This is a genomic window from Pseudoalteromonas agarivorans (assembly GCF_024518735.1).
GTDB classification, from domain to species: domain Bacteria; phylum Pseudomonadota; class Gammaproteobacteria; order Enterobacterales; family Alteromonadaceae; genus Pseudoalteromonas; species Pseudoalteromonas atlantica.
The window spans coordinates 115,343-346,028 of record NZ_JANIGJ010000004.1; the positions used below are offsets into that span (position 1 = coordinate 115,343).

Below are 230,686 nucleotides of genomic sequence, written 5' to 3' on the forward strand. Positions count from 1 at the left end.
TGACAACTGAACACACACAGTCACACACACATTTAAAACCTAGTTTTTTAAAACAAAAAACACTTACTTTATTTACGCTCAGCGCATTAAGCGTGGGTATGGCACAAGCTGGCGAGCAAAAAATAAATAAAAGTGAGCTTGAAACCATTACCGTCACCTCGCAAAAGCGGGTGCAATCGCTACAAGATATTCCTACCTCTATTCAAGCGCTTTCTGGCGATTACCTCGAGCAAAACAGTGTTGATGATTTACTCGCCCTAAGCGAAAACCTACCTAACGTGCATATAACCGAAACCTCAAGCAGTAAACGTATTTTTGTACGCGGCATAGGCTCGGGTACTAACTCAGGCTTTGAGCAATCGGTTGCTATGTATAAAGATGGCGTGTATTTAGGGCGCGGGCATCAGGCTAAATTTCCATTTTTAGATATGCAGCGCCTTGAGCTTATAAAAGGCCCGCAGTCGGTTATGTTTGGTAAAAACGCCACAGCAGGAGCCTTTAGTATGGTTTCAAATTCGCCAACCGATGTACTTGAGGGCAACGTATCGGCAGAGTTTGGCTCTGATAACGAAAAGCGCTTTACAGGCGTTATAAATATTCCTATTAACGATGATTTAGCCATACGTATTGCCGCGTTTGATCATTCTGTTGATGGCTTTTTATATAACCAAGCGCGCCAAAGCGATGAGCAATCTAACGACTCATCAGGTGCACGTTTATCAATAGATTGGCAAATAAACGATGATATAAACGCATTGTTTAAGTGGGAACACGGTGAGTTTGAATCGCATGGCTCGCGCTACCAATACATTATTGATACTCCCAACCGAGATTTACAAATAGCAAATGACCCTACTAACCCAGGCAATGTAGGGTATCGTTCACTTTTATTAAGCGACAACTCGGGCCTTGATTACACAAGTTCGGTATCGGGCGATGATCACCCAGGTGGGCTTAATGAGCAAAGTAAAACCACGCTTGATAACGCATCACTTAAATTAACCTATAACCATGGCGAATACGAATTTACCTCTGTAACCACGTATAGCGAGTACGATTGGGACTCAACCTTTGACGCGGACTTTTCAGAAATCCCGCTTATAAAACAAGACTACTTAGAAAACTATAACCAGTTTACGCAAGAGTTTAGAGTAAGCTCGCCAACAGGGCGCACGCTTGAATACGTAGCGGGCATTTTTTACATGAGCAGCGAGCTTAAACACCCAAACGATATTTTATTTGGCGCATCGTTACTTATTCCTGATTTAGTGGGTACATCATTGGGCGTAAATGCGCTGTTTGATCAAGACCAACAAAGCTACTCCGCATTTACCGCCCTTACTTGGAATGTAAACGCGCAATGGCGCGCTAATTTTGGCCTGCGTTATCAAAAAGAAGAAAAAGAAGTAAGCAGCGTACAAAGTGTGTATAGCGTATTTGAGCCAAACACACCGCAAGCCGTACAACAATTTGCTAATGCCGCTGCGCCCACTATTGCAGGGCAGCTTTCGGGCGCGGGGGTACATAACCTTAACGCTAAGCGTGATGAATCGCACTTATCACCCAATATTAGTGTGCAATATTTAGGGTTTAACAACACCATGTTATTTGCAAGCGCTGGCATAGGCTACAAAGCCGGTGGTTTTGATGGCTCTGGCTTAAATGGCTCACAAGGTAACACGGTTGATGAAAACTCAGGCTTTGAGTTTGACGACGAAAAAGCCACAAACTTTGAATTTGGCATAAAAGCCGAGCCAATTAAAAATACTCTACAAGTAAATGCTACACTGTTTTACACCCTGTACGATGACCTACAAGTATCTGAATTTAATGGTAATGCATTTGTAGTTAAAAATGCCGCCGAAACCAAAGTAAAAGGGATTGAGCTCGATTCGCGCTGGGCAATAAATCAAAGTTGGCAGCTATCGGCAAACCTTGCGGTGCTTGATTTTGAATACGAACAATACGCCAGTGCATCGCCAACGGTTATGCAAAGCGAGCTACTTGGCCAAGCGTTTCAAGATTTAACCGGGCAAACTGGCGCGTTTGCTCCCGATTACTCAGGCAATATAGCGATTGATTACAATACCGAGGTATTTTCTAATTTAACTTTAAGTAGCAATTTAGCGCTTAACTTTAGTGACGATTACTTTTTAGAGCAAGATCTTGACCCAATAGCCAAGCAAAGCGCTTTTGAAAAGCTAAATTTACGCATAGAGCTAGGTAGCAGTGAAGGAGATTGGTCGGTAGCGTTATTGGCTAAAAATTTAACCGATAAACACACTTTTTCGCAGGCCAATGATGTGCCAGTAATTAGCTACGCACACCGTTTTTTATCAGAGCGTGGGCGTAGTTATCACGCACAATTTAATTACCGCTTTTAAGTTTGTCAGCAGGGATAAGTTGCTGGGCTAAACCTAGCAGCTTTTCTCGCATCCAACTATTTACTAAATCGTCATCGGCTTGTTCGTGCCAATACATGTGCACAGGCATTAACGGCACATCAAACGGCAAGCTAGTTACATGCACAGGCATTTGCTCTTTTAATACTTGCGCGTACGCGTTTGGCATGGTCATTATCATGTCGCTTTGGCTAATCACTTTAGTCGCCGCAAAATAATGTTCACATTTAAGCACTACATTACGGGCAAGTGCATGCTTTGCCAGCGCCATATCAATAATATCTACCTGCGCGCCTTTTAACGACACCAACGCGTGCGATGCCTTTGCGTAATTTTGTACGGTTAAATCATTTAATATTGGGTGATCGTGCCTACAAATTAGCGAAAAATGCTCATTACAAATAAAGGTGTTTTTTATGTGGTTACTCGTTGGGGTAAGCACATCAATGACTATATCGAGCTCTTGGTTTTCGAGTGATTTTTCCATATCAACATGCGACACCTGTCGGCTGTTAATCGTGATATTGGGGGTGTTTGTGAGTAGGTCGCTCATTAGCGGCGGAAAAAATATCGATTCTAAAATATCTCTAAAGCCAAATTTTATTTCGCGCTTAAAGGCGGCTATATCAAAAAGCCGTTCGCTATTTAAGGTTGACTCTAATACCTGAACCGACTCAATAACTTGCGCTATTATTTTTTGGCAAAAAGGAGAGGGCACCATACGCCGACCGTGGCGAATAAATAATGGGTCGTCAAACTTTTCTCTAAGGCGGGAAAGCGCATGGCTAACAGCAGGTTGCGTTAAATGCAGTTTATCCGCTGCAGTGGTAATACTGCCCTCTTGATATACCGTTTTAAGTATTACAAACAGGTTTAAATCTATCTTTCCATGCATAGTATTTATGTTTAACCATTAATTAACATCACTTCTATTTATCTTAAGCGAGACTAAACTAAAGTCAACAGAGTTTAATTTAGGATTATTATGAGCAATACACTAGAGCAGCAAGCCGCAAAAATGACCATAGGCAGCGACAAATTTAAACTTATTATGCCGCCTAAATTTAATACCCTTAAGGAGCAACGCAGCTACGAAAAACAGCGCCTAGCCGCAGGGTTTAGAGTATTTGCCATGTACGGTTTTGATGAAGGACTTGCGGGGCACATAACACTTCGCGACTGCATAGAGCCCGATACTTTTTGGGTAAACTCTGTGGGTATGCACTTTGCGCATATTAAAGCGTCAGATCTTATTCGGGTTGATCATAAAGGTAATATTATTGAAGGCAGCACACCGATTAATAATGCCGCGTTTGCTATTCATTCACGCATACACATGGCGCGACCCGACGTAAACGCAGTAGCCCATGCCCATACACGTTATGGCCGTGCGTTTTCGGCATTAGGAGAGTTACTTAAACCAATTTCGCAAGATGCCTGCGTATTTTACGAAAACCACAGTGTATTTGATGTATTTAGCGGCGTAGTGGCCGACAGCGAAGAGGGCGATATGATAGCTAAGTCACTGGCTGATCACTGCGCTGTTATTTTGCAAAACCATGGTTTACTTACCGTTGGTTCGTCGGTTGATGCCGCAGTTGCCAATTTTGTATTGCTAGATAGCTGCTGCCAAAGCCAATTATTAGCGCAAGCAGCAGGCGAGCCTAAGCTTATTTCTCACGATGTTGCGCTACACACTAAACAAGCCAATGGCTCAGAGCTAGTTACATGGGGGAACTTTCAGCCCATGTATCAGGTTGTTGCCGCAAAAGATAACAGCTTTTTAGATTAAAACACTGGCAATAGCTTAATTTTGATAGACTAAAATTTGCGCGGTAATGGCCCACACACCCAAAGCCGCGTTTAAATACTATGCACTCACACGCAAACACACACATTATAAAGATACGTTGAGGGTTTTATGAATATAACAACAATTAAAAACCACGCCGATGTTGGCAATTTAAACCTTGCTGAAATATCACCAGAGCAACTTCCTCGCTCTACTTATCATGCCATTTTACAATCGGCAAAAAACTTTGGTGATGCAACCGCTATTGAATACATTTTAGATGGCGACTGCATTAGCGAAGCGCAAATTCCGTTTGCAAAAAAGCTAATTCACCGCATTTTAATGACCTTTAAAGGTAAAAGCTTTGCTAATCCGCACCGTAAAATGAGCTACAAAGCGCTTGCCAATAACGTAACAGGGCTTGGCAATGCATTGCACTCGTTAGGTATAACAAAAACCGATGTAACCTCGCTGGTATTACCTAACTTCCCTGAAACCTATGTATCGCTTTGGGCAGCAGAGGCCGCTGGCATTGCAAACCCTATAAACCCCTTGCTTGATGAGTCCATAATGAAAGAAATTATGATCTCAGCCAATACCAAAGTAATTATTGCCCTAGGCCCAGTCCCTGGTAGCGATATTTGGCAAAAAGTAATGGCAATTAAAGATCATATACCTGGCCTAAAAGCGGTTATTAGCTTATTTGGTGACGACATAGCGTGTTCGCAAAATAATAAAGTACCCGTGTATGGGTTTAAAAAATTACTCGCGGCGCAAAGTACGCAAGCAGCTAATTTTACTTTGCCTGAGCAAAGCGATGTGTGCGCGTATTTTCATACGGGTGGTACCACCGGCTTACCAAAACTTGCCAAGCACTTACATTTAAACCAGCTTACCAATGCAGGGCAGGTTAATTTACTTTCGCCAGTAAACGCAGGCGATACCATGCTAGTAGGTTTGCCCATATTTCATGTAAATGCGGCAGTGGCAACAGGCATTGCCTCGGTTATGAAAGGCTGTAAAATTTTACTCGCAAGCCCTTCAGGCTTTAGAGGTAAAAACATCATTCAAAACTTACTCACCCTAATTAATAATTACGATGTAGCCGTTATGACCGCCGTACCTACGGTTTACGCGGCTATGGTTGAGCAAATTACCTCGCAAAAAATATCGGTGCCACCGCTTAAAATGAAGTTTGCCATTTGTGGGGCCGCGCCGCTTTCATCAGATTTACAAGCCCTGTTTACTAAACTCACAAACACCCCACTGGTAGAGGGTTATGGCTCAACTGAGGGCAGCTCAGTAAGTACGTTAATGCCTGTAAACCCAATAAATAAAGAGGCTTCTGTAGGGCTGCCAATACCTGGTATTATGCTTAAAATTGCCGATATAAACGAGCAAGGCACGCTTGTTAAAATTTGCGATACACTCGATGTTGGCGAAATAATAATAACCGGTAATAACGTATTTCCCGGTTACGTAGAAGATGCGCATAACCAAGGCGCATGGGTAGTTGATGAAAACGGCCAACAGTATTTTAGAACCGGCGATTTAGGAAAAATAGATGAGAGCGGGTATGTATCTTTATGTGGTAGGCAAAAAGAGCTAATAATACGAGGCGGGCACAATATAGACCCCAAAATGATAGAAGATGCCTCAACCAGCCACCCCGATGTAACACTTGCAGCCGCCGTGCCCCGCCCCGACAGCTACGCAGGCGAAGTGCCGGTACTTTACGTAACGCTAAGCCCAAATAGTACGCTTAAGCTTGATGATCTCACCGCGTATGTTAGCGCCAACATACCTGAGCGAGCAGCAATACCAAAAGCTATTTATATAATTGATGAAATACCGCTTACTGCCGTAGGTAAAATTTATAAGCCTGAACTGGTTTGCCTAGAAATAAAACAAACCATTACAGAGGCTCTTAGCGAGCAATTAATCAACAAAACCGTGCAAATAAATGTGTTTGCTGATAAAAAGTTAGGCATAAAAGCCACAATTTTAGTTAATGAAGATGAGTTAAACGCGCTGCAACAACAGATAAAAACGCAGCTAACCCCGTACTCATTTAACTACGAAGTGCTGGCATTAAAAACAACAGAGGCCGCCTAATTTGAACGCATCATTTTTAACAGAAATCATACTCCCACTCGCCCTTGCCCTTATTATGTTTGGCATGGGGCTTGGGCTTACAGTTGGCGACTTTACGCGGCTTTTTAAAAAGCCCTTAGCAATTGCTATGGGCTTACTAGGCCAAATTATTGCCATGCCGCTACTGGCTTTAGGTTTGTGTTATTTACTTAATTTACCCACGCCTATAGCAATAGGGTTAATGATTTTAGCCGCGTGCCCGGGTGGTACTATGTCAAACGTAGTGAGCCAGCTGGCAAAGGCTAATTTAGCGCTGTCGGTAAGCTTAACCGCTGCCTCAACTGCTATTAGTATTATTACCACCCCGTTTATTATTGGCTTTGCCATGCACCAATTTGCGCCGCAAGACGATGCTAATTTTTCTATATTAACCACATCACTTGGGCTATTTGTAATCACCTTAGTGCCTGTAGCCATAGGGATAAGCCTGCGCCATTTTAAAAGCGAATTTGCGATTAAAAGTGAGCCGTTTTTTAGGCGTTTTTCGTTATTTTTTATGCTCGCCATGATAGCCGCGCTAGTAATAAAAGAACGCGCCTTACTGGCAAGCTCGTTTGATGCTGTATTTTGGGCCTGCCTTGCATTAAATATTGGCTCAATGGTCATTGGCTTGCTCATAGCTAAGCTTTCAAATCTTAACCTGACCGATTCGCTAACACTTGGGATTGAGGTAGGGATTCAAAACGCATCGTTGGCTATTTTAATTGCTATAAGCTTTTTAAATAAGCCAGAATACGCAGTAACAGGCGGTGTATATGGCCTTGCCATGTTTATTGGGCCGCTGTTATTAATTGCTGGGCTTAAGTTTAAAAACAAACGCCTTGTAAACGCTTAAAAAATAATGCGAAGCGCCAAATTAAGTTCACTAAGTTTGGCGCTTTTTTTATAGCTATTAACGTTTAAAAATAGGCTGCACTTGCCCACGTAACCATACTAAAGCGTCGTCTTTATCAGTACTCTGATGCCAATATAAATGCTGATAAATAGCAGGCATAGTGGTGGGAACTGGCCGTGCTATTAGCGTGTCGTCTAGCAGTTGGCTTGCCACCATTGAAGGTAAAGTAAGTAAAAATGGCGCGTCTTTTATTACCTCTTTCGCGGCAAAATAATTTTGACAACGTATAGCCACCTGCCTATTAAAACTCAATTGCAATAACGCAATATCTTCAATAACAGTACCGGTTGCTCGGTTAGATACCGCAACATGCTTAGCCGCTAAATAATTGTCTATATTGAGTTGCTTTTTAAGCGGGTGGTTTTTTTTCATGAGTACACAAAAGTGATCACTTGAGAGAACAGCATGGCTAATGGGCGCTTTTATTGGCCGTGCTACATCAATTGCCATATCTATTTGATGATTAGCTAATTGCTTATGCATATCTTCACGGCTTAATTTTACGCTCGCTAAGCTTGCATTGGGAGCATGTTTTGCCAGTGCAAGTTGCAATTTAGGCAAAACAATAGGCTCTATTGCATCGTGCAGAGCTATTTTAAAGGTTTGCGCAGTGGTCGCTAAATTAAAGTCACCGCAGGCTTGTAGCACTTGGCGTAATTTTTCGAGTAAATCTATTAGCTCAGGTGCCATACGTTGGCACGCAGGGGTGGGCAGCATTAATTGCCCTTGGCGCTCAAATAACGGATCGTTTAATACACTGCGCAAACGTTTTATAGCATGGCTAACTGCTGAGGGCGTTATGTACAGCACCTTTGCGGTTTCGCTCATGTTTTTTTCACGGTATAGGCATTCAAATATTTTAAGTAAATTTAAATCTAACTGCTGAATATTTTTAGCTTCAATCATTATTACCCACTCAAACTATGAATGTAATTCACACTTAACTGGTAATATATTTCATTTAATTCATTGGGGCGAATGTTTTATGCTGGGTTAACTAAAAAATAAACAGGCAACCCTAATGAACTTTGAGCCAAGCCAAAAAAGCCAAGACTACCTAAAGCGGGTAACCGCCTTTATGGATGAACACGTATTGCCTATTGAGCAAGCAGTAGTTGCGCATAACCATGCTAAAAATAATTCAAACGATTGGACCACTTGGCAACTAAGTGAGCACATTGAGCCATTAAAAACTAAAGCAAAAGCCGCTGGCCTGTGGAACTTATTTTTACCCGATGCAGAACTAGCACAAGGCTTAACCTGCTTAGAGTACGCCCCTATTGCAGAGCAAATGGGTAAATGTTTATTTGCATCAGAAATATTTAATTGTAATGCCCCCGACACCGGCAATATGGAAGTGCTTTATCATTTTGCAAATGATGAGCAAAAACAGCAGTGGTTAACCCCATTATTAAATGGCGATGTTCGCTCAGTATTTGCCATGACCGAGCCCGATGTCGCTTCATCAGATGCGACAAACATGCAAGCAACCATAGATGTTGATGGCGACGAGCTTATTTTAAATGGCACAAAGTGGTGGACCACCGGCCTTGGTCATCCTAATGCACAGGTGGCTATTTTTATGGGGCTTTCTAATCCCGAAAACGATAAACACAGCCAGCATTCAATGGTACTTGTGCCGCTAAACACACCCGGTGTAAACATTAAGCGTATGCTAAGTGCCTGTGGCGATTTTGATGCCCCCTACGGCCACGGCGAAATGGAATTTAATAACGTACGCGTACCAAAACAAAATCTTATTTTAGGGTTAGGCAAAGGTTTTGCCATCGCACAAGGGCGCCTGGGGCCTGGGCGAATTCATCATTGTATGCGCGCAATTGGCGCAGCAGAGCGCTGTTTAGAGCTCATGATTAAACGCGGGCTGTCGCGCAGCGCTTTTGGTAAACCCTTACTTAAATTAGGCGGTAATTTAGAACGCGTTGCGCAAGCCCGTATGGCAATAGACCAAGCCCGATTATTAACCCTACACGCGGCATGGAAAATAGATACTCAAGGCGTTAAACACGCCATGACCGAAATATCGAGCATAAAAGTAGTAGTGCCTAATATGCTGCAAATGGTCTCAGATATGGCAATACAAGTGTTTGGTGGCGCTGGAGTGTCGAGCGACTTTCCTATTGCCTCGTTTAATGCAATGGGGCGTATTTTACGCCTTGCAGATGGCCCAGACGAAGTACATATGGGCATGGTTTCGCGCCTCGAACTTAACAAATACCGCTAAGGCAACACCATGAAAACACGACTAATAATAACAGGTGGAGCCACAGGGCTGGGTAAAGCGTTAGCCCTGAGTTACGCAAGTAATTTGGGCGCTAACTTACAAATTTGTATTGCCGATATAAACGCCGAGCGTGCAGCCACAACCATTAGTGAGCTGCAAGCACTAAAAAGCAATGCCTTTTTTTACGCCTGTGATGTAACCAAGCAAGCAGATGTAAAGGGGCTTTACGATATTATCCAAACCAAGTGGCAGGGCGTAGATATTGTCATTAATAACGCAGGCGTTGCCACGGGCGGCTCGCTTGAGGGCGAATCGCTTGAGCAATGGCAGTGGATTATGGATATTAATTTGCTCTCTATGGTGCGGGTGTGCCAAACGTTTTACCCCGCCTTTGTGCAACAAGGCGGTGGCTACTTTATTAATATAGCCTCACAAGCAGGGCTTACCCCTATTCCGTTTATGAGCAGTTATAACGCCGTAAAAGCGGCGGTTATAGGCTTTAGCGAAACCCTAAAGCTCGAACTCGCCCACGATAATATAGATGTAAGTGTTGTGTGCCCGAGCTTTTTTAAAACCAATCTTGATGAATCCATGCGCACCAGCGAGCCGGCCATGAAAACCATGCTTAACCGTGCCTTTGAGCGCTCCCCCATAAACGCAGAGCAAGTTGCCGATATTATTTATCAGCAGTCGCTTAACCGCCCATTTTTAATTTTGACCCATAAATTAGGTAAACAGGCCTTTTTAATGAAAAAACTACTCCCCGTTGAGTGGTACATTAAAAACATGCTGAAAAAAACACGCTCTATGCAACGTTTAAAATCAAAATAATAAAGGCTAACAATGAACACACAATTATTAGATCAAGCCAAAAACGTACGCCAAGGCGAAGAGCTCGACACACCAAAAGTAGATGCCTGGCTTAAACAGCACCTTACACAGCTAACTGGCGAGCCAAGTGTTACTCAATACGCAGGGGGGGCATCAAACTGGACCTACTGCCTAGAGTACCCAGAGCAATCGCTTATTTTACGCCGTGCGCCCAAAGGCACCAAAGCCAAAGGCGCACACGATATGGGCCGCGAGTTTAAATTACAGCAAGCGCTAAAACCAGTTTACAGCTATGTGCCAAATATGGAGGCGTTTTGCGACGATGAAAACATACTCGGCACCGACTTTTACGTTATGGAAAAGCTTACGGGTATTATTCCGCGTAAAAATTTACCACGCGGATTAACCCCCACGCCCGAGCGCACCAAAAAGCTGTGCGAAAACGTACTCGACTGCCTAGTAGAGTTACACAAAGTAGATTACAAACAGGCCAATTTAAGCCATTTAGGCAAAGGCGAAGGCTACACCCAGCGCCAAATTAGCGGCTGGAGCGAGCGCTTTACTAAAGCCAAAACTTGGAATGTACCCAGCGGTAAAAAAGTCATTAAGTGGCTTGAAAACAACATGCCAAGTAACGAGCGTATTTGCATAACACATAACGATTTTAGGTTTGATAACGTTGTGCTTAATGCAAACGACTACACCAACGTACTGGGTATTTTAGATTGGGAACTTGCCACCCTTGGCGACCCACTTATGGATTTGGGCAATACATTGGCTTACTGGGTAGAGCCAGGAGATGACTTTTTAGCCCAAGCCACGCGCCGTCAACCCACTCACTTAGAGGGCATGCTAACGCGCAAAGAAGTGGTGGCCTACTACTGTAAAAAAATGAATATAACCGTAGATGACTTTACCTTTTACGAAGTGTACGGGCTATTTAGACTTGCCGGCATTGTGCAGCAAATTTATTACCGCTATCACCATGGGCAAACTAAAAACCCAGCCTTTAAACACTTTTGGGTGTTTGTACATTACCTTTTATGGCGCTGTAAAAAAGCCATTAACAACCAAGGTAAAGTCTAATGTGCATTTTATATTTAGTACGCCACGGGCAGGCCAGTTTTTCGGCTGATAATTACGATACGCTCTCAACAAAAGGGCAACAGCAAGCCACACTACTAGGTGAATATTTAGCACAAAAGCAGCTAACACCCGATGCTGTATTTGCTGGCAGTATGCTGCGCCATAATCAAACCGCAGAGCTGAGTTTAGTAAGTGCTAATAATGCGCCGGTACTAATAAACGATGCGCGATTAAACGAATACGATCACGAGCATATTTTAGCCGTTTATAACCCACAGCTTGCCACCCCAAGCCAAGTTCGCGCGGCACTTAGCAAACAAGCCGAGCCTATGGAATACTTTAAAACGGTATTTATTAGCGCCATACAGCAATGGGTACTCAATCCCGACAGCACTCAATATAACGAAAGCTTTAATGCATTTACTGCGCGTGTACTTGGCGCGCTTGAACAAATAGCCAATGAAAACCACGGTAAAAAAGTAATTATTTATACCTCTGGCGGGCCTATTAGCATTCTAACCAGCCATTTAATGGGGCTAAAGCTCGAGCGCTTTATTGATATTAATTGGAGCTTAGTAAACGCAGGCGTAACCAAAGTAGTGGCGCGCGGCAAAGGGGCAAACCGTCAGTTAAGCATTAGCAGTTTAAATGAGCATCACTTTTTAGAGTGCCACCCACAACAAAAATTAATTACATACACCTAAGGATCTAAATATGCGCAAAAACATACTAATAACAGGTGCAAGTTCAGGCTTAGGCAAAGGCATGGCAAAAGAGTTTGCAAAACAAGGTTGTAATCTTGCTTTATGTGCTCGGCGCTTTGAGCTATTAGAGCAGCTAAAAAGTGAGCTTGAACAAATAAACCCAAATATAACCATTAGCATAAAAGTGCTTGATGTTAACGACCACGAGCAAGTATTTAGCGTATTTAACGCCTTTAAAGAAGAGCTTAACGGCCTTGATAGAGTGATTATAAACGCTGGTATGGGCAAAGGAGCCTCTATTGGTACGGGTTATTTTAATGCCAACAAACAAACCGCACAAACTAACTTTGTGGCCGCACTTGCGCAAGCTGAGGCCGCAATGGAAATTTTTAGAGCGCAAAACCATGGTCATTTAGTGACTATTTCATCTATTAGTGCTGTACGTGGTTTTAGGCGCGCCATGACTGTTTACGCCGCGACTAAAGCGGCTATTACCTCATTAAGTGAAGGCATACGCATAGATGTAATGCACACGCCTATAAAAGTAAGCTGTGTACATCCAGGTTTTATAAGAAGCGAAATAAACGAAAAAGTAAAAACAGTGCCGTTTATTGTTGATACCGAAACTGGCTGCAAAGCACTGGTAAAAGCAATAAATAAAGAAAAAGCCAACAGCTTTGTACCAAGCTGGCCGTGGGCATTTCTGCATTGGATTTTACGAATAGCACCGCTGAGTACAATTCGTAAAATGTCGTAATTATACCAATCAGCAATAATACTTAACCATTTAATTATGCGGATTGGTATTGTTTGAGATTTAGGCATTAAAAAAGGTGGCAAATGCCACCTTTTATGTACGTGTTTACTTAACCTACGTTTAGGTTATTTGTAAAATTATAGTAGTGCAAAAATCTTTTGCAGCTGTGGCATGTACTCGCTCACAAGTTCAAGGTTGTTTTCGCTTACTAGTGGGTCTGTAGATTCTTCAGCCGCGCTTGAAGCCTTACCAAACGAGCCCATTAACGAGCTAGCGTCACTGCTTTTAGCACTTTTAAGGCTTTGCAGGCCGCCCATTACTTTATTTGCTGTTTCTTGGTTTTCAGCTGAAAGACCCGATTTAAGGTTTTCGATGTAAGCCATAGATACTTCTGAGCCAACAGATACTAATTCTTCAGGCGAAAAACCGTAACGGTTAGTAATATCGGCAAAGCTTTTATATAAGCCTTGCTCTTTAATCATGCTTAATGCGCTATTAGCAAGTGAGCTTTGCTCTTCAACATTTTGATCAGCAGAGCCACCTAGCATGCTTGCTAAATCTAGGTTTTTTAACGAATCTTGGCTGCTAGCCCAGCTAGAAACAGCCGGCAGTGCTTTCATGTAGCTTTGTAATTGGCCTTCGCTAATATCTTCAGCAAGGCTTGAAAAACTCATAGCTAATAAGCTAAGTGATAAAATTATTTTTTTCATTGGGCGTTTCCTATTATTTAATTAAAGCCATTAAAAACTAAATGTAAGCGCTTGCCAATACATAACTAAAGTATTAGGTGTATTTAGGCTATAAAGTAGTATAAATACTTTATAGTTCTATAACTTAAGCTGATTCAGCACAAATATAGTTACAAATGTTATACTGCATTTTTGTCGATAAGAGCTGAACGTAATGTTAACTATTTCAAATACTGTCACTATAGATGAATGGGAACTAGAGCTAACTGCTATACGTTCGCAAGGTGCCGGTGGCCAAAACGTTAACAAAGTAGCCAGCGCCATTCATTTACGCTTTGATATTAACCGCTCAAAGTTACCCGATTTTTACAAAGAACGTTTATTAAAGCTAAACGACTCTCGGATCACCAAAGAGGGCGTGGTGGTAATTAAAGCCCAAAGCTTTCGCACCCAAGAGCTTAACCGAGAAGATGCACTAAAACGTTTAAAAGATTTAATTTTAAGCGCAACCAAGGTAAATAAAGCCCGCCGCGCAACCAAGCCAAGCCGTAACTCGCAGCGCAAGCGCATGGATAAAAAAACCAAACATGGGCAAACCAAAGCCCTGCGCGGTAACATTAAGTTATAACTCACTAAGTTTATAAGGCTTTACAGTAAAGTATGCTTAATTTACGCCTACAGCTAATAGTTAACCGTAGGCGTAAGTGGGTTATTCGTAGGTATGATGGCGGGTGGCACTAAAGCGATTTAATATATGGTGCATTACATACACCGCAGATAAACTTGCCACAATAGCCACCGCAACAGAGCTAAAGCGATACATGGCACTATAAACAAGGTCTTGCCCGGGGCCTAGTGAGTTGCCAAACAAAATACCAAACGTGGTTAACACACCAAACCCTATGCCCGGTGCGCCGCCACCAATAATATGAAAACGGCTAAATACAAACGATAACGTCCACAGTATAAGCACCGGAAACAATAAAAAGTCAGAGTGATTATACAATAACACTTGCGCCAACAACGCAGCATTACAGCCAATTAATGTACCAATAGCGCGCTGCCAACCGGCCATACCTGCGGCTTTCCAGCACAGCGAAAACAAAATTAATACCGATGAGGCTTGCGCCGATATTGAATCTTGTAAATCGAGAACTTGAAACGCCACAAACGAAAGCGTAGCAACCGTTGCGCATAATAATACCTCATGGCGAATGCTTTCTTTGGCTTTAGCGGGTACCGCTCTCACGGCACGCGCGGTTACATCAGGAAAAACACCATGCATAACAAACGCAATAACAATAGAGAGAATAGTAGCCAAACCATTACTTAAAATAAGCGGGTATACACTACTTGTACCGGTTACATAGCTTGAAAAGTGCAGTTGAATTGACAACCCAACCACGCCTAGTGCGCCAAATAAAAAAGCCGCACCTGAGCTCATTTGATAAAACAAAAAGCAAAACGCTAAAAATACAATAACGGTCATCAGTACCGGAAGGTGCGAAAACAAGCCCTGCATTATTAAAACCATTGGAATACTAATGGCGGCACTGGCTAAAAACTGGCGCACAATGCTTTTATTTAACACCGGCACTAAACCAAGTAGCAACATGGGGTAAACAGTAAAAAATATACCGTATGGCCAGTTCATTAATTTACTAATAGTAAACCCTATGGTGCAGCCACCGGCTATGCGCAGCGCTTGGCGTAAACCGTTTGAGTCTAATTGCGGTGCTTGGCTAACAGCTTGAGTCATACGGCCTCCATTAATAAATGTAGTGTAGCCAGCTAATAAACCTAATTTGAGCCGACGCTAACCACTGCCCAATTGTTGACTCTGGCAATAGTTGCACAGTGGCACGCGCACCACTTGGCATATTAGCAATTAATTTAGCGTTATCTGGCATCACTAAATGAATACGCTGGCGCTGAGCATCGCGCACCCAACGATTACTGGTTTCGGTACTACTAAGTGAGCCATTTGCACTGAGTTGCCCATCGCTTACGCCTGCCTCAAACGTGCTTATATGCGCGTTGTAAACCTCACCTGGACGGCTATCAAATACCACTTGCGCCAAACTACCTGGTTTCATATTTAGTAATGATTTTTCTCTAAAATCGGCAACAAGGTCGGCCTTATTAGCCACAATTGCTAAAAGCGGGCTACCCGTTACCGCATATGCGCCATCTAGTAGTTGTAAGTTAGAAACCACACCAGCGCTTAGCGCACGTACTTGGGTGTACGATAAGTTAAGCTCGGCTTGTGCTAATTGGTTTGCAGCATGGCGAAGCGCTAAGTTTTGCGCGCCGCTTTCGCCGCGGGCAAGTACTGCTTCTGCCAATTGCGCTTCTAATGAGGCGACATTTGATTTACTTGCTTCAAAGTTAGCTTTAATGCTTTCAAGCTCTTGCTCTGAAATAGAGCGCTGCTTAAATAATGCTTCGCCACGGTTATTTAGTAATTGCTGTTCGTGCAGCTTTGCCTTGGCCGCCGAAATTTGCGCCTCCAGTGCTTTTACATTGGTATCTAAACGTTTGTTTTGTAATTTGGCGTCGTCAAGGGCGAGCTGTGCCTGCTCTAGCGCTAATTTATAAGGGCCTGAGTCTATTTCAAACAATACATCGCCAGCCTTTACAGTTTGATTATTATTAACCAATACCTTAGTAACACGGCCACTTATTTGCGGGGCAATTTGCACCACAGGATGATAAACCCGCGCTTGCGGCGTTACCGGCATAAACATGTCGGCAATTAAATAGTAAATAAATATAACAACAAAACCCGCTAACGAAAGCCTTACATAACGAGTAAATTTTTGATCTGGTGTCATTGTCTCTCTTACTCTTTACTTTGATTTTTAATACAGTTTAGTGCGTTTTTTTCCATATTGACGATGCCATAAGCAAGCGCATCGAGTTGCTGTGTGCTTAGCCCGCTGTATAGCTGGCTTTTAATATCAATGAGTTTTTCGTTTAGCGACTGTAAAATTGCCCCACCTTGCTCGGTAAAGTAAATTTTTTTACTGCGTTTATCGTGCTCATCAACTTTACGGGTAATTAATAGCTGCTCTTCTAATTGCTTTAATGTGCGAGTAAGCGAGGGCATTTCTATTCCTAAACTCTGCGCAAGCTCAAGCTGCGTTATGCCCTCGCCCAACATATTTATATGGGTTAGCGCCGTCCAGCGCGATTGCGTGAGCCCTAAAGGTTCTACAGCTAAAGTGATGGCCTCGCGACACAGCCTATGAACCCGCCCCATGTTACCAATAATGGTCAAATCGAGCGTTTCGTGAAAAGGTTTTTGAGTAGTCATAACCACCTCAAATTAGTTAGCATGCTAAGTATTTTAGCATTAGTTAGCGTGCTAAGTAAATATTGAAGGTGTTGCAAATAAAAAAGCCCCAAAACTGGGGCTAAATAAATTTGTGGATTTAAAAATTAAGGAGGTTAGCAGGGGAGTACTGATCGGTAAGCACTTTTGTATTGGCAGGCCAATCTTGCTTGTTTTTGGTGCTTTGCATATAGGTACTAATTGCTTTTAAATCTACATCGTATTTTTTTAAACGCGGGTTAAGTGCTTTAATACGCTGATTAATTTGTGCCTCAGTAGGCATAGAGTTTACACCCGCTAAAATAATACGGTTAGAGCGATTAGCACGGCTTACGTTAATAAAATCGCCAAACACGGCGTGGTAAGTTGCCGACTCATGTTCGTATAATTTACTGCTCGAAAACGTATTAGCGGCAATTACACCGCCCTCGGCCAATACGCTTTTTACTTCTTCAAAAAACTCTTTGGTGAGTAAGTGCTCAGGAATATAATCGCCGTTAAACGCATCAAGAATAATCCAATCGTACTTTTGCTTTTTAATGGCTGCGCGCTTTATAAATATACGCCCGTCTTGCACGCTTGAGGTGACCGCATCGTTTTCTATAAAGTTAAAATAGTTACGGGCTACTTTTAAAACGGCGGGATCTATTTCAACATTATGAATTTTAGCTGCAGGGTAAAGCGCATGAATGACATTAGAAAGCGTACCGCCACCTAGGCCAATAATAAGCACATTTTTAGGGTTGTCGGTTACTAAAAGGCTGGCAAACGTAAGTTTTGTGTAGTTAAAAACCAATTTGTCGGGGTTGTTTTTGTACATACAGCTTTGGCTGGTTTGGCTACTTTTTGTATTAAATTTTAAGCAGCGAAGGTCATGTGTTTCATCAACAATAATATTGCGATATAAAGAACGCTCCTCGTGCACTACATTACTGTGCGCCGCAACCGAAAACAGTACCGCTAAAAATAATAAACAGTTACGCATGGGCAAGCTCCTTATTACCAGCAAGGCTATTAACAGTAATTGCCAGCACACCTAACAGGCCCAAGGTTAACGCAAAGGCACTTATAATGGTGTTTACATCAAACGCCAGTACAAAGTAAAACGAGGTAATAATAGTCCCTAAGGCGCTGCCCAACGTGCTTACAAAATATAAAATACCCGCCACTTGGCCACTTTTATGGCTGTCGGTGACTAATAAACGCACCGAGTAAGGCGAGATCATGCCTAAAATAACGGTAGGAATAAAGAACAAAGCCGTAGAGGCAAGTAACGAGCCGTAGCGTGTATCTTCAATGTGGGTAAAAATAAACTCCATTATTGGCTGCGAAAAAAGCGCAATAGGCACCACCATAATACTGGCAGTTAAAAATATTAAGCCATATTTTGTAAGCGATGCATTTTTAGTACTTAGCTTACCGCCAAGTAAATACCCAAAAGAAAGGCTGAGCATAAATACGGTAATTATGCTGCCCCAAATGTGTACACTACTGCCAAAAAAAGGCGCTAAAATACGCCCGCCTAATAGCTCAATACCCATAATGCAAAAGCCACTGCAAAAGGCTAAAAAATAGATTAACGCGTTTGTTTTTATACTCATGTAATTATCGTTATGTAACCTAAAGAGATCTCCATACTAACGTGATGGCGGGGCAGTCGCTAGTGCATTAATTAATCGCTCTGTGATTTTTTAAAAAGTTGTTTTGTTATAAAGTAACACATGTTAAACTTGTTGTTATAATATAACACCTTCGATTTCCCTATTATCATGAAGTATTCTTTAGTTTATTTAGCCTGCTTAGGCATAAGTGCGCAAACAGTGGCGCAAGAGCAAAACGACGAAATTGAAAAAATATCGGTTACTTATAAACAAGCATACCGTGGCGATATTCCTCAAAAGCAAATGCCGCAATCCATTGTAAGTGTTAACAGTGCTGCGCTTGATCAAAAAGGCATTACTAAATTACAAGACGCGCTCGATTTTTCAGCGAGTATTTCGCGTAAAAATAACAGTGGCGCACTATGGGATAGCTTTTCTATTCGGGGCCTTTCGGGTAACGAAAACATGCCATCGGGCTATTTAATTAATGGCTTTAGCGGTGGGCGTGGTTTTAGCGGCCCGCGTGATGTATCTAACATTGATTACATTGAAGTACTAAAAGGCCCTGGCTCAGCACTTTATGGGCGCTCAGAGCCCGGCGGTACTGTAAATATTGTGACTAAAAAGCCACAGTTTGAGCCGCAAGGTGAGTTAAAACTAAGCTTAGGCAGCGACAGTTTTAATCGCGTTGAAGGCGATTACACTAACGGCATTAACGACACCACCGCGTTTAGAATAAATGGCGCATGGCAAGATAGCGACAGCTACCGCGATGAGGTGTACACCAATAAAAAGGTAATTACGCCGTCTATTTATCATCAAATAAACGCATCAACCAGTGTGACTTATGAGTTTGAATACGTAGATTTAGCGCAGTTATTTGACCGTGGTGTTGTCGTACTCGATAACGATTTTGACACCGTACCAAGCTCGCGCTATTTAGGTAACCCAAACGATGGCGACACGCAGGTGTATTCGCGCGGGCACCAAATTACTTTAAATCACGATATTAACGATGAATGGTCGTTAGTGGCCGGTGCAAACTACCGCAGCTCTACGTTAACGGGGTTTTCGTCAGATGCTGAGCTTTCGCCATCGCGCCAATCGCTATTTGATGATGGCCGCACACTTACTCGCCAGCAGCGTTATCGCGACTACGAAGTAGAAGATTTAAGTGTTAAGTTTGAGCTAAGCGGCAGTGTAGACACAGCCGGTATTACGCACCATTTATTAATAGGTGCCGATGCATACAAGTACGATTTACGCACTGCGCTTTCTCGCTATAGAGGCGGTAACGGCACTTATACCGTTGATATTTTTGAGCCAAATTACGATGTAGAACGCCCAGCAGTAAGCCTGCTTTACGAAAACGACGAAGAGCAAAAGGCGTACGGTATTTATGTTCAAGACCAAATGGATATTACCGACAAATTTAAGCTATTAGTGGGCCTAAGGTTTGACAGCGTAGACCAAGATATTTTAGAAACCAACAGCGGCGTGTTTTCGACCAGCTCTGAAAGCCAGGTAAGCCCTCGTGTTGGCGTAGTGTACGAGCTAAATAACGCACTCACCTTTTACAGCAGTTACTCAGAAGGCTTTTTGACACTAAGCGGCACAGATGCAAGCGGCGACTCGTTTGGCTTTGAATACAGCGACTCGTTTGAGGTTGGCGCTAAGTTTGAATACTTAGGCATAAACGGTACTGTGGCATTTTTTGATGCGTCTAAAAGTAATATGTTAGTGGCAGACCCTGTAAACATTGGTTTTTCAGCGCCTATTGGTAAAGCCGATAGTAAAGGGTTTGAGCTTGATTTAAACACCTATATTACTGATGCAACCGCGTTTAACTTATCGTACGCCTATATAGATGCCACCACAGCAAACGACATTATTAATGCCGATTGGGGCGTGCCAATTGAAAAAGGCAGCCCGCTGGTTAATGTACCAAAAAATAACTTAAACCTTACGCTTAGCCACCAAACAGCTGTAATGGGTAAAGAGCTTGAGTTTGGTGCAAGCTACCAATACACCAGCAGCCGTTTAGGTGATGCCGCCGATTTAAGTTTTAGGCTACCAAGCTACCAATTAGTAGGCGTATTTGGCAACGTTAACTTAACCGAACAAACCGAGCTTAATATAAGTGTTAATAACATTTTTGATGAAGATTACGCCGAAAGCAGCTACAACGCTTTATGGGTTTACCCAGGTGCGCCAACTCAATTTAAAATGTCGTTAGCGTATAACTTTTAATAGCTAGCAAATTAAAGTTTTCATCCTAAAGCGTCTTAATGTAGTGGTTAAGGCGCTTTATATTTTTAAGCGCTTTTTTATAAAGAATGCATAAGTTTATTAAGCCAACCATCGGCCTTTGATGGTTTGTATATCATTAAAATGTTTTCACTGTAGTGACTGTTAACCCCCTTTACAGTTAATTTTGTAAGCCCTAAATCATCAATCACAAAGTTAGGTAAATACGCCAACGCCAAGCCACTTTGAACCACCTCTATTAATGCACTGTAATCGCTACATCTAAATACAATATTGCGCGGTGCAATATCATCTTGCCAGCCGTCGGAGCCTATACCTTGCTCAAGGCCGCACAGGGGTGAAAACAAAGGGCATGCAAAAGCAAGCTCTAGTAATTGATTTTTATTAAGCGTTAAAGAGCCTGTTTTTACTAGCTGATGCGCAGCGGCCGCAGCCACACTAAACCCAGTATTAAATACATCAACCGCCACTAAATTAGCGTGTGAGCTATTATTTAGTGCCTCGCGAGTTACTAGCGCAATATGCGCAGCGCCTGATGCAACTTGGCTTATGGCTTCACCTTCAAACACATTATTAATACGTACCGAACAGGGCAGGTTACTAAGGGGTGTAAGCAGCTTTTTAAGGCCACTTTTAAGTAAAATGGCAGGGCCTGCAATAACTGCATTAAATTTATGATTATCGCTTTTAAAACGGCTAGTAAGCTGCTGGTAATTATGTACTAAATCACTACTGTGCTTAACAAACTCTTTGCCTTTATCATTAAGTACTAAGGTTTTCCCCACACGATTAAACAGCTCCGTGGCTAAGTTTGCCTCAACCTTTTTTAGCGTTTTAGACAGCGCCCCTGGGGTAATATTAAAATGCTTAGCGGTTGTGTGCAGGTTTTGCGAACCCGCCATATGAATTACTTTTTCAATGTCATCTAAATGCATAGCGCCAAAACGTATTGATTAAAAGGAAACAACTAACAACTTATTATCGATTATTTATACATATAAATCAGCTTATAGTGACGCTATATTTATTTTTGAGCATTAACATGAAACACATACTGCTACTTTTTATTTTATTGTCGAACGCAGCACTAGCAAGCGACCCTCAACAAAACACGTATAACACACACAAAACCCACAGCTACGTGGGATTTCATGGTATGGCGCTTATATTAGCCGGCGATAAAGTACTTGCCAGCCACATGCCTTTATACGCCCCCCCACACAACTACCAAATAGTGTACGAAGTAACTACCAATGACACCCATCTTAAAATAATCAAAAAAGCACTAAACGAATCACTAAAAAAACAAACTCAGATCACCATTTTACCAACCAAATTTGATTTGAATTTATTAATAAATAAGCTGACACCCACATTAAATACCACCGTGTTTAATGGCCATTTTGAGCGCGAAGGTACGGCTTTGTTTTCGACAAAGCTGGCTTTTAAAAATCCGTTATATGTAAAAAAGCTCGCTATAACACAACCTGAAAAAGAAGAGTTTGATTTAATAAAGGTTTCAGCAGAGCAGGGGGTGGTAATTCATAAAATACAAAGTAAACCAAGCTATGACTCACTCAGTTTAGTAGCACTAACTAACGGAAAATATAATGGCCAGTTAAAATGTGATGCGCCAGTAACCACAACGCTTGCAAGTAAGCTAAAGGCCTGTTTTAAAAACGTACCAAGCTATTTAGAAACTCGCGATTTTGCAGTTAATTAAAAAATTCTAGCAGCGCTTTAGCTTAAAAAGCGCTGCTATATAGATTACTTAACGTTAAGAGCATATACATTTGCCAGAACGTATTCGCCGTTTAACAATTTTATTTGCGTTAAAATGCGTGAGTACGCATCGCCTTCAAATTCATCGAGCACATGCCAGTGATCTTTTAAATTAGTTGAGCTAAACACATAGCCATTTATCTCTTGGCCTGTTTCGTCTAATACCAGTGCAGGAAAGCCCATTTTGGCGCCCCAGCCCTCGTTAATTAAATTGCCAACCACACTGCCTTGCTCAAATGTACCGCCAATATTAGCAAGAATATGCTCGTTCGGATGCCCTGGGCACAAGGTACCATAAACAAATAACGCTTCTAACACGTAAACTCCTAAATTAGGCTAATGATTATGTTTAGCTAAGCTAAAGCTTAACTAGATATGAAAAAAATCCCGAGTGAAACTTTACTTTTATAATGACACCCACCTTTATTTTTGCACTTTACGCAATAAGCATCTACTTTTTTTAATTGGTTCATCAAAAGCTAGGTGCACATGGCTATTGCAAGAAAACGCCAAATAAGTTTGGCAGATACAAAATATTATCACTGTATTTCGCGCTGTGTACGTCATGCTTATTTATGCGGTGAGGATTCATTAACGGGTAAATCTTATGAACATCGAAGGGGCTGGGTAGAACAAAAGCTATTTAGCCTCGCTAAAATATTTTGTATTGATATATGTGCTTATGCAGTTATGAGTAATCACACGCATATTGTGCTTTATGTTGATGATAAAAAAGCGAATAGGTTGAATGACAAGGCTATATTGCTACGCTGGCATAAGCTATGTAAAGGCACACCACTTACACAAAAATTTTTACAAGGTGAGGCGCTTAGCAGTACAGAGCGATACTTTTTAAGCCAAACTATTATTCAATACAGAGAAAGGTTATCTAGCATTAGCTGGTTTATGCGCGTTTTAAACGAACACATTGCCCGAAAAGCTAATAAAGAAGATAAATGCACTGGCCGATTTTGGGAAGGGCGATTTAAATCACAAGCTCTTCTTGATGAAGCAGCCCTTGCAGCTTGCATGGCTTACGTTGATTTAAACCCAATAAGAGCAAAAGTAGCTAAAACCCCCGAGAGCTCAAACTTCACCAGCGTGCAAAAGCGCATTCAGGGCGCTAAAAACGCAAAGCAACCCAAACAACTTTTAAAATTTGCAGGTAAACCCTGTAAATTTATGCCTAAAGGTTTACCGTTCGAGCTTAAATATTACCTCGAATTAGTTGAGCTCACAGGGCGCATTATTCGCGATGATAAACCAGGTTTTATTGAAAGCACTCAGCTCCCTTTATTAGAAAGAGTAAACATAGCACCAGAGAACTGGTTAAAACTCACTAAAGACTTTACACGCGTATTTCATGGCGCTGTAGGTAAGCCGCAATCACATGTAAATTACTGCGAGCATTTAAATAAAAAGCGACGAGTTAATTTTAGTAATTGCGAAAAGCTACTAGCCTAAAAAACCCTTCTTTCATTTAAAAAACAGCCTAAATGCTGGTTTCAGCGTGCCCTAAATTTAGTTAACTACATAAATAGCAGCACATTTTTAAAATAACCGCAGTATATGCCTTTTAATATGTCTTGAGCTTACATATTTTTAAATTAGCCATTTAATTAAGTCGATTTTTTGAAATAATTAAAGTGGGTGTCAGCTTAAATAAATTATATTCTTGTGAAGAATTTAAGATGGGTGTCATTTTAATTGAGTTTATAGTCACATCCACCTTTCTGATACAAGCAATGAAGGCTACTATATTAGATTTTATTGCTGTAATAATAGGTAGATAGATTTATTGAAAATTTTGATTGGATTATAAGGACCTAAAATGGTTAGCTTAATATCGGTTCTATTGGTCATTTTGTTTTGCCTTAATCTCTTTAGTGCACTTAGAGTTGGTGAGATTTTTCTTCCTGGCTATCGTTTGAAAACAAATAAGAACATGAGTGTTTTTGAATTAAAGCAAGAATGTAATAAACAGTTTTCACTTGGTACGTGGTGTAAGGAAGGGGAGTCTGGTTTTTTAACTGGTGTCGTTTTTAGTGTCACTGCTATTTTTGTGCTTATGTATATCTTAATTAAAAGCATTTGAAATGGGTGTCATTTTAATTTTAATTGTTTTCTTATTTAGCAGTAACAATCCCTAAATTAGCCAAATTAATAATCTACAAGTCTATTTAAAACAAAAAGGCCGCAGTAAATAAATACTGCAGCCTTTGCTTTTAGCTAAACTTTTTTAAACGAGCTACGTTTAATAAGCGCCTGCGCTGTAAATAAGCTCGTAGCTGTGGCTGTAAATCTCAAGGATGTTACCAAACGGGTCTTCCATGTAGATCATGCGGTACGGCTTTTCGCCAGGGTAGTAGTAACGTGGCTCTGGCATACGTTTTTTACCACCTGCAGCAACAATACGCTCCGCTAAGCCTTCTACATCTGGGTCTTGTACACAGAAATGAAAGATACCGGTTTTCCAGTATTCAAAGTTGTCTTTAGGGTTTTCTTGGTTTTTAAATTCGAAAATTTCTACACCAATACGGTCGCCTGTTGAAAGGTGCGCTATTTTAAATTTTTCCCAATTTGGGCCAAATACATCGGTACACATTTCGCCAATGGGGCTGTTATCTTCAGTGATCACGGTAGGCTCCATTATGGTGTACCAGCCCATCACCTTAGTGTAAAACTCTACGGCTTTTTCAACATCTGGTACTGAAATACCAATGTGCGAAAAACTACGTGGATATGTATGACTCATAATGCTTCCTCTTTAACTGTGATTAGTTGATGGAGTTAGTTTACGAACCCGTATTTATTAAGTAAAATTATCATTAATCATCATTTTGAGTACGTTTTGTAATGATAAACCCGACATGGTTAAACACGTTTTGTACGTTGGTTGAGGTAAATCATTTTACCCAAACCGCCGAACGCTTATTTATGACCCAATCAGGCGTAAGCCAGCATATTAAAAAGCTAGAGCAGCAAGTAAACTGCGCGCTATTAGAGCGCCACGGCAAACAATTTACCCTTACCGTGCATGGGCAAAACTTGTATCAGCAAGGCAGTTTGTTATTAAAAGAATGGCAATTTTTAGAACAACAATTAAAAGATGACTCGCCTTACAGCGGCCTAGTAAAAATACAATCGCCAGGCAGTTGTGGGCTACAATTTTATAGCCAATTATTAGCATTACAGGCTGAGCATACCGAGCTTAATATTGATTATCGCTTTGCACCTAATACCAGTGTAGAGCAAGCGGTGGCAAACCACAGTGCCGACATAGGCTTTTTAACCCAAGCCCCCACGCTTAGCGAAGTTACCAGCCACAAAATTGGTCAAGAAGCTTTATTATTAGTAACTCCAGCACATATTAAAAACCCAACATGGGAGGTTTTATGTGAGCTTGGCTTTATTGGCCACCCCGATGCAAAACACCACGCACAGCTCCTACTAAGCGAAAACTACAGTGAGTTTGAACATGTTGATCAAATTAAACGCACGGGGTTTTCTAACCAGATAAGTTTAATACTGGAGCCGGTAAGTTTAGGGCTAGGTTTTACGGTTTTACCTGCGCATGCCGTTAGCGCATTTAATAAACCTGCGCTTATTAAAACGCACCACTTAGCTAATCCGATTAGCGAAAATATTTATGTGTGCCATCACCGAAATAGGCCAATGGCAAAGCGCATGAATACAGTAATTGAAGCAATAAAGGCAGGCTAGGGCGCGTGTAACTGCGCCCGTAAAGCCCCTTTACAGTTTAAGCTGCACGTTTAGGTTTTTGCTTAAAACCAAGTAAGGTTAGCTTAGTTTGCAAATACATTTTGTGTACTGCAAAAGTGAGTAAACTCATAAGCGCCATTAGGCACAGCGTTGGCACAAGCGACTGCGTATGATAACCGAACACTCCCATAAACCAGCAAATAAGCACCCACTGAATAACATACAAAGCGGTAACATGTTTGCTCGCATACAAAAGAGCCCGTGTAATAGGGCCGTTGAATTTATTAGCAAATACATACTCTATGGCCGCTAACGCACATAAATTTAAACCCACTAAATAAATAATACCGCCGCCATTTAAGTGAAAAAAGTTACCAAACTGGCCTTTAAAATCAATAAATAACCACACTGAACCAATCACTAATAATGCGGCCCCTAACTTTGCACACACATTAAATAAATACGCTGCATTATGCTGGCTATTTATATATACACGCCCAAGCACGTAGCCGGTTAATATAGCGCTTATCCACGGAAATACCGGAAAATAAACTTGGTAGTTATTAGCAAAAAACAAATCACTAATATAAGGCGAAAGCGCAAACTGCTGCCCCCTAACAAACTGGCTTACAAGTGTAATAGCCATGGCTAAACATGCAATCCATGTGGTTTTCCAGCGGGCTATATTAAGCGCGCCAAACAGCACTAAGCTCACCCCAGCAAGTTGTAAAATATCACCGGTTAACACCATAAATTGTAACTGCCCAGCACTAAGCGGGCTTTGCCAGCCATAGGCATTTATAAACGCCTCGGGCATGGTATTAAATACCTCAATGGGTAGCCAAAATTTTGCCGCATTCATTAAATATGCAAGTAATAAAAGCTGTACGCCGCGCTTAATTAACAGCAGGGGGGTTTGCCTGCGCGAAAGCGCCATAGACAGCCCCATCGCCACTAAAAACGAGGCCGTGCCTTTGCCAAGTATATGGATAACAGCGCCAAATAGGCTCTCACTTTGAAGCGTTGTGCTCGAGTACATCCATAAAGTGTGTACCAAAATCATAATAAAAACGCTCGCACCTCGGGCAAGGTCTATCGTTTTAAGACGTGTGTTCATTGGTTTTAATATCCTTTTTAGGGCAGGTTTGGCATTTGTTATAACCTGCTAAAAAATAACGACAGCACGTTAAGCGCTTAGGCGTTAATTTAAATGGGGTGTGTAAATTAAAGTGATTACTGATTAAATTGTGTAGCTGTTGATGGCAATGTGTAGTGTGATCAGCGCTTGCTAAATGTAAGCTATGTGCGCGCTCAAATGCACTGTTAAGGGTGACGATTAATAAGCGCCCTTGCTCTTTTTCACCCAGCGCATAATCGGTATTTATCCACTTACCTACACAGCTAATAAACTCAATAAGTGCAGTGTTTTGCTCGGCTTTACTTAATATAGGCGCACCGCTGAGGTTAAACCCTCGGCTATAAGCGCCATTAATTTTAAGCTGTAATTGCGTGGGGTTATGTGCATTTTGTTTAGAAGTATGCCAATAACAATAGGCATAAATAGTTTGCCAACAAAGCTGCAAATATAAATGCCGGCTAATAAATTGCCCAGGCGCATGTGGGTAATGCGCCTTGCAATGAATCGCTAATGTGCGCATTAAATGTAAGCTTGGATGAGCCGCAGTAGCTGGCTCATTTGGGCAAAATAAAAAGTGCGCAAGGGTTACAGGCTTAGCCATACAACTTTGCCGATACCGGGTTATTTAAACTTCCGGCAAACTGTAAACTGCCTGCTGGGTCGGTTAAATCAACCATTTGTTTATTATTGCCAAGCTGCAAGCGGTTTAAGCAAGAGTGTGCAAATTCATCACTAAAAAAGTCATACTCTTTAAAACGCGCATTTAAGGCAGGGTTAGCCTGTTGATACGCTTTAACACTTTGCGCAACGCCGTGCCAAAAGTCGTGCTCGGTAATGCGCTCTTCTCTTACTAAAATAGCCACTAGGTATCTAAAAAAGCAGTCAAATACATCGGTAAATATGCTCAGTAATTCAAGCTCTTTTGGCATAGCAATATGAATACGCGAAACCTCATCAGGTAAAGGTTCATTGCTATTAAGCAGCGCCACTTCTTCGCCTATGTCTTTCATGTAGGCGCCCACAGGAACTGAATTTTTAAGCTTTAAAATGAGGTTTTCGCCGTGCGGCATAAACACTAATTTATGGGCATAAAAACAATGCACTAACGGGATAAGATAGGCGTTAAAATAGTGTTGCAGCCAAGCATGTGTGCTTAAACCACTTTGATCTATTAATGCACCTGCCATACTTTTACCGTTGTTATCTAGGTGCAGTAGTGCGGCCATGGTGGTGAGCTGCTCATTATTTTGTAAGTTATGGTTTGGGTTTTCGCGCCATAAACAGGCAAACATTTTACGGTACGGTGTATCGCCCAACGCGCTTTGCTCAAAGGTATGATGCGCATACCCTAAGGTGGCGTACTCTCTTAGTGCTGTAAAATTGCACGCACTAAGCGTGGGGTCGTAGTTTACTTTATTAAACACCCAATCATTTATAGCCGGGGTTACCGCCATATAAGCGCGCGAAAGCCCGCGCATAAACCCCATATTTAAAATAGACAGCGCCACTTTTAAATACGGCTTATGCGGATGCGAGCAGTTATATAAGGTGCGAATAGATTGCTGCGCTTGATATAAATCGTCGCCTTCACCTAAGTAAACTAAGCGGTTATTGGCAAACTCGTTGGCAAACACCACACTTAATTTATGTTGGTATTGCCACGGGTGGGCAGGCATAAATAGGTAGTCGTCGGGGTTTAGGTTTTGCTTTTTTAGCGCTTTGTTAAACGCATCACGGGTAGTTAAATCAAGCTCACCACTAATATGGCTTGGGTAATCACTAAAGTATTCACTATAGGCAAAATCACATACTGTTTTATGCGCCGCTAACCACAATACTTTAAACGGTTTACCCACCTCTGGCGCATAGCGTAAAAAGTCGGTTTTGCTAAAACCAATACGGCCATTATTAGCCACAAACGCAGGGTGGCCTTCGCTCATTGCGGCCTCTATTTGTTGTAGCCCTAATTGCGCTAGTTCGGCTGCGCTAAGGGTGTTGTTTTCGCGTTTATAACAGGCACTCGCAAGTGTGGCGTTAAGCTCTTCAAGGTAAGTGGCTAAGCGCTCGCCAGTTAAACCCAGCGCGGGGCCTTGCACGCTAAAAAAGTGCAGTACATCAAGCGCTACTTGCTCATTATTAAGGTTATAAAAACATATGCTTGGCTCGTCTATATCTATATGATTAAGCGCCATAGCACGGCCATTAAATATAAAATAACCCCCTTCAATATTTACTTTAAAACCTTGTGGGGTTTGCTCTGCAACCAATAAGCGCTCGTGTACCAGTTCGCTAATGGCTTTACTTTGTAAGTGCCTGTTTGCCCATTGCCAGTGCTCAAACTTTATATAGTCGGTGTTTATTGGCGTTTGCGCTTTGTGATGTAAATTAACGTGCGTTTCAAACGCAGCTTTATTACAAAACCCAAGGTAGGCGTTTTTATCACCAAGGGTTATTTGCTTAGTATGCACAAAGCCTAAACGCTTATTTAAGGTATGAATTTTACTATTGGCAATGTCGGGCTCTACTACTACGCGTGCATCGGCATTATGAGTAAAAATACTGTGCAATACGCACTGCATTATTTCAAAACTAAAATGGCGTTTAGGCTGTGTATTTGGGGCAAGTAAAATATGCATGCCGGTATCGTTTGGCATTACCTCATAGGCGGCTGCGAGTAGTTTGTCGTGCTTTGGGCTGTAAAGCTCAACTAAGGCAAGCAGCTCATTATTTTGCTCAATAACATAGGCATGATGGTGCGGGTTGTTAATTATATCTTGGTAGGCGCTGCACATTTGCTCGTGTGTGTGTTTACTCATACCCCAAAAATGGGCGTAAGGTAGTGTAAGCCACTGGCAAATTATGGGCATATCGCTTTGCTGTAGTAACCGCATAGTCACATTCCCAGTGTGTTGTAACGTGGTTACAAAAGATGAAAAATACATAAAAACTCCTAAATCTTTTTAATTATTAAGTGGCTGTGTGTGAAGCTTGGCCAACAAATTTAACGCGCCATAGCAAAATAGCGCCAAGGCTTGCAAAGCCAATGGCAGCAAAGTAAAAAGGCACGGTGGTATTAAAATATTCCACGCTCATACCCACTAATAACGAAGCTAAAATAACGCCAATATTTTGCGCAACATGCACTTTGGCAAAATCACTGCCGTAGTGAGCAGGCTCGCTTTTAGCAAATAGCATCACTTCTAATAAAACCATGACTTGAAATAGCGCTATACCGTATAAAACGCGAGAGCTAACCACTAACCACACCGACTCTTGCGCCTGTAAATAAAGCCCAATAGCGCCAAAAATAAGCGCGCACGAAAACGTACTGGTGCGGCTAAGCGTAGGAAGAGGTAAGTGCTGCCTAAAGTGGTTAAACAACAGCATAAGTAGGGCTGAAAAAGCAGGAATGGCGTACACAAGTGCACTTACAAACGCACTGCTTTGCGCGCTCATTCCTTGCCAATGGGTAGTAAAAAACGGCCTAATTAAAAAGGCGCTAAAGTAAACAACCACGCTTATAAAACAAAACTGCCAAATAAAATACGGCGTACGAGTGCGCGGTTTTTCGCTTTCAATCGCGTGCTGATAAATACCTAACTTTAAGCTCACCATTAAATAGGCACACAGCAGCACTTGTATAACATCGCCCGCAGCACTTAATAACAATGCATAACGCGGTGCATTTATACTAAAAAAGTACCCGCCCACTAACGCGCCGCCAATAGCACCAAAGTGCATAAGTACCGAAAACAAGCCAATAATAGAAAGATGCTTACTTTGCTGCTCTAAACGCAGTGCAAACGGGTAAATAAGCAGGTAACTGGCTTTAAGCACCAACATAAGCTGGTAATAAAACCAAAATTCCCACACGTTAGTTGCAAAATAACAAAGCAAACCAAAGCAGGCGGCAATCACTTGCGTTACAAGCCAAAGAGCCAGCTCGTGGTATTTTTTGGCAACCTTTGCCCACAGTGGCAGCGCGAGCATAACGGTAATACAACAGTTAGCTACAAACACGCCAATAAGTGTGGGGTTACTTACAGAAAATTCGCTGGCAAAAAATTGCGGATAAAACGGCAGTAATAAGGTGTCGCACACTACCGAAATAACCGTAAGCAAAATAAGCGCTAAACGTAAACTCATGCGGCGTTACTCTTTTGCTGTGAATGGGTTTCTACATCGCTTAAATCAAAACACTGAAAAGCAATTTTTTGCTCAACCTGATACGGCGCATAACCGAGTATTTCGCGCAAAATTATACTGTTGCGATAACACGCCATGCCTAAATCGGGGGTTACAAAGCCATGGGTGTGCTGCTCTGCATTTTGTACAAATATACGTTTTTGGTCGGTGTCTACCGCATACTCGCGGCTAACTAAGTAGCGGCCTTGTTCATCTTCTGGGAGTTGCTGTGCAATAGGATTTAAAAAAGCAGGGCGCTTGTATTTAAAGCCCGTGGCACAAATTAAGTAATCGGTTTTTATTTCAAAGGCTTCATTTAGCTCTTGATGGTAAAACTCAGTGACTAAGCGACCAGCACTTTTACGTGTATTAGTAAGCTTGCTGTTAGTTTTAAATGTGGTAGAAATAGGCCCATCTAGGCTTTGCGCGTAAAGGGTGTCAAAAATGTCATTAATTAAATCGCCATTAATGCCTTTAAATAAGTTTTTTTGATTTTGATTAAGCCAATCTCGTTGCTCAGCTTTTAAATTATAAAAGTAATCTACATACTCAGGAGAGGTCATTTCAAGGGTGAGTTTAGTGTATTCCAGCGGAAAATAACGCGGCGATCGCGCAATCCAATCTAGTTGCAAACCTTGTGGCACGGCTTGTTGTAATAAGGTGTGATAAATTTCAGCCGCACTTTGCCCAGCTCCTACAACCGTAACGCGTTTAGCTGCTTTTAGCTCATCAAGGCGGTGGCAAAAATCGCTACTGTGCATTACGTTATTAGAATTACTTTGCACTGCGCAATCAGGAATGTATGGGGCAGGGCCAGTGCCAAGCACTAAGTGGCGCGTAACATAGTGTTGCTCCCCATTTGGGGTTTTACAGGTAACGGTATAGCACTCACTTTGCTGGCAAAACTCAACCTTAGTTACACTTTGCTCAAAGCTTACGTTGCTAAGCTGCGAGCACACCCACTGGCAATAGAGATTGTATTCTTTACGCAGTAAAAAAAAGCTCTCGCGAATATAAAAAGGGTATAAGCGATTATTAAGCTTGGCATAATTTAAAAAACTGTACTTGCTAGTAGGGTCTGCAAGAGTCACTAAGTCAGACATAAACGGCGTTTGTAAAGTAACACCTTCTAGCATCATTCCGGGGTGCCAATCAAATTGGCTACGCTGCTCTAAAAATAAGCTTTTCACGCCCTCCAGTGGCTCACTTAAACATGCTAACGATAAATTAAACGGGCCAAGGCCAATGGCTATAAAGTCATAAGGTTGGTTACTCATTATTTTTGCTCCTTATACGTTTGCCACGCAATAGTGCTAATTTGTTCAAGCACGGCGCGCACATCGCTCAATTGGCACTGGGCATTAAGTAACGTAAATTTAAGGTAATGACGGCCGTTAATTTTGGTGCGCGCAATCATGGCTTCACCAGTATTTAAGAATGTTTGGCGTACGTGCAGGTTTAGGGTGTCTAGTAAATCGGGGTTATGTTTTAGCTCCTCTGGCGCAAAGCGAAATACCAGTGCGCTAAGCTCTGGGTAATTTATAACTTCAAAATCAGGGTGGTCGTTAAGCACAATATGGGTTTGACGAGCAAGGCCAATTACTTTATCAAACGCTCGCCCAAGTGGCGCTTCACCCATGGTGCGCAGTGTTAACCACAGTTTTAAGGCATCAAAACGGCGTGTGGTTTGTAAGCTTTTATCAACTAAATTTGGCGTGCCATTGCCGGCCTCAGCAAGCGGGTTTAGATAGTCAGCGTAAAGGGTAATATGGCTAAAGTGGCGTTTGTCACTTAATAAAAAAGCACTGCAGCTAACCGGCTGCATAAACGATTTATGGTAATCAATGGTAATTGAATCTACTTGTTCTATGCCGTTTAGGGCACTTCGGTGATGCTCGCTTACCAATAATCCGCCGCCGTATGCGCCGTCAACATGGCACCAAAGCTGCTCTTTTTTAGCAAGTTTTGCTATGTCCTCAACAGGGTCAATTGAGCCAAAATCGGTTGTACCTGCGGTAATTACCACAGCGATAGGTAAATCGCCCTTAGCTTTAGAATCCGCAATTGCGTGGTTAAGTGCGTCCATATCCATTTGCATTTTATTGTTTGTAGCCACGGGCACTACCGCGTTATAACCAAGGCCCAGTAATGCCGCTGCCTTTTGAATACTAAAATGCGCAACCTCAGAGCAATAAATACGAAAACGTGAGGCTACTTCAGGCAAGCCTTGCAGTTTTACTTCATGATTAGGTGCATAGCGGCTCACTGCAACTTCGCGAGCAACAAGCATAGCCATTAAGTTCGATTGCGTACCACCACTGGTAAAAACACCATCGGCAGTGCTAGGTAATTTTGCTTTTTCACAGCTCCAATCAATTAATTTTTGTTCAATAAGGGTCGCGCCAGCGCTTTGATCCCAGGTGTCTACCGAAGTGTTGATTGCGCCAATGATGTGCTCAGCCACAACCGCAGGGTACGTAACGGGGCAATTTAAATGCGCCATATAACGCGGATGATGAAAATACACAGCGTGATCTAAATACACACTTTTAAGCTCGTTTAATACCGCTGGGAAATCAGCAAGAGGTTTGGCTAAATCGACATCATTTACAGTGGCGGCAAGCGTATTAACAGACACGCCAGAAAACGGCTTTTGCGCTTTAGCCATAGCTTGTTGTACAGCCGAAAGCCCCTGCAACGACGCTATTTGGTAGTTAATAAACTGATCGAGATTAAATTGAGGAGGTAACCCGTTTTGCTCAAATATTGCTTTATTTTCGACAGGGCTGAGCTGCGCCGATTGTAATTGTGACATATTCGCTCCTTGGTTGTACTTGTATTGGGGTTGAGGATCTTAATGGTAACAATTTGTATTTACAATAATGATTAAGGGTTAGATATAGGTTTATTTTCGCAATTAGGAGTGACTGATTAGTTATAAGGAATTACTTTTAAAACTAACAAAGTGTATAAAATGAGCTATGAAAGGGTGCCAAAATGTGTGCTAAATAATGACAGTTTGTAAAATAGTGCGATGGTTTAAATATAAGAGTTGAGAGATGAGAGGGGGTAGCTAAAAGCGAACGTATTATAAGTGGGCAGTACCACTATAAGAAGTAAACCCCCTTTACAACTCGGTTAAACCTTAAGTGCTAAAGAGGGATATAAAAGTAAAAATGCAGCTTAATTGATATCTTCAAGCTTATTTTTTAAATCCACTAGATCGGTGGCTACGGTGGTTGGCTGAATTTCCCACGGATCAAAAATAGAATCCTCAGAGCGTTTTATCCATGCTCCGCGCATACCATGTGAAATAGCGCCGGTAATATCAAACGGGTTACTCGAAATAAGCCACGTGTTTGCGCCCGTTGAATTGGTCTCGCGTAAAAAATGGCTGTAAACACCTGGGTTTGGCTTAAATGTTTTCATATCGTCGGCACTTACTACACCTTCAAAAAGCTCACTAATACCTGCAGTTTCGAGCAATTTATTTACCGCATCAGCAGCGCCATTTGAAAATGCAAACAACCGGTAATTTTGCGCTTTAAGTTGCTCAAGGCCTTTTTTCACATCGTCAAAGGCGGGTAAAATTTTATACTGCTCAAGCAATTGCTGCTTTTGATCATCACTAAGCTGCGTTTTGTGCGCTAAACACGCGTAATCTAGGGCATGTTTTGTACATAATGAAAACGGAATATAGTTTTGCATTAACCCACGCCTAAACGAATACTCTAATTGTTTTTCGCGCCATGTATTTGAAAATTTTTGCGCGTTATCGCCTATCATATCTTCAAGTAAAGACAGCACGCCGTGAGTGTTTATAAGCGTACCGTATACGTCAAATGCGAGTGTGGTTGCCATGTTTGCTCCCAATAAATTTAAGATACTTGTAAGTTAATCGTTTTGAGCTTAACTTACTTTGAACGATTGCTCAAATTAATAAAGTTTACAACACGATTGCAGCGCCTATTATTTAAAAACGATACAAATTAAAGGACTAAATAACACAGTATGAAAATATATTTTTTAATTTACGACAAAGTTGAAGAGCTGGATTTAGTTGGTTCATGGGAACTAATAGGCCTGCTGGCAGAAAAGGGATTATGTGAAAAACCCAAATTAATATCGCTAAATTCTATGACTCCCTCAGGTGAGCACGGCATGCGTTTTAGTGCCGATTATCATTTTACTGACCCTGTGCAGCCCGATGTATTATTTGTACCTGGCGGTAGTGGTGCACGTATAGCAATGGAAGACCTTGACGTTATTAATTATCTTAAAAAAACAGCTGAAAACTGCCACAGTGTTTTATCTATTTGCACTGGTATGTATTTAATGCAAAAAGCGGGGCTATTTAAGCATAAAAAAGTAACCTCCCACTGGGCTTTTCTAGATCACCTTAAAAAAGATAACACTGTAACCGTAGTTGAAGAACGCTTTGTAGAAGATGGCAATATCTGGTCTTGTGCGGGTGTTTCAGCAGGTATGGATATGTGCCTTGCTTTTATTGCTGATTATTTTGGTGAAGATGTTGCCTCCACCATACAGTTAGACGCAGAATACTATCCGTCACCAATTATTTATGGTGACGCGCATAAAAATAGCGCCACATCTAATTACATTAAAAAGCTGCGTTAAAGCCCACTTTATAACTTTATGTTGGGCTTTGCTGCTCTTAACCCAACATACGCTTTGTAAACCCCCATTACACTTTGATTAAAAAAACACAAGGCGCTTGCGCCATGCTGATTAAAATTAATAAAACTTATAGGTATCAAGCGCTAAAATATCCATTTCGGTATCACTAAAGAGTTTTTCAACCTGCTTGCCGCCTGCGCCCAAAGCAGCAAAGAGTGGTAAAAAATGCTCTTGGGTAGGGTGGTTAAATAACACATGGGGTGCATCGGCTAAGTAATTTAAAAGTGCGGGCGTGTCTTGCGCTAAAAGCGTGTGTTCAACCCATTGGGTAAACGCTTTTACCCTTTGTACACGGTTAGGTGTAGCAGGGGTTTTAAACACTTCTCGTAGGTTGTGGCTAATGCCGCCAGAGCCAATAATTAATATATTATCGTCGCGAAGTGGGGCAAGTAACTGCCCGTATTCATACATGGCTTTTGCGCCTAATCGAGTATTTATAGACACTTGTACAATAGGAATATTTGCCTGCGGGTACATTAAGCGCAGTGGTATCCATACTCCATGATCCCAGCCTTGGCGTTCATCGAGTATTGCTGTGATGCCTTTATTTTTAAATAGCGTTGCAATATTACCCGCAATCTCAGGATGACCTGGCGCAGGGTATTTAATGTTATACATATGCGCAGGAAAATTGTAAAAGTCGTGAATGGTTTCAGGCGCTTGCCCTGCGGTTATTACAATATTATGAGCTGCTTCATCGTGGGCCATATCAAAGTGCGCCGAAAAAATAACAATAGCGCGTGGCGTGTTGAGTGACTTGCCAAGCGCTTTTAAAAAGTCAGACGTTGGCGATTGCTGTACGGCCATAATAGGTGAACCGTGAGAGATAAATAGTGCAGGTTGAGCCATGGTAATACCTAAGGGTTTTATTAATATCCCCTTATTCTATTGGCTTTTATTTTGTTAATAAATAAAGCCCGCATTGAGATATTATAAATACAGTATTGTTAAACTGATTTTTATTTACCCCCTCGTTAAAAAGCCGATGCGTAAACATCGGCTTTTAAATTAACACTAAATAAGCAATCAGGCGTGTTAGTAGTTAATTGCGCCACCATCAACGTTAATACATTGTCCGGTCATAAAATCGCTGTCTTCACTGGCTAAAAAGTAAATAGGGCCAAGTAAGTCTTCAGGCTCCATTGCACGTTTAATTACTCGTGAGCCTAGTGTGCTATTTTTAGCTTTATCAAACTGTGCGTTATTTTTAACGCCTTCGCTTTCGGTTAAGCCAACTAATAGGCAATTAACTAAAATATTATCGTTAGCAAGCTCAGTGGCCAACGCACGTGTTTGCCCAACAACCGCGCCTTTAGATGCCACATAATGGCAAAACATAGGTGCACCGCGTAAAAATGTACCCGATGCAATGTTAATGATTTTACCGCGGCCTAATTTACGCATGCTAGGCAACACTGCTTTGGTACACTGAAAAGGCCCGCGGGCATTTACGCGCATAACTAAATCCCATTCGTCTTCAGATATTTCCCAAAATGGCTTAAGCTCAAGCGCAGCAAATATAGCGACATTGTTAACTAATATTTCAACCGGGCCAAATTCAGCTTCGGTTTGTTTTACCATGGCATCTAACGATTCACTATTCGTTACATCTACTTCGCAGCCTATTGCTTAGCTACAGCTGCGCTTGGGTCGGCTAAATCAGCAAGCACAACTTTAGCGCCTTGTTGAGCTAAACCTTTTGCATAAGCAGCGCCAATACCTTGTGCTGCACCAGTAACGATGGCTACTTTGTTGTTTAATCTTTTCATGGCTTTATCTCTTAGTCATTAATAAAAATATAAGCGTGCTTATTCACGTACAGCGATACTGCATTATTAATAAACCCGACTTGGCGTTAGAATGGATAAAAAGAAGCGTGATTGCTGCAGTAGCACGTATTAACTCCATTTTGTTGTAAATAAATAGTTATTTACGCAAAAAAATGTGTTTATAACGCTATAAAAACTCACTATCTGTGCAAAAATGCGATGTGTGGACTTTAACTGTTTTTATAAACATAATTAATACGATCTTTATTTAAAAATTATAAACAAGGCATTGCTAATAATGGATAAGCTAACCACCATGAAGACTTTTGTAAGTGTTGTACAAGAGGGGTCTTTTTCTAAAGCTGCCGATAAGCTCGATATATCGCCGCAACTTGTGAGCAAGTATGTGTCTGCGCTAGAAGAGGGGCTTGCTACCCGATTACTCCACCGCACCACGCGCAAAGTAAGCACTACCGAGGCGGGAGATCACTATTTTACCCGCTGTTTACAGGTGCTAGACGATATAGACGACATGGAAAATTCGCTCGATAACCTAAACGAAAATGTCTCTGGTGTGCTCAGTATTAGTGCCCCTATGTCGTTTGGGGTAAAGCACTTAGCACCGCTATTGGTTGAGTTTCAAAAGCGTTATCCAAATTTAAAATTAGATCTAAACCTTACCGACCAGTTTGTTGATATTGTTGAGCAAGGTATTGATATAGCGCTGCGCATTGGGGTTTTAAAAAGCTCATCACTTATTGCTAAAAAAATAGCGCCTATTAGGTTAGCGGTGTTTGCCTCTCCTTCTTATTTAGCGCAGCACGGCACGCCTACTAGCTTAGAAGAGCTGCAATCGCATAACTATTTACGCTACGCACACACCGAGCCTACCAAAAAGCTACGTGGAGCGAACGAGCTTAAAAACGAGTTAAAGCTTGAAAGTAACCTAGTTGCTAACAATGGCGACCTGCTACTCAATGCCGCTATAGCAGGTGGCGGTATTGCCATGCAGCCAACATTTATAGCTGGTGAGGCGCTGGCACAGGGTAAAGTAGTACGTATATTAAAAGACTACGAGCCTGAGCCAATAGGGCTTTATATGGTGTACGCAAACAGGCAGTTTTTACCCAGTAAAGTGCGCGCGTTTGTTGATTTTGCGAGCAATTATTACACCGATACACCTTATTGGGATTTAGGAGAGTGAGATGTCAATCACCAACCAATTAGCGTTATTTGTTGATGTAGTGCAGCAAGGCTCATTTGCAAAAGCCGCGGCGCTGCACGATATGGACAACTCATCGCTTTCAAAGCAAATTAAAAAGCTAGAAAGCAGTTTAGGTATTCAGTTACTTAATCGCTCTACGCGATCCTTTTCGCTTACCTCCGCAGGGGAGGAAATACTCCAGCAAGCGCATATTTTAATTGATACGCTCAGTGATATTCATAGCATTGCCGACTCCTACCAAGCAAAACCTAAAGGTATTTTGCGCATTACCTCGGGCATGTTTTTTGGGCAGCAGTATGTGCAGCCGGCCATTAATTTATTTATGCAAAAATACCCTGAGGTAAAAATAACCCTCATGCTTGATGATAAGCGCAACGATATTATTGCCGACCATTACGATTTAGCATTTAGAATTGGCAAATTGAATGACTCCAATCTAATGGCAAAAAAAATATCTGATATGCACTTTGCTTTGGTTGCCTCTAATGACTTTATTGCACGTCATGGTATGCCAAGTACACCTGAAGAACTTATCGCCTTACCTGCGGTGGTTTATGGCAATGGCGATGTAAGCCTAGATCAAATTAAATTAAGCACCCAGCCTCATGGTGATGAATACAAAACCCACAAAATGAAAGGCAACTATAAGGTAAGCGATGTACGCGCCATGCTTGATGCCACAAAAGCGGGTTTAGGGTATGTGATGCTAGATTTATTTAACCTAGAAAAACCCATAGACGAAATGGGGCTAGTGCCGCTATTAACTAATTATAAGCTTAGCGCATCGGGCACCGGTATTTATGCGCTGTATCCTCACCGTAAACAAACGCCACTAGTGAGCGAATTTATAAAAACTGTACAAGAGTATATTGGCAGCCCTGCATTTTGGGTAAAGCATATTCCTAATTACAACCAGTTATATAAATAATAGCTACAAAAAAGCCCCGTTAGGGGCTTGGGTATACTCAAAAAAACCATATTAGCTAAAGGCCTTAAAAGCCTTCTAACACCACTTTACCTTTAGCGGTTTGCGATTCAAGATGCTGATGCGCTTTGCGTAAATTGGCTGCGTTAATTTTACCTAAGTGCTCACCTACCGTGGTTTTAATCTGCCCTTGGTCAATCATAGTGGCTACGTTGTTTAAAATAACGTGTTGCTCTTGCATGTCGTCGGTTTTAAATAACGAGCGAGTAAACATAAGCTCCCAATGTACCGACACGCTTTTATTTTTAAATGGCACAATATTAAGTGTTTCAGGGTCATCAATAAGGGCAAATTGACCTTGTGGCTTCACTACTTTTTCAATTTCAGGTAAGTGCTGCTCTGTATTGTTTAAGCTTACTACGTAATCCACTTCGCTTAAGTTTTTAGCTGCAAATTCTTCACTTAACGGGTTACGGTGATTAACAATAGTGTCGGCACCTAAATCTTCTAACCACGATATTGTTTCAGCTCGAGAAGCACTAGCAATAATATTTAATTTAGTGCGCTGCTTTAATAGCTGCACCATTATTGAGCCCACCCCACCGGCGGCACCAATAACTAAAATGCTTTTAGAATCATCACTTTTAGCTACGTTTAAACGGTCAAACAATAATTCCCAAGCAGTAATGCTAGTAAGCGGCAATGCTGCGGCTTCGCCATACGAAAGCGAGCTCGGCATATGGCCAACAATACGCTCATCAACTAACTGAAACTGCGCGTTACTGCCTGAGCGCGTAATGTCGCCTGCGTACCATACTTTGTCGCCAGGCTTAAATAACGATACGTTTTCGCCAACCGATTTAACAACCCCAGTTGCATCCCAACCAATTACTTTATACTCGCCCTCAGCTGCTGGCATTGCTTGGCGAATTTTAAAATCAACCGGGTTAACCGATACAGCTTTAACTTCTACTAAAATATCGTGGCCGTGTGCTGTTGGCGTTTCAAGTTCAATGTCTTGTAATGATAATTCGTTTTCGATAGGTAAACTTTTTTGATATCCGATTGCTTTCATGGGAGTTGCCTCATTAGCTAGTTAATACTCTGTGTTGATGACGCTATTTTGGCTTTATAAAGAGTATTTAAAAAGAGATAAAACATCCAATTATTATGGAAATAAAATTCCATAATAAAATAGGTAAATAATTAAAACTCCATTACACATAGCTGTTATCGTTTTAAATTAGAAACGCCTGTTTAACTGTAACGGGGGTTTACAGTTAGGTTATATTTAGCTCAGTTAATTTATTCCACACACTTTCGCCACCGGGGTGCAAAGCCGCATGATATCTATACGCATAGTAAGTTATTGGCACGCAGTGGTGCTCACTCCCTACAACTACCAAGGTATTATTTTTAAGCTCGTTTGATATAACGTAGTCGGGCAGCCAGGCAATACCATTGCCCGCTACAGCGTGCACTTTTAAAAGCTCAGTCATGGATGAAACAAACACCTTTTTAAGCTTAGCGCCCGATATAATAGGCTCTAACAGCCGGCCCATGTAGGAGTCGAGGCTGTAGGCTAAATGCGGTATAGGCGCTGCGCTTTCTAGGTTATATAAGGCTTTGCCTTGCTTGTCACAGGCGCTAACAGGTAACAACTTAGCATTACCTATTTTTTGATGACTAAACGGCGGCAGTTTAAGGCGTTCGTTATCAAAGGCAATAAGTAAGTCGCATTCACCTTGCTCTAGCGCTTCGGTGGCTTTATCTACGTCTATAGCCTCTAAATTAAGTACAATGTCGCGCTCATCTTGCGTTTGAAAGTTAGCGAGTTGTAAGGTTAAAAAACTCGCTAAAGAATGTGCGGCCGCGACCTTTACAGAATAATTTTGCTGCACCGACAACTCCTCAAGCATGCTAACCGAGGTTTTCATTTGGTTAACTAAGTTACGCGCCGTTATATGAAATATTTTACCGCTTGGGGTAAGGGTAATAGGCAAGTTTTCTCGGTCGATTAGGGCTGCGCCAAGGGCGTCTTCAAGGGCTTTTATACGCCGACTAAATGCAGGTTGCGTAATATGCCTAAGCTTTGCCGCTTGCGAAAAGCTTTTTGTGTGCGAGAGTGTTAAAAAATCTTCTAACCATTTACTTTCAATATTCATAGCGACCACTTAGTTATGCAATTTGTGCATGGGTGGTAAAATAATAGCATTATTCAAACTAAATAAAACACTATAAATTAAGCCTATAAACTCAATAACTGGAATGCAATCATGCTTAGAACTCTTGGCGTACTAGGTGGAATGGGGCCTTTGGCTACCGCCTCATTTATGAATCAGGTAATTGCGCTATCGCCCGCTAAAAATGATCAAGAGCATATACCTATGTTTATAAGGAATATCCCGCAAATTCCTGACAGAACAAAATTTTTAATGGGTCTTGAAGACGAAAACCCATTTTTTGAGCTTAAAAAAGGCTTTAAAGAGCTAACAAGCTTAGGTGTTAGTTGTATTGTTATTCCGTGTAATACCGCGCATTACTGGTACGACGCGCTCACTAAAAATGCCGATGTACACACCATTAGCATTGTAAAAAGCGTTATAAAACAAGTAAAAGCCACGGGCAAACAAAAGGTTGGTATTTTAGCCACTACCGCTACGCTTAATATGGGCATTTACCAAAATGCGTTTAAGCAGCACAATATTGATTTTGTTGAACCAAACACTCAACAACAAGCAGCCATAATGGATGGCATAACCGCCGTAAAAGCGGGCGATTTAAATAAAGGTCGCCACTTATTAAGCAAGGGATACGACTTAATGCTTGCTCAAGGTGCTGACTGCGTGTTGTTTGGCTGTACCGAAATACCGCTTGTGTTAAATGAACAAGCCAAACACTCGCCAGACACCTGCCTAGATACCATCGCTATTTTAGCGCAAGAGTGCGTTAACTGGGCATATGCTAACGCCCATCAATCAACGCTCTCAAGTGTGGCATAGAAAATATCAGTTTAAACTAGAGCTAATTAATTTAGCTCTTTTGCAAAGCGTTTTCGATAGCGCTTTGTAAGCTTTGCAGCGCGTATTTGATCGTTTATTAAAGTAAAAATAGCCGAGGCATTTGCTTTAACGCGTTTGCCTTGGCCCACTCGGCGAATTTGCCTTTTTACCAGCGCCATAGTGGCAAGCCCAGCAAGGGTTTTGTCTTTAAAAGTAACGCGCGGCATAAGCAGGTTTTGCGTTGGCTGTGTTTGCCAGCTATTAACTAAATCTGGCTGATAGGCCAGTGCTGTGGCCATACCAACGAGCGCTACGCCTGAGCTAATTACTTTATTTGCCACATCTAACCGGCTAATACCGCCTGTGGTCATAATGGGTATGGTTGATTGCTCGCTAATTGCTTTGGCAAATTCCAAAAAGTACGCCTCACGTGCAAGTGTACGTTCATCACCCGTTGTTCCTTGCATTGCGGGTGCTTCGTAACTGCCGCCTGAAAGCTCTACAAAATCAAGCTTTAATGCACTAAGCATATTAACAACTGCTTGCGCATCATGCGGCTCAAAGCCGCCGCGCTGAAAATCGGCTGAGTTTAACTTAACCGATACCGAAAAACCGGCGCTGCATTGCGCTTTAATACTGCGTGTTATTTCAAGTAATAATCGCGCGCGATTCTCAAGGCTACCGCCCCATTTGTCATCACGCTTATTAGTTAGTGGAGATAAAAACTGCGCTAATAAATAGCCATGTGCAGCGTGTATTTGCACGCCGTTAAAACCTGCTTTTTCGGCCTGTTGCGCTGTATGGGTGAAACGAGCGATAACATCACTAATCTCGCTCTTATCCATAGCTGTTGGCTGGGCAAATAAGTGAGAGTGCTTACCCATATTAAGCGCAATATCAGAGGCACTTAGCGCTTTACCGCCCATTTTTTTAAATACTTGGCGGCCAGGGTGATTTATCTGCATCACAATTTTACAGTCGTTTTGCTGCCCTAAACAAGCAAGCTCTGCAAAAGGCGCTATATCGGTTTTCTGCTCAAGGGCAAGGCCGCCTGGCCCTGTCATGGCAAGGTGGTCAACCATAACATTGCCGGTAATAATTAACCCGCAACCGCCTTTTGCCCATTCGTTGTATACATTTTTAAGCACTTGCGATGGCGTTAGGTCGGCCTCTGCGAGGTTCTCTTCCATAGCGGCTTTTACTACTCGGTTTTTAAGCGTTAAACCGCTTGGTAGGGTAAAGGGCGTAAATACAGCAGATTGTTCAAACTCAGACATAAATATAAACCATAAATTGACATTACAGGCACTATAACCTTAAAGTCAGCTTTAAGGTCAACCCGCTTTTTTATAGTAGAGGCAATAATGAAAATAGGTGAACTAGCTAAGCACTCGGGTATTGCAGCAAGCACCATACGGTATTACGAAAGTATAGGGCTGCTGCCACACGGTACGCGAAATAACAACGGGTATAGGCAATACGACAAAGCCAGTGTAGAGCAGCTTAAAATGATTAAGTTTGCACAAAGTTTAGGGTTTTCGCTTGAAGAAATCCCCTCCCTGCGTAAGCCTAATGAGGAGCTAGATCACACCGCCATTATTGAGCGCCTTGGTGAAAAACAACATGAAGCTAATGCACTAATTGAGCAGCTACAGCGAAAGTCAGAGCGTATTGGTAATTTAATTACACTGCTTAATGCAAGCTGGTCTAATGGAGAGTGTATTGGCGATGAAAAAATAAATGAGTTATTGAATGAGGTGGAGTATTAAAGGCGTAAGCGAGTACATGTGAGCTTTAGTTGTATTAGTTTTGCGGCGCTTTACCATGAAAATTGATATAAAGCTTTTGTAAGTTGGCAGGCACTAGAGGCCAACCAACCGCAATAGTATGAGAACTTGCGCTCCAAAATAATGTTTCTACGTAATATACGTCTATGTATTCAATTACTTTTGCCTCAGCGTTTACTAGCTTTTCAGCCATAAAACTTAAATAACGCTGGGCTTGCTCCACATAGCCAAGAGCAAAAGCGTGTATTGTGGCTTTAGAAAACGCCTCCATTTTAAACGTGGTTTCATCTTTATCATATATGCTCAGCAACGCTTTAACTTCAGGGAATTGAGCATTAATTTCGTGCAATAAGTTATAAATTACAACATCAGTTTTCATCACTTGAACTCCGCGCTTAAAAGTCCAAAGCATTTTAGGTCGTGAAATTGCCCTTTCCAAAAACCACTTTGTCGCCTTATGCCTTCCTCACAAAAGCCAAGCTTTATTAAAAGCGCCTCTGATGCGTTATTTCCTGGGACTGTGTCGGCTTGTATTCGATTTATAGCACCGCAACTTAGCAATCCATCAAAGGCAGCTTTTATAATCATATGAATAGCCTCAAAAGCATAGCCTGTACCCCAATACTGGCTATTAAGGTCGTAACCAATAAATGCGTGCTTCATTGGTACTGACCAACTATTAAAACCGCAAGTACCTATTAACTCATCAGTATTTTTTAAACGGATAGCCCAGCGGATCCCTTCTCCATTTTTATACCGAATATTGAAAAATTCGATTAACTTATCGGCCTGAGAAACTTGAGTAAAGGGCGCCAGATCATAGTATTTAGTAACACCTTGGTCTGAAAAAAGAGCAAAAATAGCGTCTCTATCCTCATAATTTATAGGGGTTAACGCTAACCTTTGCGAACTAAGTAAGGGAAAAACCATTAACCTTCCTTTTAATGTATAAAACAGTAGAGATAAATCGAACTTAATCCAGCTCTAATTGGGCTTTTTCTACGCTTTCGTTTGGTAACTCTTTTTGAACCGATACACCTAGCTCTTTAAATTCTGAAGCTTGTTTAATTAAGTTACCTTTACCACGGTAAAGCTGTGAAAAGGCTTTATCGTAGCTTTCTTTTGCGCGGTCTAGTTGCTTGCCAACACCTTCCATACTCGTTAAAAAGCCATTGAGCTTGTTGTAAAAGCGCTCTGCACGATTCGCCAGCTCTTTAGAGTATTTAGTTTGCTCTTCAAAGCGCCACAGCTGTTTAACAATATTAAGGCTTGTAAGCAGAGTAGTTGGTGTAGCAACTAAAATGTTTTTTTCGATAGCTTGTTGGTAAATATCGCTTTGATATTTAAGCGCCTCTACAAATGCAGATTCTATAGGCACAAACATAATAACTACTTCAGGCGAATTTATACCTGGGAGACGATCGTACGATTTACTGGCAAGCTCGTTAATACGCGCGGTAACTGCATTTACATGCTCTTTAATTGCTTGGCTAGCCTCTAGCTCGTTTTCGGCATTAACGTAGCGGGTATAAGCATTTAGCGATGTTTTAGCGTCAATCACTAAGTGGCGGCCCTGAGGTAAATACACCACTACGTCGGGGCGCAGTCGACCGTCTTCGGTATTAAACGATACTTCGCGTTTGTAGTCGGTACCCGCGCGCAGGCCTGCGCTGTCGAGTACGTTTTCGAGCATCAGTTCACCCCAATTACCTTGGGTCTTTTTTTGCCCTTGTAAGGCATTACTAAGTTTATCGGCTTGCTCGGTAATAGCTTGGCTTTTAGCTTGCAAGTGCAGTAGCTCAGTTTTAAGGGCAGCACGTTGTTTTAAGTCTTCAACGTGAATCGATTCCATTTTATCTCTAAAGCCTTTTAGCTCCCCTTGAACTGGCTTTAATAGTTGCTCAATGCTTTCTTGATTTAGGCTTTTAAAGCTTTGCGATTTTTCTTCTAAAATTTTATTAGCTAGGTTTTCAAACTCTTTTTTAAGCACATTTTTGCTTTGCTCTATTTGTGCAAGCTGCTCGGTAAAGTTTTGCTGCTTTTGCTCAAGCGTAGTTCGCATATTATTAAGCTCAATATCGCGCTGGTTATATTGCTCTCGCAAGGCACTAAGTTCGCCTTCGGCTTTACGCCAAAAATGGTTGTATTGAACACTTTGTTTTTCTTGCTCGCTAAAGCGAGTTTTAAAATGCTGCGCTTCATCGCGTTGCTCTTGATGTGATTGCTCGAGCAGCTCGTGCTCATCTAATAAGGCGGTGTATTGCAGCTGTTTATTGTCGTACTGGCTTTGTAATAACGATAACTGTTGCTGTTGCTCGCTAATGTGTTGTTTTAATTTATTACGAGAAGGGAGCGACACTAGGCCATATAGTACGAGCCCTGTTGCAAGCCCTGCGCTGGCACTTAACCAATCTATATGCGTTAATAACTGAGTAAACATAAAATAAACTTATAAAATTTAGAGACATGCCATCATAACGAATAAAGGTAGTGGGGGGTAGGGCGTAACATTTACTAAAGGCATAAAAAAAGCCAGCTAAAAGGGCTGGCTCAATCATTACTAAATTTAGTAACCAATCAGGGAAATCAACATGAAGCTTGTGATAACTGCAATTAATCAACAAGCGTAATAGTAGACGCCACACATTAAATTAAGTTCACATAAAAATATAAATAATTATAAAAACTAAAATGTGGGCATAAAAAAAGCCAGCTAAAAAAGGAGCTGGCTCAATCATTACTAAAATTAGTAATTAAACGGGGTAAATCAACATGAAGCTTGTGTTAACTGCAATTAATCAACAAGCATAATAGTAGACGCCGCACACTAAATTAAGTTCACATAAAAATATAAATAATTTAAAAATTAAAATGTGGGCATAAAAAAAGCCAGCTTAAAAGGAGCTGGCTCAATCATTACTAAATTTAGTAACCAATCAGGGAAATCAACATGAAGCTTGTGATAACTGCAATTATTCAACAAGTATAATAGTAGACGCACCCTTTTAAATTTAGTTCAAACAATTTATAAAAAATGTAATTTAAGGTGTTAATTACAGGCATAAAAAAAGCCAGCTAAAAGGGCTGGCTCAATCATTACTAAATTTAGTAACCAATCAGGGAAATCAACATGAAGCTTGTGATAACTGCAATTATTCAACAAGTATAATAGTAGACGCGTGTTTTTAAATTTAGTTCAAACTATTTATAAAAAATGCAATTTAAGGTGTTAATTACAGGCATAAAAAAAGCCAGCTAAAAGGGCTGGCTCAATCATTACTAAATTTAGTAACCAAACAGGGAAATCAACATGAAGCTTGTGATAACTGCAATTATTCAACAAGCAATATAATAGACGCCATTTGGTTAAATTAGTTCACATGCTAAGTAAAAAAATTAGCTTTTTATAAGCGATAACATTTGCTGCTCATCAAACGAAGTAAAGCTCATTGATTTATCGGTAAATAATGCATCAACAAGCGCTTGCTTATCTTGCTGCATTTTAAATACCTTTTGCTCAATTGAGTTACTCATAATTAATTTATAAACAAACACTGGATTTGTTTGGCCAATACGATAAGCACGATCGGTGGCTTGTTTTTCAACAGCCGGGTTCCACCATGGGTCAAAGTGAATAACGGTATCGGCTTGAGTTAAGTTAAGCCCAGTGCCGCCTGCTTTTAAACTGATTAAAAACACCGAGGTTTTGCCACTGGTAAATTCGTCAATAACTTTGTCGCGATGGCGCGTTTGCCCAGTTAGCATACTAAAATTAATATTTATGTTGTTTAAACGCTCTGCAATTAAATCGAGCGCAGAGGTAAATTGACTAAAAATAATCACTTTACGACCAAGGCTTAGCATTAACGGCAAATGCGTAGTTAGCCATTCTAATTTTGCTGAACCAGCTTGTGTTTCTGGCTCAATTAATTTTGGATGACAACAAATTTGCCTTAGCTTTAGCAGCGCTTCTAAAAATGCGAGCTTACTTTTTTGTGCGCCTTGCTCAGCAAATAAGTCGATGAGCTTTTCTTCTAGGGCGCGCGTAATACCTTGGTACATATCTTTTTGTTTAGGTTCAAACTCAAACTCTTTTAACAGCTCTGTTTTTTGTGGCAGCTCTTGAGCTACCTGCGCTTTTGTGCGGCGTAATATAAACGGCATAATAAGCGCTTTTAGTTGCTCAGCTCGCTCTGAATCGGCTTCGCGCTCAATAGGTGTTTGAAAGTGCTGTTTAAAGTGGGCTTGCGAGCCAAGTAATGAAGGCATTGCAAAGTCGAGTAACGACTTAAGCTCAAACAAATTATTTTCGATAGGCGTGCCGCTTAAACATAACTTAAAGTCGGCATTTAAACGCTTAACTAAGCGCGAGACTTGTGCAGTATCGTTTTTAATATATTGCGCTTCGTCTAAAATAATATTTTCAAAATAAAGTGGCGAGTAGTAAGCAATATCACGCTTTAATAATGGGTAAGTAGTTAAAATACACTGCGCTTGCGCTAAATGTTGTAAAGGCTCATTACGTTGCGAGCCAAAAATAGTGGTTACTTTAAGACTTTTAGCAAATTTGGTTATTTCGTTTTGCCAATTACTTACCAAACTTGTAGGGCACACTATAAGGGTCGGGCCCGCTTGCGGGCGATTAAAACTGCTGGCCAAAAAGGCAATAACTTGCAGCGTTTTACCAAGTCCCATGTCATCAGCTAGTATGCCGCCTAATTGGTGGCGCTTTAAAAAACTAAGCCAATCAACGCCTTGTTGCTGGTATTCACGTAGTGTTACCGAGTCATTTAAACCGTGTAAGGGCACCACTGGCATTGCCTGCTCGGTGTTGTTTAACTCATCAAGATAACGCTCCAATGAGTCATCATGAAGGTCTATAGTAACTGCGGTATGCTTTACCAGCTCAGGTAAATAAGAAAGCGGGATATTAAATTCATCGCGTGTTTTAACAAATTCAAAACGTTGTTTAAATTCGGTCAGTAAATTAATGGCGGCTTTACTAATAACACCAAATTGACGCCCAACGGGGTAGTAATAAAACAGCTCACTTTGACGATTTAACGATTGATACGTGGCATCATCGGTATTAAAAAGTACAGCGGCTTTGGCATCACTTAATTGCACTTTACAATGCATTTGGTGACCTGCAGCACGGTTTACGTCGAGTGTAACGTGCCCTTGGGGGTCGGCTACATTTACTTTAGTTTGAGTTACCTGCCAGCCACGCTTTTTAAAGCCAGGGAATACTTCGTAAACAAGCCAATGTAAATGTATAGGTGATTGTTTATTAAATATAAACTCACTTTGTAAACCCCCTTTACAAAACTCAAAACCTAAATTTACTAACTCATTTGTTACTGTGTTTTCAAATGCACTATTTATTAAACTCGCGGGTGCTGTCCCCGCCAAATAATTTTTATTTTTATATTTAAACAATAGCGAAACTTTAAGCCCTTGCTCATCCATAGTGGCTTTTAAAACAGCATTACCAAGTTGCTTAACATTGACTTGCTCGTTATTCGGATGCGGAATAACACCGGCACCAAAATTATCGGCAAGTTGTTTATAAATGCGATCAAAATTAGCATCGTGCAGTGCGGGAATAGATTGTAAATGTGCTATTTCGTCGGCGCTAAGCTGTGTTCTGATGCGGCCTACTTTAAAGTGATCGAGGTCTAAATAAGCAGGCGGCGTGGTTTTTATCAATGCCCAATTTTTACTGTGTTCAAGCTCAATAATTAATTGCGATAACTCGTTTTGTTGCTGCCAATTAAAGTTAAGCGATTGCCCAGTTTGCGCTTTAATAGCAACACGAGAGCGTTGTAAAAATAAACGGTCGGTAGCAATTAATTGTTGTAGAGCGCTAAAGCCCCATTGACCTTTTAGCTCTAAATTACCTACTGCATTTTGTGAGCGAATCCAACTAAAGAGTCTAAAGTCACTTTCGAGCAAATCGTTTGGTGTTACAAAGCTATTTAATTGTTGCTCAGTTAAATTGCGCCCGAGCGTGTAATTATTATTTTTGTCGTAATTGGCAATTTTTGGCGTTAAAAATACTTTATTGTTTTCAATGTCTAATACAAATAAAAGAACTTGCGAAGGGGCTTTAGCATCAACACTTTTAAGTGCTGTCAGTTCACTAAACCAATCGTTAATAAAGTAGTCTTCTCCGTATTCACCTGAGTGCTCTATTTTAAGTTTAAATAATACAGCGGCTAAGTGCCTACATTTGGTTTTAGCATTACAGGTACAATGCGTATCAACAGAGTAACCAGTAGGTACTTTACTGATCTCAATGCGTTGGTTAAATGTTGATCCGGTGTCGCCTTGTACGGTTGAATCAATAACAGCAAAATCACTGCTGTGCTCTAACCAACTAATTTGGCCGTTTTTATAATACTCTTTGCCTTTATCGAGCACGTTGGGCCTAAACAGCTTTTTTATAAAGCGCTCAGAAAGAGGGAACAAGGTTGCCTGCTCATTTTTTATTTCTTCAAAAATAGCCAGTAAATCATTTTTTGATAAGTTAGCAGACATGTCACTCTAAGTATTAAATTTTTAAAATAATTCTGCCAGTATATTCTTTAACTGCGCACAGCAAAAGCAATATTAACGTTATATAAACTGGTTGGAGCTGCTAGGTTAGTAAAAAATCGGTTTATACGTACTTTATGGCACTTTATCTGCCAAAATGAGAATAGGTAAACAGCAAACACACATGTTACAAACAATTTATTAACAATGCAGGGGCTTTACAGATCAGTTTTTTACTAACAAATTAAGATCCAGCATCAAATAGTCGTAAAAACTAAATTCAGTTGGTAAAAATGTGATCTTTAGAGCAAAAATGAGGGATTTATAGGTTATAAATAGCAAAAAAGATCAGGATTTTACTAAGTAAAAAGCCCATCAGATCAGAATTTAACTAACCTAACAGGCTTTTAAGATCACTATTTTACTAAGTAATAAAGAGCTAATTAAACGCGCTTAAAAGCTTAGTAAGTTGTTCTAAGCGTTTGTCAGTCAACACTTTATTATCTATTTTAATAGATACGTCACCACTTTTTAAATTACGTTGTACGTTTATAAAGTTGTTTTCAAATACAGCTTCTCGTTTAGCAACCGCGCTAGGCTCGGTAGTTAAACGTTTAGTAATTGCCATAGCGCGCTTGTCGTCGCTTGTAATGGCGTTAATCTCATCGTCTGTATGTAATTCGCTAACTAGGGCGTTAAACGCCTGCTCGTCGCGCTCCTTTGCACTAACAAGCTTTTTAGCGACTTCTCTGCCTACGTGATTAGCCGTTGGGTAAAGTGAAATTACATCAGCGGGAATTTGCTCATACGCTTTAATGGCATCTGCAATTGCGGTGTGCGATACACCTTCAATAGCGGCAATTTCGCGATAAGAGCCTTTTTTACCTTGCTCAATAAGATCGTTTTTAGTTTGTTGATAAGCTTGCCCTAGTTCCCAAAGGCTTGGGGCTATGTACTGATCTGAAGATACAGCTAAAATTTTAGCGTCTTGATCGGTAAAATCAGGAGAGCTTAAAACTAAATAATCGGCATTACCTAAAATACATGCCTTTCGACGACGTGAACCGGCAAGTACTAAGTTAGTATTTCCCTGATCCCAAAGTAAAGCAGGGTGTTGATTACGTCCATCTTCACTGATTGCAGGTAAAATATCAGAAACCGACTTTTCGTTTAATAGCGCTTGTACACGGCGGTTTTTACCGTAAACCGTGGTGCTAGATTCAATATCTGCATGAGCAATAACTTTACACACTAAGGTTATTTCGCGTGTAGGGTCGCTTGGCGCAGGCATTCTTATTACATCACCAGCGCTTGCTTGCTCAAGTAATGCATCGAGGCTGCTATTGCCTACGGCAGTTGCAAATGGATCTAAGCGGGTGTCGTTTTTACGTTTTGTAGCCATTTTTATATAACATCCTTACTTAGTGTTGTTAAGTGATGATTGGGTTGACTCCCAATTAGAACGAATAAGCATTTCTAATTCGTCCACAACATCTTTAATATTTTCTTGCGCGCGCAATAAAGACTCGCGACTTGCTAAACTATCCGATGCTTTTTGATCAAATATGGTATTAAAAGACGATGAACTAGCCGTAATTGCCGAGCTGTGATTAATTGGGTAGCTCATTACTTGGCGGCCAAACGCACTACGTACATCTTTAACAATATCGCGCTGTGAATGATTACCCTTAACGTAATTGGTCACTAAAAACTGCATAAAGTCCCAACCTTCATGACCAAGTGCCGCTACTGTGTGGTAAATCTCACCTAAACGCTTTAAATATTTATTGTTAGCATCAAAATCTACAGCTTCTGGATGAACCGGAATAAGCATCGCCGTAGAGGCCATTAAAGCATTATAAAACATAAAGTTAAGTGTAGGAGCTGTGTCGATTAAAATAATATCGAATTCGTCTTTAACCGGCTCAATAACCTTTTCTAAAAGCTTATGATAATGACGTGTTTGTTCGTAATTAGAGGTGTCTTTTAAAAGTGTTGCTGTCTCGTGTTCAAAGTAAAAGTCATCCATACCTGAGGGTAAAACACGAATATTTGGAATATGCGTAGTCACAAAAGCACTAGAAACAAACTCTGGCCAGGTTTCGCCTTCGTCTAAATCAATACAATCACGCATTAAGTCGCCTACCGTAACAGGGTCGTGATCGTTAGAAGGGAAAAAGCTAGAAGACGAACCTTGAGGATCTAAATCAATAATACCAATACGATAACGTTTGATATTAGTCGTCGCCAATGCAGCAGCAATATTAACCATACTGGTTGTTTTACCACAGCCACCTTTAAGTGAATTAATAACAATAACTTGGAGTTTATCGTTAGCAGTGCGGTGATCTGGCTGAATATCCATGATATCGGCCATCGCAAAAATATTAACTAACGTGTACGCATAGTGCCCATTTGCACCACGCTTAATATTTAAATCATCAAAGTCACCATTGTCATGACGACGTTTTAAGGTACGATTATTACACCCTAATAAATCTGCTGCCGCTTTTTGGGTGTAAGTTCTTAATTCTTTTTCTTCTGATTTAAGATGAGCGCGATAGTGTTGTATGCGTCCTTTTAAAGATTTTTCAGCAACTTCGGCTGTTGCTTTTAAAAGCCGGTAAGTACTTAGCGCGTTATTATTGATAGACATACTTTCTTCCTCAAAGTTAGGCAGTTAGTATAATGTCCATTCAAATAGCTGTAAACAACTATTTAAGGCGACATGCATTTTAATAACAAGACATTTAAAAATATTTTTACACCTTTAAGATTGCTTAGTATAAATAAAGAAGTTTAAAGGTGGTTAAATATATAAGGTAATAAAGGTTAAGGGTGTATAATAGCTATATAACTATATGATATTTATAAATAATGTTAAAAAAAGCAGATCACCTTTATACGTGGTTAAGATCAGATCTTTATCTACATGCAGATCAGCTTTTTACTAAGCCTTATTTAAATATTAGAGTTATGCACAACTTACTCAATAAGTTATGTACAAAATGACTGTGTGAGATCAGTTTTTTACTAAGTAAATTATAAAGTTATACACTTAAGCTTACGAAGAACAAGGCGTTTAATTGGTATAGATCTGATCTGTAGTAAGTACAGATCAGATCTATGCTAACTCGAAGTACTGTTATCCACAGCAGGTATTTATTTTACTAACGTTTGTCGTGTAAAAAGTTTAAAAATAGCGCTTTTAATGGACAAAAAATAAATTGAGTTAGTAAAAATTTAGCTTGAGAAGCTTATCTTAGTAAAATAGTGATCTGAAATTAAGCTTATCACTCACTACTTAGTATAATAATGATCCGTTACGTTTATTTATACTCGGATCAGTTTTATACTAACTTAAACATTTAACTTTTGTTGCTTAATGTGTTGTTATTAGCTGTCGCAATAAAAAATGGAAATCAGAACAATGAGCCGAAAGGTCAACATCTCGGTAGATAACTTGCCCGATACACTTAGGGGCCAAATACACGGGGTGGAAAGTGCAATAGATAACGAAAGTTTAGCACTATTTACAGATAACAAAGATGTGCGAATTTCTATCGAAAATGCCGCTCATGGGTTACGTGCTTATTCAAACACGTTTAACCACTATGATTTATGGGGGCGTTTTGTACGTTCTGGGCATAAAAAATTGCCATTGGAAGAAGCACCTAAAAAAACAATTATTACGCGTAAAATATCCGAAAAAGTGGATGGTATTTTATATGACGGCGAAATAAAAATTACACCGGCCGTTGTAAGCACGCGTAAAGATGGCGAAGACGTAGAATATTTAGTGTGGCCATCGGATAGAGAAGAAAAAGTTGAGCGCGCGTTAATTCGCCTTGCATCGAAAGGTAAAATCGTAAAAATCAATTTTAAGTCCGGTATTCAATATGCCGTGGTTTTTTCCATGAACGAATTAGCCCAAGAACTTAAAGCGGTTGGCCAATCAATGCCATACCCACAAATTAAAGAATCATTGGAAGCACTTCAAGGTTCTAAACTTTCATTTAAATACTCGGCTACTGATACTAAAAATACAGATATTGATGATTCTTTTTATGAGTCAAATATGAACTTTTTATCATCTCTTCATTTTAGTGGTAAAAAAGGCCAAGGTGGCAACGTAAAATGTGTTGCATGTTTAAATGCATTTGTTCATAACATGATTGATAACCTTGAATACAAAGGGTATTACTTTAACAGTGCGCAAGAGTTAAAACGTGGTTTATCGCGTTGGATGATGCTGCGTTTATACCACCTTTGGCGTTATGCCGCGCCTGGTAAAACGTATCATTTTAGATTGCTATCTATTATGGAAAAATACGGCTCAATTTATTCAACCGACGATATCACAGAAAACAAATTAAAAGCATTACGCCGTGATATGACCACAACAATGAAAGACTTGATTGAAAAAGGGGCTATTTCAGAATACAGCATTACTAATGTAAAAGATGATAAAACCGGTAATATTATTGATTACACCTATGAAATGCATCCTTCTGATCAGTTTTGTGATGAGATACTCACGCTCAATAAGCACAATAAGCGTATTGAGATTCAAGGTGGTAAACGAATTGTCGAAAATGCAGTTTTAATTGATGAAGATAAAATAGAAGAAATAGTCGAAAAATAATAACGGTTAAAATAATAGACTACTTACCAAAAAGGCCGCACTATGTGGCCTTTTTAACATAATTATTTATCTACTTGTTCTAAGTAAAGTCTATCCACTAAAAAGTCATACTCTTTTTTTCTCGGGTGAGACTCTGGTTTTTGATAATCTGGCAAAGTACCTAACTTAACATCGGGCTGTGGGTTAATTAAAATAAACGGCAATGCAGCACTTACGTGATACCTATTTTCTGCGGTATACCTAACATTAACTTGGGGACTTACTCGGGTAGGGCGGCGAATTCTTAACTTTTCTTTTTCACCTAAACTTGCCACTCGCATTTGCTCTTGTGCAACAAGGGACTGCCATTTTTGTTGGTCTATCATTCTTGGATTTCTATAACCTGCGGACTTATCGAGCATTTCAAGCGCCATTTTTTTAGTTAGAGTTTTAGTGGCATGCTTATGCATCCAAGTAAATCTCACTGAAAAAGGGGACTCACTTTGAAAATGAATTTTTCGATAGGCTGCAAGAGTAATTAAATTTGGAACCGCGTTATGAACAGCTTCAAATCGAGCATCGTTATTATCGATAGCCAAAACACACTCTTTAAAGGCAGCCTTAGCTTTATTAACTTGTTGTATTCGGCTAGTTAATGCTAGGACATCTGCATTTTTTAAAACCAAAAGCCCAGGATGACGCTTTAGTACTCTACTACTTAAACTTTCTTTTTTATAAATATCAGTAAATGAGTTTAAAATTGCCCTATGAGCAATTTCGCCGGTTAATTTTTTTACAGGAATTGACTCGGGAATAATATTTTCATCAACACTATTTATATCTGGTAGCTGATAATACTCAGCCTTTGAATATTCACAGACACGTAATTCATCAATCAATAACGATGTTAATTCATTCATTAAATCAAACTGACTTCTTATTTGTACTTTAGAAACCATAACTACCCTGAGAACACATCTTACTTATGTAATTATTAAGTTTAACCTTTTGCTCTGGCTTTTTAAAGTTTATTTATTTTACCTAAGCTAAGATCATCCTCAAATAAAATAAAGTATGATGTGTTCTTTAATGCTGTTTGCTTATGCTTGTGAGATTCGGTGCGTGAATATTTGCATATAACACAGAAAGAATTAGTGAACCCAGACGTGATCAATACACTTATGAGTATTTATCTAGATGGGGGAAATTGTTGTAACACAGGTAATTACCAGGGCGATGTATACTTTTATATATTATCGCTCTGTGTAAAATAGTTATTGAGCCTTTAGTTTAAGGCCAGAAATCAATTTTTTGTTTCGCCACTTTAGATAATGTTGGGCACTCATTGTATAATTGCTTATAAGTGATACTTGTAATACAGCGCTAGGCTCCTGTGATGGGGAAGGCTGCTCTGTTAAAATGAACTCTACTACAACTTAATATTTAAAGTAATCGTTCATACGACTGTTTTTAGTAGCCCTAATTAGAGTACTGGCATCGTCTAATAACCTGATCACAGCTGTACAGAATAAAGTGGACTTATTGTTATAGCCTTGCACAAACCCGATCTACATACCACACACTAAAGCTAATTCCTAGCTACTTGGTTAATTTAATTAAATTACCACTGTAAAGCTAAGGTTACATTTAACCGACTTTAAGTATGATGTGTTCCTAATAAAACTGTTAACTTTAAGGCTTTGAATTCAATTTGGTTTGGGATGGTTAAAAAAACGCCTTCATATATTTAACTTATTGTATTTAAATAAAAATAGTAAAATTAAAACACGCTTAAAACTAAGCATGAGCAGCCTTAAAATCACAAATAACCTTATATATATTTAACTCATAACAAATTAGTTGGTAAATAGTGAATATAGTCCTTGAACTTAGGGCCATGCATACGTTAATTTCTTTATATCAGGTAAAGTAGGAATGAGGAAAGAACATGCAATCGTGGAACCCAAATAGCTGGAGAGAACTGCCAATACTGCAGCAGCCACAGTACCCAGATCAAGAAGAACTGAAAACAGTAGAAAGCCAGTTAAAGAGTGCTCCGCCACTTGTTTTTGCAGAAGAAACAAGAAGCCTCTTTAAACAATTAGAAGATGTATGTGAAGGTCGTGCATTTTTACTTCAAGGTGGCGACTGTGCCGAATCATTTAGTGACTTTAATGCCGCTAATATTCGCGATACATTTAAAACCATTTTACAAATGGCAGTTGTTTTAACATACGGCGGTAAATGCCCAGTTGTTAAAATTGCACGTATGGCAGGCCAATACGCTAAACCACGCTCTGCAGATTTAGAAACTATTGACGGTGTATCTTTACCATCTTACCGTGGTGATATTGTAAATAGCTTTGAGTTTACAGAAGAAGCGCGTATTCCCGATCCACAACGTTTAATGAAGGCATACCACAATAGTGCAGCTACTTTAAACTTACTTCGCGCATTTGCACAAGGTGGCTTAGCAGATTTACACCAAGTGAATCGCTGGAACATGGGCTTTGTAGCCGCTAACCCACAAAAAGAGCGATTCCAACAGCTTGCTGACAAAATTCAGGACGCACTTGAATTTATGGAAGTATGTGGCATTAATTCGACTATTGCGCCAAGCCTTAAAGAAACCGACTTATACACGTCTCACGAAGCGTTATTGCTAGGCTATGAAGAAGCACTTACTCGTCGCGATCACCTATCAGGTGACTGGTACGACTGTTCTGCGCACTTTGTGTGGATTGGTGAGCGTACGCGTCAATTAGATCATGCACACATTGAGTTTTTCAAAGGTATTAAAAACCCTATTGGTGTTAAAGTTGGCCCAGGAATGGACCCAGATGACCTAATTCGTTTAATTGATGCAGTAAACCCAGATAACATTCCGGGACGTTTAACGCTAATTACACGTATGGGTGCCGACGTACTGCCAGAAAAACTTCCAGCACTTGTAAGACGCGTTCAGCAAGAAGGCCGTAAAGTTATTTGGAGCTCGGATCCAATGCACGGTAACACTGAAAAAGCGACATCAGGCTATAAAACGCGCAGCTTTGATAATATCATGCGCGAAATTAGCCAGTTTTTTGCTGTACACAAAGCTGAAGGTTCATACGCAGGTGGTATCCACTTAGAAATGACTGGCCAGCACGTTACAGAGTGTACCGGTGGTGCATACGGTTTATCTGATGATGACCTAGCGCAACGTTACAAAACACAATGTGACCCGCGTCTAAATGCAGACCAAGTATTAGAAGTAGGCTTTTTAGTAGCTGACTTACTAAAAGACGCTCGTAAGTAATAAATATAAACTAAAGCCGCATATAGCGGCTTTTTTTAGCAAAACAGTAAATTAGTTGGTTAGTACTTACGTCGCTCAAGGTTACTGTCTATTAAGATTTTTGCAGATATTTCCTCTACAGAATGATGGGTAGAATTAAAGTATGCAATTTTATGTCGCTTATAAAGCATTTCAACTTCACGCACTTCAATTCGGCATTGTCTTATTGATGCGTATTTAGAATTTGCCATACGACGATGCCTGATTGCAGCCAAACGCTCAGGGTCAATAGTTAACCCAAATAACTTATCTTTGTAAGGGAGTAAACATTTAGGTAGTCCCTCACTCTCTAAGTCGTCTTCAGTTATTGGGTAATTTGCAGCCTTAATGCCGTACTGTAAGGCTAAGTACAAGCTTGTTGGTGTTTTACCGCTTCTGCTAACACCTACTAAAATAATATCGGCTTCAGAAAAGTTTTTAATATTTCCGCCATCATCATTCATAAGGGCATAGTTAACCGCATCTATTCTAAAGTCATAACTTTTTTCATGAATAGAGTGGGTACGATGCATTTTTGGCACTGGCGCAACATTAAGCTCTTTTTCTATTTTTTCACTGTAAGTAGACAAAAAATCATACGCGATTGCATCGGCCGATTTAATAATTTCACTTAAGTTGTGATTTACGAAGGTAAAGAATACAAATGGCTTCTCACCTTCTTTTGCAGCAGTTGCGTTTATTAACGCTTTAATTTCATTTGCTTTTTCTTCTGTTTCTACAAAAGGAATAGTTTTATGATTAAATTCAACCGGAAACAACGACAAAGTCGCGTGACCAAACACTTCGGAGGTAATAGCAGTGCCGTCTGATATATAAAAAGCAGTTCTCATAGTTAACCTTTTTATTACGTTTAATCCCTAAAATGGCTTACTCACGGTTTACGTGAGGTCTAATGCCAGTGTAGAATGAAGGTGACCTTTATAAAAGGTTTTCTTTCTTAACTCTCACAGTTACAACTACAATTTGTTTTTTGGAGAAAGACCCGTGCAAGAATACGTTCTCTGGTATCAAGAGCTTGGTATGCAAGATGTTCCTCGTGTTGGCGGCAAAAATGCCTCACTGGGTGAAATGATTTCAAACCTCGCTAACGCAGGTGTACAGGTTCCGGGTGGTTTTGCCACTACAGCCGACGCTTTCAATGAGTTTTTAGAGCAATCTGGACTCAATGCAAAAATTCACGACATTTTAGATACGCTTGATGTTGATGATGTAAATACACTCGCTAAAGTCGGTGCCGATATCCGCCAATGGATTATCGATACCCCATTCCAACCTAACCTAGACCAAGCCATTCGCGACGCATACAGCCAACTTCATGGCGATACATCAGCCGATGTATCATTTGCAGTACGCTCATCAGCCACCGCTGAAGATATGCCAGATGCATCATTCGCAGGCCAACAAGAAACCTTCCTTAACGTTCGTGGTATCGACTCAGTAATGGTCGCTATTAAACACGTATTTGCTTCTTTATTTAACGACCGCGCCATATCGTACCGTGTTCACCAAGGTTACGATCATCGTGGTGTTGCACTATCTGCTGGTATTCAGCGTATGGTACGTTCAGATAAATCAGCATCAGGTGTTATGTTTAGTATTGATACAGAGTCTGGTTTTGAAGACGTTGTATTTGTTACTTCAAGCTACGGTTTAGGTGAAATGGTTGTACAGGGCGCAGTAAACCCTGATGAATTTTATGTTCATAAACCAACATTACAAAAAGGGTTGCCATCAGTAGTACGTCGTAATATTGGCTCAAAAGCCATTCAAATGATTTACTCAACAGATGAGGCACACGGCAAACAAGTAGAAATTGTTGACGTAGAGCCAAGCCTTTCAAACAAATTTTCAATTACAGATGAAGAAGTGCAAGAACTTGCAAAACAAGCTGTAATAATCGAAAAACACTACGGTCGTCCTATGGACATCGAATGGGCAAAAGATGGAAACGATGGCAAATTGTACATAGTACAAGCGCGCCCAGAAACCGTTCGCTCAAACGAAGATGCCAATATTATGGAGCGTTTTCAATTAAATGGCACAAGCAATGTAATTGCTGAAGGCCGCGCAATTGGTCATAAAATTGGTAGTGGTGTTGTTCGTGTACTTGATTCAATTAAAGAAATGGACCAAGTACAAGAAGGCGACATTTTAGTTACCGACATGACCGACCCAGATTGGGAACCTATCATGAAGCGCGCCGCGGCTATTGTTACAAACCGTGGTGGGCGTACGTGTCACGCAGCAATTATTGCCCGTGAACTTGGTATTCCTGCGGTAGTTGGCTGTGGTAACGCAACCGATTTAATTAAAGCAGGCCAAGAAGTAACGGTATCATGTGCTGAAGGCGATACAGGTTACATCTACGAAGGTATTTTAGATTTTGAAATATTAACATCGCGCGTTGATAAAATGCCAGAACTACCAATGAAAGTGATGATGAACGTAGGTAACCCAGACCGCGCGTTTGACTTTGCACGTTTACCACATGCAGGTGTTGGCCTTGCACGTGTTGAATTTGTAATAAACCGCATGATTGGTGTTCACCCTAAAGCGCTATTAAATTTTGATGCACAATCACCTGCGTTACAAGCTGAAATTACCGACATTATTGCCGGATACGAATCGCCGGTAGAGTTTTATATCTCTAAATTAGTAGAAGGTATTTCAACCCTAGGCTGTGCCTTTGCACCAGAGCGTGTAATTGTGCGTATGTCTGATTTTAAATCAAACGAATATGCAAACTTAGTAGGTGGTGAGCAGTACGAACCTGAAGAAGAAAACCCAATGATTGGTTTTCGTGGTGCTGCACGTTATATCTCTGAAGACTTCCGTGATTGTTTTGCCCTTGAGTGTGAAGCAATTAAACGCGTAAGAAACACCATGGGTATGACCAACATTGAAATCATGATCCCATTTGTACGTACCCTTGAAGAGGGTAAACGTGTTATCGAATTACTAGAAGAGCATGGCCTTAAACGTGGTGAAAATGGTCTAAAAGTAATCATGATGTGTGAGCTTCCTTCAAATGCATTACTTGCCGATGAATTTTTAGAGATGTTCGATGGTTTTTCTATCGGCTCTAACGATTTAACTCAGCTAACACTTGGTCTTGACCGTGACTCAGGCCTAATCGCACATCTATTTGATGAGCGTAATCCTGCGATTAAAAAGCTACTTTCTATGGCAATTAAAACAGCTAAAGAAAAGGGCAAGTATGTAGGTATTTGTGGTCAAGGTCCTTCAGATCATGAAGACTTTGCAGCATGGTTAGTAGAGCAGGGCATTGATTCTGTTTCACTAAATCCAGATACAGTACTAGAAACATGGTTATACCTAGCAGACAAACTTGCTAAATAATCATCAGTACCCGTAACAAATAAAAATGCCAGCTATTATGCTGGCATTTTTGTATGTGGGCTAAATTACCGTGCTAATTTTTTATCTAAATAATTACACGATTTAGTTAAGGCTTTTTGGCAAAGCTTTAAATAATGCCTCGCTTTTGGGTAGTAAAAAGAAAAGGACAGTAACCCCGCCATAAAAAATATCAGCGAGGGGCCTGGCACTACAGCAAAAAACAACCCAAGCAAAATAAACAACACACCTATGATCTGTAATAGTAATTTTTTCATATAAACCTCTGAACATTGGTTTAACTTGATTATAAATACAGAACCTCAAATTACGATAAAAAGAGTGTTACAAACTGTAAAATCTTCAATTTCTATTAGCCATCACCATGATATAATTACACAAATGCCTTAAATTATCGCCGTCATGATAGCAACAATTACACAGCAAGATGCAGCGACCGAGCTTGTCGCAAACTACTTAAGTACACTGAAAAATCAGGGGTTTAGTGGAGACACCGATGCAAGCTATGCAACGCGTTTAACCGCCTCTACCGATAACAGTATTTATCAGCAAATCCCACAAGGTGTTATTTTTCCTAAAACCGAAAAAGACATTCAACTGGCATTGCAAACAGCATCTCGCGACCCATATTTGTCGCTTACTTTTGGCCCACGTGGTGGTGGTACAGGTACTAATGGGCAATCACTCACACCCGGAATAGTGGTTGATTTGTCTCGCTACATGCGCGAAATACTCGAAATTAACGTTGAAGATGGTTGGGTTAGAGTACAAACAGGTGTAATTAAAGATCAATTAAACGACTTTTTAAAACCGTACGGCTTTTTCTTCTCACCCGACTTATCAACCAGTAACCGAGCAACCATTGGCGGAATGATCAGTACCGATGCATCTGGCCAAGGTTCATTAGTGTACGGTAAAACCAGCGACCATGTTTTAGGACTTACTACCTATTTAGTCGATGGCAGCCCAATGGTGACATCACCAATAGACATAGAAAAAGCTAAAGTAATAGCCGAGCAAGAATCATTAATCGGTAGCCTTTACAAAACAGTATTGGAAATTTCTTTAAATGAACGCCAAGCAATTTTAGACAAGTTTCCACGCTTAAATCGCTTTTTAACAGGCTACGACCTAGAGCATGTGCTAAGTGATGACTTACAAACTTTTGATATGAGTAGGCTAATTACCGGATCAGAAGGCTCACTTGGTATAGTTACTGAAGCTAAATTAAACCTAACTCCCATAGCCGAATTTAAAACACTGATAAATATTAAATACGACAGCTTTGATTCGGCACTTCGCCACTCTCCCTTTTTAGTTGATGCGCGTGCAACATCGGTAGAAACAGTCGATAGCAAAGTATTAAACTTGGCTCGCGAAGATATTATTTGGCATTCAGTATCGGACTTAATAACCGATGTACCAAATAAAGATATGCAAGGACTCAACATGGTTGAGTTTAACGCAGTATCACCTGAAGATATAAAAGACAAAGTAAACACACTTTGTACATTATTAGACGAGTGCGTAGCAAATCAAACCAATGGTGTCATTGGCTATCAATTAACCAGCAGTAAAAGTGACATTTTAAAAATTTATGCAATGCGTAAAAAATCTGTCGGGTTACTCGGTAATGTTAAAGGCAGCCAAAAGCCATTGGCCTTTGCTGAGGATACCGCTGTACCGCCAGAAAACTTAGCCGACTACATTGTAGAATTTAGAGCATTACTCGATAGCCATAATTTACAATACGGTATGTTCGGCCATGTTGATGCGGGTGTTTTACATGTACGCCCGGCGCTAGATATGTGCGACCCAGAACAAGAAAAACTGCTTCGTAAAATTTCAGACGAAGTTGTAAAACTCACCGCTAAATACGGCGGCTTAATGTGGGGCGAACATGGTAAAGGTTACCGAAGTGAATACGGTCCTGAGTTTTTTGGCGAGCATTTATTTAAACAACTACGTAAAATAAAAACAGCGTTCGACCCTAATAACAGAATAAACCCTGGGAAAATATGTACTCCCATAGAAAGTGAGGACTCACTAGTTAGTGTAGATGGGCAAAAACGTTCGTACTTCGATAAGCAAATTTCTATCGATGTTAAAACAAGTTTTAACAATGCAATGACCTGTAATGGTAACGGCATTTGTTTTAACTACGACGAAAATTCTCCCATGTGTCCTTCATATAAAGTAACCGGCGATCGCAGGCATTCGCCAAAAGGCCGCGCAACATTAATGCGAGAATGGTTACGACTTCAAGAGTCTAAAAATGTAGATTTGCTCGAAGTAGAAAAAGAGCTTAACAAAGGCGAAGTTATTACCTGGTGGGAGCGTTTTGTTCATAGCCGTGAAAAAAACAAAGGTGTCTACGATTTTTCTCACGAAGTAAAAGAGTCAATGGATGAATGTTTAGCGTGTAAAGCGTGTACAACATCTTGCCCAATTAAAGTCGATGTACCTACTTTTAGAGCACGCTTTTTAAATTATTATCACAGTTATTACGCGCGCCCACTTAAAGATTATTTAGTCGCAAACATTGAAAGTTCGGCGCCTGTAATGTCTAAATTTGCACGCGTGATAAACCCAATTGTTAAAACAAACTTAGTAAGTAGTTTAATTAAAAAAACAGTAGGGTATGTAGATACCCCCCAATTAAGCGTGCCTTCACTTGAAAAACGTGTCGCAAAAGCACATAAATTTAATTTTGAATTATTAAATTCACTTTCAAGCGATGAACAAAATGACTATGTGCTAATAGTGCAAGACCCGTTTACCAGCTTTTACGAAGCCGAGTTAGTGCAAAGTTTTATAACACTTATCACCGCGCTGGGTAAAAAGCCGATGCTATTACCGTTTAAACCTAATGGTAAAGCCCAACACGTAAAAGGGTTTTTGCATGAGTTTAAAGTAACGGCAAAAAATGGCGCAGAGTTTTTAAATAAACTCGCTGATATTAATTCGCCTTTGGTTGGTTTAGATGCATCGTTAGTTATGTGTTATCGCGATGAATACAAAACCATTTTAGAAAATAATCGCGGCGAGTTTCATGTACAACTTGCCCATGAATGGTTACAAACTCAATCGTTTAAATCATTATCGGCTAAACAAAAAACCGATACTGAATTTACATTATTGAGCCACTGTACAGAAACAACCGCTTTACCAAAAGCGGCAAGTGTATGGAAAACAATTTTTACTGATATTGGTTTAACCCTAAATACAACCAATACCGGGTGTTGTGGCATGGCCGGTACTTATGGCCATGAAGCACAAAACCAAGAAAATTCCCGTGCACTGTACGAAATGAGTTGGAAACCAATAGTAGATAAAAATAAACCAGAGCAACTTTTATCTACCGGTTTTTCGTGTCGCAGCCAAGTAAAACGTTTTGAGCAATTTAAACCAAAGCACCCAATAGAGTTGCTCGCTCAGGTACTTAGCTAGTAAAAGTTAAAAATAAAAAAGGCGTAACTTAAAAATAAGTTACGCCTTTTTTATTAATACCAATTCGCTTAGTTAAGTGATTTATTTTAAAGCTAAAAAACGTGTTTATACCAAAGCAATAAATTCGCTAATTTTTATAAACGCTATTTAGATTTTTTAACGAAGCTATCTGCAATTGGCTTTGTACTTATACCATGTATAAACACGCTAAATAAAATAGTGGTCATTGCAATAGTGGCAATATCGTATTTATTTTCTATTTGCGTGTCTATTACCATTAAAGTAAAAACAATAGATGCCAAACCGCGTGGCCCAAACCATGCAAAAGTAAAACGTTCCTTCCAATTAAGTGCTGTAAATTGTAACGATAACATAACCGGAATTATTCTAATTAATGTAGTGCTTAGTAAGGCATACACAATTATATTTGTATTTAATTTGGGTATTACTAAATACGCACAAACAAATCCAAATAAACACCAAATCATTAACGAAGTAAAATCAGCAATGTGCTCTGAATCTTCTATTAGCTCAGCGCGAATGTCAGTTTTAGAAAATTTATCAAATAACAAACCTGCTATAAACACCGCTATAAACCCGCTGCCATGAAAATATTGTGTGATAGAAAACACCGCCATCGCAAAACCTAAAAGTAAAAATGGGCTGGTGCTTTTTGCAAAGTAATGGCGCTGCATTGCAAAATTTAATGCCGGAATAAATATCGCTATAGAAAAACCAGCAATCAATAATGCTAAGCCAAGCTCTCTTGAAAACACACCTAATGTATGTGAAGCAGTAATAGCAGAGTCAGGGTTTTTAGCTAATAAAATAAAAATTAAAAATACGGGTACACATAAGCCATCGTTTAATCCGCTTTCGGTATTTATACCTTCCCTGATTTTTTCGGGCACTTGTGTACTTTGCAATAACCCTTTACTCAAAGCGGCATCGGTTGGTGTAAGTATAATTGCCAGCAGTGCCGATTGAATTAACGACAACTCTGCAAATAAAAATAAGCTAACACCAATACCGCACAATAAAGTTAAGGGTAGGGCAACAAATAATAATAGGCTAGGGTATTGAAAACTATGCCTCAATACACCTAACTTAGATTTAGCCGCATCAGAAAATAAAAATATACTTAGCGTAAGCTCTATCAGTGGTAATAAATAATCTATTCCTGTTTTTAATTTTTCGCCTTCATTAGGAAGTAAAAACGCCAAAAACATGCCGCCAATAACAAAAAACATAGGGCCTGTTATTTCTGTGCGCTCTAACTGCCTTATTGAAATTGAATAAACTAAAAATAAAAAACCAATAAATGCTATTACTAAGTATTCCATTAAATTTTCCTTTTAACGCCTGATTTTGCTCGCTCTTTAATATTTGTTTGAATGTAAATTTGATCGGTTGTCGCAATTTTAGAATGGCCTAAATCTTCCGATAAATGTTTTAGCGGTCGAGTTTGCGCATCATGTGTTGCACCCGTGTGACGAAGCCAATGGGCAGTGGCCGCTTCAAGTTGTTCAGCATCGTCTTTAAATCCGTCATCAAGTAACGATTGCTGAGCTAAATCAAAACTTTGCTGCACTAAACGCCTAATTTGCCTAACGGTCATCCCACCTTGGCCACGAATTTTATGCACCAATGGCTCAGATTCATCAACGCGAGGTAGGGCGGGTAACCCTCTGTATAATCGGTAACGTTTTAAATACTCAACAAAATCATCACTTAACGTAACATCTCGCAGCTTATTACCTTTACCCATAATACGTAAAAACCAAAAACCGTCATTATCTTGCCAAAAGTGTGACATAACTGGCGACCACTGCGGGCGCTCTGATAATTCTGATATACGTAAATATAGCCCTTTTAAACACGCGAGCGTAAATAGGTTACGTTCAAGCTCTGGTTTTTTTTCACATAAATCGCGTGTTACGCCAAATACATATTCCCATTGTATGTCACTTAAAGTGTCTGGGATCTGAATTTGAGATTGAACTACCAAATAGGGGCTATTTTTTTTCACTACAGGCACAAAGTTAGCAAACGTTTTTTCTTCTAAAATAGAAAACTTATAAAATACATTTAGCGCAGTAAACATAGCCGCTAATGTTTGCTGGCTCGCAATTGACTCTTTTAATATAAAAGGGCGCCAATTTTGATTTAACCGACGAATGCCTTGTTCATCTTTGTAACGCCATTGCACCGAAGTTGATGCCCACTTTTTATCTGGCTCAGCCATAAAATCAACATACGCTTCAATGTCTTCGCGCTTTAAACTAAATACAGATTTTTCGGCAATTAGCCAAGACCACAAATAAAATCGTTCAAGCTCATTACGAAAACGATTAAATGTTGCCTCAGATTTTCGGCCGTACACATATAAAAATTGGTATAAAAATTTAAGATCGTCCTTTGATTCAGTTACAGTCAAGCCAACTTGCTGTATAAAGGATGCAAGTTCTGGGTATTCTGAGTTTAGAGTACCGTCGTCAAGATGAGCAATTTGGTATCTTAATTGTTTTAACGTATCAACTAAAGCAACAAGCATAATGTATAAATATTCAATAAAATAATAGACTTACAGCTTAACGCTAAAGTCCGATACTGTCTAGTATTGGACATAGTGAAAGTGTATTTATTTAAACATTGTTGTGTATTGGTATGAATCTTATTAAGGAAAGTTTTATGAAAAAATTTATAGTGTTAGCCCTACTTACAATAAGTGTATTACTAACAGGTTGTGCTACTACAGGCAGTGCTTCACCTAGCGAAAAACGCGCTTTAGTACAAAGTATGAAAAACAATACCCTCGACAAATTATACGCACAAAAACCCGATGTTAAAAAACAAATTGTCAATTCTGCCGGTTACGCCGTATTTGATAACGCAAACGTAAATGTCGTTTTAGCTAGTTTTGGTGGCGGGTACGGTGTAGTAAAAAATAACTTAACGGGTAAATCAACCTACATGAATATGGGTGAAGCCGGTTTAGGGCTTGGTTTAGGCGTTAAAGATTTTAACGTTGTTATGGTTTTTCATAACCAAGCGGCAGTAAATAGATTTATTGAACACGGTTGGGCCTTTGGCGGAAACGCAGATGCAGCAGCAAAATACGAAGATAAAGGTGGAGCACTGGTTGCAGAAGCCATTGCCGACCAAGTTACCGTATATTCTTTAACCGAAAATGGCCTTGCACTTCAAGCAGTATTAAAAGGCACTAAATTTTGGGTAGATTCTGAGCTAAATTAACACCTAATTACTCTCCTAAAAGCGGGCTGGTTTGTGTAATCACGCTCGCTTTCTTATAAATTACTTAATTTAACATAACGTAATTTATGGGTTGTTATTGCTAGTTTGATTTATAATCATATGCATAGATAAAGTATTCAGTAAAGAAGAAACGGATAATTTTATTTATTATTTATCTAACTAATAAAGGGATTTTTCTTTATACTTAGTAAGTATCTCAAAATGGATTGATAATATGAAACAAGCTTACTTGCCAAAAAATAAACCTTTGAATTTGATTGTTTTTCTTTCAGCACTAATTTTCATATCTATTCATTTTTTTTCAAGTCATATCCCTTCAGTTGTACCTTGGGGACAAGAATTTGAAGATTTAGTGTACCGATTATCTTTTTCTATAATACCAAGTTACATATTTTATTTCATTGTAGTTCATCAAAAATCAAATAATGATAAAAAAAATCTAGAGCCTCTTATTGCTGGGTATAATTCACGAATCATAAATATTCATTTGAATCTTTTTAACGCTATTCACAATAAGGCTAACGTTGATATGAGCGAAGGTCACGTAGAGTTTCACACTGACAAAACTCTTACGAAGTTAACTGAAGAAAGTATCGAAAATACTCTTAAAAACATAAATATTTATTCAGATTCGCCTAAGCGTTTTATTGATTGTACATATATGAATTGGGTTGATTATTTAATCGATAACTGTCAACAAATTGAGAATGCAATTGATAATCTAATGCTAATTTCAGCTCATTTAGATAGTGTGTACATAAAAACTTTATATAATATTAAAACTTGTGAACTTATTAAAATAGTCAATAATCCTACATTTAGATACACACCACATTATGAAAACACATTTATACTTTATAAAAAACTTTTCCATGATTTTAACTTAAATATTCTTGCTCTCAAGAAGCTTATTTCTTAGGATTCTCCAAATGGCAGCTCATTTTTTATGAATAGTTTTTAGTTTTATCAAGTGATTAATCTAAAATTAGTTTTCCTTATTAATTTTTTATCAAATTCTTCCGCCAGTTTCTCAGTTTCACTAAAAACAGTATTCCAATATTTAATACGTGTGTCTGCATCAAGATCTGTGAAGTCGTTCCTGTCTGGGATTTTTCCGTAAGGTAAGCCGGCTATAAATTTTTTTGATGGGGTGATCATCACCACGTTATCGTAATTTTGTGCTGCTACTTTACGTTTTAAATTTTTATCAAACCACCCTGCTTTTGGCTCGCTATTAAAATGCGGATATAAAATTAAGCCAGGGTTATTAATTTTTAAATCAAAGTGGTAGTCAATTATTCCGCCATCGCGATAAATACCGGGTGGCGAGCCTGCAATATTTTTTATGCCTTGCATAACAAGGGGTATAGAGCCTGATGCAAGTAAGGCATCTTTTAAATTTATTTGGCTAAGTGGTATGTTTTGCGTTTTAAAATTATAACTGTCGGTTATTGATAAATTGCTGTTGGGCACACCAAAAATAAATCGCTCGTACTGCGAGCCTAATAATTTTCGGTTTACGCGGTTGAGCATATAACTTTTTGATAAACCTAAAAGTTGAATTAATTTATTTTCACTGGCTATAAACCCATTCGATTTTGCCACTATAAAATGCGCTTTAAAAATAGGATTATTTAAAATTTCGGTTACGCCGTGCTCACCAAATACATCATCTAATAATGCGCGAGCTTTTAGTGTAATTTCAGCAGGTGTTGGTTTATTACTAGAATAGCGCGTTTGCGAATACGATTTTGCTAATCGCTCAATGGCAGCAACGGGGTTGTTTTGTGCAAAACAGGCTGATCGAAATGCGCCAGCAGATGAACCAATTAAGTTAAGTGGTTGGGTTCGTTTTTTAAAAAATTCACCAAAAATATATTTGTCTAAGCCAAATAATGTAAACCATTTAGGCCCGCCACTTGCCCCTAAAAAAGAGGTAAATAACTCGGGTTTAAAGCCCTGCTCGTTAATAATTTTTGCTGCTGTTTTACCTGCGTGAATGTCGATCATTAAATCAATTTACCTTGCTATTCTTATATTTTAGTGCTGTTCACACAATCTAAATTTGAATAATTATGCAAAATTAAAAAGCGATTTTATGTTGCCATAAAACCGCTTTTTATCGTTAAAATTGCTTAAAGTACGGGAATCAATCCCAAATGCCGCTTTCGCATTTGCCCTGTACTTTTACGTCTTTTACTTTAAATTCGGGTTCTATGCCTTTTTCTCTTTGTGTGTTGTAGTCGCGATTAACAGACAAAATAGTTGGCGTGAGCAATATAATAGCGATTACGTTTACCACTGTCATTAACCCTAACGCTATATCGGCTAAATCCCAGACTTCTTTTAGAGATGCCGATGCGCCCCACAGCATCATTGATAAATAAAGTAATGTATAAATTGTGCGCCCTACTTTGTTATCGAGCTTAAATAAATGCAGGTTACTTTCAGCGTAAGCATAGTTAGCCACTACCGAGGTAAAAGCAAATAAGGTTATGGCTGCTGCAACAAAATACACACCGCCTTGTGCTAAATGTGCGGTCATGGCGCTTTGGGTTAAACGTATGCCTTCCATTTCGCCGCTTATATCTACATCGGCCAATAAAATAACCACCGCGGTACAGCTACAAAGTACAATTGTATCGAAAAACACGCCAAGCATTTGTATATACCCTTGTGTAACTGGGTGATTAGGCATTGGGCTAGCGCTTGCTGCAGCATGCGGCACACTACCTGCGCCGGCTTCGTTAGAATATAATCCGCGTTGTATACCGTTTTTAATGGCAGCGCCCATTGCTCCTGCGCCAGCTTCTTGTAAACCAAACGCTGATAAAAACACATCTTTAAGCATGGCAGGCACTTGCGGTAAATTCATAATCGTAATAATAACCGCCGCGGCTACAAATAATATGCCCATTAGTGGCACTACTCGCTCGGCAAAGCGGGCAATGGCTTTAAAGCCACCTAATATAATTGAGCCTGCTAATACGGTAATAACTAATCCAGAATAAAAGGTAGGTACTTGAAAAGCATAGTTAAGGGCGTCGGTTATGGTATTGGTTTGCATGGCACTAAAGGTAAAGCCATAACCTAAAAATAAACACGCGGCAAACACAATAGCAAAGGCACGGCTGCCCAAACCTTGTTGAATATAATAGGCGGGGCCGCCTCTAAATTCGCCACTACTATCGCGTACTTTATACACTTGCCCTAATACACTTTCGGCAAAGCCGGTTGCCATGCCGAGTATGGCTATAACCCACATCCAAAATATGGCGCCGCTTCCGCCTAGTGAAATTGCAACAGCGACCCCGGCTAAATTACCTGTACCTACACGGGCACACAGGCCTGTACACAATGCTTGAAATGATGAAATGTCGTCTTTTTTACACTTGCTACTGCCTTTTAACAGGCTAAACATGTGTTTAAATTTTACTATTTGAATTGCTTTTAAACGTACCGAAAACCAAATACCTGCAAACAGTAGTATGTAGATTAGTATTTGGCCTTCTCCCCATAATAGGCCATTTACACTTTTTACTACGGTATCGAACATGGGCTAATCCTTTTGTATTTATTATGTTTTTACTCAGCGCGTAGTTGAGTAATTGGCATTTAATAATGCATGTTAGCCATAGATTAAGGCAGCTAAGCTGCCTTAGGATGTTGACTTAGTGGTAGGTTATTTACTTTGCAGGTGTATGCCAGCAATCATGCATCTAACCGAACCTCCCGCCGACTCTATGGTTGGTATAGGTAACGGAACAAGTTTAGCTGTTTTTTGTATTGCTGCTTTTTGCTCGGTTGTAAGTGCATTAAACGCCGTTTGTGAGAGTGCTAAAATACGACCATTTGTACCTTGTAACTCTATTGCGTTGCCGCAAAAGCTACTTATTTGCTCATTAGTTAAGTTTATTACTTCTAAATGGCTTTGTATAAAATGGCTAGTTAATTGTTTGTGCTGACTATTTGGCACCATATTTAAGCTGATCATGGCAAACTCTGTAGCTACACACATTAATACATTAGTATGATAAACCGCAGTACCTTGCTCATCGTAGGCGTTAAATACAACAGGTTTTAGCTTTAATTGCTCGCACACTGTATTAACCACGGTTTTAGTAGTGCGCTTAGATTCTACTGCATAAGCAAGCTTATGGGGGTGGTCAATAACAAGCGATCCTGTGCCTTCTAAAAATGCATTTTCTTTCGCTAAAAATGAATAATCAGTCACAGACAACACTTTATAGTGATTAGTCAAAAAATCAATAATATCTTTTCGATATTCTAACCTTCTGTTTTCTGCGTACATTGGGTACATAACTAGCTCGCCACTTTGATGGGTAGAAAACCAATTATTTGGAAACACAGAATCGGGCGTGTGTGTATGTTCGTCTTCAAAAAGATGAACCGTTACGCCCTCGTTTTGTAATAATTTAACCGCATTAGTGACTTCGTCAAAGGCAAGCTGGCTCTGGTTTTGTGAGTTACAGGTACTTTGAAACGTGTTGTCTAACATGGTTTGTGGATTAGATGTAAAGTGATGCGGGCGCACCATCACCACCGCTGTTGGGGCTTGCTTTATGTGGCTCATGCGACTTGCTCTTGCTTAGGTGTTTTTGATGGTTGTGTACTATTAAGTACCGAAAATAAATTACGCGGATCAGCTTGTTGTGTAATTAAATCAAGTAGTTCAAACTCACCCGCAGCCACCAGCGCGTCTTTAATATATACCAGCGCGGTAAAGTCTTCGCTTGCAAAGCCTACCCCATCAAAAATAGTAAGCTCGTTGTTACTTGTACGCCCAGGTGTTTGTTTATTAATTACTTTATGAAACTCTGTTACGGCAAAGGTTTCGCTCATTTGCTGTATTTCGCCCTCTATTCTGGTTTGCGGTTCGTACTCTACAAACACATTTGCGCGCGTTAATAATTGTGAATCAAGCTCTGTTTTACCAGGGCAATCGCCACCAATGGCATTTAAATGCACGCCCTGGGGGATCATATCGCTGGTTAAAATAGTGGCATTTTTTTTATCGGCTGTGCAGGTTGTAATAATGTGCGCGCCTTGTACGGCCTCTTCTGCGCTATTGCATAGAGTTACATTTAAACCGTAACCACTTAAGTTGTTGTAGGCTTTTTGTGAGGCATTTTTATCAATATCGTATAAACGAATGTGAGTAATGCCTAATACGGCTTTAAAAGCTAATGCCTGAAACTCAGACTGTGCACCATTACCAATTAATGTAAGTGTTGTTGAGTGCTTAGGCGCTAAATACTTTGCCACAAGCGCCGATGTGGCCGCTGTGCGTAAGGCTGTTAGTAAGCACATTTCGCTGATCATAACCGGATAGCCGCTATCAACATCCGACAAAATACCAAACGCGGCCACGGTTTGAAGTTCCTTAAAGGTGTTTTTTGGATGACCATTTACATATTTACAGCTAAACATTTTACCGTCGCTTACGGGCATAAGCTCTATTACGCCATCAGGAGAGTGCGCTGCATAACGGGGCGATTTATCAAATTCGTCCCAGCGAGCAAAGTCCTGTTCTAATCTTTGAGTAAGCTCAAGCAATACGTTTTCTATTCCGACTTTATTTATAAGTTTGGCCATTGCCTGTACGCTAACAAATGGAACACCTTGTTTAGGTTGTGCGATAAAATGACTCATAAATACCTCTTTAATGACTAAATAAATTAATTGAAATAAGTTTATAGGCCACAGGTGTTACTTAAAATGCCAAAAGTTTATACAAATAATAGTGTTTTTTAGCAAATTGCTATGCAATAAAGTACAAATTTAGTAATTTGTAATAAACACATAACCCAAGGCGTTTTATGACCCCTTACATTTACGACTCATTAGATAACGCATTAATAGCCGAATTACGAAAAGATGGCCGCGCTTCTATTTCAGCCCTAGCCGATGTTTTAAAGGTGTCGCGCGGGACAGTGCAAAATCGCTTAGACCGTTTAGTCTCATCCGGCGCTATATTAGGCTTTACGGTGCGTGTACACGAACACATACAAACCGAAGCTGTAAGAGCAATAATGATGGTGGAAGTGGTGGGTAAATCTACATCGCAGGTAATTAAAACCATGCGCGGCATACCAGAGCTAACAAAGTTACATACAACCAATGGCGCTTGGGATTTAGTGGCTGAAATACAGGCGGCAAATTTAGGTGAGTTTGATGGCGTACTCAGGCAAGTACGCGAAATAGAAGGCATTTTAAATAGCGAAACCAGTATATTATTGTCATCTACTTAGGTTTATTAACGCTATGTTTTACTTAAAGTATGTTAGGCAATACTCTGTTTATGTATTAGGTATTGGAGTAGGCAATGAATAAGCTTTCTATTCGGTATTATTCGCAAGATATAAAGCGCCACCAGCACAATTACCATCAACTCGTTTTACCCCTACACGGGGAAATTTTTATAACGTTAAATAATGACTTTAAAACAACGGTGAGTACGGGCAGTTGTATCGTTATAGAGAAAAACGTAGTACATGCCTTTACGGCCGATGAAGCCGCGCGTTTTATTGTGGCAGATTTAGATGCGCTCCCTGAAAACCTTATTAACCTTTTATGCCCTAAAATCTCAATAAATAGTCGTTTATTAAGTTACTTACAGTTTATAGAGCAGCAACTGCTCGTTGTTAGCGATGAAAAGCTTACTAATTCAACTTTTGATTTATTTTACTTATTACTTTGTGAGCAAAGCAGCCACAGTAATATTGATAAACGAATAGATAATGTAATAACCACTGTAAAGCAAAATTTAGCCTACCCCTACACGTTAAAAGAGCTGGCCGATATAGCCTGTTTAAGCGTTACACAATTTAAAACTGTGTTTAAAAAAAGTACCACTATGAGTGCGCTGCAATATTTAACTATGTTGCGAATGCAGCACGCGCGCGCCCTTTTAACCCATTCAGACTTGCCGATTGCTTTAGTAGGCGAGCGCATTGGTTATAACGATGCCTCTGCGTTTAGCCGCCGGTTTAATTTATATTTTGGACAGCCACCGAAGGCGTTTGCAAAGCAGTAATATAGACAACCTAAACACGAGATAATAAAGCAAGCTCAAGCAGAGCGTAGGTTAAATAGCGTCAGAGCAAACAATAACACCGTCTTTTTAGCATATTTTTAAAAACCTATATTGATACACTCAGTACATAGTATTTACGGAGGGTAATTAATGGCAACACACATAGGGTTTTTAGCAATATTTTCGTGGGGGCTTTTAGCTTTACTAGGTAATTTAACCAAAGCGCTCCCGGCTTTTCAGTTACTTTTTATGTGCTTTGCACTTTCTTTTATTATTTTATTAGTAAAACGTTTTGCTACAAAACAGCCATTATTAACCCCTCCAAAGCTTTCTAAAAAACAAATGATAATAGGTGTGACTGGCTTATTTGGTTTTCACTTTTGTTATTTTATGGCTTTAAAATACGGCCCTTTAATAGAGGTAAGCTTAATTGTGTACCTTTGGCCATTATTACTGGGTGTATTTGTGGCTACCCCTGGGTCTAAATTTAAAGCAATATTAGGCGGATTACTGGGGTTTTTAGGCACGCTTAGTTTAATTACCGATGGCAGTGGGCTATCTATTAATAGTGAGTATTACTTAGGGTATTTTTTTGCAGGATGCTGCGCTGTACTGTGGTCTAGTTATTCTTATTTAATGTCGCAATTTAATAGCCAAGTAGATGACATAGGCTGGCTTTCGCTTATTGTGGCTGTGCTTGCCCTTTGTGCACATTTTTATTTTGAAACAACCGTTACTAGTTTGTCTGTTTCACAATGGCTAGGCGCTATTTTATTAGGATTAGGCCCAGTGGGAGGTGCATTTTATTTATGGGATCATGGTTTAAAATTTGGTAACCGATCGCTATTAGCCTCGTTAAGTTTTTTAACGCCGGTGCTTTCTACTTTTATTTTAATACTCGCCTCTCAGGCTCCTTTTAGTTGGTCAGTATTTATTGCTTTAGCGCTTATTTTATTAGGCGCGGTAATTAGCAATAAAAAGCCATCGATAAGTTTAAAAAAAGCAGAGCTTTAATTTTGCCACGGCACTTTACCAACGCTTAAACTTAAGTAGTAATTTAAGTTTAAGCGTTAATACACAGCTACATAGCGTAGCTGTGTGCGTAATCTACTATACGTGCGTTTTGGCTTTTTAAATAAGCGCGGCCTGCTTTTACACCTAGCTTATGATCAAAGCGTAAATCGTCATTCGAGCTACCTAATAATTTACTGTGTAGCTTTTCGTCTGCAAAAATTTGTATAATTTCTACATCACTAGGCGGGTTTGCAATAAACGTTAGCTCGTCTAGGTATGCTTGCTCGTGTTGAATCAAGTAATCAAGTGTTTTTGGGCAGTAGCCTGATGCACATGCAAATGTTCTAAGCTTTTGAACCCATGCAGTTTGCGCCTGAAAATGCTCATCAACGGTTCTTATTACCACGATTTTTCGTGCGCCACGGTTATAAGCTTCGCGTACAGGCAGTGGCGCAGCTAAGCCGCCATCTAAATAAAAATCTTCACTTGATTGCTCTGCAGCTAAATGCGCTTCGTTTGCCGCTTTTGTACCTAACCAAGGAGTAAGTTTAACGCCTTGTTTATACAAAAAAGGTAACGCGCTCGATGCTTTTAACAAATCTCGCCATTGCTTACCCTCGCCTGTAGGTGAAAGGTAATAGGCTTTTCTGTCGCGTGCATTGGTTGCCGTTATAAGCAGCTCTCGTTCACCTAGGCTGGTTTTTGCTGTTTTAAAATCAAGGGCTCTGTTTACTTCGGTGGTTTTTTCAAAGTACCAGTCTAAATCAACAATGTGCTTGCCCATTAAACCACGCCCTAATTGAAAAAAGCGTTTGTTACGCGAAAGCCCTCTAATTAAGCGTTTAGCGTAACCTTTTTGGCGCGCTAAATAGCTTGTTAAATTTTGCGAGCCGGCAGAGGTGCCAATAAATAAATCAAATGGGTCGTAGTTTTGCTCTAACCATGCATCTAATACACCGGCTGTGAATATCCCTCGTTGTCCGCCACCTTCAGCTATCAGAGCAACTTTTGGCTGCGCTGTATGAGTAACTGAATTAGCCGATGCGGTTGTTAGAGCGTTCACGGTGTACCTTCCTTTAATTTAATGATGTTTGGTTAATAACTACATTATAAAAAATAAAAGTGATGTCTTAAAATTGATTGTTTAAATCAGTTTGATTGAAAAAACAGAACGATAAATAATGCAAAATGGGCCTTATCCTTGGCAACCTAAGTATGTTTAATTATCGAAAGTGTTTGTTCAGACATCACTTAAAGTTAATAAGTTTGTATTCACTTTTAATGATGTCTACATAGTAGCAAGGCTTGTGTGTACGCTTGCTTAACTAAACACTTCCTTTTTTAATTAATGCTTTATTTCCATTAAAATTTCTAGGGCTCGGTGGCGTTTTTCGCTGTCGTAAACATCGTTGGTAAATATAAACTCATCCACTTCTAGCTCTTTCGCTATCATTTGTAATTTATGTTTTATACTCACATGCCCGCCAACAACGCTTAAGCTTAAAAAGTTTTCTACGTGGGCGCGCTCTTGCTCACTCCATAAACCTTCCATACTCTCTACCGGTGGCTTTAGCCACAGCTCTTTGCCGCGTATTAATTCAAGCACGCGTTGCTTTGAGGTGGTAGAGAGGTACTGCGCTTCTTCATCGGTTTCTGCTGCTACCAGCGGTAAGGCAAGCATTACATAGGGTTTATCGAGTACATTTGAGGCTTTAAATTCTCGCTTATATAGTGCTATAGCATCGTGTACAAAACGCGGTGCAAAGTGCCCTGCAAATACATAAGGCAACCCTTTTTGCGCGGCCAATTGGGCGCTAAACAAACTTGAGCCTAATAACCAAAGCGGTACGTTTGTGTCCTCCCCCGGAATAGCACGTATAGGGTGTGTGCCATTGTATGGGCCTAATAATGTTTGTAGCTCTGTTACCTCCCCTGGGAAGTTTTCTGCGCGGCTCATATCATTATTTAGCGCACGGCTAGTTACTGGATCACTACCTGGGGCGCGGCCAAGGCCTAAATCTATTCGTCCAGGGTATAAACTCTCTAATGTACCAAATTGCTCAGCCACAACTAAGGGCGAATGATTCGGCAGCATTATTCCGCCAGAGCCAACCCGTATACGCTGAGTTTTACCTGCAATGTGACCTACTAATATTGAAGTAGCAGCACAAATTATACCGGGCATATTGTGGTGCTCGGCTAGCCAAAAGCGATTAAACCCTAATTGGTCGGCGCGCTGGGCGTATTTAGTGGTTTTATTGAGCGTATGAGAAACGCTGTCCCCTTTGATCATGGGGGCAAGCTCTAATAACGAAAAGGGAATGGAAGATAACAAAATAGCAGCTCCTTAAAATGCATGCTAACAATGGGCTTCATCATCAGCATAAAACACTTAAATGGGTCTGCTATTTATTCAATTCAAGTTAGGTAACGGATAAAAGCAAAATAGCGTTAGGCTGTTTTGCTCTAAGGTATTCATGCAAGCTCAGGGCTTTGCTGGCGCTCTTTTTTATAACCCTCTGAGTCTACGCCTTTTTTCCAATAGCCAGAGGAAACTATATTACTGCGCGGTATATTACAATCCTGGGTAAGTAAGGTTTTTGCTTTACGTACTAACCCCGCCTCTAATGCCATAAATACAATAGGTGGCTCGTTCGTGTGTGGCAAATTGTTAAGCGCGCTGAGCATATCGGTATCTGGGGTATCTGTAATTAACCAATTAACATCGCGCTGCGTGTTTAAATCAATAATGTCTTGCTCAGTAGGGGCATGCACAAACGCGTCAATTTTTGCGCTGGCGGGTAACTGCTGCATGTACCCTTTTATTGCATTAACTGAGGTTAAATCGCCTAGTAATACATAATGCGGATGCTGGTAATTATCAAGCTTTTTAGGGCCTGGGCCTGCTATGCCAACCTCGTCACCTACTTTTGCAGTTATAGCCCATTGCGTAGCCGGACCTTGGTGCATGTTTATTACAAAGTCGAGCGTTAACGCGCCCGTTGCATCATCCACGTCTCTTATTGTGTAAGAGCGCATACACGCGGTTTTTAAATTAAAATCAACTTCACCATTTTGGGGAATAAGCACTTTTACATAGCTGCCAATATGCACTTGTGTTAAATCCGAAAACTCATCTGAGCCTACAACAATGCGCTGTAAATGCGGTGTTATTTGTTCAGTACTTAGTACCGTAGCTTTGCGAACTTGTTTACCCATTTAAAATCACCTCGTTTAACAAAATAGTTAACTGCTTTTTAAAGCAAGCATTGCACAACGCCCCATTGGTTGATAAAATCAACTATAACAAACTAATTGATATTGTCAACCATTAGAGAGCTTATGAACACGCTTTTATCAAATACCCTATTTGAGCTGATGCAAAATTACCGCGTAACAATACGTGAGGCTATTAACGCAGGCGACCTTGGTATTAATGCTATGCACGTGCGTTGTATACACATTATTGCCAGTACATCTAACTGTACCGCTAACGACATTGTGACTAAAACACAGCGCGACAAAGCCCAAATTGCCCGCTTAATTAAAGATCTTATTGCCTTAAACCTTATTAATAAGCAAGCAAGTGATCACGACAAACGTTGCTTTATTTTGTCGCTCACCAAACAAGGCAATACATTGTTTGATAAGTTATTAGCCTCTGAGCAGCAAATAAATGATCAAATGTGTAAAAACTTAAACCCGCAGCAAATCAAAGACTTTTTAGATACCGCGCAACAAATGATCAAAAACATGGCGTGATCTGTCTTTCATTTCTTGGCATAACTTACACAAAACGCATATACTGTACACTTATACAGTATATGCGTTTTAGGTTGTGTTATGTTTGTTATTCCCGTTTATATAGAAGCCGGTGTGTGTGGGTTTGAATCGCCCGCGGCGCAATACGCCGAGCTCGGTGTTTCTCTTGATGAGCTATTAATAAAGCACCCCGACGCCACCTTTATTGGTATTGCCTCGGGTAATTCCATGCAAGAGGTGGGGATTTTTGAAGGCGACTTACTTCTTGTAGACCGTGCTGAGCAAGCCGATAACGGCGATGTTATTGTTGCTAACTTAAATGGCTTATTTGTGTGTAAGCTATTAGATAAAACCAATGCGCGGTTACTCTCTGCATCGCCTCTACATAAGCCGGTACAACTAACCTCAGCTGATGAGTTTCAGTTAGAGGGAGTGGTTACACTATCAATTAGAATGCACCGCCCAAGCCCTGAGCTATTAAAATGTACGCCTTAGTCGATGCCGTTGCATTTTATGCCAGTGCCGAAAAAGTGTTCGACCCCGCTATTCGCTCTAAACCTGTGGTGGTTTTAACTAATAACGATGGCTGCGTATGTGCGGTATGCCCGATAGCTCGGCGCTTAAACATTCCTAAATTTGGCCCTTATTTTAAAGTTAAGCACCTGCTTGAGCAACACAAGGTGGTTGTACGTTCGAGTAACTATGAGTTGTACGCCGATTTAAGCGCCAAAATGATGAACGTAATTGGCCGCTTTTGCGACACACAATACATATACAGTATTGATGAGTCGTTTTTGCACTTTACTGGCTACACACCCCTTATACAAAACTGGCACGAGTACGGGCATACAATAAGGCGTACCGTTTGGCGCGAAACTAAACTCCCTGTGGGTGTTGGTTTTGGCCCAACACCTACTTTGGCAAAAGCCGCTAACCATGCAGCTAAAAAGCTAAGCGGGTTTGATGGGGTGGCCGTTATAAATAACGAGCAAAGCCGCCAAGCAATTTTACAAAGAATGAGCTGCGCCGATGTATGGGGCATAGGTAAGCGCCTAGCTAAAAAGCTTAATATAATGAACATACATACCGCGTGGGATCTGGCACAGCAAAACCCTAAAACCATGCGCCGCGCGTTTAGTGTGGTGGTAGAGCGTACCGTAAGTGAGCTAAATGGTATAGCGTGCTTAACATGGGACGATGTACGCCAAGATAAGCGAGAAATATATTCTACTCGCAGCTTTGGTGAGCGGATCTGTGAGCCTACTGCACTTAAAACCGCCCTTATTAACCACGTAACCACGGTTGCCAGTAAACTACGAGGGCAGCGCTCATTAGCAAAACAGCTTTATATATTTGCCGCCACTGGCAAACACGAAGACCGCTATTGTAAAAAGTCGTTTATATATAAATTTGCCACCCCCACTAACGATACCTGCGTAATGGCCAATGCTGTATCAGAAGTATTTACTCATATTTATCAACCAGGTGTACGGTTTTATAAATGTGGTGTAGGCGCTTTAGAGCTTACCTCGGTGCAGTATCAGCAAACTGATTTATTTAGCCAAAGTGCCGATAACCCTAAATTAATGCAGTGTCTTGATACAATAAACAACCGCTACGGAAAAGGCATACTCACCCTAGCCAGCAGCAAACTAAATCAAGGCTGGCATATGAACAGAGATTACTTATCGCCCCAATACACAACGCGCTGGCACGATATACCGCAAATTCATTGCAAGTAAATTATTATCTTGTAAATGTGCACTCTACTGCGGGGGTATTCTGCGTATATTTGAGCGTTGTAACACTGGTAAACTTAATGCTTTGTCTGATGGTTTTTTCGTTATTGGGGTCAATACAGCGGCTCATTTTTAAGCTGTTATCAACACCATCACTTTTGTATTTATACGAGCTAGTTACAAAACAAAAATTTGGCTTTTTAGTTGTACGGGTGCCGTTGTGTAAACTTTCAAACGCAATATGCTCGCCTAATTTAAAACCCGCGTCTGGGTAAACTGGGTTAATTAAACTCAACTGACTATCCACACACAGTGGGGAGTTAGCAGTTACCACCTGGTAATCGCCAAGCATTGTTTTTAATAACGGTATAAAACGGCTTTTATTACTCGGCGTAACAGTTTTAGCAAAAAGTACATTACTTAGAAATAAACAGCTCATACATAATAAAATTTTACGATAACTCATTAAAATTCCAACTCATTACTAATAAAAATAGCATAACACACTCAACTCTATACTTACTTAAAATACATTTGGTTCATAAAAGAAAAAGCCCCTTGAATACATCAAGGGGCTTTATCAATATAAAAATATATTTATTAGTAAGTGTTACTTAAAGCACTGCGCTCTTGTGTACACAACAGAAAATGCTAAAAGCAGCAAAATGAAGGCTAATGAACCACCGCCACTGCCCTTTTCACTACTTGTGCCAGATGCATTAGTGACAGTCACAGCTAAACTTTGCTCAGTCTCACCTTCACCATCAGATACAATAAGCTTGAAGCCCAGCTCTGTAGTTTGCGACACACTCGGCGCTGTAAACTTAAGTGTGCTGGATTCAACATCGCTTAGCGCCACTTCTACACCCATTGTTTGAACCCACTTAAAAGAAAGCTCTGAGGATTCTTTATCGCTTGCAGACGCTGTCACTGAAACTTCCTGACCTTCTTTAACCGAAACCGCAGATGTACTTAATTCTACACTTGGTAGCTGATTAACATGTAAAAAGCTAACGGTGTATACTTGCGTAAATTGCTCATAGCCATCTGATATCACTAACGTAATATCCGCATCAACCGTTTGCTCAAGCTCACCCACGGTAAGTACCGCTTTACCTTGAGTATCCTCAGCTGTAATAGATAACTGAGGGTGTTCAACACGCCATTCGTAAGATAACGTATCTCCATCAGGGTCAGTAGAGCCAGAAGCATCAAGCTCAATAGTAGCAAGCTCTTCTATCGTGGCCGGCATATCTACATCTAATACTGGCGCCTGATTTAGACTCTCCTGCGCTAGTTTTGCCACAACTTCAACAACCCCATTAACCTCTCCATCAAGGTCGAATGCGCTACCATCTGCGATTGCAAAGCTAAAGCAGCGTGAACACACTTGCTCATATACATTACCTGATAATACAGTGGCCGACTGCCAACCTGCAGCGGTTAGTACTCTTACTTGCATGTCTGAGCTTAAAATTGCATTTACATACTCAGGTAGTGCAATTTCTGCGGTGCTTGATGAATTAGATAACGTAACACGAAGGTTAATTACATCACTTTTAGCTTGGAAGTGAGGTTCTATTATATCTAAATCTGAGAAATAAGTGCTTAGTGCTTGTTCAGAAATAGACATATCAGCAATATAACCCGCTGCTAGAGCCTCTTTAATGCTACCTACAGCTAAGTGATTAAACTCATCAATACTGTGAGCACTATCACCTGAAGCTAAGATAGCTGTATTAGTAGTAGAAGTGCTATCTAGGTAATCAGCAATACCATCTTTATCACTATCACCTACCCCTTCTTCAATATCAGGTATACCGTCGCCATCAGTATCTAGCTCAGGGTCATCAAATATAACGCTATCAACAATACGTAAACTAGTTTGCTTAGTTGCTAGTAGTTCATCACCTTGTTTTACGCGTAAAGTTAAATCTATATTATTGGTTTGCTCAGAAAGATTTGCGCTAAATGAAACATCCCACTGTGAATCAGCTGTTTTATAAATGTAAAAATCAACACCTGTGGGGCCAATAAGCTCAAGGGATACATCACTACCTGTACTCGGTAAATTTACTAACTTAATGGTGGCATTAAAGTCAGGTAAAGAACGCTGAATAGTTTTATTAACTGCTTTACCATTTTGATAAAAATCAGTAATAAACTGCGTCTGTGCCGCTTCACTTAAGTACACTAGCTGGCTGTTATCATTTTTGTCTATAAACGCATTACCATTAGATAGGACACTAATACTTGCTGCGCTACCTACAAATTCTCGCGCTAACTCAAGCTTAATAGGTCCATACTGATTAGTAGTAAAATACTGGGTGCTATTATTAGCTTGTAAATGAAAGCTAGAGTAACCATATGGGTTAGCACCGCTAATAAAAACATCTACAAGCACATTACCATTTTGATACACATACGTAGTAGGCTGAATACTAATTTCAGGGAAAATCATAGCCCTTACGTCGCCTGATACATGATTTCCAGCTTCATCAACAGCAGATACAGGAATAGATACATCGCCTGTTCTAAATACAAAGCTATCATCAATTTCCAGAAGCGTTATAGCTGAAACACTATCGTAAATAACACGATTATCTACAAGTGCATTTTTTATAGCGGTGATCGTGCTGCCATAAACACTAAAAGTATACGGTTGGATAATCGGGGCAGTTGTATCAACAAGTGTGACTGTTTGTATAGCCGATGTTTCGTTACCAACATTATCTCGTGCAATCCATGTAATCTGGTGCTCGCCAAGGGGCAAGTAAGACCCTGAGCTTGTGTATACTTGAGGCTCTAAATGACCGTTATCTCTAGCCTCTGGAGTATATAGACGGGTAATATTAGTAATTTGTGAAGTCGCTTCAAGCGTAATCGGCTCAAGACTCGATATAAACTCAGGCGGACTATTTTCACCGCGGCTTGCATCATCTGGGTGGCTATCTTCACTGTCTTGAACACCATCACCATCTGAATCTGAGCTAAGCGGATTACCCGAAAGTTGATACTCTTGTAAATTAGTCAAACCATCATAGTCGGCGTCATAATTAGCGTCGTAGGGTTCTAAAGCATTTAGCCCATATTCAACTTCCCAAAAATCAGGAATACCGTCCGAATCATAGTCGCTGGTGAGGTCTATATCTGCAGACCAGGTAATGTTATCAACTGATAACGGTTGCTGCTGAAGGTATAAGTCCTCATATTTAACTTTAATAATGTTAAAACCATCATCTACTGGTAACAATAAACGAGACTGGCTACCACGATTTACATCTATAGGGCTACCATTTAAGCTTATTTGCAGCGCTGGAGAGTCATAAACCAAATAGTCTAAATTAATAAAACCGGCTTCAAATAACCCCGCAATGGCAAACCCCCCAACCTTGCTAGTAGGCGTTAATGCTAAGCTAAGACTTGCATCGCCCAAAGTTGACCAACTTGTATTAGCTTGCCAACCCCAAGAGTTAACGGCAAGTTCGGTAAACTTAGTCGGAAGAAGGCCATCTTCAAAGCTTTCATTTAATTGCGTAAAAGATTGCACTAATGATGAAGCATCGTTAGCTAGACTCTGAGAGTAAAACTCCTGAATATTTGTATAACCATCTTCATCGTAATCTAAATTAGCATCTGCAGCATCTAAAGGTAAAAGATCATTACTTACCTCATAGCCATCACTTAGTTCATCACCATCTGTATCTGCTGAGGTTGGATTTGTTCCTAGGTTAAATTCTTCTAGGGCTGAAAGACCGTCAGTATCAGCATCAGATGCAGCATCACTTGCATCAAGGCGATTTAATCCATTAACTAATTCCCAGTAATCTGGCAGTTGATCGTTATCAGTATCTGTTAAATCAGTTGGAGAAAATAAAGCAAAGTTATCAAGCCATACAGTATCGGCACCGAATGAGACAGAACCGTCTTTATAATATTTAAATTCAATATTATGAAGCCCTTCGCTTAGGTTAAGCACAATAGACGTTGCTTCTGTGGTATTTAAATTACCTCGGTCATTACGCTCAAAAACGGGTTGTCCATCAATAGTAATACTTAAAAAATCGCAGCAAGACTCTGATTCAATTTTATAATCGAATGCTAATACACTCTCTTCAAATAAACCTGTTACGGTGAAGCTACTAAACTGTGAGTGACTAATAACGCCCGAGCGAATACTTTGTATACCGTCGGTCGCAAAATCATTCGTAATAAACCAAGGAGCACTAGAACCTTCGGCTTCAACCATCCAACTAGGTAGTGCAGAGCCTTCAAAGGAGGTAGTGAGGTTTAAAGCAACAGGGAAAGAAGTATCTGACTGCGGATCAGTGTTTGCTAAATACTCGGTTAGATTTGAAAACCCATCATTATCTGCATCTTCTGCTGCATCAGACGAGCTGGTTAAATCTAAACTATTATTGTACTCCCAGCCATCAGGGATAGTATCGCCATCTGTATCAGGGTTATTTGGTAAACCCGCGTTTAAAAACTCTAAAAGGTTAGATAAGCCATCCGCGTCAGCATCAAGTGATGCATCTTCACTATTATTAATATCAAGACCATGCTGTAATTCCCAAGAATCAGACATACCGTCATTATCAGCATCAGGAAAATTAGGCCCTATATATAAATTATCTATATATACAGCATCTGCAGGAGTAGAAACGGACATATCTTTAAAATAAGTAAACTTAACAGTATTTAGCCCAGCAGGAACTTGGAAAGACGCCGCTTTCCACTGGCTTATGCCTGACTCATCTAAAACAACTGAACCATTAATATAAACAGTAAAATAGTCATAACCAACTTCTGTGTCTAATGCGTAGTTAAAGTTTACATAGCCTTGCTCGCTATTTAAAAAGCTAAACTCAACACTGGTTGATTGGTTGTCTGTAATGTCGTTATTAGTCAACACAAAGCCAGAATCTTCATTAATTTGAGTTGTTACCCAAGGCGTTTGTAAATTTGACGAAATAAGCAAATCTGGAACAGCTGCATCATCGAAGTCAAAGGTTGTTTCAGGAAAAACGACCGGCTCAGAGCTTGCGTCTGAAGGGTCACTGTTACCAAAAAACTCGATTACATTACTCCAGGTGTCTGAGTCTAAATCAAGTTGAGCATCATCTGCATTTAATGGGTTTAATGAAAACGAAACTTCCCAGCCATCAGGCATGCGGTCAAAGTCAGAGTCTGCATTGTTAGGTTCAGTAAGGTATACATTAACTTCATCATAATCTGATAGATCATCTGAGTCGGTATCCGTTGCATTAGGGAAAGTATTCGCTAAGTATTCTTCAAGGTTTGTTAAACCATCTTGGTCTAAATCAAGTCCAGCGTCATCAGCATTACTAGGATCTAATCCGTAAAACAGCTCCCAGTTATCATCCATTAAATCGGCATCGGCATCTATAAACTGAATGTTATCGCAAGTAACGCCTACTTCATTAAATGCTGCGATGACATCGTTAGCTTCATACCTTAAATCAATAGCAGAATTTATAGCACCACAGGCACCATCAATAAAATCACTAGAGTTAACCCAATAGTTTTGATTTGCAAAAAGCATTATCTCGAACGCTTTTTTAGGGTCCCAACCATCAGTGTTCGAAAGTAGGAAGAAAGCACGATTAAAAACACCACTACTAAAGTGAACATCCATACCTGAGTAATATTCACTTGCGTGATCAATCGAAAGCCCATCTAGTGATGGCGTTTCAAAATAACGAAGTGCGGGGCTAGTTTTTGAAATATCAGCGCCAGATAACCAATCAGTCTCTGCGCGTAAAAAATACTCGGCTGTTTCACCCGCCATATCAGAAAAAGATTCGTTTATACCACCAGATTGCTCTGCATAAATTAAATTAGAGTTTTGGCTAGTAAAACCATGGCTTACCTCATGAGATACTATATCAAGTGAAACCAACGGGTAAAACCTATCAGCGCCATCGCCAAAGGTCATGGCCTGACCATTCCACGTTGCATTTTCCCAGTTATCACCACTGTGAACACGCATCAACAATTGAAAAGTAAGTGGAGCCGTGTTGTACCACTGTTGATACATATCAAATACCGCAGTACCAAATGCATGGGCATCATTTAGTGGGGAGTAAGCACCATTTACTTCTTTGTAGGTATTCCTATCACAGGCAAAAGAGTAAGCTTCACTTGGCTCAAAACCCGACTCCATGGTGACAGTTTTAACTTTCTCGTTTTCTAAAAAACACATCTCACCACGCTGCGTCACATCCAGTGCTTCAACGTCAGTGCCGTATTCATACTGCCCTATTTTTGTATTACCGCCAGGGCCTGTACCTTGGGCACTTTTAATATTATCCCACTGTTTAAATACACTGTAATCAGATTCGCTTACTAAACCTATTGGCTTTTTTTCAACGCCATTTTCAAATACATTTAATTCAATTAAGCGAGCAAAATGTGCGACTCCGTTATCAATATAAACGTAACGTTGGTTGTTTAATACTTGATAAGCAGTAGATTCATCAAGTTTAGCGTTTACTAAAATAGATTTAACCGCAGAAAATTCATCAAACTGATTATTAGCCGTTTTATTTAAAGATACAGCATCGATATTTTTCGCAAAAAAACCACTTATGTGTTGATTGCTAGGTTGCACTCGTATTTGCTGCCCCCAAATAGGCACGCCTGCAAAAAACTGCTGCATCTTTTTGGCTGATGACCGAGTTTGTTTTGCATTTAAGGCTTGAGGCGTATCTAACTCAATAAAGTAAGAATGGGTGGATGCCTGATTAGTTAAACCTACGCTTTGATTTAAAAGTAAGTTAACTTCTGATAAAGATGATTTGTTTACTCGTTGCGAAACCGCCGCGTGTGCACTTAGCGAATTTAAAAAGCAAAACGCTATCAATCCTGATGAGAGTGTTTTATACATAACATTCCTATGTCGTATATTGTTATATTCAGTGTTTGTTCAGTTAAAAACACATTAATGTAACATAACTATTAACATAGAGTCATTTAAAAAAGTGAATAAATGGGTACGATTGTGAACAACTGTGAAAGGAAAATTCAAGATGGTGGCGTTAAATGCAACCATCTTGAATGTAAATAACGTTGAGTATTACTGCCAGTATTTTGCAAATAATTGCGGATAGCTTTGTTTTAAAAACTTGGGTTTATCTTTAAAGCGTTTACCTGCAGGTTGCTCGCCTGAGGGTACAAAAGGTAATTCGTCGTCGTTGCGCTCTTCAAATAATAAACCGGCTATTAAGTCGTATTCATCAATATAAGGGTAAGGTTGCTCATTTAAATAATACACAGGGGAGCACTGTGCAAGTGAGTCGGCATTGCTTAATGCGTTATTAAATACCGTCTCCCCGCGGGAGATGAGCCAGCACCTAAATTCGCTAAAACCGTATTCGTCGTTACAGCCAGCCATAACAAATGCGGCACCAAATAAATCCCAGGTAAAACATTTGAGCATGTGAATACCAAAAAATTTATCAAAAGCAATGAGCTGCTCGTCAGTTAACTCGCTCAATTTAGCTTTTAAGTTGTCGCTTACGCTTTGTGGGTCGAGCCCTAACTCAGGCGTGGTCACTAAATCCCAAAATTCCTGCTCTGTTAACGCTGCCATTATAAAATCTCTTTTACTCGGCCGACTTGACCATCTTCTAGGCGTACTTTAATACCATGCGGGTGATTAGGTGATTTAGTTAATAAACGCTCAACTACACCTTGAGTTAATGTGCCGCTGCGTTGATCTTCTTTTAATACAATATTTACGGTTGTACCTGGTGTGATTTGCGAACGCGATGGAACAGCCATGCTTTACATCCTAAAAATAATTTTGGTAATTATAGCGTCCATAGCTAGGCAAACCAATGTTAATCAACTAAAAACGCTATTTGCTTAGCCGCTACCGGTAAGCTTATTTTGCTAAGCTCAGCCTGAATAATATCGACTAGCTGAGAAAAATGCGCTTCGGTGTCGTTATAGGCTATATCATCTTCAAAATAGCAGCTTATGTTTAGTGACTTTGCTTCATTTTTTAAATCAATGGTGTGTGTTAAATAAGCAAAACCATAATGAGTCGCTTTTATTTGCTCACAGGCGTTGGTGAGGGCTTGGCGTATTTGTTTATCGCGCAATTTTTGTGTTTTAGTCATAAATTATTGTGTTTGTTCACTTTGCTGTTTTTTATACTCTTCAAAATTTTTATCTTGATTTTCAAGGCACTCGTAATACTCTTTATCAGCTTTATAGTTACATTCATCTAAACGTGCTGATTGAATTTCGTGAAAGCGAGCGTCGGAGCTGCACCCTGCAAGTACCGAAAATCCCACAAACAACAATGCGCTTTTATTTATTTGACTGATTAACATTAGAATTCCTTACACTTTCGTTATCGAAAGCAACAATATTATTGTATATTAGCGTCATAAAAACCTGACTTTGCATAGGACCCATAATTATGATGTCGCAGTTACAAAAGCTGTTTCAGCGTATAGACAAAAGCAAGATATTTCAATCATTTGTTATAGCTGTCATTGTTGTTTCTGCCCTCACCGTAGGTGCTCATACATATTCTCTTCACCCCACTGTAGAATTTATTCTAAATTGGATGGATGTAGGGATCACAGCTTTCTTTTTAATCGAGCTCATTATTCGATTTATTGCAAGTAAAGGAATAAAAGACTTCTTTTCAAAGGGCTGGAATATATTCGATACCATTATTGTACTTGGCAGCCTATACCCAGCTGCAGGCTCAACCATGTTACTTGCCCGCTTGCTGCGTATATTTAGGGTACTGCGTTTAGTATCTATGATCCCAGAGCTGCGTTTGCTTGTAAATTCGTTACTTAAAGCCATTCCGCAAATGGGCTATATAGCACTGCTTATGTTTGTTATTTTTTATATTTACGCAGCCATGGGCAGTATGATGTTTTCCGATATTAACCCGGTACTTTGGCAAGATGTATCCATTTCAATGTTAACGCTATTTAGGATAGCCACCTTTGAAGATTGGACCGACATTATGTACGAAACCATGGCGGTGTACGAGCTGAGCTGGATTTACTACCTCACGTTTATCTTTTTAACTGCGTTTGTGTTTTTAAACATGATGGTAGGCGCCATTTTAGAAGTAATGAGCGAGGAGCATCGTAATGCCCGTGAGCTAAAAGCGGATAATAACTCACTTCCTGCAACGCAGGGACAAGTGGTTGAACTACAAGCGCAAATAGCTGAGCTAAAAACGTTATTAAGTAAAACCTCAGATATTACCAACTCCAATAAATAGCTGATCTATTTTACTTGCTAAAACTTAAAAAGCCCTTTGTATTGAGTTAATACAAAGGGCTTTTAGTTACTCACCTTGTTGTTCTTGCGTGCTTTCAAACGAAATTACATTATCAACCTTCATTTTAAATGCTTCAAAAAACGCATTTTTTAATACCGAAACCACGGCTTCAAAAGTAGATACATCAGCGTTATCTAACTGCCCATCTATGGGCACACGAGCAGCCACCAGCTTTGACTCGTCGTTTTCTAATAACGAGCTGAGTAAATCAATACTGCCTTCAAAAATAGCGGTAAATAGACCGTCATCATCTTTTTCTATATCTTCGCGCCACGAAAAAACACTTAAATCGTGCACACCCGCTTTTACATATCCATTTAAGTTATTATTGTTAGCGGCCAATTCCATTGCGCCATCTATTCCGCCGGCTTCAATGTCAAATGGGGTATACACTTTAAAAACAGTTTCGAGATTTTTAACCGAAAAACGCTGCACTTCAACATTAAAATCAAAATTAGCTTCATCACTAAAAGGGTCCAATTTACCATTTAAAGACAGCTTAGCTTCGCCCATTAGCTGCCCTTCTACTTTTAAACTCGTGACTAAGGTTTTAGAGAGGTTTTGTGCATTGGTAATATTGTTAATGTTAGCGTTTATATTTGATACGTAAGTAGGCTGCTCTCCTTCGCTGGTGGCGTTAACTAAGGTTACTTTACCATTGTCTATACGTAGCGTATCAATTGAAAAAGGCACGAGATCATTAGCAAGGCCTACCCACGTGGTTTCATCTTTCACCTGTTGATTTTGTTCAGCGGTAGTTGGGTCTTTATCGTAAATAACAATTTCTGGGCGGGTAAAAGCCATGTTGGTGACAAAATTACCGTTTAATAAAGCAGACCACGCAAGCGAAAAATCAAGTGTATCTATAGACAGTAACGGCTTAGGCACCTGCGTGGCATCTACCGCGTAAATTTCTACCTCATCAACAGCGTAAGCGCCTCGGTATAAGTACAAATCAACATCACCCACATGCCCTGTTATGCCTTGGGTTTGTTCAAGCTGCTGATTTACATAATATTGAACCGCATAAGGGGCTAAAGCTCTGAGTAAAATTAACCCCAAGGCTATCACCACTAAAGCATAAAACCATTTTTTGCGTGTATTTTTAAAAGTAGAAGCCATTATCTATCCTTATGTGAAGGCTTAGCATCTCGGCATAAGTAAAAAATACCTGCATAAGTGAATTAAGTACCCACAAAGCAGCTAAAACCGAGCGAATAAAGCTGTAATAGATTATTACGAGCAAAAGCTATACCAAAAAATGCAATGAGCCGAGTTAACCAAGCTTAGTGAGCCTTTCGTATACTCATAAATTTTATGACTGCTCCAACAGAGCATAGGGGGTGGCAATATTAATATTTATTACGTTTTTCCTAGGTATTAATGAAGCACAAACTTATACGCTTTATATACAGTGCTTTTATATACAGCGCGTTACAGCACCATTGAGCAAGCGTTGTAAATAGCAAAACACGAAGGAAAAAATAAAGTAGTATGCAATGTCACTTAACTAAAATAACTAAAAAAGGGGTTAGCAATACGCTAACCCCTTTTTAATATACACTTTTAAATGCAGAAATTATTCACCGTCTACAATGATGCGAAGCATACGACGAAGTGGCTCTGCAGCGCCCCATAACAGCTGATCGCCCACGGTAAATGCGCTAATGTATTTTGGACCCATGGCTAATTTACGAATACGACCAACAGGAATACTTAAAGTACCTGTTACTTTAACTGGGGTTAAGTCAGTCGCACTAATTTCGCGCTCATTAGGGATAACTTTAACCCACTCGTTATGCGAAGCTAAAATTTCTTCAATTTTTTCTACGCTAATGTCTTCACGTAATTTAATGGTCATCGCTTGGCTATGACAACGCATTGCACCAATACGTACACATAAACCATCAATTGGCACAGGCTGTTTAGAAGATCCTAAAATTTTGTTCGCTTCAACCTGAGCTTTCCACTCTTCTTTAGACTGGCCACTTGGCATTGGTACGTCAATCCAAGGAATTAAGCTACCGGCTAGCGGCACGCCAAATTGGTCTTGTGGTAAATCGCTTGAAGCCATTTTTTCGCTCACTATTTTATCAATTTCTAAAATAGCTGAACTTGGGTTATCTAGTTGCTCGGCAACGCTTGAATGAATAGCGCCCATTTGTGCTATGAGCTCTTTCATATTACGAGCGCCAGCACCAGAGGCCGCTTGGTAAGTCATTGGGCTTACCCACTCTATTAAGTCTTGCTCAAACAAACCACCTAAAGCAAGTAGCATTAACGATACGGTACAGTTACCACCTACAAAAGTTTTTACGCCTTGCTCTAAACCTTGTTCAATGACATCTTTATTTACAGGGTCAAGTACAATAATGCTGTCATCAACCATACGAAGGGCAGAAGCTGCATCAATCCAGTAACCATCCCAACCCGATTCGCGTAATTTAGGGTAAACCGCTTTGGTATAATCACCACCTTGACAGGTAACAATAATATCCATTTTAGCAAGTTCATTTACATCACTTGCATCTAATAACGGTTTTGCGTCGCCAGCAATATCAGGGCCGAGTTGCCCAGCTTGTGAGGTGGTGAAAAAGGTAGTGTCGATATGTGCAAAATCACTTTGCTGTTGCATACGTTCTAATAACACAGAGCCAACCATGCCACGCCAACCGACCAATCCTACTTTTTTCATTGTTTTTTCCACTGTTTGATTCATAAAAGATGCCTTAATACATTAAAAATTAAAATTCATTGCGTGAGAATTAATTTTTATTAAAACCAATCATATTAAGTTATTAATCATTTATAGCGGCAAATTAATAGCGAGATAACAAGCCATAAATTTTTGTATGCAGCTGTTTTGCATCAAAATTTATAACGCCGTTCACGCTTTATTTAGCACACTAGAATGACTAGATATTTAAGTTGATTAGTATAAAGCTAACCTAACACCCCAAGCGCCTTAAAACTAGTGAATAAAGCGAAACTTAAATATTTTTCATAGTCATAAAAAAGCCCTGTATTAAATACAGGGCTAATCGGTAGTTAGGTTTTATTATATCCCCCTTCCTTGGGAAGAAAATTAAAACTCGTAGCTGTAACTTAAATCAAACGTTACACCTTGCTCTTTTGAGCGCACTATAATGTCTGATTGTGTTACCTCTTGATCTTCATCGAGTAAGTTTTTAACTTTAAACTTAATCTTAGAATTAAAATCAGGGTAATAAGTATAAACTAAATCAAGTGAGTGAAATGGTTGCTCATACGCGTCATCTCTATTAGCAACACCCGCTGCTAAAATTCGCTCACCAAATACGTTATAAACTAATGAACTGCTGTGCATGCCATCTAACGAATCGTAGTTTAATTGTAAATTAACTACATACTCAGAGTGGCCGGTCATACGTTTTTTAGGATTAGTTAATGTACCCGCAAGTGCTGGGTCAATAGACGCTTCAGAATCACTTAATGTGATATTACCACTAGTAAATAGGCCTTCACTTACAAATGTTAAGTCTTGTAGCCATTCAGCTTCAATACCATAAACTTCTGCTGTTTCACCATTTATAAACGATGCTGAGTAATCTTCATCACCAATGTTTAAAACTGTTTCAATTGGCGCTGTAATATCTTTATAAAACGCCGCTACGCTAAATGAATTACCGGCTTGTCCATAATATTCATAACGTAAGTCGTAGTTTTTAATTGGGCTACTTTTAATCCCCGTACGACCAAAGGTTCTAATGTCGGTCAAAGGGTCATAATACGTAACAGGCACTACTTCACGAAAATCAGGGCGTACTACTGTTTCACCATAACCTAAGCGCACTTGGTAATCATCGCCACCTACATAGGTAATAGACAGTGCCGGGTACCAATCATCGGTAATAACAGAGCCTGCTTGAATTTTATCTGGATCGTAAAAGGTATTTAAATCGTCTTCATCAAAAATAAGGCTCGATGTACCGATAGAAGATTGTTTAAATTCTTCATAACGAATACCACCGCTTATTCTTATCCATTGATCATAAAACACATCGAAAGACGCATAACCTGCATCTACCTTTTGCGCAGCAATGTAATCATCGGCATCAGGGGCTGTTGGCTCATTAAAGTCAACTAACACAGCGTTATTATCAATAAAGTCGTCAGTTAAAAAGCCACTATTATTAAGCGCATCATTACTACCGTCGTTTATTGAAATACCTGAGCCGCCACTGTTGTTTATAGCAAAGCTTGAGGTATTAAATATTCGGGCTCTGTCAGAAAAATCGTAACCAACTTTAAACTCAACTTCCATAGACTCAAAGCTAAGCGGCAGCGTTAAGTTACCACCGTACGACTTAACACGCTCTTCCATATTGGTGTATGACATAATTACACGGTTATCATCCCCTGTAATAGTTGAGCCGGCATAGCTGCCATCACTATTATAAGTGTCACGAAACTCAAAATCGGCACTGGTAGGTATATCAGTCGTTGCTTTAGCTTCGGTGTACTGCCAATCGGCACCAATACCAAAATAATCTAAAAAGGTATGTTGGCCCATAACTTGAGTAATGTTTAATTGGCGTTCTTCGTAATTAAACTCATGATTACGGTTTGCAATCCCATCACCCGCAATACTAAACGTAGAACTCCCCGCAGGGCTTTGCGAAATAGCAATTTCAGACTCATCTTCATTATCAATAATGTAAAGCTGTTGAGCAGAAATACTGTGCGTACCTAAACGGTATGACAAACTTAATGAACCGTTATAACTTTCGGTTTCAGTTGTCACTTGCGAATTTTTGACTGTGTTGTAACACGAGTTACTCACATCTTCACTGGTCGCTAACGACGTTGTACAATCAACATTGCCTTCTTCGTTTTCTAAATCTTGGGTGATAACTGAGCTAAAACGTTCTTCAAAATCCCATTCGTTTTTGTAAGCACCTGCCAGTAAAAACCCAACCTTGCCGCCAAAATAGCTCTCTTCAAAGCTATCACCATAATGGGCTTTAATATTATAACGCGGGTCTAACGACTCTTCTTTTAACTCATAATCGCGAGGAAGCGACTTTAAAAGTGCGTTATTAACAGCGGTTGCTTGTTCTGCACGCGTTAAATCGCCATCTTCAAAGCCTTCACTACTAACAATATTGCCAATACTAAAATCACCACGGTATGTTGAAATAGCCTGTGATAACTCACTTGGAATGCCATTTTCGTTACGATTGTAGGTAAAGCCATCACTTGATGCCGTATCGTAACCTGCACCCACCTCAATGCCTGCTGTAAATTCACTCGGTGCGGATTTAGTTCTAATATCTATATTACCGCCACCAAACGCTGCTGGCATGTCTGGAGAGTAAGCTTTTTGAACAGCCATACTTTCAATAATACTTGCAGGGAAAATATCCAGCGGAATAACGTTACGGGTTAAATCTGGGCTTGGGATGTAAGCGCCATTTAAACGCGCACTAGAGTAACGCTCACCAAGGCCCCTAACGTAAATAAACTTACCATCAACAAGCGTTAGGCCTGTTACTCGACGAAGCGCAGATGCTGCGTCGCTGTCGCCCGTGCGTGATAATTGTTCAGAGCCTAAAATATCGGCAACAAAGGCTTGGTTTTTACGTTCTTCTACAACTGCCGCAGCGCTCCCTTGTAAACGCGTACCTACAGCAACAACTTCTTCTATTTCTTGTTCGTTTGTTAACTGTTCATCGGCTTGTGCAGCAATTAAGCTAGTCGAATGAGCGACTAAACCTAAACCAATTGCCCAGGTAATTTGATTGAGTCTATGCTTTTTAGACATGAGATAATCCTAATCAGGTTATACAAAAGAGGCGCCTGACGCTTAAATAACAAGCCACAAGGCGCCTTTAATCAGAGGTTATAATGGTGTGCTATTTAGTCAGCATTTGCTGCTGTAACAGCCGCTTCAACCCATTTATACCAGCTAGAGTCTGTATCCTGATCCGATACCGCACCAATGTAGTTTACGCTTTCAAAAAATGAATCGCTTGTGCTTAAATCTGTTGCAGTAACCGTTACTTCTGCAGCTGATGTGTTCGTTGCAAAACCGTTATCTGCAAGTACTGCAACATCATCAGTTAAGATTTGGTTAACACCGTCATTTTCAAACCACGCTGTTTTTGTTTGACCTTCTAATGGGCCGCTTGCAAATGTATCTGTATCTGTAAAGTTTGCAGAACACGCCATTACAGAGCTTGTGAATGAGATTTTATCTGCTTGTGCTTCACCGTCGCCTGAGAACTCAATACATTGCGTGTTAGTTGCGTTTTGCTTAACGATAACAGTGTTGTAAATGCTTGAATTAAATTGGTCATCAAACTTGTAAGCTTGTGAAGGGTCGTCATCACGTACCGAGTTACCATCTGTAGTTACAACCGTTACATTGGCAACCGTTGGGTTAGATGGAGACACTTGCTCGGTAGAAGAACCTTTAACACCATCAGACTCAAAGCCATTGTTACCCATGTTAACTACAGTGCCGTCGTTTAGTGTCACAGTACCGTGTTGAATAAATAAGTACTGAGCTTTACCTTGCCAACCTGCGTCAAAGTCAAACGAATCATCTTGTGTATCTGTTACCGCTACGTGTTTAAGCGTTGTAGCACCACCAAAAATTTCAATACCGTCATCAAAACCTTGGTGAATGTGTAGGTAATCAAACTCAGAACCAGAGCCAACTGCATTTAGTGTTAGTGAATTCAAATCATCGCCTTCACCACCAACGCGAGGGCCTGAACCTGCGTACCAAATTTTAGCCCATTTAATATTACCGCTAGAGTCTGCATTATCGTTACCACCAAAGTAGCTTGTAATACCTTCAGAGGCTACGTTACACGTACCACCGTCACGCTCTGCATCAGTACATTGGTCAGTAATGCCGTTACCATTAATGATGATACCGCCCCAATCTGCGTAGCGTGCGCCTTCGCCTGCTGTATCAAAACGGTCAAACGCGTTTGCAGAAGTAAATACAACCGGCTTTTCTTCAGTACCTACCGCTTGAATTTTTGCACCACGTGCAATACGTACAATTGCTTCACCTGAGCCAAATGCTAAAACGGCACCTGGTTCAACAGTCATTGTTGGACCATTTGCTGGTACTTCAAAGCCATCTACAGTGCTGCCGTCTTCGCCAATTTGTAATGCATCTTCAAAAACGTGAACACCGCCATCAGGTAGCTCAGCGAAAGTAATGTTGCTTGTGATAGAAATTGTTTTGCTTGCAAACGAGTCGTTGTATAAACAATCAATGCCACTTACTACGCCTGTTACCGTACCTGCATCTGATTCGTAGCTTGCACAAACAGCTTCTTCTTCAGTTGTTGAACCAGTTGTATTGTTTGAATTATTAACACTGTTATCTGTTGACGAGCTGTTATCGTTTACAGTAGGTGTAATTTCGATATCGCCGCCACAGCCAGCTAGTGTCATTGCAGTTGCTACTAGGCTGACCTTAAATAAATCAGATAATTTCATTGTTCACTCCGTTAAAGTATTTAATTATTTTGTTAGTGCATTAAGTAAAAACTTAAGTCACTTTAAGGCACGATACTCATGCATTAAGGTGACCTGAGTTATCGGATGCAAATAAGATACTTTAGAGATATGACAAAGCAGTTACAGTTTAGTAACCATAAGATGACAATGGTAATTAATTTAAATTCAACAACTTAAATATTTTAACAACGAAAAAAACCGCCCTAAGGCGGTTTTGGTGTTGCGATTATGAAATAGGTAAACGCTTCTTTATTTGTAAAATAGCGTTAGGGTATAAAGTTAAAGTAACGCGGCTTTAAGTGTTTGCGCATGCACTTTTTCACGCTTAACATATTTAATCCACTGTTTTGCTAAACGTTGTGATTTATCATGCTTTTGGGCTTGTTCAAACGCTAAAATAGACGCATCAAAATTTTGCATATTGTACTGTGCCATACCTAGCGCAACGTAAGCGTTTGATTCAAAATCAAGTCCGCCTTTATCAAGCGCCTTACGCGCAGCATCAGCCGCTTCTTCGTATTGCTCAGTGTTAACAAACACTTCTGCTAGGCGTTGATCGTACTTACCATGCTCTGATAGGTCAGCCGCTTTTGCGAAGTAGCTAATCGATTTTTCATCTTCTTTAGCTTGAATCATGGCCTCTGCAATAAAGGCATAGTTTTTCGCTGATTTTTCTACAATGCCTTTTTCTATCGCATCACTCATTGTTTTAGCTGCTTTGTATGCCAGGCCATTATAAAGGTAAGTTTGCGATAATTGTCTTAAGTCAGACTTGGTTTTTAAAAAGCCTTGTTGATACGCCGCTTCTATTACTGCTAGTTGCTCTTTTTCTTTGCCGGTTTCTCCGTACATACCAGCAAGCTGAACCCAATACTCTGGTTTATTGTAAAGCTTAACCATGCGCTCAAGCACTGCAACTACTTTATCTGTTTGATTAAGTGAGTAATACATAGCGCGCTGTAGTACCAACCAGTTTTCTTTAGGGATTTTGCCTTCGCTGTCGCTAAGAGCAATAACTTGATTGATGTACTCAAGCCCCTTTGGATATTCTTTTAACTGGTAATAAGTTTGCGCTCTAAGTAAGTAATACCCTTCTGTAATAGGTTTGGTATTTATTTCATCCCACTTATCTAAAAACGCGATAACTTTTTTATACTCGCCGTTGGCCATTGCAAGCTGCGCTAAGCTAAACGTGGTGCTTAAACGTAATGACTCAGGAATAGCCTCCTCGGCTACCACTTTTTCAAACGAGGCAATGGCTTTTGGTAAATCATTTTCGTTGTAATAAATAAAGCCATAAAAGTTATACATCATCGCAATTTCGTACGAGTTCATACTTGAAGCTCGCTCTTGAATGCTATCAAGTGCTTCAAGGCCGCCTTTTACATCGCCATCATCAGCGAGCTTTTGCGCACGAGCAAGCTGGCTATAGACCTTCTCGCGCAGTGCGGGTACACGCTTTGTTTTTTGCTCTTGCTCTGCATGGGCAGTTGCTACGTTTAGCCCCGGCACAAGGCTTAGCGTACTTGGCACAACAATACTTGCACTGATCGCGGCAGTGCAAAATAACGCCAGTTTTAAATTTTTAGCTGTAGGTAGTAATTTCATAATCGCCTCGCTATTTCATCCAATTAAGATAAGTTAACCATTAATTTGGAAAGATATTTTGTTTTGAACACCCGCCACTTCAACGGCTTCACCATTTACTACGCGCGGTTTATATTTAAATTTAAGTGCGGCATCCATCGCTGCTCTATCAAACAGTGACTCAGGGACCGCTTTTACTACTTGCGGGTCACGTACAGTACCTTGCTTAGTTACTGTAAATTCAACAATTACATAGCCTTCAATACCACGCGACAAAGCACGACGCGGATACACTGGAGCTACTTTTACAATGGGTAGGTATTCACCATCACTTGTTTCAAGCGCTAAGCCACCCGCTAGGTCAACGTCGCTGCCTACATCCGCACCAAAATCAAAATTATTGCTGGCCGCGTTTGCATCATTATTTTGCATTTGCGGCGACTCCATCGGTGGTGGTGGCTCTTTTGGTGTAGGTGGCTTTTGCGGTTTACGCTCTTTCTTTTGTACCGTTTCTTCTTTTTTCAAACGTACAAAGTCTAAAACGTTTCCTTTTACTGGCTCCGACATGGCACCTTCACCACCGGTGATCAGTGCCTGCATGCCTAAAAAAAGCATAAAGGTCACTACACCCGCTACTATTAATGCTACTAAATATCGCAACATGGCTAACCCTTAAGACGCATCTTGTGCAGCAATCGAAACATCAAACGCACCTGCAGCACGCGACGCATCCATTACTTTGATTAACATATCAGTGGTGGCTTTTTTATCAGCTTGAATAACCACGCTCCCTTGTGGGTTTTCTGCTTTTAAACGTTCGATATTGGCTTGCACTGCACGTACATCGATTTGACGTTTATTAATCCAAATCTCGCCTGTATCAGAAATAGCCACTAAAATATTAGCGCGTTCTTTTTTAACCGCTGTTGCGGCTTCTGGGCGGTTTACATCAATACCGGCTTCTTTAACAAACGAGGCGGTAACGATGAAGAAAATAAGCATGATAAATACAACGTCTAACATTGGGGTCATGTTAATTTCTTCAGCTTCGTCTTCTTGTAATAGGTTTCCTAACGGGGCTCTCATTTTTATTCTCCTAGGATGAGCGACTCTATAAGCCGCTTATCAAAATGTTACTTAATGGTCTAAAACCATGCTGTCTTCAAGTAGTTCAACTTCGCGCTTGGCTCTGCGCTGTAAAAACGTAGAGGCAAATACACCCGAAAGTGCGCCAACCATACCTGCCATGGTTGGAATAGTTGCTTTAGAAACACCTGATGCCATAGAGCGCGCACTACCCGTACCGGTAATTGCCATTACATCAAATACTTCAATCATTCCCGTTACTGTGCCTAACAGCCCAAGTAGCGGACACAATGCAACCATTACATTTATCAGTGCTAAGTTGGTGTCTAAACGCATTGAAGCACGTGAAATCATCGCCTGGCGTATTTGCTCAGCATTCCAGCTATTGCGCTCTGCACGGTTTTTCCACTGTGCTTTTACGTTTTGCTTGTAACTACGAAAACCTTTGAAAAAATAAATAAATCGCTCGAGTATCAATAACCACATCGCGAAGATTAACACCCCGATGACCAAGAGGACTTGGCCACCAGTGTCGAGAAAATCACGGATAGCATTGATTGAGTCAATCAATAGCACCATGGTTTATGCTCCCTTCTCGCTTCGCTGTGCGATAATACCTGCGCTTTGCTCTTGAATAGTAAGCAAAATATTTTTAGCGCGTGTATTAAGTAGGGTGTATAAAAATACCGTAGGAATTGCCACAACTAAGCCTAGCACCGTTGTTACCAATGCTTGCGAAATACCACCAGCCATTAGTTTAGGGTCACCTGTACCAAATAATGTGATTGCTTGGAAGGTGTTGATCATACCGGTTACTGTACCTAGTAAACCTAGCAGCGGCGCCACCACCGAGATGATTTTAATAAGCGTTAAATTACGCGTTACTTTTGGCATTTCACGTAAAATAGCTTCGCTTAATTTAAGCTCTAATGTGTCGTGGGCAACATCAGGGAACTGATCTTTAACTTTCATCACGCGGCCAAGTGGGTTGTCATCGCGTGCTACATCATCTTTAAGTTGACGACGAATTTTACCGCCCATAATCAGTAATGAGAAAAAACGTTCAAGTGAGATAAGTAAAGCAATAACACCTACACCTAAAATAACGTAACCGACTGTGCCACCTTGATGTACGCGCTCTTCGGTATCTGGTGCTTGCACTAATAAACCTAAAATTGAGCCACCCGTTGGGTCAAGTGCAAACTGCACAACACCATTTTTTGCATTTTGTAACTCTTCTGCAGTTGCAGTAAAACGTGCGACAGGCTGGCGATTTAACTCGCTTAAGGTATTTGTTACTGGGTTAAATTCTAGGTATTTACCGTTAGAGATTAAGTTAAAAGCACCTACACGTACCACTTCTTGTTGTGCTTTTTCACCACCTTGTACAATTACATCGGTAGTAAAGCGGCTTACTTTACCTTGCTCTGTCATTTCGCGCTGTAGCTCAAACCATACTTTTTCAATATCTTCGATAGAGGCAAGCTTTGAAGTAGAGCCCATTTTTTGTGCTAGCTCATCCATAAATGTGCTACGACCCGCAATTTCAGCTGATACCACAGAAGTAGCAAACTTATTGCTAGAATCACCAGCAACTTGCTGAAGCACACCAAATAGCTCTTTTAAAGAACCCATTCGTTTAGACAGTGTATCTGTTAAGTTAGCGAGTTTAATTTCGTTTTCTTCAAACTGTGTTTCTAAGCGCTCAGACTCAGCAAGCATTTGATTGCGTTTTGCTTGCGTGTTGTTAAGCATTTGCACTTGTTCGTTTTGGCGCGCCATAAATTCTTGTTCGCGTTGCTTGTTTTGCGCGCTTTGAGCCGATTTGCCTTCTTCAAGTGTTTTTAATAGTGAGTCTAAGTCCATAGGCTCAGCTGCCACACTTGCGCCTGCAAAGCTTAGGCTTGCAGCAAAAAGGGCCATTTTTGTCATTTGAGTAAACAGTTTCATCTTCAACCTCTTATTCTGCTGCGTGTACTGGCAGAGTTAACATATCTGGGGCAAGTTGCTTACGTGCGATACGTAAACCTTTGTTGATTTGGCTAATTGTTGAGTCTGGTAAAGTAACAAACGATTTTGTTTCTTCATCCCAGCTACCAGCTTGCTTACCATCACGTGTTAAATAAATAAGCTCTAAGCGGCCAATGCGTAAAAAGTCTACTTCACGCTCTTTACCGTCTACCTTTAGCAGTGAGGTGTAGGCTTCAATAGTGCGTCCGTAATCAACTTCTACTTGGTATGCTTCTAATACGCGGCGGAATTTTTCGCTTGAGTTAATATCTGCACGGTCCATCATGGCGTTTAAAGAGCTAATACGCTTAGTGCGCTCTTCTTGCAAAAATGGCACATCAAGTGCTACAAATTGCCCAAGCCCTTCAATCATGCGCAACATTAGTGGTGTGATCTGACGCTCAATAATAGAGACCTGATCCATTGAAAGGTTAAGTGACTCCATTTCTTCAATTTGGTTATTTAACTGTTTAGTTAATTGCGCGTTATAAACAGTTAAACCATCAATTTCTTTATTAAGGGTTTTAAACTGTTGAAGACGTCCTTGCATTGAATCAGCAATCTTGTCTATTTTTGTTTGTGATTGCGCAGCTGATTTATTTATTTCACTGCTTTTATCGATAACCTTTTCTAAATCATTGGCATGTACTGCAGCACTTGCTGCTACAATACCAGCTAAGATCAATGGTTTAACGCCTTTCATCGCATACACCTTTACTCGTTAATTAGCGGATTTGCTAGTTTGTTGTTTTAGCCTAAACTGACTTGTTTTAGGCTAAAGATTTTCAATGAGTGAAATTGTATAGATGAATAATGACAGGCATGTTGCGCAAAAAAGTCTATTTTGTTACAGCTGTAACATTTGCGTCTTATATCGGAGTGTTTATATGCAAAGCGTGTATTAAAGCAGCAAATACACGCACTTTGGCTAGATGTTAAGCTAATAAAGCGTTAATTGTGTTTAGTGTTTGCTGGTGATCGGTGTAATTTATTTTAATTGCAATGGCTTTATTATCAGTTATTAATACTAACGAAGGAAAGCCTTGTATTGGCAAACTTGCACTAAATGCTAACTCCTCATGTAATTTTTGATTCAAAGCCTCAGAGCAAAGTTCCTCGCAAAACTGTTGTTTATCAAGGCCTATTTTTTCAGCTAAGGTAATTAGAGTACTTTCATCAGATGGGTTTTGAGCATGTAAATAATAAGCATGTTGAATTGCCTCTATCATTTGTGGCTCTTTATTATGCGCTCTGGCAATAATCGCCGCTCTGCAGGCTGGGTAAGTAGAGCGCCTTGGCTGACAAACCTGCCAAAAATCAAAATTAAACTGTGTGCCCAACATCGCACTAATTTTATGCCACGTGCTTTGGAGCATGGCGCGCATATTTTCAGGCATGGGTTCTTGGCTATCTGGAGCAAGCCCCCCTACTTTGTATTCTATAGTAAGCTGCGAAGATAATGCGGCTTTTAGTTTTAACCACGTCGGTTTATATCCCCAGCACCAACTGCACATAGGGTCGTGTACATATATAAGTTTAGTTTGAGTCATAGTGTTCCTGTGTGATTTGATACAACTTTGTTACGCCCTTGCTCTTTAGCTAGGTACAGGTATTCGTCTGCTTGTTTAAGTACACGGCTGTAATGATCCACATTATCAACCTGTGCCACACCTATACTACAGGTAATAAATATCCGTTTATTATCGCTGGTTAAAATAGCTTGTTTTGCGACACATTGTCTAAAATCATCGGCTAATTTTGTAGCCACTGGGGCTGTCTCTTTAGGTAAAATCACCACAAACTCTTCGCCTCCATAACGGGCTTTAACTGCGGAGTTTGGAAATTGTGAATCAAGTAATTTGGTAAATTCTATCAACACTGTATCGCCAAAGTCATGACCATAGGTATCGTTTAGTCGTTTAAAATAATCTAAATCAAGTAATAAAATAGAAAACGGCAGGTAGTTTTCGGGCGTTTTAGCAGCTAATTTTAAAAAGTGAGCGGTGATGAAACGCCTGTTCGCGCCACCCGTTAACTGATCTGTATAGGCATCTTGCGTTTGCGCAAGGGTTATATCAGCAATTGCCAGGTGACTTTTATGCCTGAAATATTCACCTATAAACGAAAAAATAAACACCAGTGTAAAAGAGGCTAAAAACCGAGACTTTTCAATACCGCCATAGTTAACTTGGCCAAAATCAGGCCCGTATAAAATAACACTGCAGCACAGTAATAAGCCTAAGCCAAGCCTGCAGCCATGCTTTACACCTAAAGAGGCAAAACACACTACAGGGTAAAACATTAGCCAATAAAGCGCGGTATTTTCTTTTCCGCCTGTATACGTAAGGGCTACACACATAATAAACACTATACACATACTTATAAGTGCAACCATATCAAGCTTGGCTGTTTTTATAAAATAAAAAGTGCCGCTAATAAGGGTAATATTAACCGCGATTAACGACGCGGTAAGAATAGGCGAATACACCGTGTAGTTAAACACCACCAACATAGAGATAACAATAATAGCAATGGCTATCATGGTGAATAGTGAAAATGCTTGGCGCTGTTTATCCGAGCTATACACCGTATCTATGTTAATAAGGCTTAACCAACTTTGTCCTGTAACCGATTTTTTGGGCATATTTTAAACTCTAAACTTTTGAACCATTTGCTCTAAATCACTAAATTGTTGTTTAAGTTTAGTACATTCATTGAGGGTGTTTTTTAAATTTTCTTGGCTTTGTACCGATAACTCACTCATGCTTGTAATGTCTGCGTCGAGCACTTTAACAAGGTCGTTTTGCTCAACAGTGGCATTGGCAACACTATGATTAGCAATGCTAATTTGTTTTATTGACTCTATTATTTGGCCCATTAACACGCTCACACCTTCAGCGTGCTCTACGCTTTTTTCACTGTTTTGAATACTAGTTTTCATCAGCTCTACCGCTTGGTTTGAGCCTCTTTGTAGTTGCCCTACGGTATCTTCAATCTCTTGGGTTGATTGCTGAGTACGATGTGCTAATTGGCGTACCTCATCAGCCACAACAGCAAAACCGCGCCCAGCTTCGCCTGCTCTTGCAGCTTCAATTGCCGCATTTAATGCAAGTAAGTTGGTTTGCTCGCTCACACCTTTAATTACCTCAAGCACTTGCCCAATACTAATTGTATGCGCGTTAAGGCTATTAATAGTGTGTTGCGCTTGTTCCATATTGGCTGATAACTGATGGATACTATTAACGCTGTGCAATAAGGTTTGCTGGTTTTGTGTTGAATGCTCATCTGCATTTTTAGCAATTACAGAAGCGTCACTGGCGTTATTAGCAATAGCCATAGCCGATTGCGAAAAATTATTAACCGCCATGGCCACACTATCAGTACGTTTTGTTTGGTCATGGTGCATGGCTAATGAAGAATGTGTTTGCGACACCACGCTGGCTATTACGCTATCGAGTTGTTTAGTCGTTAATTTAACGTGTTCAATAGAGTGCTGGATTTTTTCAATAAAAATGTTAAACGAGTGACTAATTTGGCCAAACTCATCATTGTTTTCAACCTTTAAACGTTTGGTTAAATCGCCTTCGCCTTTTGCAATATCTTCTAGTGCATCATTTAGGCGCGCCATAGGTTGCATTAAGTAACGCAGTAAAAATTGCATAAACACAATAATGGCCACAATTCCCACTAACATATAAATAAGCGCGTTAATACCAAAGCGAAACACCTCTGCATAGGCTTGGTTTTTATCAATAACGACACCTAAATACCAGTCAACATTGTCTATGCCACGTATTTTAGTAAACGATATCAACTGCGGCTCACCCGCTATATCATATTGTGTAAATTCGCTATTAAGCGCGGTAGGTTGGCCAAATAATTCGGAAGTGTTTTTTAAATTAAGTTCGTTATTAGGATGGCTTAGCACTTGACCATTTTTATCTACTAAAAAAGCATGCCCTAACCCTAAAAAATCAATATCGTTAATTATTTCAGTCACTATGTGCATGTCTATATCTGCACCCGCTACGCCACTAAAGCGGCCATTGCTTTGAATAGGCACGACTGCAGATATAGTCAGCTCGTTGGTGGTTACATCAATATACGGGGTGGTAAATGCGGTATAGCTTTTATTTTCGACTAACTTATACCAAGGGCGCGAGGTGGCATCAAAATCAGAGGGCAACACAATGCTTTGGTCGTTAAGTATAAATAAACCACTTGGTTTACCTATATACGTATTTTTAAAGCCACCAGCGTATTTAGCAGTATTAAGCTGGGCAAGGGTTAACTGTTTTGGATCACTATTTTTGTGAGTTTGCGCAATCGATTTTACTATGGTGAGTTTAGCGTTAAGCCAGCTTGCAATGTTTTGAGAGGTAGATTCTGAATTTTGCTTAAGGACTAAATCGAGCTGCTGTTGCGTTTGGTTTCGCATGGCGATGTAATTATTTATAGCAAATAAACCCAGTACAATAACCAGTACCATAGATGCTGCAATAGTCACTTTTGAGGTGAATTTAAGTGAGTTAAGCATGACTGCCCTTTTTTATTTTTTGTTATTAATTATATTTTTAGCAAAAATTTAAAGGTATGTCGTGGTTAATGAGGTAGATAAGCAGGTTATGTACTTAAAATAAGAATAAAGAACCAGCTCTGTTCGGTATATAGTTGTAACAACTCTATTTTTTAAGAACAAACCTTCGCTTGGAACGTTCCTATAAAATGGTAATAAAAAAGCGACTGAATACGTATTCAGTCGCTCTTTCATCAGGGAGTATTTACCACTTTTTAGCTAAACGAACCACGTTCAAGCCATACCAAGCAATAAATACATAACACACTAGCGGAACAAAAAAGCTTTGCTGAATATTAACAACATCAGCAATGTAACCCTGTAATAAAGGCACCAAGGCACCCCCTACTATTGCCAAACACAACCAACCAGAGCCTTTACTGGTTAATGAGCCTAAGCGCTCTATCGCTACAGAAAATATAGTCGGGAACATAATTGAGTTAAATAAACCAATGGCCAGTACCGCGTACAGGGCTACATTGCCTTGCGTAAATATAGTCACAAGTAATAAGGCAATTACCATGCAGGCATTAAATGCCAATGCTTTAGATGGCGCTATTTTTTGTAGTGCAGCAGAGCCAATAAAGCGGCCAACCATTGCTCCGCCCCAATAGTAGCTGATCAGTGCAGCAGCAGCGTGCTCTTCAAGCCCAGCTATATGTGCTTCACCAAAAAAGTTAACTAAAAAACTACCAATAGCCACTTCACCACCGACATAACAAAATATAGCAAATACGCCCATTGTTAAATGAGGTGCCTGTGTTAGTGAGCGAGTTTCATTAACCGGGTTATTTTCTTCTTTATGGCCTTCTATTTCAGGAAGCTTAATAAAGGCAAATACGATAGCAATAATAAGTAAGGCCGCTGCTAACATTAAATAAGGTACTTTTACAGACTCAGCAGAAGCAGCACTTGCCGCTAATGTACCTGCGGTACCAAAAAACAGGATACCTCCAACATACGGGCCTACGGTTGTCCCTAAGGCATTAAGTGCTTGCGCTAAATTTAGCCTAGATGAGGCGGTTTTTTCCGGCCCTAAAGCAGCTACATACGGGTTTGCAGAAACCTGCAAAACAGTTACACCAGCAGCCAGTACAAATAATGCACCTAAAAACAACCAGTATTCATGCACTACTACCGCAGGGTAAAACAACATACAGCCAATTGAGGCAACCACTAGGCCGGTTAGTATGCCTTTTTTATAACCTAATTGTTTAACCAAAATTCCAGCTGGAATAGAGACAATAAAATAGGCGCCAAAAAAGCAAAACTGTACGAGCATTGCTTCAAAGTAAGTTAGGTCAAAAACGCCTTTCAGACGAGGTATTAGCACGTCGTTTAAAACGGTAATAAAACCCCATAAAAAAAACAGTGTGGTCATTGCAGTCAGCGGTAACAGGTAATTTTTATTTTGTTGCTCTTTGACCGCAAATGATTGATTGGTATTTATTTCACTCACGTCATTTTCACTCCATTAACAAGTTGAAAATGATTTTACACGTTTGCGACACATTATAAGTACAAAATAATTGGAACGTTACAATTAATCGCATTCATTTAATAAGGCCTGTTTCATCCTTTGGGTTTCGCCGCTATTTTTAAATTTGTATAAAGCAGTATTAATATCTTCTAATACAGTGAGCCAGTTTGGTGTTTTTTTACTAATCGCAAAATATAAAGGGTTATATTGAATTGCCTTGCTTTCTGGTTCGATAGCACTAAGTAGGGTCTGTTTTTCGCTATCGGGTAAAGCTGCATATTTTACCGAGTAAAGTAACACAGCGGGGTCGCCTATAATTAAATCTACACGTCCTGCAGCGAGTAATTTTACAAGTTGTAAATCGTCTACGGCATGAATAATAATAAACTCATTATTATCCATCATGGCATCAAACTCAGGGGTATTTTGATACCCTCTTACAACACCAATACGCGAGCCTTTAAGCGACTTTAAATTGCCATTAAACCTGTCGGGCTCGCCTTTGCGTTTTAAAAAACCTATGTTACCGCCTTCAAACGAATTAGAAAGCCCTAAAAGCTTACGGCGTGTTTTACCTTCTATGTAATCAGATGGCGCGGTGTCTTCAATATAATACTCTGGCATTAAAACATCGGCTTTACCGAGCTCTACAGAACGAACAGCTCTCGCCCAAGGAACAAACTCTATATAAGCACTATAACCAGCGCTATGTAGAATCGCCGTACTAAATTGATATACCCAGCCTTTGTTACACAGCTTATTACCTATGTAAGGCGGCCAGTCTAATGTAACCACATGAATTGTTTGATTGCTGTTTGGCGCGCTAAATAGGTAACCCGATTTATAGCGCTCACCTATTACAGTGTGACGAGTATCATCTTGCATGTAGGTCACAGGAACCTCAGCAAAACAATAAGATGAAAAGAGTATGAGGATTAAAAATAAACGCATAATTAAATTTCATTTACAATATGTTCCTAAAGTGTAGAACTTAGTACATAAAGTAAAAGAAATTTTAATTAAAATTACAGCAGTGGGTGCTTAAGCTTTTACCCACTTCATTTTATTATTGGTATCGCGAGAATTAATAATAGTTGAGTCGCTGCTCTCTACCCCACCAAGTTTGGCTAAACGGTCGTAAAGTACCACATTGCAGGTGGCCGCAAGGTTCATACAACCAATTGTAGGTACGTAAACCACTTCATCGCACCATTTTAAAACCTCTTTTGGTACTGAGCCGTCTTCTGGCCCAAATACATAAAATGCGTTTTCAGGGTGTTTAAAATCAGGTAACGCCGTGGCGCCTTCAATCAGCTCAATAACCACAACCTTTGCGCCTTCAGGTTTTACACTGAGTAGGTTATCAGTGCCGGTAAGTGCAATACGCTCAACAACATTTTTAGTATCGGTATGAAACTTTTTAGCATTTAAGTAGCGACTACCGGTAAAGAATACTTGTTTAGCGTCATAACAACCCGCGGCACGTAAAACGCCGCCAACATTTGTCGGGCTTTTAGGATTAATTAAACCTATTACAGCCTTAAACTCGCTCATCAGTCGCAATCCTTTGTTGGCCACTCAGCAATGTATAAATCAAAGTCATCGAGCTTTACGTCACAGTCTTTTACGGTTTTATCTTTAACAGAAATACCAAGTGCATGCATTTGGGTTTTGTCACCCTGATTTAATAGCGGATGCCAAGAGGCTAAACCTCGCCCCTCGTGAAGACGGCGATAACTACAGCTTTGCGGCATAAAAAAGATATCTTTAAGGTTGGCTTTGGTCAGTTTAACGCAAGAAGGGACAAGCGTTTGGCGGTTTTCGTATTCGCTACAACCACAGGTATTGTTATCAAGGTATTGGCAAACAATGTTGGTGAAAATAAGCTCTTCGCCTTCACGTAGTTGATCGGTGGCGGTAAATTCATCTTCATCTTCACTGTCAATAAAGGTATTTAAACAGCATTTTCCGCAACCATCACAAATCGCTTCCCATTCGTTTTGGTTCATATCGGCTAAGCTTTTTTTAAGCCAAAACTGTGTATTTGCTAACTCTTGATCAAACATAATTTACTCGCGCCCCTAAAGAGCGCGCATTCTAACGTATTGCTACAGCGTGCGCAAAGCCCGTGCCTTTATTTGTACGGGCTTTGTGCATTTTGCTATTTACTGGCAGCAACCCAACGTTTAATTTTTTCCTCTAAAATAGGCATCGGCAAGGCGCCATCAATCAATATTTGCGTATGAAACGCTTTAATATCAAACTTATCACCTAACTCTTTTTTAGAGTAGTCACGTAATTGTTGAATTTTAAATTGGCCCAATTTGTACGAAAGTGCTTGGCCAGGCCATGCAATATAACGCTCAACTTCTGCTATCACATCGCTTTTAGCCATTGACGAATTTGCCAGCATGTAATCGATACCTTGCTGTCGAGTCCAGCCTTTTGCATGAAAGCCTGTATCAAGCACTAAGCGCATTGCTCTAAGTTGCTCATCGGCCAAACGCCCGTACCACATATAAGGGTCTGTAAATAAGCCCAACTCTTTTCCTAAGCTTTCTGCGTACAACGCCCAGCCCTCTGCAAATACCGTGTAGCCGCCAAATTTTCTAAAATCTGGAAGGCCATCTATTTCTTGCTGTAAAGCAATTTGAAAGTGATGGCCTGGCGCGGCTTCGTGTATAGAGAGTGTTTCTAATAAAAATTTTGGCTGCGCTTTAAGGTTATAAGTATTGATGTAAAAAATACCTGGTCGAGAGCCATCAGGTGCAGGCGCTGCATAAGATGCACCCGCTGCAGATTGGGCTCGGTAAGGTTCAACCGCTTTTACAACATAAGGGGCTTTAGGCGCAACATCGAACAGTAAAGGGACGCGCGCATCTATTTTTTGTTTTATATCTTCATACGCTGCTATTAATGCCTCTGACGTATCGTAATAAAATTGGTCCGAATCACGTAAGTGCTGAAAAAACTCATCCAAGGTGCCGTTAAAACCTACCTCGTGTTTTACTTTTTTCATCTGACTCAAAATACGCGAAACTTCACTTAAACCAATCTCATGTATTTCATCTGCAGAAAGGCTCAACGTGGTATTTTTTTTAATTTGATATTCATACCAAGCTTTACCATTAGGCAAGTCGCTATAGCCTACCGTTTCTCGGCTTTGAGGAATGTATTGATTGGCTAAAAAGTCGCTCATACTTTTATATGCAGGCACTAATTGCTGCATAATAAGTGCTTTATATTGCGCCGTTATTTGCTGCTTTTGCTGTGCGGTAAATGAGGCTGGTAAGTTTTTAATTGGCCCCCAAAATAACGAATCCTCAGCATTTTTAACCACATGCGCGGCAAATTGTGGCTGAAGCTTTTTAGCTAATGGTTTTGGTAAGGTAATGCCCGCTTTAATCCCCTTCGCCATCGCGCGCTCTACACTGCTGAGCCAGGAAATAAAGCCTTCGCTTCGTTTTATAAAATTATTGTAATCTTCTACGGTATTAAATGGCTGCGCACTTTGCCCCGAGCCAAAACCTGCAAAGGTATTATGCGCTCCCGCCATTTGGTTAATAGGCTGCATATAGCTTGGAAATTGCATTCCCTCTAAATTAAGTGCTAGGTCTCTTTGTAATATTTCATAGCTGAGTAACGCTTGCCCTGTTAACTGCGCCTTATCAATAAGTGTTAAACGTTGTTGATACTTTTTGTAAAACGCGGCTTTTTTTGCCCTATTCTTTTGGGTAATAGCGGGGGTAAACTTATCATTAAATTCACTGCGCCCACTATAAGTTGCATTAATAGGTTTAAAGCTGAGTAACTCGTTGTAGTACTGTGCTACAAGTACATCTAATTGCTGCTCATAAGAGAGCTCTGAAACAATAGCCGCAGGTGCGTTTGACGTGTTTAGCTGTGCACTATTGCCAGTGTTATTACTGGTTTGTGTGTTCATACAGCCACTTAAAGCAAACATAACGCCACTGGCAACTAAGGCTAATTTAATTGATTTCATGGTAATCCTTTTTAGTATCGTCAGCCGATTATGCGCATTTAACCTGCGTTAATAAAGAAATTACGATAAGTGGCGATTAACCTATTATATTTACACTTTTATATTAGGTTGTTACATTTCAATTAATTAAACCGCCACCAGAAGAAAAAACAATGAAAAAAAAGCTACTCAGCGCCTCCGTTGCACTTATGTGTTTAGGAAGCTTTAACGCGCAAGCCCTTACTTATATATCTGCTAAAGCCATGGTAGATGTTCAAACAGGCGAGGTTATTCAATCGCCGCTGATCACCATTGATAATGGGGTGATCACTAACGTTGCACAAAACAAAAAGCCGAGCATGAGCAAAAACGATCAGCATATTGATTTACCCGAGCTCACTTTAATGCCGGGCCTTATGGATATGCATGTACATTTGACCAGCGACCCTACGGTATCTCGAAGTGAGCGTTTAAGTCAGTCGGTACCGCGCATGGCCATTAAAGCCGCGCACTTTGCTAAAAAAACATTGCTTGCTGGTTTTACTACCCTCAGAAATGTAGGGGCCGAGGGCTATAGCGTGATTGCAGTGCGTGATGGTATTAACGCCGGAGATATTGTAGGCCCGCGTATTTGGGCAGCTGGCCCTTCGCTTGGGATCACAGGCGGACATTGCGATAATAACCGTTTACCACCAGAGCTAAAATACACTTCAACAGGGGTAGCCGATGGTCCATGGGCTGCACGTGTAAAAGTACGAGAAAACATAAAGTATGGCGCTAATGCCATTAAGTTTTGTGCCACGGGGGGCGTTTTTTCTAAAGGGACAAAAGTGGGTGTACAGCAGTATTCATTTGAAGAAATGAAAGCCATTGTAGATGAAGCCCACATGCGTGATTTACCTGTAGCCGCTCACGCACATGGCACAAGTGGTATTAAAACAGCTATAAAAGCCGGCGTAGATAGTATTGAACATGCCAGCTTTTTAGATGATGAAGCCATCGCACTTGCTAAAAAACATGGCACGTGGTTATCAATGGACATTTATAATACAGAATACACACTGAGCTTTGGTGAGCAAAATGGGGTAGATGAAGAAAACCTCAATAAAGAACGCCAAGTGTCTAAAAAGCAACGCGACAGCTTTAACCGCGCAGTAAAAGCCGGTGTAAATATGGTATTTGGTACCGATGCTGCTATTTATCCTCATGGCGATAACGCCAAACAATTTAGCCGTATGGTTAAATTTGGCATGAGCGAACTACAAGCAATACAGGCTGCCACCATTAACAGTGCAAAGCTATTAAAAATGGATAATAAACTGGGTCAGCTAAAATCAGGGTTTGCAGCCGACATTATTGCCGTAAAAGGTAATCCACTTAAAAATATCTCTGTGCTTGAGCGCATTCCTTTTGTTATGAAAGCAGGCGTTGTTTATAAAAAATAGTCATTAATTAGTGTATTATTTTACAAAAGCATAAAAGCTTACACTTTTATGCTTTTTTATTTACCGCATTATTTCAACCTTAAATTTACTTTTTAGAACAATAACTCACCTACTACGCAATTAATTTCACTTTTGTAGAATTTTTTATTCACTTAACGAATAATAACTATTACTATTCGCACACTTTATGGAATGCGAATAATTATCAATATGAAAAAGTTCAAATACTCTCTTGTTACACTTGCGTGTTTAAACGCATCATTAGCGGTTGCTGCAACAACGGCTGAAAAAGACATTGAGCGCATCAGCGTTTACGAAAAGCAAAACCAAGTTGTAATGAGCTCAGGCCTTGCAACTAAATCAGACATGTCGTTAATGGAAACACCGGCACCGGTTGTTATTATTGACCGTGAACTTATAGAGTCACAAGGTGTAGACAGCCTACAAGAGCTTGTACGTAATGTAAGTGGTTTAACTCAAGCTGGTAATAACTACGGTATAGGCGACAATTTAGTCATTCGTGGTCTTGATGCTAATTACACTTACGATGGTATGTATGGCGGTGCAGGCTTAGGTAATACATTTAACCCAACTCGTTCACTCACTAATGTTGAGTCGGTTGAAGTACTTAAAGGCCCTGCTACCGGTTTATATGGTATAGGCAGTGCTGGTGGTGTTATAAATCTGATTGAAAAAAAGCCTGAGTTTGAAGAAAAACATAAAATATCTGCCGAGCTTGGCCAGTGGGATAGTTATTCACTTGCCTTTGATAGCAGCAATGCGATTACCGATGACCTAGCGTATCGCGTAATGGCTAAAACAGCCTCAAGCGATGGCTTTCGTGATTTAAAAGAAGACCGCGACGAAATTTACACCTCGCTTAAATACATACTAAGCGACAAGCAAGATATCATGCTCTCTGCAGCCTATATTAAAGACTCAATTGCAGTAGATTCTATTGGCCACCCTATTCGAATTTATAATGCAGAAACCGCCAATGGTTTAACTGCAGGTGAAGTAACTGGCGCAGATTTAGTAAATGACCCATCTGGTAATGGTGTTCAATTAACTGCGGCTCAACAAACACAATTGGCACAGTCGCTTTCATCAACCGATGGCCTTACCCCGTACGATTTTGGTACTAACGGTATTATCTCTCCTATGGCGGATGATAATGAAGGTGAAGAGCTTCGCTTTAAGCTAACCCATAATTACTTTATTACAGATGATTTATTTTTAAATCAGCAGTTACAGTACCGTAACTACACATCAAGCTTTGCTCGTCAAACTGGCGCGTTTAATTACGTGTATTCAACACGCGATGGCATTATAAATAACGACCCGCGTGCCCCGTTAGTTGAAGACGGTGTGCTTTACCCGTTTGCAGCGCGACGCCAAGAATACCGCCAAGTAGAAGCTGATGAAAAGTCATGGCAGTATTTCTTAGATTTACGCTATGACTTTATGTTAGGCGACGTGGATAACGAATTACTGGTTAATGCAAACTACGAAGACAGAGACATTCGCTTTAAACAGTATTCTATTTACGATGCAGACAAAGTTATTTACGACAGCGAAGGAAATGTACTTTACCAAGGAACGCTGCCATATATTTATGATATGCGCTCGCCAAATTGGCCAACAGGCAGTTTTGATGACTACGACCCACTAAAAACCAGTGACTACAATAAAAAAGTACAAGCGTGGGGCTTAGGTATTCAACACGTAGGCTATATTACTGAGCAGCTTACAACTCGAGTTGGTGTTGCTTATAATCGCATTAAGCAAACATATGAGCACTATGGTGTAGATGAGCGTTATAGCTCAAGCCGCGCTGAGCCAACGCCTGAAGCAAACACATCAGACAGTGGCTTAACTTATAACTTAGGCGCAACCTATCAACCTACTGAAAACTTTTCCGTGTTTATTAACCACGCTAAAGGCCGTACTGCCTACAGTGTATTAGGCTCAGTAGCAGGTACAGAGGCTGACCGTGAAGACTCTGAGTCTATCAGTAACGATTTAGGCTTTAGATTTAAAGCATTTGATGATCAGCTTTTAGCATCACTGGTGGTATTTGAAAGCGCGCGTACAAACCTTGAATACACAAACCCACTGTATGAAGCCGGTGTATCTGGACCTGATGTAGTAGAGAGCTACTACGATGGTGAAGAGCAAACCAAAGGCGTTGAACTCGATTTAAATGCGCACTTAAACGAGCAATGGAAAGTAAATGTAAACGGCGTATACCAAGATGCCCGCGATAAATCTAATCCAAATAGCAGCAGTTACGATACACGCCAAAAAGGCGTACCGTATGTAACGGCAAGTACGTGGGTTACCTACTACGCCGATATGTTTAACCTACCTGAGGCTGTTAACATAAGTGGCGGTATTACTTTTGTTGATAACAGAAGCACAAACTCAAGCTCGTTTAGTATTCCTGATGGCTATGTACCAAGCTATACGGTGTACGACGCAGCAGTTTCGTACACCACTAATAAGTGGCACATGCAGCTTAATTTAAACAATTTGTTTAATAAAAAGTACTACTCTAAAGCTATGTTTTTAGGTGGTATGCCAGGCGAAGAGCGTAATGCTAAGCTCAGCTTTAGCTACACACTTTAACCCTGCATAAGCAATTAATTTACTCCTACTAAAAGTAGGAGTAAATTAAACCTAATCTTGATTTAATACTCTACAAAAGATACCAGGCTAAACGTTGCTATAATTTATAAGCGTGCTAGCATTACTTTCTGAATTTACTGAAACTTAAAAAGCTATGAGTCTATCTGAAAAAAACTTAGCCTTTGTTATGCACTGTGGTGAAATGGGCAGCCGTTGGGGTTTCAATCGCACGATTGGCCAAATGTGCGGTTTGCTGATCATCACCAAAGAGCCCATGACCGCAAATGAGATTGCCGATGCGCTAAGTATCTCGCGTGGCAATGTAAGCATGGGAATTAAAGAGCTCCAGTCATGGCAATTAATTAAAGTGCATCATATCCCTGGTGATCGTAAAGAATACTACGCCCCAGCGGGTGAAATTTGGGATATGGCTAATCGCGTATTTGAAGAGCGTAAAAAGCGTGAAATAGACCCTACCCTAAGTTTGCTGCGTGATAACCTTTTAGACGAAGCAAACAACGAAGAAGAGCGCTATGCACAAAAGCAAATGGGCGAAATCCACAACCTACTCGAAACGGTTACTAAGTGGTCTTCAGAGTTACAACGCTTAAGCCCAGAGCAGCTTAATAAGCTAATGAAGCTTGGTTCAGGAATTGGCAAGGTTATCGATTTAAAAGATAAAATATTTAAAAAAGAACATGATTAAACAAATAAAAAAAGCCGCTTAGCGGCTTTTTTTTATCACACAACAGCGTATAAATTATATTTTTGGATAACCAATTCTATCTGATAGATAGCCCACGCTGGTGGCAAAGTAATATGAGCGGTTCCAGTGCATAAACACTTTGTAGTTATCATACGCTAAGTACATACGCCCATTAATGTCATCAGGCATTACCAGTGCAGCGCGTACATCAACATTAGGTAAGTCAGACCCGTCAGCTTTGCGTACACCCAGTGCTTGCCAGTCTGCAAGCGAGCGCTCTGAGTCGTTCCAATATTCTAACCATTGCTTACGTGTTTTAGTGCCGCGTTTTAGCACGTATTTACTGTCAAAATTTTCAGGTAATTTTACCTGGCGACCCCAAGTTAGTGAGTCATTCCAACCTTCTTGTTTTAAATAATTGGCAATCGATGCAAATGCATCTTCTTTGGTGGTCCAAATATCTTTACGGCCGTCGTTATTGTAATCAACCGCGTAGGCGTTAAATGAGGTAGGCATAAACTGAGTTTGCCCCATTGCTCCAGCCCAAGAGCCTTTAAATTTATCAAGCGTAATATGGCCTGACTTTAAAATATCTAATGCTGCCCAAAGCTGGCGCTTATAAAGTGCTTCACGACGACCATCAAAGGCAAGCGTCACTAGCGATGAAATAACATTATGGCCACCTTGTATTGTGCCAAAGTTACTTTCAAGGCCCCATAGTGCCACTATAAAGCGTGCTTGTACGCCAAACTCTTTTGCAACTTGTTCAAGTACATCTTTATTTTCTGCATAGAGTTTACGTGCACGATCAATTTTCCACTGGGGTACACGTTTTGGTAAGTAGGTTTCGAGGGTTTCTTTAACCTCTGGCTGGTTTTTATCAGCCGATACAACTTTTTCTTTGTATGAGGCAGTCGCAAATGCATCGTCTATTAATTTGCTATCGTACCCTTTAGCAATGGCCTCTTGTTTTAAGTCACTTAAATAAGTTTGAAATTCAGCCTGCGTTTTAGCAACTACAGAGCCACTTAAACACACTGAGCATAAAATTACGGCTAACTTTTTAATCACTATCAACTCCGTTTTCTTTTCGTAATTGGCTAAGTAAATTTTCTTCCGGCGGTGGAATTTGCAAATAGTAACCCTTGTCTGGGTCAGCTAAGGCTGCTTTTACTGTTTCAAGGTCGGCACCGCCTAAATGATCACGCTTTGCTAAATTGATAATCATTACATAAATAGGTTGACCAAACATAGCCAGTAAAGGTTCAGGCACTTTACTAAAATCATCTCTTTTTTCAACAAATAAGAAGGTATCCGCTTTTTTCTTACTTTTATATACCGCAGTGAGCATAATGGCCCTATTTAATCTTGCTTAACATTGCCGCACACTATAACATGAGAGTAATAATAAGTTAGAAAAATTAGATTAGAAATTTCATTAAAGGCCTTATTCAGCCTACGTTTATCTAAAATTAATTTCTAATCAGACAAATCAATTGAGCGTGTATGTCGGAACAAATTTTTGAGCTAAAAGGGAACCTTTTTACGTTGTCAGTATTGCATCTTTATAGCACTGATATCGCCCTTCTAGCAGAACAGTTGTATGTAAAAATAGCCCAAGCTCCTCGTTTTTTTGAAGGAGCGCCTATTGTTGTTAATTTAGAAGAAATTAAAAACAGCTCACTTGATTTTGTACATTTAAAATCTCTCATTGAGCGTATGAGCTTTAATGCTGTAGGTGTTTGTAATGGCTCAGATGAGCAACACACGCAAGCTAAAGCCGCTGGCCTTTCTGTACTAAATTACTCGCAAGATGCTAAAAGTGCACCCGTTAAACAAGAGGCGCCAAATACCTCTATTGTTGAAAAAAACGTGTACCTACCTGCGCAAGTAATTAATGGCACGGTACGCTCAGGGCAGCAAGTTTATGCAAAAGACAGAGACTTAATTGTACTTGGTGCAGTTAGCCATGGTGCAGAAGTAATAGCCGATGGTAATGTGCATATTTATGGCACCTTACGCGGTCGTGCTATTGCAGGTGCAAAAGGGATTAAAGACGCCTGCATTTATTGCCAAAAGCTCGAAGCCGAATTGGTTTCAATTGATGGCAATTACTGGATCAGCGACTCATTACAAGGTGAGCACTGGGGCAATGCAGTACAAATACAACAAAAAAACGAATCATTAGAAATTTCAGCTTTGGTTAAAGGATAAATCTCATGGCAAAAGTAATTGTCGTTACCTCTGGTAAAGGCGGTGTTGGTAAAACAACATCAAGTGCTGCAATAGGCACCGGTTTAGCTTTAAAAGGCTATAAAACAGTTATTATCGATTTTGATATTGGCTTACGTAATCTAGATTTAATTATGGGGTGTGAGCGCCGCGTAGTATACGATTTTGTAAACGTAATAAACGGCGAAGCCAACCTAAATCAAGCGCTTATTAAAGATAAACGCGTTGAAAAATTATTTTTACTACCCGCATCACAAACACGTGATAAAGACGCCCTTACCCGTGAAGGCGTAGAGCGCGTTTTAAACGAACTAAAAGAAGACTTTGACTACATTGTGTGTGATTCACCTGCAGGTATTGAAGCCGGCGCAATGATGGCGATGTACTTTGCTGATGAAGCAATTGTAACAACAAACCCTGAAGTATCTTCGGTTCGAGATTCAGACAGAATTTTAGGTATTTTACACAGCAAATCGAAACGTGCTGAAGAAGGCCTAGAAAATATTAAAGAACACCTATTATTAACACGCTACAACCCTGAGCGAGTTGAAAAGGGTGAAATGTTATCGGTAGAAGATGTTAAAGATATTCTGTCGATTCCTTTACTTGGTGTTATTCCTGAGTCGCAAGCGGTATTAAGTGCGTCTAATTCAGGCCAACCAGTAATACTTGATGGTGATTCAGATGCAGGGCAAGCATACGCTGATGCAATCAATCGCTTACTCGGTGAAACAGTCGATTTTCGCTTCTTAGATGTTGAGAAAAAAGGCTTATTTAAACGGATTTTTGGAGGTTAATGTGTCTTTACTTGACTACTTCCGCTCAGAAAAGAAAAATAGCGCGTCATTAGCAAAAGAGCGATTGCAGATCATTGTCGCGCACGAGCGTTCGCAACGCGGAACACCGGATTACTTACCACAATTAAAACAAGATATTTTAGATGTGATCCGTAAGTACGTAAATGTAAACACTGATGCAGTGCAGGTACAGTTTGATCAAAACGAAGATGATTTAGCGGTACTTGAGCTCAACGTGACATTACCTGACGAAGAAAAAAAGTAGCACAGCTAAAAGCGGCATTTTAAATGCCGCTTTTTGCTTTGCACACTCACTACACGTATGTGGTGCATTGTGTTGTGTTTTAAATTTAAAAGTTTACACGTAAACCAAGTAAAAACTCATGGCTTGCTGCACTGTCAATTTTAAAGCCATCGGTAAATGCATCTTGCCCCGTTTGCACATCACCAAATTCAATGTATTGATACTCAGTGTATAACGACATAGTTTTAGTTATTTGATAGTTAACCCCTGCGCCAATATTCCATGTAAATTCGGTTGAATCGTCATCAGCATACGCATCGTAATAGCCATCAACATTTCCATCGAACGCGTCAAAGGCGCTAATGCCTGCACCACCTAATTTTGCAGAATAGCTGTTATCGGCAACCCCTAACCCCGCTTTTATATAAGGCGTAAACGCGGTGCTGTTATCAAAATCGTAAAAGCCTTCAATTGTATAAGTGGTGGTTTTTAAATCCCCCTTTAATACATACTGCTCACCTTCGCGTGCACCCACGCCAACTTTTGTATCGCTATAGTCAGTATCATGATAGCTAATACGCGCCTCTACTCTAAATTGAGGATTGAACTGATAACCTAAACCAATACTGCCTACACTGCCCTCGCCGGCATCAAATTCAGATGGAAAATCACTATCTACGGCAATATTGTTACCAATGGCTTGAGAATCATTTGCTTGCGAACTATAGCCTACATGTGCAGTTCCATAAAACCCCTCTGCACTAGCTAAAGTAGGTGTGGTACACGCTAAAGCAATTGCGGCAACTATAGTTTTTTGTAATGTGTTCATTGTTATTCCTGTTTTTTTTAACAACCAAATTATTGGGCTGTAAGGCTAATGTTGAATTCGCAGCTAATATAACTTTTCGATTCACAAGCGAATAGATACAATAACGGCACAATACAATTCCGACTTTCAGAACAATGATTAACTATTTACGACACATGGCTATTTTTGCCAAAGTGGTTGCTGGCGGTTCATTTCGTATTGCAGCTAAGGAGCTTGGCATAGCACCTTCACGTGTGAGCCATAGTGTTTCTGACTTAGAACAGTTTTTAGGCGTCACTTTATTACATAGAACAACCCGTAAATTGTCGCTTACCCCTGAAGGTGAAAAATTTTACGCCCACGTAGAAAACATAACAAAACACGCAGAGGCAGGTTTGAACGAAATTAACTCTGTGGGTGATGAGCCTGTAGGGTCTTTAAAAATATCGCTGCCCGCCTTTTTAGCAAGCTCCGAAATTTCAGCCGCGATAGCAGAATTTGTGCAAACCTACCCAAAAGTGAACTTGTCTCTTAATTACACAGACCAAGTAATAAATATAATGGATGAAGGACTCGATTTAAGTATTCGAGTTGGCTGGCTAGAAGACAGCTCACTCATGGCGCGTAAAATTGGAGAGAGTAAACGCTTTTTAGTTGCCTCAAGTAAGTACGCGAGCAAACATCAACCCCCTACGCACCCAAACGATTTAAAACAGTGGGATTGGGTTCATTTTAGTATGCGCGGCAGCACTGTAGATTTTACCTCTCCAAATGGCGAAGTGGTGTGTATTTGTGAAAAGTCACGCGTAAATGTAAATAGTGCGCTTGCAATAAGTCACTTTGTATCTGAAAACTTGGGTCTTGGCATATTGCCCGAAAACCTAGTAAAAAAACAATTAGCACGAGAAGAGTTCATTCACATTTTACCTAACTGGCAACTTAAGCCGCTTGGTTATTACGCGGTATGGCCAAATAATGCACGCAGAGAAAACCTAACACTATTATTAGTACGCTTTTTAGCTAAGCGCGGTTTAGTAACCGCAGAGGATTAAGCAAGTACCCCTTAAGTGAATATGTTATTATGGACCTATTACTTTGCTTTATGCCTGCTATTACTTTGCTATGTTAAATCACGCTTCTTGTTTTACTTTATTTGATTGCTCTGTAGATTCTATACCGCTTCCAGATAAATTTACGTTTCCGTTTTACTACCAGCCTCATCCGTTATCTGTTTTAGCCGCAACACAATTGCAGCAGCAACTTGAAACGCATTTACCGTATAACGAAAATGACAGCAGTAATACAGCAACGAATGATGGCAAAATGTTTGGTGTACTGGTTGTACAAAACCAGCAACAACAACTTGGCTTTTTAGCGGCGTATTCAGGCCAGCTCGAAAATTTAAATACCGATATAAAATGCGTGCCTAATGTATCTACAATGGCACTGGAAGATGTAGGTTATTTAAAAGAAAGTAAAATAATTAACGAGATAAATGCGCAAATACATGCCCTAGAAAATGCAAGTACATTGAATAAATTAACAGCGTCATTAAATGCCGATAAAGCCGCGTTTGATCAGCAGTTACACGCTCAACAAAGCGTAATGCAAGCCAATAGAAAAACACGTAAAAAGGCGCGCAGTGCACTTGCAGTTGAGCAAAGCCAAGCAATAACGCCTGAGCAACAAGCAAGCTTGAATGAACTGGCCAAACAAAGCATTGAAGATAAAAAACACTATCAAAGCATAAAAGATCACTGGCATGATAAAATAACTCAGCAACAGCAGGCGCTTAATGCCCTACACGACGAAATAAAACAGTTAAAAAAGCGCCGTAAAGTTTTATCTAAAAACCTACAAAAGCACGTGTTTGCACAGTACCAGTTTTTAAATGCAGAGCATGAAGTTAAAGATCTCAATGCCATATTTGCAGCATTGCCAGAGCATACTCCGCCATCAGGTGCGGGAGATTGCGCTGCGCCCAAGCTATTACAATACGCATATCTTAATAATTTAAAGCCAGTGGCTATGGCTGAGTTTTGGTGGGGGGCCGCACCTAAATCGGCAATACGCCAACATAAAAACTATTACCCTTCTTGCTACAGTAAGTGCCAACCTATTTTATCGCACATGTTAAAAGGCCTCAGCATAGAAGATAACCCGCTACTCGTTAACCCTGCTGAAGGTAAAACGCTGCCGATAGTCTATCAAGACGAAGATATTGTTATTGTAAATAAACCCAGCGAGTTTTTATCTGTACCAGGTGTCAATATTGAAGATTCTGTGTATCTACGTATTCAAACGCAATTTCCGCACGCTACAGGTCCATTAATTGTGCACAGACTAGATATGTCTACATCAGGTTTATTAGTGGTGGCGCTCAATAAACGAGCCCACAAAGCACTACAAAAGCAATTTATTGCCCGCACTATTGATAAACGTTACATTGCGCTGGTTGATGGTATTGTGCCTAAGGACAGTGGCAAGATAGAGCTTCCATTGCGACTTGATTTTGACGATAAGCCACGCCAGCTTGTTTGTTATAAAAACGGCAAACCCGCACTTACTACGTGGCAGGTACTTGAACGTAAAAACAATATTACACGTCTACAGCTCTACCCTAAAACAGGACGCACTCACCAGTTAAGGGTACACTGCGCTCATCACCTAGGGCTGAATATGCCTATTATTGGTGACACACATTACGGTAAAAAAGCCAACAGGTTACACTTACATGCCGAATATTTGGCGCTAGATCACCCCATTACACATAAGCGTTTAACATTCAGCGTAGCGCCCGATTTTTAACATAGCCTGTTAGCTTAAAAAGTGGGTTTAATTATCCCACTCTTTAAGTGCCTCTTTAACAAAACTGTAGCGCCAAGAATTAAGTAAATCAGGTTTAATATGATTTACCTTTTGCTCATCGGTGAGTTTCCAATTCCAGCTAATAAGCTGATTAATTTGCTTTTTAGAGGCCATTACATCCTCTGGTATACCCTGCTCTTTTGCCACTTTCGTGATTTTTTGTTTAATATCTTTAGCTACTTTTTTATAAGCCGGAAAATCAATTAAACGTTTAAGCACAGGCGGATGCTCATCAACCGGGAGTGCTTTGGCCTTTTCAATACACTTTAGTATTTCAACTCCAGAGCGGTTTACTTCCATTGACTCAACACCCGGAATTTGTCTTAGCGTATTTAAGCTCGAAGGCCCACGTTTAGCAATTTCCGTCATGTTGTGCTCTTTAAGCACAAAATTAAGCGCTAAATTTTTACGAATAGCTTTATTACGACGCCATACAGCTAATTCTTTTAATACCGCGAGCTCGTGCGGTTTTAGTTGCCATGCGTTTTTTATATCTTTATAAAGCAGCTCATCTGGGGTTTGAAAGGCGCGTTTATTTGCAATTAACTCGCTCTCATTTATTACAATATCAAATAACTCAGCTTTATTTATACGCTCAATTATTAGTTCGAAACAAGGCAGTAAATGAAACGTATCAGCGGCTGCATAATCGAGCTGCTTTTTAGTTAATGGGCGCTGTAGCCAATTAGTTCGCGATTCACTTTTGTCTATTTCTATGCCTAATAGCTCTTTTACCATTAGTGCAAAGCCCATACAGTTGCCTTCGCCTAAAAGCTGAAGAGCAAATTGTGTATCAAACAATGGAGCAGGTACAAAGCCTGCATACTTTTGAAATACTTCAATATCTTCTGAGGGTGAATGTAACACTTTCAGTACTGATGGATCTTGTAATATTTGCCAAAATTCAAATAACGAGAGTTCGGCAAGTGGATCTATAAGGGCGAGATGCTCGCCATCATATACTTGAATAAGTGCAACTTCTGGGTACAAAGTACGGCGGCGCATAAACTCTGTGTCTATGGCTAAAATAGGCTTGTTTTTTATTTGCTCAACAAAGGTATTGAGTTGATTTTGTGTTTCGATCAATTGGTATTGCACTTAATCTCCTACAATAAAAAAGCCGGCTAATGCCGGCTTTTCTATAGTTTACTAATCTTTTAGGGCTCTTCTGAGAATTTTACCTACATTTGTTTTAGGTAACTCATCCTTAAACTCAACGAGTTTAGGCACCTTATAATTAGTTAAATTATCACGACAGTGATTTATTATATCTTTTTCAGTTAAAGAAGGGTCTTTTTTAACAACAAAAACTTTAACTTGTTCGCCACTTACATCGTGCGGAATACCAATAGCCGCTACTTCTAGTACGCCGTCGTGCATGGCAACCACTTCTTCTATCTCATTTGGGAACACATTAAAGCCCGATACAATGATCATGTCTTTTTTGCGGTCAACAATATAGAAGAAACCTTCATCGTCGTATGTGGCAATATCGCCGGTAGCAAACCAGCCATCTTGCAAACATTCTGCAGTTGCATCTGGGCGGTTATAGTAACCTAGCATAACTTGTGGGCCTTTAACCCATAGCTCACCGGGTTCACCTTTTGCCGCTTCTTCTCCGTTTTCAAGCATTAGCTTAATTTCGGTATTAGGAGCAGGTAAACCAATAGAGCCATTATAAGCTTCTAAATCGTACGGGCTTACAGTTACAAGCGGTGCACACTCAGTTAAACCGTAACCTTCCATCAATTTAGAATTAGTCACTTTTTGCCATTTTTCAGCTACAGGACGTTGTACCGCCATGCCGCCACCTAATGACATTTTTAAATGACTAAAATCAAGCTCTGCAAACCCTGGTGTATTGAGTAACCCGTTAAACAGGGTATTTACACCGGTAATAGCAGTAAATTTATGCTGATTAAGCTCTTTAACAAAAGCCGGCATGTCACGCGGGTTTGTAATTAATACATTCAAACCACCGTATTTCATAAACGTTAAGCAGTTAGCCGTTAACGCAAATATATGATAAAGCGGTAATGCAGTAACAACAACTTCAGTACCACGGTCTAATACTTTATCTAAACAGCCCGACACTTGCTCAAGGTTACCAACCATGTTGCCATGACTTAACATCGCCCCTTTAGATACGCCGGTTGTACCACCTGTGTATTGTAAAAAGGCCAGATCAGATAAGCTCATTTCTGGACGCGTATACTTTGAAGGGTCACCTGCTAACACATCTGAAAACTTAATAGTATTTGGTAGGCTGTAGCTGGGTACCATTTTTTTTATGTATTTAACCACAAAATTAACGATATGCTTTTTAATACCACCCACCATGTCGCCCACTTGGGTAACAACAATGTGTTTTACATCAGTTTTTGCAAGTGCTTTTTCAAGCGTGTCTGCAAAGTTAGCCAATATAAAAATAGCTGACGCGTCAGAGTCTTTTAATTGATGCTCGAGCTCTCGTACTGTGTAAAGTGGGTTTACGTTAACCACCACACACCCTGCACGTAAAATACCTAAAATAGCGATAGGCGTTTGTAATAAGTTAGGCATCATTACGGCAACTTTGTCGCCTTTTTTAAGACCTAAATCATTTTGAATATACGAGGCAACACGTTGTGTCGCTGTATCTATTTCATCATACGATAATGTTTTACCCATATTCGTAAATGCAGGTAAATCTTTGTAATCGGTAAAACTTTTTTCGAACACTTCGAGTAACGAGTTGTAATGCTCAGGATCGATTGTTTCAGGCATACCTTCTGGGTAGCGCTTAAGCCAGATTTTTTCCACTCTTAGCCCCTGTTTATAATTATATTTTTATTAACCTTAATCTAAGTAAGGCACTTTAACAATTGAGCAAATACTCTAATGCAGGAATAATCCCACATTTGGCGCTAATTTACAATTAACATGCACCATTTTGCAGCATAAAGGCTTGAATATACTCAAAACATAACCCACTGCTTTGCATATGGCAATGATGCCCGCCATCTACATTAATTACCTTCAAGTTGTTGTAATAGCTAATATACTTGGCCAAATTTTGTTTTACAAACGAATAACCTTGGTTACCTAAAATTAATTGGCTTGGTGCAATTAATTGTTTTATTGCACCAATACATTGCGCTTCATCAAACCTAAAACCTGAGTGATTTTTAAGCTTAGGGTCTGTTGTTAACTCATACCCTAGTTCACTTTGCTTAATATTACGACTCATCAATAAGGTGATCAGTTCGTTATTTAAATCTGTTGTATTTGCACGCGCTTCGATAATCGCTGATTGCGATTTATAAACGCGCTTTTTTTTATTGTAGGCGCGCTCTCTGTTAAGTATCGCCCCTTTTAATTGCTCACATACTTCATCACTGGGGGTTGTAACACAGCCAATCCCTTCAATAAAGGTAACTGAATACACATACTCACTAAAACAACTTGCAAATAAACCTGCCACCATTGCGCCCATTGAATGGCCGACTAAATGTACCTTTTTTGCCCCTAAGCTCTTTATAAGTTGGTACACATCGTCAATATAATCAACAAAATAATAATGAGCGTCCTGTGCACGCCAATCAGATAGCCCATGCCCAGCAAAGTCAACACAATACCAAGTATGCTGCGGGTTAACCTTATCCAACATAGGTGTAAAACTATTACTGTTATCTAGCCACCCATGCAAGGCTAAAACCAGCTCATCGCCAGCGCCTTTTTGTAAGCCACGCAATGTTATATTTCTTGTTTTTATTTCAAATGGCTGCAACAGACACCTCTTTTTAACGTGCGACATTATTTATAACATACTAGTTGTCAGACCTCTAATACCAAAAGTTTTTATATTTTTTATATTTATAAAGACCACTTGAATTGTAAGGTTAACTTTAGAACTTCAATTATATATTTTATTTCAATAACTTAACCTATTTTAAGTTTCATTAATTCAATAAATAATTACAAACAGGGCTTAAATACTCTTCAGGTAAGTAATGTATACCACTATATTCATTACACTATAATTAACATAAGCTAAAAAAATGGCTGTATTGTTTTAGTGACAATTAGCCAAACCTGTTTATATACTTTGCTTTTTATTCTTACTTCATTTCATTATTATACGAAGGCGTATTGAACTTTGTGGATTGAAACTTGTTCAATCTACGGGCGGTTAAATCTTGGTACGAGGTTTGTAACCTTGTGGGCTGAGTAACAACCTAGCAAAAAACTTAATCGCCTTAGAAAGAATTTTTGGGCAGCGCATGTTTGGTATTTATGCTGCAAATTCAACACGCCGTAACCATATACAATTGTGGTGCTATTTAAACAGCACATTCATAGGGATTAAAATGAAAAACCAACTTAGCTTATTAGCGCTTTTATGTGCATCTACCAGTGTTTATGCAAGCGATGCACCTAAAAATGTAATTTATATGATTGGTGACGGGATGGGTCCTGCCTATACAACCGCTTATCGTTATTTTAAAGATGATCCAACCACCAAGCAGATTGAAACAACCGTATTTGATACTATTTTAACAGGCATGGCGCGTACTTACCCTGACGATCACACTTATGTTACAGACAGTGCTGCAGGTGCAACCGCACTGAGTAGCGGCCACAAAAGTTATAATGGTGCTATTGCAGTCGATACAGACAAAAAGCCCGTTAAAACCATGTTAGAAATAGCAAAAGAACGCGGTATGACAACAGCATTAGTGGCTACCTCGCAAATTAACCATGCCACCCCAGCTAGTTTTGCTACACATAACGAATCACGTCGAAATTACGATGCGATTGCTAATGAGTACATAGATAACAAAATTGCCGGTAAACTCCCTGTTGATTTAATGCTAGGCGGCGGTACGCAGTATTTTATTAGAGAAGACCGTAACCTCGTTGATGAATTTAAAGCAGCTGGTTATCAATATAGCGATGATATAAAAAACCTTGGTCAGATTACGCAAGTACCGGCACTTGGCTTATACGCCCCAATGGGACTGCCGTTTGCGCTTGATGCTAATTCAAACCACTTAACGCAACTAACAGCTAAAGCATTTGATTTACTCGACGGCCAAAATAAAGACGGCTTTTTTGTCATGATTGAAGGCAGCCAAATTGATTGGTGTGGACATGCTAACGATGTAGCCTGTGCCATGGCCGAAATGGATGACTTTGCACAGTCGATTGAAAAAGCAAAAGCCTATATTGATAAAAACCCTGATACTTTATTAGTGGTTACTGCAGATCATTCAACTGGTGGGTTAACCCTCGGTGCGCACGGACAATATAAGTGGGATACGGAAGTTATTAAAGGTGTTAAAGCTACAGCCGTTGAGCTAACAAAGCAATTACTCGCTGCTGATGACCTAGAGCCTATTTGGCGCGCCAACACAGGTATTGAATACACACCGGCTAATAAAGTAAAACTTGAACAAGCGAAAAAAATGGGCGAAACAGCGCTTAATTTAGCCATTAAAAGTATTATTAGTGACGCCAGCTTTACTGGTTGGACAACAGGCGGACACACCGCTGTAGATGTACAAGTATTTGCCTACGGTAAAGGCAGTGAACACTTTAACGGTGCTCAAAATAATACAGATATTGCCGATAAACTAATTGGCTTTATTAAACAGTAGCCATAAGCTTACGAAAAAGCCCGAACATGTGTTCGGGCTTTTTATTTTTTACTGTTACGGGGGCTAAGCGTATATATCGACGCCTATTAAATCTTGTACTTCGGCGCGACGCTCTAAATTTGCAAATTCAGTATATGTTGAAATTGCTTTACTCACCGTTGGGCTTGGTTGGTCATAAATAGTTTGGCTGTACTTTGCGTTACTGGTGCTTTGACTAAAGTATTGATTAGCAAGCTCTACACCCGCTTTACTACTTTTTACATAATCTGTGTTTGTTTTTTGACTGGCGCTATCATCCGCTAAACCTTGTGGTTTAGAGGGTATAATTTTTGTTGAGGTAACCTTTGCAGGAATATCCCCAGTAAAAAAACCAGCACCAATTGGCAAAGTCATAGATAACTTCCAACAATAAACATATTAAAAATTATGATTTAAAAACACCCAATTTGCAACTCTTGTGCCTATTCGCGACCCGGTAGTTTTTTCCATGTTACTGTATCGCGCACATATTTAGGTTGCGCATCGCTTGCTTTAACAACCTCGCCCTTTAAAAAGGCCGTATCTACATGGCTAAGCATATAACGAGCATCTGGCAAAGTAATGGCTGTATTTATGGTTATATTGCTAACGTTTTTAAGTGCATCAGGGTAACTTTTAAATCCAGTGCCAACGGCAATCGCGTGTAACTCTTCACTGTTTATATGCTCTTTGCTTAATAACTCTGGTTTTATAACACACTCTTCATTTACCAACTCCATGCGTGCATTATTTACCTGGTATTGGGCAAAATAAATTTCTCCCATACGAGCATCTATAGCTGAATACACTACTGGTGCCTGCGTTTGTTCGTTCGCTTGCTGGGCCATAATTGCCAAGGTTGATACGCCCACTAATGGTAAATTGGCTGAATAAGCTAACCCTTGTGCAATAGCAACACTAATGCGTACACCGGTAAAGCTACCTGGCCCTTGGCCAAAGCCAATAACGTCTAAGTCTTTTAATTTACACTGTGCTTTATTAAGAAGCTCATCAACTAAAGGGAGTATTTTTTGACTATGTTGCTGTGGACATTCTTCAAAATGATGAAATGTTTGGCCCTCAAAGTGTAAAACTAAAGATAACGCTTCGGTTGAGGCATCTAGGGCAAGAATATTACTTTTAATCATTTTAGTACTCTAGTTAATGTGTTTTAAAAATGTGTTTGCATCTTCTAAGCTTCGCGTGCGACGCATCGGCGGTAAGCTTTTTAAAAATACTTGGCCATATTGGCGCGTTACTAATCGGTTGTCGCAAATAACCAGCACGCCTTTATCTTTGTTATCTCGTATTAAACGCCCCACGCCCTGCTTGAGCGCAATAACAGCTTGCGGTAACTGTATATGAGCAAACGGGTCTTTGCCTTGCATTTGGCAATCTTGCATTTTGGCTTGCAGTAATGGGTCATCCGGTGCTGCAAAAGGTAACTTGTCGATAATAACACAGCTTAGCGTGCTACCACGTACATCAACCCCTTCCCAGAACGAGGCAGTACCTAACAATACCGCATTACCATGGCGCGTAAATTTTTCCAGTATTATACGCTTAGACATTTGCCCTTGCATATAAACTGGGTAGTCCAATTGTGTGGTTAACCCCTCAGCCACCAAATGCATCATTCGGTAACTTGTAAACAGCACAAAGCAACGCCCTTTAGCCGATTTAATCAGCTCTAGGGTTAATTTTATAATTGCATGAGGCATGTTCTCTGCATGCGATTCTGGCAAATATCGTGGCAAGCATAAAAGCGCCTGATTAGGGTAATCAAAGGGGCTATCAACCATCATACTTTGCGCAGGAGTAATACCTAAGCTTGCATTAAAGTGATCGAGCTTATTATCAACCGATAACGTGGCTGAGGTAAATACAAACCCTGCGCCGGTATCTTTCATCATTTGAGCAAATTTAGCAGAGACATTAAGTGGCGTAATATTAACCGTTAAATAGCGCCGCGTGGTTTCGTACCAATAGCTAAAGCCCGTTTGTGCGGTATCAAAAACACGCTCTAACTGACCTTTAAACGCTAATGTACGCTCAAACGGATGCTCTATTTTATCACTGCGCTCTAGGCACAGTTTTAATACCTGATAAACAAAGTCTAAATCGCTAATCACCCGATGCAGCGCTGCGCAAATTAATTTATCGCTGAGCTTTTCGCGCCAATCTCCTCGGCTACCATCTACACCAAACTGTAAACGTAAATCAGCCACGCTGGTTTCAAGCTTATTAAGGCTTTTGCCAAGCTGCAGCATATCGGGAATTTCTGCACGGTAAATAGCGCGTAAATCGTTAATTAAATCCACCAGCTTTTTAGTGCTAATACTTTCACCAAAGTAGTCACTGGCAATTTCGCTAAGCTGGTGTGCTTCGTCAAAAATATAAGCGTCGGCGGTGGGCATAAGTTCGGCAAAACCGGAGTCTTTTACTGCCATATCAGCAAAAAATAAATGATGGTTTATAACCACTACATCCGCTTCGGCTGCATTTAAACGCGCTTTGCGTATATAACATGATTGAAAGTCTGGACACTCTTTGCCTAAACAATTATCGGCTGTCGAATTAACATAGGGCAGTACCTTGGCGTCTTCTTCAATACCAATACAATCAGCTAAATCACCCGAGTGTGTTTCACTGGCAAATTTTGCAACCATAGCAAGTTGATGCATTACATCAGGATCGTCTGTTGGTACATGGGCTACATGTTGGTTTAGCCTATAAGTACACAGATAATTAGCGCGCCCTTTTAACAATGCGGTTTTTTTAGATGCATTAAGTGCTTTTACTAGCTGAGGTAAATCGCGGTGGTATAACTGCTCTTGCAAGGCCTTAGAGCCTGTTGAGATAATTGTTTTACCCTTAGATTTAAGGGCAGGCGCTAAATAGGCAAACGTTTTACCTGTACCAGTGCCCGCTTCAACCACTAACTGCGTGCTATTTTTTAATGCATCGTTAACGGCAACGGCCATATCAATTTGAGGTTGGCGTGGCGTGTATCCATCTAAAGATAACGCTAACGGCCCGGTTGCACTAAACAGCTGTTTGATAATACCAGTCACTTTACAAAAAATAATAGCGAGATTTTACGTAAGCCTGGCTATAAGGGCAAGCCAATTGAAATTAGAATTTTGTAAAGGGGCTAACACCCCTTTACACGTTATTGTGCATTTATGGATAACGTGACATTGCTGGCATTGCTATACCCTTTTAAATCGATATACCAATTACCTGTTTGTGGCGCAGAAAACGAACAGGTTTCGCTATTGCCATTTTTATATGGCCTGCACAAGTACTGAGAATCACTAGAAGGAGTGCCAAAGTTTACATATAAATCAGCATCGCCACTGCCACCAGACATTGTTATATCTAATGATGCGTACTGCGTATTTAAACTTTGGCTAAAGCGCTGCCAACTCCCAGCAGAAACATTTATGTTTGTAATGCTCCGATTGATAGGCTTAATACTCCCCTCTTCATTGTAACTTCCGGTTAGGGATACATTTTCTATCGCATTCCATGCGTGTACCATCACATAGTAAACTCCTGCACTAGAGGGATTAATATCGCAACGTTCATTACTACTTGAGGTAGTGCTTTTACAATCATAATCGTTCAGTGTAGGTGCTTGGTTGTAGCGTACGTATAAGTCTGCATCGCCTGTGCCCCCAGTCGTAATAAAATTTAAATTGCTCGCACTTTGTGGCACAGCTAATGTGTAAATAAACTGCTCTTTTGCAACCCCTGTGATCCCACTGAGTGTTTGCCCATTGGTTAATTGGTTATTAGTAGGGGGCGCAGTATCGCCGGCATTTTTTGCCATTTCGGCAACATAACTTACTGCCAACTTGGCGAATTTACTGGCATGTTGAGTATCAAACTGGTTATCGTTTTGGGTGTGAATAAGCGGGTTTATATCGCCCATTTTTGATTCAAAAGGCATAGAGGCTGCAAACCCTTGCTGATACCATGACGCATGATCAGAACAACCATAACCACACTGATCAAATCCATAATCTAATTGCGGTAAGTAGGTATCTAAAAGCGCTGCTAAAAACTGATTTTGTGCATTGTTAGTATAATCAGTCATCATGACTATATCTTCAAGGCTGCCATTATTGCCTGTCATATCAAACTGCACCATGCCCACTACATTTTTACCCTGCGATTGGTAGCTGCTTGCAATATCACTTGAACCTCTAAGGCCGACTTCTTCCGCTGCAAACGCCATAATTTGAATCGTACGCTGTGGTTTGTAATTAGTTTGTACAATCGCGCGCAGCGCCTCTGATAGCACAGCAATGCCTGAGGCGTTATCATCAGCACCGGGTGAACGTCCATTGCTTGGGTTTGACTGATTTATCGAATCAAGGTGGCCACCAATAATAATGATTTCATCTGCTTTTTCATTGCCTTCAATTGTCACTATAACCGACGATTGCGCCCAATTATGCGGGTAAGTTGCAATGCTAATATCACTGCGACTTTGCGCTATTTGTTGCCAATGTGTTTTTAACCAATTTGCAGCATCTATCCCTGTTTGTGAGGTGTAATAACGATTATTAAAACTGGTTAAAGAGTTAACAGTACTATCGAGGTTAACGGTGCTAATTGATGACATTAAATTTTGTACTGTTTGTTCGTTATCAATAGAATAACTAAATGCTAATGTATTTTGTATAGTATGCGCCGTGGCTAATTGTGTTGCGTAACTGCTCGCCTCTTGCCATGAATCATGTGCCACAAACCCACCGCACCGATTATAATTGTGGTGCATAAATTCGCTTAGATTATTTACCTGATCAGCTGGTATATACACCAAATCTATATTTTCAAGCGCACTTGTTGAGCGCTGTGCAAAGGGCAATCTTTGCACTAACCCATGCTGGGTATACTCATAATGTTCCGCTGCAGTTGAATCTATGCTTACCCACACTTTGTTTGTTTCACTTTGTGCTACAACGCCCATTGTAGTAAATAAGCTCAGCGCACTTAGTAGTTTAAAAGGTTTCATTGGTATTCCTTATAATTGGCAATACTGGTATCCATAAAATTAAAAAGGGGCACTAGGCCCCTGGTATCAATGTTTAATTAGCAGACACACTCAGTGTTACTCCGCTTGCATTACTGTACCCTCTTAAATCTAGGTACCATGTACCTGACTGTGGGTTATCAAACGAACACGTTTCACTGTTGCCATTTTTATAAGGTCTACACAAATAAGTTGACGTACTCGACGCCGAACCATAATTTATATAAAGATCGGCATCGCCACTTCCACCAGAAATAGTAACGGTTAAATTACTATAGCCCGCTCCTAAGTCTTGAGTAAATCGAGCCCAGCTATTAGTTGAAACACTAATATTAGACTCGGTTCTGTTAATCGGTGTTACGCCTCCTGTTGAATTGTTAAAACTCCCAGTAAGCGATACATCAGCTATAGCATTCCATGCTTCTACCATTACATAGTAGGTGCCTGCTTGAACGTTCGAAATACTGCAGTTTTCGGTGCTTGAAGAGGTGGTACTTTTACAGTCATACGTATTCAGTGTGGGTTTACTTCCAAACATTACATATAAGTCTGCATCGCCCGAGCCACCAGCGGTATTAAACTCAAGATCTGTTGCCCCCGCTGGTACATCGAGTGTAAAAAACATCTGCGCTTTTGCAGAGCCGCTGATCCCCGTACGTGCTACTTTATTTGTTAACGCCTCATCCGTAGGCACAGGTGTGCTCGAGCAATCGCTCCCTGCACTTAGGTTTGAACTAACTCCCACTGCGGCCAATGCAGCTTGTACATCGCTTGGGTTGTAATTTAAGTCACACGCAGCGTCCATAACGCCGTTACCAGCTAAATCCCAATTTGTACTCGCACTCCAATAAAGCTGATTCGCTCGTGCCATAACTACAAATGCTTTTTTAGTATCCCAGCCGGATGTAGTAGCAAGGTTATAAAATGCTTTGTTAAATACACCCGAGCTATAGTGCACATCCATGCCAGAGGTATAACTACCTTGATTATCTATAGAGCGTCCATCCTGTGATGGGTTATTCATATAGCGAAGCGCGCCATTGCCTTTAAAAATATCTTGCCCGACTAACCAATCGTTAGTGCCTTTCATGTAATACTCAGCCGCTTCACCAGCCATATCAGAAAAAGCTTCATTTAAGCCACCAGACTTACCGCTGTAAATTAAGCCAGAATTCTGTTCGGTAAAGCCATGGCTTACCTCATGCGCCGATACATCAAGGCTTACGAGTGGGTAAAAAGTGCTTTGCCCATCGCCAAAGGTCATTGCGCTGCCATCCCAAAATGCATTTTCATAATTACTTGAATAATGTACGCGCATTTTTAACTGAAAACTTAGCGGTGGCGACCCCACCCAGTCGTTATACATATTAAAAATAACGTTACCAAAATAATGAGCATCGTTAAGCGGCGAATAAGCCCCATTTATCTCTTTTACTGTATTCTCTGGGCAGGTAAATGAATGGGCAGCAGAGCCACTTGTGCCGCCATTGAGATTTATAGTTCTTACATTGGCATTATCCATAACACAGGTGTTACCAGATTGAGACACATCTAGGTTGCTAAAGTCAGTACCGTAGATGTATTTACCTGTTTTGAGATTCCCCCCTGGTCCCGTAGCATCAGCATGTTGTAAGTTATCGTAGCTGAGCAAAACCTCACCGGTATTAGCATCGATTATTTGATAAGGGCGTGATGGCGATTTGCCGTAGGTTACATACGATACTTCATACACCAAATGCGCCTTACTTTGTTGATCAACCCAAATCGCTAACCTTGATTTCTCATTGTGTTTTTTTAAACCTTTAGTTTTTGAAGCTATGCCTACATTTTGGCTTTGAAGCATGGCTTGTTTTACAGATAATTTAGCGCTTACATCGTTTATATCGCCTTCAATATCGTACACCGCAGCGCCATGGGCTTTTTTAAGCATGCCATTTTTAAATGTAAGGCTTAAAGTGTCACCAATTACTGGTAAACCTTGATATGTTTGCTGATAACGGCGAGTTACTTCACCGTTATTACTTATAAACTCTTTTAATACAACTAACTCGTTCCTTACACTTAACCCAATCAAGTCTTTAGGGCTAGTAGATAAAATGGATGCTGAATTTGATTGCATCATGTTATTTAAAGCCGTTTGTTGATTTAGATATTTCTTGTTCGCAGCTACTGCATCTGTTGCTTGAACCAAGGTTAAAGCAGCAAAAGTTGCTAATGTGATTTTTGATAAATTCACGTTTACGCTCCGTCAAAATATTTAGTTTGTAGTGGATTTGTATTAACCGGAACTACTTGTACCCGATTAAGGATCAAGCTTATGTTACAAATTTGAGTTATGAAAATTAAACATTTAATTTACAAGTAAAGTATTAGGAAACGTAAGAACAATAGAAATTACAGTAGGTTAAAAAACACACAAAATCAGTAAAACTTTAAACAGATACAAATTGTATACATATATTTACACTAAATTACACTATTAGCCGTGCACAATAGCTACGTTTACTTTATTTAATTAACGGCAGTAATCAGCCATTATGTTGCCTAGGCAACTTTGTATTAATCTCCTCATTACAAGCAATAACACCAGTAAATTTGCATTAACTATATGTCTCCTAAAGACATAAAAAAAGTGCTAAAAGCCCCATAAATACTGTGACACAGCCTAGTCTCAGGAGTAATATACGGCTCGTTTAATTCGCTCTTTTTTGTTCTCTAAAATAAATTTAAGGTTAGCCAATGAATGCTTGGTATCTCATTTGTTTTCTCTCTGCTATCGCAATTTTTATTGCTTATGCAAACCAGTATGTTCTTAAAATGCAAACAACGATTGCTATAACAACAGGCTCGGTTGTTATATCGTTGTTATTAATTATTTCTGTTAAGTTATTAGGCGATACAACTGCATTAGAAATGACGCAAATTGTAGCCAGTATTAATTTTAATGAATTGCTTTTAAAAGGCATGCTTGGATTTTTGTTATTTGCAGGTGCTTTAGAAATTAACCTGTTGGCACTGCGTAAACAACGATGGGAAATAACCGCTTTAGTTTTGTTCTCTACCGTAGTCTCTACTTTTTTAATTGGCTATTTAAGTTTTTATATTTTTGCCGCTCTTGGCTGGCCCGTCCCTTTTATTTATTGTTTACTTTTTGGCGCCTTAATAAGCCCAACCGATCCAATTGCTGTACTGGCAATTATTAAACAATTACGCGCCCCTGAAGGTATTTCGGTACAGGTAGAAGGCGAGTCTTTATTTAACGATGGTATTGGTTTGGTAATTTTTACTACACTGTTTTCTGTTGCATTTTTTGGCACCGATGCCAACCCAGCCGACATTGCAGAGCTGTTTTTTGTTGATGCCATAGGTGGAATCGTGTTTGGCTTAGCAATGGCCCTTGTGGGTCACTTTTTAATTATTAACTGTAAAGATGTAAATATACGCCTATTAATAACCTTAACCATTCCAACTGCGGGTTTTGCCGCTGCCAATGTATGGGAAATATCTGGTGCGCTTGCCATGGTAACCAGTGGTATTATTTTAGGTAATATTACTCGCGCAAAAGCAACCGAGCGCACAGGGCCTGAAAACACGCGCTATATTAAAGACTTTTGGCACGCCACCGACAGCTTTTTAAACGCTTTGTTGTTTTTGATTATTGGTATGCTGATTGTCACTATGCCAGTAACAATGGGTGAAATTGGCTTAGGCCTTGTTATGATCCCTGCTATTTTATTAGCACGTTTTATTAGTGTTGGTACGCCATTTGTAATATTTAAGCGCTTTAAAAACTACGACAAACACAGCGTTAAAATTTTAACTTGGGGTGGTTTACGTGGCGGTTTAGCATTAGCTATGGCTGCAGCTATTCCTCGTGATCAAGTATTTATATCAGGCAGTGATCTGCATGATTTAATCGTTATTGTGACCTATGTTGTGGTTATATTTTCTATTATTGTGCAAGGTTTAACTATCTCGCCTCTCATTCAAAGTAGTATTAAATCTGCCGAGCAAAATCACTAAGTTTTATTTATTAAACCCGCAGTCTATTCACTGCGGGTTAGTTATTTATGGGGGATTATTTTTAGCACGGTTTTATTTATTTTAAGCGTAATAAAAATAGTTTTAATTTTAAATTTTTTTATAGGGCTAATTATGTCCAGTAAGTATACAAGTGTTTTTTCGTTATTTTATGGCATTACACGTCGCCACGTTTTTCTCTTTCCTTTGTTCTTACTCACTTTTTTATGTTGTTCTTCTTTTGCCTCTACGCCTGCTGAGCAAGCTAAAATTAAACAAATATCACAACTTGCAGAATACGTAGGGGTTGATTACGTTGGGGCGGTGCATAAAGGCGAGGTACTCAGTAAAGACGAATTTCAAGAAATGTCTGAGTTTGCAAATTTAATAAGCACGCTAGCCACTCAGTTAAGCAGTGCTAATAATCAATACAGTCATATAAAAATACAAGCTGGTGCCTTGCATAACGCAATTATAAATAAACAAAGCGTACAGAGTGTTCGTGCTGCCAGCTCAAAGCTTAGGGAGTCTTTGCTTGAATTTATGCCACAGCTTTCTTTGCCTACATCTTTATTACCACTAAAACAAACAAAGGCACTTTTTGCAGAAAACTGCTCTATGTGCCATGGCATAAATGGACAAGGTGATGGCCCACTTGCTAAAGGTTTAACACCACAGCCCACGAACTTTACGGATAAAGAGCGAGCCACAAATCGCACAATTATGGGATTATATGAAGCTGTATCCAATGGCATAGACGATACACCAATGGTTGCTTTTAGCCAATTTAATGAGCAACAACGTTGGTCACTCGCCTTTTTTGTAGGCAGTTTAGCTTTTCAAGATATAACTAAGCCGCAACACAATAACCAGACAATCAGCACTTCAGACATCATTAATCTTAACCCTGCGCAGCTTTCACAAAATAAATCCCCTGCCCAAGTTCAATTTATTAAGTGGCTGCGCGGTAATCCAGAACACTTATTTAAAAACAAAGCTGAGCCACTTAGCGTTGCACGCTCGCAACTTATTGCAGCGCAAAATGCACATGCTAATGGTGAATATGCAAAAGCCAGCGAACTGGCTATCAGTGCCTATTTAGATGGTTTTGAGCTGATAGAAAATAACTTAAATGCATACGATGAAAGCTTGCGTAAAAGCATTGAAGTACAATTGATGAACTTACGTAACACATTCAAAAATGAAAAAAACACCGAGCTTGTCAGTGCGCAAGTTAACGCTGTACTTACACAATTAACAAAAGCAAACAACCTACTTAATGACACCACACTCAGTGATGGCGCCTTGCTATCAGCCAGTTTAGTTATTTTGCTACGCGAGGGCCTAGAGGCACTATTAGTTGTTATAGCGCTAATGACGGTGCTTATAAAAACCAAACGCCAAGATGCGCTTAAATACGTTCATATTGGCTGGGTAATGGCCCTCATAGCAGGTGGCTTAACATGGGCGGCAGCGCAAACATTAATACAAATAAGTGGTGCCAGCCGCGAAGTAATGGAAGGGATAGGCGCCCTATTTGCAGCTATTATTTTGCTATATGTTGGGGTATGGATACACAGTAAAACCAGTGCTCAGCAGTGGCAGGCATATATTCAGCAAAATATTAATAGGCGTTTAGAGTCTGGCACACTGTGGGGGCTAGCGGGCCTCTCGTTTATAGCGGTATATCGTGAAGTGTTCGAGACGGTATTATTTTATCAGTCGTTATTAACGCAAAGCTCGCAAGCACAGTATTCATCGGTTGCGATGGGCTTTGCATTGGGTGTGGTTTTATTAGCGCTTATTGCATGGGTGTTAGTTAAATATTCGATTAAGTTACCTATTGCTAAGTTTTTTGCTTATACAACGTATTTATTATTTGCACTTGCCTTTGTATTAATGGGTAAAGCTGTCATTGCATTACAAGAGGCTGATTTAGTCGCAATTAGTTCAATGCCGATAAACTTTGATATTGCACTACTGGGTTTAAAATCTACGTGGCAAGGCTTTATAGCGCAACTTACCGTAGCTGTTATATTTAGCTTTTACATTATTAAAGCTAAAAAACGCTAGCAAGCACATCCTTAATAGTAAAAAGTTGTACGTGGCTTTTTACTATTAAGGGTTTAGCTCATGCCCATGTATCTAAATGTTTATTCCCTTCATCATCTACGGTGATTGCTTTTTCATTAGCTGCACTTGCACTTTTTTTGCCCTGCGCCTGCGCTAATCTTTTTTTGTTGAGCGTCTGTTTTTTTTCATTTTCAAGCTTAATTTTTTGCGCTTGCGGCATATTTTGCACACCTGCAATATGAAATGTACTTTTAGGCTCAAGCTCTAACCGTGAAATTTTCCCTAAAAAAGGGATCATTATATCCATACTCCCCTCCTAAACCTGTTTATTAAAAATTAGATAAATTGACCAACAAAGCCCAATTTGCCTACAATTTAAACATTAAAACAACTAAAAACACTGTTTAGCTCTCAATATTATCGGCAGTTATAAGATATGCTTTAATTTGGTAAAAAAAAACTTGCCTTGGCTAGGCCGTTTATGTTTTTATGAATGCGAAATTTATTGAAACAGATTAAAGCTTAACGCTCACTAAATAGCGGTAGGCAAAATAGGATACAAAAATGCGCTTAAACCTGACAACAGTACATCATCACCACCATTCACCGGAATAACCTGTCAGGTCTTTCGCTGAGAGGTTATTCCTAAAAGGAACCTCTGGCGATTCAAAACACATTGATTCATTTTCGCCCTGAGGTTCCCCTCGGGGTTTTTAGTTTTTAAATTAAAGGAAAATGAATAATGAGTAACACAAATCGTCTACGTATCGCCATCCAAAAAGGCGGTCGCCTGTCTAAAGATTGTCAAGATTTACTAAAGCAACTAGGTGTTAAATTAAACCTACGTGAGCAACGCTTAATTGCACACTCAACCAATATGCCAATTGACGTACTTCGTGTGCGCGATGACGATATTCCGGGCTTAGTAATGGACGGTGTTTGTGATTTAGGTATTGTTGGCGAAAACGTACTAGTAGAAGTACAAGCCGAACGCGAACGCCAAGGTGTACCAAGCGAAGTTAGCAAACTAGCAAAACTAGACTTTGGTTACTGCCGCCTTGCACTTGCATGGCCACAAGAGCTTGGCCCACGTGATAAAAGCTGGTTTGAAGGCAAACGTATTGCAACAACCTACCCAGAAATTTTAACGCAGTGGTTAAAACGCGAAGGCATTAATGCAAGTACTGTAATGCTTACAGGCTCAGTAGAAGTAGCCCCACGTGCCGGTCTTTCAGATGCAATTTGTGATTTAGTTTCTACCGGTGCAACGCTTGAAGCGAACGGATTAATTCAAGGTGATACAATTTTAGAATCAAACGCGTGTTTAATTCAAAATAAAGACCTGCAAGATGAAGACAAACTAGCGCTAATCAATAAGCTTATGCCGCGCCTTCGTGGTGTTAAACAAGCTAAAGAAAGCAAATACATTATGCTACACGCGCCAAAAACTAAACTTGTTGAAATTTGCGAAATTTTACCAGGCTCTGGCCAACCTACTCTACTTGCACTTGCTGGTAACGAAGAGTACGTAGCGCTTCACATGGTAAGCAGCGAAACATTATTTTGGGAAACAATGGAGCAGCTTAAAGCCCTAGGCGCTAACTCTATTTTAGTAATGCCAATTGAAAAAATGATGGAGTAAGTACCATGCTTCGTTGGAATGAGGAATCTTCACAAGTACAAGCAGCGGCGCTAATGCGCCCTGCGGTTTCTGCCAGCGCCAAGGTTGAAGCTATATGCCAAACAATTATGAGCGATGTGAAAGAGCAAGGCGATAAAGCCTTACTTGATATGGCTAAAAAGTTTGATAATAGAGCTAACCCTCGTTTACGTGTACCGCTTGATGAAATAAACGCATCAGAGCAAGCACTAAGCTCAGAGCTTAAATACGCAATTGACACCGCTTATGCAAACGTTAAACGTTTTCACGAAGCGCAATTGCCTAAAGATATTAAGTTATCAACCCAACCTGGCGTTGAATGTGAACTGAAATATCAGGCCATCGAAGCTGTGGGTATTTATGTACCTGGTGGCAGTGCTCCACTGCCATCATCGGTTATTATGCAAGGTGTACTTGCACAATTAAGTGGTGCTAAAACCGTCGTACTTGCAACCCCTGTGCAAGGTGATGAAAGCATTAACCCTGCGATATTATATGCAGCTAAGTTATGTGGCATTACAACTTTAATTGAAAGTGGTGGCGCAGGTGCAATTGCCGCAATGGCCTATGGCACTGAATCAGTGCCTAAAGTGAACAAAATTTTTGGCCCAGGTAATAGCTTTGTAACGATGGCCAAACAGCTTGTTGCGCAAACGATTCCTGGTATGGCAATCGATATGCCAGCAGGCCCCTCTGAAGTATTAGTGATTGCAGATGAGCGTGCAAACCCAGAATTTATAGCGGCAGATTTACTCTCGCAAGCTGAGCACGGCGCAGACTCGCAAGTTATTTTATTGTGTAACAGCGAAAGTATCATTGAGCAAACACAGCAGGCACTTACACGCCAGCTTGCTAACTTAAGCCGCAAAGAGACAGCCGAGCAAGCTCTGGCTAATTCTTCACTTATTTTAGTCGACTCTGTTGAGCAAGCATTTAACGTATCAGCGCAATATGGCCCTGAGCACTTAATTTTGCAATTAGCAGATTCAACACCTTACTTAGATAAAGTAAAAAATGCAGGCTCGGTATTTGTTGGCGACTACACGCCAGAATCAGCGGGCGATTACGCATCGGGTACTAACCACGTGTTACCTACCTACGGTTACAGTGCAACCTATTCAAGCTTAAACTTGCTTGATTTTTTCCGCACTTACACAGTACAAACTATAAGTAAAAGTGGCTTAACACAGTTATCAAAAGCTATTTTGCCACTAGCAGATGCAGAAGGCCTTGATGCACATGCAAATGCGGTTTCAATTCGTTTAGAGGCAATTAAAAATGAGCAATGAGAGCGCACAAGCGACTAGCTTATTACCACAAAATATTGCAGCTCTTGCTGCCTATAGCTCTGCTAAAAGTGAAAAGCTAACAGGGTCAACGTGGTTAAATGCCAATGAAAGCCCGTACGCTAAAAATATTGAGCTGAGTATTGAAGATTTAAATCGCTACCCAGATCCACAGCCGCAATTGGTTATTGACCGCTATGCTGCGTATGCAGAGCTTGAAAGCGAAAACGTATTAATGACGCGCGGCGCCGATGAAGGCATTGAGCTTTTAGTACGTACCTACTGCGAACCTGCAAAAGACAGCATTGCGTTATTTTTGCCAACTTACGGTATGTACAAAGTAACCGCTGATACGCACAACGTTGCAATCAATGGACTAACCCAAGCGTTATTACTTGATGGCAGTGTTGATGAAATAGTTGAGGCAGTGGGCAGCTCAAAATTGGTGTTTATTTGTAATCCAAATAACCCAACCGGTAGCATAACCCCCCTTGAAAAAGTAAAAGCAATTGCAACAGCGCTTGCCGGTAAAGCCTTAGTTATTGTTGATGAAGCCTATATTGAGTTTTGCCCTGAGCAAAGTGCTACAGCGCTGATTAACGAATATAGTAATGTAGTGGTACTGCGCACTTTGTCTAAAGCGTTTGCGCTTGCAGGGTTAAGAACCGGTTTCACACTTGCACAAGAAAGTGTACTTGCACCTATTCGTAAAGTGATTGCGCCGTATCCGGTATCGGGTGTGGTAGCAAGTATTGCAGCACAAGCCATAGCGCCTGATGCAATTACATCAATGCGCCGACAAGTGACTATTTTAAATAGTTTAAAAGCTAAACTTGTACAGTGGTTAAACGCATCCCCAGCTGCATTAAAAATTCTCACTGGTGAAGGTAACTTTGTTACCTTAAAATTAGCCGACAAAAACTACTTTAAAGTAGCACTTGAACAAGGTTTAGTGATGCGCGCGTTTACCCTATACGGTGAAGACGATTGGCTACGTATCTCCATTGGTAATGAGCAAGAACTTGAGCAAGTAAAAATTTGGTTAGATGGCCTTGATAAGCCAGCAACCTCACCTCTTTTATCAGGACAAGAAGTATCATGAGTAACCCCTATTTATTTATTGACCGTGACGGCACCATAATTGAAGAGCCAATCACCGACAAACAGGTAGACAGCCTAGAAAAATTAGCGTTTTTACCTGGTGTTATCCCGGCTTTATTACAATTACAAGCCGCAGGGTACCGCTTAGTAATGGTATCTAACCAAGATGGCTTAGGCACAGACAGCTTCCCGACTGCTGACTTTGATATAGCACAAGATAAAATGATGGACATACTGCAAAGCCAAGGCATTAGCTTTGACGAGGTATTAATTTGTCCACACTTTGACGAGCAAAACTGTGATTGCCGTAAACCTAAAACAGGTTTATTAACTGAGCTTATGCGCTCAGGCAAAGTTGATTTAGCACGTTCATATGTAATTGGCGATCGCCAAACCGATATTGGCCTTGCTAAAAACTTATGTTGTGAAGGCATTTTGTATGATGGCAGCTGGCCTGCCATTGTTACAAAGCTTACAACTGCCAATCGCGAAGGCCGTGTTACGCGTAACACCAAAGAAACCCAAATTGATGTAGCCATAAACCTAGATCAAACTAAAAACGGTAGCATTGAAACAGGCCTTGGCTTTTTTGATCATATGCTTGATCAAATTCGCACCCACGCCAACATTGGTTTAAATATTAAAGCGAAAGGCGATTTACACATAGATGAGCACCACCTTGTTGAAGACATTGGTATTGCCCTAGGTGTTGCGCTTAAACAAGCGCTGGGTACTAAATCGCAAATAGCGCGCTATGGTTTTGCGCTGCCAATGGATGAGTGTAAAGCAGAGGCACAAATTGATTTATCGGGCCGCGCTTCATTTGTATTAAACGCTAACTTTAGCCGCGAAAAAGCCGGCGATTTAGACGTACAAATGGTTGAGCACTTTTTCAAAAGCTTAAGCGATAATGCCGCTATTAGCCTTATTTTATCGGTAAGCGACGGTAATTGTCATCACCAAGTAGAAGGCTTATTTAAAGCGTTTTCACGTGCCCTTCGTATGGCAGTAGCGCAAGACACAACCCAACAAACAGCCAGCTCTAAGGGATGTTTATGATTGCCATAATTAATACCGGGTGTGCCAATATAAATTCAGTTCGTTTTGCCTTTGAACGCTTAGGTCAAACGCCAACAGTCATTACCTCACCAGAGCAATTAGCTGGTTTTGAGCGTGCAATATTACCAGGCGTGGGACATGCATCTGTTGCCATGAAACGCCTTGTAGATAACGGCTGGCAACAAGCTATAAACGAATACCAGCGCCCACTTATGGGAATTTGCTTAGGTATGCAGTTACTGTGCGAAAGCACCGAAGAAGGTAACGTACAATGCTTAGGTAAAATACCAGGCCAAGTAAAAGCCCTTGATGTTGGCAATTTAACATCGCCGCATATGGGTTGGAATAACTTAAGCGTAAATAAAGAGCATGCACTCACCAAAGGCTTAACACAAGACGAGCAAGTGTACTTTGTACATAGCTTTTCGCACACCGTAAACGATGCAACACTTGTAAGCGGCCAGTACGGCCAAACCTTTTCAGCCATTGTTGCAAAAGACAACTACGCTGGCATGCAATTTCACCCAGAGCGCAGTGCAAAAGTAGGCACACGTTTATTACAAAATTTTGTTGATTGGCAGTTATAAACGGCCCATTAACCAACAATAAAGAGATTATTTGTGATTATTCCAGCATTAGACGTATTACAAAATCAAATTGTTCGTTTATACCAAGGTAAGTACGACACCGCTCAGTTTTACCCTTTTGAGCTTGGCGCACGTTTAAAAGAATACGCCGACAGCGGCGCAGGTAAATTGCACCTTGTAGATTTAGAAGGCGCACGCGATCCAAGTAAAAAACAGTGGCAACATATTCAAGCTGCAACGAAAGCGCTTAACGTACCGTATCAAGTGGGCGGCGGCATTCGCTCAGAGCAAGATGTAAGCGATTGGCTAAAAGCCGGCGCTAACCAAGTTGTTATTGGTTCTATGGCGGTAGAAAAACGCGAGCAAGTAAAAGCCTGGATTGAACAATTTGGCGCCGAGCACTTTGTTATTGCCCTTGATGTAAATAAAACAGCCACGGGCTGGGCACCTGCTACGCACGGTTGGTTAAGTGAATCTGAGTTTGGTTTACTTGAGCTTGTAGATTTTTATGTAAGCTTGGGCGTTATTGACTTTTTATGTACGGACATCAGTAAAGATGGCACCATGACTGGCCCATCGTTTGAGCTTTACGAAGATTTAACTCGCCATAACAGCAGCATTAAAGTACAAGCTTCGGGTGGCGTGAGCTCACTTGATGACATTAAAAAGCTTAAAGAGCTGGGCGTAGGTGGTGTTATTTTAGGTAAGTCACTACTTGATGGCGCATTTAGTGTTGAGGAGGCGTTGGCATGTTATCAAAACGCATAATCCCGTGTTTAGATGTAAAAGACGGCCAAGTAGTAAAAGGCGTTAAATTTAAAGGCCACGAAATAGTGGGCGATATTTTAACAATGGCAAAAGCCTACAGCGATGCCGGCGCCGATGAACTGGTTTTTTACGAAATCAGCGCAAGCGTTGAAAAACGCCTACTTGATGTAAATTGGGTAGAGAGCATTGCCCGCCACATCGATATTCCATTTTGTGTGGCTGGGGGTATTAAATCAGTAGCCGATGCAGCACGTGTATTAGAGCGTGGCGCTGATAAAATAAGTATTAACAGCCCTGCTATTGCCCGCCCTGAGCTTATAAAAGAGCTACACGATGAATTTGGTAAGCAATGTGTTGTTGTAGGTATTGATAGCTTTTACGATGAAGTGACCGGCGAATACTTAGTGTATCAATTAACCGGCGATCCTAATGCATCAAGCCGTACACGTTACAAAACCGAGGAATGGGTTAAACGCGTACAAGACTTAGGCGCAGGTGAAATTGTTTTAAACTGTATGAACCAAGATGGCGTACGAAACGGTTACGACAATGAGCAGCTAAGTAAAATGCGCGCATTATGTAATATTCCTTTAATCGCATCAGGCGGTGCAGGCAGTATGCAAGACTTTGTTGATGTATTTAAACAAAGCGAAGTCGATGGCGCATTGGCAGCAAGCGTTTTTCACAAAAATGTGATTAACATTGGCGAATTAAAACAATTTTTAACTGATAACCAAGTGGCAGCAAGACTATGCAAGTAACACAACAAAACCAAACTCAAGTAGATTTTGCTAAAAGCGAAATGATCCCTGCGATTGTTCAAGATGCTCGCTCTGGTGTTATTTTAATGCAAGGCTATATGAACAGCGAAGCACTAAAGGTGACGCTTGAAAGTAACAAGGTAACCTTTTACTCGCGTTCAAAGTCACGTTTATGGACCAAAGGTGAGTCATCAGAAAACTACTTAAACGTAGTATCGGTGCATACCGATTGTGACTACGACTCAATTTTAGTACTGGCTAATCCAGAAGGCCCAACATGTCACTTAGGCACACAAAGCTGCTTTGGTGAAGACGCTAAACCTAGCCTAAGCTTTTTAGCGCAATTAGAAGATGTGATTGTTGAGCGTAAAAACGACGACCCATCAAAAAGCTACACCGCTTCATTGTTTGCTAAAGGCTTAAGCCGTAGCTGTCAAAAAGTAGGTGAAGAAGGCGTAGAAGTAGCGCTTGCTGCAATGAAACACGATAACGATGAGCTTACTAACGAATCGGCTGATTTAATTTACCACCTTACCGTATTACTACAACGCCAAGGCTTAGCCCTAGAAGACGTTGTAAAATGCTTGCAAGGTCGCCATAAATAATACAGCTGCTTTATTTTAGCGCATTTACAGGCCCATATTTTATGGGCCTTTTTACGTTATGGTATTTATTTTTTTACATAGGTTGCGTATGGTGCAGCTTATCGAATTCTTTTAGCGTTGCTTATGAATAAATCAATTATCACAGCCTTATCCTTATTGGTACTAACAGGCTGTGTAAGCCAAAAAGCCCCTGCGCCTAAAATAGTAAAAACGCAAAACGCATGTAGCCCACTAAACACATTACTTAATGCGCACACTAACGGCTTTAATGCAGTAAAAGCAAATAAAGTGGGAAATGATTTTATAAGCCAGTGGCATGCTAATACTCATTTTATAGGCAATACCTGCACCATTACTCAACATAATAAGCAGTTTAGTTATCAATGCACGAGTGAAAACAAACAAGCCCATGCCACAAATCTACATATACAAACAGTGGATAAAATACGTCAATGTGTAGCGTCACAAGGCTGGTACGAAAATACGAAAGAGTCAGCAACCTCAATGAGTAGTAACTTTGTTTTGGATGAAGCTCACCCAGTTATCACCTTATTTACCTCTCAAAGCAGAACGCGCTATATTACCCGTTTTGAAATTGCTCCACCGCTAGGAAATTAAATGCAAAAACCCACACACTCAAACACGAAGTTAAAAACAGACTGTTTAGGCATATGTGAGCGCCGCAGCGGTTATTGCACTGGCTGCGGGCGAACTAATGAAGAAATATTTGATTGGATCATCCTCAGCCAAGAAGAAAAAAACGCCATTTTAGCGCAGCCGCGAGCTGACTTAAAAAAGCCATAAATTTGCCACTTGCGTGTAACAGCCCCCCTTTAGTATTGCTAAAAACGGTAGGGGGTGAACATCATGGCAGCATTATTTGTAATAAACTTAGCGCGCTCCGCGCAGCGACTCGCAAATACTCAAACGCAACTGGCACGTGTTAACTTGTCATTTGAACGGATTGATGCCGTAGATGGCGCACAATTAAGTACACAACAAAAGTTCCTACATTACAGCCCGCAATTGAATAAACAGCAGTATCACTATCCGCTAAGCAATGGTCAAATTGGCTGCTATTTAAGCCACCGTAAAGCATGGCAAAAAATAGTTGATAAAAAACTAGATTACGCGATTGTGCTCGAGGATGACTTTTATATTGATGAGAGCATTCATAATGCGATAAAAAATATTGAGCAGCTACAGCAGCCCTGGCAGCTTATTAAACTCGCCGCTTATGAAAACCGCACTCGCCCTATTGCCTATCAGCAAAACCTAAATAACCACCAGCAATTAGTCATACATAAAAAGCTAATGACCGGCTGTTGTGCTACGGCAATAAGCTATGAAGGGGCTAAGCAATTACTTAAAGCCACAGCCCAATTTGGCCGCCCTGTAGATTGCGACTTACAACATATTTGGGAAACCCACGTAAATGGTTTTTCGCTTATGCCATACCCTGTTTCGCAAAATACAGACATACAGAGCGATATTGCAAGTTGCGCTACTAAAACCAAGGTTAAAAAAGCTTTTTTTAAACGTAAGTTTCAACAATTACACAGCGGCGTTTTAAATAAACTTTATACAAATGCATTTATAAAACAAACCAAGCAAATTAAACCTAATAAAAAAGGCGCTACAAAAGCACCTTCTTTACTCACGCAAGGTTCTTAATTTTATAACTATGCTTTATCGAGCGCTTGGCTTACATCGGCCATAATATCGGCAATGTTTTCAATACCGACTGATAGGCGAATTAAATCGCGGCTCACACCTGCGCTTGCAAGCTCTTCATCATTTAATTGGCGGTGTGTAGTTGACGCAGGATGACAAGCCAGCGATTTAGCATCGCCAATATTAACTAAACGCAAGATCATATTAAGCGCATCAATAAAGCGCGTGCCTGCTTCAAGGCCGCCTGCGATACCAAAACTTAAAATGCCTGAGGCTTTACCACTGGTGATTTTTTGGCTCATTGCATTATATGGGCTTGATGTTAAACCAGCGTAGTTAACCCAAAGTACTTTAGGGTGATTTTCTAAATATTCAGCCAGTTGCTGCGCGTTTTCGCAGTGGCGATCCATTCGTAAGCCTAAGGTTTCTAGGCCAATTAAAATGTCTGATGCGTTTTTAGGCGCAAGTGCTGCACCGGTATTTCTAAGTGGCACGACTCTACAACGACCAATAAAGGCTGCTTCTGCAAAGGCATCGGTATAGACCACATTGTGATACGACGGATCGGGCTCATTCATCATTGCAAAGCGTGTGGCATTGGCTTTCCAATCAAATTTACCTGAATCAACAATCATACCGCCAATAGCTGTACCGTGTCCGTTTATATACTTTGTCAGTGAATGAACCACTATATCGGCACCTAACTCAAATGGGCGGCATAAATAAGGTGTAGCCACAGTATTATCAACAATAAGTGGCACCCCTTTACTATGAGCAATGTTAGCTAAACGCTCAATATCGACAATATTACCTGCGGGGTTACCAATGGACTCACAAAATACTGCGCGGGTATTATCATCAATCGCGTCTTCAAAGGCGCTAAAATCATCAGCTTTAATCATGCGTGCTTCAATACCTTGGCGCGGTAACGTATGAGCAAATAAGTTATATGTACCGCCATATACTTGGCTGGTGCTCACAATATTAGTGCCTACTTCACACAAGCATTGAATAGCATAGGTAATAGCTGCCATGCCCGACGCTACCGCTAGCGCGCCAATGCCCCCTTCCATTGCAGCTATACGCTGTTCAAGCACGGCATTGGTTGGGTTCATTATGCGGGTATAAATATTGCCTGGTACTTTTAAGTCGAATAAATCAGCGCCATGCTGCGTGTTATCAAACGTGTATGATGAGGTATTATAAATAGGCACTGCTGCTGATTTTGTGGTTTCTTCAGACTCGTAACCATGGTGCAGTGCTAATGACTCTAGTTTCATAATTATTTCCTTCAATATTGTGATGATTAAACCTAGCATTATTAGCTTATAAAATGCACATGAATTAAATTAATGAATTATGAGTGTCAGGGGTATTAAAGTTTGCGGGATGAGTTTTACTCAATCTAGAGGGTGTTTTATTTCACTGCATAGGTTTTGTTTTATCAAAATACCAAAGCAGTAGCAGTAAAGCCTATCATATTAATGTGTAGCGTTATTTGGCTAAAGGGTTTAAATACTAAATGCGGTTGACGGTTCAATTTACGCTATTTAAAGCTCAATGGGTTTTAGGTTAACACTTATAATAAATGTACTTATAACGCTTTAAAATCAAGTAACTGTAATGCAGGCAGCGGTTTACTAAAGTAGTAACCTTGAATCAAATCGCAATTTAGCTCGGCTAATAATTTTTGTTGTGCTGATGTTTCTACGCCTTCAGCTACCACACTTAAGCCTAAGCTATGCGACATTGCAATTGTGGCTTTAACTAAGCTGTAGTCTTCTTGGTTTTCGGTAATACCACAAATAAAGCTGCGATCTATTTTTAATACTTCAAACGGATATTGCCTTAAATAGCTAAGCGATGAGTAGCCTGTGCCAAAGTCATCCATAGATAGTTTAATACCGAGCTTATTAAGTGCATGCAACGATTCTGTAATATTGGTTTGTACGCTCATTAACACGCCTTCGGTTATTTCAAGCTCGACATTTTTAGCACTTACTCCGGTTTTTTCTAACGTGCTTGCTATAAAACTTAGCAGCTCTGAATCTCTAAATTGGCTTGGTGATAAATTAATTGCCATGCTGTAGTTTTGTTGAGAGCTTGCCTGCCACTGCGTTAAAAATGCTAATGCCTGCTCAATAACAAACTTTCCAATAGGAATAATTAAACCTGTTTGCTCTGCTAACGGAATAAACTCATCGGGCATAACCTTACCAAGCACACTATTGTTCCAGCGTAATAGCGCCTCAGCCCCAATTATTTTAAGTGTTTTAGCATCGCATTTAGGTTGGAAATACAATTCAAATTCGTTTTTTTCAAGAGCAACATGCATCTGCTCTTCTATTGCTAACCGCCTTTTTATGGCGGTATTCATTTCGCTGGTAAAGCAGGCGTAGGTGTTTCTGCCAAGCGCTTTTGCTTGGTACATTGCTGTGTCTGCATGGCGTAATAAATCAGAGGCTGTTACCCCATTATCGGGGTACAAAGCCACGCCAATACTTAACGTTAATAACAATTCGCGGCCATCTATTTCAAAGGGGGTTCTAAAGCTTTTAAGTAAGCGTGTAACAATCGCATCTAGCTGTTTTTTACTGTGTAGCTCTGATTGTAGAATAATAAATTCATCGCCCCCTAACCTGCCTACGGTCGCGTTTTCATTAACTATTTGGCTCAGTTTATTAGCGGCGCTGATAAGTAATGAATCGCCAATTTCATGCCCGAGTGTGTCGTTTACTTTTTTAAAGTCATCTAAGTCGATAAAAATAACAGCGGCTAAAGTATTTTTTTCGCTCGCAGTGCTAATCAGCTGAGTAAGTCGTTTTAAAGAATAAAAACGATTAGGGAGTAGCGTTAAGCTATCGTAATAGGCTTGTTTACGTATAAGTTTGTTTGACTCATGCTGCTCTGTTATGTCGCGAATTATCAGCATTACTTGGTCTGAATGATGTAAATAACTCACTCGCGCTTCGAAATACAAAACGCCTTTGGGTACTAAAAGTTCGTATTCAAAGCATACATTACCTTTGTTAATTAACAGCTCTTGAATATTGTCTTTAAACATTTTGGCTACAGTATAGGGCAATACGCTAAACATCGATTTATTTAAAAATTGCTCAGGCTGTAAATGTAAGTCGCTCAAATCATTTGCATGGTAATCAACTATGGTGCCATCCGGTTTGAGTAAAAAGTACAAATCAGGAATGGCTTCAAATACTTTTTCGAGCATCTGCTGTTTATCCATAGCTTGCGCTTGTGCTTGTTTTACATCGCTCAAGTCTAGGTCGATGCAGTACATCTGTTTTACCCCATGCTGATTTGTAAACATAACATGGCTTGAAAACACAGTAACATTGCTGCCATTTTGATGCTGTAATGTAAGCTCAGCCGCGGGGATTTCGATATCGTTTATGAGCCACTCACGATGAGCATCTATAACCGCATCTTGCATTGGGGGCGGAATAATTAATTCTTCTAGTTTTTTTCCGGTTGCGTACTCTTTTGTATAGCCATAAAGCAGCTCACTGCCTTTATTCCAATAAATAACGCGGCGCTGCTCATCGTATCCTTGCACAGAAATACTGTGTATCGCATCAAATAACTGATGCAGCGGATCGTTAAGCACAAATTGATGTGAGAGGATTTGAGTGGTTTTTAATGACTTCATTTATACGCAACCTAGAGTCGTTATTAACACAATAATAGGACGTACTCTTAAAATTAGCACTTTTAGGTTGGTTTTTAAGTGATATACCTTTGCATAAGATATAAAAAAAGGAGCAAAAGCTCCTTTAATAAAACGCTATTATGTTAATCAGCTTGCACATTAATGGGGTGCTCTACCCCCATCCATGCTTTAAATAAGGCGCGTTGAGATAAAGTTGCATTTTTATCAGCAACCACCTTTTTAGGTTTATCATAATCTTGCGATAAAACGAGGGTTGTCGATTGAAGTGCATCGCGACGAATAAAATCGATAGTGACTTTTTCACCCGCTTTAAATACTTCTAAGCTCGATTTTAAATCTTTTCCAACATGCTGCTTGTTAACCGCCACAATTTTATCGTCTGTTGTGAGGCCCGCTTGCCATGCTGCTCCGCCCCTGCGAACGTGGGTAAGTGTTAATAACTCACCGCTATTTTTTGCAGTGGCATCAATGCTTGCTAATGGCTTAGCGCTCTCAGGACGAGTAAGCTTTAAGCCAACTTTACCTAATAAAGTATCAAAATCTATGTTAGCTGGGGTACTCACGTTATCGTGCCACCACGTTGTGTAGTCTTCACCTGTTAGCTCTTTTAATATTGCCAGAACATCTTGCTCAGTAAACCCTTGTGGTAACGTGTGCTTGTTGTATAAAGCGTTGTGTACTTGGCGGTAGTTAACTTTTGCCTGGGTTGTTTCTAATAAATGTATATCTAGCAACATAGAAAGCAATGAGCCTTCTAAATATATATTGGTGCTGTAATTACGCGCGTGGTCGCCACCTTGGTTTATCCATTTATCAAAGCTTGTTTCGCTGGCACTTTGTACTTCTCGACCTGGTGTTTGTAAATGGCGATTAATCGTTTTACTCATCACTTTAAAAAACTCATCGGTGGTTTCTATGCCTGAGCGCACTAATAGATGATCTTCAAAGTAGCTAGTAGAACCTTCCGAAATCCATAATAAATTTGAGTAGTTCATGTTGGTGTAATCATAAGGCGCCAGCCCTTTAGGGCGGTAAGCTTTTACATTCCAGGTATGAATAAATTCATGCGCGGCGGTACTTATAAAGCCTAAATAGTCCTCGCGGCTACCAAAACGATTCCGTGGGCGCTGTATAATGGTTGAGTTTAAATGCTCAGTTGCCCCGCCAGCACCCGATGTAGCATGCACCATAAATACATAACGCTCATACGGGTAGCTATCCCAAATAACATTACCTGTGGTCACTAATTTTTTTAAATCAGTAAGCATTAGTTGCTCATCGTAGTTGCCTTCGCCCCATATAACTAACTCGTATTGGCGGCCATCTACTTCAAATTTATGAAGTTTGTTAATTCCTGTTTCTATTGGTGAGTCTACCAGTACATCGTAATCTGCGGCTTTAAAACTGTGTTTATTACTCGCATTTTCCATACCTGATACAGAGCGCCACGCTTTAGGCACCTTTAAATCTACGGTAACTGGTTCTTGGCGAAATGATTCACTAAACATAAAAAAGCCAGATGCATCAATAAAGGCATGGCTATCGTCTATATGGCGTGCACGTTTACCTAACTCGTTTGCATATACTTGGTAATCAATATTCACGTGTGTTGGCTCAGCTAAATGCACTCGCCATGTGCTGTGATTAATTTTTTCCCATTTTAATGCATTGCCATTGTCGTCTGTGGCCGCAAAGTAACGTACCCCATTGGCTAAATTTAATATTTCGTAGCGACCAGTGCGCCATGCAGGCAATTTAACATCGATATGCGATTGCGCCGACTTTGGAAACTCTACACTTACATTACCTAAATGATGTTGTGGCTGTGTAATACTTAAAGAATAATTTACATCGGCTAAAGCAGGGGCTGCACAACAGGCCGCTAACATTGACAGGACAAAACGCTTTTTCATAATGACTCAAAGTTACTTATTATTTGAAATAAGCCTAACAAGGCATAAATTAAAAGTGAATTAAAAACGACAAACAACCTAATAGCTCAGTTTACATGCAGGGTCTAAGTAAAAATGCTAAGTTTTTAATTAGATAACTACACTTAATATGATTTTGTTGTAAACTGAAGGTAATGTAATTAATACGATGGCGGTATGCTTAGGTGTCTGAAAACTCTAACGCTGTAGATAAAAAGTTAAAGCAAGCAATTGAAGCAAGGATAGCCATTGAAAATGCGCGTAAGCTCCAAGTTGATACTTTATCAAATCTAACTGCAAAATTGTCTTTAAGCTGTAAAGGGCTTGATATTGAGCTTGATAATAAACTCGCCAAATTTAGAAGTTCGCTAAATAAAGGTGTCGGGTTTGAAATATTATCCCCTTTAATAGATGACATTTTATTGTTACTGCAAAACCAAGAGGCGTTACAAACAGCCCATCAGCGAGAGCTGTTTTCGAGCGTACAAACAGCCGGTAAGCTTTTACAAAAAACCAAGGGCTTACCAGATGATACCCGCCGCACCTTAAGACATTTACTCGACCACGAAATTAATAATGTACAGTCTACGCACGACTACATCCCGATATTAAATCAGCTTATTAACTTTTATCACCATGCTTTGCATAGCAAGCTTTCAACCACGGATGAAACAAGCACTAATGCTTCTCCTCGTATGGCTAAAAAGCTGTTAGAGCTTGCAAATGAGCTGGTATTAGAGGATGAATCGACTGAACAAATTAAACAAATTAAAAATACAATTACCGAAAACGATAATGTAGAAGCCCTGTTGCAAGCTGCTTTAAATATAATAAGCGTCGTGGTCAAAAATATCAGTAAAGAGCGCCAATCGGCACAAAGCTTTTTAGTCTCGCTTAACCAAACATTAGAAGAGTTGCACTCATCAATTGTATCTACCAGCCAGCACTCTAAGTCAATGGGCGAAGAGTTCGATACACTAAATAAACGTATTGAAGGAAAAATAAAACATTTAAACGAGCAAACCCAATCTGCTACGTCTATTTCCTCTTTAAAAGAATTAGTTGATAACGAGCTAAAATCTCTCAGCCAAGACTTTATAGCTAAAGAGCAGCTAGAAAGAAAAGACCGCGAAACGCTGATTGCCAGTTTTGATGAAATTAACCAGAGAATTGGCAGCTTAGAAGGCAAACTAACCAAATATAAAAAACGCCTAAACGAGCAACGCTTTAAAAGTTTACTAGACAGCCTTACAAAACTTCCTAATAGAGCGGCTTTTGATGAACGTTACAATCACGAGCTTCACTTATTTAATGTCCAAGCCTCGGATGTTACCCTAGTGGTTATTGATGTGGATCACTTTAAGTCAATTAATGATAGATTTGGTCATACTGCAGGCGATATAACCTTACAAGTTATTGCAAAGGCGCTGCAAAGATCAGTGAGGCAGTCTGATTTTATAGCCCGCTACGGCGGAGAAGAATTTGTACTACTTATGCCTGGGCTTTCGTTGTTAAACGCAGCGCAGCCGCTTGAAAAACTAAGAAAAGTGATTAAGAATATCCCTTTTAAATTTAGAGAAAAAGAAATAGAAATCACCATTTCGTTAGGCGCTACACAATTTAAAAAAGGCGATACACCGCTCAAAGCATTCGACAGAGCAGATGACGCCCTTTATGAAGCAAAGAAAACGGGTCGGGATCGCCTTTGTATGAGTAAATAATGTCATAATTCTCAATTAGTTTGAGTGCTAAAGTAGATGACATGCAGTTTTTACATTTTAAGCAGCAAGGAGAATGCCGATGTTAATACAGTTAAACCCGACTGGGGTTTTAGATTTACTGTCACAATTGGAAGTTGATTTATTAGAGCAATCTTCAGCCAGTGAACGTTATCGACTTTTTAGAAACTGTGCCTTAGCCGTCCTTAACGTAGGCAGCCACACAGACGCAAGTAATGAAATTTACGATAAATACCAAGACTTTGATATTCGTTTAGTCAGTCGCGAGCGCGGCATTAAAATTGAGTTAGAAAACCCTCCCGAAACCGCCTTTGTTGATGGCGAAATAATTACCGGTATTCACGAGCATATTTTTTCGGTGATCCGCGATATTTTATTTATTTGCCAAAAATACGAAAAAGATCTTAAAGAACAAAAAGCCATTACCCACATGGTATTTGATATGCTTAGAAACGCCGGCGCGCTGCGCGTTAACAGCGAACCAAACATGATTGTGTGTTGGGGTGGACATTCAATTAACGAAATAGAATATAAATACACAAAACAAGTAGGTTACGAGCTTGGCTTACGTGGTTTAAATATATGTACTGGCTGCGGCCCAGGGGCAATGAAAGGCCCGATGAAAGGTGCCACTATTGGCCATGCTAAACAACGTATTAGTGAAAACCGTTATCTTGGTTTGACCGAGCCTAGTATAATTGCCGCAGAGCCACCAAACCCTATTGTAAATGAGCTGGTGATTTTACCCGACATTGAAAAGCGCCTTGAAGCATTTATTAGAACGGCGCATGCAATTATTATATTTCCTGGTGGTGCAGGTACTGCAGAAGAATTACTTTATTTATTAGGTATTTTGCTGCACCCAGATAACGAAAAACAGTGTTTGCCTGTTATTTTAACCGGCCCTAAAGAAAGCGAAGCGTACTTTAGCGAGTTATGTAAGTTTGTAGAGCTGACATTAGGCAAAGAAGCCCTTGATAAGTTTGAAGTAATCATTGATGATCCTGCGCTAGTAGGGCAAAAATTAAAATCAGCTATGGCAAATGTACGTAATTATCGTAAAAGCCAAGGCGATGCCTACTACTTTAACTGGACACTTAAAATCGATAACGATTTTCAGCAACCTTTTGCACCTACGCACGAAAACATGGCAAGTTTAGATTTGCACCTAGAACAGCCCAAGCAGCAGTTAGCGGCTAATCTACGTAGAGCGTTTTCGGGGATTGTTGCTGGCAATGTCAAAGATGAAGGCCTACGCGCTATAAAAGCACATGGACCCTATGTGTTAAGTGGTGAGCCTGATTTAATGAAAGATATGGATAAACTATTACAAGCATTTGTAGACCAAGGTCGTATGAAGTTACCCGGTAGTAAGTATATCCCTTGTTATGAAATAAAAGCATGAGTTTGACTATTTGAAACCCCATTTACTTTTAATTGATGCGCTTAATTTAATTAGGCGCATTTACGCAGTTGACGCTAACCAAACACACCACAGTGAAGAGCAGATGCTAAAGGCCAGTTGCGCGCGCGTAGCACATGCTTGCAAAAAGCTTTTACAGTCAACAGATGCCACTCACGCTATAGCTGTTTTTGATGGCGACAAAAGCTGGCGCTACCACTTTTATAAACAATATAAACACTCTAGGGCCCCCATGCCCGACACGCTTAAAAATGCGCTGCACTACTTTAAAGAAGCTATAGAGCAAACGGGCATCGTTGTATTTGAACCGCTCAACGATGAAGCCGACGATATCATAGCCACCTTAGCCGACAAAGCTGCAAAAAATAAGATAAACAGTACCATTGTTTCTACCGATAAGGGTTTTTTACCTTTTTTGAACGACTATATTTGTGTGTACGATTATTTTAAAAAGACCTACCTAGATTGCGACAGCATTGAGCAGCGTTTTGGTATTGAACAAAGTAAACTTATTGATTTTTGGGCCTTAGCGGGCGATAAAACTAACGATGTACCCGGCGTTAAAGGCATAGGGACTAAATCGGCTCAGCTTATTGTAAATACCTACGAAAGCATAGATAGCGCCATAGAAGATGATGCCCTATCAAGCAGTATTCAAAAAAAGCTAGTTGAGCAAAAAGACATGTATGTTATTTCTAAACAATTAGTCACTTTGCGAACAGATATACAGCTAGGTTTTAGTTTAAAGCAGTTAAGGTTGCATTAGTCGCATGTTGATAGCACTGTTTAAGCGCACAACATATACTCACTTTATTGTTGCGAGTGTGAGTTAAAAATGATTAAAAAGTTTATAAGATACTTAATATTAGGGTTAGGCTTGTATGCACTCATTGCGACTTTAGTGATCACCTTTTATAAAGATGACCCGCAAGCAATGATTTGGCAAGACCGTGAGGCTTTTAACGAGCGCTACATAAGAAAGCTGTCTATTGATGAGGCGGTTACCTTAAACAGTGTACTCGATTATTTAGGAAGCCCCGATTTAACCTATGCCAAACGTAACAAAGACCAAGTATGGCAGATTGTTTTTTACCGTACACAGCACCAAACTTCAGATGGCATAACCACGATGGATGAATGCACCGGCTTATTATTTAAAAATGGTGAGTTATTTTTATGGGGCCCCAGCGCCTATACAACTTATCAGGAAAAGATCAGGTGATGGCTAATGGATGAGCCTATTTCAAAACAGTTAGTGCGGTTACTGCATAGCACACATCAAATACTAACAATTTATAGTGACAAAACGCAGTGGCAACATCTTTATCCGCTTGTTGTACAAACAGCCCAGCACTATCGCGTTTTGTATCAGCAACACCCGCACGCTTTACAAGCGCGTTTAAGCTTATACACCAGCCACTACGACTTTGCTACAAACCTCGTTATTAACCAATGTGTTATTAGCACAGCACTGTGCGCTAGCCAGCAATTTGATGACGAACTAACCGAGCTTTATATTGGTGTTGCATTGGTAGAGCATTGCTGCGTTGTAGCGCAGCATAATAAAATTGCGCAGCAGCAAATGCTTACACTCAGCGATAAAAAAATATGGCGTTTTCGCCATCAGCTAGCAGCAAAAGTGTTGCTCAGTGCACAGCACCCTACTCAAAATAGCGTGCGTATGTTAGCTAAACTAAATAAGTATAAGCAAGCGTTACTAAGTACTAGCGACATAATGCTATATGACAATGCCATAACCTTGTGTGCATTAAGTAATATTATCGCGATGAACATCACCTATACATCGAAAAAGAACCCATTAAATTTTTACAAAGCTTTGGGTGAATTGTATGTCAAAACAGCTAACCCATTTGCGCAAAGGTTAATTAAGGATTTAATAGCGCATATAGGCCCACACCTGCCAGGCAGTAAAATTGTTTACAGCGACCAAGCAATGGTTTATTTAGCAAGTGATGAGACTAATAAGCATATACTTATTAATGCCAATAATGAGAAAAAACTGGCGTGGTACAAGGTTAAAACCTCACTTAAAGATCAACCAATGCAATGGCTATGTACTGATAAACGGGTATTATTTTTAGCCTGGAACAATGAGCACCTGGTACGTAAAGCCCCGGCGCAGATAAGTTCAAAGGCCGAATTAATAGCGTTAGTGAGTCATATAAAAGTAGCGCATGAATATAGTTTTAAAGGCTTAGATAAGTTACTAGCCCCTTTTAGTGAAATAACACAGAAGCTCTGCCAAGCAGTCAGGCCCTATAACAATCAGCACCAAGCCGCCAAAGACTTACGCCATAGCTTGTCGATGGTCGGCTACGATAATGCACCGGCAATTATTCAGCGGGTTATATTTGAGCAATTAGTGGATACATCACATCATCCACACAAACACATCGTACTGAATAAACTTAATAGCTTTATTAGTATTTTAGCTTTAATGGTAAGTAATAACCCAAAACAGCAATTTGAACATATAGCCTTGCCCATCTATGGTTACGTGCATTATTTATTAACCCATTGCAGTGCACAGCTCTGTGCAAAAGTAACCATAAGTAGCGTGCCTAACCAAACTTATAGCGCCCCATTAGCAGCCTTTTTTGGGGTGGAAACGACTAATAATGAACATTTAAATACAGAATTAACAAAACTACTGAGTGATAATCCATGGACCAAGCCCCTACTCGATGCTGAACAACAACCTAAAAAAGAGCTAAACGAGCAGCATAAATTATGGATTAGTTTAAAGGTCGTGGCGCAAACTATTTTTAAACCCGCTCTGCCTTTAACGCCTTGGCAAAAACAAACTTTAAATGCGCAGCTAAAAGCACAAGGCTTTAAATCTGAGGATGATTTTTTTGCGCAACTGCAAGGCTTATCGCTATATAACAGCATTTAAGTCACTTATGCTGACTATAAGCACAGGTTATACCCTGTATTTATAGTATAAACTGGCAAAATGGGCGATAAGTTGGTATAAATGCGCCCTCAAAATATATCCACATACGTCACATAAATGACCTAACAAGCAGTTACTATTTTTAGTAATAATTTATGTGCGTTTTTTATTCTTTTAAAGGAAAAGTCAATGGCCAAACAAACCATCACAGTGATCAAAGGCGACGGCATCGGTCCGAGCATTATCGACTCAGCACTTGAAATATTAAAAGCCGCAGGTTGCGATTTTGATTATGAATTTGTTGATGCAGGCCTTGCTGCACTAGAAAAAACTGGCGAGCTACTTCCTCAAGAAACAATTGATACAATCGCTAAAAACAAAATCACTCTTAAAGGTCCTTTAACGACGCCGGTAGGTGAAGGTTTTACGTCTATTAACGTAACATTACGTAAGCAGTTTGGTTTATACGCAAACGTACGCCCTGTTAAATCATTTGTGGGTACTAAAGCACGTTACGATGATATCGATATCATTACTATTCGTGAAAATACCCAAGGTATGTACTCAGGTTTAGGCCAAGTAGTAAGCGAAGACGGTAATGAAGCAGAAGCTAAATCTGTAATTACTCGCGAAGGCGCTGAGAAAATCATCACTTTTGCCTACGAGTTAGCAGTACGTGAAGGCCGTAAAAAAGTAACCGCAGTACACAAAGCAAATATCTTAAAATCTACCTCTGGCTTATTTTTAAAAGTTGCACGTGAAGTTGCTGAGCGTTACCCGCAAATTGAATCAACTGAAATGATTGTTGACGCAACATGTATGAAGCTAGTTATGACACCTGAAGAGTTTGACGTTGTAGTAACAACTAACTTATTTGGCGACATTTTATCTGATCTTTGTGCTGGTTTAGTTGGCGGTTTAGGTATGGCACCAGGTGCAAACATTGGTGAAGATGCTGCTATTTTTGAAGCCGTTCACGGAAGTGCACCAGATATTGCTGGCAAAAACCTAGCAAACCCTACTTCAGTAATTTTAGCGTCTATCCAAATGCTTGAGCACTTAGATATGGGCGACACGGCTGAGCGTATTCGTAGCGCAGTAGCTGATGTAATAAAATCTGGCGATCGCACAACTCGTGATTTGGGCGGCAGCCACGGTACAACTGATTTCACTCAATCAGTAATCGACCGTTTATAATTTAACAAGGTTAATCTTGTTTTAAGCCTAAAAAGCCAGCATATTGCTGGCTTTTTTGTATTTTAACCTTTGCTGATAACATCACTTGGCATAACTACGCTGTTTATTTTAAATAGAATTTTTAATCCAGCGAGCATCATTTTTTATACCACTGGTGTTAAGTTATTAGACATTTAAGTCAAATGGTTTTACTTCACAAAATCATTAAACTTTTTTGCTGGTACGCCGGTAAAATCCACTTATCACTAATAGCGCAATGAAATAACCTATTGCCCCACCACTTGATGACGATTCACTTTGCGCTTCTTGTACCGAGACTGTTAGCTCACTACTTATAACTTCATTGGTTTGACTGTCTGTGAGTACAAGTTTTACTGTATAACTACCTGCACCTTGGTAATTATGACTTGGGTTTTGCGTTGTACCTAGTGGGCTGCTATCGCCATAATCCCAGCTATATGTATAATTACCAGATCCGCCTAATGGTGAGCTATTAAATTGTACCGCTAAGTTATTTGCCGTATGGCGTGTACTTAATTGCAGCGGTGCATTAACACTCAAAGCATGCTGTTGGCTAACACTTATCCCTTGCGTATCAGTTACTATTAACGCGAGGGTGTAATCTCCAGAGTAGCTAAATTGGTAATCTAGGTTTTCAGTTTGCGATACGGGTTCACCATCTATAAGCCAACTCATGTTGTAAGGTGCTTCACCGCCAGTTACGATTGCTTGAGCAGATAAAGTCGCACCGTTTAACTGATACGTTAAATTTTCAATTTCTAGCGGCTTTGTGATGGTAATTTGTTTAGTTTGTGTTTGCGTAGTCGTCTCACCCGTTGCCGAAAAGGTAACGCTATAGGTGCCGTAATCGGCATAGGTATGTGTAGGACTTAGCTCAGTACTCGATTGCCCATCACCAAAGTCCCATAAAAATGTATCTGTGGGGGTTAACTTTAAACCGGCTACATTAAAGCTAACGGTTGCCTCGTTTACTGTTGTGGTTATTTGTTGTAGCGCATCATAGCTAAGCAAAAGCTCAGCTGTTTCACTTTCAGGGTGTTGGCTGACTATTTCAAAGTTAAACCCTTGGGGAGTAAGCACCACACCTGATTCAGCCTGCTGCGTAAAGCTGTAATCAAAATGATCATTAAACTCACTAATGGCAGCTAAGTCTTGATCGCCTAAACCTGCACTTTGCTGATATAAACTAAATGCAGCATCGCGTACTTGTATAGGTGTATCTGCAAGTGCGGTGCTACTTGTACCGCGATAAATTGGCTTTTGATCCGCATCAACCACTAAATTAAAACCACCCCCTGGGTGATCAGTTGTGTTGTTGTTATCAAATGCACTATTGCTATACCACAATAAAACTCCCGGTGAATATTGCTCTGCTTGTAAGCCGGCATCCACACCTCTGTGCGCACGTAGCTGTATATAGTAGTGGGCTGGTTTAGCATAAATATAACTGCTCACGCGGCTAAAACCATTTAACGCTAAGGTCGACTCTGACTGCTCTGCGTTATTTTGCCAAATCACAGTATTGTTGTGTGTTATTTTTAAATCATCGGCTACAAAACCATAATACTGTGTGTTTGTATCGGTAATATACTCAATACTTAATGTAATGGTTTGTCCTGCATATTGTGTTAAATCAAACTCATGCATTAAAAAACCATTAGGTTGCTGCGCATCTGCATGTAAAAACGAATCACCAGTTATATACGGGCCTATATCGCCATAATAAGGGTTTGTCTCGATTGTATAATTACCAGCTAAAGGAGTTTGATTTACCTTTACTTGTACAAGGTCATAGTCGCGCTCAATACTGTAGTAAGCTAAAAAGCTAAGTGTCAGTGGTTTAACCGCCTCAGGTAAGGTCACGGTTTGTGAGAGCGTGTGTGTTAGGTTGTTACCTGTACCAGAGTAAAATTGAAAATCACCTTCAACCGAGGTTTTAAATTTTTCTAGCTGCTGCGAAAGTGTCACTTTAATTTGGCTTTGCTGCTGAGAAAGTGAGCTAGTATAAACTAGCGACTGCTGAGGCTGGCTGTTCACTTCCTCCATGGTTAAATTAAGCTGGTTCACCCAATTGCCTTGGTATCTGTTTTGTAAATACTCAAGCGCCTGTGCACTAAACATAACGGGCTGTGAACCCCTAGGCCCACCAACCCAGCTACCAGTAGACATTATTGACCAAGACGATACAGGCTCACCCACGGTATTTGACTGTAAATCGTACTCATCTGCTAAACCTAAGTCGTGACCAAATTCATGCGCAACGACACCTATGCTGGCATCTATTGGGTTTATAGTATAACCCGATAACTTAACGCTACTACCCGCAATACTGACAGGCTCACTGTTTTCATCAAATACGTAGTAGCGGTGAGACCAAATTGCATCAACGCCTAAATAGCCTCCACCGGATTCTTCACCAATACTGGAATGAAAAACCATAACATGGTCGATAATGCCATTTGGCTCGTTGATAATGCCATCGCCGTCAATATCATCTAAATCTGTTAAATCATATTGCGTTAAATCAATATCAAATTGTGCAGTAGCTTTTTCTACTGCTTCTTTTATCAGTGCGGGGGCATTTATATCGCGTGTGTTGCCTACGCGCTCACCATAGGTTTTAGCATTACTATCTGCCCTAACCCACCCATATACTTGCCCGCTAAAAGCTAAGCTAGCACCTGATGCGTCGTAATAATAATCGTATACGCTGCTAAGTGTTTCATTATTAGGGCCTACAAACCCACCCTCATTAAAAAGCAATTGCTGGTAATGCTCCTTTGTATAATTTTCGTAATACATATCGGTATCATCATCAACTAGCTGATTGTCATCGTACTTTAAATCAGGAAAATCAATTAAAATAGCCAGTACTTTAACCTCATTTAGCGCGTTGCTAGGACTAGCCGCACTTGCATATTGCAGCTGCTTATTGGGTTGCTTAGCGGTTAAGCGGGCTTTCATGGTAGAAACAGGTTTTAACTGCGAAGGGTTAAGCATTGCAGTATTCGCTAAGTAGCTTTCAACCGTTGGCTTGTTAGTGGTTTGTTGGGTATCAGCGCGTTTATTTAACCAATACTCTATTCTTTGTTTGTTAATAATACCTGGGTCATGCGCACTGGTATTTGCTGCGTTAAGATTTAGGCTGCAAAGGAATAAGCCAAGCCATATTATTTTTTTCACTGTATCTTCCCCAGATAAATTATTGCTCTATCATACCTAATATATGCATTGAGCACAGTGCTCAAATTACCTATTTACCCATTATGGTTACTCGGTTAAATCAGCATAATTTCTTCATATTTTTTATATAACCACAAATAGCGTGCAACTTTTTAGTATGAAAACAAATTAATTTGAAATTTTAATCCAATACAGCCCTTTCAAGGTTGACATAAGCACGTAAAACCCTTAAAAATAACCCCATATAGAATTTTTAATCTAAAGCAGCATTTTGCTTTTTATAAAGTGACAATTATGAAAAAACAACTTCACCTTTTAATCGTACTCGTAGTGGTCTTAGTGATAAGCCCAGCGGGGATGTATTAGAAAGTGAAATTGCTTTTTAAAAACCCTCGCACTACGCGGGGGTTTTTTTATGCATAAACAGCGCACAGAGGAATGAGGATGAGCAAACAAGAATATAATGGTTCTGAACTAGTTGTTCAGGCATTAAAAGAGTTGAAGGTTAAGTATATATTTGGCTACCCAGGTGGGTCGGTTTTAGATTTATACGATGCACTTTTTCAACAAGAAGACATTGAACATATTTTAGTGCGTCACGAACAAGCCGCAACCCATATGGCTGACGGTTATGCTCGTGCTACTGGCGAAGTTGGTGTTGTACTTGCTACCTCGGGCCCTGGCGCAACTAACTGTATTACAGGTATTGCCACCGCTTATATGGACTCAATCCCGATGGTGGTATTATCGGGGCAAGTACCTACTAGCTTGATTGGTGACGATGCATTCCAAGAAACTGACATTGTTGGCTGTTCTCGCCCGGTTGTAAAACATAGTTTTAACTGCAGAAGCGCTGAAGAAATTCCGGCTATTTTGGCAAAAGCGTTTTACATTGCAAGTACTGGCCGCCCAGGACCCGTTGTTGTTGAGCTACCAAAAGATATGCTTAACCCTGCTATTAAGTTTGAGTACAACTTCCCTAAAACAACAGAGCTTAGAACCTACAGCCCAAATACAAAGGGCCACTCTAAACAAATTCGCAAAGCGGTTACCGCAATTTTAGAAGCAAAAAAACTGGTTATATACTCAGGCGGCGGTATTATTTTATCTAACACCTCTGAGCAATTAACCCGCTTAGTTGAATCGCTAAATGCACCTATCACTAATACATTAATGGGCTTAGGCGGTATTTCGGGTATTCACCCAAATTACGTGGGTATGCTGGGCATGCACGGCACGCTTGAAGCCAATAAAGCCATGGCAAATGCCGATGTAATTTTAGCACTGGGAGCGCGTTTTGATGATCGTGTAACCAATAATGTTAAAAAGTTTTGCCCTAATGCAACCATCGTTCACGTAGATGTAGACCCGACCTCTATTTCTAAAACGATTAAAGCACATATTCCGGTTGTGGGCTGTTTAGCCACTGTAATGGAGCAACTGCAAACCGGCATAGATAAAAGTAGCATTCAAATTGATCGCAGTGCACAAGAGGATTGGTGGCGACAAATTATTAGCTGGCGCGAGCAAAAGTGCCTAAGCTACAACACTGATGGCGATAAAATAAAGCCTCAAGCTGTTATAGAGGCAGTGTATAAAGCCACTAATGGTGACGCATATGTAAGCTCTGATGTGGGTCAGCACCAAATGTTTGCAGCGCAATATTATCCATTTAAAAACCCTCGCCAATGGATCAATTCAGGGGGCTTAGGCACCATGGGCTTTGGCTTACCAGCAGCTATGGGTGTTAAGCTTGCCTTTCCTGATAAAGAGTCAGTGTGTGTAACCGGCGATGGCTCAATCCAAATGAATATTCAAGAGCTATCAACATGTTTACAGTACAACTTGGCTGTAAAAGTGGTTTCGCTAAATAACCGCTCATTAGGCATGGTACGCCAATGGCAAGATATGATTTACGGCGGTCGCCATTCATCTTCATATATGGATTCATTACCTGATTTTGTAAAACTTGTTGAAAGCTATGGCCATGTAGGCATAAAGGTAGATACTTTAGATGAGCTACAACCTGCTATAGATAAAGCAATGAGCATTAACGATCGCTTAGTATTTTTAGATATTAACGTTGATGAAAAAGAACATGTATACCCAATGCAAATTAAACTAGGTGGCATTGATGAGATGTGGTTACGTAAAGGAGTAAAAGCATAATGCGTCGTATATTATCTATTTTATTAGAAAACGAACCGGGAGCCTTATCTCGAATTGTTGGGCTTTTTTCACAGCGCGCCTACAACATAGATAGCTTAACAGTGGGCACCACTGATGATGAGTCACTGTCACGTATCACCATTACCACTATGGGTGATGATAGAATCGTTGAGCAAATTACTAAACAAGTTAATAAATTAGTTGATGTACTTAAAATTATTGATTTAACCGAAATGAGTCACATCGAACGTGAATTATTACTTGTTAAAGTATTTGCCCAAGACGAAACCACACGCGCAGCGGTTACACGCGTGGTAGATGTGTTCCAAGGTGCTATTTTAGATATGGGTCGCCAAAGCTACAGCTTACAACTGGTAAGCAGCACAGACAAAATAGAATCGTTTTTAGACACCCTACGCCATGAAACCGACATTATTGAAGTGGTGCGCTCTGGTGCTGTAGGGATCGGCCGTGGTGACAAAGCATTAAAAGCGTAATTAATTAAAGCTTAAGCGTTTTATATTAAATCCCTGCTAAGTAATTAGCAGGGATTTTTTATGCCAAGCCTTGCCTTACAACGCCCTGCATTAATACCTAATTAGGCATGTGGGAATAAGCTTAACTTAGGTAAGCTCACTGCTTTAATACGGGCAAAAAAAAAGAGCTAAATAGCTCTTTTTTAAAAAATTCTGTAAAGCGCCAATTAAGGGTTTACTTGGTCTTTAAGACCTTTACCTGCTTTAAAGCTTGGGATAGTTGCCGCTGCGATTTGGATCTCAGCACCCGTTTGTGGGTTACGGCCAGTACGTGCTGCACGTTCTTTAACTGAGAAAGTACCAAAACCTACTAATGCAACTGAATTACCTTCTTTTAAAGAAGAAGTTACAGCGCCAGTAAACGCGTCAAGTGCACGTGTAGCAGCAGCTTTAGAGATTTCTGCATCAGTAGCGATTTTTTCAACTAATTGAGCTTTATTCATTGTTAGATTCCTATTCGTTATTATTTTGCCTTCGCAAAACCTATCTTTATGCATTTTTGAGGAGTTAGCAACAGCAAATTGCATTTTTTGCTTAAATACTTCGAAAATGCGTAAAATTTTAATAATTCTCGGTAAAATACAGCGTGTTGGGTTAACTAAAACTTAATTTAAGTACACAAATGGCACACTTTAAATAACACACTGCTCTATATTTTTTCGATAACTAAGGTCACTTCCCCAACCTCGACACCAAACTTAACAATAGACGTTCGGTTTATCAAGCGCGATTGTGTAACCAGGTACATCCAATCATCAAAATTCACCTCAAGCGTACTGCCGTCATAGGGTAAGGCCACATTGTAGTTCCAATGAAACACACTGCCTGCGCTTTTACCGGTTGCAATGCCAAGTACATCATCAGCACGTCCCACTAAGCTATTATCGTCATTAAGGGTGACATACCAAATACGCTTTTGTGTTTCACCATCGTCATACACAAAGTCTTCCTCTATAACGCCCTCGTTCCCTTCCCAGCGCGCATTCATAGTGACAACAAGTTTACGTGTGAGTTCGCCTTTATAATCTTGCACAACGCCGTATGCTTTCAAATCGCCACTAAAAAACGCTTTAAAATCAAATTCTGGGTTGCTGCTATTGTAGTGCTCTACTTTTGGCGCAGAGCAGCTTACTAAAAATAATGCGGCCATTAAAATACATAGCTGTTTAAATTTATTTATATTGCGCATGTTAAATCCCTAATAATTGTTTTCTAAGTGCTGGCTCTGAGGTATTTGGGCTTAGCCAAATAGCTAAAAACTGATTGGCAAATTGCGAGTCACTAATTTCACCTAACTTTTTATCATTATGATAAAAAGTAGCCTCACCGCTTGGTGATGTTTGTAAGCTTAACGACTCGCCTTTTTTAATGTCTGGCCAAAGAGCGAACAATTTATTAGCATACTTCGCTGATAAATCACTTTTACCTAAATGCTGCCATTGCTCTTTAGTGGCTTTAACAATGTCTTTTGCTGCAAAGTCTCGCAAATAGGTGAGCGTAAATTTAACGGGGTGCGCCCCCTGTTTGTAACTCCCTGAGCGGGTATATAACGTTGCATCGTAAACATCCCAAAATAAATATTCCATGCGCGCCTCGCCCACTTTTTTAAAGTCAGTTTGCTCTTCGCTAAAGCTCAATGGGGTAAAAAAAGTAGCCATAATCATTGTGGACGTTATTGCACATATTTTTGCGGTGATATTCATACAAGCTCCTGTTATTGCTTGCTACAATTTATAATCGCTTTAATTTTTTGATTAATAATAAGAATTAATGTAAAGGCTGCAGCCCAAAGTGCGCCGTACAGAAGCCAAAATGCCCATACAGGTGAATAAATACTAAGCACGCCAAATTGAGCACCTGAATAATAACTAATTGGCGCAAAGGCTAAGCACACTAAATAGGCTTGCCAAAGTTTTAGGTTAGTAATAAACGCCATTGATGTGTTTAAGCAAAGCAATAATGCTGCCCAAAGCAAGGCTAACCAAAGCGGAAAAGGGGATACTTTAAATTCCAGAAGGTTTAGCTGCACAGCAAGGTATTCACATAACAGCGCAATTGGTAAAGCTTTAACTAAAAGCAACGCGTCGAGCTTATGCTGCTTTGATAAAACAAACATAAGCACAACAATACCAGAGGTGTATAAAACAGATTGAGCTTCTAAAAACAGTGATAAAAACCACACTGTTTGAAAAAGCACAAAATTAATAATTAAGGGCAATTTCGTCATTTTGACTAGTAAAACGTGGTTTACGCGCCGTTAAATGAACGGTACTGGTTGCTCGCGTTCTAAAAGCGCCTTCGCAGTAAGCAAAGTAAAATAACCATAATCTGTAAAAACGCTCATCAAACTTGTCACTGTCTAGGGTTTGCCAGTTATCAATAAAGCGTGTGCGCCAATCGGCTAGTGTTCTAGCATAATGCGCGCCTATGTCGCTAACAGTATGAATAACCATATCGGTATTGTTTTTAATTTGCTCGCTCATCTCATTAATTGAAGGCAAACAACCACCGGGGAAAATATACTGCTGAATAAAGTCAGAGTTTTTTAAATAATGTTGATAACGTTGATCGCCAATAGTGATCGCTTGGATTAGCATTGCACCGTCTTCTTTAAGCAAGCTATTACATTGCTTAAAAAAGCTTGGTAGGTATTCATGCCCTACTGCTTCTATCATCTCTATTGATACAAGCTTGTCGTATTGCCCTTCTAATAAACGATAATCAAGCTTGAGCAAAGTTATATTATTTTCAAGTCCTAACTGTTTAACCTTGTTTTCAACATAGGCATATTGCTCATCAGAAATCGTTGTTGTGGTCACATGGCAGTTGCAATGTGTGGCTGCGTAAATCGCAAACGCCCCCCAGCCTGTGCCAATTTCAATGACTGAATCGCCTTCGTTTATCTCTACCTGCTCACAAATTTGTTTCAGCTTATTTTGTTGAGCGTCCTCAAGAGAGGCATCTTTTGATGGATAAACAGCGCAGGAGTAAAGCATTTCCTCGCTTAAAAATGACTCGTATAAATCGTTACCTAAATCGTAATGTGCAACGATATTCTTTTTCGACCCAGATTCTGAGTTGCTGTTTTTGAAATGGTTAAAACGGTGGGCTAGGCCACTAAAAAACGAGAATTTTTTTTCAAAAGCATCTAGTTGTTTTTGGTTTATGGCAAATATTTCGATGAGTTTGGTCAAGTTATCACACGACCATTGCCCAAGAATATAAGACTCACCAGCACCCACACTGCCAGATAGCGCAAATGCTTTGTACATGGCAGTGTCGTTAACGGTAATCGTGGTTTTTAAGTCTGAATGTTGTTGACCAAATACTGTTGAGCGACTGTTCTCAACTAACACTATTTGGCCTGTTTCAATACTTGCAAAGGCTTTGGTGACTAGCTTTTTATATAAGTTTGTAAACCAACCTGTTTGCTCTTGGCAGTTTATACTCGAGACTTTTTCCATCTTAAACCCTTTATAATTTTATCGCTACCTGCAACTAAGCTTGTTTAACTATACTAAGGTTTTCCTGAATGACCTAAAAAAGGAACCCTTTTAATAAACAGCTTAAGTGCTTGCACATAAATACCTTTGAAAATAGACAAAGTCATCGCAGGAAATTTTTTTAATAATTTATTAACTTCTTGCTTAGTTAACTGACTTCGCTTTAATCGTAAAGACGCGTCGAATAACAACTCATCCCCACGTTTATTTTCTATATGAATTAATGTGTTACCGGCTGTATGTTGTACCTGCCAATGGTAGTCCATATCTAAATTCATAAAGGGTGATACGGAGAAAGCCTTCTTAAAGTTCACTTTTTTTTGTAAGGGCACCAAATAATAATGGCACTCATTCCACGGCGTATTGCTTACCTCAGCCACCATATATTTAAAGTTATCGGTGCTATTACCGTAAAAGTAAAAATTTACAGGGCTGAAATAAATGCCCATACACCTAAGTTGGCCAAGCATATAAATATGCGAAAACGTCTCTTTAACGCCTAGTTTTTCTATTTGGCACTGTGCACGTTCAATAATACTTAATGGCTCTGAGTTTGGCAGTGTGTTTAAATAATCGGCTTGATTAAAACGCAGTGCTTTAAACCCAAAAGTACCTAACATAGGGTGAATGTTATTAAGCAATAACGGATTTTTTAAATCTACCCACATCATATAAAGCGGGTATTTAAACTGATGGTTTTTTACCGCAAAGCGCCGATGCCTTACATCGCCTAAGTATACAGCGCTATTCAAATTCAACACCTAATTGCTTAGCCACATCTACCCCACTGCGAACACCATCTTCATGAAAACCGTTATACCAATAAGCACCACAAAAATAGCTATTATTTTGGCCATCAACAGTGTGCTTGAGTTTTTGTGCGGCAATGGATGCTTCGTTAAAAACAGGGTGATGATAAGTAAACTCACGTAATATATTTGCTTTGTTAATCCCTTCTAAGTGATTAAGGGTTACACAAAATTGTGTATCTGAGTCTATACCTTGCAGTATATTCATTTGGTATGTAACAACCGCTGCTTTGTCGGTGTTTTCGTTTAGTAAGTAATTCCAGCTAGCCCAGGCGGCTTTTCTATCTGGCAGTAAACTGGTATCTGTATGCAGTACTACCGAGTTTTCGGTATAAGGGATTGCACCTAATACAGCGTGTTCTTGCTCAGTCGCATCACCAAGTAATGCAAGGGCTTGATCTGAGTGACACGCAAATACCACTTTATCAAATTCAGCTTGTTCGCCATTTTCAAGAGTAATAATTACTTTATTATCTACACGTGTAACCGTCTTAATGTCGGTATTTAGTTTTATCCGCTCTGCAAAACCTTTAATAAGCGGCTTAATATATTGCTTAGACCCACCAGGGATTACATACCACTGCGGCCTGTTTGTAACATCAAGTAAGCCATGGTTGTAAAAAAAGTTTACAAAAAACTCAACCCCTACATCTTGCATCTCTTTTATGCTGGTTGACCAAATTGCCGCCCCCATAGGTAAAATGTAATGGTATTTAAAAAAGTCATTAAAGCCGTGCGTATCTAATAACTGACCCAGTGTTTGATCTTTAGGGTAGTTTTGCTCGCTGTGCATTGCTTTACATAATTTATTAAACTTAACTATATCGCTTAACAAGCGCCAAAACTTAGGCCTAAATATATTTCTTTTTTGAGCAAATAAGCTGGCAAAGGTGTGTCCGTTGTACTCAAAACCACTTGCTTGATTATGAACACTAAAGCTCATTTGTGTTTCTTGTCTGTCTACGCCAATGCGCGCGAGTAGTTTTTCAAAGTACGGGTAAGTGCGGTCATTAAATACTATAAAGCCCGTGTCTATTGCGCGTTTAACCCCTGCATCTGATATCTCTACTGTCGCGGTATGACCACCAATGTAATCGTTTTTTTCAAATACAGTAATATCGTAATGCTTATGCAGTAAATGAGCACAGGTTAAACCCGATACGCCAGAACCTATTATTGCTATTTTTTTCAACGGGCTAATCCTTTTGCTAAACGTAACCAAAGTGGTAACGGTAAAATACGTAATGCTTTTAAAATAAGCGTAAACCGATAAGGAAAATGAACTTCTTTACGGCGTTTATTGATCCCCTTAATCATATAATCGGCGGCCTCTGTTGCAGTGACGGCCATAGGCATTGGGAAATCGTTTTTATCAGTAAGGGGGGTTTTAACAAAACCAGGATGCACCAACGTAACATCAACATCGTTTAAGTCGATTGCTAAGCTTTTTGCTAAATAGCTTACTCCGGCTTTAGATGCGCCATAAGCCTCAGAGCGTGGCAGAGGTAAATACGTAACGCTTGAGCTAACAAGCACAAGTTGCCCGCCCGCACTAATTTTTGGTAATAGTGCCTCTAGGCAGTAGCCCATTGCCAGCAGGTTTACTGAAATAACTCGCTCAAACAAAGCGCTGTCAAAGTTACGGGCATCATCAACATACTCACAGTTACCAGCGTTAAGAATAACCTTATCAAAAGCACTAAACCCAAGGGTTGCTTGCTTTATGTCTTTAAGGTCTGTGGCATCAAACTGACACGCTTTAATGTTGGTGTGTTTTTCAAGCTCAGCTAACTTTTCAAGGTTTCTACCGCAAGCAATTACGGTGTTGCCTTGCTGTGCGTACTTTATTGCAAGCTGCTCGCCAATACCTGAAGTTGCACCTGTAATTAAAATATTCATCGCTACCCTGCTCGTTTATCTATGTAATTTATAACGCCACCCAAAATAGGAATATGCTTGTATAGCATCTCACCGACATTAAAATAGTCGCGGTGGTTAATAATTTTACCTTCTTTAAAAACCAGCTTACTGTGCCCTTCTACCGATATAGTTTTGCCAGAAGCCAGTTTTGGGTGGGCGTAATGCATTGTCCAATACAAAAATGCTTTGTCGTCACACTCGTAGGTGTCACTAATATCAAACTGACAATGCTTAACATTACTATATAGATTAGAAAAATATCGGGTAACCTCGCTTAGCCCGTGTATTTCGTGCATTGGGTCTTTAAATTTAATTTGCTCGCTGTAAATATCATTAAGCAAATGCAGGTTTGATTTATCGAGTTGTTGATATATGTCTACAAATTTTGCTACCGGTAATGCTGTTTCCATATCACCCCTTAAATGCAGCTATTGCACGTTCGCGAGCTGCTTTATGATCTACGATTTCCGGCCAGTAACATTGCTTATCAGCCCCTATTGACGCTAAATAAGCATGAGGAAAATGAATATGTTTATCTGGCACTTTTTCAAGCTCTGGTAAATATTTACGTATAAATTTACCATTAGGATCAAAGCGCTCACTTTGAGTAATAGGATTAAATACGCGAAAATAAGGCTGCGCGTCACAGCCAGTGCTTGCAGCCCACTGCCAGCCGCCATTATTAGAGGCTAAATCGCCATCAATAAGGTGCTGCATAAAAAACTGCTCGCCTTCACGCCAATCAATTAATAAATGTTTGGTCAAAAAGCTGGAAACTACCATTCTTAAACGGTTATGCATCCAGCCGGTTTGAACTAACTGCCTCATCGCTGCATCAACGAGTGGGTAACCTGTTTTTCCCTCGCACCAGGCTTTAAACTCAGCCTCGTTTTTACGCCATTTAACGCCATTGTACTTTTCGTTAAAGTTATCACCACGAGAAAGCTTAGGAAATTGCGCAATTAAATGACGATAAAATTCGCGCCAAATAAGCTCGTTTACCCAAGTAAACGTTTTACTTTTAGATGTTGTTAAAATATCTGGGTAGCGGTTTTGAATATTAACCAGTAACTGCTTAGGGCTTATAATACCCAGAGCTAAATAAGGGCTTAAACCCGATGTGCCTTTAATGCTGGGTATATCACGCTGATCGTCGTAGCTACTTAATTTGTCGCAAATAAAATTATCAACAATGGTTGCTAAGCTTTCATCATCAACCGGCCATTTTTCTGAGCTGCCATCACTTTTAATTGCCTGTGCGTTGTTATTTATCGGCTGTTTTTTTAAAGGCCACGGTAATAAGCTAAAGTGAGTATCTTGGTGCTGTTTAAGCCACTGTTTTTTAAATGGCGTAAACACTTTGTACATTTCGTTACTTTGGTTTTTAACACTGCCCACAGGCGCTATTACATCTCCCTCATAGAGGGTAAACGTAATATTTTTATCATCACACTTTGCAAGTATTTGCGCATCACGATTTACTTCATTTAACTCATACTCTTTATTGGCAATTACATGTTTTACCTGATGTTTATCGCAAAATGATAAAAGCGCACTTTCACAATCGTCAAAGTAAGGAGCGTCAAAAATATGCAGCTCTATTGCGTACTGTGCTAGCTGCTCGCGTATATAATTGAGGCGTCTTTTTAGTAAATCTATTTGAATGGGAGCGGCGTTGTGTTGTTGCCATTGCTTTTCGCAGATAAAAAAAATGGCCTGTTTAGCGCCATTATTTAGCGCTTCAATAAGCGCTTCGTTAGAAAAAAGGCGCAAATCGCGCCTAAACCAAAAAAGTGTATTCATTATATGCCGTAACGTAATTTTAGTTCATTAGGGTAAGGATTAAAAAACACCTGCTTTTCTAGGTATTCATTAGGATGTACTTTCAGATGATGTTTTAACAAAGTAAGCGGTACGTACAAAGGCACTAAACCTTGACGGTATTCATCGATGGCATCGCGTAGCTCTTGCTTTTCAACCTTAGATAAGTCTTTTTTAAAGTAGCCCTGCAAGTGCATTAACGTGTTGCAGTTATTCCTACGTGATGCAGGCTTTTTAAGGCCGTTCATTAACCCAAGAATGTACTCATCTGCTAAAGCGTTAATATCATCACCTTTATAAGTACCAAGTAAATTACCTAAGTCGCGGTAAGCTTGATAATTATGAGCCATCAATAAGTACTTATATTGCGAATGAAACTGGGTAAGCTTATGCACTGTGAGCGGCTCAGAAGCTAATAACTGCCACTGTTTGTAAGCGTACACGCGCATTACAAAGTTTTCGCGTAAATGCATGTCGTTTAAGCGGCCGTTTTCTTCACATGGCAATAATGGATTGTGCTTCATTATTTGCTCAGCAAAAAAACCAACGCCTTCAGATGTGTTGCCGGTGCCCGCTTCGTTATAAATTTTAATTCTTTCCATACCGCAGCTTGGGCTTTTCGCACAAAAAACAAAACCACTTAGGTTGTTAGCTTGCTCTGTGGCTACTTTTTTACCGTATTCAGTTAGCTTAGGCCCAACATCGCCAGTGCCATCTGGGCGACATACTTTTATTGTATCGCCTACGCGTACTTGGCGTATGGTTGGCCTAGGAATAGGTAACCCTACGGCTACCTCTGGGCAAAAACGCGTATACTCTACATGTTTTCCAAGTTCATCCATACAAAAGTTAGACTTTTTATGGCCTGTATCAAAACGTACTTTTTCGCCTGCTAAGCAGGCGCTAATACCTATTTTTATTGTGTCTGTTTGCATAAATTCTCTTAATAAATCAAGTTACCTATAGGATTAAGTAACTTACTGAGCCCTTTATTAAAATGTAGCGCACTACTGACTACTGTAAAGCATAAACAGCCATCTTTTGTAAGTGGGGTGTGCTGATGAGAGCCATCTTGCCAAATAAAGTCTCCTGGCACGTAACTGCCCTCTTCATCACTAAACTCACCATCAAGTAGCAAGGTTACTTCAAAACCAGTATGAGTATGCTCGGGGATTTCGCCCCCTGCGCCAATATGTAAAAGGCTTGAGCGCAATGGGCCATCATCAATAGCAACGCGAGAGCGAGCAAGCTTACCCACTTGCGTAAAACGCCCATGCGAAATGCGTGTTAAAGCGCGTGGTAATTCGTAGTTATGCTCATTAACTTGTACGGTTACCGGCTCAACTTCGTAAACTTCATCAATGCTAGCATCGGCGGTTATCAAATCTAGGAGGTCAGCGTCAAAGTCTGGCACTTGTAAATCGTTACTTAATTTTAATGCATCAGGGGCGTGTGGCGGCTCGCTAAATACATCCTTTGCATTAGCGGCTTCAAGTTTTGCCACTTTTGCTTGGCAAACTGGGCACATATCAACGTGTATAGATACCGCTACGCTTAACGATGCAGGTAACTGCGCTGAACAATATTGTGCTAGTAAAGATTCACTAGGGTGATGTTTAATCATGCTGATCTCCCATTTCATTACGTAATTTTTGCAAGGCTAAACGCAATCGTGATTTTACCGTGCCTACAGGAATATTTAATTGTTGAGCAAGTTGCTCTTGCGACATATCTTGGAAATAAACACCTCTGACTACCTCTCGCTGTGCGGTTGGTAGTTTGTCTAGGTAACGTTTAATTTGTTGATCTTCCAAGTGGTCGCTAAATTCAAGTGTTGTATCTTGAGATTCGTTAATAAGTGGCCAAATATCTTCGCTTATATTTTCTTCTTTATTACTTTTCATTTTACGAAGCATATCAAATGAGGCATTACGCATTACGGTATATACCCAGGTCGTCGCAGCCCCTTTATCGCTGTGATACAAATGCGCTTTACGCCACACTGAGGTTAGTGTTTCTTGTACAAGCTCCATTGCTTGTGCCTCAGAGCCAAATTGCTTAATTCCAAAGCGTTTAATTTTTGGCGAAAAGTATTCAAATAAGTAAGCAAACGCTCTTTTGTCTCGCGAAGTAGCTACATCAAGCAGAGCTTGCATAAGCTCTGCACTTGGCGTTTCTGGCATGGCAGTATATTTACCTGTATTAGGTTCACAACGTGGTGAGGGTTGTTGACTTACCATAATAATTAATCCCGTGTATGCTTTTGTACATATCTATACGCCAAGCAATTAAACGCAGATCACATTATTTTAGGCAAATTCATTGTTGATCACAGTATGGAGGAAGTTTAGTAAGTTAGCAAAGTTACTTTCGAACGCAAGTTGCTGTTTTTTATCGATAGATATAGGTAATAGTTCAAGCCAGCGGGCAGCTACCCAGGCTAAATTATCAAACTTGGTTTGCCTATATAAACTAGAAAGCTCTTTATTGTTTAAAAATATGTCCTGTAAAGAATCAGACAAGCGTTGATTATCAGCCGAAATTTCACTGTGTGAGTCATTGTACCAATACGGCGTATTGCAATCGCTTAATAAGCCATGGCGCAATTCACTTTCATCTTGGTATACGTCATTTATTTGCACGCTTTTAGCAGCGTACACATCAATGAGTAGCATATTGCTAGGGTCTTGATCAAAGTCGATAATATCGACCAAACAGCCCTGAGCGCTAATATTAAATGGCGTGTCGTGCTGATAGGTGCATAGTACAAAACCGACATTATTTTGTAGTGCGGTTTTTACCATGTTTAAATACCTAGGCTCAAATATACGCAAACGCGTATAGCCTTCTGGTAACACAAATATTGGTAATGGGAAAATCGCACGTTTCATAAAGTCTACTTCTTTAAATTACACTGCCTTTATTTACGTGCGCTTTTACTAAGTCGATCAGCTTACTCAAATCGAATTATTTACCTATAAATTAAAAGTTGATCCAACTTCCCATACTTTTTATTACTTGAACCATATAGTAAACACTAATCATGCTTACAACAGGCGCCAACATAAGTGCAAATAATCCTAATTCGTTACTCATCGTCTTATCCTTTTACACTTATTTAGCTTTAACTTGCGTAGTTACCGGCATTGTAGACTGCGTGGTAACGTCAGCTTGTTCTTGCGCTTGATTTACAAATTGCTCAAGTACTGCCTGGGCATCAAAACTAAGGCTCTGCGAAATTGATTGTTTAAGTTCTGCCGTTGCTTGATTAATATAGCTTGTTACGTTTTGCGTTATAATATCAGTTACATCTAAGTCCACTTCACTCGCATGTACTTGCGAAGAACCTAATACTAATAAACTTGCCATAGCGATTTTAATTGAATGTTTCATAATGGTATTCCTTGTTGTGTATATTGTTTAGACGCAATAACATAATCAAGGGTTGTGCCAACAGAAAAATAAAAATTAAATCATTGATATATAAAGACTATATTAAAAACCATACAGCAACGCAGTATTCAGTCTTGGTTAATTTAACTAACCTTTTTAATTTTTTGACTAACTATTAGTAAATATTTTTTAGCTCACTATTTGCAGTTTCAAACAACGACTATCATTACTTTTTGTTTTGCGTATCGGGTTTAACTTTTTTACCTAACCGATAAGCATCAGCCATACTTAGTAACCAAATGACCACCATTAAAGGAAGATATTTATATTCCCCAAGCTGAGCACATTCACCTGATGGATTACGAGCGGCTTGTAAAATGCCTGAAGCCGTCATCGGAATTTTACCTGCTAAAATTTCATTTGCGCTACATTGCGCTATAGCCAAAATATCACCTAATGTCATAAACAAAAGTAGCGTAAATACACCTGCAAAAATACAGCCTATTAAATGCTTTTTAAGCAAAAAATGCCCTGCCCCAGGATACACAATGGCAGTAAGTAAAACGGCTTTGAGCTCTTTTTTCATGATAAACGTGCCTTAATTAATTGAGACTATACGACCACACTATACCCGATTAATTCCCTTTAAAATCAATAAAAGTACGGTGACTAATTTACAGTAACAATGCTGACATTGAAACATTGAGCGTACACCTGTACACTCAAGTTCAATTAATAAGTGGTAGGACTAGTATGACTATAGATGCACCCTATTCTCGCAAAGAAGAAAAACTCAATGTATTAAGCCATGCACTGGGAATATTTTTTGCTGTGTTTGTAATGTGGGATTTATTTAAACAAGCCACCAGCGTAAAAGCTTATATTAGCACCGCTGTATATGGGGCTAGTTTATTTGTATTGTTTTTATCATCCACACTTTATCACGCCAGTGTACAGCCAAAATTACGCGCTTTTTATAAAAAGTGCGATCACTGCGCTATTTACGTATTAATAGCAGGTACGTACACCCCATTTTTGTTGCTATCTCTTAATGGATGGTGGTCTTGGGGCACACTGAGCTTTATTTGGGCAGTCGCGCTTGGTGGCGTTGCTTATAAAGTGCTGGTTAAAAATGGTAATAAAAAAGTCTCGCTGGCTACCTACTTACTTATGGGCTGGTTTGCCCTTGCGATTGTATACCCACTTTATTTAAATATTGATGTAAAAGCACTGTACTGGTTACTGGCAGGTGGCATTTTTTATAGCTTAGGAACATTGTTTTATAGCGCTAAAAGCACTCAATTTAGCCACGCAATTTGGCACCTCTTTGTAATAGCTGGGTGTGTGTGCCACTACATTTCAATTACTAATTACGTGTATTAATGCATGTAATTAGTAATTTTATGCCACACACATAAACCACAATAATTTGGCTACCCTTCTATATAAAAGCGCGATAAAAGCGCGTTGTAGCTTAGGCGATATCACCTAAGCCTTAATTAAAAACGCTGTTATTTACGGCTCTGACTATAAGCCTATCACTATCCTTACTCGCCTAATTAACTAGCTCGATAAACAGCGTGTAACATTTTCGGTACTCTTATCCCTTTTTTACCCATTTTATTCACTTACTCTTTTCCTAGTTTAAAAATAAATGCATTAAAATAAGTGAGATAGCTTCATATTTTAAATGTAACGCTATGGCATACCTATTGCTCCTTCAATATAAATGGTCAGTAAAACCTTGACCAAGCAAATACGTTAAAGGAGATACAAAGTGGGCGCATTCCAAGCTGACTCTACAATTGAGGCAAGTGCTACATTAGTAAGTTGCTACTTATACTCAATATTTTACAACCACACTCACTTTTACGTCTATTCCCGCCAAGCAAAGAGGTAGGTAACACGCATTGCTGCGTTATATGCCATTAGGCTCTTTGTGATTACATGCAGTTAATCCAACTTAAACTTTACGTTAAAGGAGACGTTGATATGCCAACTAACCAATTTACGATGCAAGACCCTAGAAGCCAATATCAAATGGGACGAACCGAAAAAGACAGTGATCAACCAGACCCAGGCCTAGATGAAATTTTAAAACCTAAAGCAGATCACGGCGAAGATACGTATGTAGGTAGCGACAGATTAAAAGGCCGCAAGGCGTTGATCACTGGGGGCGACTCGGGCATTGGCAGAGCGGTTGCCATTGCATTTGCCAGAGAAGGTGCCGATGTGGTTATTAATTACTTAGCCAGCGAAGAAGCCGATGCGAAAGAAACACTCGATATTTTAAAAGCCAGCGGTAGCAAAGCTTGGGGAATTGCAGGCGATATCTCTGATGAGAGTTTTTGTAACGACCTTGTGGCGCAAAGCGTTGAGAACTTAGGCTCAATCGACATATTAGTGAATAATGCGGGTAAACAACAGTTTGTTGCCGAGTTAGACGATTTATCTACCGAGCAATTTTGCCAAACATATGCAACAAATGTATTTGCTATGTTTTGGATAACAAAGGCGGCGGTAAAACATATGCCACCGGGCGCTAGTATTATTAATACAACCTCTATCCAATGCTATCAACCCTCTGCTGGGCTTCTTGATTACGCATCGACTAAGGGCGCAATTACAAGCTTTACTAAAAGCTTAGCAAAAATGGTGATTGATAAAGGCATTCGGGTTAATGGGGTTGCTCCTGGGCCAATTTGGACCCCACTTCAACAAAGTGGCGGCCAACCGGCTAAAAAATTGCCTGAATTTGGTGATAACGTACCATTAGGTAGACCAGGCCAGCCTGCTGAACTAGCACCCACCTATGTCTACTTAGCATCGCAAGAGTCAAGTTACATAACCGCTGAAATAATGGGTGTGACAGGTGGGCAGCATCTACCATAGTCATGATGGCTCACTCATATTAGTTAATCTCAGCTTATTGTTTTTATAAAATAATAGCGGCGTATATACGCCGCTATTTTTACCTAGCCTTTTTTCAATTATACCTAAATAAGCACCACTAAGTATTGGTGAGGCTCTGGTTAGCAATACCTTAGACAGCACCTGAGCTTGCCACTAAAACCTGTGCTCAAGCAGCAGCACCATTTAGCACAGTGTGAGCAAGAGCGTGCCTATTTAGGCACGCATAAATTAACTGCTTAAATAACTTAAGCAGATTAAGTGTTATCTTTTTTAGCACGTATACCGCGAATGAACTCTTCTAAATAAGGCGTAAACTCTAGCGCAAGTGCTATAAATAGCACCGTTGCCAAGTAAGTTATTGGTAAAGGAGAGGCTTTTAATTGCAGCGTAAAGTCAGGAGGAAAGCCGCCTGGAGTAAATAAAGCGGTAAATTGCTCCCAATGGCGCTCAATAATTAATACCAAAGCTAACAGGGGTATCATTTCTAAAAAACTGTGTATATGTTGCTCTACCGGCCCTACCCTTCGCTTACTTACCGCATAAGTTACATCCCACATTGCTGTAAGCTCATGCAGAAAAAACAACACAATACAAAGGGCAATAATCAAACTATTAACTTCAAAAATTAAAACGAGGATTAACGGAATGCCCACTTCGGCAAACATTAATAAATGAATAAATGACTCTTTAGCACCGCTGGTTGTAGAAATATTACTACGTCGATGACAAAACCAATCAGCAATACCAGCAGCAAGCCACACAGGGATCACAAAGTACATTAAAATCAATAAAGTTGGGTCAGTCATAGTTTGTTAGTCCTTAATATTTGGTTTTAATAACCCTCATGCTTAAAACTAAATATTTACACTTCATCAGCTTGATCATTCATCACTAGCGATGTGAAAAACCGTATTTTTCAAATAATTTATCAGTCACTTTTAAGATGGCTTGAGGATTACTTACGTTTTTACCTTAATGTAAATGAGATACCATTTTTAAACGCGCCCTTGAGCCAACATTTGGTATGCTCAATATCTATTTACAACTAATAAGTAGTTCAAATGTTATGCCAAATCTCGACGCTTAATTGATTTAATGCCATTTTAGCTATAGGTAGGTGTGGAGGTGTTTTTACTTTGCCGTGTATATTTTTGTTGTGTAAAAAATAGAAAATATATCGCTTATCATTGTAAGTTTTTCATTCACAAAGCTAGATAAGGAGGTTGTGGAAAAGGTAAACTACAAGCTGAATAACCCTATTTGTTGTAGATTTACGCTAGCTAAAACAAAAAAGTAAGCCGCACACTTGTAATAAAGCAGCCTTTAAAAGCTTTTTTACGATAATACCTTCACTACTGCCATCTACACTCGCGCATATTTACTTTGTCGTTTTTAAAGCTAACCCCTTCTAATAATAGCTTTTGGCGCTGCTCTTGGTATTTATCACTGCCTGCAGGGAATGATATTTTACCTTGGCTGTTTACTACTCTGTGCCACGGTATAACAGAATCATCTGGCATTTGCTTTAAAAGGCGCCCTACTAAGCGTGAATTTTGCGGATAACCGGCAAGCGTTGCTACTTGCCCGTAGCTTGCAACAAAACCTGCAGGTATATTTGCAATAATGGTGTAAATGAGGGTTTCTTTATCAATATCAGCGGTCATTAACGTACGCCTCACTGAGTACTTTAAATTGCTCCCAAATAGAGCGCGCAACAGGGCCATGGTGTATTGCATCACGCCTAAATGCACGTACTTCTATACCAAACTCATCTTCTCTGTCGTTTATCTGTATTTGCTGCAACAGCCCGGCTTCTATTTCAGGGGCGCAATAGTCTATATTCATCATTGCCCAGCCAGCACCAGCAAGCAAAAAAGACTTTAAATTGGTTACATCGTCAATCTTCATTAAGGCAGAACCTTTTGAGTAAGAAAGCTTGTCGCTGTCTATGCTTAAGTCACTTTCAAACATGGCCAAACACGGGTAATTTTGTAGCTCGTTAAAGGTCATGTACTTAGGAAACGCTTTAGTAGCTGCAATAATACCAATGTTTAATTTACCAATAGGTAGGCTTTCTAAGTGCCCTGTTGCATGAAATAAGTCAAACCAGGGGCCTATGCCTAACTCCACTTGCCCACTATTTACTTGCTCTAAAGAGACAAAGCGTTTGCCACTGGTTAAATTAAACTCCGTACGCTTAAATAGTCTAAAAGTATTACTTATGATCTCGTTATAACTGTCTTTTTGACAAATTTGCTCATAACAAATTCGATATTGTGGCTCGTTACCCAGTGCGAGCTCTTTAGCAAGCTGTGCTAGCTCATCATTTGCATGCAATAATTGTTGTGCTTCGCGATGAAAAACACGACCTTTTTCAGTTAACTGTAATCGGTACTTACTTCTATCAAGTAGTTCAAAGCCAATTTTTGCCTCTAGGTTTTTAATTGCTAATGTAAGCGCAGGTTGAGTTTTATGTAATTTAAGCGCCGCGCCACTTAAACTTGCACTTTGTACAATGGCATCTAAAATTTGTAATTGATTCAGCTTCATACTGCGCTCAACATGATCATAAATAAAACTTATTATGTTTCTAAAATTTAATGAATTTTATTTTATATGGTTGCGGCGTATCCTGCACTTAATTATTTTGCCCATCATTGCCACGGAGAAGACATGAAACTCTTTCGTCTATGTATACTTACTACGACTCTACTTACCTTAATGGCCTGTTCAGAGCCAGAAAAGCAAGTAAAAGAAGAGCCCATTAGGCCTGTAAAGTTATTCAATATAGGACATGATTCGCAAACAAATGTGCGCAGTTTTCCTGCTGAAGTGGTTGCTAACCAAGGCTCGTACTTAGCATTTAGAGTCAATGGTGAACTGGTAGAGTTTCCGGTATTAGCAGGTGAAGAAGTTGAAAAAGGACAACTTTTAGCAAAGCTTGACCCAGAGGACTTTCAGTTACAATACGATGATAGAAAAGCCCGTTATGAGCTTGCTAAATCACAACTTAGCCGCATTGAACAATTACTTGAAAAAAGAATCGCGAGTCAATCAGAGTACGATGAAGCATTGGCCAATATGCAAGTGGCAGAGTCAGCCTTTAAAATTGCCGAAACCAACCTAGAATACAGCGAACTGCGCGCCCCATTTGCAGGGACTGTAGCCAAAGTATTTGTTAAAAACTTTGAAAACATTCAAGCCAAGCAAAACATTTTACGCCTAGAAACCCGCGATTTAATGGATGTGGAAATCCAAGTTCCTGAAAAAATAATAGCGCGCATTAAAAAAGGCAGCGACTACCACCCTACCGTTGTGTTTGACGGTTATGATAATAAAGAGTACACCCTTGATTTAAAAGAGTGGGATACGCAGGCCGATCCTACTACGCTTACCTACAAAGTTGTTTTTTCGCTACCAGTGCCTAAAGACTTTAACCTACTTGCAGGGATGACGGGCCGTGTATTTATCGATTTATCAAAAGTAACCAGCTCGCAAGTGGCTTACACTATTTTGCCGGTTGAGTCGGTTTTTTCTGAAGCTAAAGAAAGCGTGTCAGATAACGCCTATGTGTGGATATATAACCCAGAAACTGGTGTTGTTAATAAACAAGCCGTTAAAGTGGGCCAAGTACACCGTGACGGCATTGAAGTGTTAAGCGGTATTAAAGAAGGCCAAATTGTCGTCTCTGCTGGCGTACACTCATTAGATGAAGGCATGAAAGTACGTCCATGGAATAAAGAGCGAGGCTTATAATTATGAGCTTTGCGCAACTCTCCATAGAGAAAAAAGTAATTAGCTGGATGTTTGCACTACTGCTGTTAATTGGCGGGAGTGTGTCGTACTTTGATTTAGGCCAACTAGAAGACCCAGAGTTTACGCTTAAAACCGCCATGGTTATTACTATGTATCCGGGTGCATCGCCACAACAAGTCGAGGAAGAAGTCACCTTTCCTATCGAAAATGCAATTCAGCAACTCCCCTACGTAGATTATGTGACCTCTATTTCATCAAATGGTAAGTCGCAAATATCGGTAGAAATGAAAAGCACCTACCGAAAAGAGCAGCTGCGCCAAATTTGGGATGAAATGCGCCGTAAAATTAACGATTTAGCACCTTCACTCCCGAGTGGCGTTTACCCAAGCACCATTTTAGATGACTTTGGTGATGTATATGGCGTTATGTATGCGGTTACCGGCGATGGCTACTCTTATGATGAACTTAAAGATTACACCGATTACTTAAAGCGCGAACTCGTACTCGTTAAAGGTGTGAGTAAAGTGACCATTGCTGGTGAGCAACAGCCTCAAGTAATGGTTGAAGTGTCTACCCGTAAATTAGCGCAGCTCGGTATTGCCCCAAGCCATATTTTTGGTTTACTGCAATCGCAAAATACAGTCTCTAACGCAGGTAAAATTAGAGTGGGCGATGAGTCTATACGCTTTCACCCAACCGGCGAATTTAAAGATGTTAAAGAGCTCGAAACTCTACTTATATCTAAACCCGGTGCTAGCGAGCTTATATACTTAGGTGATGTAGCAAAAGTATTTAGAGAATACGCAGAAGTACCCAGCAATGTTATTCGCTACAACTCAGAACAAGCGCTTTTAATTGGTGTCTCGTTTATGAATAGCGTGAACGTAGTAGATGTAGGTAAACGTATTGACGAGCACTTAGCAGAGCTTGAGTACCAGCGCCCACATGGCATACATGTAGAATCGGTGTATAACCAACCTAAAGAAGTAGAAAAATCGGTAGATGGCTTTATTGTCAGCCTAGTAGAGGCGATTGCCATTGTAATCGTCGTACTGCTTATATTTATGGGCTTAAAAAGTGGTATTTTAATTGGCGGTATTTTATTACTCACCGTTTTAGGCACCTTTATATTTATGAAGTTGTTCGCCATAGACTTGCAACGTATTTCTCTCGGTGCGCTTATTATTGCCCTTGGTATGCTGGTAGATAACGCCATAGTAGTAACCGAAGGCATATTAATAAATTTAAAGCGTGGCCAAACTAAGTTAAAAGCTGCGGTTAATATTGTAGAACAAACTAAATGGCCGCTACTAGGCGCTACAGTTATTGGTATTACTGCGTTTGCCCCTATTGGCTTAAGCTCTGATGCAACCGGTGAATTTGCGGGTAGCTTATTTTGGGTCTTGTTTATATCGCTTTTACTAAGCTGGATCACCGCCATTACGCTTACGCCATTTTTTGCAAATTTAATGTTTAAACAAGATGAGTTTAAAAAAGCTAAAAATGCTGAGGGCGAAGAGGAAGATGACGACCCATATCAAGGCTTTATTTTTACCGGCTATAAAGCACTTTTAGATGTGTCTATGCATTATCGTAAAACCACGCTTGTGCTTATGGTCGTGCTCCTTTGCTCGGCTGTGGTTGGTTTTGGTGCGGTTAAACAATCGTTTTTCCCCGCCTCTAACACGCCTATGTTTTATGTAGATTACTGGCAGCAACAAGGCTCCGACATAAGAGCAACGCTAGAGGGAATTAAAAAGCTTGAAAACTACCTTCAAAAAGAAGAGCTAGTTGAAGAAATAACCAGTACTACAGGCCAAGGTGCTCCACGCTTTATGCTTACTTATGCACCGCAAAAGTCGTACTCGTCATACGGGCAGCTCATTATTAGAGTAAAAAACCGCGAGGCGGTGGCTGTAGTAATGCAAAAAGTGCGTGAATACTCGCAAAATACACCGCTTTCAGCTGAGCTTAAAATTAAGCCTATGGAAATTGGCCCCTCAACCGATGCTAAAATTGAAGCACGCTTTACAGGCCCCGATCCGGTAATACTGAGACGATTAGCCGCCCAGGCTGAAGAAGTTATCGCACAAGACGACGGCGCTTATAATATTCGTGATGATTGGCGCGCACGTACTAAAATGATTCGTCCACAATTTAACGAACAAAAAGCGCGCCGCTTAGGTATTAGTAAGTCAGACCTTGATGATGTTCTGCTTACTAGCCTTTCGGGCAAGCAAGTGGGTGTATATCGTGATGGTACGCAACTTCTGCCAATTATTGCTCGCTCACCGGCAAATGAGCGCCTAAATGTAGAAAGCGTTCACGATTTACAAATATACAGCCCTGTACTGGGTGTATTTGTGCCAGTAACACAGGTGGTTGACGAATTTGTGGTTGAATGGGAAGACAGCCTAATTATGCGCCGCGACCGAAAGCGCACAATAACGGTAATGGCCGATCACAACGTATTAGGCGATGAAACTGCCGCTAAGTTATTTGCACGCGTGCGCGGACCCGTAGAAGCAATAGAGCTACCGCGTGGCTATAAATTAGAATGGGGCGGCGAGTATGAGTCGTCATCGGATGCACAAGCCGCTATATTTGGTTCATTACCGCTGGGTTATTTAGCGATGTTTGCGGTAACCGTACTGCTGTTCAATTCACTTAAACAGCCTTTAGTTATTTGGGCTACAGTGCCACTTGCCATTATTGGTGTGAGTGCGGGCATGTTAATAATGAATGCGCCATTTAGCTTTATGGCACTACTTGGATTACTAAGTTTAAGCGGGATGCTAATTAAAAACGGCATTGTGTTGGTCGATCAAATAAATCTTGAGCTTCGCGATGGTAAATCGCCTTATCAAGCTGTGTTTGAATCTGGCGTTAGCCGTGTACGCCCTGTAGCCATGGCGGCTATTACCACCATTTTAGGTATGATCCCGTTGTTGTTTGACGTGTTCTTCCAGTCAATGGCGGTAACTATTATGTTTGGTTTAGGTTTTGCAACCATACTTACGCTTATCGTAGTACCTGTGCTTTATACTGTTGTATTTAGAATAGACTACGAGCCTAGAAAGTAATTTAAAAGCCTTACAGGACGTTTAAAACGCAGCTTACCTCACAGTAGCTGCGTTTTTTATTATTTAAACCGAGGTTAAAGATGGACATAATAAACTAGGTTGTATTTGTATTCTGTTTGGCTATTTTCGCTTTATAACCGACGAAAATGGCAATGTAGATTTAAAAAACTACCGTTTCACGAGCGGTATTGCACTGGTAATATTTGACGGTACTTACGATTTAATTACACGACTGCGCTCTAAAAACAGCGTATCTGCATTAGCCATTTATTTAGGGCTTTTTTTACTTTATATTGGCGTTGTGTTTTATAAATAACCCCTCAAATGACAGCAAAACAACTTTTTAGAATAATAATTACCGCTAGTTTACTATTCCCACCCCTATTTTTTATTGCTTGGGATGAAAATCTCGATCCCCCCTTTATTGCCAATACCGCTTATGATTTTTTAACACATAAGCTGCTTCCTGTTTTGTCAGTAATAATTAGTATTGCAGGGGGGATGTACGGATACAAAAAGTACAACGCATGCATAACATTTAAATCAAATTTTAAAGACTACTTAGAGGATGATGGGAAGCTTAGGGGCTGGCTTGGTATTTTGTTTATACCTGTTTTAGTGTACTTATGGCTGTGGGCTGCTTTTTGTATTTCAGTAAAGTTATGGACGTATTATTATAGCGACAATAGCTGGCAGCAAGAGTACCAGCTACTGGCTGTAGAGGCGTGTCCGAGTGATTACGAATACAGCTGCGCAAAACTGGTTGTGCTTGATTTACAAACTTACAGAAAGCGCTCTTTTAGGTGGTATTTAGATAAACCAGCATTAAAGCGGCTAAAAAATGAGAAAATAAACATCGTGGGCGTTAAAAGCCCACTCGGTAATGTTGTACATCAAATACAATGGTAAGTGCGCACGCTATTTTTTTAAACTTAATGTGCCAGATGAACGCGCTTTACCGTTTGCTGGCTTTTTGTTGTTTGCGCTTTTGCTATCGCCTTGCGTATTTTTACTAGCGCCCCCTTTACCTACATAGGTGGTTGAGCGCTTTTGAAAAGGGGTATTACTTCTTTGAGTGCGAGTGCCTCGCTCATTATTAAAGGCGCGTGGGTTTTCACCCTGAAAATCACGCTTTTTAGGCTCGCCTTTGTTATTGGCATTTTGCTTATTGGTATCAACCGAATGCTCTTGCGTTTTACCCGAATCGGCAATGGAGTCATTAATTTGCGCCATTTCTACGTCGGTTAAATGTCGCCACTGGCCTACTTTTAAGCCCTTTAACGTTACATTCATAATGCGGGTACGTTTAAGGGTCACAACTTCATAACCTAGGTATTCACACATACGACGAATTTGGCGGTTTAAACCCTGCGTAAGCACAATTTTGAATTCTTGCGGAGCTGTTTGTGTCACTTTACATTTTTTTGTAACGGTATCTAAAATAGGAATACCGTTGGCCATTTTGCTCACAAATTGGCGATTGAGTGGTTTATCAACTGTCACCACGTATTCTTTTTCGTGGTTATTACCCGCTCGCAAAATTTTATTAACGATATCGCCTTCGTTAGTTAAAAAAATCAATCCTTCTGAAGGTCTATCTAAACGGCCGATAGGAAATATACGGGTGGGATAATTAACGGCTTTGACAATATTACTTTGAATTTTACTCTCGGTGGTACAGGTAATACCCACTGGCTTATTATACGCAATGTACACGCGTTTTGGTTTTTCGCGCAGCGGTTTTCCATCTACTAAAACAGTATCGGTATCAGCCACTTTTACGCCCATTTCAGGCGTATTACCATTAACCGTTACACGACCTTGCTCAATATATTTATCGGCTTCACGGCGTGAACAAAAACCTGTTTCACTAATAAATTTATTTAAACGTTTTAATTCGGTCATGGCACTTAATGGTCCTAATTTTAAAGGCGACTAGTGTAAACCACACGCCATTATTTTTCGCCCCTAATTTAAACCTTTACGCATTAATTTTTGCAATTTTTGCTTGAGTTAACCTGCGCCAAACATATTCCAGTGGCCCTTGCTCATAATAGCGACAATATAAAGCAGTAAACAATAGCTGCACGCTAACTAGGCCAGTCGCGATTATCCAATAGTCTATTCGGTTAAAACTTAATACCCACTGCGGATACAACACTTTATAAAGCAACAGCTGCATAAGTGTTTGGCATATATATAAGGTAAAGGCTAAACGCCCAGCTTGCTGAATAAGCCGACCCACATGGGCACTGTTATTGCAAAATTTAACGATGAGATGAATATAAAATACAGCCATGAACAATGCGGCAAAGGTATTTATAAACTCTTGTAGGGCGAACCCTGCTCCCCCTGTGAACTTTGACGCATAAAGCCTCATGCCTGAAAAAATAAAGGCGCCAGCTATACAAACAATAAGGTGCGGCTTAGTTAAACCTTTACTAAAAACCTCATTTTTATATAAATATATGCCAATCAGCATTAGCCCTACGCACAGCCACATGATCATGATAGGAACAGCTACCAGCATTAATACATTCATACCTAGATTACTCAAAAAGTAATCGCTGTAATGCGGGCTATATAAATCGATATACTGTGCTGAATCACGATAAACGACCTCATCTGGCGCACTAAAGAGCACCAACCCCATGGCTACACAACCAATTAAAAGAAACTCTCCTGCCCTTTTTACAAGCAGTTGATTATTACTTTGCAAATATTTTAGAACAAACCAGCCAGATACACCGTACAAAAATAAAATGTCGCCAGCCCAAAGTAAAAAACCATGTACCAAACCAAAAATGATAAGCCAATGCAATCGCGCTTTTAAAGGTGCTATTGATTTAACTTTTTGCCATTGAATATAAAGCCCTGCCCCAAACAGTAAGCTAAACAGCGTTCTAAATCGGCCATCAACAAAAAAAGTACTCACAGCATGGATAAGGGTGTCACTAAAAGGCGGGGTAGATAAAGGAATATAGCTATAATCCATTAAGCCAAACGCATAGCCATTCATATACACTAAGCAAAGCACGGCAATGCCGCGAATAAAATCCATATTATAATTTCGCATAATGAGCGGTTACTGTCCTTTAACTATTATTTTTATAATTACCTGCCCAATCTACGGCTTGATTATATAACCCTGGCAGCACATCACTTTTAACATTTAGTAATATAACGGCTTTTTCTAATGTCCACCAGCTACCTGTTTCGTACGCTTGTACTACATTTAAAATATAATATAGGGTGTTTTTTTCGTTTAATAATGCCGCTTTAATATCATCAGGAAAAGGTAACTTTTCGACTAATAAACTCATAGGTTGATCGAGTATGGCATCTAGTAACGAAAACAAGCCGGTTAAAAACGCCTCACCCGCCAACGATTTAGACACCTGCTTTGCTATTAGCTCACAAAAGCGTGCTCTAACTACACACACTTGCATTAGTTCTGCTGGCTTTTTACCCGCGGTGTGCGCGGTAACAATTAAACTAACAAACTTTTTTAAACGCTCATGCCCTAAATACACTAACGCCTGTTTAATAGATGATATTTTACTCTGAATAGGAAAAACACCGCTGTTAATTAGCCGCATAAGCTTATAAGCCAAGGCCGCATCGGCTTCAAATAACGCACTAATTTGCTTTATATCTGGGCTTGGTTTCATTACTTGCGCGTAAATAGCCACAACTAACGCATAGTTATAATCAATGTCTTGCTGTTCGTGCATTGTGGGCTTGGCAAAAAAGTAGCCTTGAAAGTAATCAAACCCCATTTTATGTGCTTGGTGATAATCGGCTTGGGTTTCTATTTTTTCTGCTAATATTTTTATTTTTTTATGCTGTTTTAGTTTTTCTACAATCTCGGCAATATCTGATAAAGGCGTTTGCGCAATATCAAACTTTACTAGCTTAATAAACTTTAAAAATCGCTCCCATTGCTCGTTATAAACAAAGTCATCTAATGCGAGTTTATAGTTTTTATGAAAAAGCTCTCTGCAAAGCTGATAGTTATCGTCGGTGGGTTCAATGGTTTCTAGCAGTTCAATGACCACATCTTTACAGGGTAAAAAGTCACATAAATTGTGCTTTAAAGAGTCTGGGCCTATATTTATCAGTGCCGTTTTACCTGAGGTGATGTGGCGTGTGCCTAAATTAAGCTGGTTTTCCATTATTAGGCGAGCAGTTGCTTGACCTTCTTCTATATCGGGAAAAAAGTTTTCAGCACTATTACGAAATAAAAGCTCGTAAGCAACTACATTTTGCTTACGATTGAATATTGCTTGCCTTGCAACAAATACAGACACATTACCTACTTCTTATTTTTATACTCAAACTAAGTAATTAATAGCGTAAATAGGTATAAATGTCACTTCTACTGCGTTTAATTTTAATGATTTAGCAATACATGCTTGAAATATAATCAGCAGCGACCGTTTCCCACGAAAAACGTGCTCCTTTAGCATTAGCTGTAATGTTACTCCATTGCTTAGGATTTTGCTGTTTTAGCGTAAGGGTTTCAGTTAAGCATGTCATTAACCCATCAACTTGTTCATTCAACGAGCCGCCAGAAAATGCAAAGCCATTGTTGTTGTGACTTACGGTGTCTTTTAAACCGCCAACACTGTGTACTAAACAAGGTTGCCCTGCGCGCATAGCAAGCATTTGACTGATTCCGCAAGGTTCAAACGAGCTTGGCATTAAAAATAAATCCCCAAGCTCATATAGGCTATCGCCAATACCTTGCCCATAACCTTTTAAAAACAATAAGTTTGCATTGCGTGCCATGGCCTTGGTGAAAATGCTTTCAAGGGCTTTGTCACCAGAGCCTAAAATAATAAGACGACCGTTAAAACGCTTAATTATTTCACACACGTTATCAAGCGCTAATGCATTACCGTATTGTTGGCAAAGTAATAACACCTTTTGCTCGGTCAGCCTGCCAACACTTGTTACAAGGGGCCCATCTATTGGCGTGTTTTTAAACTGCAGCATGCGCTGATGCGCCACATAGTAGCTCGTTTCAAGCTGCTCATGTTTTGCCATCCAGTTAAATAAAGTATGTTCAATACGCTCATACAAGAGCGATAAAGTAACCTGCTCAGGGTTTTGCTCAGGGTATTCACAGCCATTTAATATTCCCACCACCTTGCCTTGAGCCGATTGATTTTGTAAATCAAGCTCTAAGCCTTCTCCACCAAAAAAACCTTGCTGATAATTACTCGGCTTTAGTACCTCGGTACTGTAAGTAGGTGAGACTAAATGAACTTTATCTGCCAAATTTATAGCACTGCGCATAGGGTTAAAACAGTGTGGGTAACGAGGATCGCACAAATGTTGCCCGTTATAACCTAACGACGGAAACCAAGCCTCTAAACTCGAGTCGTCGTGCTTAAAAGGCCTGATCCCTTGCAGTGCTAAATTATGAACTGTATAGGCAATATGTAAATTAGCGAGGGTATCGTAGCGTTTATCAAATTTTAATAATACGGCGACACACGCGCTATGCCAATCGTGTAAATGCAGTGCTTGAGGGCGCGTTATTAAACCCTGTAGCAGCGCTTCACATAGAGCGACACTAAATAATGCATATTTTGTTGCATCAGTAGCAAAAGGTCGCCCGGGTTCGTCATTGCAATACACCGAACCCGATTGGCTAAACAGTGGGTGCGAAATAACAAATTGATTAATGTGTGTGTTGTCATCACTTATTTTAAATAAAGATAATACCTGTGGCTGCGCTCTAAATATAACAGTGACATCACCTATATATTCACGTTGCAGTTGCTCAAACCCATAATCTGGGATAACAACATCTACGCTCACGCCTTGTGCTGCCAGTGCTTTTGGGGCATCTCTGACTACATCTGCTACCCCGCCCACTTTAGCGTTTGGTAGAGCATCGTTTTCTGCGGCAACCATTAATACATGCATTTATTTACTACTTCCTTAACCTTTGTTATTCGCATCCGATTTTAAGCGAACTTTTTATTTTCGTGTGCTTGACGTTCAAGCTTTTTAGCAAGTTCCGTGAGCATATCACGGGTGACTAATACGATGCCTTTTTTAGATACCCTAAAGCCGTTTTCTTCATCGGCTTTTCTATCGTAGCCAATTTCAAGCCCTGCGGGTATTTCACAGCTTCGATCAATTATGGCTCGCTTAATTTTACAATGACGATTAATGAGAGCCCCGGGTAAAATAACCGATTGCTCTATTTCGCAAAATGAACGCACGTGCACGTTTGAAAACAGCAGTGATTTTCTAACTACTGAGCCCGATACAATACACCCTCCCGATACCGTTGAGTCTACCGCCATACCGCGCCTATCTTCATCATCAAAAATAAACTTAGCCGGTGGCAACTGCTCTTGGTAGGTCCAAATAGGCCAGGTTGGATCGTATAAATCTAGCTGTGGCTCGGGCATTACCAATTCCATATTGGCTTCCCAAAACGAGTCTAACGTTCCTACATCACGCCAATAAGGTTGCCCTTCTTGCATGGGATCTCTAAACGGAAACGCATACACACTGTGCTCTTCTATAATTGCCGGAATAATATCGTGTCCAAAGTCGCGGCCAGAACCTTCATTTTCAGCATCTTTTTTTAGCTGCTCAAATAAAAACTCAGTATTAAACACATAGTTGCCCATAGAGGCTAAGCAGGTACCTGGCTTACCAGGGACAGAGCTGGGGATCGAAGGCTTTTCATCAAAGCGACATACCCGATTTTTTTCATCAACGGTCATTACCCCAAAGGTATCTGCAGCCTCTTCAACAGGTACTTCAAGGCAACATACTGTCATGTCGGCGCCTTTTTGCACATGCTCAGCTAATAGAGCGCCGTAATCCATTCGATAAACATGATCGCCTGACAAAATCATCACATATTTTGGCAGTTCGTGGCGAATAATATCCATGTTTTGAAAAACCGCATCGGCAGTCCCACAATACCACTCATCGCCATTACGCTGAGATGCGGGTAAAATTTCAACCGACTCCCCCAGCTCCTTTTTAAAATGGCCCCAGGCGCGATTAACATGACGAATCAAAGAGTGCGATTTGTACTGTGTGGCTATGCCTACACGCCTCACACCCGAATTGATACAATTTGATAATGGAAAATCGATAATACGGTGCTTACCGCCAAAATAAACAGCGGGCTTTGCGCGCCAATCTGTCAATTCGTGTAAGCGTGAGCCGCGTCCACCAGCCAGTATTAACGCGTACGTATCTCGGGTTAAGCTACTTATGTAACGATTTGCATAACTAGGCATAATACTCTCTCCGTTTAGTCTGTGCTCTTAGTGGCATGGCTCGTAGTTGCGTGTAAGTCTGTTTCACTAATAGTTAGGGGGGTTAGGTGCCAAATATCTTCACTGTATTGGCTTATGGTTCTATCGCTTGAAAATATGCCACTTGCGGCCGTATTTAAAATACTCATTCGCGTCCAATGCGTTTGGTCTTGATACGCAGCCTCTACCTGCTTTTGCGCTGCCACATAGCTTTCAAAGTCATGTGCAACCAACCACGGATCGTGAGGGCTTTTAATAGCATTAATAATGTCGTCAAATAAATTAGGCTCAAACAGGTTAAATTGCCCGCTTTCGAGTAACTGCATTACATGGCTTAGGTCGCTGTTTTGCTCTATTAAATGTGAAGGGTTATATCGCGATTTAATATCATCAATTTGATGAGCCTGCGCACCAAACAAAAAGAAGTTATCAGCGCCAACAGCGTCTCTAATTTCAATATTCGCCCCATCTAACGTACCAATAGTAAGCGCACCATTCATCATAAACTTCATGTTACCAGTGCCTGATGCTTCTTTACCTGCGGTCGATACTTGCTCTGATAAATCGGTTGCAGGGCAAATAGTTTCCATTGCGGTTACATTATAATTTGGCAAAAACGCAACTCGTAAATAAGGCGCTGCAAGTGGGTCTTTATTAATAACCTCAGCTACGTTATTAATTAGCTTAATTATTTTTTTAGCCATGTAATAACCAGGGGCGGCTTTACCCCCTAAAAGTACACAACGTGGTACCAAGTTTGTGGTATCGCCTCGGCGTATACGGTCGTATAAATGAATAACATGAAGTACATTTAATAACTGGCGTTTGTATTCGTGAATACGTTTAACTTGTACGTCAAACATCATCTCTACATCAAAATCAACACCACAGCGCTCTTTCACTAAATCGACGAGACGTTGTTTGTTTTCGCGTTTAACATTTTGCCATTGCTGATGAAACGCGGTGTCGTCGAAGTAGCGGCGTAATTGGCTTATATCTGCAAAATCGCTAACCCATTTTGAGCCAATTTTTTCTGTAATTAAATGACTCAAGGCCGGGTTGCAGTGTGCTAACCAACGCCTTGGCGTAACCCCGTTGGTTTTATTATTAAACTTGTTAGGCCAAAGCTCGTAAAAGGTTTTAAATAGCCCTTCTTTTAAAAGTTGGGTATGTAGTGCGGCCACACCATTTACCGAATAGCTACCCACAATCGCTAAATAAGCCATGCGTATTTGCGGCACGTCGCCTTCTTCAATTAACGAAAGCGCGCGCTGTTTACTTGCATCGCCTGGCCAATGCTGTGCCACTTGAGCTAAAAAGCGGGCGTTTATTTCATAAATAATTTCTAAAATTCGCGGCAATAGTTTTGCAAAAAGCGGCACCGACCATTTTTCTAAAGCCTCTGGCAATAGCGTGTGGTTAGTGTAAGCCATTGTGCTGGTTGTAATTTCCCATGCGTTATCCCAATCAAGCTCGTAGTCATCAACCAAAATGCGCATTAACTCTGCCACGGCAATACTTGGGTGCGTATCGTTTAATTGAAATACATGATGGGCTGCAAAGTCACTAAAGTCTTCGCCGTACTGTTCAACCCATTGCGATACGATATCTTGAATACTCGCTGATGATAAAAAGTACTGTTGGCGTAATCTAAGCTCTTTACCATTTTCACTGCTGTCATTTGGGTAAAGCACCATTGTGATTTGTTCTGCTAGGTTTTTTTGCGCTACCGCTTCTGAATAACTCCCCGCATTAAACTCGGTTAAGTTAAATTCATCGGTCGCTTCTGATTTCCATAACCTTAGCGTATTAACAATGTCGTTTTTATAACCAGGAATAGGCACATCATATGGCACAGCTAATACGTCGTGACAACCAACCCATTGACGGTGTTCGCGCCCATGTTTGTCGGTATAACTTTGTACGTGCCCAAAAAACTTCACTCGTTGTGATTGCTCAGGCGCGGCAAGCTCCCACGGGTGCCCCTCACGAAGCCAGTTATCGGGTTGCTCAACTTGGTGGCCATTTTTTAATGATTGGTTAAACATACCGTATTCGTAGCGAATACCGTAACCAACCACGGGAAGCGCAAGGCTTGCACAACTATCTAAAAAGCAGGCAGCTAAACGCCCAAGGCCACCATTACCTAGCCCTGCATCGTGCTCTGCCTGGGCTACGGTTTCAATTGTGGTGCAATATTCTTGCAGTGCACTGGAGACTTGTTCGTCTAAGTCGAGGTTTAAAATAGCATTACCAAGTGCTCTACCCATTAAAAATTCTAGCGATAGGTAAGCTGTTTTACGGCGTTTTTCTTGCTTGATTTGTTGTTTGGTTTCTCTGCAACGTGCAACAAGCCGATCTCTGATTGTCAGCGCAAGCGCATGATATAAATACAGTTGCGACTCACCCACTTTGTCACGCCCTAAACTGTAATAAAAGTGCCGAGTTAAATCATCTTTTAAAGTGCTTTCATCAATTACAGGGCCTTCTTGCCACCCTTTTACCACACACACATTTTCGTCTTGCTTAGACATGACCATCGTCCTCTAAATTTGCACTAAAAACCCAGCTGCTTTGTGCTGAAATTTCGACTATTGCATCCTCTTTACTACTCACCGATGCGTTATGTACACTTGATAAAACCATGTCCCATTGCGCCGCGATAGGCGATGGGGGTAACTTACAAAAAACTGTTTTTTTACTCGCATTTAAAATGATTAATAAGGCGTATTTATTTTGCTTATCTAACAAGCTATACATTAAAAACTGGCGCTGTGGCTCGTGCCAATGCTCGTTGGTCATTTTTACGCCTTGCTCGGTAAACCATTTAACCGTAAAGCGCTCGTCAATATCTTCTGAAAACACACTGTGTTTAAACGCACTGTGACCACGTCTTATTTTTAGTGCATCGTCAATAAATCGGATTAGTGAATGATTTAGTTGTGAGTCTTTCCATGCCAACCAACTGGTGCGGTTATTTTGACAATACGCATTATTATTGCCCCCTTGAGAGTGTCCCATCTCACTGCCTGAGGCAATCATAGGCACCCCTTTTGAGAGTATTAGCGTAAGTAAAAAGTTCTTTTGTTGCTGCAGCCTCAGGGCAATAATTTTGGCATCATTAGTAAATCCTTCAACACCACAATTGGTGGAATGATTAGCGCTGTGGCCATCGCGATTTTGCTCGCCATTCGCTTCGTTATGTTTGTGCTCATAACTCACTAAATCGGCAAGCGTAAAACCATCATGGCTGGTAATAAAATTAATACTGTTTAGCGGCCCGCGCTGGCTGTGCTCAAAAATATCAAATGAGCCATGAATACGCTTTGCTACATTTGCAATAACGCCTTCTTCGCTTTGCCAAAATCGGCGTATTACATCTCGGTATTGGTCATTCCACTCTCGCCAAGGTGCAGCAAAAGCCCCCAGTTGATAGCCACCAGGTCCTATATCCCAGGGCTCACTAATAAGCTTTACACGGCTCAATACAGGGTCTTGCTCAATGGCTTGAAAAAACGCATGGGCGCTATTAAAACCATGGGCATTTCGGCCTAAAATGGTGGCTAAATCAAACCTAAATCCGTCTACTCCCATTACTTGCACCCAATAACGTAAGCTATCAAGTACCAGCTTTAAGGTTTTAGGATGATCAATATTAATGGTGTTACCGCAGCCAGTATCGTTTATATACACCTGAGGCTTATCAGCCACCGTTCGGTAATAAGCTAGGTTATCTAGCCCTCTGAGCGATAAAATCGGCCCATCGGCGCCCGCTTCTGCGGTGTGGTTATAAACCACATCTAAAATAACCTCTATATCCGCTTTATGAAGCTCGCTAACCATGCGCTTAAATTCGTTAATGTCATCATCAACTAAATAATCTTTATGCGGGGTAAAAAAGTTGAGCGTGTTGTAGCCCCAATAATTTTGCAGCCCCTTTGCCGTTAAAAACTGCTCACTTATAAAAGCATGCACAGGGAGCAGCTCTAGTGCGGTAACCCCTAAATTATGTAAATGCTCAATAAAGCTAGGGTGGCTTAAACCTAAAAACTTGCCTTGTAAATTTTTAGGAATATTAGGGTGTCGGCACGTGGCGCCTTTTACATGGCACTCATAAATAACGGTATTAGACCAGCTATGGTTTGGCTTTTTATGTTTATAAGGCTGGCTATTAATAACCCGTGATTTAGGTATATCAATGGCATTATTAACCGTGCTTTTCGTGCCAATAGGCATTTGCCCATAGTGGCGCTCACTCCATGTAAATTCGCCAAATAAGTCTTTTGCATAAGGGTCAATCAGCAATTTGTGCTCGTTAAACAGCAGACCTTTTTCAGGACTGTACTCTCCTTCTACGCGATACCCATATAATGCGCCTTCGGCTAAGGGCGCGACATGGGCTGTCCATATACCGCCTTCGTTGATATGCATGGTTACTTTTAATATTTCAGAGTGCCCACTTTTATCAAATAAGCACACATAAGCTTGTGTTGCTTTAGGTGCGTACAAGCTAAAGTTAACGCCGCCACTGCTAATAGATGCGCCAAGTGGCTGTGGTTGCCCATGTGAAACCTCAAATCGATTACTCATCTTCAACCTTTTGTAAATAAATAGTCGTTAACCCGCCCATTGCAATTTTAATGCTATGCGAAAAGCCATGGGCGCTTGCCTTAACGCTACTAACCGTGGCGTTTTTGTTTGCTGTTACTTTAATACCTGAGCCAAAAAAAGCGTCATCATCGGTGTTTAAAATAACCTTATATTTACCCGCTGCGGGTACCCCAATTTCATACTCTTGATAAGAAACAGGTGTAAAGTTTGCTACTACTACAATAAAGTCGTGGGTATTTTTAGCATAACGTACAAAACTAAATATACTTTGCTCGTTATTGTTGTTATCAATCCATTCAAAACCCGCAGGGCTTGAGTCGAGTTCATACAGTGCAGGCGACTTTTGATAAACAGTATTAAGCGCTTGTACAGTGTTTTGTATACCACGGTGGCTTTTATGCTCTAGCAAATGCCAATCAATAGAATGATTGTGATCCCACTCTTTTCGCTGTGCTATTTCGCCGCCCATAAACAACAGTTTTTTACCGGGGTGCGCCCACATAAAAGCGTAATACGCACGTAAATTGGCAAATTTTTGCCAATCATCACCGGGCATTTTTTCAATTAGCGAACCTTTTCCATGTACAACTTCGTCATGACTTAGCGGTAAAATGTAATTTTCGCTAAATGCGTACACCATAGAAAACGTCATTTCGTGATGATGATGCTGCCTATAAAGCGGGTCATGTTGCATGTAATGAAGGCTATCGTTCATCCACCCCATATTCCATTTGTAGCCAAAACCTAAGCCATTGTGATCAACACTTTGAGTGACTCCCGGCCACGCGGTCGACTCTTCAGCCACCATCATAATGCCCTGATTATTTTTATAACTACGCAAATTCACCTGCTTTAAGCACTCAATAGCGCCTAGGTTTTCTCGCCCACCATAACAATTGGCAATCCATTCACCTTCTTTGCGGCTGTAATCTAAATAAAGCATTGAAGCCACCGCATCTACGCGCAGTCCATCAAGGCTAAATTGCTCTAGCCAATACATCGCATTAGAGATTAAAAAGCTTTTAACCTCTGGGCGGTCGTAATTATAAATATAGGTATTCCAATCAGGATGAAAGCCCTGTCGAATATCGGCATGTTCAAATAAATGCGTGCCGTCAAAGTGGTGTAAACCATGCGGATCACTAGGAAAATGCCCAGGCACCCAATCAAGTAGCACGCCTAAGTTTGCTTTGTGGCACTGCTGAACAAAGTATTTAAAACTGCTGTAATCACCAAAGCGACTAGTTGGTGCAAATAAACCCACCGGCTGGTAACCCCAAGAGCCATCAAACGGATATTCACTTATTGGCATTAATTGAATATGCGTAAAGCCCATTTCAAGCGTGTAATTAACCAGTTTGTCGGCAAGTTCGCTATAGCTTAAATAGCGGTTTTCTTCAGCCCTTTGCCATGACCCTAAGTGCACTTCGTAAATACTTATGGGCGCGTCTATATGGTTACGCTTTTGACGATTTTTAAGCTCGCTATCACTGAGCGAAATAGCCGTTACTTGCTGTTGTAATACACTGGCGGTACCTGGAGCTTGCTGCATTTTAAAGGCAAACGGATCTGCTTTTTCAAGCACATCGCCTTGCTGTGTCACAATAGAAAATTTATAACAGGTATCGGGCTGAAGCCCTGCGATAAAAAGCTCCCATACACCACACGCAGGATGAAAGCGCATATAATGACGATTAGCTTGCCAAAGGTTAAATTCGCCAATAACAGATACACTGGCTGCATTTGGCGCCCACACACAAAAACGCACTCCATCAACCCCTTGTTGATTAATAAAGTGTGCGCCTAAATGTTTATATGCATGCTCTAAACTGCCTTCGTTAAATAAATACATTGCATCCGTATCTAGGCTGCTTGCAAAGCTATATTCATCGTAAAAACATAATGCTGAGTTTGCATATTCAACGTTACACTTATAAGGCTGCGTTGGCATTTCGTTGCTTGTTGCAATAAATAAATCGCTACTGTTATAACGCTTAGCAATAACTTTTTTATCATTAATAATAATATTTACATTTTTAGCCGCGGGTAAATACACGCGTATTTCATAGCCATTTTTATAAGCATGTGCCCCTAAAAAACTAAAAGGGTCTTTAAATCTGCCGCCTTGAAGTGCAGTTACCTGTGCGTCGTAATGGGTCTGTAATGAATCCTTTGGTGCGGTACTACTCATATCCTTTCCTTATTGAATTAACTGCAGCCAAGGTACTGGCATTATTTTTAAAAATAGCGTTGCTTGAATGAGTTAAAACACGGCGCCAATTTGGGTATTCGGTATTAGTACCGGGTATATTCACCGGATACGTTTGTTTATCTAAATCATCAAGCTGAAGTGCAAATAAACGGGTCTCACTGTGTGCAAGTGCTTTGGCAAGTTCACCGTAAACGCACATAGCATCGCTAGTTTCGCTAAGTTGCTCTGCGCTATGTAACTGTATAAAACGCAGTAATCGTTGTTTTTCTTGTTGTCTTTCGTGCAATTGCTGTTGGTACTGCTGATCATCAATAAGCTGATACTGACGTTTAATATCTAAATCATCTGTTTGCCACCATCCGCAAAATGGCGGTACGTCATGATTCGCTATCATAATTAAACAATGCTTAGGTAATTGTTGTAACGGCAAAAACTCGCCATCATGTTGTTTTTCAAAATAAAATAAGCTATTTGAATAAATACCACTTACTGCAAGTGCGTGTTTTACCTCGGGCGGGACTATGCCTAAGTCTTCACCTATTACTATGCACTGATTAAGGTGAGACTCTATTTTTAAAATAGCCAATAAGTGCTCAAAAGGGTAATAAACATAACAGCCATCTTGTGTATGGTTACTTTCAAAGCACCACCATAAGCGCCTTAGTGCCATAACGTGATCAATGCGCAAACCGCCAACGCCTTGCATGTTTGCGCTAATAAGTGAGCGATAAAAGGCAAAGTGATCATTTTTTAATTGTTGCGGGTTAAGTGCAGGCAGCCCCCAATTTTGCCCCGCTTGTGCCCAAGGGTCTGGCGGCGCGCCAACATTGGCATTATCACTAAAAAGTGATTGCTGAGATTGATACTCAACGCCATCACCTGCACAGCCAACAGCAAGGTCATTAATTAAACCTATTGCCATGCCTTTATTTAAACAGTGCTGCTGACAATGGCTTAATTGTAATTTAGCCTGCCATTGTAAGTAGTAATCAAAGGTAGGATTGGCTGAATTCAGCGTAGTTAGGGTCTGGGCGTTTTGTTTGCAAAACTGTGCAAACTCATCGCGTCGTAAAGCACTGGCATGTGCTTCAAAATGACTAAATAGCGCTTTAAATAATGTATATTTAACTGCGCTTACTTTTTCATAATTTATAAACTGTTCATTGCTGTTAAAAAGCGCTTTTACCTCATCACTGTGTAACAAAGCATCTAATTGTGGATTGTTTTTAGCATCAGCTGATAGTTCAACACAAATGTACAAAGGATTTAATAACGCACGGCTATTAGGGCTATAGGGGCTGGCTCGCTCACTTTGCTGTGCAAACAGCAAATGTAACGGGTTGAGTAATATGTAGTCCATGTGCTGCTGTGCACATAAGTCACATAGCTCTAGTAAATCATTAAAATCCCCTACACCTAGGCCTGCTTTGTTTTTAACTGTGTACAACTGCAGCGAAAGCCCAGTGCGCTTAGTATCATCTACTTGAAAAACTTTTTCTGGGGTGGCCCACAATTGAATCTCTTTGCTTTGCTCCCCTACACTAACCAGCGCCTGATGATAACCTACCGGAATAGCCCCTAAAGGCACTGCTACTTCAATATAACGCACGCCATGTACATAGTAATCGCCCGTAATAGCCAAATTATGTAAGTTAGCACGCTCATAGGTTACGTTTAACTTTGGCAACGTTATCGCAACAGGTAAATCACGTTGACGCTCATCTATGCGAATATAAAAAAGGTTGTCAGTTAAATTCACTAAGCTGGTATCAGGTGCTAACTCTAACCAAGGCGCAACATCTAATTGATAATTAAGCTGTGCTATTTGGTGTTCATCTTCGGTATTTACACCACAACATTGTAAGGCACGTTTGCGCGTGTCTTCGCTAAATATAACCTGCTCGCCCGTGTATTTAGTAAACTCATAACCGATACCGTGCAGATAAAACAACTGCGAAAGTGCGTCCATTTACTCGCCTTAATTTATGCGTTGAGTGTTCACTATGCTATTTTCTGTGCCAAATGTATTAGGTAGGTAGTCATCTGCTTGGTGGTCGTTATCCCAAATATCACCATTAATTAAGTAACGAAAATGAAACTGCTGATCAACTGGCAAGCGTTGCTTACATTTAAATACCCCTTCTTTTTTATTAAGCTTCATAGGCACCGGCTGCCAATCGGTAAATTCGCCAAGTAAACTTACTTGCTCTGCATCAGGGTGGGTAAACTCAAAGGTAACTTCAGCTTCATTTTTTGTTTTGAAAAAACGTTTATTCAACATAGTAGGCTCCAACTAAACCAAAATGGGTACTTAATCTTTGCCACAGGGCCGATACAACACTTTAAAGGGCGATGTGGTGCATTTAAACATCATTAAACGCGGGTAATTTAAACAAATTTTTATTTACGCATTATTACAGTGCAAAGAAGTTTTTACCTGCACATATAAGGTGCGATTACGATAAAAATTTTCGCTTATTAATGACAAACTAATGTACAGCAAGTATTAAACCAACTTAATCATTTTTCATTATTAATATATTGAGCAAAAAATCGTATAAAGGTTCACACTAACCTATAAAATTCTTTCGTTATCAGTGTGCTTAAGTAATAATACACAGCATCTTACGTCTCTGAAATACCAAAAATTTCATGTTGAAAAAAAGCATTTTATTTACTACGGTAATTGTATTTATTGCACTTGCCTCCTTTGTAAGCCTTTCTATATATACCCTTTATAGTAAAAAGCAATTATCAGTAGACCCTAAATTAAAAGAAATTTCAGGCATTGAGTTTGATAAAAAAAAGCGTTTGTGGGCGATTAATGATGGCGGTGACGACCCAAAACTTTATCGCCTGGGCGAAGATGGCGCTATTGAAAAAGAAATCCTTGTTACGAATGCTAAAAATATAGACTGGGAAGACATGACGCAAAATAAATTTGGTCATTTTTTCTTAGGTGATTTTGGCAATAATAAAAACGATAGAAAGTGGTTAACTATCTATAAAATAGAAAATCCAATAGATATAAAAACAGAGACCACCGAAGCCGAAATTATTAAGTTTACCTATCCTGAAATGGACGGCACTCCCATTACGCCTAACAAACGCAACTTTGATTTAGAGGCCTTCGTAGAATACAAACGCCATTTATATTTATTTACCAAAAATAGAACAGAACCTTTCGATGGCATAACCAATGTTTATAAAGTGGGCGATCATGCAGCCAATTTTGATGCACAGTTGATTGATTCATTTAAAACATGCACAACTTTAGAAAAACTATGTTGGATCACATCCGCTGCTCTTAGCCCTGACAGGACTAAACTTGTGTTACTTGATTCTACAAGCATTTGGCTGTTCGAAAACTTTAAAGGCGACAAGTTTTTTTCTGGTGATGTGTCTCGAATCGATTTAGGTATTGTTACGCAAAAAGAAGCGATCACCTTTTATGACGATAATACGCTTATTTTTACCGATGAAGAATTTAAAGGGCTGGTAGGAGGAAATGCTTACATTATTAAATTAAACGAAGCACAAAAAACCGTAATCAGACAAGCGCCAAAGGCTGCTGTAAATAAATAGCTATACAATATTTACACAAAATTTTGCTATACACGCGGGCTTTAATAAGACGCTGCACACGCTATTAATTTAATGCGTTGTTATTAAGTGAGTGCAGCGCTTTTTCTACATCAACTCCCAAAATAATAACGCCAACATGATCGCCCTTGGCATTTTTTATCGGTAGACTTAATTGCACCTGAAAATGATGTGTTGAAGCATCATATTCAACACTGTCAAACCGATACGCTAAAGACTGCTGGTATACGAGGCTAAATTTATTCTCATCCCCTTGCCAATAATCACTAGTGATTTTGCTTATAGCCACATTTTTACCTTGCTTATCTGTCACTATAATTTCGGTAATTATGCCTTTGAACTGCCTTTGCCATTGTTTTAAATATAATGAAGCATCAGTAAGTAACATATTTTTAGCTAAATCATGTTGATGTGTTTTGACTTCTTTTATCCAAAGCTCGTCAGCGATTCTAAGCGCTTTGTTTTTCAGCTTTATATGGTTACTTTGCGCCGCGGCATCGGTAATTATTGGCTGTGAAATTAACGCCTTTATTGGCTCTAACAACGTATTTAGTATTTGTACTTGTTCACCCTGTGATAAATAAAACGGCGCAGGGGCGCATTGAGGAATCGTTTCATCGAATTTTTCTAAAAAAGAAGGGTGCGAATTAATAAGCTTATTAGCAGCAAAAACCCCTAATGGCACATAACGATAAAATGAGCGCGGGTAGGCAGATGCGTCAATACCTAAGTGATCGGCAGCATTATTAAAATCATCTAAATCAAGTAATACTTTGTCTACTCTATGATGGTGAAGTACATTTACTATTTCTTCTAGCGAGTTTACTTCAACTAACGAGGTAATATTTTGCGTTTTAAACCAATTAGCCTGATAACTGCCATGGACCACGCCATAACGTAATTTTTTCGGGTCTTTATTAACGCTATCGGGATGAGTAAACCAGTACCAATTTTCGAGGTAAATAGGTGATGACAACTTACCATACTGGCTCATCTCAGAGGTTAAATGCGTTGTAAAATACCCATCCAACCTATCTTGTTTTACCTCGCGACGAGCCCTCAGCCAAGGTAACGATTGCAACTCAAATGGCATGTCCATATTGTGTAAAATGCATTGCACTTGGTTAACCGCATTATCTGGTGTTGTAAGCGATACATTGGTACCAAATTTTAAGGGTTCAGTTAAAGTTAAAAGTGCTAAAAATAACGTTGTGGGCATAATCCATTGCTAAATAATTGTGTTAATTACAATTAGTATAGTAAGGCTTTGCCAAAATATCTAACTTCGATAAAATTAAATATTAAGTTAAATCAATAGGTAACCTTTCGCTTTAGTAACACTTAACTTTAACGCTTAAATTTAGTTTCTAAAATCACTGACGATGTTGTGCGCTCTACCCCATCTAAATTACCTATATCATCAAGTAAATGGCTTAGCTTTTCTAAGTTTTGCGCTTGCACTACAGCAATTAAATCAAACTCCCCACTAATGGCATAAAGCTGGGAAATAGCATCAATCTGTTTAAGTTCTAAATTGGTTTTAGTGGTGAGTTTTTGCATCACCTTTATAGATACATGAGCCGAGACCATACTGGTCAAATAGTCTTCACCGTAATCTACGCTATAGCCTTTTATAACCCCTGTTTCTTCAAGTTTTAACATACGACTTTGCACGGTAGAGCGCGATAAATTAAGCATGCGTGCTAAGTCAGAAATACTGGCTCTTGCATTGGTTTTTAAAATTGAAAGTAGCTTTTCGTCTTGTGGAGTTATCATATTGCTTATTAATTTCGTCATTTTGACTTTTATTGTAATCATTTTTCACAAAATAGCACTGCAAATTTAACCTACAACCTTCGATAATAGTGCTTAATAACAAAAATTACCTAGCTGAGAAAACGCTAACGTTTTTATTTTGCTAATCTTTATTCAATATTCACAATTTTTAGGTGTACATAATGCAAGTAACAAGAGACTTATTTAACGATGTAATGGTGCCAAACTACAATCCGTCGGCAGTTATTCCAGTGCGCGGCGAAGGCTCACGTGTGTGGGATCAAAATAACAATGAGTTTATTGATTTTGCAGGCGGTATTGCCGTTAATTGTTTAGGCCACTGTCACCCAGCGCTTGTATCTGCTTTAAAAGAGCAAGGCGAGAAAATTTGGCACTTATCAAATGTAATGACTAATGAGCCAGCCCTGCGTTTAGCACAAAAAATGGTTGAAGCGACATTTGCTGATAAAGTGTATTTTGCAAACTCAGGCGCAGAAGCCAACGAAGCGGCTCTTAAGCTTGCTCGTCGTTTTGCACTTGACGAACACGGCGAAGATAAATCACAAATCATTGCGTTTAATAAAGGTTTTCACGGCCGTACATTTTTTACAGTAACCGTGGGTGGCCAAGCTGCTTACTCTGATGGCTTTGGCCCTAAACCTGGCGACATTATGCATTGTGATTATAACGACATTGCAGCATTTGAAGCACTCATCAGTGATAAAACATGTGCCGTAATGATGGAGCCACTACAAGGTGAAGGCGGCATTATTTCACCAACAGATGAATTTGCTAAAAAAGTACGCGAGTTATGTACTAAGCACAATGCACTGCTAATTTTTGATGAAGTACAAACAGGCGTTGGCCGCACTGGCGATTTATACGCTTACGAAGGTTTAGGTGTAGTGCCCGATATTTTAACTACGGCTAAAGCTTTAGGCGGTGGTTTTCCTATTGGCGCTATGATCACTCGTACTCATATAGCAGAGCACTTAAAAGTAGGTACGCATGGCTCTACGTACGGTGGTAACCCACTAGCTTGTGCAGTAGCAGAAGCTGCATTTGACACCGTAAACACACCGGATGTACTCAACGGCGTTAAAGAGCGTGAACAACTATTTCGCGATGGCTTAAATGCAATTAACGAAAAATACAACGTATTTAGCGAAGTACGTGGTAAAGGTTTACTTATTGGTGCGGTATTAAACGAAAAATTTGAAGGCCGCGCACGTGACTTTTTAGTTGCCAGTGCTAACAATGGTTTAATGAACCTTGTTGCAGGCGTGAATGTTATTCGTTTTACCCCTTCTTTAGTTATTCCATTTGAAGATATTAAAGAAGGCCTAGCACGCTTTGAAAAAGCAGTAAGCGACGTAGTAAACGGCTAATTTAATTAAGCGCGCCTTAGGGCGCGCTGTTGGAGCAAGTAATAAATGCAAGTATTACGTCCTATTACCACTGAAGACTTTGCTGCACTTAAGCAAATTGCGATTGAATCGGGCCATGGGTTTACCTCACTTCCGGTGGACGACCAGCTATTAAAAGACAAAATAGACCGCGCCGAGAAAAGCTTTGCTAAAAATATCAATCAGCCGTTAGATGAAAGCTACCTATTTGTTTTAGAAGACAGTGAAACAGGTGAGGTTATTGGCACAACCGCCATAGAAGCCGCTGTTGGCTTATCGGTGCCGCTTTATCATTACCATTTAGGTAAAACAGTACACCACTCGCCTACACTTAATGTTTATAACACCGTTGATATTTTAAGCATGTGTAACGATTACACCGGATGCTCTGAAATATGTACTTTGTTTTTGCGCGAAAACAGCCGTAAAGGCTTAACCGGGCGCTTTTTATCACGCTCACGCTTTTTATTTATGGCGCAGCACAGCGAACGCTTTGCCGATACCGTGATTGCTGAAATGCGCGGTGTAAGCGACGAAGATGGTCATTCACCGTTTTGGCAGTGGCTGCAAGAGCACTTTTTTAGTATTGAGTTTCCCAAGGCCGATCATTTAGTGGGGCTTGGCGATAAAGTGTTTATTAGTGAGTTAATGCCTAAATACCCTATTTACGTAAACTTACTCAGTAAAAAAGCCCAAGCAGTGATTGGCAACGTGCATGAAAAAACTAAACCCGCACTTAAACTGCTCGAAAAAGAAGGCTTTGAGCACCGTGGCTACGTGGATTTGTTTGATGCAGGTCCAACGGTAGAAGCCAAGCTTGGTAATATTCGCAGTATTCGTGAATCTCAAGTATGCCCTATTACTATTGGCGAGTTGGAACATATTAGCCAGCACAGCTCAGATACTTTAGCCGTTTGCAATCAAGGTGTAAGTGGGTTTAGAGCAACCTTTACCCAGCACGCCCATTATAACCACGCTAAACACACATTAGTAATAAGCCAAGAAGTGGCTGATGCCCTTAATTTATCCCAAGGAGATGCAGCGCGTTTTTTCCGCCTGTAAAACAAATATGAACACACACCTTATAAATAACCAATGGCATTCAGGCCAAGGCCCCGCTTTTAGCTCTGTTAATCCAAGTAACGGCGAAGTTGTATGGCAAGGTAATGACGCAACAGCTGATCAAGTAGATGCTGCAATCAGTGCAGCTAGAGCCGCACAAGTACAATGGGCAGATACGCCAATTGAGTCGCGTATAACCATACTTGAAAACTTTGTAGCACAATTAAAAGAGCACAGCGAAGAATTTGCAGCCATTATAGCGCGCGAAACCGGCAAGCCTCTTTGGGAAACACGCACAGAAGTAGGCGCTATGACAGGTAAAGTGGCCATTTCGATTAAAGCGTACAACGAGCGTACCGGCACCACTGAAAACCCAATGCCGGGTGCAAAAGCCTTTATACGCCATAAACCACACGGCGTTGTGGCTATATTTGGCCCGTATAACTTTCCTGGGCATTTACCTAATGGCCATATTGTACCGGCTATTTTAGCGGGTAACACCGTGGTATTTAAACCGTCTGAGCTAACCCCTCACGTTGCTGAATTTACTTTATCACTTTGGTTAAAAGCAGGCTTACCAGCAGGTGTGATTAATCTTGTGCAAGGTGAAGTAGAAACAGGTAAAGCACTTGCTTCGCATCAAAACATAGACGGCTTATTTTTTACCGGCAGCTCAAACACAGGTCATTTATTACATAAACAGTTTGCAGGCCACCCAGGTAAAATATTAGCGCTTGAAATGGGCGGTAATAACCCATTGATAGTTAAAGACGTAGCCGATGTAAGCGCTGCAGTGCACGATATTATTCAATCGGGCTTTATTACTTCTGGCCAGCGCTGTACTTGTGCACGCCGCGTGTTTATTGAAAAATCGCTCAATGGCGATGCTATTTTAGAAAAACTTATTAGCGCAACTAAAAACATTGTTGTTGATGACAGCTTTGCAAGCGTTCAACCATTTATGGGCGCCATGATCAGCGAAAAAGCCGCCTTAGGCATGGTTGCAGCGCAAAATGAATTAGTTGCAAGTGGTGGCGAAATACTTGTTGAGCTTAAGCAGCTAAAAGCAGGCACTGGGTTTGTAAGCCCAGGTATTATTGATGTAACTAACATTACCAACAGGGCCGATGAAGAACACTTTGGCCCGCTCATTAAAGTGTATCGCTACAACGACTTTGACAGCGCAATAGCAGAAGCTAATAACACCAGCTTTGGTTTATCAGCAGGCTTACTTGGCGATAACGAAGATGATTACAGCCACTTTTTAAAGCGCATTCGTGCCGGCATTGTCAATTGGAACCGCCCTATTACAGGTGCATCTAGTGCAGCACCGTTTGGTGGCATAGGCGCAAGTGGTAACCACAGAGCCAGTGCGTATTATGCCGCTGATTATTGTGCCTACCCTGTAGCATCAGTTGAGGCCGATAAGGTAAACCTGCCACAAACTTTAGCGCCAGGCTTAGTAATTGAATAAGTAAATAACCCAATTTAAGGATTTAACATGCACACTAACGTAAATACATTATTTGAAAACCTATGGGATAACTATTTAGCCGTTACCCCCTCGGCAGATAAAATTCATGATTTATTAGGCTCAACGCAAAAAGATGACATTATTAACGACCATATTGCGCTGCGGACCTTTAATATTGAAAAAGTAGGCCTAGAAAAACTAGCCGCGCACTTTTTAGCACTTGGTTATACAGAGTGTGGTGAATACCACTTTGAAGCTAAAAAGCTCTATGCTAAACACTACGAGCATAGCGACCCTAAGCAACCTAAAGTATTTATTTCAGAGCTATTAGTTGAAAAGTGTTCACCAGAGTTACAAGCCATTGTGACAGATATGGTAGAGCAAATAGATGAAAACGCAGTAACTGCCGATAACTTTTTATACTCAGGCACCCATTGGCAAGTAAGTAGCGATACTTACAAGCAGTTACTCGCTGAAAGTGAGTACGCAGCGTGGATGTCGGCATGGGGCTACCGTGCAAACCACTTTACTGTAAATATTAATATGCTTGCTAAGTTTGATAATATTCAGGATGTTAACCAAGCACTTAAAGACGCAGGCTTTGCCCTAAATACATCAGGCGGCGAAGTAAAAGGCTCACCAGAGGTGTTATTAGAGCAATCATCAACGCTTGCTGATGATTACGCTGTCACCTTCAGCGACGGCGAACTGCGCATCCCTAGCTGCTTTTATGAGTTTGCTATTAGATACCCTAAAGCCGATGGCGAGCTTTACACGGGGTTTGTTGCAGCCTCTGCTGATAAAATCTTTGAAAGCACTAACGCGCGTTAAAAATAAAACATGCCTTAATGTTTTAACTTAAAAAAAGCCCGTTTGGGCTTTTTTTTATGACAAAAATATTTAGAACATTTACACTAAGTTTTATGCCTGTATTTACTAAATTTTTGATTATCTTGCATGTACTGCTTATATCATCATTGAGCCATGCAAATGAACCACTTACATTACTCTCTAGAGCGAATGCGTCTACTGATGGCTTTTTAAACTCAGATAAAACGTTCGAAAGCCTGCTCAATCATACAATTAATACTAAATTACAGTGGACCAACCAAGCTCGTTTAATCAAGCGACTTATGGGTAATGAAGCAGTATGCAGCTACGATATAATAAAAACGCCCGAGCGTGAAAAACATATTTTGTTCTCAAATATACCAACTACTATTTACGAGCAACGAAAAATATACGCATTTAAACGCACCTTACAAAACTTTCCTGAACGAGTCTCTGTTGCTCAACTACTAGAAAAAGACTTTACCCTTGCCGTAGACTCAGGAACGAGTTATCAAAAACTTGAGCCTGTTTTAACAAAGTATAATGAGCAAATTGCAGCGATAAGCTCAGAAGATACCAGCTCTCAACTGCCTCAACTTCTCATCCATAATAGAATAGACATGATTGTCGATTACGAGGTTAACGTACTCGGTGCACTCACCAGTGAGCAACTAACACAAATAGATAGCCGTGAAATAGCTGAATTTCCAGAATTTGTTAATGGCTACTTTGCATGTAGTAAGTCAGAGCTTGGCGAAAGAGTAATAAAAACCATCAATATTTTAATGAACACCCCCGAAATTTACGACCGCTTACAAAAAAGTTTACAACAAGCCTATAGTGCTGATACATCTAGCGCTATGATGCTTGCTTACTCTCAAGAGCACGTATACTTAACCTCTGATGAGTAAAATCAATCGTCAAGACAAACTCCACAAATCAACATAAACCACTGATTTTAATAACAAATAAATTATTTTAAATTTATTTAAAATTTTTATTGCGCTAAATAAAAACCTACATTATTATCTCGCCGCTTCTTGATGATAGCCAATCCGAGTACATTACAAACCCCGTTTGTAGCAAGGCGATAGAGCAACTATCCAAGAGTGAATTTGACTGTGCGTTTGCACTATTGATCTCACTCAACTGACTCGTGGATACACCATACCCGAGCAGTTGCTTAATTGACTCGGAAAATAAAATGGCTTTATCAACACAACAACAAGACACCGTAACTAAAGTACCTGCAGCAGCGGTTGCTGCAAATCAAGCAATTGATTGCGCGCAACCGAGTATTGCCCACATTGAACAACTTGCTTCACAATTTGGCGCACCTCTAATGGTGCTTGACTGCGACGCTATACGTCGTCAATACCGTGCACTTAAACATGCACTGCCTGGCGTTGTGTTACATTTTGCTTTAAAGCCTTTACCGCATGCTGCTGTCGTGCGCACTTTGTTAGATGAAGGCGCAAGCTTTGATTTAGCAACCAGTGGCGAAGTTGACTTAGTAGCAAGCCAAGGCGTACCAAGCGAGCGCACGATTCACACGCACCCAATAAAGCGCGACAGTGACATTCGCGACGCACTTGCCTACGGCTGTACAGTGTTTGTGGTGGATAACATTAACGAGCTTGAAAAATTTATTGCCTATAAAGATCAAGCCGAAATTTTAGTGCGTTTAAGCTTTCGTAATAAAGATGCATTTGCTGACTTATCTAAAAAGTTTGGCTGCAGCCCAGAGGCGGCAATCGACATTATTAGCCTTGCCCAGCAACTTGGTATTCGTATTAAAGGGTTATCGTTTCATGTTGGCTCGCAATCACCTAACCCAACTAAATACGTTGAAGCGATAAATGCATCTGCAAAAGTGGTTAAACAGGTGGCTGAGTTAGGCTTACCAGCACTTAGTACGCTCGATATTGGTGGTGGGTTTCCTGTACCGTACAGCGCAGATGTGCTACCAATTGATGTATTTTGTGCGCCTATTAATATCGCGTTGGCACAATTACCGGAAACAATGCAAATTATTGCTGAACCTGGCCGTTTTATTGTAGCAAGTAGTGTAACCAGTGTTGCCTCTGTAATGGGACAAGCCACGCGCGAAGGTAAAACATGGTACTACTTAGATGATGGCGTTTATGGCTCTTTTAGCGGTTTAATGTTTGATGAAGCAGCCTACCCTATCGATAGTGCAAAACAAGATAGCGAGCGTTTTGAGTCGGTACTTGCAGGCCCAACATGCGACAGTATAGATGTAATAAGTGATTCAATTATGCTGCCAAAACTAAACAATGGCGATTTAATTATTAGCCGTATGATGGGTGCCTACACACTTGCTACAGCAACCGACTTTAACTTTTTTAAACGTGCTGAGGTCGTTGTATTAAACGAGCAAATGCACAGCCAAGTATTAACAGGTTAAGAAAATAAGTTCCTCGCTATAGGTACGCTGGCTTGTACCTATACATTTCAACGCAGTTGCTCATTCCAACTGCGTTTTTTTTATTGCATTAAATAACTGGGGCTTGTTTACCTTTTTGCTCAACAGAGCAGGCTCTAATAAAAGCAACCTGCGCTACTTATTACAAAAATAATGGTTTATAGTCGTTTTCTAACTGTTCAAACGATAAGTCGCCTATAAATCTGCCAAAGCTTAGCCACGTTGCTAAACCTCGTAAATCTTTAAAATGTGGTGGTACAAATTTTGGACTTTCTATTACACCTAAACTATGTAATTGCGATATAAGTCTAAAATCATCAATCGATATTTTTCCTACCAACAATAATGGCAGCTGATCAATGCGCCCAAGCTGTATAGCAACACGAATTAAGTTATATACCAGCACAAATCCTTTAATGTAAGCAATATCCTTAGTAAAAGGTAAGCCTGTTGCCGTGCTGCCTCTAAATACACGTTGTGCTAACGTATAGCTTTCATCTTTTGAAAGCCCTTGCGCTAAGTAGTCACGGTATATATCAACAAACTCTGCGCCATCAATCACTTTAGTAACTGCTTGAATACGATTTACTAACTTTGATAAACGCCTAGGCGTTGATTTAAGGGTAATTATTTCGGTTAAAACAGCTAAGCCTTCTTGAGTCACTGTTGAGCTTGGCGTCCCTTTACTTAAACAGGTTAGATAAGGCTGAGCTAGCCCGTTTTGCGTTGTACCTACGTGTATCCACCCTTCGTGCACTTCTAAAATATCAAGCTCACGCTGTGAGAATTTAACATCTTGATTTAGCTTAATGTTATTTGCACCTGCAGCAGCATCACTGACAATCCCATCGCTGAGCATAACCTCTACATTAATACCCGCCATACTGCTATTTACTTGCTCAGATAAAATACGCACGGCATCACTTGCATTAATATTTTTAGGATCATCTGGCAAAATATCGGCTATTAATAAGTTTTGCAGTGGTTTTTCTAGCATATTGGCAAGTTCGAACAGTGAAGGTTCACCCGCATGAAATAAATCCTTTGGGTGACCAAAAAGCTCTACCGACAAATCATGAAACTCAGGCGTTCCTCTATACTCAAGCATACTGAGCACCGTTTTATACTCACTACACATTTTACCCATGTATTGAGAAATAGGATTTAGCTGACCTAACTGGTTAATAATATTGCGGTGCAAGTTAGAAAACGCTTGGCGTAATTCGCTGGGGACAAATCCTAAATCTCGTTGCTGGTAATAGGCGCTATCGATTAGCGGATTTTTTTGGCACTTTTGCCTAAAAAACGTGTCTTTGATTTGTTTATCCCAGTTAATGGCATCGAGTATTCTAATGGGTGTTTGTAAAGCAATTAATTGCTCTGACAGTTCGCGAGTTTTAAGGAGTAAAGCCTTGTCTATCATGGTGTAAGCTCAACAAAAAATGAGGCTTGAGCATAAGGTAAAACCAGTTAATAGCAAGATTATTTTAGCGCTTTTTAGGCATTGTTTTTACGGTGATCGACCCTCATATATAAAACGTAATAGCTTTAAACAATAAAGGGTTAATGATGAAAAACGAACTCGATAACAAGCAGATCCTCTCTGTGTACGAACGTATTCAGCAGCGCGGTAAACAAAATGATATTGGTAAACATTATCAAGGTGTTACGGCTTACTCTGACATTGACGGCTACACTATTTACTTAGAAGGTAGCGGCGTATTGTTGCGCTTTGGGTTTCATAATGCTTATCACCTAGATTATGAGCATGACAAACATAAAGACGACTTTTTAAAAAAACTATACAACATTGCTAATGAGGAATAATGCAGCCAAGACGCATTCGTAAACGCACCACAAACAAGCAAACCACCTCGTTTATAAACCAGGTAATCACTGAGCTGCAAGCGCACCCAGAAAAACTGGAGATAATCCGTCGAAACCTAAATGAATACCGCGAACAGACTCACCTTAAACGCGGTTTTTTGCTGGCTATTGAACGCTTTGACTGGGTGTTTGAGGCTAGTAACGATGTTAACTTTATATGCCAACAAATCTTAGCCGATGATTACATAGGTAATCGCCTTAGACGCTACCCACTATTATTTAAAGGCGTTATTAATAGCGCCTAATTTGCACGCCTTTTTTAACCTTAACGTCTCCTCTTATAGCCATTACACACTGCTACTTTTTTAATTAGTACACTAATTAAACATGTGAAATGGTTTCGTTTGCTTATTTAAAATACCCTTCGTACTCTAACTATTACCATTCTAACGAATATTTATCTTTTTTATTACTCATACCCCGTAAACAAATCCTTACTATTTTTACCATTTAAAAATTAACATATAACCCACTGAATATAATCAACTTTATTAATAAAGACCTGCAAGCAGCACTACTACAAATTAACCCGTTTTTATTAATAATCCATCTACATCTTGGTATCTGGTTGTTTACTTGCGTCTTGAATTGTTAGAGCTATTACATTAAGCTTATCTTTATTGAACGTTCAATTAATAAAAATTATGCCTAAAGTCGGAATGGAACCTGTCAGGCGTCAACAGCTAATTGACGCGACCATTGAGTCAGTTGCACAGCGCGGTTTGCAAGGAACAACTATTAACACCATCAGTAAAAATGCGGGTTTATCATCTGGCATTATTAGCCATTACTTTGGTGGCAAGCAGGGGTTAATAGAGGCAACCGTTAGGTATTTGTTATCGAATTTAAAAAATGAATTAATTGAAAAAGTTGAGCCAACCACCAGCGCAATTGAGCGTTTGATGTTTATTGTTGAGGCCAACTTTGCACTTGTTCAACAGCGCAACGACACCACACGTACGTGGTTAAGTTTTTGGGCGCAGTCAATGCACGATCAAGAACTGCACAGGCTGCAAAATGTAAACAGTAATCGCTTGCAAAGTAATTTAGCATTTTCTTTTAAGCAACTAATGCCCGTAAAGCAAGCAAAGCAAGCTGCAGAACTTAGCGCCGCCATGATTGATGGCCTATGGTTAAGAGCAGTATTAAGTCAATCTGACGAAAACCAATTTAAACACAGTGAAACATTAGCAAAAAGCTATGTACATTCACTCATCAAGCAATATGGAGCCTAGCGTGACTACACCTGTCTATCAAAACTTTATTAACGGCCACTTCCTTGCAAACCAAAGTGGTGAAACTTTTGATGTAAAAAACCCAGCCACTGATGAAGTTATTTACTCGGTAGAAGTTGCCGACGAATTTATTCAAAACGCGGCTATCGAAAGTGCAAAACAAGGCTTTGCTCAATGGTCAAAAATGAGCCCAATAGAACGTAGCCGTATTTTATTAAAAGCGGTTGCTTTATTGCGTGAGCGTAATGACGAGCTTGCCTTAGTTGAAGTGCTTGATACAGGTAAACCAATGCAAGAAGCTAACTGCGTTGATATAGAAACAGGCGCAGATGTAATTGAATACTTTGCAGGCCTAGCACCAGCGCAAGTTGGCCAGCAGCAAATGGTTGGCGAAGACTTTTACTATACCCGCAAAGAGCCACTAGGCATTTGTGCTGGTATTGGTGCATGGAACTACCCGCTGCAAATTGCATGTTGGAAATCGGGCCCTGCCCTTGCCGCAGGTAATGCGTTTATTTTTAAACCTTCTGAAGAAACCCCTTTAGGTGCTATTAAACTAGCTGAAGTTTTTGTTGAAGCAGGCGTACCTGCCGGCGTATTTAACGTTGTGCAAGGTGCGGGTGATGTAGGTCAGTGGTTAACCTCTCACAGTGAAATAGACAAAGTGTCGTTTACTGGTGAAGTAGGCACAGGTAAAAAAGTAGTGGCAAGCGCTGCCGGTACATTAAAAGACGTAACAATGGAATTAGGTGGTAAATCACCTTTATTAGTGTTTGAAGATGCCAATATTGAGCAAGCAGTCAGTGCTGCCATGTTAGGTAACTTTTATACGCAAGGCGAAATTTGTACTAACTGTACCCGTATTTATGTTCATAAAAATGTATATCAACAATTTATTGATGAGCTTAAAACACGTACTGAGCAAAATATTATTGCCGGCGACCCACAAGATTTAAATACTAACTTTGGGGCATTAATTTCTAAAAAGCATCAAGAATTGGTAATGAGCTACATAGAAAGTGGCTTGGCCGAAGGTGCAACCCTACTTACTGGCGGTACAACTCTTTCTCCTGCATCAGCGCCTAATGGCTACTTTGTAGCACCTACGGTATTTACCGATTGCAACGATGAAATGACTATTGTTAAAGAAGAAATTTTTGGCCCAGTTATGAGCGTGCTTGTTTTTGAAGACGAAGACGATGTTATCGTCCGTGCAAATGGTACACATCTTGGCTTAGCCGCAGGCGTATTTACTAGCGATATTAAACGTGCGCACCGTGTTATTCACCAATTAGAAGCCGGTATTTGTTGGATTAATGCTTACGGTAATTCACCTGCTGAAATGCCTGTTGGTGGTTACAAGCAATCAGGTATTGGCCGTGAAAATGGCATAGAAACGCTTGATCATTACACGCAAACAAAGTCTATTTATGTGGGCATGGCCGACATAGAAAGCCCGTTTTAAGGTGGCAACTATGAGTAACACTTACGACTATATTATTGTTGGCGCCGGTTCTGCAGGTTGTGTACTTGCAAATCGCTTATCTGAAGATACAAACAATAAAGTGCTATTGCTAGAAACCGGTGGTAGCGATAAAAGTATATTTATAAAAATGCCAACTGCGCTCTCTATTCCTATGAATACAGATAAATACGCATGGCAATTTCACACTCAGCCAGAGCCGTATTTAGATAACCGAGAAATGCACTGCCCACGCGGTAAAGTGTTAGGCGGTTCGTCATCAATTAATGGCATGGTATATGTACGTGGCCACGCGAAAGATTTTGACGAGTGGCAACAACATGGTGCTAACGGCTGGGATTATCAGTCGTGCTTACCTTATTTTAAAAAAGCAGAAAGCTTTTATTTAGGTGAAAATGCGCACCGTGGTGGCACAGGCCCCCTTGGCGTTAATAACGGTAACGAAATGCAAAACCCGCTTTACACCACCTTTATAAAAGCAGGTGTAGAAGCAGGGTATGCACACACAGACGACTACAACGCAGCTCAGCAAGAAGGCTTTGGCCCGATGCACATGACTGTTAAAGACGGTGTGCGCAGTTCGGCCTCGCGCGAGTATTTAGACCCAGTAAAATCACGCAGTAACCTAACAGTTATTACAGGTGCTTTAGCACAAAAAGTGATTTTAGAAGGCAAAAAAGCCACAGGCATTGAGTACACAGTAAATGGCACTCTTAAAACGGCGCATGCGACTAAAGACGTTGTATTAAGTGCAGGTCCAATTGGCTCACCCCATATTTTACAGCTTTCGGGTATTGGCGATAAAGCCATACTTGAAGAAGCCGGTGTTGAGGTAAAGCATCACTTACCAGGCGTAGGTCAAAACTTACAAGATCACCTTGAGTTTTACTTTCAGTACAAGTGTAAACAACCTATTACCTTAAACGGTAAATTAGGTCTTATTTCAAAAGGCTTAATTGGCGCTAAATGGCTACTGACCCGAAAAGGCTTAGGGGCAACAAACCACTTTGAGTCGTGTGCATTTATTCGCTCAAAACCAGACGTTGAATGGCCAGATATTCAGTACCACTTTTTACCAGCGGCGATGCGCTACGATGGACGCAGTGCATTTGCGGGTCATGGTTTTCAGGTGCATGTAGGTCATAACAAACCTAAAAGCCGGGGTAGTGTCACAATTCAATCAGCTAATCCTGAGCAACCGCCGAAAATTTTATTTAACTACTTGCAGCATAAAGACGATATTGAAGGCTTTAGAGCGTGTGTGCGCCTAACTCGCGACATTATTGAGCAAAGTGCATTTGATGACTACCGCGATGAAGAAATTCAACCAGGTAAGCACATTCAAACCGACGAAGAAATAGATGCCTTTGTACGCCAAGCAGTAGAAAGTGCCTATCACCCGTCTTGCTCTTGCAAAATGGGCGAAGATGATATGGCCGTGGTTAATTCTAATACCCAAGTTCACGGTATTGAAGGGCTGCGTGTTGTTGACTCGTCAATCTTCCCTACGGTGCCAAATGGCAACTTAAATGCCCCTACAATTATGGTTGCAGAAAAAGCAGCTGATCTAATTTTAGGTAAAACCCCACTTACACAGGCATCGGTAAACGTTGCCATGAGCAGTAACTGGCAAACAACGCAACGTAATAGCGAGATTTAATTAAGCCATAACGTGCCTAACACTATGTAGGGCACGTTCAACTTGCAGTGGCTCACGGCGTAAATTGGTTACGCGGTGTTTGTGCAAGTAATAAAACAAAAACGGAGAACTTATGAGTTACTTTTATTCATTTTGGGAGGGCGATAATGACTATATGGCTTAGTGCTGGCATTATATTTACGCTACTTGCTGTTATTACTATTTTATTTAAATGGGGTAACGTACGCGTAGTAGGCGTAACACCAGTGAGAACGTTTACTTTTATCGCAATCTTATTTACCTCAGGCCTAGACGTTGGCCTAATCATGTTTCCATTAACCGAATTTGCAGGTTATGCAGACATAAAAGCAAGCCCAGAATACACGTTTGCAAACCCACTGGCTATTGAGTTTGGCTATTGGGGATTCTTGATCTGGGGATTTTACTTTCTTACGTGCTTTTATTTCTGTGTAATAGAGCCCAAAGTTAAATTTTTCGAAATTTCATGGGTTAAGTTCATTAATAACGTAGTTATTATTGGCACATGTGCCTTTACAGCTTACCTACTGCTTTCTAACTTGCCGTGGTACTTACCAGAGCTAGGCGATGGTTCGAGCGTTATACCTACCTTCTACTTTATTGTATTTGCAGCTATTTGCTTTGCTGTGTACTCAAGTACAGATATTAAATACGTGCGCTTTTTAAGTATTTCTACAACTTGGTTATTTATCGCATTAATTGCCTTTATGTGGGCTGGTGCCTTTGTCGTTGGTGACAGCGAAATGTCGGCATTTACCAATAACCTTGCTGAAATTGGTACTTACTTTGCCAATATAAATCAGTTTGTTTTACCGCTTAATGACTACCATGAATTTTATCTATTTTGGTGGTTTGCGTGGAGCATTATGATTGGCCAATTTACGTCTCGCTTTGTAGGCGGCCTTAAAACATACCAAGTATTAGGTGCAATGTTGATATTTCCCTCTATTCCGATTGCGATTTGGTTTAGCGTACTTTATCACTACCACGAAATGGGTATTTCAACAGCGGGTATTAAAAACTTTGCCATGGTATTTGTTGGGATAGTGTTTGTTATTAATTCGCTTGATTCATTAATACGCTTATACACAGATAACCTTAACTTAACGGTTAAACGTTTAGGTAAAATGAACTATATGATACTCAATATTGTTGCCCTTTCGTTACTAACCCTATTGTTTAAGCTTGAGTTTTTACAAATTCAATGGGTTGGCGCGTTAGTAATTGCACTGTTTTTTGGCTGTGCTGCGTTTATTGGCTACAGCAAGTTTAAAACGGTTAACAATATAGACAGTTCGCCAAAAGCAAACAAAATAGATTACACAAAAATAGAAACTGTACATTAGGGATCAACAATGAATAACAAACTAAAACAACTAGCAGTAGCGCTACCTTTCGCACTTTTATCAACAACGGTGTCAGCTAACTGGTCAACAACCATTACAGCAGCATCTGACTATACTTTTAACGGTGTAACTCAAACTGATAGCGACCCTGCAATTCAAGCAAGCCTTGATTACGCGTTCGACAGCGGTGTTTATGCGGGTGCATGGGCATCTAATGTAGATTTTGGTGATGACACTGATTTTGAACTTGATGCCTACCTAGGTAAATACGTGCAATTAACTGACAAGGTTAGCGCTGATTACGGTATTGCTTATTACACATACCAAGGTAATAACAGCGATGCTAACTACGCCGAAGCCTACACAAAATTTGGCTATGCAAGTGAGTATGGTCAAACAGAGCTAAACTTTTGGTATAGCTGGGATTACTTTGGTACAGGCGCTGGCCATGTTATTTCTATGATTGCCCACACCTTTGAAATTGCCCCAAATCATGCCATTCGTGCAAGCTTTGATATTTCTAATTCGCTTGATGGCGAAAAATGGGCATGGGATGTAAACCAAAAGAAATCATACAAACATTACCGCCTAGCGTACCAAACTAGCTACGAAGGCTTTGGTATTGAGATTGCTGCTGAAGACACAAGCCTAGATTACGATTACGCTGATGAGCGTATAGTACTTGCTATATCACGCACATTCGATTTATAAAATTGTAGTTGTTAGATTCTACAAACAAAAATGCCACTTTTAAAAGTGGCATTTTTTTTAATAAATTTTAAGGCTTTAGCCCTAAAGAACTTAGTTTTATTTAGGGGCAATTAAGCACAATACAGGGTTTAACGTTTTGTGGGCTAAATAGCTGGGCCAGTGAATGCTTAAGTTAATCGCTATCGGTAGGGGCAATTTAATACCATAGCCTGAGCCTAAACCCCTACATAAGCTATTAAATTACCTATAATAAACAGGCTCTAACTTTCTATTTCCCACGCGCTGGTGCCAGCTGCAGATAAGTTAGCCGTATTTTTACGCAAAACTTTGTTACCCACATTGATGGATGATTGAGGGCGACTAACCAAATAACCTTGCACAGAGCTTACTCCCATGCGTTTTACAAGTTCAAACTGCTCGATTTCTTCTACGCCCTCTGCCACTATTTTAAGTCCTAACTTTTGACCTAATTCGCTAATAGTATTAAGGATATCATTGTACTTTGGACTTTTATCGGCTTGAGAGATAAACGAGCGATCTATTTTTATTACATCAATGGGCAAATCAGCCAATGTACTTAATGAACTAAAGCCAGTACCAAAATCGTCAATAGCAATCGTCACACCTTCTGCTCGAAGCCGCTCAAGCTCTTCAATCATACTTTTACTGGCTTTAATAAACGTAGACTCTGTTATTTCTAGCATTAAAGAATGCGATGGCAGCCCTGTGTTTTTTAGGTTTTTCATTATCCAATCGTACACTGAGCGGTGCTTTAATTGCACACCCGATACATTAACCGAAATTTTTACTTTGCGCATACCGGCATTATGCCATGCCGCCATTTGCCTACACGACTCATGCATAATCCAATCGCCGAGCTCTAAAATAAGGTTAGACTCTTCGGCAATAGGTATAAACTCCGCCGGTGAAATCATTCCTTCTATAGGGTGATCCCAGCGTGTAAGCGCTTCAAAATAATCTATCATGCAATCTTCTACATGCACGATAGGTTGAAAAGATAAGTAAAAGTCTTTACACGCAACCGCTAAACGCAACTCTTCTAATAAATAGTGATAGCGGCGCATTTTATTACCCATCTCTGGGGAGTACACTTTAAAAATGCCTTTACCATCGCTTTTTGCACGGTACATTGCCACATCGGCCAATTGCAATAATGCTTGTGGTGTTGATGCGCTCTCTGGGTACGCCGCTATACCAATACTGGCGCTAATTTTTATTATTTTATTACCCAGAACAAAGTCCTTTTCAAGTTCACTGAGTACGTGCTTAGCAATATCGACCACTTTATTATCGGTATCTACTGACTCAATAAAAATTGAAAATTCGTCACCGCCTAAACGAGATAAATTTTGCTCTAACTGATTAGCCTCGTTAATATTACTTAACTTATGATGGCGTAATACGTTGGCTAAGCGCGTAGCAACCTGTACCAAAATTTCATCACCAAAGCTGTGGCCAAACGAGTCATTTACCTGTTTAAAGCCATCTAGGTCAATAAACAATAAGGCGCATTTAAGCTGCTCTTCATCAGTAAAATTTATTTGCCTATCTATATGCTCAATATAAGCATGGCGGTCAATGAGCAAAGTTAGCTTATCTTGGCAGATACTTGTTTGTGTTTGCTTTAAATAATTAGCAACATGGGTATTTAAATTGTTTATTGACTGGCTTAAATTACCCAGCCCTGATGGGTTGTCGTGTTGGGGTTGTAGGTTAAAGGCTACAAGCAATTGATTAGCGTTGTTATTCAGTTGTGCAATTTGATGCTGATAAGAGATTTTTTTACGCTCTTTACGAATAATTGTAAAGCCAACAAACAATACCATACACACCAATATAAAGTTTATTGGCGACGTTAACGTCATTAAAATAAGCTTTGTTGCGTTTGCAGCGATAAATTCCGAGTCGGTAGTTTTAACTAACAAAAAATCGGCAGAAGGCTGGTGTATTAAATAGTGCCCATTGAGCATAGGGTTATACCAAGGCGCCATTTCGAGCGTTGTATCTACAATATCAAAGTGGCGCAAATCTATATCAGGGTTGAATAAATTAATGCGGTTAATCTGGTTTGTTAGTTCGATGTTTAAACAAAAGCAAAATAAGATAAATACAAAAAAAATGCCGCCTAAGGGTTTAAATTTATTCATCAATAAAATCCATCTAAATTACTTATCCTATAAACCCGTTACTAAAAGACGATTATATCGCCTGTTTTTAGTACTAAGCAAGCCATAGCACAGTCCTTATTCATTAAAATTTTAGAACTGTACTCAAAAAGAATAAATTAATGCTTAATAATTAACTAATTATAGAGTGTGATGAATAAAAATAAACCACTTTGTTAAAGTTACATATTTTGGCTTAACAACCTATAGTTGCCATGCATAGCTCACTTTTGTAAAAAATGTACGTTGATCTCTTTCAACGTGTTTTAGAGAATCGTCTTGATAGCTTTTATCTGAGTAGCCTAAATAAAATAATGTTTGAGCATTAATTTTGTACGAGTAAACTAATTGGCTGCCATAGTCTTTATTAATGTGGCTAACTTGGTAGTAGTAGGCGTCTTTATTTCTGTCAATGTCTTCAAATTGTAATATAAGCTTGAGCATAGCGCGCATGCTAAATTTATAATAAAGCCTAAAATCTAATAAGTTAGCAGTATAAACTCGCTCCCCTTGAGGGTTATCTAAAACGCTGTAGTTATGCGTAGCGTCTACTTGCCAATGATCGTTTATATCCCACGTAACTTGCGTTTGCGTTGCATAGGAATCGCCAATTTGCTCATTGGCGTAATCAATGCGGCTGCCATACTCACCATAAAACGAAAGCCATATAT

At 40.2% G+C, this 230,686-nt stretch carries 198 protein-coding genes (2 of these 198 cut by a window edge); 82 read left to right on the top strand and 116 right to left on the bottom strand.

The window, feature by feature from the left end; all coding sequences use genetic code 11:
- Positions 1–2,384 carry the 3' portion of a TonB-dependent receptor gene (locus NQT65_RS09030; protein WP_256851002.1) on the top strand. 1 nt of this gene lie to the left of the window's left edge, so 2,384 of the gene's 2,385 nt are visible here — the last part of the coding sequence; the start codon is cut by the window's left edge — 2 of its three bases fall inside, at positions 1–2; it ends in the stop codon at positions 2,382–2,384.
- On the opposite strand, the gene NQT65_RS09035 is transcribed toward NQT65_RS09030, so the two are convergent.
- Positions 2,368–3,297 carry a LysR family transcriptional regulator gene (locus tag NQT65_RS09035; RefSeq protein WP_256846598.1) on the bottom strand — a complete coding sequence of 310 codons (930 nt, stop codon included), beginning with the start codon at positions 3,295–3,297 and terminating at the stop codon, positions 2,368–2,370. The two genes, NQT65_RS09030 and NQT65_RS09035, sit on opposite strands and share 17 nt — an antisense overlap.
- Positions 3,298–3,387: 90 nt before the next feature.
- Here NQT65_RS09035 and NQT65_RS09040 point away from each other — a divergent pair, with 90 nt between their 5' ends.
- From NQT65_RS09040 to NQT65_RS09050, 3 genes are all read left to right on the top strand, one after another.
- Positions 3,388–4,194 carry a class II aldolase/adducin family protein gene (locus tag NQT65_RS09040; RefSeq protein ID WP_256851003.1) on the top strand — a complete coding sequence of 269 codons (807 nt, stop codon included), beginning with the start codon at positions 3,388–3,390 and terminating at the stop codon, positions 4,192–4,194.
- A 129-nt stretch (positions 4,195–4,323) separates the two neighbouring features.
- Positions 4,324–6,309 (top strand): AMP-binding protein, encoded by a 1,986-nt coding sequence (locus tag NQT65_RS09045; RefSeq protein WP_256851004.1) that lies wholly within the window; start codon positions 4,324–4,326, stop codon positions 6,307–6,309.
- Position 6,310: 1 nt separating this feature from the next.
- Complete coding sequence (locus NQT65_RS09050; protein ID WP_054982042.1) at positions 6,311–7,183, top strand: bile acid:sodium symporter family protein; 873 nt, start codon at positions 6,311–6,313, stop codon at positions 7,181–7,183.
- A 57-nt stretch (positions 7,184–7,240) separates the two neighbouring features.
- On the opposite strand, the gene NQT65_RS09055 is transcribed toward NQT65_RS09050, so the two are convergent.
- On the bottom strand, positions 7,241–8,149 hold the full coding sequence (locus tag NQT65_RS09055) for a LysR family transcriptional regulator (protein ID WP_256851005.1): 909 nt from the start codon (positions 8,147–8,149) through the stop codon (positions 7,241–7,243).
- A 115-nt stretch (positions 8,150–8,264) separates the two neighbouring features.
- Between NQT65_RS09055 and NQT65_RS09060 the strand changes: the two genes are divergently transcribed.
- The 5 genes from NQT65_RS09060 to NQT65_RS09080 are packed head-to-tail and all read left to right on the top strand — an operon-like array spanning position 8,265 to position 12,863.
- On the top strand, positions 8,265–9,485 hold the full coding sequence (locus NQT65_RS09060; RefSeq protein WP_256851006.1) for an acyl-CoA dehydrogenase family protein: 1,221 nt from the start codon (positions 8,265–8,267) through the stop codon (positions 9,483–9,485).
- A gap of 9 nt (positions 9,486–9,494) precedes the next feature.
- Positions 9,495–10,316, top strand: a complete 822-nt coding sequence (locus NQT65_RS09065; protein WP_248450100.1) for an SDR family oxidoreductase — start codon at positions 9,495–9,497, stop codon at positions 10,314–10,316.
- Positions 10,317–10,328: 12 nt separating this feature from the next.
- The gene (locus tag NQT65_RS09070; RefSeq protein ID WP_256851007.1) at positions 10,329–11,402 is read left to right on the top strand and encodes a phosphotransferase family protein; all 1,074 of its coding nucleotides are present in this window, start codon (positions 10,329–10,331) and stop codon (positions 11,400–11,402) included.
- Entirely contained in the window at positions 11,402–12,106 is a 705-nt protein-coding gene (locus tag NQT65_RS09075; protein WP_256851008.1) for a histidine phosphatase family protein, read from the top strand. The genes NQT65_RS09070 and NQT65_RS09075 overlap by 1 nt, the downstream gene beginning before the upstream one ends.
- Positions 12,107–12,116: 10 nt before the next feature.
- Positions 12,117–12,863 carry an SDR family oxidoreductase gene (locus NQT65_RS09080; RefSeq protein WP_170865589.1) on the top strand — a complete coding sequence of 249 codons (747 nt, stop codon included), beginning with the start codon at positions 12,117–12,119 and terminating at the stop codon, positions 12,861–12,863.
- A gap of 137 nt (positions 12,864–13,000) precedes the next feature.
- Here the strand turns inward: NQT65_RS09080 and NQT65_RS09085 are convergent, their stop codons facing one another.
- Complete coding sequence (locus NQT65_RS09085) at positions 13,001–13,573, bottom strand: hypothetical protein (protein WP_004586261.1); 573 nt, start codon at positions 13,571–13,573, stop codon at positions 13,001–13,003.
- A gap of 193 nt (positions 13,574–13,766) precedes the next feature.
- On the opposite strand from NQT65_RS09085, the gene arfB reads away from it, so the two are divergent.
- Positions 13,767–14,180 carry an alternative ribosome rescue aminoacyl-tRNA hydrolase ArfB gene (gene arfB / locus NQT65_RS09090; protein ID WP_024033019.1) on the top strand — a complete coding sequence of 138 codons (414 nt, stop codon included), beginning with the start codon at positions 13,767–13,769 and terminating at the stop codon, positions 14,178–14,180.
- A gap of 81 nt (positions 14,181–14,261) precedes the next feature.
- On the opposite strand, the gene NQT65_RS09095 is transcribed toward arfB, so the two are convergent.
- The 5 genes from NQT65_RS09095 to NQT65_RS09115 form a co-directional block, all read right to left on the bottom strand.
- Positions 14,262–15,311: a DUF2955 domain-containing protein gene (locus NQT65_RS09095; protein ID WP_256851009.1), complete on the bottom strand. Its 1,050-nt coding sequence runs from the start codon at positions 15,309–15,311 to the stop codon at positions 14,262–14,264.
- A gap of 10 nt (positions 15,312–15,321) precedes the next feature.
- Positions 15,322–16,386 carry an HlyD family secretion protein gene (locus tag NQT65_RS09100; protein WP_138579641.1) on the bottom strand — a complete coding sequence of 355 codons (1,065 nt, stop codon included), beginning with the start codon at positions 16,384–16,386 and terminating at the stop codon, positions 15,322–15,324.
- 8 nt (positions 16,387–16,394) lie between these two features.
- Complete coding sequence (locus NQT65_RS09105; RefSeq protein ID WP_054982034.1) at positions 16,395–16,868, bottom strand: MarR family transcriptional regulator; 474 nt, start codon at positions 16,866–16,868, stop codon at positions 16,395–16,397.
- A 118-nt stretch (positions 16,869–16,986) separates the two neighbouring features.
- A complete protein-coding gene (locus NQT65_RS09110; RefSeq protein ID WP_029772874.1) occupies positions 16,987–17,871 on the bottom strand; it encodes a spermidine synthase in 885 nt (294 codons plus the stop codon).
- A complete protein-coding gene (locus NQT65_RS09115) occupies positions 17,864–18,487 on the bottom strand; it encodes a fused MFS/spermidine synthase (protein ID WP_004586267.1) in 624 nt (207 codons plus the stop codon). The genes NQT65_RS09110 and NQT65_RS09115 overlap by 8 nt, the downstream gene beginning before the upstream one ends.
- A gap of 168 nt (positions 18,488–18,655) precedes the next feature.
- Between NQT65_RS09115 and NQT65_RS09120 the strand changes: the two genes are divergently transcribed.
- A complete protein-coding gene (locus NQT65_RS09120; protein WP_256851010.1) occupies positions 18,656–20,737 on the top strand; it encodes a TonB-dependent siderophore receptor in 2,082 nt (693 codons plus the stop codon).
- Between the two features lie 77 nt (positions 20,738–20,814).
- On the opposite strand, the gene NQT65_RS09125 is transcribed toward NQT65_RS09120, so the two are convergent.
- The gene (locus tag NQT65_RS09125) at positions 20,815–21,690 is read right to left on the bottom strand and encodes a LysR substrate-binding domain-containing protein (protein WP_256851011.1); all 876 of its coding nucleotides are present in this window, start codon (positions 21,688–21,690) and stop codon (positions 20,815–20,817) included.
- Between the two features lie 107 nt (positions 21,691–21,797).
- On the opposite strand from NQT65_RS09125, the gene NQT65_RS09130 reads away from it, so the two are divergent.
- Positions 21,798–22,478, top strand: a complete 681-nt coding sequence (locus NQT65_RS09130; protein ID WP_256851012.1) for a hypothetical protein — start codon at positions 21,798–21,800, stop codon at positions 22,476–22,478.
- A gap of 44 nt (positions 22,479–22,522) precedes the next feature.
- Here the strand turns inward: NQT65_RS09130 and NQT65_RS09135 are convergent, their stop codons facing one another.
- Complete coding sequence (locus NQT65_RS09135; RefSeq protein WP_248532907.1) at positions 22,523–22,855, bottom strand: gamma-glutamylcyclotransferase family protein; 333 nt, start codon at positions 22,853–22,855, stop codon at positions 22,523–22,525.
- A 171-nt stretch (positions 22,856–23,026) separates the two neighbouring features.
- On the opposite strand from NQT65_RS09135, the gene NQT65_RS09140 reads away from it, so the two are divergent.
- Together NQT65_RS09140 and NQT65_RS09145 are read left to right on the top strand one after the other, a co-directional pair.
- Positions 23,027–24,001, top strand: coding sequence for a transposase (locus tag NQT65_RS09140; protein WP_256851013.1), 975 nt, complete (start codon positions 23,027–23,029; stop codon positions 23,999–24,001).
- 367 nt (positions 24,002–24,368) lie between these two features.
- The gene (locus NQT65_RS09145) at positions 24,369–24,632 is read left to right on the top strand and encodes a hypothetical protein (RefSeq protein WP_256851014.1); all 264 of its coding nucleotides are present in this window, start codon (positions 24,369–24,371) and stop codon (positions 24,630–24,632) included.
- Between the two features lie 159 nt (positions 24,633–24,791).
- On the opposite strand, the gene NQT65_RS09150 is transcribed toward NQT65_RS09145, so the two are convergent.
- Entirely contained in the window at positions 24,792–25,292 is a 501-nt protein-coding gene (locus NQT65_RS09150) for a lactoylglutathione lyase family protein (protein ID WP_004586277.1), read from the bottom strand.
- A 101-nt stretch (positions 25,293–25,393) separates the two neighbouring features.
- On the opposite strand from NQT65_RS09150, the gene NQT65_RS09155 reads away from it, so the two are divergent.
- The gene (locus NQT65_RS09155) at positions 25,394–26,260 is read left to right on the top strand and encodes a LysR family transcriptional regulator (RefSeq protein ID WP_138685426.1); all 867 of its coding nucleotides are present in this window, start codon (positions 25,394–25,396) and stop codon (positions 26,258–26,260) included.
- A gap of 37 nt (positions 26,261–26,297) precedes the next feature.
- Here NQT65_RS09155 and NQT65_RS09160 read toward each other — a convergent pair whose 3' ends face one another.
- The 7 genes from NQT65_RS09160 to NQT65_RS09190 form a co-directional block, all read right to left on the bottom strand.
- Positions 26,298–27,377 (bottom strand): heparan-alpha-glucosaminide N-acetyltransferase domain-containing protein, encoded by a 1,080-nt coding sequence (locus NQT65_RS09160; RefSeq protein ID WP_256851015.1) that lies wholly within the window; start codon positions 27,375–27,377, stop codon positions 26,298–26,300.
- Positions 27,361–27,999, bottom strand: coding sequence for a hypothetical protein (locus tag NQT65_RS09165; RefSeq protein ID WP_256851016.1), 639 nt, complete (start codon positions 27,997–27,999; stop codon positions 27,361–27,363). Before NQT65_RS09165 ends, NQT65_RS09160 begins: the two co-directional genes overlap by 17 nt.
- A complete protein-coding gene (locus NQT65_RS09170) occupies positions 27,992–30,340 on the bottom strand; it encodes a GNAT family N-acetyltransferase (protein WP_256851017.1) in 2,349 nt (782 codons plus the stop codon). The genes NQT65_RS09165 and NQT65_RS09170 overlap by 8 nt, the downstream gene beginning before the upstream one ends.
- A gap of 25 nt (positions 30,341–30,365) precedes the next feature.
- Entirely contained in the window at positions 30,366–31,544 is a 1,179-nt protein-coding gene (locus NQT65_RS09175) for an MFS transporter (RefSeq protein WP_256851018.1), read from the bottom strand.
- The gene (locus NQT65_RS09180; protein ID WP_256851019.1) at positions 31,541–32,860 is read right to left on the bottom strand and encodes a lysine N(6)-hydroxylase/L-ornithine N(5)-oxygenase family protein; all 1,320 of its coding nucleotides are present in this window, start codon (positions 32,858–32,860) and stop codon (positions 31,541–31,543) included. Before NQT65_RS09180 ends, NQT65_RS09175 begins: the two co-directional genes overlap by 4 nt.
- Entirely contained in the window at positions 32,860–34,398 is a 1,539-nt protein-coding gene (locus NQT65_RS09185; protein WP_138685420.1) for a pyridoxal phosphate-dependent decarboxylase family protein, read from the bottom strand. The genes NQT65_RS09180 and NQT65_RS09185 overlap by 1 nt, the downstream gene beginning before the upstream one ends.
- Positions 34,399–34,766: 368 nt before the next feature.
- The gene (locus tag NQT65_RS09190) at positions 34,767–35,444 is read right to left on the bottom strand and encodes a haloacid dehalogenase type II (RefSeq protein ID WP_256851020.1); all 678 of its coding nucleotides are present in this window, start codon (positions 35,442–35,444) and stop codon (positions 34,767–34,769) included.
- A 150-nt stretch (positions 35,445–35,594) separates the two neighbouring features.
- Between NQT65_RS09190 and NQT65_RS09195 the strand changes: the two genes are divergently transcribed.
- Positions 35,595–36,221, top strand: a complete 627-nt coding sequence (locus tag NQT65_RS09195; protein ID WP_256851021.1) for a DJ-1/PfpI family protein — start codon at positions 35,595–35,597, stop codon at positions 36,219–36,221.
- A gap of 117 nt (positions 36,222–36,338) precedes the next feature.
- Here NQT65_RS09195 and NQT65_RS09200 read toward each other — a convergent pair whose 3' ends face one another.
- The 3 genes from NQT65_RS09200 to NQT65_RS20205 all read right to left on the bottom strand — a co-directional run bounded on the left by NQT65_RS09200 (position 36,339) and on the right by NQT65_RS20205 (position 38,050).
- Positions 36,339–37,130 (bottom strand): DODA-type extradiol aromatic ring-opening family dioxygenase, encoded by a 792-nt coding sequence (locus NQT65_RS09200; protein ID WP_256851022.1) that lies wholly within the window; start codon positions 37,128–37,130, stop codon positions 36,339–36,341.
- Between the two features lie 186 nt (positions 37,131–37,316).
- Positions 37,317–37,862, bottom strand: coding sequence for an SDR family NAD(P)-dependent oxidoreductase (locus NQT65_RS09205; RefSeq protein WP_276537830.1), 546 nt, complete (start codon positions 37,860–37,862; stop codon positions 37,317–37,319).
- A gap of 41 nt (positions 37,863–37,903) precedes the next feature.
- A complete protein-coding gene (locus tag NQT65_RS20205) occupies positions 37,904–38,050 on the bottom strand; it encodes an SDR family NAD(P)-dependent oxidoreductase (protein ID WP_276537831.1) in 147 nt (48 codons plus the stop codon).
- Positions 38,051–38,348: 298 nt separating this feature from the next.
- Between NQT65_RS20205 and NQT65_RS09210 the strand changes: the two genes are divergently transcribed.
- Positions 38,349–39,254, top strand: coding sequence for a LysR family transcriptional regulator (locus tag NQT65_RS09210; protein ID WP_004586290.1), 906 nt, complete (start codon positions 38,349–38,351; stop codon positions 39,252–39,254).
- 1 nt (position 39,255) lies between these two features.
- The gene (locus NQT65_RS09215; RefSeq protein WP_054981994.1) at positions 39,256–40,203 is read left to right on the top strand and encodes a LysR family transcriptional regulator; all 948 of its coding nucleotides are present in this window, start codon (positions 39,256–39,258) and stop codon (positions 40,201–40,203) included.
- A 64-nt stretch (positions 40,204–40,267) separates the two neighbouring features.
- Here NQT65_RS09215 and NQT65_RS09220 read toward each other — a convergent pair whose 3' ends face one another.
- Both NQT65_RS09220 and NQT65_RS09225 read right to left on the bottom strand, forming a co-directional pair.
- The gene (locus tag NQT65_RS09220) at positions 40,268–41,275 is read right to left on the bottom strand and encodes a zinc-binding alcohol dehydrogenase family protein (RefSeq protein WP_256851023.1); all 1,008 of its coding nucleotides are present in this window, start codon (positions 41,273–41,275) and stop codon (positions 40,268–40,270) included.
- Between the two features lie 205 nt (positions 41,276–41,480).
- Complete coding sequence (locus NQT65_RS09225) at positions 41,481–42,365, bottom strand: LysR family transcriptional regulator (protein ID WP_256851024.1); 885 nt, start codon at positions 42,363–42,365, stop codon at positions 41,481–41,483.
- Between the two features lie 111 nt (positions 42,366–42,476).
- Here NQT65_RS09225 and cuyB point away from each other — a divergent pair, with 111 nt between their 5' ends.
- A complete protein-coding gene (gene cuyB / locus NQT65_RS09230; RefSeq protein WP_256851025.1) occupies positions 42,477–43,202 on the top strand; it encodes a cysteate racemase in 726 nt (241 codons plus the stop codon).
- Between the two features lie 26 nt (positions 43,203–43,228).
- Here cuyB and NQT65_RS09235 read toward each other — a convergent pair whose 3' ends face one another.
- On the bottom strand, positions 43,229–44,479 hold the full coding sequence (locus NQT65_RS09235; protein ID WP_256851026.1) for an NADH:flavin oxidoreductase/NADH oxidase family protein: 1,251 nt from the start codon (positions 44,477–44,479) through the stop codon (positions 43,229–43,231).
- Positions 44,480–44,566: 87 nt separating this feature from the next.
- On the opposite strand from NQT65_RS09235, the gene NQT65_RS09240 reads away from it, so the two are divergent.
- On the top strand, positions 44,567–44,971 hold the full coding sequence (locus NQT65_RS09240) for a MerR family transcriptional regulator (protein WP_256851027.1): 405 nt from the start codon (positions 44,567–44,569) through the stop codon (positions 44,969–44,971).
- A gap of 34 nt (positions 44,972–45,005) precedes the next feature.
- Here NQT65_RS09240 and NQT65_RS09245 read toward each other — a convergent pair whose 3' ends face one another.
- The 6 genes from NQT65_RS09245 to NQT65_RS09270 form a co-directional block, all read right to left on the bottom strand.
- Complete coding sequence (locus tag NQT65_RS09245) at positions 45,006–45,368, bottom strand: DUF7674 family protein (RefSeq protein WP_256851028.1); 363 nt, start codon at positions 45,366–45,368, stop codon at positions 45,006–45,008.
- The gene (locus tag NQT65_RS09250) at positions 45,368–45,919 is read right to left on the bottom strand and encodes a GNAT family N-acetyltransferase (RefSeq protein ID WP_256851029.1); all 552 of its coding nucleotides are present in this window, start codon (positions 45,917–45,919) and stop codon (positions 45,368–45,370) included. The genes NQT65_RS09245 and NQT65_RS09250 overlap by 1 nt, the downstream gene beginning before the upstream one ends.
- Before the next feature lie 43 nt (positions 45,920–45,962).
- Positions 45,963–47,429, bottom strand: a complete 1,467-nt coding sequence (locus NQT65_RS09255; protein WP_256851030.1) for a DNA recombination protein RmuC — start codon at positions 47,427–47,429, stop codon at positions 45,963–45,965.
- Between the two features lie 956 nt (positions 47,430–48,385).
- A complete protein-coding gene (locus tag NQT65_RS09260; protein WP_256851031.1) occupies positions 48,386–51,529 on the bottom strand; it encodes a DEAD/DEAH box helicase in 3,144 nt (1,047 codons plus the stop codon).
- 436 nt (positions 51,530–51,965) lie between these two features.
- Positions 51,966–52,928 carry a hypothetical protein gene (locus NQT65_RS09265; protein WP_029771890.1) on the bottom strand — a complete coding sequence of 321 codons (963 nt, stop codon included), beginning with the start codon at positions 52,926–52,928 and terminating at the stop codon, positions 51,966–51,968.
- Positions 52,929–52,943: 15 nt separating this feature from the next.
- Positions 52,944–54,182, bottom strand: a complete 1,239-nt coding sequence (locus NQT65_RS09270) for an AAA family ATPase (protein ID WP_004586301.1) — start codon at positions 54,180–54,182, stop codon at positions 52,944–52,946.
- A gap of 774 nt (positions 54,183–54,956) precedes the next feature.
- Between NQT65_RS09270 and NQT65_RS09275 the strand changes: the two genes are divergently transcribed.
- Positions 54,957–56,171, top strand: coding sequence for a hypothetical protein (locus NQT65_RS09275; RefSeq protein WP_004586302.1), 1,215 nt, complete (start codon positions 54,957–54,959; stop codon positions 56,169–56,171).
- A gap of 62 nt (positions 56,172–56,233) precedes the next feature.
- Here NQT65_RS09275 and NQT65_RS09280 read toward each other — a convergent pair whose 3' ends face one another.
- Positions 56,234–57,109, bottom strand: a complete 876-nt coding sequence (locus NQT65_RS09280) for a DNA replication terminus site-binding protein (RefSeq protein WP_126009677.1) — start codon at positions 57,107–57,109, stop codon at positions 56,234–56,236.
- A gap of 989 nt (positions 57,110–58,098) precedes the next feature.
- Here NQT65_RS09280 and NQT65_RS09285 point away from each other — a divergent pair.
- Positions 58,099–59,448: a class II 3-deoxy-7-phosphoheptulonate synthase gene (locus NQT65_RS09285; RefSeq protein WP_024032363.1), complete on the top strand. Its 1,350-nt coding sequence runs from the start codon at positions 58,099–58,101 to the stop codon at positions 59,446–59,448.
- Positions 59,449–59,507: 59 nt separating this feature from the next.
- On the opposite strand, the gene ppsR is transcribed toward NQT65_RS09285, so the two are convergent.
- A complete protein-coding gene (gene ppsR, locus NQT65_RS09290; RefSeq protein ID WP_256851032.1) occupies positions 59,508–60,317 on the bottom strand; it encodes a posphoenolpyruvate synthetase regulatory kinase/phosphorylase PpsR in 810 nt (269 codons plus the stop codon).
- Between the two features lie 154 nt (positions 60,318–60,471).
- Between ppsR and ppsA the strand changes: the two genes are divergently transcribed.
- Positions 60,472–62,847 carry a phosphoenolpyruvate synthase gene (gene ppsA, locus NQT65_RS09295; protein ID WP_054981983.1) on the top strand — a complete coding sequence of 792 codons (2,376 nt, stop codon included), beginning with the start codon at positions 60,472–60,474 and terminating at the stop codon, positions 62,845–62,847.
- A 65-nt stretch (positions 62,848–62,912) separates the two neighbouring features.
- Here ppsA and NQT65_RS09300 read toward each other — a convergent pair whose 3' ends face one another.
- Positions 62,913–63,122: a PGPGW domain-containing protein gene (locus NQT65_RS09300; RefSeq protein WP_126009679.1), complete on the bottom strand. Its 210-nt coding sequence runs from the start codon at positions 63,120–63,122 to the stop codon at positions 62,913–62,915.
- A gap of 145 nt (positions 63,123–63,267) precedes the next feature.
- Here NQT65_RS09300 and ydiJ point away from each other — a divergent pair, with 145 nt between their 5' ends.
- Positions 63,268–66,315, top strand: a complete 3,048-nt coding sequence (ydiJ, locus tag NQT65_RS09305) for a D-2-hydroxyglutarate dehydrogenase YdiJ (protein ID WP_256851033.1) — start codon at positions 63,268–63,270, stop codon at positions 66,313–66,315.
- A gap of 143 nt (positions 66,316–66,458) precedes the next feature.
- On the opposite strand, the gene NQT65_RS09310 is transcribed toward ydiJ, so the two are convergent.
- Entirely contained in the window at positions 66,459–67,658 is a 1,200-nt protein-coding gene (locus tag NQT65_RS09310) for a cation:proton antiporter (RefSeq protein ID WP_004586308.1), read from the bottom strand.
- Positions 67,658–68,869, bottom strand: a complete 1,212-nt coding sequence (locus tag NQT65_RS09315; protein WP_054981980.1) for a tyrosine-type recombinase/integrase — start codon at positions 68,867–68,869, stop codon at positions 67,658–67,660. The genes NQT65_RS09310 and NQT65_RS09315 overlap by 1 nt, the downstream gene beginning before the upstream one ends.
- A 137-nt stretch (positions 68,870–69,006) precedes the next feature.
- On the opposite strand from NQT65_RS09315, the gene NQT65_RS09320 reads away from it, so the two are divergent.
- Together NQT65_RS09320 and NQT65_RS09325 are read left to right on the top strand one after the other, a co-directional pair.
- Entirely contained in the window at positions 69,007–69,570 is a 564-nt protein-coding gene (locus NQT65_RS09320; protein WP_256851034.1) for a lipid-binding SYLF domain-containing protein, read from the top strand.
- 235 nt (positions 69,571–69,805) lie between these two features.
- Positions 69,806–70,510 (top strand): hypothetical protein, encoded by a 705-nt coding sequence (locus NQT65_RS09325; protein ID WP_126008806.1) that lies wholly within the window; start codon positions 69,806–69,808, stop codon positions 70,508–70,510.
- Positions 70,511–70,557: 47 nt separating this feature from the next.
- Here NQT65_RS09325 and NQT65_RS09330 read toward each other — a convergent pair whose 3' ends face one another.
- The 4 genes from NQT65_RS09330 to NQT65_RS09345 all read right to left on the bottom strand — a co-directional run bounded on the left by NQT65_RS09330 (position 70,558) and on the right by NQT65_RS09345 (position 75,264).
- On the bottom strand, positions 70,558–71,601 hold the full coding sequence (locus NQT65_RS09330) for a patatin-like phospholipase family protein (protein WP_126008808.1): 1,044 nt from the start codon (positions 71,599–71,601) through the stop codon (positions 70,558–70,560).
- 139 nt (positions 71,602–71,740) lie between these two features.
- Positions 71,741–73,147: an alanine/glycine:cation symporter family protein gene (locus tag NQT65_RS09335; RefSeq protein ID WP_004586317.1), complete on the bottom strand. Its 1,407-nt coding sequence runs from the start codon at positions 73,145–73,147 to the stop codon at positions 71,741–71,743.
- A 126-nt stretch (positions 73,148–73,273) separates the two neighbouring features.
- A complete protein-coding gene (gene ctlX, locus NQT65_RS09340; protein ID WP_024032372.1) occupies positions 73,274–74,185 on the bottom strand; it encodes a citrulline utilization hydrolase CtlX in 912 nt (303 codons plus the stop codon).
- Positions 74,182–75,264: an ornithine cyclodeaminase gene (locus tag NQT65_RS09345; protein ID WP_256851035.1), complete on the bottom strand. Its 1,083-nt coding sequence runs from the start codon at positions 75,262–75,264 to the stop codon at positions 74,182–74,184. The genes ctlX and NQT65_RS09345 overlap by 4 nt, the downstream gene beginning before the upstream one ends.
- 167 nt (positions 75,265–75,431) lie before the next feature.
- Here NQT65_RS09345 and NQT65_RS09350 point away from each other — a divergent pair, with 167 nt between their 5' ends.
- The 3 genes from NQT65_RS09350 to NQT65_RS09360 all read left to right on the top strand — a co-directional run bounded on the left by NQT65_RS09350 (position 75,432) and on the right by NQT65_RS09360 (position 77,662).
- A complete protein-coding gene (locus NQT65_RS09350; protein WP_126008811.1) occupies positions 75,432–75,863 on the top strand; it encodes an Lrp/AsnC family transcriptional regulator in 432 nt (143 codons plus the stop codon).
- Between the two features lie 74 nt (positions 75,864–75,937).
- Positions 75,938–76,648 carry an AraC family transcriptional regulator gene (locus NQT65_RS09355; protein ID WP_126008813.1) on the top strand — a complete coding sequence of 237 codons (711 nt, stop codon included), beginning with the start codon at positions 75,938–75,940 and terminating at the stop codon, positions 76,646–76,648.
- 150 nt (positions 76,649–76,798) lie between these two features.
- Positions 76,799–77,662: a DMT family transporter gene (locus NQT65_RS09360; protein WP_126008815.1), complete on the top strand. Its 864-nt coding sequence runs from the start codon at positions 76,799–76,801 to the stop codon at positions 77,660–77,662.
- A gap of 67 nt (positions 77,663–77,729) precedes the next feature.
- Here NQT65_RS09360 and NQT65_RS09365 read toward each other — a convergent pair whose 3' ends face one another.
- The 3 genes from NQT65_RS09365 to NQT65_RS09375 all read right to left on the bottom strand — a co-directional run bounded on the left by NQT65_RS09365 (position 77,730) and on the right by NQT65_RS09375 (position 80,881).
- Complete coding sequence (locus NQT65_RS09365; protein WP_029772994.1) at positions 77,730–78,725, bottom strand: patatin-like phospholipase family protein; 996 nt, start codon at positions 78,723–78,725, stop codon at positions 77,730–77,732.
- Between the two features lie 282 nt (positions 78,726–79,007).
- Positions 79,008–79,997 carry an LLM class flavin-dependent oxidoreductase gene (locus NQT65_RS09370; RefSeq protein WP_004586324.1) on the bottom strand — a complete coding sequence of 330 codons (990 nt, stop codon included), beginning with the start codon at positions 79,995–79,997 and terminating at the stop codon, positions 79,008–79,010.
- A 140-nt stretch (positions 79,998–80,137) separates the two neighbouring features.
- Positions 80,138–80,881: a siderophore-interacting protein gene (locus NQT65_RS09375; protein ID WP_256851036.1), complete on the bottom strand. Its 744-nt coding sequence runs from the start codon at positions 80,879–80,881 to the stop codon at positions 80,138–80,140.
- Between the two features lie 123 nt (positions 80,882–81,004).
- Here NQT65_RS09375 and NQT65_RS09380 point away from each other — a divergent pair, with 123 nt between their 5' ends.
- From NQT65_RS09380 to NQT65_RS09390, 3 genes are all read left to right on the top strand, one after another.
- Positions 81,005–81,424, top strand: a complete 420-nt coding sequence (locus NQT65_RS09380; protein ID WP_256851037.1) for a MarR family winged helix-turn-helix transcriptional regulator — start codon at positions 81,005–81,007, stop codon at positions 81,422–81,424.
- 81 nt (positions 81,425–81,505) lie between these two features.
- Positions 81,506–81,919 (top strand): S24 family peptidase, encoded by a 414-nt coding sequence (locus NQT65_RS09385; protein WP_004586327.1) that lies wholly within the window; start codon positions 81,506–81,508, stop codon positions 81,917–81,919.
- The gene (locus NQT65_RS09390) at positions 81,907–83,166 is read left to right on the top strand and encodes a Y-family DNA polymerase (protein ID WP_256851038.1); all 1,260 of its coding nucleotides are present in this window, start codon (positions 81,907–81,909) and stop codon (positions 83,164–83,166) included. The genes NQT65_RS09385 and NQT65_RS09390 overlap by 13 nt, the downstream gene beginning before the upstream one ends.
- A gap of 4 nt (positions 83,167–83,170) precedes the next feature.
- On the opposite strand, the gene NQT65_RS09395 is transcribed toward NQT65_RS09390, so the two are convergent.
- The 6 genes from NQT65_RS09395 to NQT65_RS09420 all read right to left on the bottom strand — a co-directional run bounded on the left by NQT65_RS09395 (position 83,171) and on the right by NQT65_RS09420 (position 91,526).
- Positions 83,171–83,629, bottom strand: coding sequence for a hypothetical protein (locus NQT65_RS09395; RefSeq protein ID WP_256851039.1), 459 nt, complete (start codon positions 83,627–83,629; stop codon positions 83,171–83,173).
- Between the two features lie 144 nt (positions 83,630–83,773).
- Entirely contained in the window at positions 83,774–90,073 is a 6,300-nt protein-coding gene (locus NQT65_RS09400) for a M4 family metallopeptidase (protein WP_256851040.1), read from the bottom strand.
- Between the two features lie 189 nt (positions 90,074–90,262).
- Positions 90,263–90,778 carry a DUF4240 domain-containing protein gene (locus NQT65_RS09405; protein ID WP_256851041.1) on the bottom strand — a complete coding sequence of 172 codons (516 nt, stop codon included), beginning with the start codon at positions 90,776–90,778 and terminating at the stop codon, positions 90,263–90,265.
- Entirely contained in the window at positions 90,778–90,969 is a 192-nt protein-coding gene (locus tag NQT65_RS09410; RefSeq protein ID WP_004586332.1) for a YwbE family protein, read from the bottom strand. The genes NQT65_RS09405 and NQT65_RS09410 overlap by 1 nt, the downstream gene beginning before the upstream one ends.
- 59 nt (positions 90,970–91,028) lie before the next feature.
- The gene (locus NQT65_RS09415) at positions 91,029–91,310 is read right to left on the bottom strand and encodes a hypothetical protein (protein ID WP_256851042.1); all 282 of its coding nucleotides are present in this window, start codon (positions 91,308–91,310) and stop codon (positions 91,029–91,031) included.
- Positions 91,311–91,313: 3 nt separating this feature from the next.
- Positions 91,314–91,526, bottom strand: coding sequence for a hypothetical protein (locus NQT65_RS09420; protein WP_256851043.1), 213 nt, complete (start codon positions 91,524–91,526; stop codon positions 91,314–91,316).
- An 89-nt stretch (positions 91,527–91,615) separates the two neighbouring features.
- Between NQT65_RS09420 and NQT65_RS09425 the strand changes: the two genes are divergently transcribed.
- The gene (locus NQT65_RS09425) at positions 91,616–92,443 is read left to right on the top strand and encodes an ion transporter (protein ID WP_256851044.1); all 828 of its coding nucleotides are present in this window, start codon (positions 91,616–91,618) and stop codon (positions 92,441–92,443) included.
- Positions 92,444–92,509: 66 nt separating this feature from the next.
- On the opposite strand, the gene NQT65_RS09430 is transcribed toward NQT65_RS09425, so the two are convergent.
- The 18 genes from NQT65_RS09430 to NQT65_RS09515 form a co-directional block, all read right to left on the bottom strand.
- Positions 92,510–93,625 (bottom strand): DUF748 domain-containing protein, encoded by a 1,116-nt coding sequence (locus NQT65_RS09430; protein WP_004586336.1) that lies wholly within the window; start codon positions 93,623–93,625, stop codon positions 92,510–92,512.
- 457 nt (positions 93,626–94,082) lie between these two features.
- Entirely contained in the window at positions 94,083–95,222 is a 1,140-nt protein-coding gene (gene asd, locus NQT65_RS09435; protein WP_039972138.1) for an aspartate-semialdehyde dehydrogenase, read from the bottom strand.
- A gap of 366 nt (positions 95,223–95,588) precedes the next feature.
- Positions 95,589–98,306, bottom strand: coding sequence for a TonB-dependent receptor plug domain-containing protein (locus NQT65_RS09440; protein WP_206435502.1), 2,718 nt, complete (start codon positions 98,304–98,306; stop codon positions 95,589–95,591).
- Between the two features lie 95 nt (positions 98,307–98,401).
- On the bottom strand, positions 98,402–100,003 hold the full coding sequence (locus tag NQT65_RS09445; RefSeq protein ID WP_126008833.1) for a beta-helix domain-containing protein: 1,602 nt from the start codon (positions 100,001–100,003) through the stop codon (positions 98,402–98,404).
- A gap of 300 nt (positions 100,004–100,303) precedes the next feature.
- Complete coding sequence (locus NQT65_RS09450; protein WP_256851045.1) at positions 100,304–101,632, bottom strand: CDC27 family protein; 1,329 nt, start codon at positions 101,630–101,632, stop codon at positions 100,304–100,306.
- 33 nt (positions 101,633–101,665) lie between these two features.
- Positions 101,666–102,271 carry an energy transducer TonB gene (locus NQT65_RS09455; protein ID WP_029772986.1) on the bottom strand — a complete coding sequence of 202 codons (606 nt, stop codon included), beginning with the start codon at positions 102,269–102,271 and terminating at the stop codon, positions 101,666–101,668.
- A 12-nt stretch (positions 102,272–102,283) separates the two neighbouring features.
- Positions 102,284–102,697, bottom strand: coding sequence for an ExbD/TolR family protein (locus tag NQT65_RS09460; RefSeq protein ID WP_004586342.1), 414 nt, complete (start codon positions 102,695–102,697; stop codon positions 102,284–102,286).
- A 51-nt stretch (positions 102,698–102,748) separates the two neighbouring features.
- Positions 102,749–103,276, bottom strand: coding sequence for a MotA/TolQ/ExbB proton channel family protein (locus tag NQT65_RS09465; RefSeq protein WP_029772985.1), 528 nt, complete (start codon positions 103,274–103,276; stop codon positions 102,749–102,751).
- Between the two features lie 3 nt (positions 103,277–103,279).
- Positions 103,280–104,647 (bottom strand): MotA/TolQ/ExbB proton channel family protein, encoded by a 1,368-nt coding sequence (locus tag NQT65_RS09470; RefSeq protein WP_064387264.1) that lies wholly within the window; start codon positions 104,645–104,647, stop codon positions 103,280–103,282.
- A 10-nt stretch (positions 104,648–104,657) separates the two neighbouring features.
- The gene (locus NQT65_RS09475) at positions 104,658–105,410 is read right to left on the bottom strand and encodes a DUF3450 domain-containing protein (RefSeq protein WP_256851046.1); all 753 of its coding nucleotides are present in this window, start codon (positions 105,408–105,410) and stop codon (positions 104,658–104,660) included.
- Positions 105,411–105,642: 232 nt separating this feature from the next.
- The gene (locus tag NQT65_RS09480; RefSeq protein WP_126008841.1) at positions 105,643–106,257 is read right to left on the bottom strand and encodes a DsbA family protein; all 615 of its coding nucleotides are present in this window, start codon (positions 106,255–106,257) and stop codon (positions 105,643–105,645) included.
- Complete coding sequence (locus NQT65_RS09485) at positions 106,254–107,351, bottom strand: GGDEF domain-containing protein (RefSeq protein WP_256851047.1); 1,098 nt, start codon at positions 107,349–107,351, stop codon at positions 106,254–106,256. Before NQT65_RS09485 ends, NQT65_RS09480 begins: the two co-directional genes overlap by 4 nt.
- Positions 107,352–107,354: 3 nt before the next feature.
- Positions 107,355–109,244: a methyl-accepting chemotaxis protein gene (locus tag NQT65_RS09490; protein WP_256851048.1), complete on the bottom strand. Its 1,890-nt coding sequence runs from the start codon at positions 109,242–109,244 to the stop codon at positions 107,355–107,357.
- Between the two features lie 244 nt (positions 109,245–109,488).
- Positions 109,489–110,742 (bottom strand): sugar MFS transporter, encoded by a 1,254-nt coding sequence (locus tag NQT65_RS09495; RefSeq protein ID WP_004586349.1) that lies wholly within the window; start codon positions 110,740–110,742, stop codon positions 109,489–109,491.
- A gap of 84 nt (positions 110,743–110,826) precedes the next feature.
- Positions 110,827–111,714, bottom strand: coding sequence for a substrate-binding periplasmic protein (locus tag NQT65_RS09500; RefSeq protein WP_126008847.1), 888 nt, complete (start codon positions 111,712–111,714; stop codon positions 110,827–110,829).
- A 90-nt stretch (positions 111,715–111,804) separates the two neighbouring features.
- Positions 111,805–112,317 (bottom strand): RNA methyltransferase, encoded by a 513-nt coding sequence (locus tag NQT65_RS09505; protein ID WP_126008849.1) that lies wholly within the window; start codon positions 112,315–112,317, stop codon positions 111,805–111,807.
- On the bottom strand, positions 112,317–112,829 hold the full coding sequence (locus NQT65_RS09510) for a YcgN family cysteine cluster protein (protein WP_024031710.1): 513 nt from the start codon (positions 112,827–112,829) through the stop codon (positions 112,317–112,319). Before NQT65_RS09510 ends, NQT65_RS09505 begins: the two co-directional genes overlap by 1 nt.
- A gap of 95 nt (positions 112,830–112,924) precedes the next feature.
- Positions 112,925–114,766, bottom strand: a complete 1,842-nt coding sequence (locus NQT65_RS09515; protein ID WP_256851049.1) for a DUF885 domain-containing protein — start codon at positions 114,764–114,766, stop codon at positions 112,925–112,927.
- A gap of 152 nt (positions 114,767–114,918) precedes the next feature.
- On the opposite strand from NQT65_RS09515, the gene NQT65_RS09520 reads away from it, so the two are divergent.
- The 3 genes from NQT65_RS09520 (at position 114,919) to NQT65_RS09530 (ending at position 119,524) form a co-directional block, all read left to right on the top strand.
- Positions 114,919–116,190, top strand: a complete 1,272-nt coding sequence (locus NQT65_RS09520; protein WP_126008853.1) for a Xaa-Pro dipeptidase — start codon at positions 114,919–114,921, stop codon at positions 116,188–116,190.
- Positions 116,191–116,400: 210 nt separating this feature from the next.
- A complete protein-coding gene (locus tag NQT65_RS09525) occupies positions 116,401–118,818 on the top strand; it encodes a TonB-dependent receptor (protein ID WP_256851050.1) in 2,418 nt (805 codons plus the stop codon).
- Positions 118,819–118,972: 154 nt separating this feature from the next.
- The gene (locus NQT65_RS09530) at positions 118,973–119,524 is read left to right on the top strand and encodes a GbsR/MarR family transcriptional regulator (protein WP_004586357.1); all 552 of its coding nucleotides are present in this window, start codon (positions 118,973–118,975) and stop codon (positions 119,522–119,524) included.
- A 54-nt stretch (positions 119,525–119,578) separates the two neighbouring features.
- On the opposite strand, the gene NQT65_RS09535 is transcribed toward NQT65_RS09530, so the two are convergent.
- Both NQT65_RS09535 and NQT65_RS09540 read right to left on the bottom strand, forming a co-directional pair.
- On the bottom strand, positions 119,579–120,595 hold the full coding sequence (locus NQT65_RS09535; RefSeq protein WP_004586358.1) for a lytic murein transglycosylase: 1,017 nt from the start codon (positions 120,593–120,595) through the stop codon (positions 119,579–119,581).
- Positions 120,588–120,875, bottom strand: coding sequence for a YcgL domain-containing protein (locus NQT65_RS09540; protein ID WP_004586359.1), 288 nt, complete (start codon positions 120,873–120,875; stop codon positions 120,588–120,590). Before NQT65_RS09540 ends, NQT65_RS09535 begins: the two co-directional genes overlap by 8 nt.
- 155 nt (positions 120,876–121,030) lie before the next feature.
- Here NQT65_RS09540 and minC point away from each other — a divergent pair, with 155 nt between their 5' ends.
- Genes minC through minE form a run of 3 tightly spaced genes read left to right on the top strand, consistent with a single transcriptional unit; the run spans position 121,031 to position 122,818 of the window.
- Entirely contained in the window at positions 121,031–121,738 is a 708-nt protein-coding gene (gene minC / locus NQT65_RS09545) for a septum site-determining protein MinC (RefSeq protein WP_004586360.1), read from the top strand.
- A gap of 5 nt (positions 121,739–121,743) precedes the next feature.
- Complete coding sequence (gene minD, locus NQT65_RS09550) at positions 121,744–122,553, top strand: septum site-determining protein MinD (RefSeq protein ID WP_024031716.1); 810 nt, start codon at positions 121,744–121,746, stop codon at positions 122,551–122,553.
- Position 122,554: 1 nt separating this feature from the next.
- A complete protein-coding gene (gene minE, locus NQT65_RS09555; protein ID WP_004586362.1) occupies positions 122,555–122,818 on the top strand; it encodes a cell division topological specificity factor MinE in 264 nt (87 codons plus the stop codon).
- Positions 122,819–122,903: 85 nt separating this feature from the next.
- Here the strand turns inward: minE and NQT65_RS09560 are convergent, their stop codons facing one another.
- Positions 122,904–123,626 carry an outer membrane protein gene (locus tag NQT65_RS09560; RefSeq protein WP_121638528.1) on the bottom strand — a complete coding sequence of 241 codons (723 nt, stop codon included), beginning with the start codon at positions 123,624–123,626 and terminating at the stop codon, positions 122,904–122,906.
- Positions 123,627–123,760: 134 nt separating this feature from the next.
- Between NQT65_RS09560 and NQT65_RS09565 the strand changes: the two genes are divergently transcribed.
- Both NQT65_RS09565 and NQT65_RS09570 read left to right on the top strand, forming a co-directional pair.
- On the top strand, positions 123,761–124,657 hold the full coding sequence (locus NQT65_RS09565; protein ID WP_256851051.1) for a LysR family transcriptional regulator: 897 nt from the start codon (positions 123,761–123,763) through the stop codon (positions 124,655–124,657).
- Positions 124,658–124,727: 70 nt separating this feature from the next.
- Positions 124,728–126,413: an RluA family pseudouridine synthase gene (locus tag NQT65_RS09570; RefSeq protein ID WP_256851052.1), complete on the top strand. Its 1,686-nt coding sequence runs from the start codon at positions 124,728–124,730 to the stop codon at positions 126,411–126,413.
- 27 nt (positions 126,414–126,440) lie between these two features.
- Here the strand turns inward: NQT65_RS09570 and rnd are convergent, their stop codons facing one another.
- From rnd to NQT65_RS09585, 3 genes are all read right to left on the bottom strand, one after another.
- Positions 126,441–127,571, bottom strand: a complete 1,131-nt coding sequence (gene rnd / locus NQT65_RS09575) for a ribonuclease D (protein WP_138577171.1) — start codon at positions 127,569–127,571, stop codon at positions 126,441–126,443.
- 51 nt (positions 127,572–127,622) lie between these two features.
- Entirely contained in the window at positions 127,623–129,275 is a 1,653-nt protein-coding gene (gene fadD / locus NQT65_RS09580) for a long-chain-fatty-acid--CoA ligase FadD (RefSeq protein WP_256851053.1), read from the bottom strand.
- 115 nt (positions 129,276–129,390) lie between these two features.
- Positions 129,391–130,242 (bottom strand): alpha/beta hydrolase, encoded by an 852-nt coding sequence (locus NQT65_RS09585; RefSeq protein WP_256851054.1) that lies wholly within the window; start codon positions 130,240–130,242, stop codon positions 129,391–129,393.
- A 580-nt stretch (positions 130,243–130,822) separates the two neighbouring features.
- Between NQT65_RS09585 and NQT65_RS09590 the strand changes: the two genes are divergently transcribed.
- Complete coding sequence (locus tag NQT65_RS09590; RefSeq protein WP_054981946.1) at positions 130,823–132,112, top strand: alkaline phosphatase; 1,290 nt, start codon at positions 130,823–130,825, stop codon at positions 132,110–132,112.
- A 63-nt stretch (positions 132,113–132,175) separates the two neighbouring features.
- Here NQT65_RS09590 and NQT65_RS09595 read toward each other — a convergent pair whose 3' ends face one another.
- The 5 genes from NQT65_RS09595 to NQT65_RS09615 all read right to left on the bottom strand — a co-directional run bounded on the left by NQT65_RS09595 (position 132,176) and on the right by NQT65_RS09615 (position 139,410).
- A complete protein-coding gene (locus tag NQT65_RS09595; protein ID WP_126008873.1) occupies positions 132,176–132,505 on the bottom strand; it encodes a hypothetical protein in 330 nt (109 codons plus the stop codon).
- A 68-nt stretch (positions 132,506–132,573) separates the two neighbouring features.
- On the bottom strand, positions 132,574–133,278 hold the full coding sequence (tsaB, locus tag NQT65_RS09600; protein WP_256851055.1) for a tRNA (adenosine(37)-N6)-threonylcarbamoyltransferase complex dimerization subunit type 1 TsaB: 705 nt from the start codon (positions 133,276–133,278) through the stop codon (positions 132,574–132,576).
- 9 nt (positions 133,279–133,287) lie between these two features.
- Positions 133,288–135,204: a DNA repair helicase YoaA gene (locus NQT65_RS09605; RefSeq protein ID WP_256851056.1), complete on the bottom strand. Its 1,917-nt coding sequence runs from the start codon at positions 135,202–135,204 to the stop codon at positions 133,288–133,290.
- Between the two features lie 98 nt (positions 135,205–135,302).
- Entirely contained in the window at positions 135,303–137,156 is a 1,854-nt protein-coding gene (locus tag NQT65_RS09610; RefSeq protein WP_256851057.1) for a M28 family metallopeptidase, read from the bottom strand.
- Between the two features lie 73 nt (positions 137,157–137,229).
- A complete protein-coding gene (locus tag NQT65_RS09615) occupies positions 137,230–139,410 on the bottom strand; it encodes a M4 family metallopeptidase (protein WP_256851058.1) in 2,181 nt (726 codons plus the stop codon).
- 503 nt (positions 139,411–139,913) lie between these two features.
- Here NQT65_RS09615 and NQT65_RS09620 point away from each other — a divergent pair.
- Both NQT65_RS09620 and NQT65_RS09625 read left to right on the top strand, forming a co-directional pair.
- Positions 139,914–141,197, top strand: coding sequence for a cation:proton antiporter (locus NQT65_RS09620; RefSeq protein WP_256851059.1), 1,284 nt, complete (start codon positions 139,914–139,916; stop codon positions 141,195–141,197).
- Between the two features lie 132 nt (positions 141,198–141,329).
- The gene (locus NQT65_RS09625; protein WP_256851060.1) at positions 141,330–143,267 is read left to right on the top strand and encodes a cytochrome c/FTR1 family iron permease; all 1,938 of its coding nucleotides are present in this window, start codon (positions 141,330–141,332) and stop codon (positions 143,265–143,267) included.
- A gap of 58 nt (positions 143,268–143,325) precedes the next feature.
- Here the strand turns inward: NQT65_RS09625 and NQT65_RS09630 are convergent, their stop codons facing one another.
- Positions 143,326–143,574, bottom strand: coding sequence for a hypothetical protein (locus NQT65_RS09630; protein ID WP_004586377.1), 249 nt, complete (start codon positions 143,572–143,574; stop codon positions 143,326–143,328).
- Positions 143,575–144,009: 435 nt separating this feature from the next.
- Here NQT65_RS09630 and hisG point away from each other — a divergent pair, with 435 nt between their 5' ends.
- The 11 genes from hisG to NQT65_RS09685 all read left to right on the top strand — a co-directional run bounded on the left by hisG (position 144,010) and on the right by NQT65_RS09685 (position 152,768).
- Positions 144,010–144,909 (top strand): ATP phosphoribosyltransferase, encoded by a 900-nt coding sequence (gene hisG, locus NQT65_RS09635; protein ID WP_256851061.1) that lies wholly within the window; start codon positions 144,010–144,012, stop codon positions 144,907–144,909.
- A 5-nt stretch (positions 144,910–144,914) separates the two neighbouring features.
- Entirely contained in the window at positions 144,915–146,216 is a 1,302-nt protein-coding gene (hisD, locus tag NQT65_RS09640) for a histidinol dehydrogenase (protein ID WP_256851062.1), read from the top strand.
- Positions 146,206–147,315: a histidinol-phosphate transaminase gene (gene hisC / locus NQT65_RS09645; RefSeq protein WP_055254149.1), complete on the top strand. Its 1,110-nt coding sequence runs from the start codon at positions 146,206–146,208 to the stop codon at positions 147,313–147,315. Before hisD ends, hisC begins: the two co-directional genes overlap by 11 nt.
- Entirely contained in the window at positions 147,312–148,373 is a 1,062-nt protein-coding gene (gene hisB, locus NQT65_RS09650) for a bifunctional histidinol-phosphatase/imidazoleglycerol-phosphate dehydratase HisB (protein WP_256846254.1), read from the top strand. The genes hisC and hisB overlap by 4 nt, the downstream gene beginning before the upstream one ends.
- Positions 148,370–148,960 (top strand): imidazole glycerol phosphate synthase subunit HisH, encoded by a 591-nt coding sequence (gene hisH, locus NQT65_RS09655; protein ID WP_256851063.1) that lies wholly within the window; start codon positions 148,370–148,372, stop codon positions 148,958–148,960. Before hisB ends, hisH begins: the two co-directional genes overlap by 4 nt.
- Before the next feature lie 33 nt (positions 148,961–148,993).
- The gene (locus tag NQT65_RS09660; protein WP_004586383.1) at positions 148,994–149,728 is read left to right on the top strand and encodes a 1-(5-phosphoribosyl)-5-[(5-phosphoribosylamino)methylideneamino] imidazole-4-carboxamide isomerase; all 735 of its coding nucleotides are present in this window, start codon (positions 148,994–148,996) and stop codon (positions 149,726–149,728) included.
- Positions 149,710–150,489, top strand: a complete 780-nt coding sequence (hisF, locus tag NQT65_RS09665; RefSeq protein WP_006793443.1) for an imidazole glycerol phosphate synthase subunit HisF — start codon at positions 149,710–149,712, stop codon at positions 150,487–150,489. Before NQT65_RS09660 ends, hisF begins: the two co-directional genes overlap by 19 nt.
- A complete protein-coding gene (gene hisIE / locus NQT65_RS09670; protein WP_256851064.1) occupies positions 150,480–151,094 on the top strand; it encodes a bifunctional phosphoribosyl-AMP cyclohydrolase/phosphoribosyl-ATP diphosphatase HisIE in 615 nt (204 codons plus the stop codon). Before hisF ends, hisIE begins: the two co-directional genes overlap by 10 nt.
- Before the next feature lie 123 nt (positions 151,095–151,217).
- On the top strand, positions 151,218–151,712 hold the full coding sequence (locus NQT65_RS09675; RefSeq protein ID WP_256851065.1) for a lipoprotein: 495 nt from the start codon (positions 151,218–151,220) through the stop codon (positions 151,710–151,712).
- Positions 151,713–151,898, top strand: coding sequence for a DUF1289 domain-containing protein (locus NQT65_RS09680; RefSeq protein ID WP_024031736.1), 186 nt, complete (start codon positions 151,713–151,715; stop codon positions 151,896–151,898).
- 63 nt (positions 151,899–151,961) lie between these two features.
- On the top strand, positions 151,962–152,768 hold the full coding sequence (locus tag NQT65_RS09685) for a glycosyltransferase family 25 protein (protein ID WP_256851066.1): 807 nt from the start codon (positions 151,962–151,964) through the stop codon (positions 152,766–152,768).
- Positions 152,769–152,776: 8 nt separating this feature from the next.
- Here the strand turns inward: NQT65_RS09685 and NQT65_RS09690 are convergent, their stop codons facing one another.
- From NQT65_RS09690 to NQT65_RS09700, 3 genes are all read right to left on the bottom strand, one after another.
- Positions 152,777–154,048, bottom strand: a complete 1,272-nt coding sequence (locus NQT65_RS09690; protein ID WP_256851067.1) for an O-acetylhomoserine aminocarboxypropyltransferase/cysteine synthase family protein — start codon at positions 154,046–154,048, stop codon at positions 152,777–152,779.
- A 314-nt stretch (positions 154,049–154,362) separates the two neighbouring features.
- Complete coding sequence (locus NQT65_RS09695) at positions 154,363–156,435, bottom strand: sensor domain-containing protein (protein WP_256851068.1); 2,073 nt, start codon at positions 156,433–156,435, stop codon at positions 154,363–154,365.
- 143 nt (positions 156,436–156,578) lie between these two features.
- Complete coding sequence (locus NQT65_RS09700; RefSeq protein WP_256851069.1) at positions 156,579–158,369, bottom strand: M61 family metallopeptidase; 1,791 nt, start codon at positions 158,367–158,369, stop codon at positions 156,579–156,581.
- 203 nt (positions 158,370–158,572) lie between these two features.
- Here NQT65_RS09700 and NQT65_RS09705 point away from each other — a divergent pair, with 203 nt between their 5' ends.
- From NQT65_RS09705 to NQT65_RS09730, 6 genes are all read left to right on the top strand, one after another.
- Positions 158,573–160,108 carry a GGDEF domain-containing protein gene (locus NQT65_RS09705; protein ID WP_126008892.1) on the top strand — a complete coding sequence of 512 codons (1,536 nt, stop codon included), beginning with the start codon at positions 158,573–158,575 and terminating at the stop codon, positions 160,106–160,108.
- 79 nt (positions 160,109–160,187) lie between these two features.
- On the top strand, positions 160,188–161,531 hold the full coding sequence (gene ppnN, locus NQT65_RS09710; RefSeq protein WP_004586396.1) for a nucleotide 5'-monophosphate nucleosidase PpnN: 1,344 nt from the start codon (positions 160,188–160,190) through the stop codon (positions 161,529–161,531).
- Between the two features lie 10 nt (positions 161,532–161,541).
- A complete protein-coding gene (gene xni, locus NQT65_RS09715; RefSeq protein WP_055019047.1) occupies positions 161,542–162,315 on the top strand; it encodes a flap endonuclease Xni in 774 nt (257 codons plus the stop codon).
- A 69-nt stretch (positions 162,316–162,384) separates the two neighbouring features.
- Positions 162,385–162,771, top strand: coding sequence for a DUF3192 domain-containing protein (locus tag NQT65_RS09720; RefSeq protein ID WP_004586398.1), 387 nt, complete (start codon positions 162,385–162,387; stop codon positions 162,769–162,771).
- A 6-nt stretch (positions 162,772–162,777) separates the two neighbouring features.
- Positions 162,778–164,466 carry a hypothetical protein gene (locus tag NQT65_RS09725; protein ID WP_256851070.1) on the top strand — a complete coding sequence of 563 codons (1,689 nt, stop codon included), beginning with the start codon at positions 162,778–162,780 and terminating at the stop codon, positions 164,464–164,466.
- 189 nt (positions 164,467–164,655) lie between these two features.
- Complete coding sequence (locus NQT65_RS09730; RefSeq protein ID WP_004586400.1) at positions 164,656–165,663, top strand: isocitrate dehydrogenase; 1,008 nt, start codon at positions 164,656–164,658, stop codon at positions 165,661–165,663.
- 204 nt (positions 165,664–165,867) lie between these two features.
- Here the strand turns inward: NQT65_RS09730 and NQT65_RS09735 are convergent, their stop codons facing one another.
- A complete protein-coding gene (locus NQT65_RS09735; protein WP_256851071.1) occupies positions 165,868–168,867 on the bottom strand; it encodes an immune inhibitor A domain-containing protein in 3,000 nt (999 codons plus the stop codon).
- Positions 168,868–169,311: 444 nt separating this feature from the next.
- Between NQT65_RS09735 and NQT65_RS09740 the strand changes: the two genes are divergently transcribed.
- Positions 169,312–171,036, top strand: a complete 1,725-nt coding sequence (locus NQT65_RS09740; RefSeq protein WP_004586402.1) for an acetolactate synthase 3 large subunit — start codon at positions 169,312–169,314, stop codon at positions 171,034–171,036.
- Complete coding sequence (ilvN, locus tag NQT65_RS09745) at positions 171,036–171,533, top strand: acetolactate synthase small subunit (RefSeq protein ID WP_004586403.1); 498 nt, start codon at positions 171,036–171,038, stop codon at positions 171,531–171,533. Before NQT65_RS09740 ends, ilvN begins: the two co-directional genes overlap by 1 nt.
- 206 nt (positions 171,534–171,739) lie before the next feature.
- Here ilvN and NQT65_RS09750 read toward each other — a convergent pair whose 3' ends face one another.
- The 16 genes from NQT65_RS09750 to NQT65_RS09825 form a co-directional block, all read right to left on the bottom strand.
- Entirely contained in the window at positions 171,740–172,015 is a 276-nt protein-coding gene (locus NQT65_RS09750; protein WP_004586404.1) for an HU family DNA-binding protein, read from the bottom strand.
- Positions 172,016–172,221: 206 nt separating this feature from the next.
- Entirely contained in the window at positions 172,222–172,761 is a 540-nt protein-coding gene (locus NQT65_RS09755; protein ID WP_024031747.1) for a DUF3833 domain-containing protein, read from the bottom strand.
- 1 nt (position 172,762) lies between these two features.
- Positions 172,763–173,236, bottom strand: a complete 474-nt coding sequence (locus NQT65_RS09760; RefSeq protein WP_256851110.1) for a chalcone isomerase family protein — start codon at positions 173,234–173,236, stop codon at positions 172,763–172,765.
- Between the two features lie 50 nt (positions 173,237–173,286).
- On the bottom strand, positions 173,287–173,799 hold the full coding sequence (locus NQT65_RS09765) for a DUF2878 domain-containing protein (RefSeq protein WP_055019052.1): 513 nt from the start codon (positions 173,797–173,799) through the stop codon (positions 173,287–173,289).
- Complete coding sequence (locus NQT65_RS09770; RefSeq protein WP_256851072.1) at positions 173,774–175,036, bottom strand: SAM-dependent methyltransferase; 1,263 nt, start codon at positions 175,034–175,036, stop codon at positions 173,774–173,776. Before NQT65_RS09770 ends, NQT65_RS09765 begins: the two co-directional genes overlap by 26 nt.
- Before the next feature lie 53 nt (positions 175,037–175,089).
- Complete coding sequence (locus NQT65_RS09775; protein WP_256851073.1) at positions 175,090–175,827, bottom strand: DUF1365 domain-containing protein; 738 nt, start codon at positions 175,825–175,827, stop codon at positions 175,090–175,092.
- Positions 175,820–177,076: an NAD(P)/FAD-dependent oxidoreductase gene (locus NQT65_RS09780; RefSeq protein ID WP_256851074.1), complete on the bottom strand. Its 1,257-nt coding sequence runs from the start codon at positions 177,074–177,076 to the stop codon at positions 175,820–175,822. The genes NQT65_RS09775 and NQT65_RS09780 overlap by 8 nt, the downstream gene beginning before the upstream one ends.
- Positions 177,073–177,783, bottom strand: a complete 711-nt coding sequence (locus NQT65_RS09785; protein WP_004586411.1) for an SDR family NAD(P)-dependent oxidoreductase — start codon at positions 177,781–177,783, stop codon at positions 177,073–177,075. Before NQT65_RS09785 ends, NQT65_RS09780 begins: the two co-directional genes overlap by 4 nt.
- Positions 177,784–177,785: 2 nt before the next feature.
- Positions 177,786–178,214, bottom strand: a complete 429-nt coding sequence (locus NQT65_RS09790; protein ID WP_256851075.1) for a nuclear transport factor 2 family protein — start codon at positions 178,212–178,214, stop codon at positions 177,786–177,788.
- Between the two features lies 1 nt (position 178,215).
- Positions 178,216–179,607 (bottom strand): deoxyribodipyrimidine photo-lyase, encoded by a 1,392-nt coding sequence (gene phrB / locus NQT65_RS09795; RefSeq protein WP_256851076.1) that lies wholly within the window; start codon positions 179,605–179,607, stop codon positions 178,216–178,218.
- The gene (locus tag NQT65_RS09800; protein ID WP_256851077.1) at positions 179,607–180,560 is read right to left on the bottom strand and encodes a YbgA family protein; all 954 of its coding nucleotides are present in this window, start codon (positions 180,558–180,560) and stop codon (positions 179,607–179,609) included. Before NQT65_RS09800 ends, phrB begins: the two co-directional genes overlap by 1 nt.
- Before the next feature lie 8 nt (positions 180,561–180,568).
- A complete protein-coding gene (locus NQT65_RS09805) occupies positions 180,569–181,249 on the bottom strand; it encodes a ChrR family anti-sigma-E factor (RefSeq protein WP_256851078.1) in 681 nt (226 codons plus the stop codon).
- Positions 181,242–181,865 carry a sigma-70 family RNA polymerase sigma factor gene (locus NQT65_RS09810; RefSeq protein WP_004586416.1) on the bottom strand — a complete coding sequence of 208 codons (624 nt, stop codon included), beginning with the start codon at positions 181,863–181,865 and terminating at the stop codon, positions 181,242–181,244. Before NQT65_RS09810 ends, NQT65_RS09805 begins: the two co-directional genes overlap by 8 nt.
- Positions 181,866–181,934: 69 nt before the next feature.
- Positions 181,935–182,516, bottom strand: a complete 582-nt coding sequence (locus NQT65_RS09815; RefSeq protein WP_004586417.1) for an LON peptidase substrate-binding domain-containing protein — start codon at positions 182,514–182,516, stop codon at positions 181,935–181,937.
- 223 nt (positions 182,517–182,739) lie between these two features.
- The gene (locus NQT65_RS09820; protein WP_256851079.1) at positions 182,740–183,018 is read right to left on the bottom strand and encodes a hypothetical protein; all 279 of its coding nucleotides are present in this window, start codon (positions 183,016–183,018) and stop codon (positions 182,740–182,742) included.
- A gap of 226 nt (positions 183,019–183,244) precedes the next feature.
- Positions 183,245–183,604 (bottom strand): hypothetical protein, encoded by a 360-nt coding sequence (locus NQT65_RS09825; RefSeq protein ID WP_256851080.1) that lies wholly within the window; start codon positions 183,602–183,604, stop codon positions 183,245–183,247.
- A 167-nt stretch (positions 183,605–183,771) separates the two neighbouring features.
- On the opposite strand from NQT65_RS09825, the gene trhA reads away from it, so the two are divergent.
- Together trhA and NQT65_RS09835 are read left to right on the top strand one after the other, a co-directional pair.
- Positions 183,772–184,401: a PAQR family membrane homeostasis protein TrhA gene (trhA, locus tag NQT65_RS09830; RefSeq protein WP_096042967.1), complete on the top strand. Its 630-nt coding sequence runs from the start codon at positions 183,772–183,774 to the stop codon at positions 184,399–184,401.
- 609 nt (positions 184,402–185,010) lie between these two features.
- Positions 185,011–185,910, top strand: coding sequence for an SDR family oxidoreductase (locus tag NQT65_RS09835; protein ID WP_055019167.1), 900 nt, complete (start codon positions 185,011–185,013; stop codon positions 185,908–185,910).
- A gap of 275 nt (positions 185,911–186,185) precedes the next feature.
- Here the strand turns inward: NQT65_RS09835 and NQT65_RS09840 are convergent, their stop codons facing one another.
- The 3 genes from NQT65_RS09840 to NQT65_RS09850 all read right to left on the bottom strand — a co-directional run bounded on the left by NQT65_RS09840 (position 186,186) and on the right by NQT65_RS09850 (position 188,481).
- Complete coding sequence (locus NQT65_RS09840; protein WP_256851081.1) at positions 186,186–186,737, bottom strand: diguanylate cyclase; 552 nt, start codon at positions 186,735–186,737, stop codon at positions 186,186–186,188.
- 546 nt (positions 186,738–187,283) lie between these two features.
- Positions 187,284–187,595 carry an MGMT family protein gene (locus tag NQT65_RS09845; RefSeq protein ID WP_256846268.1) on the bottom strand — a complete coding sequence of 104 codons (312 nt, stop codon included), beginning with the start codon at positions 187,593–187,595 and terminating at the stop codon, positions 187,284–187,286.
- Positions 187,585–188,481: a LysR family transcriptional regulator gene (locus tag NQT65_RS09850; RefSeq protein ID WP_256846269.1), complete on the bottom strand. Its 897-nt coding sequence runs from the start codon at positions 188,479–188,481 to the stop codon at positions 187,585–187,587. Before NQT65_RS09850 ends, NQT65_RS09845 begins: the two co-directional genes overlap by 11 nt.
- A 123-nt stretch (positions 188,482–188,604) precedes the next feature.
- Here NQT65_RS09850 and NQT65_RS09855 point away from each other — a divergent pair, with 123 nt between their 5' ends.
- From NQT65_RS09855 to NQT65_RS09865, 3 genes are all read left to right on the top strand, one after another.
- A complete protein-coding gene (locus NQT65_RS09855; protein ID WP_024031767.1) occupies positions 188,605–189,687 on the top strand; it encodes an efflux RND transporter periplasmic adaptor subunit in 1,083 nt (360 codons plus the stop codon).
- Between the two features lie 2 nt (positions 189,688–189,689).
- Entirely contained in the window at positions 189,690–192,770 is a 3,081-nt protein-coding gene (locus tag NQT65_RS09860; RefSeq protein ID WP_055019066.1) for an efflux RND transporter permease subunit, read from the top strand.
- Between the two features lie 324 nt (positions 192,771–193,094).
- Positions 193,095–193,679, top strand: coding sequence for a hypothetical protein (locus tag NQT65_RS09865; RefSeq protein WP_256851082.1), 585 nt, complete (start codon positions 193,095–193,097; stop codon positions 193,677–193,679).
- Between the two features lie 9 nt (positions 193,680–193,688).
- Here NQT65_RS09865 and rluF read toward each other — a convergent pair whose 3' ends face one another.
- The 10 genes from rluF to NQT65_RS09915 form a co-directional block, all read right to left on the bottom strand.
- Positions 193,689–194,675, bottom strand: a complete 987-nt coding sequence (rluF, locus tag NQT65_RS09870; protein WP_029774482.1) for a 23S rRNA pseudouridine(2604) synthase RluF — start codon at positions 194,673–194,675, stop codon at positions 193,689–193,691.
- Between the two features lie 76 nt (positions 194,676–194,751).
- Entirely contained in the window at positions 194,752–195,831 is a 1,080-nt protein-coding gene (locus tag NQT65_RS09875; protein ID WP_256851111.1) for a DUF418 domain-containing protein, read from the bottom strand.
- 34 nt (positions 195,832–195,865) lie between these two features.
- On the bottom strand, positions 195,866–197,080 hold the full coding sequence (locus NQT65_RS09880) for an EAL and HDOD domain-containing protein (RefSeq protein WP_138684795.1): 1,215 nt from the start codon (positions 197,078–197,080) through the stop codon (positions 195,866–195,868).
- 91 nt (positions 197,081–197,171) lie between these two features.
- Entirely contained in the window at positions 197,172–198,707 is a 1,536-nt protein-coding gene (locus NQT65_RS09885; RefSeq protein WP_256851083.1) for a glycogen synthase, read from the bottom strand.
- A gap of 41 nt (positions 198,708–198,748) precedes the next feature.
- Positions 198,749–200,050: a glucose-1-phosphate adenylyltransferase gene (gene glgC, locus NQT65_RS09890; protein WP_004586432.1), complete on the bottom strand. Its 1,302-nt coding sequence runs from the start codon at positions 200,048–200,050 to the stop codon at positions 198,749–198,751.
- Positions 200,051–200,064: 14 nt separating this feature from the next.
- On the bottom strand, positions 200,065–202,602 hold the full coding sequence (locus NQT65_RS09895; protein WP_138684793.1) for a glycogen/starch/alpha-glucan phosphorylase: 2,538 nt from the start codon (positions 202,600–202,602) through the stop codon (positions 200,065–200,067).
- Entirely contained in the window at positions 202,595–204,658 is a 2,064-nt protein-coding gene (gene glgX / locus NQT65_RS09900) for a glycogen debranching protein GlgX (RefSeq protein ID WP_256851084.1), read from the bottom strand. Before glgX ends, NQT65_RS09895 begins: the two co-directional genes overlap by 8 nt.
- A complete protein-coding gene (gene glgB, locus NQT65_RS09905) occupies positions 204,651–206,870 on the bottom strand; it encodes a 1,4-alpha-glucan branching protein GlgB (protein ID WP_256851085.1) in 2,220 nt (739 codons plus the stop codon). Before glgB ends, glgX begins: the two co-directional genes overlap by 8 nt.
- Positions 206,863–208,860, bottom strand: a complete 1,998-nt coding sequence (malQ, locus tag NQT65_RS09910; protein ID WP_256846274.1) for a 4-alpha-glucanotransferase — start codon at positions 208,858–208,860, stop codon at positions 206,863–206,865. The genes glgB and malQ overlap by 8 nt, the downstream gene beginning before the upstream one ends.
- 9 nt (positions 208,861–208,869) lie before the next feature.
- The gene (locus tag NQT65_RS09915) at positions 208,870–209,172 is read right to left on the bottom strand and encodes an isoamylase early set domain-containing protein (RefSeq protein WP_004586437.1); all 303 of its coding nucleotides are present in this window, start codon (positions 209,170–209,172) and stop codon (positions 208,870–208,872) included.
- Positions 209,173–209,543: 371 nt separating this feature from the next.
- Here NQT65_RS09915 and NQT65_RS09920 point away from each other — a divergent pair, with 371 nt between their 5' ends.
- Positions 209,544–210,476 carry a hypothetical protein gene (locus NQT65_RS09920; protein WP_256851086.1) on the top strand — a complete coding sequence of 311 codons (933 nt, stop codon included), beginning with the start codon at positions 209,544–209,546 and terminating at the stop codon, positions 210,474–210,476.
- A 64-nt stretch (positions 210,477–210,540) separates the two neighbouring features.
- Here NQT65_RS09920 and NQT65_RS09925 read toward each other — a convergent pair whose 3' ends face one another.
- Both NQT65_RS09925 and NQT65_RS09930 read right to left on the bottom strand, forming a co-directional pair.
- Positions 210,541–211,713 (bottom strand): cellulose-binding family II protein, encoded by a 1,173-nt coding sequence (locus NQT65_RS09925; RefSeq protein ID WP_256851087.1) that lies wholly within the window; start codon positions 211,711–211,713, stop codon positions 210,541–210,543.
- 128 nt (positions 211,714–211,841) lie between these two features.
- Positions 211,842–212,270 (bottom strand): Lrp/AsnC family transcriptional regulator, encoded by a 429-nt coding sequence (locus NQT65_RS09930; RefSeq protein ID WP_004586440.1) that lies wholly within the window; start codon positions 212,268–212,270, stop codon positions 211,842–211,844.
- 182 nt (positions 212,271–212,452) lie between these two features.
- On the opposite strand from NQT65_RS09930, the gene NQT65_RS09935 reads away from it, so the two are divergent.
- The 6 genes from NQT65_RS09935 to NQT65_RS09960 all read left to right on the top strand — a co-directional run bounded on the left by NQT65_RS09935 (position 212,453) and on the right by NQT65_RS09960 (position 219,471).
- A complete protein-coding gene (locus NQT65_RS09935) occupies positions 212,453–213,658 on the top strand; it encodes an aspartate aminotransferase family protein (RefSeq protein WP_256851088.1) in 1,206 nt (401 codons plus the stop codon).
- A 45-nt stretch (positions 213,659–213,703) separates the two neighbouring features.
- On the top strand, positions 213,704–214,738 hold the full coding sequence (gene astA / locus NQT65_RS09940; protein WP_024031782.1) for an arginine N-succinyltransferase: 1,035 nt from the start codon (positions 213,704–213,706) through the stop codon (positions 214,736–214,738).
- 7 nt (positions 214,739–214,745) lie between these two features.
- A complete protein-coding gene (astD, locus tag NQT65_RS09945; RefSeq protein WP_256851089.1) occupies positions 214,746–216,212 on the top strand; it encodes a succinylglutamate-semialdehyde dehydrogenase in 1,467 nt (488 codons plus the stop codon).
- Between the two features lie 27 nt (positions 216,213–216,239).
- Positions 216,240–217,043, top strand: coding sequence for a DUF1338 domain-containing protein (locus NQT65_RS09950; RefSeq protein ID WP_256846281.1), 804 nt, complete (start codon positions 216,240–216,242; stop codon positions 217,041–217,043).
- Between the two features lie 56 nt (positions 217,044–217,099).
- Complete coding sequence (locus NQT65_RS09955; RefSeq protein ID WP_256851090.1) at positions 217,100–217,954, top strand: transporter substrate-binding domain-containing protein; 855 nt, start codon at positions 217,100–217,102, stop codon at positions 217,952–217,954.
- Between the two features lie 293 nt (positions 217,955–218,247).
- On the top strand, positions 218,248–219,471 hold the full coding sequence (locus tag NQT65_RS09960; protein ID WP_082430524.1) for a type III PLP-dependent enzyme: 1,224 nt from the start codon (positions 218,248–218,250) through the stop codon (positions 219,469–219,471).
- A gap of 160 nt (positions 219,472–219,631) precedes the next feature.
- On the opposite strand, the gene NQT65_RS09965 is transcribed toward NQT65_RS09960, so the two are convergent.
- Positions 219,632–220,912, bottom strand: a complete 1,281-nt coding sequence (locus tag NQT65_RS09965) for a flavohemoglobin expression-modulating QEGLA motif protein (RefSeq protein ID WP_256851091.1) — start codon at positions 220,910–220,912, stop codon at positions 219,632–219,634.
- A 146-nt stretch (positions 220,913–221,058) separates the two neighbouring features.
- On the opposite strand from NQT65_RS09965, the gene NQT65_RS09970 reads away from it, so the two are divergent.
- The 7 genes from NQT65_RS09970 to NQT65_RS10000 all read left to right on the top strand — a co-directional run bounded on the left by NQT65_RS09970 (position 221,059) and on the right by NQT65_RS10000 (position 227,829).
- A complete protein-coding gene (locus NQT65_RS09970; RefSeq protein ID WP_024031788.1) occupies positions 221,059–221,316 on the top strand; it encodes a DUF3081 domain-containing protein in 258 nt (85 codons plus the stop codon).
- Complete coding sequence (locus NQT65_RS09975) at positions 221,316–221,621, top strand: hypothetical protein (RefSeq protein ID WP_024031789.1); 306 nt, start codon at positions 221,316–221,318, stop codon at positions 221,619–221,621. The genes NQT65_RS09970 and NQT65_RS09975 overlap by 1 nt, the downstream gene beginning before the upstream one ends.
- A 414-nt stretch (positions 221,622–222,035) precedes the next feature.
- Positions 222,036–222,611 (top strand): transcriptional regulator BetI, encoded by a 576-nt coding sequence (gene betI, locus NQT65_RS09980; protein WP_024031790.1) that lies wholly within the window; start codon positions 222,036–222,038, stop codon positions 222,609–222,611.
- 1 nt (position 222,612) lies between these two features.
- A complete protein-coding gene (betB, locus tag NQT65_RS09985) occupies positions 222,613–224,076 on the top strand; it encodes a betaine-aldehyde dehydrogenase (protein ID WP_256851092.1) in 1,464 nt (487 codons plus the stop codon).
- A gap of 10 nt (positions 224,077–224,086) precedes the next feature.
- The gene (betA, locus tag NQT65_RS09990; RefSeq protein ID WP_096042949.1) at positions 224,087–225,754 is read left to right on the top strand and encodes a choline dehydrogenase; all 1,668 of its coding nucleotides are present in this window, start codon (positions 224,087–224,089) and stop codon (positions 225,752–225,754) included.
- A gap of 146 nt (positions 225,755–225,900) precedes the next feature.
- Positions 225,901–227,118 (top strand): BCCT family transporter, encoded by a 1,218-nt coding sequence (locus tag NQT65_RS09995; RefSeq protein ID WP_256851093.1) that lies wholly within the window; start codon positions 225,901–225,903, stop codon positions 227,116–227,118.
- 9 nt (positions 227,119–227,127) lie between these two features.
- A complete protein-coding gene (locus NQT65_RS10000; RefSeq protein WP_256851094.1) occupies positions 227,128–227,829 on the top strand; it encodes a TorF family putative porin in 702 nt (233 codons plus the stop codon).
- A 260-nt stretch (positions 227,830–228,089) separates the two neighbouring features.
- Here the strand turns inward: NQT65_RS10000 and NQT65_RS10005 are convergent, their stop codons facing one another.
- Both NQT65_RS10005 and NQT65_RS10010 read right to left on the bottom strand, forming a co-directional pair.
- A complete protein-coding gene (locus NQT65_RS10005; protein WP_126008955.1) occupies positions 228,090–229,997 on the bottom strand; it encodes a putative bifunctional diguanylate cyclase/phosphodiesterase in 1,908 nt (635 codons plus the stop codon).
- Positions 229,998–230,219: 222 nt separating this feature from the next.
- Positions 230,220–230,686: the 3' portion of a carbohydrate binding family 9 domain-containing protein gene (locus tag NQT65_RS10010; protein ID WP_256851095.1), read on the bottom strand. It continues 1,780 nt past the right edge of the window; 467 of the gene's 2,247 nt are visible here — the last part of the coding sequence; its start codon lies off the right edge, out of view — the gene reads right to left on this strand; the stop codon is at positions 230,220–230,222.

Excerpts from the sequence above, each read along its gene's own strand:
- NQT65_RS09035 (WP_256846598.1), bottom strand. The coding sequence starts at position 3,297 with ATGCATGGAAAGATAGATTTAAACCTGTTTGTAATACTTAAAACGGTA.
- NQT65_RS09040 (WP_256851003.1), top strand. The coding sequence starts at position 3,388 with ATGAGCAATACACTAGAGCAGCAAGCCGCAAAAATGACCATAGGCAGC.
- NQT65_RS09045 (WP_256851004.1), top strand. The coding sequence starts at position 4,324 with ATGAATATAACAACAATTAAAAACCACGCCGATGTTGGCAATTTAAAC.
- NQT65_RS09055 (WP_256851005.1), bottom strand. The coding sequence starts at position 8,149 with ATGATTGAAGCTAAAAATATTCAGCAGTTAGATTTAAATTTACTTAAA.
- NQT65_RS09060 (WP_256851006.1), top strand. The coding sequence starts at position 8,265 with ATGAACTTTGAGCCAAGCCAAAAAAGCCAAGACTACCTAAAGCGGGTA.
- NQT65_RS09065 (WP_248450100.1), top strand. The coding sequence starts at position 9,495 with ATGAAAACACGACTAATAATAACAGGTGGAGCCACAGGGCTGGGTAAA.
- NQT65_RS09070 (WP_256851007.1), top strand. The coding sequence starts at position 10,329 with ATGAACACACAATTATTAGATCAAGCCAAAAACGTACGCCAAGGCGAA.
- NQT65_RS09075 (WP_256851008.1), top strand. The coding sequence starts at position 11,402 with ATGTGCATTTTATATTTAGTACGCCACGGGCAGGCCAGTTTTTCGGCT.
- NQT65_RS09080 (WP_170865589.1), top strand. The coding sequence starts at position 12,117 with ATGCGCAAAAACATACTAATAACAGGTGCAAGTTCAGGCTTAGGCAAA.
- NQT65_RS09085 (WP_004586261.1), bottom strand. The coding sequence starts at position 13,573 with ATGAAAAAAATAATTTTATCACTTAGCTTATTAGCTATGAGTTTTTCA.
- arfB (WP_024033019.1), top strand. The coding sequence starts at position 13,767 with ATGTTAACTATTTCAAATACTGTCACTATAGATGAATGGGAACTAGAG.
- NQT65_RS09095 (WP_256851009.1), bottom strand. The coding sequence starts at position 15,311 with ATGACTCAAGCTGTTAGCCAAGCACCGCAATTAGACTCAAACGGTTTA.
- NQT65_RS09100 (WP_138579641.1), bottom strand. The coding sequence starts at position 16,386 with ATGACACCAGATCAAAAATTTACTCGTTATGTAAGGCTTTCGTTAGCG.
- NQT65_RS09105 (WP_054982034.1), bottom strand. The coding sequence starts at position 16,868 with ATGACTACTCAAAAACCTTTTCACGAAACGCTCGATTTGACCATTATT.
- NQT65_RS09110 (WP_029772874.1), bottom strand. The coding sequence starts at position 17,871 with ATGCGTAACTGTTTATTATTTTTAGCGGTACTGTTTTCGGTTGCGGCG.
- NQT65_RS09115 (WP_004586267.1), bottom strand. The coding sequence starts at position 18,487 with ATGAGTATAAAAACAAACGCGTTAATCTATTTTTTAGCCTTTTGCAGT.
- NQT65_RS09120 (WP_256851010.1), top strand. The coding sequence starts at position 18,656 with ATGAAGTATTCTTTAGTTTATTTAGCCTGCTTAGGCATAAGTGCGCAA.
- NQT65_RS09125 (WP_256851011.1), bottom strand. The coding sequence starts at position 21,690 with ATGCATTTAGATGACATTGAAAAAGTAATTCATATGGCGGGTTCGCAA.
- NQT65_RS09130 (WP_256851012.1), top strand. The coding sequence starts at position 21,798 with ATGAAACACATACTGCTACTTTTTATTTTATTGTCGAACGCAGCACTA.
- NQT65_RS09140 (WP_256851013.1), top strand. The coding sequence starts at position 23,027 with ATGGCTATTGCAAGAAAACGCCAAATAAGTTTGGCAGATACAAAATAT.
- NQT65_RS09145 (WP_256851014.1), top strand. The coding sequence starts at position 24,369 with ATGGTTAGCTTAATATCGGTTCTATTGGTCATTTTGTTTTGCCTTAAT.
- NQT65_RS09150 (WP_004586277.1), bottom strand. The coding sequence starts at position 25,292 with ATGAGTCATACATATCCACGTAGTTTTTCGCACATTGGTATTTCAGTA.
- NQT65_RS09155 (WP_138685426.1), top strand. The coding sequence starts at position 25,394 with ATGATAAACCCGACATGGTTAAACACGTTTTGTACGTTGGTTGAGGTA.
- NQT65_RS09160 (WP_256851015.1), bottom strand. The coding sequence starts at position 27,377 with ATGAACACACGTCTTAAAACGATAGACCTTGCCCGAGGTGCGAGCGTT.
- NQT65_RS09165 (WP_256851016.1), bottom strand. The coding sequence starts at position 27,999 with ATGGCTAAGCCTGTAACCCTTGCGCACTTTTTATTTTGCCCAAATGAG.
- NQT65_RS09170 (WP_256851017.1), bottom strand. The coding sequence starts at position 30,340 with ATGTATTTTTCATCTTTTGTAACCACGTTACAACACACTGGGAATGTG.
- NQT65_RS09175 (WP_256851018.1), bottom strand. The coding sequence starts at position 31,544 with ATGAGTTTACGTTTAGCGCTTATTTTGCTTACGGTTATTTCGGTAGTG.
- NQT65_RS09180 (WP_256851019.1), bottom strand. The coding sequence starts at position 32,860 with ATGAGTAACCAACCTTATGACTTTATAGCCATTGGCCTTGGCCCGTTT.
- NQT65_RS09185 (WP_138685420.1), bottom strand. The coding sequence starts at position 34,398 with ATGTCACAATTACAATCGGCGCAGCTCAGCCCTGTCGAAAATAAAGCA.
- NQT65_RS09190 (WP_256851020.1), bottom strand. The coding sequence starts at position 35,444 with ATGGCAACCACACTCGCATTTGACGTATACGGTACGCTTATAAACACT.
- NQT65_RS09195 (WP_256851021.1), top strand. The coding sequence starts at position 35,595 with ATGAAAATATATTTTTTAATTTACGACAAAGTTGAAGAGCTGGATTTA.
- NQT65_RS09200 (WP_256851022.1), bottom strand. The coding sequence starts at position 37,130 with ATGGCTCAACCTGCACTATTTATCTCTCACGGTTCACCTATTATGGCC.
- NQT65_RS09205 (WP_276537830.1), bottom strand. The coding sequence starts at position 37,862 with ATGGTAAAACAAACCGAAGCTGAATTTGGCCCGGTTGAAATATTAGTT.
- NQT65_RS20205 (WP_276537831.1), bottom strand. The coding sequence starts at position 38,050 with ATGAAAAGATTAAACAACAAAGTAGCCATCGTTACTGGTGCAGCACAA.
- NQT65_RS09210 (WP_004586290.1), top strand. The coding sequence starts at position 38,349 with ATGGATAAGCTAACCACCATGAAGACTTTTGTAAGTGTTGTACAAGAG.
- NQT65_RS09215 (WP_054981994.1), top strand. The coding sequence starts at position 39,256 with ATGTCAATCACCAACCAATTAGCGTTATTTGTTGATGTAGTGCAGCAA.
- NQT65_RS09220 (WP_256851023.1), bottom strand. The coding sequence starts at position 41,275 with ATGAAAGCAATCGGATATCAAAAAAGTTTACCTATCGAAAACGAATTA.
- NQT65_RS09225 (WP_256851024.1), bottom strand. The coding sequence starts at position 42,365 with ATGAATATTGAAAGTAAATGGTTAGAAGATTTTTTAACACTCTCGCAC.
- cuyB (WP_256851025.1), top strand. The coding sequence starts at position 42,477 with ATGCTTAGAACTCTTGGCGTACTAGGTGGAATGGGGCCTTTGGCTACC.
- NQT65_RS09235 (WP_256851026.1), bottom strand. The coding sequence starts at position 44,479 with ATGTCTGAGTTTGAACAATCTGCTGTATTTACGCCCTTTACCCTACCA.
- NQT65_RS09240 (WP_256851027.1), top strand. The coding sequence starts at position 44,567 with ATGAAAATAGGTGAACTAGCTAAGCACTCGGGTATTGCAGCAAGCACC.
- NQT65_RS09245 (WP_256851028.1), bottom strand. The coding sequence starts at position 45,368 with ATGAAAACTGATGTTGTAATTTATAACTTATTGCACGAAATTAATGCT.
- NQT65_RS09250 (WP_256851029.1), bottom strand. The coding sequence starts at position 45,919 with ATGGTTTTTCCCTTACTTAGTTCGCAAAGGTTAGCGTTAACCCCTATA.
- NQT65_RS09255 (WP_256851030.1), bottom strand. The coding sequence starts at position 47,429 with ATGTTTACTCAGTTATTAACGCATATAGATTGGTTAAGTGCCAGCGCA.
- NQT65_RS09260 (WP_256851031.1), bottom strand. The coding sequence starts at position 51,529 with ATGTCTGCTAACTTATCAAAAAATGATTTACTGGCTATTTTTGAAGAA.
- NQT65_RS09265 (WP_029771890.1), bottom strand. The coding sequence starts at position 52,928 with ATGGCTACAAAACGTAAAAACGACACCCGCTTAGATCCATTTGCAACT.
- NQT65_RS09270 (WP_004586301.1), bottom strand. The coding sequence starts at position 54,182 with ATGTCTATCAATAATAACGCGCTAAGTACTTACCGGCTTTTAAAAGCA.
- NQT65_RS09275 (WP_004586302.1), top strand. The coding sequence starts at position 54,957 with ATGAGCCGAAAGGTCAACATCTCGGTAGATAACTTGCCCGATACACTT.
- NQT65_RS09280 (WP_126009677.1), bottom strand. The coding sequence starts at position 57,109 with ATGGTTTCTAAAGTACAAATAAGAAGTCAGTTTGATTTAATGAATGAA.
- NQT65_RS09285 (WP_024032363.1), top strand. The coding sequence starts at position 58,099 with ATGCAATCGTGGAACCCAAATAGCTGGAGAGAACTGCCAATACTGCAG.
- ppsR (WP_256851032.1), bottom strand. The coding sequence starts at position 60,317 with ATGAGAACTGCTTTTTATATATCAGACGGCACTGCTATTACCTCCGAA.
- NQT65_RS09300 (WP_126009679.1), bottom strand. The coding sequence starts at position 63,122 with ATGAAAAAATTACTATTACAGATCATAGGTGTGTTGTTTATTTTGCTT.
- ydiJ (WP_256851033.1), top strand. The coding sequence starts at position 63,268 with ATGATAGCAACAATTACACAGCAAGATGCAGCGACCGAGCTTGTCGCA.
- NQT65_RS09310 (WP_004586308.1), bottom strand. The coding sequence starts at position 67,658 with ATGGAATACTTAGTAATAGCATTTATTGGTTTTTTATTTTTAGTTTAT.
- NQT65_RS09315 (WP_054981980.1), bottom strand. The coding sequence starts at position 68,869 with ATGCTTGTTGCTTTAGTTGATACGTTAAAACAATTAAGATACCAAATT.
- NQT65_RS09320 (WP_256851034.1), top strand. The coding sequence starts at position 69,007 with ATGAAAAAATTTATAGTGTTAGCCCTACTTACAATAAGTGTATTACTA.
- NQT65_RS09325 (WP_126008806.1), top strand. The coding sequence starts at position 69,806 with ATGAAACAAGCTTACTTGCCAAAAAATAAACCTTTGAATTTGATTGTT.
- NQT65_RS09330 (WP_126008808.1), bottom strand. The coding sequence starts at position 71,601 with ATGATCGACATTCACGCAGGTAAAACAGCAGCAAAAATTATTAACGAG.
- NQT65_RS09335 (WP_004586317.1), bottom strand. The coding sequence starts at position 73,147 with ATGTTCGATACCGTAGTAAAAAGTGTAAATGGCCTATTATGGGGAGAA.
- ctlX (WP_024032372.1), bottom strand. The coding sequence starts at position 74,185 with ATGAGCCACATAAAGCAAGCCCCAACAGCGGTGGTGATGGTGCGCCCG.
- NQT65_RS09345 (WP_256851035.1), bottom strand. The coding sequence starts at position 75,264 with ATGAGTCATTTTATCGCACAACCTAAACAAGGTGTTCCATTTGTTAGC.
- NQT65_RS09350 (WP_126008811.1), top strand. The coding sequence starts at position 75,432 with ATGACCCCTTACATTTACGACTCATTAGATAACGCATTAATAGCCGAA.
- NQT65_RS09355 (WP_126008813.1), top strand. The coding sequence starts at position 75,938 with ATGAATAAGCTTTCTATTCGGTATTATTCGCAAGATATAAAGCGCCAC.
- NQT65_RS09360 (WP_126008815.1), top strand. The coding sequence starts at position 76,799 with ATGGCAACACACATAGGGTTTTTAGCAATATTTTCGTGGGGGCTTTTA.
- NQT65_RS09375 (WP_256851036.1), bottom strand. The coding sequence starts at position 80,881 with ATGGGTAAACAAGTTCGCAAAGCTACGGTACTAAGTACTGAACAAATA.
- NQT65_RS09380 (WP_256851037.1), top strand. The coding sequence starts at position 81,005 with ATGAACACGCTTTTATCAAATACCCTATTTGAGCTGATGCAAAATTAC.
- NQT65_RS09385 (WP_004586327.1), top strand. The coding sequence starts at position 81,506 with ATGTTTGTTATTCCCGTTTATATAGAAGCCGGTGTGTGTGGGTTTGAA.
- NQT65_RS09390 (WP_256851038.1), top strand. The coding sequence starts at position 81,907 with ATGTACGCCTTAGTCGATGCCGTTGCATTTTATGCCAGTGCCGAAAAA.
- NQT65_RS09395 (WP_256851039.1), bottom strand. The coding sequence starts at position 83,629 with ATGAGTTATCGTAAAATTTTATTATGTATGAGCTGTTTATTTCTAAGT.
- NQT65_RS09400 (WP_256851040.1), bottom strand. The coding sequence starts at position 90,073 with ATGTATAAAACACTCTCATCAGGATTGATAGCGTTTTGCTTTTTAAAT.
- NQT65_RS09405 (WP_256851041.1), bottom strand. The coding sequence starts at position 90,778 with ATGGCAGCGTTAACAGAGCAGGAATTTTGGGATTTAGTGACCACGCCT.
- NQT65_RS09410 (WP_004586332.1), bottom strand. The coding sequence starts at position 90,969 with ATGGCTGTTCCATCGCGTTCGCAAATCACACCAGGTACAACCGTAAAT.
- NQT65_RS09415 (WP_256851042.1), bottom strand. The coding sequence starts at position 91,310 with ATGACTAAAACACAAAAATTGCGCGATAAACAAATACGCCAAGCCCTC.
- NQT65_RS09420 (WP_256851043.1), bottom strand. The coding sequence starts at position 91,526 with ATGTTAATCAGTCAAATAAATAAAAGCGCATTGTTGTTTGTGGGATTT.
- NQT65_RS09425 (WP_256851044.1), top strand. The coding sequence starts at position 91,616 with ATGATGTCGCAGTTACAAAAGCTGTTTCAGCGTATAGACAAAAGCAAG.
- NQT65_RS09430 (WP_004586336.1), bottom strand. The coding sequence starts at position 93,625 with ATGGCTTCTACTTTTAAAAATACACGCAAAAAATGGTTTTATGCTTTA.
- asd (WP_039972138.1), bottom strand. The coding sequence starts at position 95,222 with ATGAATCAAACAGTGGAAAAAACAATGAAAAAAGTAGGATTGGTCGGT.
- NQT65_RS09440 (WP_206435502.1), bottom strand. The coding sequence starts at position 98,306 with ATGTCTAAAAAGCATAGACTCAATCAAATTACCTGGGCAATTGGTTTA.
- NQT65_RS09445 (WP_126008833.1), bottom strand. The coding sequence starts at position 100,003 with ATGAAATTATCTGATTTATTTAAGGTCAGCCTAGTAGCAACTGCAATG.
- NQT65_RS09450 (WP_256851045.1), bottom strand. The coding sequence starts at position 101,632 with ATGAAATTACTACCTACAGCTAAAAATTTAAAACTGGCGTTATTTTGC.
- NQT65_RS09460 (WP_004586342.1), bottom strand. The coding sequence starts at position 102,697 with ATGAGAGCCCCGTTAGGAAACCTATTACAAGAAGACGAAGCTGAAGAA.
- NQT65_RS09465 (WP_029772985.1), bottom strand. The coding sequence starts at position 103,276 with ATGGTGCTATTGATTGACTCAATCAATGCTATCCGTGATTTTCTCGAC.
- NQT65_RS09470 (WP_064387264.1), bottom strand. The coding sequence starts at position 104,647 with ATGAAACTGTTTACTCAAATGACAAAAATGGCCCTTTTTGCTGCAAGC.
- NQT65_RS09475 (WP_256851046.1), bottom strand. The coding sequence starts at position 105,410 with ATGAAAGGCGTTAAACCATTGATCTTAGCTGGTATTGTAGCAGCAAGT.
- NQT65_RS09480 (WP_126008841.1), bottom strand. The coding sequence starts at position 106,257 with ATGACTCAAACTAAACTTATATATGTACACGACCCTATGTGCAGTTGG.
- NQT65_RS09485 (WP_256851047.1), bottom strand. The coding sequence starts at position 107,351 with ATGCCCAAAAAATCGGTTACAGGACAAAGTTGGTTAAGCCTTATTAAC.
- NQT65_RS09490 (WP_256851048.1), bottom strand. The coding sequence starts at position 109,244 with ATGCTTAACTCACTTAAATTCACCTCAAAAGTGACTATTGCAGCATCT.
- NQT65_RS09500 (WP_126008847.1), bottom strand. The coding sequence starts at position 111,714 with ATGCGTTTATTTTTAATCCTCATACTCTTTTCATCTTATTGTTTTGCT.
- NQT65_RS09505 (WP_126008849.1), bottom strand. The coding sequence starts at position 112,317 with ATGAGCGAGTTTAAGGCTGTAATAGGTTTAATTAATCCTAAAAGCCCG.
- NQT65_RS09510 (WP_024031710.1), bottom strand. The coding sequence starts at position 112,829 with ATGTTTGATCAAGAGTTAGCAAATACACAGTTTTGGCTTAAAAAAAGC.
- NQT65_RS09515 (WP_256851049.1), bottom strand. The coding sequence starts at position 114,766 with ATGAAATCAATTAAATTAGCCTTAGTTGCCAGTGGCGTTATGTTTGCT.
- NQT65_RS09520 (WP_126008853.1), top strand. The coding sequence starts at position 114,919 with ATGAAAAAAAAGCTACTCAGCGCCTCCGTTGCACTTATGTGTTTAGGA.
- NQT65_RS09525 (WP_256851050.1), top strand. The coding sequence starts at position 116,401 with ATGAAAAAGTTCAAATACTCTCTTGTTACACTTGCGTGTTTAAACGCA.
- NQT65_RS09530 (WP_004586357.1), top strand. The coding sequence starts at position 118,973 with ATGAGTCTATCTGAAAAAAACTTAGCCTTTGTTATGCACTGTGGTGAA.
- NQT65_RS09540 (WP_004586359.1), bottom strand. The coding sequence starts at position 120,875 with ATGCTCACTGCGGTATATAAAAGTAAGAAAAAAGCGGATACCTTCTTA.
- minC (WP_004586360.1), top strand. The coding sequence starts at position 121,031 with ATGTCGGAACAAATTTTTGAGCTAAAAGGGAACCTTTTTACGTTGTCA.
- minD (WP_024031716.1), top strand. The coding sequence starts at position 121,744 with ATGGCAAAAGTAATTGTCGTTACCTCTGGTAAAGGCGGTGTTGGTAAA.
- NQT65_RS09560 (WP_121638528.1), bottom strand. The coding sequence starts at position 123,626 with ATGAACACATTACAAAAAACTATAGTTGCCGCAATTGCTTTAGCGTGT.
- NQT65_RS09565 (WP_256851051.1), top strand. The coding sequence starts at position 123,761 with ATGATTAACTATTTACGACACATGGCTATTTTTGCCAAAGTGGTTGCT.
- NQT65_RS09570 (WP_256851052.1), top strand. The coding sequence starts at position 124,728 with ATGTTAAATCACGCTTCTTGTTTTACTTTATTTGATTGCTCTGTAGAT.
- NQT65_RS09590 (WP_054981946.1), top strand. The coding sequence starts at position 130,823 with ATGAAAAACCAACTTAGCTTATTAGCGCTTTTATGTGCATCTACCAGT.
- NQT65_RS09595 (WP_126008873.1), bottom strand. The coding sequence starts at position 132,505 with ATGACTTTGCCAATTGGTGCTGGTTTTTTTACTGGGGATATTCCTGCA.
- tsaB (WP_256851055.1), bottom strand. The coding sequence starts at position 133,278 with ATGATTAAAAGTAATATTCTTGCCCTAGATGCCTCAACCGAAGCGTTA.
- NQT65_RS09610 (WP_256851057.1), bottom strand. The coding sequence starts at position 137,156 with ATGAAACCTTTTAAACTACTAAGTGCGCTGAGCTTATTTACTACAATG.
- NQT65_RS09620 (WP_256851059.1), top strand. The coding sequence starts at position 139,914 with ATGAATGCTTGGTATCTCATTTGTTTTCTCTCTGCTATCGCAATTTTT.
- NQT65_RS09625 (WP_256851060.1), top strand. The coding sequence starts at position 141,330 with ATGTCCAGTAAGTATACAAGTGTTTTTTCGTTATTTTATGGCATTACA.
- NQT65_RS09630 (WP_004586377.1), bottom strand. The coding sequence starts at position 143,574 with ATGGATATAATGATCCCTTTTTTAGGGAAAATTTCACGGTTAGAGCTT.
- hisG (WP_256851061.1), top strand. The coding sequence starts at position 144,010 with ATGAGTAACACAAATCGTCTACGTATCGCCATCCAAAAAGGCGGTCGC.
- hisD (WP_256851062.1), top strand. The coding sequence starts at position 144,915 with ATGCTTCGTTGGAATGAGGAATCTTCACAAGTACAAGCAGCGGCGCTA.
- hisC (WP_055254149.1), top strand. The coding sequence starts at position 146,206 with ATGAGCAATGAGAGCGCACAAGCGACTAGCTTATTACCACAAAATATT.
- hisB (WP_256846254.1), top strand. The coding sequence starts at position 147,312 with ATGAGTAACCCCTATTTATTTATTGACCGTGACGGCACCATAATTGAA.
- hisH (WP_256851063.1), top strand. The coding sequence starts at position 148,370 with ATGATTGCCATAATTAATACCGGGTGTGCCAATATAAATTCAGTTCGT.
- hisF (WP_006793443.1), top strand. The coding sequence starts at position 149,710 with ATGTTATCAAAACGCATAATCCCGTGTTTAGATGTAAAAGACGGCCAA.
- hisIE (WP_256851064.1), top strand. The coding sequence starts at position 150,480 with ATGCAAGTAACACAACAAAACCAAACTCAAGTAGATTTTGCTAAAAGC.
- NQT65_RS09675 (WP_256851065.1), top strand. The coding sequence starts at position 151,218 with ATGAATAAATCAATTATCACAGCCTTATCCTTATTGGTACTAACAGGC.
- NQT65_RS09680 (WP_024031736.1), top strand. The coding sequence starts at position 151,713 with ATGCAAAAACCCACACACTCAAACACGAAGTTAAAAACAGACTGTTTA.
- NQT65_RS09685 (WP_256851066.1), top strand. The coding sequence starts at position 151,962 with ATGGCAGCATTATTTGTAATAAACTTAGCGCGCTCCGCGCAGCGACTC.
- NQT65_RS09690 (WP_256851067.1), bottom strand. The coding sequence starts at position 154,048 with ATGAAACTAGAGTCATTAGCACTGCACCATGGTTACGAGTCTGAAGAA.
- NQT65_RS09695 (WP_256851068.1), bottom strand. The coding sequence starts at position 156,435 with ATGAAGTCATTAAAAACCACTCAAATCCTCTCACATCAATTTGTGCTT.
- NQT65_RS09700 (WP_256851069.1), bottom strand. The coding sequence starts at position 158,369 with ATGAAAAAGCGTTTTGTCCTGTCAATGTTAGCGGCCTGTTGTGCAGCC.
- ppnN (WP_004586396.1), top strand. The coding sequence starts at position 160,188 with ATGTTAATACAGTTAAACCCGACTGGGGTTTTAGATTTACTGTCACAA.
- NQT65_RS09720 (WP_004586398.1), top strand. The coding sequence starts at position 162,385 with ATGATTAAAAAGTTTATAAGATACTTAATATTAGGGTTAGGCTTGTAT.
- NQT65_RS09725 (WP_256851070.1), top strand. The coding sequence starts at position 162,778 with ATGGATGAGCCTATTTCAAAACAGTTAGTGCGGTTACTGCATAGCACA.
- NQT65_RS09730 (WP_004586400.1), top strand. The coding sequence starts at position 164,656 with ATGGCCAAACAAACCATCACAGTGATCAAAGGCGACGGCATCGGTCCG.
- NQT65_RS09740 (WP_004586402.1), top strand. The coding sequence starts at position 169,312 with ATGAGCAAACAAGAATATAATGGTTCTGAACTAGTTGTTCAGGCATTA.
- ilvN (WP_004586403.1), top strand. The coding sequence starts at position 171,036 with ATGCGTCGTATATTATCTATTTTATTAGAAAACGAACCGGGAGCCTTA.
- NQT65_RS09750 (WP_004586404.1), bottom strand. The coding sequence starts at position 172,015 with ATGAATAAAGCTCAATTAGTTGAAAAAATCGCTACTGATGCAGAAATC.
- NQT65_RS09755 (WP_024031747.1), bottom strand. The coding sequence starts at position 172,761 with ATGCGCAATATAAATAAATTTAAACAGCTATGTATTTTAATGGCCGCA.
- NQT65_RS09760 (WP_256851110.1), bottom strand. The coding sequence starts at position 173,236 with ATGATTATGGCTACTTTTTTTACCCCATTGAGCTTTAGCGAAGAGCAA.
- NQT65_RS09765 (WP_055019052.1), bottom strand. The coding sequence starts at position 173,799 with ATGACGAAATTGCCCTTAATTATTAATTTTGTGCTTTTTCAAACAGTG.
- NQT65_RS09770 (WP_256851072.1), bottom strand. The coding sequence starts at position 175,036 with ATGGAAAAAGTCTCGAGTATAAACTGCCAAGAGCAAACAGGTTGGTTT.
- NQT65_RS09785 (WP_004586411.1), bottom strand. The coding sequence starts at position 177,783 with ATGAATATTTTAATTACAGGTGCAACTTCAGGTATTGGCGAGCAGCTT.
- NQT65_RS09790 (WP_256851075.1), bottom strand. The coding sequence starts at position 178,214 with ATGGAAACAGCATTACCGGTAGCAAAATTTGTAGACATATATCAACAA.
- phrB (WP_256851076.1), bottom strand. The coding sequence starts at position 179,607 with ATGAATACACTTTTTTGGTTTAGGCGCGATTTGCGCCTTTTTTCTAAC.
- NQT65_RS09800 (WP_256851077.1), bottom strand. The coding sequence starts at position 180,560 with ATGCAAACAGACACAATAAAAATAGGTATTAGCGCCTGCTTAGCAGGC.
- NQT65_RS09805 (WP_256851078.1), bottom strand. The coding sequence starts at position 181,249 with ATGATTAAACATCACCCTAGTGAATCTTTACTAGCACAATATTGTTCA.
- NQT65_RS09810 (WP_004586416.1), bottom strand. The coding sequence starts at position 181,865 with ATGGTAAGTCAACAACCCTCACCACGTTGTGAACCTAATACAGGTAAA.
- NQT65_RS09815 (WP_004586417.1), bottom strand. The coding sequence starts at position 182,516 with ATGAAACGTGCGATTTTCCCATTACCAATATTTGTGTTACCAGAAGGC.
- NQT65_RS09820 (WP_256851079.1), bottom strand. The coding sequence starts at position 183,018 with ATGAAACATTCAATTAAAATCGCTATGGCAAGTTTATTAGTATTAGGT.
- NQT65_RS09825 (WP_256851080.1), bottom strand. The coding sequence starts at position 183,604 with ATGAAAAAAGAGCTCAAAGCCGTTTTACTTACTGCCATTGTGTATCCT.
- trhA (WP_096042967.1), top strand. The coding sequence starts at position 183,772 with ATGACTATAGATGCACCCTATTCTCGCAAAGAAGAAAAACTCAATGTA.
- NQT65_RS09835 (WP_055019167.1), top strand. The coding sequence starts at position 185,011 with ATGCCAACTAACCAATTTACGATGCAAGACCCTAGAAGCCAATATCAA.
- NQT65_RS09840 (WP_256851081.1), bottom strand. The coding sequence starts at position 186,737 with ATGACTGACCCAACTTTATTGATTTTAATGTACTTTGTGATCCCTGTG.
- NQT65_RS09845 (WP_256846268.1), bottom strand. The coding sequence starts at position 187,595 with ATGACCGCTGATATTGATAAAGAAACCCTCATTTACACCATTATTGCA.
- NQT65_RS09850 (WP_256846269.1), bottom strand. The coding sequence starts at position 188,481 with ATGAAGCTGAATCAATTACAAATTTTAGATGCCATTGTACAAAGTGCA.
- NQT65_RS09855 (WP_024031767.1), top strand. The coding sequence starts at position 188,605 with ATGAAACTCTTTCGTCTATGTATACTTACTACGACTCTACTTACCTTA.
- NQT65_RS09860 (WP_055019066.1), top strand. The coding sequence starts at position 189,690 with ATGAGCTTTGCGCAACTCTCCATAGAGAAAAAAGTAATTAGCTGGATG.
- NQT65_RS09865 (WP_256851082.1), top strand. The coding sequence starts at position 193,095 with ATGACAGCAAAACAACTTTTTAGAATAATAATTACCGCTAGTTTACTA.
- rluF (WP_029774482.1), bottom strand. The coding sequence starts at position 194,675 with ATGACCGAATTAAAACGTTTAAATAAATTTATTAGTGAAACAGGTTTT.
- NQT65_RS09875 (WP_256851111.1), bottom strand. The coding sequence starts at position 195,831 with ATGGATTTTATTCGCGGCATTGCCGTGCTTTGCTTAGTGTATATGAAT.
- NQT65_RS09885 (WP_256851083.1), bottom strand. The coding sequence starts at position 198,707 with ATGCATGTATTAATGGTTGCCGCAGAAAACGATGCTCTACCAAACGCT.
- glgC (WP_004586432.1), bottom strand. The coding sequence starts at position 200,050 with ATGCCTAGTTATGCAAATCGTTACATAAGTAGCTTAACCCGAGATACG.
- NQT65_RS09895 (WP_138684793.1), bottom strand. The coding sequence starts at position 202,602 with ATGTCTAAGCAAGACGAAAATGTGTGTGTGGTAAAAGGGTGGCAAGAA.
- glgX (WP_256851084.1), bottom strand. The coding sequence starts at position 204,658 with ATGAGTAATCGATTTGAGGTTTCACATGGGCAACCACAGCCACTTGGC.
- glgB (WP_256851085.1), bottom strand. The coding sequence starts at position 206,870 with ATGAGTAGTACCGCACCAAAGGATTCATTACAGACCCATTACGACGCA.
- malQ (WP_256846274.1), bottom strand. The coding sequence starts at position 208,860 with ATGGACGCACTTTCGCAGTTGTTTTATCTGCACGGTATCGGTTATGAG.
- NQT65_RS09915 (WP_004586437.1), bottom strand. The coding sequence starts at position 209,172 with ATGTTGAATAAACGTTTTTTCAAAACAAAAAATGAAGCTGAAGTTACC.
- NQT65_RS09920 (WP_256851086.1), top strand. The coding sequence starts at position 209,544 with ATGTTGAAAAAAAGCATTTTATTTACTACGGTAATTGTATTTATTGCA.
- NQT65_RS09925 (WP_256851087.1), bottom strand. The coding sequence starts at position 211,713 with ATGCCCACAACGTTATTTTTAGCACTTTTAACTTTAACTGAACCCTTA.
- NQT65_RS09930 (WP_004586440.1), bottom strand. The coding sequence starts at position 212,270 with ATGATAACTCCACAAGACGAAAAGCTACTTTCAATTTTAAAAACCAAT.
- NQT65_RS09935 (WP_256851088.1), top strand. The coding sequence starts at position 212,453 with ATGCAAGTAACAAGAGACTTATTTAACGATGTAATGGTGCCAAACTAC.
- astA (WP_024031782.1), top strand. The coding sequence starts at position 213,704 with ATGCAAGTATTACGTCCTATTACCACTGAAGACTTTGCTGCACTTAAG.
- astD (WP_256851089.1), top strand. The coding sequence starts at position 214,746 with ATGAACACACACCTTATAAATAACCAATGGCATTCAGGCCAAGGCCCC.
- NQT65_RS09950 (WP_256846281.1), top strand. The coding sequence starts at position 216,240 with ATGCACACTAACGTAAATACATTATTTGAAAACCTATGGGATAACTAT.
- NQT65_RS09955 (WP_256851090.1), top strand. The coding sequence starts at position 217,100 with ATGACAAAAATATTTAGAACATTTACACTAAGTTTTATGCCTGTATTT.
- NQT65_RS09960 (WP_082430524.1), top strand. The coding sequence starts at position 218,248 with ATGGCTTTATCAACACAACAACAAGACACCGTAACTAAAGTACCTGCA.
- NQT65_RS09965 (WP_256851091.1), bottom strand. The coding sequence starts at position 220,912 with ATGATAGACAAGGCTTTACTCCTTAAAACTCGCGAACTGTCAGAGCAA.
- NQT65_RS09970 (WP_024031788.1), top strand. The coding sequence starts at position 221,059 with ATGAAAAACGAACTCGATAACAAGCAGATCCTCTCTGTGTACGAACGT.
- NQT65_RS09975 (WP_024031789.1), top strand. The coding sequence starts at position 221,316 with ATGCAGCCAAGACGCATTCGTAAACGCACCACAAACAAGCAAACCACC.
- betI (WP_024031790.1), top strand. The coding sequence starts at position 222,036 with ATGGAACCTGTCAGGCGTCAACAGCTAATTGACGCGACCATTGAGTCA.
- betA (WP_096042949.1), top strand. The coding sequence starts at position 224,087 with ATGAGTAACACTTACGACTATATTATTGTTGGCGCCGGTTCTGCAGGT.
- NQT65_RS09995 (WP_256851093.1), top strand. The coding sequence starts at position 225,901 with ATGACTATATGGCTTAGTGCTGGCATTATATTTACGCTACTTGCTGTT.
- NQT65_RS10000 (WP_256851094.1), top strand. The coding sequence starts at position 227,128 with ATGAATAACAAACTAAAACAACTAGCAGTAGCGCTACCTTTCGCACTT.
- NQT65_RS10005 (WP_126008955.1), bottom strand. The coding sequence starts at position 229,997 with ATGAATAAATTTAAACCCTTAGGCGGCATTTTTTTTGTATTTATCTTA.